Source organism: Streptomyces sp. CB02056, from assembly GCF_001905545.1.
Taxonomy (GTDB): domain Bacteria; phylum Actinomycetota; class Actinomycetes; order Streptomycetales; family Streptomycetaceae; genus Kitasatospora.
Map to the genome: position 1 here is coordinate 228,994 of NZ_LIPD01000009.1, position 170,358 is coordinate 399,351.

The following is a 170,358-nucleotide window of genomic DNA, read 5'->3' on the forward strand; positions in this document are numbered from 1 at the left end:
GTCGTCACCGACCCGGACGGCACGCCCCGCCAGCGGCTGAGCCCCGGCCGCCACTGGCCGCTGCACCGCCTGGACCTGCGCGCCGCCGAAGACCCGGCCGCCGAGGCCGAGGCCTGGATGCGCGCCGACCTCGCCCGCCCGGCCGACCTCGCCGAGGGCCCGCTGTTCACCCACGCGCTCATCCGGCTCACCGGGGACCGTCGGCTCTGGTACCGCCGCATCCACCACCTCGCCGTCGACGCCTACGCGTTGACCCTCCTCGGTGACCGGGTCGCCGCCCTCTACACCGCCCTCGTCACCGGCACCGACCCCGCGCCGAACCCCTTCGCCGGACTCGCCGAGGCCGCCGCCGAGGAGGCCGCCTACCGCGAGAGCGCGCAGTACGGGGCCGACCGTGCCCACTGGTCGGCCCGGATGGCCGATGCCGACACCCCGGCCACCCTCCCGGGCACCCCCGAGCCCGGCGCGTCCCCCGAGTCCGGCGCGTCTCGCGAAGCCGGCGCGTCCGGCGCATCGATCCGCCTCACCGCCGAGCTGCCCGCCGGCACCCGCGACCGCCTGGAGCGCGCCGCCGAGGCCGTCCGCGCCACCTGGGCCGAGCTGCTCCTCGCCGCCGCGGCCGGCTACCTGCACCGCCTGACCGGCACCCAGGACGTCGTCCTCGGCCTGCCGCTCGCCAACCGCCGCGGCCCGGCCGCCCTGCGCACCCCCGTCGCCGCCGCGAACGTGCTCCCGCTGCGCCTCGCCGTCCGCCCCGCCGACAGCGCCGAGGCCCTGCTGCGCGCCGTGGTCCGCGAGCTGCGCGCCGTCCGCCGCCACCAGCGCTACCCGCTGGAGGAGCTGCGCCGCGACCTCGGCCGCACCGGCGACCGCCGCGCCCTGTTCGGCCCGATGGTCAACATCAAGGCCTTCGAGAGCGACCTCGACCTGGCCGGCCTGCCCGGCACCGTCCGCAACCTCGCCGCCGGCCCGGTCGACAACCTCGCCCTGAACGTCTCGCCCGGCCCGGACGGCGCGCTGCGCCTGGTCATCGACGCCGACCCGGCCCGCTACGGGGCCGCCTCCCTCGCCGCCCACCGCGACGGCCTGCTGCGCTACCTCGACGCCCTCGCCGACCTGCTGCTCACCGACCCCCGGACGCCCGTCGCCCGGATCGACCTGCTCGACCCGGACGGCCTGCGCCGCGCCACCGAAGGCCGTACCGAGCCGCCGGTCGAGCGGACCGTGCCCGAGCTGTTCGCCGCCCAGGCCGCCCGCACCCCGGAGGCCGTCGCCGTCCGCTCCGGCGCGGCCGCGCTGACCTACCGGCAGCTCGACGCCGCCGCCAACCGGCTCGCCCACCGGCTGACCGCCCTCGGCGTCAAGGACGGCGCACCGGTCGCGATCGCCCTGCCGCGCGGCACCGACACCCTGGTGGCGATGCTCGCCGTCCTCAAGGCGGGCGGCGCCTGCGTCTCCCTCGACCTCGCCCACCCCGAGCGGCGCCTCGCCGCCGTGCTGGCCGACGCCCGCCCGGTCTGCGCGATCGGCACCGCCGAGGCCCTCGCCGGGCTCGGCCTGCCCGCCGGCCTGCCCGTCGTCCGCCCGCAGGACGCGGCCGGCGAGCCCGACACCGCCCCGCCCGCGCCCCGACTCGACCAGCCCGCCTACGTGTTGCACACCTCGGGCTCCACCGGCCGCCCCAAGGGGGTGGTGGTCACCCACGCCTCGCTGGCCAACCTGCACGCCGGCCTCGGCGAGGACCACGTCGCCCCCGCCCTGCGCCGCGCCGGCCGGGACCGGCTGCGCGTCGCCCACAGCGCCTCGTTCGCCTTCGACGCCTCCTGGGACCCGGTGCTCTGGATGGTCCACGGCCACGAGCTCCACCTGCTGGACGACGCCACCTACCGCGACCCGGCCGCGCTCGCCGCCCACCTCGACCGCGAGCGCGTCGACTACCTCGACCTCACCCCCTCCTACCTCGAAGTCCTGATCGCCGAAGGCATCCTGGACGAGGGCCGGCACCGCCCGTCCGTCCTCGTGGTCGGCGGCGAGGCCACCCCGCCCGCCCTCTGGCAGCGCCTGGCCGCCGTCCCCGGCCTGCACCCGGTCGACCTCTACGGCCCGACCGAGACCACCGTCGACGCCTACGCCTGGACCCCGGGCCCGGACGGCGCCCCGCGCGGCCGGGTGGTGCGCGGCTCCCGCGCCTACGTCCTGGACGGCTCGCTGCGCCCCGCGCCCGACGGCGTCACCGGCGAGCTGTACGTGGCCGGCGCCTGCCTGGCCCGCGGCTACCTCGGCCGCCCCGACCTCACCGCCGAACGCTTCCTCGCCGACCCCTTCGGCCCGCCCGGCAGCCGGATGTACCGCACCGGCGACCTCGCCCGGCGCCGCCCCGACAACACCCTGGAGTTCCTCGGCCGGGCCGACGACCAGGTGAAGATCCGCGGCTTCCGGATCGAGCCCGGCGAGATCGCCGCCGTCCTCGCCGAACTCCCGGGCGTCGCCCAGGCCGTGGTGATCGCCCGCCCCGGCCCGCAGGGCAAGCGCCTGCTCGGCTACGCCGTCCCGGAGAGCGGCAGCGCGCCCGACCCGGACGGGCTGCGCGCCGCGCTCGCCGCCCGGCTGCCCGCGCACATGGTCCCGGCGGCCGTGCTGCTGCTGGACGAACTGCCGCGCACCGCCCACGACAAGCTCGACCACCGGGCCCTGCCCGAGCCCGCCGCGGCCACCGAGGGCACCGCGGCGGCCACGCCCCGGGAGGAACTGGTCTGCGGCCTGTTCGCCGAGGTCCTCGGCCTGCCGCAGGCACCCGGCCGGGAGGCCTCCTTCTTCGACCTCGGCGGCCACTCGCTGCTCGCCGGCCGCCTCGCCGCCCGGCTGCGCGAGACCTTCGCCGCCCCGGTCGGCTTCGCCGACGTGTTCCGGCAGCCGACCCCGGCCGGCCTCGTCGAACTGCTCGACCAGGCCGCCCTGTTCGACCCGGCGGAGCCCGAGCACCGCCCCGCCCTGGTGCCCGTGCCGCGCACCGGGCGGATGCCGCTCTCGCCCGCCCAGCGCGGGCTCTGGTTCCTGCACCGCCTCGAAGGCCCCAGCCCCACCTACAACATCCCGCTGGCGCTCACCCTCACCGGCCCGCTCGACCGGCACGCCCTCGGCCTCGCGCTCGGCGACCTCGTCGCCCGGCACGAAGTCCTGCGCACCGTCTACGGGGAGGAGCCGGACGGCACGCCGTACCAGCGCATCCTCTCCGAGTTCCGGCCCGAACTTCACGGGAGCACCGGAGAGCTGGCCGATGAAGTCCGGTACGCCTTCGACCTGACCGCCGAACCGCCGCTGCGCGCGAGCCTGTTCACCGACGGCCCCGAGCGGCACACCCTGCTCCTGCTGCTCCACCACATCGCGGGCGACGGCGCCTCCACCACCCCGCTGCTGCGCGACCTGGCCGTCGCCTACGGCGCCCGGAGTGCCGGTCGGGAACCGGAACTGCCGGAACTCGCCGTCCAGTTCGCCGACCACGCGGCCTGGCAGCGGGAGCGGCTCGGCGCCGCCGACGCGCCCAGCCCGCTCGCCGTCCGGCAGGTGGAGCACTGGCGTGCCGCGCTCGCCGGACTGCCCGACCAGCTGGAGCTTCCGCTCGACCGCCCCCGTCCGGCCGTCGCCGGCCACCAGGGGGCCACCGTGCCCTTCGCGCTCGGCGCCGAGGCGCACACCGCCCTGGCCGGGCTCGCCCGGGCCGCCGACAGCACCGTCTTCATGGCCGTCCAGGCCGGGCTCGCCGCCCTGCTCACCCGGCACGGCGCCGGCACCGACATCCCGGTCGGCACCCCGGTGGCCGGCCGGGAGGACGAGGAGACCGCCGCACTGGTCGGCTACTTCGTCAACTCGGTGGTGCTGCGCACCGACACCTCCGGCGACCCGACCTTCCGCGAGCTGCTGGCCCGGGTCCGCGGCACCGTGCTCGCCGCGCACGAGCACGCCGAACTGCCCTTCGACCGCCTGGTCGAGGAGCTCAACCCGGCCCGCTCGCTCGCCCGCCACCCGCTGTTCCAGGTGATGCTCGCCTGGCAGAGCCGCCCGGACGAGCGGGCCGCCCTGGGCGGCGGCCTCACCGCCGACATCGCCGCGATCCCCAGCGGCACCGCCAAGTTCGACCTCACCCTGAACGCCGGGGAACTGCCCGGCGGCGGCATCGGCGGCTTCCTGGAGTACCGCACCGATCTCTTCGACGCCGCCACCGTGGCCGCCTTCGGGGAGCGCCTGACCCGGCTGCTCACCGCCGCCGCGAGCGCCCCCGACACCCCGATCGGCCTGCTGCCGCTGATCGGCGAGGAGGAGCGGCGGCGCGCCCTGGTCGAGTGGAACGGCCCGTCGGTGGACACGTCTTCGGACGCCACCCTGCCCGAGCTGTTCGAGGCGGCCGCCGCCGCCCATCCGCACGCCGTGGCGGTGGGCTACCGGGACGAGCAGCTCGACTACACCGAACTCGCCGCCCGTGCGGACCGGTTGGCCCGGCTGCTGGCCGCCGAGGGCATCGGTCCCGGCACCATCGTCGCGCTCGCCCTGCCGCGCTCGCTCGAACTCGTCGTCGCCCTGCTGGCGGTGGCCAAGTCCGGCGCCGCCTACCTGCCGCTCGACCCCGACTACCCGGCCGACCGGCTCGCCTACATGCTGGCCGACGCCACCCCGGCCGCCCTGCTCACCGACCGCGCCACCGCGCCCCGGCTGCCCGCCCACGAGGTGCGGCAACTCCTGGTCGACGGGCCGGAGTCCGCCGCCTTCCCGGCCGCCCCGCTGGAGCAGCACGAGCGCACCCGCCCGCTGCGCGCCGAGGACACCGCGTACGTCATCTACACCTCCGGCTCCACCGGCCGGCCCAAGGGCGTGCCGGTCACCCACCGCAACGTGGTCCGGCTGTTCGGCGCCACCGACCACTGGTTCGGCTTCGGCGCCGAGGACGTGTGGACGCTGTTCCACTCCTACGCCTTCGACTTCTCGGTCTGGGAGCTGTGGGGCGCCCTGCTGCACGGCGGCCGACTGGTCGTCGTCCCGCACCTGGTCAGCCGCGACCCGGCGGCCTTCCTGGACCTGCTCGCCCGCGAGCGGGTCACCGTGCTCAACCAGACGCCGTCCGCCTTCTACCAGCTCAGCGCCGCCGACCGGGACCGCCCCGGCAGCGAACTCGCCCTGCGCTACGTGGTGTTCGGCGGCGAGGCGCTCGAACTCGCCCGGCTGGACGACTGGTACGACCGGCACGCCGAGGACGCGCCCACGCTGGTCAACATGTACGGCATCACCGAGACCACCGTGCACGTCTCGTACATCGCCCTGGACCGGGCGAGCGCCGCCGCCGGGAGCAGCAGCACCATCGGCGTCAACATCCCCGACCTGCGGGTCTACGTCCTCGACCAGCACCTCCAGCCCGTCCCGCCCGGCGTCACCGGCGAGATGTACGTGGCCGGGGCGGGCCTGGCCCGCGGCTACCTCGGCCGCCCCGAGCTGTCCGCCACCCGCTTCGTCGCCGACCCGTACGCCGCGCTGTTCGGCGAGCGCGGCACCCGGATGTACCGCTCCGGGGACCTCGCCCGGCGCCGCGCCGACGGCGTCCTGGAGTACTTCGGCCGCGCCGACCAGCAGGTCAAGCTGCGCGGCTTCCGGATCGAACTCGGCGAGATCGAGGCCGTGCTGGCCGCCCACCCGGCCGTCGCCGACGCCGCCGTGGTGGTGCGGGAGGACGTGCCGGGGGACAAGCGGCTGGTCGGCTACGCGGTCTCCCCGGTCGGCGCCGTGGGACCGGTCGGTACCGCCACCCCGGACGAGCTGCGCGCCCACGCCGCCGCCGAACTGCCCGCCCACATGGTGCCCTCCGCCGTCGTCCTGCTCGACCGCCTCCCGCTGACCGCCAACGGCAAGCTCGACCGCCGCGCCCTGCCCGCCCCCGAGGCCCCCGCCGCGGGCGCCGGCCGCCCGCCGCGCACCCCGCGCGAGCAGCAGCTGTGCGAACTGTTCGCCGAGGTGCTGGGCGTGGCCTCGGTCGGCGTCGAGGACGACTTCTTCGCACTCGGCGGGCACTCGCTGCTGGTCGTGCGGCTCGCCGGGCGGATCCGCGAGGTGCTCGGACTGGAGGTCGGCATCGGCGCGCTGTTCCAGGCGTCCACCGTGGCCGCCCTGGACGCCGCCCTCGCGGCGGGCGCGCCCGGCGCCGACGCCCTGGACGTGCTGCTGCTGCTGCGGCCCGTCGCCCCCGGCCGGCAGCGCCCGCTGTTCGCCGTCCACCCGGCCGGCGGCCTCAGCTGGTGCTACACCGGCCTGATCCGCAACCTGCCCGGCGAGGTGCCGATCTACGGCCTCCAGGCCCAGGGCGTCGGCGCCGCCACTGCCGAACTCCCGCTCCCGGAAACGCTGGAGGAGCTGGCCGCGCACTACGCCGACCGGCTGCGCGAGGTCCAGCCGGAGGGCCCGTACCGGCTGCTCGGCTGGTCGACCGGCGGGATCATCGCGCACGCGGTGGCCGTCCGGCTCCAGGAGCTGGGCCAGGAGGTCGAGTTGCTCGCCATCCTGGACGCCTACCCGGCCGAGGGCTTCCGCGAGCTGCCCGTCCCCGACCAGGCCGAGGCACTGGAGGCGCTGCTCACCATGGGCGGCTTCGGACCGGAGGACCTCGACGGCCTGCCGCTCGAACTCGGCGCCGTCACCGTGCTGTTGCGCCGCGAGGGCAGCCCGCTCGCCGGGCTGGACGAGAGCACCGTGGCCGCGCTGAACCGGATCTACCTCAACACCAACCACCTGGTGCGCGGCTACGACCACCGCCGCTTCGACGGCGACGTGCTGTTCTTCCGCGCCACCGTCGACACCATCGACGACACCCTGGTGCCCGAGCTGTGGACGCCGTACGTGTCCGGCCGGATCGCCAACACCGACGTGGCCTGTTCCCACAAGGACATGACCCTGCCCGAGCCGATCGCGCACATCGCGAGCGTGATCGCCGACCACCTCAAGCAGTCCGACAAGCAGTCCGACAAGAAGACCGACGATGGAGAAGACCACCGATGAGTGACGCCCCCGCCAACCCCTTCGACGCCGACGGCGAGTTCCTCGCGCTCGTCAACGCCGAGGGACAGCACTCCCTGTGGCCCGCCTTCGCCGCCGTCCCGGCCGGTTGGACCGTCGCCCACGGCCCCTGCGAGCGGCCGGCCGCCCTGGAGTGGATCACCGCGCACTGGACCACGCTGTGACCCCTCCGGCAACCCCTCCGGCGGTCCAGGCCCCGGCGCGCCCCCTGCTCGCGGGGCGCGCCGCGGTGGTGGTCGTCTACACGGCCGCGATGTGCATGAACGGCCTGGACTCGACCATCGTCAACCCGGCGCTGTTCAGCATCGCCGAGGACTTCGGCCGCCCGGTCTCGGCGGCGAACGCCGTGGAGACCGCCTTCCTGGTCGGCCTCGCCCTCGGGCTGCCGGTGGCCGGCTGGCTCGGCGACCGGTACGGCGTCAAGCGGGTCTTCCTCGGCTCGCTCGCCGCCTTCACCCTCGCCTCCGCGCTCTGCGCGGCGGCGCCCGGCCTGGGCACGCTGTCCGCCGCCCGGGCCGTCCAGGGCGTGGCCGGCGGGCTGCTCACACCGGTCGGGATGACCCTGCTGTTCCGGGCCTTCGCCCCGCACGAGCGGGCCGGCCTGGGCCGCATCCTGATCGTCCCGACCGCGCTGATGCCCGCCCTCGGGCCGCCGCTCGGCGGCTTCCTCACCGAACACCTCTCCTGGCACTGGCTGTTCCTGGTCAACGTGCCGATCGGCGCGGCCGCCGTGCTGATCGGGCTGATCGGCCTGCGCGGCGAACAGGAGCCCCCGGCCGGCCGCTTCGACACCACCGGGTTCCTGCTCGCCACCCCCGGCCTCGGCCTGCTCACCTACGCCCTCGGCTTCGGCCCGGCGCACGGCTGGACCTCTCCGGGGGTGGCCCTCGGCGGACTGCTCGGCCTGGTCCTGCTGGGCGCCGCCGTACGGCACCAACTGCGCACCGCCGAACCCCTGGTGGACCTGCGGCTGCTCGCCGACCGCACCTTCGGCACGGCGAGCTGGCTGGCCCTGCTGACCTCGGCCGGGCTGATGGGCGCCCTGTTCGTGCTGCCGCTGCTCTACCAGGCGGCGCGCGGCGCCACCGCCCTGGACGCCGGGCTGAGCGTCTTCCCGGAGGCCATCGGCCTGATGGCCGCCTCGCAGGTGGTGGACCGCCTGCTGCCCCGCCTCGGCCCGCGCCGGCTGGCCCTGCCCGGGCTGCTGCTGGCGGCGGCCGTGCTGGCCGTGCTCGGCTTCGCGGAGAACCCGTGGGCCGTACGGGCGTTGATGTTCGCCGTCGGACTGGTGCTGGGCACCGCCGTGCTCACCGTCCAGATCGCCGGCTTCGCCGACGTCCCGCCGCCCGCGATGGGCCGCGCGATGGGCCTGTTCACCATCCTGCGCACCCTCGGCGGCGCCCTCGGCATCGCCGCCACCGCGGCCCTCATCGGCGCGTTCGGCGACGGCGCGGGCGCCGGACCGTACCGGCTCGCCCTCGGGCTCACGGCGGCCCTGGTCGCCGCCGGCGCCCTCCTGGCCGTCCGCCTCCCGGTCGACGCCCCGGGCCCGCCGCCGGAGGACTGAGCCCTCAGGTGGTGGTCGTCCGCCCGCCTGCGTCGTGCGGCCCGGCGGACGACCACCGCACCGGGCACGGGAGCAACGCCACCGTGCCGGATCGTCCCGCCGACCGACCCCGACAACGACTCGAGCGGGAAGCCCATCCGCGACGACCCGCGGATGGGCTTCCCGCTCTACCCGGTCGTGGACCCCTGAGGAAGACGGTGACGCCGTTCCCGGATCCCGACCGCGACCGCCGGCGGCGATCAGGGGTGAGGTCCCCGATCGCCGCCGACCGCCCGCGGACCGGCTGGTCCGCAGGTCACCGGCCGCCCAGCAGGTGGGCGAGCCCGTCGGCCAGGCCGCCGCGCCAACAGGCGTAGTCGTGGCCGCCGTTGAACTCGCGGTAGGCGAGGTCGTAGCCGCGGGCGGTGAGGACGTCGCGCAGGTGGCGGTTCTGGGCGAGCAGCATCCACTCCTGGAGCCCGACCTCGATCCAGAAGCGGGCCGGGCGCCGCTGTTCGGCGGCGAGGCGGCGGGTCAGCCACTCGCTGCCGACGTCGAACTCCGTCTCGTCGGGCCACCAGAAGGAGCCGGACTGGGAGAGCGCGTTGCCGAAGCGCTCCGGGCGGCGGTAGGCCGCGTAGGCGGCGGTGAGGCCGCCCGCGCTCTGGCCCGCGACCACGGTGTCGGCGGGGTCGGTGCTCGCGCCGAACTCCGTTGCGGCCCAGGGGAGGAGGCGATCGGCGAGGAGGTCGACGAAGGCCGGGTTGCAGCTCAGGTCGTCCGGCCGCTGCGGGCCCATGGTGTGCACGAGCAGGGCGACGGTCGGCGGGATCGCGCCGTCCGCCGCCAGGTTGTCGAGGGTGTCGCCGACGGACAGCACCCCGCCCCACATCTCGCCGTCCAGCAGCACCGCGACCGGGCACGGTCCGCCGTCCGCGCGGTGCCCGGCCGGGAGGTGGACGTCCACCCGCCGGCCGGCCGCCGTGTGCGCGACGGTCCGCCCGCGCGGCACGCCCTCGCGCCGCGCCACGTACGGTTGCGCGGGCGCGGCGGGCAGGCTGAGCACGGAGGAGGGGTGCCGGCCGTCGCGGGCGGGAAGCCGGGGTTCGGTGTCGTACGGGTCGGGGCGGGCCCGGTCCAGGACGCGCAGCCAGTCGGCGCGGGTGGTGCCGGGGGCCTCGCCCCGGAAGGGGTACAGCTGGTAGGAGGCGCGGTGGTCCTCGCGCAGCCGGTAGGTGATCGACCAGCTTCCGTCGGCCTGACGCTCCATCAGGTGTGGTGTCAGGTCCCCGGCGTGGCGGTCCTTGTCGGTGACGGTGTGCAGCAGGGCGAGCACGCCGTCGCAGTCGGCCTCCCGGTGGGTGAAGGTGACCAGGCGGTAGGCGGGGTCGTCGGGGTCGAGGGCGACGACGGGCGGGGCTTCCACGGTGGGTTCTCCAGGGGTGGTCACGCGGGGCTGCCCTTGCGGCTGAGCAGCACCCAGAGCAGGAACGGGCCGCCGAGGACGGTGGTGACGATGCCGACGGGGATCTCCACCCCGCCGAGCAGCACCCGTCCCAGGGTGTCCGCGAGGACGACGAGCAGGGCGCCGGTGAGGGCCGAGCCGAGCACCGGCACCCGTGCGGGTCCGGCCAGCCGCCCGGCGACCACCGGCGCGGCCAGTGCCACGAAGCCGACCGGCCCGCAGACGCCGACCGCCAGCCCGGCCAGGGCGACGGCCAGCAGCAGGCAGGCGAGCCGCACCCGGCCCGGGTCGACGCCGAGCGCCGAGGCGACGCTGTCGTCGAAGCGCAGCACCGCCAGGCGCCGGGCCGCCACCAGGGCGAGCGGCACCAGTACGGCCAGCCCGACCAGGACGGGCGTGGCGATCGCGAGGTCCCGGCCGTTGAGGCTGCCGGAGGTCCAAACGTACAGCGATCCGGCCGAGTTGAGCGAGCGGCGGGCCAGCGCGACCTGGATCACCGCCGAGGCCAGCGCCGACATCGCGAGGCCGACGACCAGCACCCGGTAGCCGCGCGCGCCGAGCCCGCCGGAGACCAGGGTGACCACCAGGACGGCGGCCAGCGCGCCGAGCGGTCCGGCCCACCAGGCGCCGAAGGTGCCGGAGGCGGTGGCCGAGATCAGCACGGCCGCGGTCGCGCCGTCGTTGACGCCGAGGAGTTCGGGGGTGGCCAGGCGGTTGCGGGCGAGGGTCTGGGTCAGGCAGCCGGCCAGGCCGAGCGCGGCCCCGGCGGCGAGGGCGGCGACGATCCGGCCGAGCCGGAACTTCTGCACCAGCAGCACGTCGAGGCGGTCGCCGTAGCCGAACACGGCCTGGAAGGTGCGGCCGAGGTCGAGTTCGCTCTGCCCGGCGTGGGCGGCGACCACCACGGCGGCGAGCAGGGCGGCGGCCAGGCCGAGCGAGGCGGCCAGCGCCCGGCGGGGGAGCAGTAGCGACCAGGCGCCGTACCGCAGTGCCAGGTCGGGCTTCGGGGCGGGCGGTTCGGCCCGCCGTCCGGCCGGCGGGGTGGCCTCGGCCGGGTCGCTGAGGGCGAGCGCGGCGGAGCGCCGGGAGCGGACGATGGCGATCAGGGCCGGGGCGCCGACGAGGGCGACGATCACCGACACCGGCGCCTCGTAGGGCCTGGCCACCACCCGGGCCAGCACGTCGGCGCCGGTCAGCACGGCCGCGCCGAACAGTCCGGCGAGCAGGGTGAGTCGGCCGATCCGCGGACCGGCGAGGGACCGGGCGAGGAAGCCGGCCAGCAGGCCGAGGAAGGACACCGGCCCGGCCAGGGCGACCGCGGAGGCGGTCAGCAGGGTGACCGCGACGGCGACCGCGGCCCGGGTGGCGCCGGGGCGGTGGCCGAGGCCGCGGGCCAGGTCGTCGCCGAGCGCCAGGGCGGTGAGCGGCCGGGTGGTGAGCGCGGCGAGCAGGAAGCCGGCGCCGAGGACGGGGGTGAGCCGGGCGAGTGTGCTCCAGCCCTCCACCCCGGCCAGTGAGCCGAGCACCCAGACCCGGTAGCGGTCGTAGGCCTCGGGCGAGTTGACGATCAGCACACCGGTGAGCCCGCCGAAGGTGGCGCCGACCGCGGAGCCGCCCAGCACCAGCCGCATCGGCGAGCCGCCGCCCCGGCTGCCCGCGATCAGCAGCACCAGCGCGCTGGCGAGCACGGCGCCGCCGAAGGCGAAGGCGAGGTAGCCGTAGGAGCTCTGGACGCCGAGTACGGCGATGCCGAGCACCACGCCCAGCGAGGCGCCGGCGTTGACGCCGAGCAGGCCGGTCTCGGCCAGCGGGTTGCGGGTGACGGACTGCAGCTGCGCCCCGGCGACGCCGAGCGCCGCGCCGACCAGCAGCGCGGTGAGGGTGCGCGGCAGTCGCAGGTCGCCGACGACCAGGGCCAGTCGGCCGTCGGCGCGGGCGCCGTCGTGGTTCAGCAGGTAGTCCAGCACCCGGCCGGGGCCGACCTCGCCGGCGCCGACCGACAGCGAGAGCGCGGCCAGGGCGAGCAGGAGCACCACCGCCGCCGTGACGGCCGGCCAGGTGGGGCGGGTGCCCTCCGGGCGTCCCCCGGGCCCCTCCGGGCGACCCCCGGGCCGTCGGGGCTCCGGCGCGGTGGCGGGGGGCGCCTTGGTGACGCCGGCTTGCGACAATGTCATAAGGTAAGGCTAACCTAATGGTCGAGTCCGTCCCACGGGGCCCCTCCGCCCCGCCGAACGACCCGGACGCTGCTCAACTCCCGTACCACCGTTGCCCGGAGGCACCCATGCCGTTCGCCCGTCGCCCGCTCAGCCCCGTCCGCCGCCGTGCGGCCCAGGCGCTGGCCGTCACCGGGGCGGCCGCGCTCCTGCTCACCGGCTGCGGCTCCTCCGGCTCCTCCTCCTCGGGTTCGTCCGCGGCCGCCTCCCCGGCGGCCGACGCGGCGGGCGGCGGCAAGGGCGGCGACACCGGCAAGCGCACCGTCAAGGACGCCACCGGCAAGGCCGTCGAGGTCCCCGCCGAGCCCAAGCGGATCGTCACCCTGACCCAGGAGGACCTGGACGCGGTGCTCGCCCTCGGCGTCAAGCCGGCCGGCATCACCAACGGCCAGGGGCTGGCCGAGCCGCCCGCGTACCTCAAGGACAAGGTGCAGGGCGTCCCGGTGGTCGGGAACCTGCTCCAGCCCGTGATGGACAAGGTGATCGCCGCCAAGCCCGACCTGATCCTGGCCGGCGACATGCAGGACGAGCAGGTGCTCAAGCAGCTGCGCGAGATCACCCCCGCCACGCTGGTCACCATGGCGCCCACCGACGACTGGAAGCTCGCCTTCCGGGGCATCGGCAACGCCGTCAACAAGCTCGACCAGGCCAACAAGGTGATCGGCGACTACGAGGCCAAGGCCGCCAAGGCGGGCGGCGAGCTCGGCAAGAACAAGGGCGCCGCCGTCTCCATCGTCCGCTGGAACCCCACCGGCCCGAGCTGGATGGAGAAGAAGCAGTTCGCCAGCGGCGTCGCCCTGGACATGGGCCTGACCCGCCCGGCCGCGCAGGACAAGGACGGCAACGCCCACAGCCCGGCGCTCAGCCTGGAGAAGCTCAACGAGATCGACGGCGACTGGCTGTTCCTCTCCACCCTGACCGACGACGGCAAGACCGCGCTCAAGGACGTCCAGTCCAAGCCCGCGTACCAGGAGCTGGGCGCGGTGAAGAACAACCACGCCGTCACCGTGGACGGCTCGGTCTGGTCCACCCGGGGCGGCCCGCTCGCCGCGGACGTCGTCATCGGCGACCTCGCCAAGGCGCTCGGCGGCAGCTGAGCGGGCGCCGGTCGAGGGGGAGCTGCCATGGAGTTGACGATCCAGGGACTCAGTGCCGGCTACGGGCCGGGGCGCCCGGTGCTCGGCGGCGTCGACCTCACCGTCCCGGCCGGCCGGGTGGTGGCGGTGGTCGGCCCGAACGGCTGCGGGAAGTCCACCCTGCTGCGGTCCGTCGCGCGGCTGCACCGGCCGGACGGCGGGCGGGTCCTGGTCGGCGGCGAGGACGTGTGGCGGCTGCGCCCGCGCCAGGCCGCCCACCGGGTCGCGCTGCTGCCGCAGAGCCCGCAGGCCCCGGAGGCGGTGACCGTCGCCGGACTCGTCCGCTACGGCCGCCATCCGCACCAGGGGCTCTTCCGGCAGTGGTCGGCGGAGGACGAGCGGCTGACCGCCGAGGCCCTGCGCGCCACCGGCGTGGAGGAGCTGGCCGACCGCCGGCTCGACCGGCTCTCCGGCGGCCAGCGCCAGCGCTGCTGGCTGGCCATGGTGCTCGCCCAGGACACCCCGGTGGTGCTGCTCGACGAGCCGACCAGCGCGCTCGACCTCGGGCACGCGGTGGAGGTGCTGGAGCTGGTCCGCCGGGTCGCGGCGGGCGGGCGGACGGTGGTCATGGTGCTGCACGACCTCGCGGCGGCCGCCCGGTACGCGGACCTGCTGGTCGCGCTGCGGGACGGCACGGTGGTGGCCTGCGGGCCGCCGCGCGAGGTGGTGGACGCTCCGCTGGTGCGGGCGCTGTACGACATCGACAGCCATGTGCTCGCGGCGCCGGGCGACGGCGCGCCGGTCATCGTGCCCCGGGCGCCGCTGGGCTGACGGGGCGGGGGCCGAGCGGTCGTCGGGTCGCCGGGACGGAGGGGGTCGCCGGGGCCGGGGGACGGGCGGGGCGGAAGGACGGGCGGGGCGGCTGCGTGGGGGCAGCCGCCCCGCCTTTTTCGTCTCTTCGATCACCCGTTCGAGTGGTTTGAAGTCTGCATGTCACGGCCGGAGTTCACCCCGCCCGTCGCGTTGTCAGTGGGCCTCGCTACGTTCCTCGCATCGCTGGTCAGCAGGCGATCGACAGGTGTTTCCCGGTGGGAGGAGTACGGCCGTGGCATGGGTGGAGACGGACGCGGGAGGGTACCGCGTGGCGCTCGACGGGGAGGGCAGGGTGGCGTGCCGCAACGCGGCGGGCCGGGACCTCAAGTCCCTGCCGTCGAAGCTCGGTGACGACCGCGTGGTCGTCCAGCTCAAGCAGCTCGCCGAGTGGCTGGCCGCGCACGAGCGGGGCTGCCTGGAGGACGTCGAGCGCTGGATGGTCCGCTCGCTGCCGGTGCCCGCCGCGGTGCTCACCGCCGTGTGGCCGGACGAGGCCTGGCAGGGCGTCCTGAAGGACCTCGTGGTCACCGCCGTGGACGGCTCCGTGGCCGGCTTCCTGCGCGGCGCCGACGCCGAGCGCGGCCTCGGCCTGGTCGACCTGGACGGCGACACCGTGCGCCTCACCGACGGCGAGGTGCTGATACCGCACCCCGTCCTGCTCGAAGACCTCGACGAGCTGCGCGAGTTCGCCGTCGAGCTCGGCGTCTCCCAGCGCGTCCAGCAGCTCTACCGCGAGGTCTGGCACCGGCCCGCCGACGGGTCGGCCGGCACCGAGGTCACCACCTACGCCGGCGGCCGCTACCGGGAGCTGCGCGAACTGGTCGGGCGCTGCAACCGGCTCGGCTGCCGGGTCCGCGGCGGCTCCGCCGTCCAGTCGGTCACCGAGGGCGGGCGCACCGTCGAGGCCCGGGTCTGGGTCGGCGACTACTACGAGTACGACGCGTGCGAGACGGGCGCGCTCAGCTGGGCCGGCCCGGACGGCCGGGCCCTGCCGCTCACCGAGGTCGGACCGGTCGCCTGGTCCGAGGGCATGCGGATGGCCGCCGCCCTGTACGCCGGCCGCACGATCCAGGGGGAGGAAGCCGCATGACCGCCACCGGCCTGACCACGACCACCACCACCACCAACCCGGGCGGCAACGGCGCCGACCGCGCCGCGACGCCCGAAGAACTGCTCGACGCCGGGGCCGTGCTCCCGTCCGGCACCCTGCCCGACGCCGGCCGCCCCGACAGCGCCGCCGACGTGCTCACCGCCCGCACCTACACCCACCCCGCGCTCGACGGCCGCCGGATCGTCCGGCTCGTCCCCGGCGCGCTCGGCCCGGCCGAGGACCTCGCCCTCGACTTCCTCGGCCTGGCGCCGGAGGCCGGGGCCGCCGAGGTCGGCCAGGTCCGCCAGGAGGCGCTCGGCTTCCCCGCCTGGGCACTGGTCCACGACCCGGCCAACGGCCACCACGCGCTCGCCCTGGTCAAGGAGCTGGAGCGGATCGCCCGCCAGGCCGCCTCCAAGCCCGGCGCCGCCAAGGACGGCTTCGACGAGCTCGCCACCCGCCTCGGCCGCGCCGTCCCGCACTTCCTGCCCACCTTCTGCGAGGAGGTCGGCCGGATCTTCCTCGGCCACGGCAACCAGACCTACGCCGCCGCCTGGTTCGGCAAGGCCCGCGAGGCCGAGCGCACCCACGGCCTGACGGTGGACGAGGAGCGGCTGCGCGCCGTCTTCCTGGAGTTCGCCCTGGCCGGCGCGCTCACCGTCAAGTCGCTGCGCCAGTACGTCAAGGAGCTCGCCCAGCGGCTCGACCCGCTGACCGCCTGGCAGCGCTTCCGCCAGCTGTGCACCGAGCGCTCCGCGGCCGGCATGGCCCCGTACGCCGGGATCGCCGAGGACGCCCGCGCCCTGATCAAGGCCGCCGGACTGGACCGCACCGAGCACGAACGGGCGCTGCTCGCCGAGCTGCTGGACTCCCCGGCGGTCAACCGGGCGCCCGCCGCGTTCTGGAAGTCCTGGCACGGCGCGCTGGTCGAGCTCGGCCGCGACGACACGGCGGTCCGCACCCGACTGCTGGAACTGCTGCCCGACCCGGCCTCCGCCGACCCGGCCCCGCACGACACCGCCTGGCTGGCGGTGCTCGCCGAGACCGGCGCCGAGGAACTGCTCACCGGCCCCCGCGCCGAGGGCGCCGAGCCCGCCGCCGCCTGGCTCCAGCGCTGGTGCCACCACCACGGCCGCGGCTGGCGCAACCGGCCCAGCTGCCCGGCCACCCTCGCGCTGGCCGGCCGGATGGTCGAGCGGCTGAAGGCCGACGCCGTCCCGGTGGACCTCCACACCGGCATCCGTGCCAGCCACACCCGGATCGACCTGCTGGACCTGCTGCTGGCCGCGGGCGTGCCGGTGGCCGACCCGCCCGGCGGCCTCGGCTTCGACCTGCGCGACTGGGCGGCGCAGAGCGGCCCCGACAGCTCCGCCCTCACCGCCGTCGGCGCCGACGCGCGCTACCGGCCGCTGCTGCGCCGGGCCACCCCGCCCGCCTGGGAGACGGCCGTCCGGCGCCAGGCGCCCGCCGTGCCGCTGCTGAACGAGCTGTTCGCGGAGTGGGCCGAGGAGCGCGCCGAGGAGCTGACCGCCGCCCGCGGCCTGGCCGGCGCCGCCGACCTGGTCCGGTCGATCGGCCAGTACCACGCCGCCATCCGGACGGTCGCCCCGGCCGTCGCCGAGCGGATCGCCGCCCTCGACGTCACCGCGCTGCTCACCGACGCCCTCCGGGCCGGAATCCTGGACGAACTCGGCTGGCCCGCCCTGGAGGAGGCGCTCGGCAAGCTCGCCGACCCGCCCGCCGACGACGCCCCGCAGCACCCCGTCCCCAGCCTGGCCGGCGCCGGCCTGAGCGACCTGCTCATCGAGGACGCCTGGCCGCACCTGATCCTCGCCCGCCTCGACCGGGCCGTCGTGGTCGGCCCGCAGGGCATCGTGCTGGAGCACACCCTGCGGCTGCCCGAGCGGCCGTCGCACGAGCGCAACCGGACCAGGCTGCGCTTCGTCGACGGCGAACTGCTGGTCGTCTGGTCCGAGGAGGGCAAGCAGCTCGCGTACTGGTCCAGCCGCCCGGACGAGCGGTTCGAGCTGGAGGGCGAGACCATCGCCGGCTACTACTACCGCGACCGCGAGCCCGAGGCGCCCTCCCTCCAACTGCCCGGCGGCGGCCGCACCACCGGCGAGCGCCCGCTGCACGCCGGCGACACCCGGATGCCCCACGAGCACCCCGTCCTCGGCGACGGCACCGGCTACTGGACGATGCGCCGCACCACCGAGGGCGAGGCCGTCCTGCGCGAACTCGACCCGGCCACCGGCACCCTGGGGCGCACCGCCGAACCGCCGGTGATCGCCGCCACCGCCCACGCCGGCCGGCTGGTCCAGCGCAGCACCTGGCTGCTGCCGCTCCAGCCCGGCCTGGAGCGGACCCCGCTCGGTACCGACGGCACCGTGCTCGGCAACTGGGTCAGGACGGAGCCCGGCAAGGCCGTCACCACCTTCACGGCCGACGGTCACCGCATCGAGCTGCCGCTGGCCGGTCACCGGACGGACACCGTCCCGGTGGCCCGGCTCACCCTGCCCGGCGCGGCCGCCCCGGTGGTCAGCCACACCTCCGGCGAGCACTTCTCGCTCAACCTGCCCGACCTCACCGGCCAGGCCGACCGCACCGTCGACCTGCGCCCCGGCCGCTCCGGTGAGCTCTCCGCCGCGGGCACCCCGCTCATCCCGCCGTACCCGCACTGGCACGCCCTGCGCCCGCGTGACGAGGCGGGCTCGGAGGCACTGCGCGCGGTCACCGCCGAGCAGGCCGCCCGGCTGGTCGACGCCGCCTGGCCGGTCGACACCGAACCCGTCCCGGCCGGCGAACAGTGCTGGCTCACCATCCAGGGCGTGCGCCGCCCGCTCGCCCGGCGCACCTCGCGCACCCTGCCCGTCCCGGAGGTCGGCGCGATCCTGCCCGGCATCGCCCACCCGCGGCTGCTGGCCGGCGTCGCCGGGCTCGCCCGCACCGCCGCCGACCTGCTGGACCGGGTCGCCCGGTTCGTCCCGCAGCCGGAGGCCGAGCGCCCCGGCAAGGCGAAGAACGCCGAGTGGCGGCCCGACCACGGCCGTGACCACGAACTGCGCGACGCCGTGCGCGCCGTGCTGCCCGAGATCGGCGGCTTCGGCAACAACTGGGGCTCCGAGGAGCGCTGCCGGGTGCTCAACAACCTGCGCGCCGTCACCGCCGTGCTGGCCGCCCCGCCCGCCGCCGAGGGCGAGGGCTGGACCAGCCCCGCCACCGTCACCCTGCACAACGGCAGCGTCAGTTACGGCTGGCTCCAACTGCTCGGCCGGATCCACGCGCTGGCCTACGCGGTGGCCTCGCCGTTCACCGAGTCCGCCCACCGCTCCTCGCTGGTCCTGCTGCTCGGTGAGCTGACCAGGGGCCCGTTGGCCGACCGCGGCGCCACCCTGCGCGAGATCGTCCTCGCCGAGCAGGTGCCGCCGGCCCCGAACGCCACCGGCCCCCGGCCGGTCACGCCCCGCGAGGGCGAGGTGCTGCGGCACGGCGGGCGCACCGTCGTCATCATCGGCCACCAGCGCCAGGTCGCCGACGGCTGGGTGCACTGGCTCGCCGTCGACCACGACCCGAGCGGGGAGTTCGGCCCCGTCGCGCACTTCACCACCCTCGAGGAGCGCGGCACCGAGGAACTGGTCGACGCCGCCTGGGTCGCCAAGTTCTGGAGGGTCGCCGCGCTGCACGGATCCGTCCCCCGGGACGCGGCCAGGGCGGAGGCCTTCAACGAGCTCACCGGCATCGGCACCGCCCGCTCCGCCCTGCTGCTCAGCCCGCCGTCCGGCCTGCTGTACTGGACGGACATCTCCGCGCCCACCGAACTCGGCCTCAAGGCCGCCGAGTTCAAGGCCGCCCGGGCCTGGCTGCGCGGGCACGACCACAACGGCCTCGCCGCCGTCTGGGGCGCCCTGCTGCCCGCCGACCCGAAGACCCTGTGGACCGAGGGCCCCGACATCGCCGCCGGCGCCGAGGAGTGGATCCGGCGCTTCGGACGGCTCGTCACCCTCCCCGAGGAGGCCCTGGCCACCGTCCAGGGCGTGTCCATCGACACCGTCGAGGCGGTGCTCAACCCCGCCCACACCCCGTGGCTGGCCGGCCGCACCGGCTTCCGGTTCACCGAGGTGGACGGGGTCGGCCAGCGGCTGACGCCCGAGGACGAGTCCGCCGTCCCCGAGACCGGCGCGCTCGGCTCCACCATCGCCGCGCTGCGCTGGCTCGCCTACCACCTGCCCGCCGACAGCCCGCTGCGCCCGCTGCTGCCCACCGCCGCCGCCGCGCTGCGCGACCGCCTCGCCGACCCGGAGCTGCTGCTCGACCTCGACCTGGTGCGCACCGTCAAGGGCGCCTCGCTGGCCGCCGTCCTGCGCACCCACTTCGGCCTGCCCGCCGAGGGCGGGGCCGACCGGGACGGCCTGGTCCACTGCGGCCCGGCGCTCGTCCTGACGCCGTACCACGAGGACTACGAGCGGATCTGGCTGCGCCCGGCCGCCCTCACCGGCCCGGACGACCCACTGCTCGAACTGCTCGACGGGCTCTCCAGCAGCTACTGGTTCTCCGCCGAGCGGGGCGCCATCGAAGCCGTGCTGCGCGGCGAGCCGGAGCAACTGGCCGCCTCCGCCGCCTCGGTGCCGACCCCCGGTGAGGGCCCGGCCTGGCTGCAGAACCCGCTGCTGTCCGTCCCCGAGCTGGTCGCCGAGGTGTCCCGCACCCACGGCCTGGGCGAGGACGCGGCCACGCTCTACCTCCAACTGCTCGCCCTGCCCGACCCGACCGACCGCAACGCCGCCCGCTGGACGGGCTGGAAGCCCGCCCGGCTGAAGAAGGCCCGCGCCGAACTCGCCGCCAGCGGCCTGGTGCTGGAGGCCAAGCGCTCCCGGGCCGGCCGCAGCCTCTTCCTGCCCGGCGGCTGGCAGGAGGCCAAGTCGCCCGCCCTGCCCGCCGAGACATGGAAGGCCGCCCTCTACGAACTGCCCACCCACCGGCCCGCGCTGGTCCCCCTGCCCGTCCCCGAGCTGTTCGCCCGGGCCTGGCAGCGGACCGTCGACGGCGACGCCCCCGGATACGAAGAGCTCCAGACCGGCAAGCGCAGGAAGGCCCGCCGATGACCGCCACCGAGACCACCAAGGGCGCCGCCGCCCCCGCCGCGGCCGACCGGCAGACCGTCCCGCCCGAGGAGAAGTACGCCGCCGAACTGGAGTTCCTGACCGCCCACGACAGCGGCCCGCGCCCGCCCGGCTGGCTCCTGACCCCGCGCGCCGTGGTCACCTTCGTGATGGGCAGCGGCGGCGAGAAGCTCAAGGCCGGGCGCAAGGGCCTGGTCATCGAGCCGAAGTTCGTCGGCGAGCGCGCCCTGGTCGAACGCTGCGTCGTCACCCTCGCCGGGGAGCGCGGCCTGCTGCTCGTCGGCGAGCCCGGCACCGCCAAGTCCATGCTCTCCGAGCTGCTCGCCGCCGCCGTCTGCGGCAGCAGCGCGCTCACCGTCCAGGGCACCGCCGGCACCACCGAGGACCAGCTCAAGTACGGCTGGAACTACGCCCTGCTGCTCGCCAAGGGGCCCAGCCGGGAGGCCCTCGTGCCCTCGCCGGTGCTCACCGCGATGACCACCGGCGCGGTCGCCCGGGTCGAGGAGGTCACCCGCTGCCTGCCCGAGGTGCAGGACGCGCTGGTCTCGCTGCTCTCGGAGCGGCGCATCGCCGTCCCCGAACTGGCCGGCACCCCGGACGGCCAACTGCACGCCGCGGCCGGCTTCACCCTGATCGCCACCGCCAACCTGCGGGACAAGGGCGTCAGCGAGATGTCCGCGGCGCTCAAGCGGCGGTTCAACTTCGAGACGGTCGGCCCGATCGGCAGCCTCGCCGCCGAGGTCGACCTGGTCCGCCGCCAGTCCACCGCCGCCGTGGCCCGGGCCGGCGCCGCCTACGCGGTGGACGACGCCGTCCTGGAGGCCCTGGTCACGGCCTTCCGGGACTTGCGCAGCGGCCGGTCCACCGAAGGCTGGGACGTCGAACGCCCGTCCACCGTGATGAGCACCGCCGAGGCGGTCTCGGTCGCCACCGCGCTCGGCGTCAGCGCCGCCTACCTGCCCGACGGCGGGGACCTGCTCGGCCGGCTGCCCGGCCAGCTCCTCGGCGTGGTCCGCAAGGACGAGCCGTCCGACGCGGCCCGGCTGCTCGGCTACTGGGACGGCCCGGTCCGCCGTCGTGCCGAGCAGGGCGCCGCCACCTGGCGCACCCTGTGGGACCTCCGTCCGGCACTGGAGGCCTGATCCGATGAGCAGCGCGGAGACCACCCGCCCGGACGACGCGGACCAGGCGGAGCACCCGGACCAGGCGGTCCGGGCCGAGGCCGACCGGCTGGCCGCCGCCGGCACCGGTCGCCCCGGCCCCTACCTGATCGGCGTGCGCCACCACGCGCCGTCCCTCAGCGCGGTGGTCCCCGCGCTGCTCGACGCCGCCCGGCCGGACGTCGTCCTGGTCGAGCTGCCCGCCGAGTTCCAGCCCTGGCTCGGCCCGCTCGCCGACGAGGCCACCCGGGCCCCGGTCGCCCTCGCGGCGGCCCCGGCCGGGCCCGAGGAGGCGGCCGGGCCCGCCTTCTACCCGTTCGCCGACTTCTCCCCGGAGCTCGCCGCCCTGCGCTGGGCCCGGCGCAACGGGGTGGAGGCCGTCGCCTGCGACCTCCCGCTCGCCCACCGCGCCGCCCGCACGGCGGAGCGCGGGCGCACCGATCGGATCCCGGACGCACCCGGCGTCGCCGACGCGCTGCGCCACCGCCTCACCGGCCGGGACTCCGACGAGGACCTGTGGGACCGCCTGGTCGAGACGGCCGCCCCCGGCTCCACCCCGGAGGCCGTCCGGCGCGCCGCCCTGCTGGTCGGCTGGGCGCTGCGCCGGGACGCCGAGACCGGCCCCGGCGTCGACCCGTACGACCTGCGCCGCGAGGCCTGGATGCGGTCCCGCATCCAGGCCGCCGCGGCTGGCGGGCGCCGGGTCGCCGCCGTGATCGGCGCCTTCCACGCCCCCGCCCTGCTCGGCGGTCCCCTCGCCACCGAGGAGCCGCCGCACCCGGACGACCCCGGGCACGTCCTGTCCCTGATCCCGTACGCCTACCCGCTGCTCGACGCCCGCTCCGGCTACCCGGCGGGCATCCGCGACCCGGAGTGGCAGCACACCGTCCTCGACGCCGGCGGCGACCCGGAACGCCTCGCCGAGGCGCTCACCACCACCGCCGTCCGGATCTGCGCGGCCCTGCGCGCCCAGGACCACCCCAGCGGCCCGGCCGACGCCCGCGAGATCGTCCGGCTGGCCGGCGACCTCGCCCGGCTGCGCGGCCACGCCGCCCCCGGCCGCGGCGAACTCGTCGAAGCGGTGCAGACCGTCCTCGCCCAGGGCGAACCCCTCGGCCGCGGCCGGGCCGTCGCCCGCGCCCTCGAACAGGTCCTGGTCGGCACCCGCACCGGCCGCCCGACCCCCGCCGCCCCGCGCAGCGGACTCGCCCCCGCCGTCGAGACCCTCCTCGCCGACCTCGGCCTCCCCGGCCCCGGCGACCCCGGCCCGCGCGACCTGCGCCTCGACCCGCTGCGCAGCGGCCTCGACCGCCGCCGCGAGATCCTCCTGCACCGCCTCACCGCCTGCGAGGTCCCCTACGGCGAGCCCGTCGCCACCACCGGCGCCGGCGGCACCGAGACCCTCGGCACCCGCTGGCGCCTGCACTGGACGCCCGCCACCGCCGCCATGCTCACCGTCGCCGGCACCCGCGGCGTCACCCCCGCCCAGGCCGCCGAAGGCGCCCTGCGCGCCCGCCTCACCGACCAGCCGACCCCGCGCGAGATCATCGACGGCCTCACCGCCGCCGCCTCCTGCGCCCTCCCCGCCCTCACCGAGGCCCGTCTCACCCAACTCACCACCCTCCTCCCCGCCTCCGCCACCCTCCCCGACCTCCTCGACGCCCTCGCCCTCCTCGACCGCCTGACCGCGGGCCACTTCCCCGGCCACACCCCGGCGGGAGCGGAGGAAGGCCCCGTCGCCGCAGACGACGGCCCGCCCGTGGCCGGCGCCCCCGTGGCCGGCCCGCCCGTGCTCGTCGCGGCCGGGGAGGTGCTCACCGTCGCCGCCGTGCGGCAGTTGGAGGGCCTGGGCGGGTCGGACGATCCGCAGGACGCGCGGGCGCTGGTGGAGCTGGTACGGCGGGCGGACCGGCTCGGCGGGGTGCGGCTGGCGTACGTGCTGGCCGGGCTCGCCGAGCAGGGGAGCCCGCTGGTGCGGGGCGCGGCCGGCGCGGTGCGGGTGCTGCTCGGCCAGGAGCCGGCCGAGGTGCTGGGCGGCCGGGCCGCCTCGTGGGTGGACGGCGCGACCGCTCCGGAGGCGCGACAGGCGCTCGGGCGGGCGCTGGTCGGCCTGCTGACGGCCGCGGAGGGGCTGTTCGACTCCGCGCCGCAGGCACTGGAACCGCTGCTGGAGCGGGTCACCTCGCTGCCCGACGACGCCTTCCTGGACCGGCTGCCCGCGCTGCGCGGCGGGTTCGACACGCTCAGCCCGGCCGCCCGGGACCGGCTGCTGGCCCTGGTCGAGGAGCGTCTGGGCGCCCGGCTCGCCGCCCTGCCCGAGGAGGCCGGCCCCGCTGTGCTCGCCGGCTGGGTGCGCGCGGACCTCGCGGCGCGTGCGGCGCTCGCCCGCCGCGGCCTCCTGCCCGCAACGCCCGCGCAGCCCGCGGCCGTTGCACCATCGCCCGCGGCCCCGCCGCCTGCCTCCGACCCCGTTCCCGTCCCCGACCCCGCCCGTACCCTCGCCCCCGCCGAGCGTTGGCGGCTGCTCCTCGGCCGCCCCGGCAGCGGCGGCCTGACCGGTCGCGGTGCCCGACTCGCCACCGCCCTGGACGAGTTGTACGGCAGCGGCCACGGCGAGGGCTCCGGCCCGGGCCTGGACAGCCGGGGCGGCAAGGGCGGCCGCGAGGCCCCGTACCCCGGTGTGCGGGAGTGGGCCGAGGAACTGGAGTCGCTGTTCGGCCCCGGCGTGCGCGAGGAGGTGCTGGCCGCCGCCGTCGCCCAGGGCCGCACCGACGTCCTGGAGACGATCGACCCGTCCGCCGTCCGCCCGTCCGTCGAGCTGCTGCGCACCGTGCTGGACCACGCGGGCGGTCTGCCCGAGGCCCGGGTGGCCCGGCTGCGCCCGCTGGTGCGGCGCCTGGTGGACGAACTGAGCCGGGAGCTGGCCACCCGGCTGCGCCCGGCCCTGACCGGGATCGCCGTGCCGCGCCCGTCCCGCCGCCCGGGTGGCGGGCTGGACCTCGACCGGACCATCCGGGCCAACCTGGCCACCGCCCGCCGCGCGCCGGACGGCGGCACCCTGATCGTGCCCGAGCGCCCGGTCTTCCGGACCAGGGCGCGGCAGGCCAACGACTGGCGGCTGATCCTGGTCGTGGACGTCTCCGGGTCGATGGAGGCCTCCACGGTGTGGGCCGCGCTGACGGCCTCGATCCTGGCCGGGGTGCCCTCCCTGAGCACCCACTTCGTCGCCTTCTCCACCGAGGTCCTGGACCTCACGGAGCGGGTGGACGATCCGCTGGGCCTGCTGCTGGAGGTGAGCGTCGGCGGCGGCACCAGCATCGCGAGCGGGCTGCGCTACGCGCGGGAGCTGGTGACGGTGCCGTCCCGCACGCTGGTCGCGGTGGTCAGCGACTTCGAGGAGGGCGGGCCGGTCGGAGGGCTGCTGGCCCAGACCCGGGCCCTGGTGGACTCTGGCGTGCACCTGCTCGGCTGCGCGGCGCTGGACGACACCGGGACGGCCCGCTACTCGAAGGCGGTCGCGGGCCAACTGGTCGCGGCCGGAATGCCCGTGGCGGCGTTGAGCCCGCTGGAACTGGCCCGCTGGGTGGGGGAGAAGGTGCGATGAGCGTGACGGCGCGGACGAGCGACTGGCCGGGTGTGCGGCCCGAGGTGGTCGCCGAGGTGGTGGCCGGGCTGAGTGCCCGGCTGCAGAAGCGGCTGGACGGCGCGGCGGCGAAGCTGGCGGAGCGACCGGTGGCCCGGGAGGGCGACGAGTGGCGGGTGGAGGTGGACGAGGAGACGGTGCTCGTGCTGCACGCCCCGGGCGGGGTGGTCGCGGCGGAGGCCGGCGTCCGCTGCGGCTGCCTGCTCGCCCCGGCCTGCGTGCACCGGGCCGCGGCGGTCACCCTCTGCCCGCTCGCCGAGGCCGAGGCCGAGCCGGGGCCGGAGCCCGAGCAGGAGCCCGAGCCCAGGAGTGACACGCACGGCGCGCCAGGGGAGCCGACCGGCCGGCCGGCCGCCGACCCGATCGCCGGCGACCCGCTCACCGCCGTCGAACTCGCCGCCGTCCGCCACCTCCACCGGGCCGCGGCCGCCGTCCTGGCCGCCGGGGTGAGCGGGGCGGGCGCTGTCTCCCAGGCCGAACTGCTGCGCGCCGCCCACCGGGCGCGCCTCGCGGGCCTGCACCGCCCGGCCGCGGCGGCCGTCACCGTCGCGACCAGGGTCCGGGCGGCGCGCTCCGGCGCGCCCGACCACCGCCTGGTGGACCTGGTCGCGGGCCTGCGCGAACTCCTCGGCCTCACCACCGCCCTGGCCACCGGCACCGCCCCGGTCGCCGAGCTGCGCGGCACCGCGCGCCAGGCCTACCGGGAGGAGGGCGGTCTGCGGCTCTACGGCCTGTTCGCCGAGCCGGTGCTGACGGCCACCCATGCCGGTGCCGTCAGCTGGGCGGTGGACGCCGACGGGCGTCTCAGCACGATCGCCGAGGTGATGCCGCACGACGACGCGGCCGCCGCCCCACAGGCGGTCGGGGCGGGCAACCGGACGGTCCGGTTGGGCGACGCCGCGCTCAGCCACCGCGAGTTCAGCCGAGCCGGGCTGGCCGTCCAGGGTGCGACCAGGTCCGGTGGTGGTCGGCTGGGCGCCGGGGCCTCGGTCCGGGCGGTGCGGGCGACGGGCGCGGCATGGACGGCGGAGCCGGCCGCCCGGCTCTGGTCGGAACCGGCCTCCGCCCAGGTGGCCCGGGCACTCGCGGCGCAGGAACTGCCGTACGAGAGCCGCCCGGCCGGGAGCGACCTGCTCTTCCTGGACGTCACCCTGCTGGGTACGGCCCCCGGCCCGGGCGGTGCACCGCAACTGCTGGCGCGCTGCACGGCGAGCGGTGCGCAGGGCGGTCCGGTGATCGTCCTGCGCCCGGCGCACGAGCACCCCGACCTGCCGTTCCGGGCGAACCTCGCGCTGCTCGCCACCGCCCCCGGCCTGCGACTGCGGGTGATCGGGCGGCTGGAGCGCGCGGACCGTCCGGAGCTGCGTCTGCTCGCGATCGGTACACCCCCGGCCGCCCCCGACCCGCTCGCCCTGTCCGCGGACCGGGCGGGCCGGGTCAACCTCGGCCTCGAACGCCTCCAGACCGCCGACCTCGCCGCGTCCGCGACGGCCTCCGCCACGGTCGGCGAGCCGGCGGACGGGTCGGCGGAGGAGCCGGCGGACGGATCGACTGCCCCGGCGCCGTACGGCCCGCCCGTCCACGTGCTCGGCCGCCGGGTCGAGCAGACGGTCACCACCGGTCGGCACGCCCTCGCCCCGAGCGAGGCCTCGGCGGCGGCCGACCGCGGTCTGCTGCGCGCCGCCGGGCTGGCCACCGCCGCCGAACTCCTCGACGGCCTGCGGGCCTCCGCCGCCAACCAGCAGCGCGACGTCTTCGGCCGGATCGTCACCGACGACCACGAGGATTTCGCCACCGCCTGGCTGACCGCGGCCTCCTACACCGAGGAACTGGCCACGGCGCTGTGCGCGTCGGCCTGGTCCGGGGAGGGGTGAGGAGCCGGTCGTGTGCGGCCCCGCGGTGTCCTTCGACGCCCCGGGCGGTGGGCGGGCCGGACCCTCGTGCGGGGTCCGGTCGCTCACCGCAGGACGGCCTCCGCCCCGCCGTCGCGGCGGCTGACGGCCCGGAGCGGAGGCCCTCGACGGGGAACCGGCGGGGGTATAAGCCGAACTATTTGCACAGTCCGATATTCCGCGCCAAATGGCATACTTGTCACAGGAAGACACGGGACGAAACCTCGTACGAGACCCCGGACGAGAGACCTCACACGGGGCCGCGTCCGGCACACGGCACGAGCAGCGCGACGGAAGGGTAGGCGTCATGGGAATCCGCGACGATGCGGCCGAGATCCGGGCCCGCGGCTGGCGGACGCTCGCCGCGCTGCACGGCATGATCGACACCGCGCTGGAGAAGGCGCTCCAGGCCGAGTTCAAGCTCTCGGTGGTCGAGTACACGGTGCTGGAGGCGCTCTCCCGCCAGGACGGCTGGCACATGCGGATGCAGCAGCTGGCCCGCGCGGCGGCGCTGAGCAGCAGTGCGACCACCCGACTGGTGAGCCGCCTGGAGGACCGGGGCCTGCTCGGCCGGTTCCTCTGCGCGGACGACCGGCGCGGCATCTACACCGAGCTGACGCCCGAGGGCCGCGACCTGCTGACGGCGGCTCGCCCGGTGCACGACGCCGCCCTGGAGGCGACGCTGGCCGAGGCCACCGAGGTCCCGGAGCTGGCCCCGCTGGTCGGGTCGCTCGCCGAACTCCACCCGGTCCACGCCAACGCCTGAGCCCCGCACCGACGGCTGAGACCGAGGCGGGCCGCCCACGGAAGCGGTCCGCCCGGCCCGGATCGTCCGGCAGCACCTTGACCTCGCCCAGCGCCGAGCGGTCGAAGCGCAGGTCGAAGCAGCGTCACCGCCACTCCTCGGCCTCCCGGACGGTGGGGGAGTCCGCAGAGGCCCGCTGCGGGGCGGAAGGGGCGGAAGGGGCGGACGGCGCGGGGTGTTGCGCCCCGTACACGGGCGTCGCCGGGCCGAGTTGCCCGGCCGGGCCGGCGTCCCGGGCCCGTTGCGGTACGGCCGCTTGGGCGTGCGGCGCACCGTCCGAGCCGTCGTCGGGCCGTGGTGCCGGGCGGCGCTGGTCCACCGCGGGGCTGCCCGACAGGTCGTACATGCGCGGCAGCACGGGCCGGGGCACGACCACGGCGCCGGGGAGTCCGGGGATCTCGGCGCCGACGGCCAGGCCTCCGTTGGCGGGCGCCTCGGCACCGCCGACCCCGGCGGCACCCGTCCCGGCAGCCGCCCCGGCGCCGTCCGCGCCGTAGGGGACGGCCGGGGCCCCCGGGGCGCCGAACGGTCCCGGGCCCGCCTGGCTCCCGCCCGGCAGCCCGCCGTGCCCTGCGGCCGTCGCACCCGGCGGCTCCTGCCCGAGGGCTTCGGACGCGGAGCCGCCCCCGACCCCCGCCCCCGCCCCAGCGTCCGCCCCCGCTCCGGCCCCTGCCCCCACGTCGGTCACGGGAGCCCGGGTGATCCGGGCCCCCGAGGGCAGCCCGGACACCGCGGCCGACTGCGCCGCCTGCTCCAGCAGCGCCGAGGGCACCAGCACCGCGGCCCGGGTGCCGCCGTACGGGGACGGGTGCAGGGTGACCCGGACGTCGTGCCGGGCGGCCAGGTGGGCGACGACGAACAGGCCGAGCCGCAGGTCGTCGCCGAGCGCGGAGACGTCCAGGTCGGGCGGGTCGGCCAGGTACGCGTTGAGGCGCTGGTACTCCGTCTCGGTCATGCCGAGTCCGCGGTCCTCGACCTCGACCGCCAGGCCCTCGGGCACCTCCTTCGCGGAGATCTGCACCTGGGTGTACGGCGGGGAGAAGGTGGTGCCGTTCTCGATCAGTTCGGCGACCAGGTGGATGACGTCGGCGACGGCCTGCCCGCCGAGCGAGACGCGCGGTACGCCCCGGACGACGACCCGGGAGTAGCTCTCGGTCTCCGAGACGGCGCTGCGCAGCACGTTGACCACGGGTACGGCGTTGCGCCAGCGCCGGGCGGGGAGGTCGCCGCCGAGGATGACGAGGTTCTCGGCGTTGCGCCGCATCCGGGTGGCCAGGTGGTCGACCGCGAACAGTTCGCGCAGCAGTTCCGGGTCCTCGTGCTCGCGTTCCAGCGCGTCCAGCATGCTGATCTGCCGGTGGATCAGGATCTGGGTGCGCCGGGCGATGTTGAGGAAGACCTTCTTCGTCCCCTCGCGGCCCTGGGCCTGGTGGACGATGGCGGCGACCGCGGCCTGCCGGACGGCGGCGAGGCCCTCCGAGGCCTGCTGGACGTCGTCGCCGGTCCGTCGGGAGGGTGTCCAGGCGGCCGGGGCGGGCACCTGCTCCCCGGCGCGCAGCCGTCCGACCACCTCGGGGATCTCCTGCTCGGCGAGCGCCATGGTGTCGGCCCGCAGTTCGGACAGCCGCGCGGACAGTGCCCAGGCGGTCCGGATGCCGCGGACCAGGCTGATCAGCACCACCGCGGCGACGACCGCGCTGCCGGCCAGCAGCGCGGTGCGCTGGCCGGAGTCGCGCAGCAGGTAGGCGGCGTAGCCCCAGGCGGCGGCGAGGCCCAGGCTGGGGACCAGCACGGCGGCGAGGAGCGGGCTGCGGAGCGAGCCGGACCGCCCGGCGCGGTGGCCGGTGCGGGGGGCCGGTATGCCTGGCATCTGATTCCTTGCTGCAGGGCCGAGTCGCGGGGCCGGGTCGTGGAACCCGGCCGTCGAACCCGACCGCGGGGCCGGGTCGTGGAACCCGGTCCTGGAACCGGGTCGTGGGGCCTGGCCGCGGGACCGGCGCGCCGGTTCGGACCGGTGGGTCCGAGCGGCGGGCCGACCCGTACGGCGCGGCCGGGTCGCAGGGAGCCGGGGCCGGGATCCGTCGGAGCCGGTGACGTGGTGTCACCGGTCCGGCGGGGTGCAGCACGGCCGCCGACGGCACGGAACGCTATCAGCCCGTGGTGCGGTCGGCGCAATATCAACTGGCTCTGCGCACAAGGCCGATGGCCTCGCGATGGTGCCCGCGCCGGACGCTCCGCCGGCGCGAAGCCGCAGCTCACGGCCCTCGGCCCGGTCGGGCCGACGGTCCTCGGAGGTCGGGGACGGCCACGGGAAGGATGCGGCAGGAACAGGTCAAGTCGCGCCGCGGCGGGCGGGATCTCAGCCTGCCAGCGGCATCGGCAGCACCCGTCCGCCCAGGCCTGGCGGCTTCTCCACGTGGGCCTCCCGCTGGGCGGCGAGTTCGCTCCAGGGCCAGCTGGTCAGCTCGGACAGCTCCGCCGACCACTGCTTGCCGTAGGTGCCCGAGGCGAACTGTCCGAGCCGCAGCCGCTGGACGTCCGAGGTGCCGGCCGGCGGGTAGACGTGGGTGGCGTCCCGCAGGTAGCGCTCGATACGGAACTCGGGCTGGAGGCCGCGGGCGGCGTGGATCTCCATGGCGTTGCGCGCGGAGTCCAGCGCGTACTCGGTGTTGATGAGCTTGGCGTTCATCAGCTCGGCGTCGCAGGCGCGGCCGTGGTCGAGCAGGTGGGAGGCGTGGTAGGCGGCGAGCCTGGCGGTCATCAGCCGGGACTGCATCTCACCCAACTTGAGCATGATGTTCGGGAGTTGGTTGATCGGCCGGCCGTACAGGACGCGCCCCTCGGCGAACCGGACGGTGTCCTCGACGATCGCGGTGTGGATGCCGAGTGCGACGGCGGCGAGGTTGATCCGGCCGTAGAGGGTGGAGGAGGAGTAGGCGACGTCCAGTCCCCGCCCCTCCCGGCCGAGCCGGTTTCCGGCCGGGATGCGGCAGTCCTCCAGGATGATCTCGCCGAAGCTGAAGCCGTGCAGCCCGCTCTGGGAGCCGGGGGAGCCGGTCCGGAACCCGGGGCGGTCGCTCTCGACCAGGAAGGCGGACAGGCCCCGGCTGCCCTGGCCGGTGCGCAGCACCACGCCGTGCACGTCCCCGATGTGGGAGTTGCCGACGAACCACTTGCGGCCGTTGAGCACGTACTCGTCGCCGTCGCGGACCGCGGTGCCGGTCATCCCGAGCACGTGCCCGCCGGACTCCGGCTCGGTGACGGCGATGGTCGGCAGGCACTCTCCGGAGGCGAACTTCGGCAGCCACGTGCGGCGTTGGGCCTGGGAGCCGTAGTGGAGGACCTTGGCCACGCCCAGCTGGGAGGCCTGCGCGATCGAGCCCGCGGCCCCGCTGACCCGGGCCAGCTCCTCGATGATCACGGTCTTGGCGACGTGCCCCAGCCCGAGGCCGCCGAACTCCCGGGGAATCGTCACGCCGATCCAGCCCTGCCGGGCGATCTCCCTGGCCAGCTCGACCTCGATCGTCCGCTCGGCCTCCATCCTGGCCACCCGCGGACGCACCTCCTTCTCCGCGAAGTCACGGACCTCGGCGCGAAGGCCCTCGTGACGGTCGTCGGTGAAGTAGTCCATCGCCATGCTCCGGTCCTCTCGATACGTGTGGTGCCGTGCCTCCGTCCGTGCCGTCGATGCCGCTCCGGCGACCCCTACGGGGGGCGGTGGGTGTGCGGGGGTGTCGGCCGGTCGCCCCGGTGCGATCGGCGCATGCGTCACCGGGCGGTGTCCCGGTGACGGGAACCGTCCGTGTCTTCGGCAGGGCTCATTGTTGTATGGGGTACCGGGGCATCCCAGAGTCGATCTTGGATTGGCGCGATTCGGCCCGTCCCCGTCGGGAGGGGTTTCGTCCGGGTGCCGGGCGGGAATCGATCTTCGCTTCCGTGACGGTCCGTCGACCGGTCGTCCACATGCGGTTTTGACGAGCCATCGGCAAGGCTCCGGTGCGGCTCCGGCCGGGCGCCGGAAGGACTCCGGAAGGACATCGGCAGGACTGAAGAACGGTCGATCGGACCCGCCCGGGCGTTCTGATGTCTGGTTACATGTGCGCCATGACAGATGTGATGAGCACTCAAGGCCAGTTCCCGGGTGCCTCCGGGGAGTCCGCGCGAACCCGCAGGCTGCGCGGCCTTGGGCTCAACGACCCGTCCGCGGACGAGGCCTTCGACCGCTTCGCCCACCTGGCAGCCAGTATCACGCGCGCTCCCATCGCGATGGTCAACTTCATCAACGACGAACGCCAGATGTTCCGGGGGCTCTACATTCCGCCAAGTTCGGCCGACGCCGCGGCCGAGGACGGATCGTCCTGGGCGGAACGCGGCATCGCCTTCGACCTTCCCACCCGCGAGATGCCGCTGAGCCACGGCTTCTGCCCGCACGTGGTCGCCCAGCGCTCCCCCCTCGCCCTCGACGACATCCTCGCCTACCCCCGGTTCGCGGGGAACCCGGTGGTGGACGAACTCGGCGTCCGCGCCTACCTCGGCGCCCCGCTCGTCGACGACACCAACACCGTCATCGGCACCGTCTGCGTGCTCGACCGGGAACCCCGGCAGTGGGGGCGCGAGCGGCTGCGCGACATCCAGCACCTCGCCGAGGCGCTGCTCTCCGAGATCCGGCTGCGCGACAGCCTGCTCGCCCAGCGCCAGGAGATGTTCGCCGCCTTCGACGGCTCGCCGTACCCCATCCTGCTCACCGAGGGTCCGGGCCAGGAGATCCGCTACGCCAACGCCCAGCACGCCGACACCTTCGGCGCGCCGACGGCGTACGGGACGATCGGCGCCGCGTACCCGCAGCTCGGCGCGGCGGGCCTCGAACAGACCGTCGTGGAGGCGTACCGCACCGGTCGCACCGCCGTCCTCGACAACGTCCGGATGCAGGCCGCCCGCCCGGACGCCCAGCGCGGCCGGCAGGTCTTCAGCTTCACCTGCACCCCGCTGCGGGCCGCGCTCACCGGCCGGATCAACGGCGTCCTCACCGTCGGTATGGACATCACCGCCCAGTCCCGCACCGAGGAGGAGCTCGGCACGCTGGCCGCCCTGCTCGTCGACCGGCTCCAGCAGAGCGGCGGCTCCGTGCCCGGACGCTCGGCCATCGCGGGCGAGGCCGGTCCCGTCCTGCCCGGCTGAACCCCGGCCGGTGCGGACCGCCCACCGCCGTGGCGGGGCGCCTCTCACCCCCGTGGAGAGGACCCCGCCACGGTGTCGGTGCGGTGCCGATGGTGTCGGCGCGGTACCGCCCGGGCCCGTCCGAGATCGTCCGGTGCCGTCCGAGATCGTCCGGTGCCGTCCGGTGCCGTCCGGTATCGGGAGTTCGCCGGGATGCCCGCGGGATCCCCCCGGGATTCCGCCGGGCCGAGCGGGTGAACCGTCCCCGCTCCGCCGCCCCGACCGGGCCCGCGCCCGGGGTGCCGGGTGGTAGGCATGGGCCGCATGGACTGGTTCGCCGCCCCCGACTACTGGCTGAGCCGGCTGCTCGTCCAACGCCTGCTCGCCGCCCTCTACCTGATCGGATTCCTGGCCGCCGCCGCGCAGTTCCGCGCCCTGATCGGCGCCGACGGCATGCTGCCGGTGCCCCGGTTCACCGCCCGGGTCCCGTTCCGCCGATCCCCCGGCCTGTTCCACCTCCACTACAGCGACCGGTTCTTCGCCGCCGTCGCCTGGAGCGGCGCCGCCCTCGCCGCCGCGGTGGTGGGCGGGCTCGCCGACGCCGTCCCGCTCTGGGCGTCCGTCCTGCTGTGGGCGGTGCTCTGGGTCCTCTACCTCTCCATCGTCAACGTCGGGCAGACCTGGTACTCCTTCGGCTGGGAGTCCCTGCTGCTCGAAGCCGGCTTCCTCGCGGCGTTCCTGGGCAACGCCGACACCGCCCCGCCCACCCTGGTGCTGTGGTTGATGCGTTGGCTGGTCTTCCGGGTCGAGTTCGGCGCCGGACTGATCAAGCTGCGCGGCGACAGCTGCTGGCGGGACCTGACCTGTCTCCGGTTCCATCACGAGACCCAACCGATGCCCGGACCGCTCAGCTGGTTCTTCCACCACCTGCCCGCCCCGGTCCACCGAGTGGAGGCCGCCGCCAATCATTTCGTCCAACTCGTCGTACCGGTGGGTCTGCTGCTGCCGCAGCCGATCGCGAGCTACGCGGCCTGCGCCGTCCTCGTTACCCAGTTCTGGCTGGTCGCCTCCGGCAACTTCGCCTGGCTCAACTGGCTGACCATCGTCCTCGTCCTCGCCGCCGTTCAGCCGGCCCGCCTGGGCCTGCCCGTCCACGCCCGCGCGTACCCCGGCGCGCCGCTCTGGTACGAGGCGCTCGTGATCGCGTTGACCACCATCGTCGTGGTGCTCAGCTACTGGCCGGTGCGCAACATGCTCTCCCGCGCCCAGGCCATGAACCGCTCCTTCAACCGGCTCCACCTCGTCAACACCTACGGCGCCTTCGGCAGCGTCAACCGGCTCCGCCAGGAGGTGGTGGTCGAGGGCACCGACGAGGCCGTGCTCACCCCGCACACCGTCTGGCGCGAGTACGGCTTCAAGGGCAAGCCGGGCGATGTCCGCCGACTCCCGCGCCAGTTCGCGCCCTACCACCTGCGGCTCGACTGGCTGATGTGGTTCGCCGGCATCTCGCCCGCCTACGCCCGCCCCTGGTTCCTGCCCTTCGTCACCCGCCTGCTGTCCGGCGACCGGGCCACCCTGCGCCTGCTGCGCCACAACCCGTTCCCGGACGCTCCGCCGACCCACGTCCGGGCGACCCTCTACCTCTACCGGTTCACCGATTGGCGCGAACTGCGGGAAACCGGCGCGTGGTGGCACCGCACCGCGCTCGGCGAGTACCTCGCTCCGGTCGATCTGCACGCCGTCGGCCGGGCCGGGTACCGGCCGCCGCTCGGCCGACGGGGGCCGGCACGGGGACGCGGCGTACGGGAGGTGCCGCTGGAGCGGTTCCGTCGGCCCGGCAGGCGACGGGACATGCGGCCGGACAGGCGGCCCGGGCCCTCCGGCGGAGAGCGGCGGGAGGACGCGGGATGAGGGCCGGCGGTGTGGAGCCGTGAGCAGCGGAGACACCCGTCCGGACCAATGCCGGGCCACTTCCGGACCAGCTCCGGAGCGGCGCCGGACCACCCGGTCGGACCGCCCGAGTGGCGGCCAGGCGGGCGGTATGGCACACGACACCCGCCCGTCCGGGCGGTGGGTGCGTGCAAGGCTCGAACGGGCACCCGTATTCTGGGCGTCCACACCGGCAGCCCGACCGCGCGCCCCCTAGCCCCGCCCCAGGGGCGACCCCGCGCACCCGGTCCGCCGCCCCCTCGCCGCCAGCCCCGCCGTCGACGCCCAGAACCGGACCTCACATGACAGTGCTTCACTCGCGCAACGCCGACGCAGCCGACCCGGCGGACGTCGCCGACGCCGCAGACGTCAAGGACCCCCAGGACGCCGCCGCGGAGCCCGACCTCCGCGAGGACCTCGGCCGCTACGCCGAGCTCGGGGCCTTCACGCTCACCGCCGAGACCCACGCCTGGTACGCGGCCGTCGACACCGTCGCCACCCCCGAGGACGCCCGCGCGGCCTCCACGGCCCTCGCCGAACTGCGCGGCAGCGACCTCCAGCAGACCTGGGAGGCCGTCCTCTCCCTCGCCGCCGACACCAAGCTGGACGAGCCCGACACCGTCGCCAAGACCGCGCTGCTGGTCGAGATGCTCCAGCGGGTGCACCGCACCTCCGCGGCCCTCTTCCCCGCCGCGTACGACGCCGACCTCGGCGCCCTCGCCGCCGCCACCGCCGACAGCACCTGGCGCCGCGAGAACGGCGTCAAGCTCTCCTGGCTGCGCGGCCGCTCGCTGCGCAAGCAGGCCGTCGCGCTCGCCACCGACCGCCGCATCCGCCGCGAGGACCTGCACGAGGCCCTCACCTCCGCCGAGATCGAGCGCCGCGCCTGGGCCGCGCTCGCCCCGGCCGGCACCCTCCCGCGCGTGCCCACCGACGGCGCCCTGGTCGACCGCACCGCCCAGGCCTTCGAGACGATCAACACCGGCCTGCGCGGCCTCGCCCGCCTGCTGCCCGACCACGACCTCGACGGGCTGCCCTTCGCCGAGCTGATCGACCTGGTCGAGCGCCTCGCCGCCGACGAGGGCACCCTCTACCGCCTGCCCACCATCCGCGGCCTGCGCGCCGGACTCGAGGAGGCCGGCCTCGCCGACCTGCTCGCCGAACTCGCCACCGCCAAGGCCGACCGCCGCGCCGCCGAGGCCGCGTACACGGCCCGCCAGGCGCTGGCGAGCGGGCAGCGGGACGGGCTGGCGGAGAAGAGCGCCGCTGCTGTCGAGGCGGCGCCGGTCGAGGAGCCGGGTGCCGACGACGCTGCCGGTGCTGTGGTCGAGGCCGATGCCGAGGCCGATGCCGATGCCGCTGTCGACATCGACGGTGCGACCGGTACGGAGGAGGCTGCGGTCGAGGAGCCCGGGACCGAGGAGCCGACCGACCGGGCCGACGCCGAGGCGGCTGCCCTGCAGGCGCTGGCCGGCGGACAGCGGGACGGGCTCGTGGAAGAGGCCCCGGCCGCGGTGACGGCTCCGGTGGAGGACGCCGAGGAGACCGCTGCGGCGACTGCGACTGCGGTGGCCGAGGCTGAGGCCGAGACCAAGGAAGAGACCGAGACCAAGGCCGAGGCCGAGGTCGAGATCGAGGCCGAACCGGCGTCGGACGCGGTTGCCGCTGACGACGAGCCGGCGGCGGCGCAGGCTGAGGAGGAGACCCCGGCCGCTGTGGTCTCCCTCCCGGCGCCCTCCCCGGCAGCCGACGACCTGGTGGCCGCCGCGACCGCCGCCCTGGCCGAGGCCGCGGCCGCGGACGAGACGACGGCGGACACGGAGCCGGAGGCTGCCCTGGTCGCCGAGGTCGTCGAGGTCAAGGAGACCGCGGTCGAGGTCGCGGTCGAGGAGCCGGTTGTCGAGGCCGCTGAGATTGCCGTCGACGCCGAGGTTGTGGCCGAGCCCGAGGCCGTTGCGGTGGAGCCCGCTGTCGAGGCGTCGGTCGTGGAGGCTGATGAGCCTGCGGTTGAGGTCGAGGCGGTCGTCGCTGAGGCTACGGTCGAGGCCGAGGTCGAGCCTGTGGTCGAGGCCGAGGCCGTTGTGGCGGAGCCCGCCGTCGAGGAGCCGGCCGCCGTGACTGCCGTCGAGGCCGAGGCCGAGGCTGTGGTTGAGGCCGAGGCCGAGGCTGTGGTTGAGGCCGAGCCCGAGGCTGTGGTTGAGGCCGAGCCCGAGAGCGTTGTCGAGGAGCCCGTCGCCGAGGCCGAGGCTGTGGCCGAAGAGGTGGCGGAGCCGGTGGCCGAGCCCGAGGAGCCCGCCGTCGAGCCCGAGGCCGTCGCCGAGGAGCCCGCCGTCGAGCCCGAGCCCGAGGCCGAGCCCGAGCCCGTCGCCGCCGTCGAGGCGCCCGCCGCCGAGCCCGAGGCCGACGCCCGTCCCGCGAAGCCGGACTTCACGCCCGGCCGCCCCGTGACCGCTTACTCCGCCGACGAGCTGCTCGCCGTCGTGCGGTGGGTGGACGGCGACGGTGCCGAGCGGACCGATGAGGAGCTGCTGCGGGCGGCCATGAAGGAGCTGGGCTTCGCCCGTCTCGGCCCCCGGATCAAGGAGGCGCTGGGCGCCGCCGTGGCCGCCGCGCGCGGCTGACGACGTACGGCCACACAGGCCGAGGGCCCGGGACGCGAGCACGCGTCCCGGGCCCTGTCGTGTTCCGGGGCGCCCTGTGGCGACGTACGCCGGTCCCCAGGTGTCACGGGCGGTCGTCCTACGAGGCGTCCGGACTGCCCGGACCGCCCGGACCGAGGGGGTGGTCGAGGGCGTGCCGCAGTACGGCCGGGGCGGTCACCAGCGACGGTCCGTACCAGGTCAGGTGCCGTCCGCTGACCAGTGCCGCCGGTGTGCCCGGGAACGCCTCCGGGCCGTCCTCGGCGGTGAAGCGGTACGGCTCGTCCGGTAGGACCACCAACTCCGGCTGGCAGGCGAGCAGTTCGGGCAGTGGAACGGCCGGGTAGCGCTCGGGGTGGTCGGCGTGGACGAGCCGCAGGCCCAGGCGGCGCAGCAGGTCCCCGGCGAAGGTGTCGCGGCCGAGGACCATCCACGGGCGGCGCCAGATCGGGACGACGGTCCGGGGGCCGTCGGCCTCCGGGGGCGCGCCGCCGCTCCCGACGGAGGCCCAGGCGGCCTCCGCCTCGTCCAGCCAGGCGGGCCGGGGCAGCCCGCAGGCGGTGGTCAGCAGCCGGTGCAGGGAGCGGAAGGCGTCGTCCAGGGTGCGGATGTCGGTGACCCAGACCGGGACGCCGGCCGCCCGCAGCGCGTCCAGGTCGGGGCGCCGGTTCTCCTCGTCGTTGGCGAGGACGAGGTCGGGCGCGAGCGCGAGGATGCGCGGGACGTCCGGGTTCTTGGTGCCGCCGATCCGGGTGACGGACAGGTCGGCGGGGTGGCTGCACCAGTCGGTGGCACCGACCAGCAGGCCGGGTGCGGTGGCGGCGACCGCCTCGGTCAGTGACGGCACCAGCGAGACCACCCGGCGGGGCGGGCGCGGTCCGAGCCGGACGGGGAGGTCGAGGTCGTCGCGCGGGGCGGTGGGGTCGGCCATCCGGTCAGCCTACGTCCGGCCCCCGGCGAGGGGGCGTACGGACGGCGACCGGCCGCGCGCGGCACCGGAGACCCGCTGCCGGGAACTCGCTGCCGGCCGCGCATCGCCGGAGACCAACCGCCGGGAACCCATCGCCCGGGCCGTCCGACTACCTGGTCCGGGTCCGCAGCACGGGCCCTCAGTACGACCACCCGGTGCCAGGGCCGAGCCCGGTCACCCGGACCGTCACCGAGCACCATCACCGACCAGGAGAGTTGTCATGCGCCCTCGTGTCGTCTGCGGAATCGCGGCCGCCGTCGCCCTGTTCGCCACGGCCTGCGGAAGCGGGACCGGGGGCGGGTCGAGCGCCTCCGTCACCGTCCGGCCCGACGCCGGCGGTGGTTTCCCCGTCACGGTCGCCGACTGCGCGGGCAAGGAGACCACCATTGCCAAGGCGCCCGGCAGGATCGTCACCAGCAACGCCTCCAGCCTGGAGCTGCTGCTCCGACTCGGCGCGGGGGAAAGGGTGATCGGCACCGGCTTCCCGCCCGGCAAGGGCACCCTGCCCGCCGCGCTCGCCGAGCAGGGCGCCAAGGTGCCGGTGCTCGGGGACAAGAGCATCCCCAAGGAGAAGCTCCTCGGCTCCGGCGCCGACCTCTACGTGGACACCTTCGGCGCGATGCCGATGATGGGCGGCGGCGCCACCGGGCCGAGCGAGGAGGAGTACGCGGCGGCCGGCATCCAGCACGTGTACCTGCTCTCCACCGCCTGCGCCGGGACGCCGAAGGCCGCCAAGGCGCCGCGCACCGACCTGGCCGGGATCGAGGAGGACGTCCGCCGGCTCGGCGCCGTCACCGGCACGGCCGCGCGGGCGGAGGAGCTGGTCGCGGGGATGGAGAAGCAGCTCGGCGAGGTCCGCACCGCGCTCGCCGCCGTGCCGGAGGGGCAGCGGCCGAGCTACTTCGTCTTCGACTTCGACGCCGGCACCAAGCAGCCGGTGGCGGTCTGCGGCCGGCAGGTCGCCAACGCCGTGATCACCCAGGCCGGGGCGCGCAACGTGTTCGCCGACTGCGACGCCGACTTCAAGCCCGGCTCCTGGGAGGACGTGGTCGCCAAGAACCCGGACTGGATCCAGCTGGCCGTGCGCAACCGGGGCAGCGAGGAGGCCACCCGCAAGGCCTTCGACGAGGCCGAGGCCTTCCTGAAGGGCTTTCCCGCGACCCAGGGCCTGAAGGCCGTCCAGGAGGGGCACTTCGTCCGGCTCGGCTCCGAGGTGACGACCATCGCGGGGGTGCGCAACGCCGACGCCGTCCGGCAGATCGCCGCGACCGTCCACCCTGACCTCGTCAAGGCCCCCGACCTCGCCAAGAACGGGCAGTAGCCGGTGACGTCGGCCACCGCTCGGAAGGAGCGCGGCGAAGTCCGCCCGGCCCGCATCCTGCGGGCCGGGCCGCTGGCCGCCGTCCTCGTCGTCGCCCTGGTGCTCGCGCTGACCGCCGCCGTCTCGCTCGGCTCGGTGGACGTCCCGGCCGCCGAGGTCTGGTCGGTGGTCGCCCGCCGGCTCACCGGTCAGGCCCCGGAGCCAGGCACCCGTGATCTCATCGTCTGGCAACTGCGCGTCCCCCGTGCTCTGTTGGCGGCCGTGGTGGGCGCCGGGCTCGGCCTGGTCGGCACCGCCGTGCAGGCCCTGGTCCGCAACCCGCTCGCCGACCCCTACCTGCTCGGCATCTCCTCCGGGGCCTCGCTCGGCGCGGTCGCCGCGATCGTCCTCGGCACCACCCTCGGGCTCCAGCTCTCCTTCGGCAGCGCGCTCGGCCTCACCGTCTCCCTGGCGGCGTTCGCCGGCGCGCTCGCCGCGTTCTCGCTGGTCTGGCTGATGGCCCGGCGCGGTGGCGGCTTCTCCCCGCTGCGCCTGGTCCTCGCGGGCATCGGCATCGCCCAGTTCCTCGGCGGCATCACCAGCTACCTGGTCCTGCAGACCCGCGACGAGCAGCAGACCAGGGGCGTGCTGTTCTGGCTGATGGGCAGCCTCGGCGGCGCCGTCTGGGCCCAACTCGCCGTCCCGGCCGTCGCGGTGGCGCTCGGACTGGCCCTGCTCCAGGCCCGCGCCCGGGGGCTCAACGCGATGCTGATGGGCGACGAGACGGCCGCCGGGCTCGGTGTGGACGTCGCCCGGCTACGCCGCGAGGTCTTCGTCGTCACCAGTGTGCTCACCGGGGTGCTGGTCGCCGTCTCCGGGGCGATCGGCTTCGTCGGGCTGATGGTGCCGCACGTGTGCCGGCTGCTGGTCGGCGCCGACCACCGGCGGCTGCTGCCGCTGTCCGCGCTCACCGGGGCGCTGCTGCTGGTCGTCGTCGACACGGTGGCCCGCACCGCCCTGGACGGCCAGGAACTGCCGATCGGCGTGGTCACCGCCGTCCTCGGCGCCCCCACCCTGCTCTACCTGCTGGACCGACGACTGGAGCGCAGTTGAGGATCGCCGTCGAGGACCTGAGTGTCGCCCTGGCCGGCCGGACGGTGCTGGCCGGGGCCAACCTGATCGCCGAGGAGGGGGAGATCGCCGGACTGGTCGGCCCCAACGGCAGCGGCAAGTCCAGCCTGCTGCGCACCGTCTACCGGCACCTGCGGCCCAGCGCCGGGCGGGTGCTGCTGGCCGGGCGGGACCTGGCGGAGCTACGGCCCGCCGAGTCCGCCCGGCACATCGGGGCACTGCCCCAGGAGCGCGGCGGGGACTTCGAGTTGAGCGTCCGCGAGGTGGTCGCGATGGGCCGCACGCCCTACAAGCGGGCCTTCGCGGCCGACGACGCCGAGGACCGCCGGATCACCGCCGAGGCGCTGGCCCGGGTCGGCATGGCCGGGGCCGCCGACCGCCGGTTCGCCCAACTGTCCGGCGGGGAACGGCAACGGGTGCTGCTGGCCCGGGCGCTCGCCCAGCAGCCGGACGTCCTGGTGCTGGACGAGCCGACCAACCACCTGGACGTCCGGCACCAGGTCGAACTGCTCGCCCTGCTCCGGGAGCAGCGCCGCACCACCCTGGTGGCCCTGCACGACCTCAACGCCGCCGCCTCGGTCTGCGACCGGCTGCACGTCCTGCACCGCGGCGCCCTGGTGGCCTCCGGGACGCCGCGCGAGGTGCTGACCGCCGCGCTGCTGGCCGAGGTCTTCGGGGTGCGGGCCGCGGTGGTCGAACACCCGCTCACCGGCGACCCGTTGATCGCCTTCGACCACCGCGCCCCGGCGGCGGCGGAGGCGGCGGAGGCCGCCGCGCCGGGGCGCTAGGTGTTCCGTCCCTTCCCGTACGGGGTCGCGGCCTAGCGGGACTCGTAGTGGCTCGGCCGGCCGTCCCGCAGGACCAGTCGGCCGAGCCGGGCGGCCTCGTCGCTGCGCAGCAACTCCCGCCGGCCGTCGGCGCGGTGGAGCACGGAGGAGTGCCAGGGGGTGGTCCAGCAGTCGGCCGCCGCCAGCAGTCGGATGCCGAACTTGGATGCCCCGGTCGGCTGCGGGTGGATGGAGAGCCGGACGGCGCGCGGGTGGTGCTCGGCGATCAACTCGCCCCAGGCGCGGCTGCGCTGGATCACGCCGTAGGCGCGGCGGCGGCACTCCCGCTGGAGGGCGGAGCGGGTGCCGGTGAAGCCGACGGTGTCCTCGGTGAGGAAGCGGGTGATGCCCCGGTAGAGCCGCAGGGTCTCCTCCTCGGTCAGCACCTGTTCGCGCAACTCCTCGACGCTCGGCGCGTACCGGGCGTGCACCCGGGCGCGCTTCTCGTCGTACGGGAGGTCGCCGAGGACGGCCCGCAGGTCGAAGGTGTCGAGGTGGGCCAGGCCCTCGCGGGCGATCATGGCGGTCAGGGCGTCCGAGTAGGCGTCTATGTGGTCGTCCGGGACGTTGATCAGGTCGCCGAAGATGTGCCCGTCCGAGCAGATCAGGATGCGCGCACCGGGTGCGTGCAGGCGGCCGATCTCGGCGCACAGGCCGTCGAGGAAGGTCAGCGACAGCCGTTCGCCCTCGTCGGGCAGGTGGCCGAGCACCTTCGCGGGGTTCGGCGACTTGCAGGGGAAGCCGGGCAGGGTCAGGACGATCGGTTCGCCGGCGGCGATGAAGTCCGCCAACTGCGCCAGCTGGAGCGGGAAGTGCTCCGGGCGGGCGTCGAACTCCGGGTCCGCGGCGCGGCGGTGCGGCAGCAGCAGGCCGAGGACGCGGGCGGCGAGGGCGGCGGCGGTGGTGCCGGTGTCGGGGGCGGTGGTGTCGGGGGCGCTGGTGGCAGTGGTGAGGGCGTCGGGGGTGATGACGGCAGGGGCGGTGCCGACGGGCGGCATGGTGGGTCCTCCACGAAAGGCGGTGCGGTACGGGTTTCGGGCTCCGGGCGGTCGGAGCCGGACGGTCGGAGCCGGGGCGCGGTGCGCCCGGGGGTCAGCGGCGGTGGTCGTAGGCGACCGGCAGCCGGTTCACCCCGCGGGCCAGGACGGCGGGGACCCAGGCCAGGTCCGCCAGGCCGTCGCCGGGCGCCTCGGCCGGACGCAGCCCGGGCAGCCGGGTGAGCAGGGTGGCGAGGGCGACCTGGAGTTCGGCCCGGGCCAGCGCGGCACCGGGGCAGTAGTGGATGCCGTGGCCGAAGGCCAGGTGGGCGTTGGGCGTGCGGTCGAGGTCGAGGCGGTCGGGCTCGGGGAACTGCGCGTCGTCGCGGTTGGCGGCGCAGAGCGAGACGATCACCGAGTCGCCGGCCGGGACGGTGGTGCCGAACAGGTCGCTGTCCTCGGCGAAGAACCGCCAGGTGGTGAGCTCGAACGCGGCGTCGTGGCGCAGCAGTTCCTCCACCGCCCGGGCGAGACGGCTGGGCTCGTCGACGCCCTCGCGCAGCCGGGCGAGCTGCTCGGGGTGGCGCAGCAGGGTGACCAGCATGGTGGTGATCTGGTTGGTGACCGGCTCCTGCCCGGCGACCAGCAGCTGGAACACCATCGAGTCCAGCTCCGCGCGGCTCAACTCGCCCGCGTCATGGGCGGCGACGAGCCGGCCCAGCAGGTCCTCCTGTGCCGCCCAGCCGGGTTCGCGGCAGTCGGCGCGCTTACGGGCGACGACGTCGGCGATGTACGTCTGGAGGCCGCGCAGTCGGGCCTCGTACGCCGGGCGGCCGGGGTCCTGCGGGCCGACCGGCTGGACCACCTTGCCCCAGTCCCGGTCGAAGCGGTCCGCCAACTCGGGCGGCAGGCCGATGACTTCGGCGAGCACCCGGAAGGGGTAGTGGGCCGCGAAGCCGGCCACCAGGTCCGCGCCGCCGGACTCCGGCAGCTCGTCCACCAGGGCATCGGCCAGCTCCTGGAACCGGGGGCGCAGCGACTCCACCCGGCGCGGGGCGAAGGCGTCGAGCACGAGCCGGCGCATCGAGGTGTGCTTGGGCGGGTCCTGGTGGAGCAGGTGGACCTGGAGCTGCGAGTGCTGGGGCTCGGGCATGATCGACGCGAGTCGGCGCCAGTTGTCGTTGCCGAGGCTGTGGTTCTTCCCGAGACGGGGGTCGTTGAGGGCCGCGTGGGCGGCCCGGTAGCCGGTGACCAGCCAGGCGTGGATGCCGCTGGGGAACTCCACCCGGTGCACCGGCCCGGCCTCGCGCATCCGCTGGTAGAGCGGGTACGGGTCGCGCTTGTACTCCGGACCGTACAGCGGGACGGGGGAGGGCAGCCGGTCGTACCCGTACGGGCAGCGCGGGGCGTCGTCGGTGGCGGCCGGGTCGGGGATCGTGTCGGTCATCTGAAGCGGTCCTTCGGTGGGGAGGGGGTGGTGGTGGGGTGCGCTCGGGCGGGTGCGGCGCGGCGCGGTGCGGTGCAGTGCGGGGTTGGGCGGTCAGGGCCTGGGGCGGCGGTGCAGGGCGAGCAGCGCGACGGCGGTGGCCGCGACGAGGGCGGCCAGGGCGATTCCGGCCCGGGTCCCGGTGGTGTCGCGGGCCCCGGCCAGGGCGGTGGCGGTCGCGAGGGCCGGGCCGAGCGCGAAGCCGAGGCTACGGGCGAGTTGGACGGCGGAGCCGGCGGTGGCGAGCTTCCCGGGTGGGGAGGCGGACATCACCAGGGCCTGGGTGGGGCCGCCGTTGAGGCCCATCCCGGCGCCGGCGAGGGCGAGCCGCGCGGCGATCTCGGGGGCGGACCAGCCGGTGTCCAGCGGGACGAGCAGGGCCAGGCCGAGGGTGGTGACGGCGGCGCCGGTGAGCGCGGTCGGGCGGGCGCCCCAGCGGTCGGCCAGCCGGCCGCCGACCCGGCCGGCCAGCACCATGCCGAGCGGGAACGCCAGCATGGTGAGCGCGGTGGCGGTGGCGCTCTCACCCCGAGGGCCGCGCAGGTGCTGGGCGAGCAGGTAGTGGCAGGCCGCGAAGCCGGCGGCGAGCGCCAGCACGGAGGCGTTGACCCCGGCGGTCCCGGCGGCCCGCAGCACCTCGGCCACCGGTCGGCCGCCAGGGCGGCGCAGCCAGAGCAGCACCAGCGGAACGGCGGGCAGGACGAGCAGCAGCCACAGCGCGGACTTCGGGGCCAGGGTGAGCCCGAGCAGGACGGCGGCCACGGCGGCGCCGATCAGCGCGGCGTCGCCGAGTGAGGACCGGTCGGGCGGCCGCAGTCCGCCGCGGCGCGGGGCGTGGCGCCGCACGATCAGCACGGCGGCCAGGCAGACCGGCAGCTTCACCAGGAAGATCGCCCGCCAGCCCAGGTGGTCCAGCAGCAGACCGCCGATCACCGGCCCGGTGACGGCGCCGAGCGGACCGAGCGTCGCGGGCACGCTCATCGCCCGGCCGCGCAGCTCGGGCCGGACGGAGGTCGCGGCGAGTACCGGCATCAGGACGAAGAGCACGGCCCCGAAGGCGCCTTGGAGCAGCCGGGCCGCGATCAGCCAACCGGCCCACGGGGCGCAGGCGGCCAGCACGCTGCACAGGGCGAAGCAGCCGACCGCGAGCAGCAGGGCTGAGCGGGTGCCGACCTGGTCCAGCCAGCGCCCGGCGGGCAACAGCAGGGCGACGAGCGGGAGTTGGTACCCGAGGACGGCCCACTGGGCGACCCCGGGGGAGACGTGCAGGCCGGCCGAGATGTCGGTGAGCGCGAGGTTGACCACGTTCATGTCGAGCATGGCGACGAAGGACAGCAGTCCGGCGGCGACGACCAGGCTCCAGCGGTCCGCCGGTGGTTGCTGACGCTCCGTCAGAGATGAGGCGGTCGGGGTTGGTTGCGCCGTCATGAAGTCCCTCCGTCTCCCGTGCTGCTGTACCGGACGCCGCCTCGGCGGCGGGGTCCGGTACAGCAGTCGGTGGCGAGGGGGCTCCGGTTCCGAACACTTGGGGGATTTCTTCTCGATAGCCGGAAGCTGACGGCTGGCGGCGGACAACGGACAGATGACAGACGACAGCTTTCAGCGAACAGATAACAGATTTCGAAATCTGTTATCTGTTCGCTGTCAGTTGTCCGCCGCTGCCCGCTGCCCGCCGCCCGCCCGCCGCTCAGCAGGCGGTCGCGAGCTCCCCGGCCTCGGCGGCGCGCAGGCGTGCCACCAGCTCCTCCCGCGCCCGGGCGACCCGGGAGCGGACGGTCCCGACGGGGCAGCCGGCGACCTCGGCCGCCTCGGCGTAGCTCAGGCCGACCACCTGCGTCAGCACGAAGGCCTCGCGCCGCTGGGCGGGCACCCGGTCGAGCAGGTCGCCGAGCGCGACGCCGTCCTCGAACCCGGCCGTCGGTGCGCCGCCCTGCCGCTCCGCCGCCTCCTGCCAGTCCGGCAGGGCCGCGCAGCGCGGCCGGGCGGCGGCCATCCGGTACCGGTCGATCACCGTCCGTCGGGCGATCGACAGCAGCCAGGTGCGGGCGGAGGAGCGCCCCGCGAACGCGGGCAGGCCGCGCAGTGCGCGCAGGAAGGTCTCCTGTGCGAGGTCGTCGGCGGACTGCACGTCGGTCAGGTGGGCGACGAAGCGCCAGACGTCCCGCTGGGTCGCCCGGACGAAGGCCTCGACGTCGGCCGCCCGTCCGGAGCGGGCGGTCAGCGCCAGTGCGGTGAGCTGCTCGTCATCCACGGCGGCCCCCTGTCCGGCCGGTCCCGGCGACACGGCCATGCGGGACGATGGTCGTATGAGATGCGCGCAGTTCCGTACCGCTCTGTCCGCCCGGCTCGACGGCGAACCGAGCGGTCTGCCGGAGGTCCGGCTGGACAAGCACGTCGCGCGCTGCGCCGGCTGCCGGGAGTGGCTGGCCAGGGCCGAGCAGCTGCACGGCCGGGTGCGGGCGGACGCCACCGACGGGCCCTCGCCCGAGTGGTCGGCCCGGCTGCTGGCCCGGCTGGGCGAGGGCGGCCCCGAGGGCCGTGCTCCGGACGGACCGCAGTCCGTCGAGCGCTAGGCGCGGTGGGCGTGCCCGGCGGGGCGGGCGCGTCCGGGGGAGCGGGAACGGCGGGACGGTGGCGCCGGCCGGAGCCGGTGCGCCGTCGAAGTCAGGCATGGGAAGGTCCCGAGGGGAAGGCGGGGAGCGGCACCGCGCAGGGCGGCACCGTCGGCGTCCATGGGCAGCCGCGCGGCACGCCGGCCCTGGGGAGGCGGGACGGCGGACGCGGGCCCGCACCCTGACGGCACGACGGCGCGGGGCGCGGCCGTACGGCAGGGCGACCTGCCCGTCGCGGGGTCCCGGTGGCCGGAGGTGGCCGGGCGGGGAGAAGCAGCGGCGGGCGCGTCAGCAGGCGAGGGCGAACGCCGGCGGCCCGCGCCGGACCACGGCATGCGTCAGCAGCACCGACCGGGGCGGCCGGGCCCGGTCGTCGGCCGGGCGGGGCGGTGCCGGGGCCCGGTAGCCGAAGGGGCGCGCGAACAGCGCCAGCAGCGGGAGCAGGAGCGCGCCCGCGACCACCGCGCCGAGCGCACCGAGCAGCTCGAAGAGCCGGACCAGCGCCGCGTCGCCGCGCCAGAGCAGGAGCGCGCACGCCAGCGCGGCGAGCACGTGGGCGGCGGCCATCCCCGGTGACATGCCGTGGGACATCCCGTGCGCCATGTCGTGCGCCGGTCCTTGCGCCGGTGCGCTCACCAGGTCCTGCGCCGTGCCGTACGACCCGCCGCCGTGCAACGCGCCGTCGGGCATCATGTGCGGTCCGTCGGGCATCCCGGTCATCCCGGGCAGGCCCGCGTCCACGGCGGTCGCGCCCGAGCCCCCGTGGTGCGTCCCGGCCGCCGGCCGCAGACTGCCGGTGGCCGGCGGGACGTCCGGGTCGATGCCCGCCATCCGCGCCAGTTCGACCGGGGAGAGCCCGCCGGGCGCCCGGTCGGGGTTGCAGAGCAGGAGGGCGGCCCAGTCCGTGGTGGCGAGCCGGCCGAGGCCGCCGCCCCCTCGGGAGAACGCCGCGGCCTGTTCGAACAACTGGTGCAGCGCGGTCTGCGCCACGACCATCCAGAGGCTGATCACCCCGAGTCCGCGCCGCTTCCCGGCGAGCAGCCAGGTCAGCCCGAGGACCGCCCCGAACCCGCCGGCCAGCACCGTCGGAGAGACTCCGGATCCGGCCATGGCGACGTGCGCGGTGGCGGCCATCGCCACGCACAGCGCGGCGAAGACCACGGCGCGCAGCAGGCGGATCCGGTCGGTCATCACGATGGCACTCATCGTCGCACCCGCCCTGCCCGGCCCGTAGCGCACCCTCCGGTCATGGCCGGTTCTGTGCCGTGAGACCATGCCCGGCCGCCGGCCCCCGGAGCCCGCCGGATCACCACCCGGTTCGGTCCGCCGACCCGACGCGACGAACCGAACAACGGCTCGTAGGACCATCGGGGCGGTTTGACAGCACGTACCCCATTGCTCACTTAATGTGCACCACCCCGTACGGTGCGTATCGGGACGACGCTGTTCAGAAGCAGGGAGGTCCGGCCTTGGAGACCCCGACGGATACCTCGGCGCCCATTGCCGACAATGCCAAGTCCGCTGCCCCCACGGAGCCGACCGTCCCGCAGCAGGCGACAGGCCGGAAACAGGCGACGGCCGTGGTTGAAGTCGAAGCCGAGGAACTCGGCGAGCAGGCCGAAGCCGCCGCCCCGGCCGAAGCCGCCGCCCCGGCCGGAGCTGTCGAGCAGGCCGGAGCTGTCGAACCGGCCGAAGCCGTCGAGCCGGATGAAGCAGAGGAGTCGGCCAAGGCTGAGGAAGCTGCCGGACCGGCCGAAGCCGCCGAGTCGGCCGACGTCGCCGGACCAGCCGAAGCCGCGGAGCGGGCCGAAGCCGAAGAGCCGACCGAAGCCGCGGAGGCGGCCGGAACCGCTGAACCGGCCGAGGCCGCAGAGCAGGCCGACCCACCCGGATCCACCGAGCCCGCCGACGAGGCTGACCCCGCCACCCCGGCTGAAGCAGCGGAGTCGGCCGAGGCCGCCACCCCGGCCGAGCCCGCGAAGCCGACCGAGCCCGCCGCCCTGCCCGCGTCCGTCGACCTCGCGGACCCCGGCTTCTGGCAGCTGCCCGCCCCCGACCGCGCCGCCGCCTTCGCCGAGCTGCGCCGCCGCCCCGGTCCGGTGTTCTTCGGCGACCGCGCCACCGGTCGCGGCTTCCACGCCCTGGTCCGTCACGCCGACGTGGTCGAGGCCAGCCGCACCCCCGCCGTCTTCCTCAGCGGCCCCGGTGTGACCACCCCCGTCCCGGCCCGCTGGGTCCGGCTGCTGTTCGGCGACTCGATGGTGAACCTGGACGACCCCCGCCACGCCCAGCTGCGCCGGATCGTCTCGCGGGCGTTCACCCCGCGGCTGCTCGACCGGGTCGAGGAGGACGTCCGGCGGATCAGCACCGAGCTGGTCGACCGGATCGAGCGGGAGCGGCCGGAGGACTTCGTGACCGCGGTCGCCGCCGAACTCCCGTTCCAGGTGATCTGCACCATGATGGGCATCCCGGAGCGGCCGCGCCGCACCATCCTCGACCTGGTCAACCGCACCTCCGAGGACATCGGTGTGGCCCGGCCGCTGCGCCGCCGGCTGCGGGTGCCGGGGCGCGGGCTGCGGGCGCTCGCCCGGATGCAGGGCATCGTCGCCGGGATCGGCCGCCGTCGCCGTCGCCGGCCGGAGGAGGACCTGATCTCCGCGCTGGTCACCGCCGACGTGGACGGCCGCCGGCTCACCGGACGCGAGCTGGGCGCCTTCTTCAGCCTGCTGCTGGTCGCCGGGGTCGAGACCACCCGCAACGCGCTGGCCCACGGCCTGCACCTGCTGACCGTCCACCCCGAGCAGCGCGCCCTGCTGCTCGAGGACCTCGACGGACGGCTCGGCGGCGCGGTGGACGAGATGGTCCGCCACGCCACGCCGATCATCCAGTTCAACCGGACCCTCGCCGTCGACCACGAGCTGGGCGGCTCCGGCGGCCCGCTCCTGCGCGCGGGGGAGAAGGTCGCGCTGTTCTACGGCTCGGCCAACCGCGACGAGGAGGTCTTCCCCGACCCCGACGTCTTCGACATCACCCGCACGCCCAACGCCCACCTCGGCTTCGGCGGCGGCGGTCCGCACTACTGCCTCGGCGCGCACCTGGCCCGGCAGGAGATGACGACGCTGTTCCGCGAGCTGTTCACCCGCCTTCCCGAGGCGCGGTCGGTCGGCGAGCCGCAGCTCGTCCCGTCCAGCTTCGACCACCGGGTCCGCTCGCTGCGCTTCACCTTCTGAGCCTCCTGAGCGCCCCGGCCGCCCCGGCCGCCCCGGCCACCCTGAGCGCGCCGGAGGTCCCGGACCTCCTGAGCGACCGGTCCCCTCCGGACGGCCGGGGCTCCGGCGGCTACTCGGCCGGCTCCCAGACCGCGTTGTCGTGCGCGAACAGCACCCGGTGCGGCCCGTGATCGGCCACCCGGTCGAGCCAGGCCCGGTACCCGGGCAGCGGCGGGGCCACGCCCTCGCGCACCGCCCGCCGGGCGAGCACCGCCTGCCCGTACTCGGAGGCGAAGTCGTAGGCCTGCCCGGCCAGCAGGACCGGCCCGCCGCCCGGGCGGTCCACCAGCAGCGACTGGTGGCCCCCGGTGTGGCCGGGGGTGGGCAGCACCCGGACGCCCGGCCAGACCTCGGCCTCCCCGTCGAGTTCGCGGTACTCGGCGCCGGGGAAGTCGACCAGCGCGTCGATGGTGTACCCGCCGCGCCGGGCGGTGGCCAGCTCCTCGGCCTGGACCAGGACGGGCGTGCCGGCGAACAGCGGGTTGCCGCCGCAGTGGTCGAAGTGGAGGTGGCAGTTGACCACCAGGTCGATGTCGGCGACGGCGACCCCGGCCGCCGCGAGCGCCTCCGGCAGCGGGCGGCGGACCGGGCGGTAGTGCGCCTCGGTCTCCGGTTCGCCGCCACCGATCCCGGTGTCGAACAGCAGCAGTCCCTCCGGACGCCGGACCAGGTACGCGAGCACCGGTTCCACGCGCGGCTCCGGGCCGCCCACTTCGGTGGCCGGTCGGACGAAGTACCCCAGGTCGAGACGGCGGATCACGTGCAATTCAGCCCCCATGTCGCAGTGCGTCGCTCTGCCCCCGTACGGGCGGCCGCGCGGGCCCCCCGTTCGCACCCTACCCGCCGACCGGCAGCCCCCGGTCGGCCTTCACCTGCTTCATCGTCAGGTGCGAGTTGACCTGCGCGATGCCCGGCAGGCCGGAGAGCACGTCGGTGATGAAGCGTTCGTACGCGGCGATGTCGGCCACCGCGATCCGCAGCAGGTAGTCGGGCTCGCCGAACAGCCGGTGGGCCTCCACCACCTCCGGCAGCTCGGCCACCCGGCGCTCGAACTCGGCGACCGTCACCTGGTCCTCGTGACGCATGGTGATCGTCACGAAGGGCTGGAACCCGCGTCCGACCGCCGCTCCGTCCAGCACCGCCCGGTAGCCGCGGATCACACCGTCCTGCTCCAGTTGACGCACCCGGCGCAGGCAGGGGGACGGGGTGAGGTCCACCCGGGAGGCCAGCTCGGCGTTGGTCAGGCGCCCGTCCTGCTGGAGCTCGCGGAGGATTCTGCGGTCGATTCGGTCCATGGCGCAACATTCTGCCAAAACGCCGCTCCGACCAGCGCGAAGTCGCCATCGCGTGCCAGCCCGATCCGGCTACCTTCAGTGACCGAACCCGCTGCCGGGGCACTCCGGCAGATCCCCGGGGCACCCCGGCAGGCCGCTGGAACAACCTCCGGCCGACCCGCCGGAACGACCCCTGGCCGATCCGCCGGGCCCACACCGCGACGAGCACGACAGGCCACGCCCACACCCATGGACACCCACGCCCTCCTCCTCTTCCTCGGAGTCGACCTCCTGCTGGTCTGCACCCCGGGCCCCGACTGGCTCTACATCGCCGCCCGCGGCCTCGGTCAGGGACGCCGTGCCGCGCTGATCGCGGTCGGCGGGGTCTGCGCCGGGTACGCCGTCCACACGCTGCTCTCCAGCGCCGGACTGGCCGCCGCGCTGCGCGCCGTCCCGGCCGCCCTGCCCGTGCTGCGCCTCACCGGCGCCGCGTACCTGCTGGTGCTGGCCGTCATGATGCTGCTGGCGCTGCGCAAGAGCGGGGGCGCCGCCGCCCTCGCCGCGCCCAAGCCGCAGCCCACCGCGACGGTGCTGCGCCAGAGCATGCTGACCGCGCTGCTCAACCCCAAGGGCCTGCTGCTCTACCTGTCCCTGGTGCCGCAGTTCGTCGACCCGGACGCCGCCCTGCCGGTCGGCGGCCAGGTGCTCGCGCTCGGCTCGCTCAACGTGCTGGCCTGCGCGGTGGTGTACGGGCTGGTCGCGTACGCCAGTGGGCGGCTCGGCGGTCGGTTCGGCGGCACCCCGCAGGCGGCCCGCCGGATGACCATGGTCTCGGCGGTGCTGTTGATGCTGGTGGCGGGCGTCACAGCGAGCGCCTGAGAACGGGAGCACAATGCCGGGCATGACCGAGCGCCCGTTGCCAGAAGGAACCACCGCGGCCACTGGAACCACCGGAACGGCGGCAGCTGCCGGAGCCGTCGACCGCCCGACCGCCCACGCCTGGGCGGCTCTCGGCGGACCGCCCGAGCTGCTGGAGCGGGTGACCTTCCACGGCCCGGAGGACGTCCTGCCCTCCGGGCTGCCGGTGCGCCGGCTCGCCCGGGCCACCGTGGCGGTCTGCTCGCTGGCCGCCGCCGAGCTCGCGTCCCACCGCGCCGGAGGCTCGGCGCCCCTGGCCGCGTCCGTCCCCGCCGTCCGGGTGGACCAGGGGGCCGTCGCCACCGCCTTCGTCAGTGAGCGGCACCTGACGGTCGACGGCCGCGCGCCCGTCAACTTCGCCCCGCACTCCGGCTTCTGGCGCACCGCCGACGGCTGGGTGCGCACCCACGCCAACTACCCGCACCACCGGACCCGGCTGCTCTCCGCCCTCGGCCTCGCCGCGGACGCCGGGCCCGAGCAGCTCGCCGAGGTGCTCGGCAGGCTGCCGGCCGAGCGGATCCAGGAGCGTGCGTACGCGGCGGGAGCGCTCGCGGTGGCCGTCGTGCCGGTGAGTAGCGTCGTGCACCCCCTCGTGGAGCACCTGGAGGTCGGCGCCGCCGCCGGAACCGCGCCGGTCCGCCCGCTCGGCCAGGCCCCGGTGGACCGGCCCGCCGCCGGGATCCGGGTCCTCGACCTCAGCCGGGTGATCGCCGGACCGGTGGCCACCCGTACCCTCGCCCTGCTCGGCGCCGACGTCCTGCGGGTCGACTCGCCCCGGCTGCCCGAGGCCGACGACGCCCACGCCGACACCGGCTTCGGCAAGCGCTCCACCCGCCTCGACCTCGCCGAGCCCGCCGACCGCGCCGTCTTCGACGGCCTGCTCGCCACCGCGGACGTCGTCGTCTCCGCGTACCGCCCCGGCTCCCTCGACGCCCACGGCCTCGGCCCCGACGCGCTGTTCGCCCGTCGCCCGGACCTGATCCTCGCCCAGCTCTGCGCCTGGGGCTGGACCGGCCCCTGGGCCGGGCGGCGCGGCTTCGACAGCCTGGTCCAGGCGGGTGTCGGCATCGCCGCCCACGAGGCCGCCCCCGAGACCGGATCCGCCACCGGCGGCCGCCCCGGCGTGCTGCCCGCCCAGGCCCTCGACCACGGCACCGGCTACCTCGTCGCCGCCGCCGTGCTGCGCTCCCTCACCGACCAGCGCACCCGCCGCCCCGGCGGCCGCCACCTGCGCTTCTCCCTCGCCGGCACGGCCTCCTGGCTGCTGCACGGCATCGAACCGGAGACGCCGCGGGGAGGCCCGTCCGAGCCCTACGACCCCGCCCGCCGGCTGGCCGAGGTCGACTCCCCGTACGGGCGGCTGCGCCACGCCCTGCCGCCGATCGGGTACGAGGGGGCGCCCGCCGACTGGTCGCGCCCGCCGGGGCGTTGGGGAACGGACGAGCCGGTCTGGCTCTGACGGCCTCGGGCGGACGCTGTCCGAGGCGTCTGGCAGCATCGCCGTCATGACCGCACACGCCACGGACTACACCTGGTTCACCCGGCGCTACCCCGTCCTGGGTGAGGCCTGCTGCCTCACCCAGGTGCAGGGGCTCGCGGCCGGTGAACTGCTGCGCCGTTTCAACGCCCTGCCGGGGACGGGCGCCGTCGGGCTGGAGGAGGTGGTGGCCCGCTGGAGCTCCTACACGAACGGGGCCGACGCCGAGGCCAGGGAGCTGTTCGACCCCGCCGAGGACCGGCTGCTCGTCGCCGTCACCGAACTCGACGGCTGGGCACTCGCGGTGGAGCCCTTCGGCTACCTCGGCACCCTGGACGCGGAGATCCTCCGGCTCGCCGAGGGCACCCGGCTGGTCTCGCACTACCGCAACGCCCTGGGGGCCGACCACTTCCACTGGTGGGAGCACGGCATCCAGCGGCTGCACTTCGAGCCGCTCTTCCCCGACCAGCGGGACGGTACGGACGCCGAGGCGCCCGGCATCCCCGAGCTGCTGACCGCCTGCGGCTTCGAGCTGGAGACGGAGGCGTACGACCGGTGCGGCGAGGCCGCGTTCGCGCTCGCCGAGCGGCTGACCGACGTCCGGCTCGACCCGGAACGGCTGGAGGCCGCGACCTTCCGGATCGGCTACGCCCCGCGTCCGTGAGCCGTTCCGCGCAGCGCTGAGGCCGAGCCCCGGCGGGACGCGGCCTCGGTGTGCCGGACGGCTGTTGTCAGACCCCGGACGGGATCTGCTTGGCCCGGCTGCGGACCTGGAGTGCCGTCACGATCTCGACCAGGCCCAGGATCACCAGCCAGCACCCGGACAGTACGGCCAGCGCGGTGATCGACCCGACCGGCCACACCATCAGCAGCACACCGGCCAGGGTGTTGGCCACGCCCGCGAAGGCCTGCCAGCCCCGGGCGGGCATCATCGGGTCGGAGATCGCGGCGGCGAGCTGGGTGATGCCGCGGAACAGCCAGCCGATCCCGATCCAGAGCGCGAGCAGCAGCAGCGACTGCACCGCACTGCGGAAGCAGAGCAGTCCCAGCAGCACGCAGATCGCGCCGCTGATGAAGGCCAGCACCCGCAGCGCGGTGGTGGAGTGGGTGCCGAACGCGGCGATCAGCTGCACGATGCCGATCACCAGCAGGTAGAGGCCGAACAGCACACCCACCACCAGGAGCGTCTCCCGGGGCCAGGCGAAGACCACGATCCCGAGGGCGAGCGAGGCGAGTCCGGCGACCAGCAGGACCTGCCAGGCGGCCTTGGCGAGCAGTCCGAGCGGACCCTGGACCGGGGTGCCGTCGGGGGTGATGATCGGAGGGGCCACGGTGGCGTACTCCTCGGGGCTGACGCCGGGGCGGCCGGCTGACGGGCAGGGAACGAACCCCAGCCTCTCCGCGCCACGGTCGGACCGCGCGTCGGATACGGCCGTTCGGGGGATTCGCCGCGGTCGCCGGAACGTCACCCTCCGGACACTTGCCGTCGATACCATCCGTCGGTATGACTTCTGAAGGGTGGGGGACCCCTCCGGTCGAGCCGATCAGCCAGCACTACATCGTCTGCGGGGGCAACGCGCTGGCACACCGACTGGTCCTGGAACTCGTCGAGCACTACGAGGTGCCGGTCGTCGTCCTGGTCGCCGACCGGACCCGCGACCACGCGCCGCAGATCGAGCAACTCTCCGGCGTGGCGGCGGTCGTGGAGTACGCCAGCGTCACCGAGGAGGCGCTGCGCGCGGTGTCCATCGGCACCGCGCGCGGCCTCGCCCTGGTCGAGGGGAGCGACCAGGAGAACATCCACGCCGCGCTCAGCGCGCAGAACCACAACCCGGACATCCGCATCGTGTTCCGGATGTTCAACCAGCGGCTCGGCGAGAACATCGAACGGCTGCTCAGGAACGGTGCCGCGCTCTCCGGCTCCGCCACCGCCGCCCCGGCCTTCGCCTCCGCGGCGCTCGGGCGGCCCAACTCGGTGGAGATCGAAGGGCGTTACCTGCACATCGCGTTCGACGACGACATCACCTCCGACCGGATCTGCGTGGTCGCCGACCAGATCGACCGGCAGGACCTCGGCAGGATCCGGCTGCTGCCCGAGCAGCAGGGAGACTCGGCCGAATTCGTCCGGCTCGCCGCCGAGTTCGGCGACCAGGGGCCGATCCGCCCCGGTGGCGTACGGCCCGAACTGGCGCCGTCGGCCGAACCAGCGCCGTCGGCCGGTCCGGAGCCTTCGCCCGGCCCCGCCCGGGAGGGGGAGCCGGGTGGCCGGGCGGCGCTCCAGGTGCTGCGGATCGAGCCCCGGGAACCGATCGACTGGATGAGACGGCTGCGCTGGCGGCTGCTCGACACCATGCGCTTCTTCACCAGTGCCCGGATGCGCCTGGTGCTGCTCACCGCCCTCGCGGCGGTGCTGCTGGCCTTCGGCGTGCTCTGGTACCTCAACCGGAACTTCGGCTGGACCGTCTACATCGCGCTGCTCGACCTGGCCGGCGCCGCCCAGCCGGACCAGCTCTCCGACGTCGCCGCCGGGACGGGGGCGGGCACCGGCGGGTTCTGGCAGCGGGTCGCGCAGGTGGTGATCACCATCTGCGGGATCACCTTCGCGCCGGTCGCCACCGCGATCGCGGTCGAGGTGCTGGGCTCCGGGCGGCGCGGGCAGCCGCGCAACCCCGGGGCGGGCACCCGGGACCACGTGATCGTCGTCGGCCTCGGCAACGTCGGCACCCGGGTCGCGACCCAGCTGCACACCATGGGCGTGCCGGTGGTCTGCATGGAGCGGGACCCGCAGGCGCGCGGCATCGCCGCCGTACGGGCACTGGGGATCCCGGTGGTGATGGGCGACGGCCCGTTCGAACAGCAGCTGCGCCGGGCCCGGCTGAAGCACAGCAGGGCGCTGGTCGCGGTCAGCGGGGACGACGCCACCAACCTGGAGGCGGCCCTGGAGGCGCGCCACGGGAATCCCGAGGTCCGGGTGGTGGTGCGGCTGTTCGAGGACGACTTCGCGAGTCACTTCTACAAGACGCTGGACAACGCGGCCTCCCGGTCGGTGTCCTACCTGGCCGCGCCCGCCTTCGCGGCGGCGCTGATGGGGCGCGAGGTGCGCGGGACGCTGTCGGTGCTCCGGCACGTGCTGCTGATCGCCGAGCTGACGGTGGAGGACGGCAGCGGGCTGATCGGGCTGAACCGGCACGACCTGGAGGACCCGGGCGGCGTCCGGGTGATCGCGGTGCGCTTCGCCCACGGCGGACAGCTGCAGTGGAACTTCCCCGACCGCACCCGGCGGCTCGCCCCGGGCGACCAGATCGTGGTCGCCGCCACCCGCAGCGGGCTCGCCCGGCTGAACACGGTGGCGGTGGAGGAGCAGGGCTGAGCGGGGCTGTCCTCGGACAGGGTTCAGCTGACAGATTTCAGATGTTGAAATCTGAAATCTGTCAGCTGTTATCCGTCGGCCGTCAGTTGTCAGCCGTCCTCGGCCGTCAGCGGTTCTGGAACTCCGGCGGGCGCTTCTCGGCGAAGGCCGTCATGCCCTCCTTCTGGTCCGCCGTGGCGAAGGCCGCGTGGAAGAGCCGGCGCTCGAAGCGGACGCCCTCGGCGAGCGTCGTCTCGAAGGCGCGGTTGACGCTCTCCTTCATCATGATCGCGGCCGGGGCGGACATCGCCGCGATCGTCTCGGCGGTGGCCAGCGCCTCGGACAGCAGCTGGTCGGCGGGGACGATCCGGGAGACCAGTCCGGCCCGCTCGGCCTCCTCGGCGCCCATCATCCGACCGGTCAGGCACAGCTCCATGGCCTTCGCCTTGCCGACCGCCCGGGTCAGCCGCTGCGAGCCGCCGATGCCCGGGATGACGCCGAGCTTGATCTCCGGCTGCCCGAACTTCGCGGTGTCCGCCGCCAGCAGGACGTCGCACAGCATGGCCAGCTCGCAGCCGCCGCCCAGCGCGAACCCGGCGACCGCCGCGATCACCGGCTTGCGCAGGGCGCCGAGCCGGTCCCACGGGCCCAGCCAGTCGTCCAGGTAGACGTCCGGGAACCGGTTGCCCTGCATCTCCTTGATGTCGGCGCCGGCCGCGAAGGCCTTCTCCGAGCCGGTGATCACCAGACAGCCGATCTCCGGGTCCCGGTCGAAGGCGGTCGCGGCGGCGACCACCTCGTTCATCAGCTGGGTGTTCAGCGCGTTGAGCGCCTTGGGCCGGTTGAGCGTGATCAGCCCCACCCGGCCCTTGCGCTCGACCAGGATCGTCTCGTAGGTCTCGGTCTCGGTCATCGCCGTCGACTCCCATTTCCGCTGCTCGGCGCCCGTGGGAGCGCCCTGACCACCCAACGATCTACGACGTGCCCCGCCTCGCGCCAGTCTTGGTATGCGAGACGCCGGTCACCAGGGGACGGAGGCGGCGGCACGGGCGACGGGACGGAGGCGGCGGCGGGACGGAGCGACGGCCGGACGGACGCCGGGCCGGTCAGAAGCGGACGCCGTAGCGCTCCGCCGCCTGCCGTACGGTCTCCGCCTTCACCTCGCCGCGGCGGGCCAGCGCGGCCAGCGCCGCGACCGTCACCGACTCGGCGTCCACCCCGAAGTGCCGCCGCGCCGCCGCCCGGCTGTCCGAGAGGCCGAAGCCGTCGGTGCCCAGCGAGGTCCAGTCCTGCTCCACCCACGGGCGGATCTGGTCCGGCACCGCGCGCATCCAGTCGCTGACCGCCAGCACCGGCCCGGGCGCCCCGGCCAGCGCCCTGGTCACGTACGGGACGCGGGCCGCCGCGCCGGTACCGGCCGCGGCCTGCGCCAGGTTGGCCGCGTCGCAGTCCAGCGCCTCGCGGCGCAGCTCCGTCCAGGAGGGTGCGGACCAGACGTCGGCCGCCACGCCCCACTCCTCGCCGAGCAGCCGCTGCGCCGTCAGGGCCCACTGCACGGCGGTGCCGGAGGCGAGCAGTTGGAGCCGCGGCGGGTCGGCGGGCAGGTCGACGGCCGGGGTGGCGGACGACGCGGCGGCGTCCGCCGTACGGTAGCGGTAGAGGCCGCGCAGGATGCCGTCCACGACCTCCTCGCCGTCCGGGAGCGCGGGCTGCACCAGCGGCTCGTTGTAGACGGTGAGGTAGTAGAACACGTCCTCGCCGTGGGGGTGTTGCTCGCTGCCGCCATACATCCGGCGCAGGCCCTCGCGGATGATCATGGCCACCTCGTAGCCGAACGCCGGGTCGTAGGAGAGCGCGGCCGGGTTGGTGGAGGCGATCAACTGGGAGTGGCCGTCGGCGTGTTGGAGGCCCTCGCCGGTCATGGTGGTGCGGCCGGCGGTGGCGCCGACCAGGAAGCCGCGGCCCAACTGGTCGGCCATCGCCCACATCTGGTCGGCGGTGCGCTGCCAGCCGAACATCGAGTAGAAGATGTAGAACGGGACGACCGGCTCGCCGTGGGTCGCGTACGAGGTCGCGGCGGCGGTCAGCGAGGCCATCGAACCGGCTTCGGTGATGCCCTCGTTGAGGATCTGGCCGGTCGTCGACTCCTTGTAGTGGAGCAGCTGGTCGCGGTCGACCGGGTCGTAGGTCTGCCCGAGCGGGGAGTAGATCCCGGCGGTCGGGAAGAGCGACTCCATGCCGAAGGTGCGCGCCTCGTCCGGGACGATCGGCACCCAGCGGTGGCCGGTCGCCTTGTCCCGCAGCAGGTCCTTGACCAGCCGGACGAAGGCCATGGTGGTGGCGATCTCCTGGTTGCCGGAGCCCTTGAACAGCGTCTCGAAGGGCTTCGCGGGCGGGGTGGGCAGCGGTGTGAAGCGCACCCGGCGGGCGGGCGCCGGCCCGCCCAGTGCGGCGCGGCGCTCGCGCAGGTAGCGGGCCTCCGGCGAGTCCGGGCCGGGGTGCGCGTACGGGGGCAGAGGGTCGTTCAACGCGGCGTCCGGAATGGGGAGTTCGAGCAGGTCGCGCATGGCCCGGAACTCGGCTCCGGAGAGCTTCTTCATCTGGTGGTTGGCGTTGCGGGACTCGAAGCCGGGGCCGAGCGTCCAGCCCTTGACGGTCTGCACCAGCACCACGGTGGGCGCGCCCCGGTGTTCCAGCGCCGCGCGGTAGGCCGCGTACACCTTGCGCGGCTCGTGGCCGCCCCGGGAGGTGGCGACCGTCTCGATCAGCCGCCGGTCGTCCACGGTGTCGGCGAGCGCCCGCAGTTCGGGCGAGCTGTGGAAGAGGTGCTCGCGGACGTACCCGGCGTCCGAGGCGGCGTAGGTCTGGAACTGCCCGTCCGGCACCTCGCCGAGCCGGCGGACCAGTGCGCCCGTGGTGTCGCGGGCCAGCAGCTCGTCCCAGGCCTCGCCCCACAGCGACTTGACCACGTTCCACCCGGCCGCGCGGAAGCGGCGCTCCAGCTCCTGCACGATCTTGCCGTTGCCGCGCACCGGCCCGTCCAGGCGCTGCAGGTTGCAGTTGACGACGAAGGTGAGGTTGTCCAGGCCCTCCCGGGCGGCCAGCGCGAGCGCGGCGGTGGACTCGGGCTCGTCCATCTCGCCGTCGCCGAGGAAGGCCCACACGTGCGAGCCGGAGGTGTCCTTGATACCGCGCGCGGTCAGGTAGCGGTTGAACCGGGCCTGGTGGATCGCCGAGAGCGGCCCGAGGCCCATCGAGACGGTCGGGAACTCCCAGAACCAGGGCAGCCGGCGCGGGTGCGGGTAGGAGGGCAGGCCGTCGCCGCCGGCCTCCTGGCGGAAGCGGTCCAGCTGGGCCTCGGAGACCCGGCCCTCCAGGAACGCGCGGGCGTAGACGCCGGGGGCGGCGTGGCCCTGCACGTACAGCTGGTCGCCGGAGCCGTCGGCCTCCTTGCCGCGGAAGAAGTGCTGGAAGCCGACCTCGTACAGCCAGGCGGCGGAGGCGTAGGTGGCCATGTGCCCGCCCAGGCCGCCGCGGTGGTTGCCCCTGGTCACCATGGCGGCGGCGTTCCAGCGGTTCCAGGCGGTGATCCGGCGCTCCATCTCCTCGTCGCCGGGGAACTCCGGTTCGGCGGCGGTGGGGATGGTGTTGACGTACGGGGTGTCCAGCAGCGGAGGGACGTCGAGCCGCTGCAGCTCGGCGTGCTCGACGAGGCGGCGCAGCAGGTGGGCGGCGCGGTTCGGTCCGCCGAAGTCGCGGGCGGCGTCGAGGGACGCGCGCCACTCCGCGATCTCCTCGGGGTCGTGGTCGGGAAGCTGGTCGAGCTGGGACACGGGTGGTTCCCCTTTACCGGTGCGCTTCAGGGTGCTTATTCCAGGATGCGGAATAGCATTTCTCTCCATGGAACTATTTGGACGGTAGAGAGTGATCGGGTGGCCCGTCAACCGCTACTGGTGGGTAGTTTGAGCGATGATCGATCATCTCTATGCGAACTTTATGGGGAAGGGCAACCCCGGCCCGAGCGGCTCAGTCGGAGTGCCGGGCGTACTCCAGGACGTGCTCGGCCAGCAGTCGGCCGACCGCCGGGTCCTGCCGCCGGAAGGCCTCGATCAGCGGCCGGTGGTCGGCGGCGTTCTCGTGCAGCTCCGGCCGGACCCGGTGCAGCGACAGCACCGTCCACACCTCGACCCCGAGGCCCTCCCAGGCCCGCAGCAGCGTCCCGTTGCCGGAGGCGGCGACGATCTCGCGGTGGAAGGCCACCCCGTGCCGGGCCTGGCCGAGGGCGTCGCCCACCGCCGCGGCCGCCGCCATCCGCTCGGCGTGCCGCTCCAGCGCGGTGGTGTCCCCGGCCAGCCGGACCACCGCCGACTCGGCGGCCAGCCGCTCCAGCGCGGCCCGCACCTGGTAGACCTCGCGCAGCTCGGCCGGGCCGATCCCGCGCACCCGCACGCCCCGGTTGGGCTCGGCGTCGAGCAGCCCGAGGGTCTGGAGTGCGCGCAGCGCCTCGCGGACCGGCGCCTGGCTGACGTTCAACTCGGCGGCCAGGCGCCGCTCGACGATCCGGTCCCCGGGCTGCCAGCGGCCGTTCAGCAGGCCCTCCAGCAGCAGCCCGCGCACCTGCTCGCCCAGCGGCACCCGGGACAGCGGGTCGGTGCCCCCGGCCGGAGTCGGCGGCGGGACCGGGTGGTTCATGGCGGGCTCCAGGTGTGCCGGTGGAGGTGGGGCGGGGGAAGGGGGCGGGGGAAGGGGTGGGGCTCAGGCCAGGCCCAGTTCGTCGCCCACGCGCGGGGCGAGGAAGCGGGCGACGTCCGCCTCCGTCACCTCGGAGAGCGTGCCGGGCTTCCACCGGGGGTTGCGGTCCTTGTCGATCACCTGCGCGCGGACGCCCTCGACCATGTCGTGGCCCTCCAGCGCGGCGCAGGAGATCCGGTACTCCTGGTCGAGCACGGCCTCCAGCGAGGGGAGCGCACGGGCGCGGCGCAGCGCGGCCAGGGTGGTCTTCACGGCGGTGGGGGAGTTCGCCAGGACGGCCTCGGCGGCCTCCTTCGCCTCCGGGACACCGGAGTTCAGCAGCCGGTCGACGATCTCCTCGACCGTGTCGGCCGCGTAGCAGGCGTCGATCCAGGGGCGCTGGGCGGCCAGTGCGGCGGGCGGCGCGGGCTCGGCGTGCGCGGCGACGACGGTCGCGACGGCGGAGGCGACGGCGGTGGTGCCGGCGGTGGTGGTGCCGGGCGCCGTGGCGGTGCTCCGGCCCAGGGCGTCGAGCAGGTCCGGGATGCGCCGCGAGGGCACGAAGTGGTCCGCGAACCCGCACAGCAGGGCGTCGCCCGGGCCCATCGAGGCCGCGCTGAGCCCGAGGTGGGTGCCCAACTCGCCCGGGGCGTGGGCGAGCAGCCGACTGCCGCCGACGTCCGGGGCGATCCCGATCCGGGTCTCGGGCATCGCGACGGTGGACCGCTCGGTGACGATCCGCACCGCGCCGTGGGCGGACACGCCGACGCCGCCGCCCATGGTGATGCCGTCCATGACCGCGACGTACGGCTTCGGGTAGCGGGCGATCAGCGCGTTCAGCCGGTACTCGTCGCGGAAGAACGCCCGGGTGCCGGCCCCGCCCGCCTTGGCGTCGTCGTGCATCGCGCGGATGTCGCCGCCCGCGCACAGGCCGCGCTCGCCCGCGCCGGTCAGCACGACGGCGCGTATCCGGTCGTCCGCGGCCCAGCCGTCCAGGGTGGCGCGCAGGGCGGTGACCATGCCGTGGGTCAGCGAGTTGAGCGCCCGGGGGCGGTTCAGCACGAGCCGTCCGACGCCGCCGTCCAGGAACGCCTGGACCTCCGCCACCTCTGCGTTCATCGGGCCCGCTCCCGTTCCTCGGTGCTGTCGTCGGCGATGTCGATTCCCGCCGTCCACCGTACCGGGGCGGGCGCCCGTTGTGATCACTCGCCCGGCGATCATGTTTCCGACGGGCGCTCCAGGGGCGCTCCGCGGTGCGCGGGAGGCGCTACGGCCAGGCGCGCAGGGCGAGTTCGGCGGTGCGGGCCAGGTCGGCGGCGGTGGCGCCGTCGCGGGCCTGCTGGGACATGCCCTGGAGGACCGCACCGAAGTAGCCGGCCAGCCCCTTCGGGTCGGCCTCCGGTGGCAGTTCGCCGTCCTGCTGTGCCCGGCGCAGCCGCTCCTCGAAGGTGCGCAGGTTCCCGTTGCGTCGCTCGCGCAGCTGGTCCTGGATGACGGCGTCCTGCGGGGTCACATTGGTGGCGGCGGAGATCACCAGGCAGCCGGCCGGATGCGACGGGTCGGCGTAGACGGCGGCGGCCTCGCGCAGGATGCGGGCGAAGGCGCCGTACGCGGTGGGCTCCTCCGCCAGCGCGACGGCCGCGAACTCGCCGGCGGGGGAGTGGCCGTACTGGCGGACCACCTCCTCGAACAGCGACCGCTTGTCGCCGAAGGCCGCGTACAGGCTGCCGGGGCGGATGCCCATGGCGGTGGTGAGGTCGGTGACGGAGGTGGCCTCGTAGCCGTGCTGCCAGAACAGCCGGGTGGCCGCGGCCAGGGCCTCGGCGCGGTCGAAGGCCGGCGGGCGTCCGCGACGGGGAGTGCGCGGCGGGCCGGTGGGCCCGTCCGGGGATGCCGTTGTCGCCGCGTGTGCCTCTGTCATGCGCTGAATTTTAGAGCACTCACTCAAGAAGTGTGTGCTAGCGTATTTCTTGAGCGATCGCTCAAGAATACGTTGAGTGCAAGCAGGAGGGGGCTCGGACATGGGCGCGGACAGGCTTCAGGGCAAGACGGCACTGGTCACGGGGGGCAGCAGGGGGATCGGCCGGGCCATCGCCCGCCGGCTCGGGCGGGACGGCGCCACCGTCGCCGTCGGCTACGCCCGCGATGCGGTGGCGGCGGAGGAGGTGGTGGCGGGCATCCGGGCGGACGGCGGGCGGGCCTTCGCGCTGCCCGCCGCGCTCGGGCGGCACGGCGATGCCGTCGCGCTGTGGGAGGCCTTCGACGCGCGGATAGGCGAGTACGCGCCGGCCGGGGGTGTCGACATCATCGTGAACAACGCCGGGATCGGGCGCAGCTCCGACCTCGCCGGCCTGACCGAGGAGGAGTTCGACGAGGTCTTCGCGGTCAACGTCCGCGCACCGTTCTTCATCGTCAAGCACGGGCTGGAGCGACTGCGTGACGGCGGCCGGATCATCAACATCTCCAGCGGCCTGGCCCGGCTCGCCATGCCGGAGATCATGGCCTACGGTGCCACCAAGGGTGCGCTGGACACCTTCTCGCTCAACCTCGCCCAGCAGCTCGGGCCGCGCGGGATCACCGTCAACTCCGTGGCGCCCGGGATCATCGACACCGACCTCAATGCGGAGTTCCTGGGCGATCCGGAGGCGCGGGCCTGGGCGGCCTCGGTCGCCGCACTCGGCCGGGTAGGGGCGCCGGAGGACGTCGCGGACGTCGTCGCCTTCATCGCCTCGGACGACGCGCGGTGGATGACGGGGCGCGTGGTCGACGCCACCGGCGGCTCGCGGCTGTAGGCGGGAGCCGCCGGCGGTGGGATGACAGATGACAGCTGACAGATGATGAAATCTGTCAGCTGTCAGCTGTCAGCTGTCATCTGTTACCTGTCATCCGTCGGTCGTGAGCCCTCAGCCCCGCACGCGCCCGGTGACCTCGCCGAACCCGATCACGGCGCCGTCCGGCCCGGGCGCCGTGGCGGTGATGGCCACCTCGTCGCCGTCCTCGAGGAACGTCCGGGTCGTCCCGTCCGGGAGCTTCAGCGGCTCCTCGCCGTTCCAGGTCAGCTCGATCAGCGCGCCCCGGGTGTCCCGCTCCGGCCCGCTGACCGTCCCCGAGGCGAACAGGTCGCCGGTGCGCAGCGAGGCGCCGTTGACCGTCATGTGGGTCAGCTGCTGCTGCGCCGTCCAGTACATGGTGGCGAACGGCGGCCGGGAGACCTGGTGCCCGTTCAGCCGGACCTCCATCGCGAGGTCCAGGCCCCACGGTTCGCCGCCCCGGTCGTCCAGGTACGCCAGCGGCTCGACGTCGCGCTCCGGCGGCGTGACCCGGGCGTGCTCCAGGGCGTCCAGCGGCACGATCCACGGCGAGATGGAGGTCGCGAAGGACTTGCCGAGGAAGGGGCCGAGCGGCACGTACTCCCAGGCCTGGATGTCGCGCGCCGACCAGTCGTTGAGCAGGCAGACGCCGAACACGTGCTCGCGGAAGTCGTCCAGCGCGACCGGCCGGCCCAGCTCCGACGGCGTGCCGACGACGAAGCCGACCTCGGCCTCGATGTCGAGCCGGCGGGACGGCCCGAAGGTCGGCGCGGCGTCGGCGGGTGCCTTGCGCTGCCCGGACGGCCGCACCACCGGCGTGCCGGAGACCACGACCGTGCCCGCCCGCCCGTGGTAACCGATCGGCAGGTGCTTCCAGTTGGGGGTGAGCGGCTCCGAGCCCGGGCGGAAGATCCGGCCCAGGTTGGTGGCGTGGTGCTCGGAGGCGTAGAAGTCGACGTAGTCGGCGACCTCGAACGGCAGGTGCAGCTCCACCTCGTCGGCCGGCAGCAGCGCCGGCGACAGGGCCTCGCGGAAGGACTCGTCGGTGAGCCAGGTGGTGAGGTCCGCCCGCACCCGGCTCCAGACCGGGCGCCCCGCCGCCATCAGCGGGTTGAGCGAGTCCGCGTCCAGCAGCACCGACGGCGCTCCGGCCGCGCGGGCGGCCGCCCCGGCGTCCAGCACGAAGTCCCCGACGCGCACGCCGATCCGGCGCCGCCCGGGCTGGTCGGCGGCGGTGAAGACGCCGTACGGCAGGTTGTGCACGCCGAACGGCGAGTCCTGGGCGCTGGCGAGCCAGCTGCTGGGGGTGGTGCTCAACGGTCCTCCTGGTGCAGTGGACTGGGCGACGACAGCAGGCCGAGCGCGGCCAGGTCACCCAGGGGCTCGGCGATGCTACAGGTGCCGAACGCGGTGAACGAGTTGCGGATCACCACGATCTGACGGTCCGTCAGTGCACGTGCCGCCTTGGCCAGCACCTCGCCGTCGCGTTCCGCCAGCACCGCCGCGGCGGCGGCCCGGTCGGTCTCCTGCGCGGCCAGCAGCACGTTCAGGAAGCCGTGGTGCTCGAAGCCGGTCTCCGGGTCGGTGTGCCGGACGGCGTTGTGCAGCCCGGCCGTGCACTTGTACGGCAGTCCGCGCTGCGCGCAGCCGGTGAGGAAGGCGGCCAGTTCGGCCTCGTCCGGGAAGGCCTCGGCGACCAGCCCGCCGGTGCGGAACTTCGCCCGGTACGGGCTGTCCACCAGCACGTCCAGGACGGCGTCCAGCCCGTCCCCGCGCAGCAGTTCGCGGGGGAGTTCGACGGCGGCGGGGACGTCCGGGGGCAGCAGCCGGTCCAGCGCGGCCACCGCCTCGGCGGCGTCCCGGGTGGCCAGCTCGACGCCGGCCAGCTCGAACGGTGCGGCGGCGGCGAGCGCCGGGGCGAGCTCGATGCTGCCCCCCGGCAGCACCAGCCCGACCTTGAGCGGCCGGTCGCCCGCCACCACCGAGTCGTCCGCCCCCGCTGCACCCGGAACCGAGCCGGCCGAGACCGCCGCGGCCAGCTCGCCCAGTCGGCCGGCCCCGCAGAGGAAGGGCCCGACCGCCTCGGCGTACCAGGCCGCACGGTGCGCCCGGTGCGCGGGCACCGCCTCGGCGAGCGGCAGGTTCCCGGGCGGGAACACCGCCGCGTCGTCGAACAGTCCGCGGAACAGCTCGGGGATCACACCCCCCGAAGGCAGCGCGTTCATCGCCCGGGCCCCCGACCGGCCCAGGTCCAGGCGTAGTTGGCGTCCTCGGTGGCCCGGCCGCCCTCGCCGAGCTCCAGCGGGCGGAAGGTGTCCACCATGACGGCCAGCTCGTCGAAGAACTCCGCGCCGATGCTGCGCTCGTACGCCCCCGGCTGCGGCCCGTGGGTGTGCCCGCCCGGGTGCAGCGAGATCGAGCCCTGGCCGATGCCGGAGCCCTTGCGGGCCGCGTAGTCGCCGCCGCAGTAGAACATGACCTCGTCGCTGTCCACGTTGGCGTGGTAGTACGGCACCGGGATCGCCAGCGGGTGGTAGTCCACCTTGCGCGGGACGAAGTTGCAGATCACGAAGCCGTTGCCCTCGAAGACCTGGTGGGCCGGCGGCGGCTGGTGGATCCGGCCGGTGATCGGCTCGAAGTCCTTGATGTTGAACGCGTACGGGTACAGGCAGCCGTCCCAGCCGACCACGTCGAACGGGTGGTGCGGCACGGTGTAGCGGGTGCCCGCGACCCCGTTCGGGCCGCGGTGCTTGACCAGCACGTCGACGTCCCCGGGGGCGTCCACGACCAGCGGGCCGACCGGTCCGCGGAAGTCCCGCTCGCAGTACGGCGCGTGCTCCAGCAGCTGCCCGTACTTGGACAGGTAGCGCTTGACCGGGGTGATGTGGCTGTTCGCCTCGATGCAGTACGCGCGCAGCGGCTCGTCCCCGGCCGGCACCCAACGGTGGGTGGTGGCACGGGGGATGACCACGTAGTCGCCCTGCCCGACCTCGATCGAGCCGAACACCGTCTCGACCGTGCCGGAGCCGGACTCCACGTACACGCACTCGTCGCCGAGCCCGTTGCGGTAGAGCTCGCTCGGGGCCCCGGCGGCGACGTACGAGATCCGCACGTCGCCGTTGCCGAGGACGAGCCGGCGGCTGCCGACGACGTCCGCGGACTTCCAGTCCTGGTCCGCGAACAGCTCGTGCAGCTTGAGGTGGCGGGGGAGGAGGGGGTGGTTGGGCACCGTGGACTGGTCCGGCAGCTCCCACGGCACCGCGTTGACCACCGCCGAGGGGATGCCCCGGTGGTAGAGCAGTGAGGAGTCCGAGGAGAACCCCTCCTCGCCCATCAACTCCTCGTAGTACAGCCCGCCTTCGGGGGTGCGGTGCTGGGTGTGCCGCTTGGGCGGGATGTTTCCCAGCTGCCGGTAGTACGCCATCTCCGTGGTCCTCCTCGACCGTTCGGCAGAGATCCGTTCGTCAGAGCCTGCCAGAGCCTGTCAGGGCCCGGACAGACCCTTGTCAGGGTCCGTCCGGGCTTCTACAGAGCTCGTCGGGGCCCGTCAGAGCCCTCGGACGCTCACAGGTTGCCGCGTCGGTCCTGCTCGCGCTCGATGGACTCGAAGAGCGCCTTGAAGTTGCCCTTGCCGAAGCCGAGCGAACCGTGCCGCTCGATGAACTCGTAGAAGACGGTGGGGCGGTCGCCGATCGGCTTGGTGAAGATCTGCAGCAGGTAGCCGTCCTCGTCGCGGTCGACCAGGATGCCGCGCTTCTTCAGCTCCTCGACCGGCACCCGGACCTTGCCGATCCGCGCGCGCAGCTCCGGGTCGTCGTAGTAGGAGTCCGGGGTGGAGAGGAACTCCACGCCGCGTGCCCGCAGCACGTCCACGGTGGTGAGGATGTCGTTGGTGGCGAGCGCCATGTGCTGGCAGCCGGGGCCGGTGTAGAACTCCAGGTACTCGTCGATCTGGGACTTCTTCTTGGCGATGGCCGGCTCGTTGAGCGGGAACTTCACCCGGTGGTTGCCGCTGGCGACGACCTTGGACATCAGCGCGGAGTAGTCGGTGGCGATGTCGTCGCCGACGAACTCGGCCATGTTCACGAAGCCCATGACGCGGTTGTAGAACGCCACCCACTCGTCCATCCGGCCCAGCTCGACGTTGCCGACGGCGTGGTCGAGGGCCTGGAAGAGGCGCTTGGGCGAGCCCTCCGGGTGGGTGACCCGGCTCTCCGCGACGACGTAGCCCGGCAGGTACGGGCCGTGGTAGCGGGAGCGGTCGATCAGGGTGTGGCGGGTCTCCCCGTAGGTGGCGATGGCCGCGCGGCGCACGGTGCCGTTCTCGTCCGAGACGTCGTTCGGCTCCTCCAGCACGGTGGCGCCGGTCGCGCGGGCGTGCTCGATGCACTTGTCGACGTCCGGGACCTCCAGGGCGAGGTCGACGACGCCGTCGCCGTGGCGGCGGTGGTGGTCCAGCAGCGGGCTGTCCGGCTGGACGCCGCCCTTGATCACGAAGCGGCAGGAGCCGGAGCGGAGCACGTACGCCTTGCGGTCGCGGCGGCCGGTCTCCGGGCCGGAGTAGGCGACCAGCTCCATGCCGAAGACGACCTGGTAGAACTGCGCCGTCTGGGTGGCGTTGCCGACCACGAAGACGACCGCGTCCTGGGCCGTCACCGGGAAGGGGTCGGCGGCGGCGTCGTGCTCGACGAGGCCGACGAGGCGGCGCAGCTGGTCGGCGTCAAGACCGGCCTCGCGCTCCTCGGGGGTCAACTCAAGGGCGTGGGACTGCGGGGTCATCGCTCGTTCCTCCACTTCGGGCCTCGCCGTCGAGGCTTCCGCTGGATCGCGACCGCACCGAACGGGTGGGCGGTGTGGTTGCGGAGAGCTTGCTCCTGTCGGGGTGGTTGGGCAACAGGTCGGATTTTGACTGCTCAATGTGTACAAGCTGATCAGAAATTCCCGCTGTCAGCTGCGCAAAATGCGCTGCTCACCGGGGGTGAAGCACGAAGTCTGCGCAATGGGACGGTCACGCGCTCCCGGGGCCGACGGGGCGCGGGAGGTGGCGGAGGAACCAGTCCGCGGCCAGCTCGGCGACCCGGTCCAGGGTCCCCGGCTCCTCGAACAGGTGGCTCGCGTGCGGCACCACCGCGAGCCCGGTCTCGCAGCGCAGTCGGCTCCGGGCCCGCCGGTTGAGGTCGAGCACGGTGGGGTCCAGCGACCCGACGACGAGCAGCGTCGGGGCGCGGACCCGGGCCAGGGTGTCGGGCGCGGCGAGGTCCGGGCGGCCGCCCCGGGAGACCACGGCGCGTACCGCCGGGCCCAGTTCGGCGGCGGTGTGCAGAGCGGCCGCGGCGCCGGTGCTGGCACCGAACAGGCCGAGCGGCAGGCCCCGGGTCTCGGGCACGGTGGCGTCCGGGCCGCCCTCCGCCGGGCCCAGCCGCCGGGCGACGGCCGTCAGCCGGCCGCCCAGCAGCGCCACGTCGAACACGTTCCGCCGGTCGGGCTCCTCGGCCTCGGTGAGCAGGTCGAACAGCAGCGTGGCCAGCCCGGTGCGGTTCAGGTACTCGGCGACGTGCCGGTTGCGCGGGCTGTGCCGGCCGCTGCCGCTGCCGTGCGCGAAGACGACGACCCCGCGCGCGCCGGCCGGGACGGTCAGCCGGCCCGCGAGGCGGACCCCGGTGACGGGCAGCAGCAGCTCCCGGTCGACCCCGGCGGAGGCCCCGGGCGGGTCGCCACGGGCGGCCTCGGCCAGCAGCCGCAGCACCTCCTCGTCCTCGGTCTGCGAGAAGTCGGCGTAGAACTCGCCGATCGCGTAGAACGGGGACGGCGTGTCGACGCAGACCAGCTCGTCGGCGACCTCGTCGAGACGCTCGGCCCAGTCCGCGGGCGCGACCGGCACCGCAAGCACCACCCGCCCCGCGCCGCGCTCCCGGACGATCCGGCAGGCCGCCCGGGCGGTGGACCCGGTGGCGATGCCGTCGTCCACCACGACCACCGTCCGTCCGCGCAGGTCGGCGGGCGGCCGGTCACCCCGGTAGCGGCGGGCCCGGCGCGCCAGCTCGGTGCGCTCGCGCCGTTCCACCTTGGCCAGTTGGCCGTCCGTGACCGAGGAGAACCGGATCACCTGCTCGTTCAGCACCCGGACGCCGTCCTCGCCGATCGCCCCCATGCCCAGCTCGGGCTGGTACGGCACGCCGAGCTTGCGGATCACGCAGATGTCCAGCGGTGCGCCGAGCGCCGCGGCGACCTCGGCGGCCACCGGCACGCCGCCCCTCGGCAGCGCCACGATCACGGTGTCGGGGCCGGCCAGGTGGCCGAGCCGGGCGGCCAGCCGACGGCCCGCCTCGGTGCGGTCGGCGAAGCGGGTGAAGTGGGTTCCGGTGACGTGCATGACACGGCCTCCGGTTCCACCGTACGTCGTTCCGGGCGGCTCGGGGCGGTCGCGGACGGGGCTCCCGGGGTGCGCGCGGACGGGGTTCCCGGGGTGCGTGCGGAGGGCGGTGCGCGGGATCGGGAGCCGCGACCGGACCGGGGGCGCGACCAGGGTGCGACCGGGGCAGGACCCTGGCGCGACCGGGGCGGGACCGGAGCGGGATCCGGCCGGGACGGGGCCGGGATCCCGGATGGGAGCGGGCTGGGAGCCGGACGGGACGACACCCCCGTGTGGCCGGGACAACGGGCGGCGCACGGTGGATCACAGAGGCGGACCGCAGCGCCCGCCCGCGACCGGAAGGAGCGCCCGTCATGTCGGGCACCGTGATCACCGACCTGCGCCGCCGAGGCGCCGTCGACCCCGGCCGCCTGCTCGCCGGGCCGCTGCGCGGCGTCGGCCTGCAACGGCTCGACCCGGGCCGGCGCACCGAGGTGGCCGCCGACGGCGTCGAGCACGCGCTCTACGTCACCGCCGGCTCCGGTCTCGCCGAACTGCCCGAGGGCGCCGTGCACCCGAACCAGCCGAACCAGCCGGACCACCAGGACCGCCAGGACCATCCGGAGCGTGCCGAGGCCGGCCTGCCGCTGGTCGAGGGCACCGCGATCGTGCTGCCGCTCGGCTCGCGGACCGTGCTGGCCGCCGGCACGGCAGGACTGGAGTACTTCCACGCCGTCCTCGCCGTCCCGCCCTCCTCCGAAGAAGGTGACCCCAGGTGATCGTCACCACCGACACCGGCGCGGCCATGGTCGTCATCGGCCCGAACGGCGAGCGGGTACGGATCCGCTCCCTCGCCCGGCGCCCGATGCTCGCCAGCGCCTGCGAGACCTTCGACCACCTGCGGCTGAGCCCCGGCGCCCACCACGTGCTCGCGGGCCGGCCCGACACCGAGACCGTCCTGCACGTGCTGCGCGGAGCCGCCGTCGTCGGGCAACTCTCCGACGAGACCGATCACTTGGCCTCCGTGGGGGACCTGCTGATGGCCCACCGCGGCCGCACGCTGCACCTCGAAGCCGGACCGCTCGGCGCGGAACTGCTCTGCCTGACCCTCGCCGTCCCCCGGCACACCGCCGGCGCCCGGGCCGCCCCGGCGCGCCGCCGCGCCACCCGCCGCGACCGGCCCTGACCGGCCCCGACGGGTCCTGCCAGTCCTCGATCCGAGGAGACCCCTCGTGATACTCGTCCCCGCTGCCGTCCCCCGCACCGCACCCGCGTTCCAGCGGCTGATCGACCCCGAGCAGCGGCCGGCCGTCCGCGCCGGACTCACCGTCGAGGCGCTGCCGCCGGGCGTCCGGGTCGAGCAACTCCCTTACGAATCCGTCGAATCGGTGACCGTGGTGCTCTCCGGTCGGCTGCTCGCGGGCGGCCGGATCCTCTCCCCGGGCGAGGTGCTGCACCACCGGCCCGGCACCTCCTACCGGCTCACCGCCGTCCGCGGCGCGCCGACCGCCGTGCTCACCGTCCGTCCCACCCCGCCCCGGGCCGTCATCCCGGCCCAGCGGTCGGGCTCCGCACCCGCCCCGAGCTGGCGGCAGGTGGAGGTGGGCACCGTACGGCTCGACCCGGTCGGTGTCTGCGGACCGTACGCGGACCGGGCCGCCGACGCCTTCCTGGTGGTCCTCTCCGGAGCCTCCTCCTTCCTCGGCGAGCTCGGTGAAGTGCCGCTGCTCCCCGGCGACTTGGTCTACGTCCGGGCGGGGGAGCGGTACGGCCTCCGGGCCGGCCGCCGCGGACCGGTCACCGCCGTCCTGGGCCGCGTCGGGACCCCCGGCGCCGCCCTGGGGCCGGAGTGGGACAGCAGGCCCATGCGCTCGGGGCAGGCCGATCCGCAGGGGTGAGAGCGCGAGGCCGGGAGGCCGCGGCGAGATGACAGTCGACAGCTGACAGAGTTCAAAATCTGTCAGCTGTCAGCTGTCAGCTGTCGACTGTCATCTGTTATCCGTCCGCCGCCCGTCCGTCGCCGTCGGGTGCGGCGGGCGGCGGGCCGACACGCGGAGGGCTTCACGCGCACGTCACGGAAAGTCACGCGATCGCCGCTGATAGTGTCGGCCGGGTGGATGAAGAACAGCCGGTGGAACCCGCGGACCCGGCCGGAGACCCGCCCGTCCGTGTGCTGATCGTCGACGACCACCCCCTGTTCCGGGAGGGGCTCAAGGCGGCACTGGAGAGCGCCGAGGGCGTCCTCGTGGTCGCCGAGGCCGAGCGGGTCGCCGACGTTCCGGGGGCGGTCGCCCGGCACCACCCCGACGTGGTGATCATGGACCTCTCGCTGCCCGACGGCTCCGGACTGGAGGCCGTCCGGCAGCTCGCCACCCGGGAGGCGCCGCCGCCGGTGCTGATGCTGACCATGTCGGACGACGACGGGAACCTGCTCGCCGCCCTCCAGGCGGGCGCGCGCGGCTACCTGGTCAAGGGGGCCGGGCGGGAGGAGGTGCTGCACGCGGTGCGGACGGTCGCGACGGGCGGCGCGGTGTTCGGCGGCGAGGTGGCCGGACGGATCACCGCCCTGCTGGCCGGGGCGAGGATGCGGGAGGCGGGGCAGCTCTTCCCCGAACTCACCGCCCGCGAGGCCGAGGTGCTGGGCCTGGTCGCGCGCGGGCTGGACAACCGGCGGATCGCCCGGGAGCTGGTGGTCGCGGAGAAGACCGTCCGCAACCACATCACCCACATCTTCGAGAAGCTGCACGTCGCCACGCGCGCCGAGGCGGTCGCCCGGGCCCGCGACATGGGCCTCGGCGACGGCCGGACCTCCCCGGAGCGGTGAACCGGAGCGATGAACCGGAACGGTGAACCGAGGGGCGGACGGGGAAGGTGAACGCGGGCGGTGGGCCGGAGAAGTGAACCGGGGGTGCCGGCCCGCCGACCGGCACCCCCGGAGTCCTGCCGCTCCGCCCTACGGCCGCATCTCGTACGCGCCGGAGAGCGCCTCGACCCGCTCCCACACCCGCGCGTCCCGCGCCGGGTCCGCGACCGGGCGGCGCACGTTCGTCAGCGCCCAGGCGGCCTGCTCCTCGGTGGCCGAGGCCTTGCCGTGCAGCTCGGTGGCGTGCGCGGAGAAGTCGCGGACCAGCGCGTCGAAGATCCGGTCCAGCACGTCGCCGCCGTCCTCGGAGGCGGTCAGGCCGGTCAACTCGGCCTGCTCCAGCACCAGCTGGCCGTAGACGATCAGCGCGAACAGCTGGCCGATCTCCAGCAGGAAGTCCAGGTCGGCCTGCTGCTCCTTGCTCGGCGCGTTCTCGAGCAGCAGCGCGCAGAAGCCGTCGGCCTGCTCGCGGAAGCGGGCGACGTTGGGCAGCGCGGCGTGGCGGTCGTAGGCGGCGCGCCAGTCGTGGAAGCGGATCGCGCCGAGGCCGCGGGCCGGGCCCTGCCGGAACAGGAAGTCGTCGTCGGCGGCGTCCAGGCGGCTCGGCACCGGGGCGTAGTCGGCCGGGGCGAACAGGTAGTTGCCCATGAACTTGAGGATCAGCGCCAGGTTGACGTGGACGGTGCCCTCCAGCTTCGGCAGGCCGCGGATGTCCTTCGCGGCCTTGTCGAAGTAGGTGTCCGCCTCGAAGCCCTTGGCGGCGATGACGTCCCACATCAGGTCGATGACCTTCTCGCCCTCGGTGGTGACCTTCATCTTGGTCATCGGGTTGAACAGCAGGTAGCGGCGGTCCTCGGGGGAGGCGGTGCGGAAGTAGTCCACGGCCCGCGCGCTGAACAGCTTCATCGCCACCAGGCGGACGTAGGCGTCGGTCAACTCCCGCTTGACGTGCGGGAAGTCGGTGACCCGCTTGCCGTACAGCACCCGGTTGTGGGCGTGCGTGACGGCCTCGTACATCGCGTGCTCGCAGATGCCGATCGAGGCGGTGCAGAGGTTGAACTTGCCGACGTTGACGGTGTTGAGCGCGGCGTCGAAGGCGGCCTGGCCGGTGTGCAGCACGTCCTCGGCGCGCACCGGGTAGTCCTCCAGGCGGAACTCGCTGACGTACATCTGCGCGTTCACCACGTTCTTGACCAGGTGGTACGCGTCGTGGCGGCTGTCGGCGGCGAAGAAGACGTAGCCCTCCGGGCCCTCGACGTCCGAGCGGCGGCCGAACACCGAGACCAGGCCGGCCACGTTGCCGTTGCCGATGTAGTACTTGGAACCGGTCGCGGTGAAGCCGCCCTCGCCGTCCGGGGTGAGGATCATGTCGGTGGAGTAGATGTCCGCGCCGTGGGTGCGCTCGGAGAGGCCGAAGGCCATCACGTGGCCCTCGGCCAGCAGCTTGGCGGCGCGGGCGCGGACGGCCTCGTTCCCGCTCTGCCAGACCGGGCCCAGGCCCAGGATGGTGACCTGCCAGGTGTACCAGTAGCCGAGGCCGTAGAAGCCGAGGATCTCGTTCAGCTCGGCGATGCGGGCGGTGTCCCAGCGCTTGTCGGGGTCGGCCGAGGCGGGGGTCAGGAACTCCGCGAACAGGCCCTCCTTCGCGGCGAAGTCCAGGAAGTCGGCGTACCAGCTGCGGTCGATGTAGGTGTCGATCAGCGCCTTCTTGCCGCGGGACTCGAACCAGTCCACCGTCGCGCGCAGCAGCCGGCGGGTCGGCTCGTCGAACTGTGCGGGGTCGTAGTTGCGCGGGTTGAAGAGCATCGAGGGGCTCCCGGGGGTCGAGGGTGTGAGGAGGGGCGGGCGGCAGGGTTCGGCGGTCGCCTGACATCCGTCAGTCGTCGGCTGTCCGCCGTCCGCCGTCAGCCGGCGGAGGAGAGGCGGCGCAGGGTGGCGAGCACGTCGTCGAGCCAGGCGAGGGTCATCCGCTCGTACTCGATGCCGCCGCGCAGCACCACGTGCTGCAGCTGCTGCCCGGCGTCGAGCGCGGTGGCGTCGGGGAAGTCCCGCTGCTCGCCGTGCAGGTAGCGGGCGAGCAGGGCGGCATGGCCCTCGCGGTGCCGTTCGACCTCGGAGATCAGTGCGGCCGGGTCGTCGAAGGCGGCGGCCCGGATCTTGACCGCGAGCTCGTGCCGGACGGTCTCCGGTTCGACCGGTTCGCGCAGCCAGCCGGCCAGCGCGGCCCGTCCGGCCTCGGCCGCCGAGTAGACCTTCTTGTCCGGGCGTCCGTCCTGGCTGACCTCCTGCGCGGCCACCCAGCCGTCCGCCTCCATCCGCCGCAGCACCCGGTAGATCTGCTGGTGGGTGGCGGTCCAGAAGCGCCCGATCGAGCGGTCGAAGCGCCGGGCCAGCTCGTAGCCGGAGCCGGGCTGCTCCAGCAGTGAGACGAGGATCGCGTGCTCCAGTGCCATGGCCCGCATCCTGCTATGCAACGAGTTGCATAGGCAATGGCGACCCGGACGGTTGAGACGCAGGTCACCGGCGTGATCCGATGGTTATCGGTTATTCCGGACTATTGGGTGCAAATCGTTGGATAAGAGCCAGAATGGGTACGGGGCAAGCGCCTTACCGGTTCCGACCACAGGAGGTGGTATCGGTGGCAACCCATATCCCGACGACGGGCATGGAGCACCATCCGGACATCGTCGAACTGCGCGAACGCTACGAGCGGGTCACCTCGACCCCCCGCGCCCAGGGCATCGAGGCCCTGGCCGTCCTGGCCGGCCTCTTCCTGGCGGCATCGCCGTGGATCGTCGGCTTCACCGCGTACAACACCCTGACCGTGACCTGCCTGATCGTCGGGCTGGCCTACACGGCTCTGATGGCCGGCTACGGGTCGGCCTACGAACGCACCCACGCGCGGGCCTGGGCGGCCGCCGCGCTCGGTGCCTGGACGATCATCTCCCCGTGGGTCGTCTCCGGGTCCGTCGCGCACGGCAAGAACATCGTGACCTGCGTCATCGTGGGCGCCGTGATGTTCCTGCTCGGCCTCGCGGCGATCTCGATGGCGACCATGACGTCGAACGGAGCATCGATGCGGCGCGGCCGGGCCGGTCGCGCCAAGGGCTGATCTTCCCCGCAGCCCGTGACCGGGGCGCGGAGGGCGCAACCGCCCGCCGCGCCCCGGCGCACGTCCTCCGGCGAAGGCGCGGCCGGCGACCGGGACCAAGCCGTGTCACAGCCGCCGGCCGGCCCGGCCCGCTAGGGGTGCGTCATCCGCAGCACGTCCAGCGCCTCGTCCAGCTGCTCCACGGTGAGCCTGCCCTGTTCGACGTAGCCGCGCTCCAGCACCACCTGACGGATCGTCTTGCGCTCCGCCAGTGCCTGCTTGGCGACCTTCGCGGCCTCCTCGTACCCGATGTAGCGGTTCAGCGGGGTCACCACCGAGGGCGAGGACTCCGCGTACTCCCGGGCCCGTTCGACGTTGGCGGTGATGCCGTCCACCGTCCGGTCGGCCAGCAGCCGGGCGCTGTTGGCGAGCAGCCGCACCGACTCCAGGACGTTGCGGGCGAGCACCGGGAGCATCACGTTCAGCTCGAAGTTGCCGCTCGCGCCCGCCAGGGTGACCGTCGCGTCGTTGCCCACCACCTGGGCGGCGACCATCAGCACCACCTCGGGCAGCACCGGGTTCACCTTTCCCGGCATGATCGACGAACCCGGCTGGAGGTCCGGCAGGTTGATCTCGCCGAGCCCGGTGCGCGGACCGGAGCCCATCCACCGCAGGTCGTTCGCGATCTTCGTGAACCCGACCGCCACCGTGCGCAGTTGACCGCTCAGTTCGACCAGGGCGTCCCGCGCGCCCTGCGCCTCGAAGTGGTTCCTGGCCTCGGTCAGCGGCAGGTCGGTGGCGCGGGCGACCTCCGCGATGACGGCCTCCGGGAAGCCGGGCGGGGTGTTGATCCCGGTGCCCACGGCCGTGCCGCCGAGCGGGAGTTCGGCCACCCGGGGGAGGGTGGCCAGCAGCCGCTCCCGCCCGTGCCGCACCTGCGCCGCGTAGCCGCCGAACTCCTGGCCGAGCGTGACGGGCGTGGCGTCCATCAGGTGGGTGCGGCCCGACTTGACCACCCGGGCGAACTCGGCGGCCTTGCGCTCCAACGCCTCCGCGAGGTGCTCCAGCGCCGGGACCAGGTCGTGGGTGACGGCGCCGGTGGCGGCGATGTGGATCGAGGACGGGAAGACGTCGTTGGACGACTGGCTGGCGTTGACGTGGTCGTTCGGGTGGACCGGGCGGCCCAGCCGCTCCCCGGCCAGGGTGGCGATCACCTCGTTGGTGTTCATGTTGGACGAGGTGCCCGAGCCGGTCTGGAACACGTCCACCGGGAACTGGTCGTCCCAGCGCCCCTCCGCGACCTCCTCGGCCGCCGCCGCGATCGCCTCCGCCGTCTCCTCGTCCAGCACCCCGAGCCGGGCGTTCACCCGGGCGGCTGCCGCCTTGATCCGGGCCAGCGCGGCGATGTGCGCCCGCTCCAGCCGCTGACCGGACACCGGGAAGTTCTCCACCGCCCGCTGCGTCTGCGCCTGCCACTTCGCGTCGGCCGGCACCCGGACCTCGCCCATCGAGTCGTGCTCGATCCGGTACTCCTGCGGCTTCTCCTGCTGGCCACCCATCGCGCGCTGCACCTCCTGTACGGGCCCGACCGGGCCCGGAACGGATCTCCGATCACCACAGCCGCGAGCGGGGCCCGGGTATTTCCGGTGGGGGTGACCCGGTTCCGGTTCTGGTCCCGGTTCGGGCCCGGCGCCTACTGCCGGGGCAGGCCGGTACGGGCCACCTCGGCGCGGACCAGCCCGCCCGGGGCGGTACCGGCCTGGGCGACGAGGCCGCCGCCCGGGGCCCAGACGCCGGAGCCGCCCGAGCTGTCCGGGTACTCGCCGGTGGCCCCGGCGCAGGTCGCGAGCACGCACCACACCCCGTGGGCGGCGGCCCGGTCGCGGACGTGGCCGTCCCGGCGCTCGGCCTGGGCGGCGCCGGGCCCGTAGAGGGTGGAGGCGACGTAGGCGTCGATGCCGAGCGCGGCGGTCTCCTCGGCGTGCGTCGGATCGGCGGCGTCCGCGCAGATGGCGAGGCCGAGCCGCAGACCGTCCAGCTCCAGGACGACGGGCTTCCCGCCCGGGGTGAAGCGCTCGACCTCGGCGCCGTGCAGGCGCATCTTCCGGTAGACGACCTCGGCGCCCTCCCCGGTGACCGCCAGCGTGGCGATGGACTCGCGCCCGTCGGCCTCGACCGCCGGCGCCCCGACCAGGGCGACGGCGCCGGCCGCGGCGCAGGCCGCCACCAGCGGTGCGAGCCGGGCGTCCGCCGGGTCGACGGCCGGTGCGGCCAGGTCGTAGCCGGTCAGCGACAGCTCGGGGAACACCACCAGCCGGGTGCCCGCCTCCCGTGCCGCCTCGGCGTGCAGGGCCACGTTCTCGGACACGGTGTCCGGACGGCCGGCGGCGGCGCAGACGGGCTGGGCGACGGCGACCGTCAGCGGCCCGGGCACGGGACGCGCGGGCACGGGCGGGTTCGCGGACGAGGGCATGGCGGGGCCTCCGGCGGGCGGGGTGGGGTGATCGCGATCAACCTATGCGCCCGCCGAGGAGCCGGGCAACAGAGTCCGGACGAGGAGCTGTGCAGGTGGACGGGGTTCCCGGGGCGGATCGGACCGATCTCACTCGAAGGAGTGAGATCCCCGGCGGGTGCTTCAAACGGCCGTACGCCCCTCCCTACGCTCCAGACCGGGCCGGGCGGACTCCGGCCGGACCCGGATCGCCGCAGCTCGGCCCGGGGGGACCAGCGCGAAGGGGCGGACGGACGGATGACCACAGGACACGGCCCGATGGGCGGAACGGGTGACGGGGCGACACCGGAGGGGATGACCCCCATGAATACCCGCATGAACGCCCAGGTGGACGCCGCTGCGGACGCCCCGACGAAGGCCTCCGCGGGCGCCCGGGCGCAGGCCCCGGTGAGAGCCTCGTCGACGGCCCCGGCGGGCCCGCGGAGGGGCACCACCGACGGCCTCACCCGCCGACAGCTGCTGGGCGCGTCGGCGGTGCTCGGCGGCGCGGCCTGGCTGCTGCGCGGCACCGTCGGCCCGGACAGCGCCGAGGCCGCCGGGCCCGTACCGCCCGGGCTGCCCGCCGGCACCGAGCTCTACCAGCGGGTCTTCCAGAACTGGTCCGGCGAGATCCGCACCGACCAGCTGTGGACCTGCGTGCCGCGCACCCCCGAGGAGGTCCCGGCCCTCGCCGACTGGGCGCACGCCAACGGCTGGCGGCTGCGCGCCTCCGGCTACCGGCACACCTGGGCGCCGCTCACCGTCGCCGCCGGGACCCCGGAGAGCGCCCGGGTCCTGCTCGTGGACACCAGCCGGTACCTCACCGCCATCAGCGCCGACTCGCCCGGCACCGTCCGGGTGCAGACCGGCGCCACCATGGAGGCCCTGCTCGCGCACCTGGCCCAGCGTGGCCTGGGCCTGACCGCCTGCCCGGCCCCCGGCGAGCTCACCGTCGGCGGCGTGCTCGCCATCGGCGGCCACGGCACCGCCACCACGGCGGTCGGGGAGGTACGGCCGGAGGGGCACGGCTACGGCTCGGTCAGCAACCAGGTCGTCCGGCTCACCGCCGTCGTCCTCGACCCGGCCACCGGCCGCTACACGCTGCGCACCTTCGACCGCTCCGAGGCCGACAGCGCCGCCTTCCTGGTGCACCTGGGCCGCGCCTTCCTCACCGAGGTGGTGCTGCGGGCCGGCGCCGACCGCCCGTTGCGCTGCGTCAGCCGGCTCGACATCCCGGCGAGCGAGCTCTTCGCCCGCCCGGGCAGCGGCAGCGGCACCGGGACCGGCGGCGGGCTCGGCGGAGTGCTCGGGGGAGTGCTGGGCGGCGTCCTCGGCGGCGGGAGCGGCCCGCGCACGCTCGCCGAGTTCGTGGACCGCGACGGCCGGGTCGAGGCGATCTGGTTCGCCTACACCGAGTACCCCTGGCTCAAGACCTGGAGCGTCACCCCGAACAAGCCGCTCGGCTCCCTCTCCGTCGACCGCCCCTACAACTACCCCTTCTCGGACAGCATTCCGGAGCCGGTCGCCCGGCTCGCCGGGGAGATCGTCGCCGGCGCCTGGGCATCGGCCCCGCTGTTCGGCCAACTCCAGTACCTGGTCGCGAAGGTGGGGCTCACCGGCGACATCACGGACATCCTGCTCTCCGGCGACCTGCTGCGCCGGCTGCTCAGCGGCGAGGTGCTCACCCACTTGCTCGCCGGCGGACTGCACTCCGACCTCTGGGGCCCTTCCCGTGCCCTGCTCCAGTACGTCCGCCCGACCACCCTGCGGGTCACCGCCAACGGCTACGCGGTCCTCACCAAGCGCGCCGACCTCCAGTGGGTGGTGAGCGAATTCGCCGCCTACTACCGGGAGTTGCTCGCCGCCTACCAGGCCCGGGGCGAGTTCCCGGTGAACGGCGCGGTGGAGATCCGGGTCACCAGCCTGGACGACCCGGCCGCCTCCGGCGTCCCCGGTGCCCGGCCCCCGCTGCTGTCCGCACTGCGCCCGCGCGCCGACCGTCCAGAGTGGGACACGGCGGTCTGGCTGGACGTCCTGGCCTTCGCCGGCACCCCCGGACTGGAGCGCTTCGCCCGGGAGTTGGAGCAGTGGCTGCTGCGCACCTTCGACGGCACCCGGGCGGGCCTGCGGGTCGAGTGGTCCAAGGGCTGGGCCTACACCGACGCCGCCGCCTGGTCCGACCCGGACATGATCGGCCGGGCCATCCCCGACAGCCTGCGGGCCGGCGGCGGGCCCGGCTGGGACGAGGCGGTCGCCGTCCTGGACCGCCACGACCCGCACCGGGTGTTCGGAAATCCCTTCCTGGACGGGCTGTTGAAGTAGTTCGTGCCCGCAAGGTGATGCTGACTGGTCGTCAGATGTGTTCCATGACGATCACCGCGAGGGTGTCCGGGGCCAGGGCGCGGAACACGTGCGGAGCGTCGCCCGGGTAGCTCACGTAGTCGCCCGGGCCCAGTTCCACCGGCGCCTCCGTCGGCCCGACCAGCGCCCGCCCGGCACCGATCAGCACGTGCTCGACGGTGCCGGGCATGTGCGGGTCGGAGGCCCTGGTCTCGCCCGGCTGCGCCTCGATCCGGTAGATGTCGCGCCGGGCGTTGGGCGGGCAGGAGGAGAGCACGGTGGCGGCGTAGTCGGCACGCTCGGAGTGGGTCACCGGGCCCTCGCCGACCCGGATCACCTTGACCACCGGGCGCGGCGGGTCGACCAGCCGGCTGAACGGCACGTTCAGCGCGACCCCGAGTGCCCAGAGCGTCTCCACGCTGGGGTTGCCCGCGCCCGACTCCAGCTGGGACAGGGTGGACTTGGCGATGCCCGCACGCCGGGCCAGCTCGGCCATCGACAGGCCGCTGCGCTCGCGCTCGCGCCGGATCGCGGCGGCGATCTGGCCGATCAGCTCGGTGCCGTTCCCGTTGCCGCTGCCGCCGCCGGGGCGGTTGCCGGTGCCGCCGTCGGGGCCCGTGGCCGGGGTGGTCTGGTCACTCATGCTCGCCACTCACGCTTCCTCCTGGCCCCTTCCACGTCCACGGCTCCCGGTGCGGCCGATGCCGCCGTTCATGCTGCCACGGTCGGTCGCGCCGACCGTACCGACCGCGTCGGCCATCGTTCGCCGGATCGGTCTGCCTGTTCGCCTTGACGAACGAGGCTGGAGCGGTTCACTCTAATGAACATGCGTTCGCTACTCCGAACACTGGAGCGCGCCACCCTCCGGGACGTCGCTCTGGTCTGCCTGGCCGATGCCCTCGTCGGCGCCTCCTTCGGCGCGATCAGCGTCTCCGGCGGTCTGCCGCTCTGGGTGCCGGTCGCCCTCTCCGTCCTGGTGTTCGCGGGCGGCTCCCAGTTCGCGGCGGTCGGCGTGGTGCTCTCCGGCGGCGGCGCCCTCGCCGCGGTCGCCACCGGGTTGGTGCTCAACGCCCGGCTGCTGCCCTTCGGCTTCACCGTGGCCGACGTGCTCGACGGCCCCTGGTGGCGGCGCCTGCTGGGCGCGCAGCTGCTCACCGACGAGACCGCCGCCTTCGCCCTGCAGCAGAACGAGCCGCGCCGGCGCCGCGCCGTGTACTGGCTCTGCGGGATCGCGCTGTTCGTGGTCTGGAACGTCTCGGTGCTGCTCGGCGCGCTCGCGGGCGGGCTGATCGGCGACACGGACGCGTTCGGCCTGGACGCGGCCTTCCCGGCGGTGCTGCTCGCCCTCGTCCTGCCCTCGCTCGTGGACCGCCGCATCCGTACGGCGGCGCTGGTGGGAGCGGTGGTCGCGGTCGCCGCCACGCCGTTCGTCCCGGCCGGGCTGCCGGTGCTGCTGGCCCTAGTCGGGCTGCTGTTCGCCGGACGGCCGGCGGCGGGGGAGGCGGCCCGGAGTGCCGCGGACGAGCAGAACGTGGAGAACGCGGTGGGCGGGGAGAGTGCCGTGAAGAGCGAGAAGGAGACGGTTCGATGATGCCGCTGTACGCCGTTCTGCTGCTCGCGGCCGGAACGTACGCCTACCGGCTCGCCGGGCCGCTGCTCGCCGGCCGGCTCGCCCTCTCGGAGCGACTGCGGCACCTGCTGGCCGTCGCGGCGACGGTGCTGCTCGTGGCCCTGGTCGCGACCGGCGCGCTGACCCAGGGGCACGGTTTCGCGGGGTGGGCCCGCCCGGCGGGCGTGCTGGCCGCAGGGGTGCTCGCGCTGCGCCGGGCACCGTTCCCGGTGGTGGTGGTCGCCGGTGCGGCGACGACGGCGGTGCTGCGGCTCTGCGGGGTGGGGTGACGGCTGACAGCTGACAGAGTTTGAAATCTGTTATCTGTTATCTGTCGGCTGTCATCTGTTCGCTGTCACCCGCCCTCCGTCACCCGTCCTCCGCGTCCCCCTCGGCCAGGCGCTCCGCCTGGACCTCCGGCCGCTCGCTGTCCCACAGCAGCTCCCACACCTTGAACACGCAGTGGTAGTCGCGCATGCTCCCCTGCGAGACCAGCAGGTAGGTGTCCCCGTCGCGGAGCAGCGTCCGCCGCCGGCTGTTGAACGGGTGCTGCGGGGTGTAGGAGGGGACGAGTCGCTTCAGCTCCTCGACGGCCTCCTCACGGCTGCCCTCGACCTCGGCGAGCACCTTGCTGCCCCAGGTCCGGTCGTGCCCGGTGCCCACCGTCTCCTCCACGACCAGCGCCCAACGTGCCATGCCCTGCTCCCGTTCCGTCGTGTTCCCTCGGCCCGTCCGGCCCGCTTCGCCCGCTCGGGCCGTCGACCCGTCAGCGCGTCGGCGACTTGAAGAAGATGGTGGTCGGCCGGAGCACGCCCGCCGGATCGGCCGCGAAGTCCGGCACCGAGCCGGCCCGGGTCCAGCCCGCCCCCTCGTAGAGCCGCTCCGCCGGGCTCCCGGTCTCGGTGTCCAGTACCAGCAGCCGGATGCCCAGCTCCACCGCCCGTTCCTCCAGCGCCGCCAGCAGCCGTCCCGCCAGCCGGTGCCCGCGATCGGCGGGGTGCACCATCAGCTTGGCCACCTCGCCCCGGTGGCGGCCGTTCGCGGTGGTGGCGGGCCGCAGCTGCACCGTGCCGGCCAGCCGTCCGTCGGCCCGGTTCCGGGCGGTCCACAGCACCAGCCGGCCGGCCGCGAGGTCCGGGCCGAGCGCCCGCCACCACGTCGTGGCCTCGTCGGGCGCCAGCGGGGCGAGGAACCCGATCGAGGCGCCGCCGTGCACGGTCTCCGCCAGGAGCCCGGCGAACTCCTCCGCCGAGTCGTCCAGCTCCTGGGCCGTCACCTCGCCGATCACGTACGCACCGTCGGACATGTCGCCATCCTCACTCGTTCGCGCCCGCCCACCGCTCGGCCGGGTGCGCGATACTCGCCGGTATTCCGCTGGTATTCCGCCGAGAGTACAAGGAGCTTCGATGACGAAGCCGACCCGGATCGACCCGTCCGACCTGCTCGCCGTCGGCGACCTGCTCTCGGACGAGGAGCGGCTGATCCGCGACACCGTTCGCCGGTTCACCGAGGAGCACATCCGCCCGCACATCGGCGACTGGTTCGAGCGCGGGGTCTTCCCGGTCCGCGAGCTGGCCCCCGAGCTCGGCGCCCTGGGCGTGCTCGGCATGCACCTCGACGGCTACGGCTGCGCGGGCGCCGACGCGGTGGCGTACGGGGTGGCCTGCATGGAGCTGGAGGCGGCCGACTCCGGGCTGCGCAGCTTCGTCTCCGTCCAGGGCTCGCTCGCCATGCGCTCGATCCACGCCTTCGGCTCCGAGGAGCAGAAGCAGCGCTGGCTGCCCGGCATGGCCGCCGGTGAACTGATCGGCTGCTTCGGCCTCACCGAGCCGGACTTCGGCTCCGACCCCGCCAACATGCGGACCCGGGCGGTGCGGAAGGGCGGTGAGGGCGGCGACTGGGTGCTGTCCGGCAGCAAGATGTGGATCACCAACGGCAGCATCGCCGACGTCGCCGTGGTCTGGGCGCAGACCGAGGAGGGCGTGCGCGGCTTCCTGGTCGAGCGCGGCACCCGCGGCCTGACCGCCACCGACGTGCACGGCAAGCTCTCGCTGCGCGCCTCCGTCACCAGCGAGCTGGCCTTCGACGAGGTGGTGCTGCCCGCCGACGCAGTGCTGCCCGGGGTGGTCGGCCTGCGCGGACCGCTCTCCTCCCTCAACGAGGCCCGCTACGGCATCCTCTGGGGCACCGTCGGAGCCGCCCGCGACTGCTACACCGCCGCCCTGGACTACGCCAAGAGCCGGATCCAGTTCGACCGCCCGATCGCGGGCTTCCAGCTGACCCAGCAGAAGCTGGTCGAGATGATGCTGGAGGTCGAGAAGGCCTACCTGGTCGCGCTGCGGATCGGCCGGCTCAAGGAGCAGGGCGCGGCCCGCCCGCAGCACATCAGCTTCGGCAAGCTCAACAACGTCCGCACCGCGCTGGAGATCGCCCGCAGCGCCCGGACCGTCCTCGGCGCCAATGGCATCACCACCGAGTACCCGGTGCTGCGGCACGCCAACAACCTGGAGTCGGTGCTCACCTACGAGGGCACCAGTGAGATCCACACCCTGGTCCTCGGCGAGGCCATCACCGGCGAGTCCGCCTACCGCTGACGGGCCGCCGCCCGCCCTTCCCGGCCCGGGAAAACCGGTGGCCGGGCCCGTCGCGGCCCGGCTACCGTCCCTGCCATGACCAGCCAGTACGTCCCGACGCGGCCCCCGACCACCACCCTCTGGCGCCCCACCGGCCCGGAGGAGCTGGCCCTGGTCGAGGCCGCCGACCGGCGCGCCTGGCCGCCCCGCCTGCCCGAGCAGCCGATCTTCTACCCCGTCCTCAACGAGGACTACGCGATCCGGATCGCCCGGGACTGGAACGTGCCCGCCTCCGGCGTCGGCTACGTCACCCGCTTCGAGGTCGACACCGCCTTCCTCGCCCGCTACCCCGTCCAGCGGGCGGGCGGCCGGACGATCCTCGAACTCTGGGTGCCCGCCGAGGAGTTGGCCGAGTTCAACCGGCACATCGTCGGCCGCATCGAGGTGGTCCACGAGTTCCGCCCGCAGTCGTGACCCGCCCCGCCGCCGGCAGCCCCGACCTGCCCCGCCGTCCGTAGCGCCGACCTGCCGCCTCCCCGCCTGCCGCCCCGCCGCCCGGAGCCCGCGGCCCGGAGCCCGCGGCGTCGGCACGGTCGGCGGGGCGGCCCGTTCCGTACGGCCCCCGTCGGCCGCGGACCGCCCCGGCGGCTCCCCGGCGCTCTTCCGACACCTCGTGGACACCCGGCGTTCGGTGAGGTGACGCCGACCGGTACGGCGGTCGGTGGAGCATGGCGCGGTCGGCGGCGCCCTCGGCGGGCGCGGCCGGGTGCGCACGACCGAAAGGAACGTCCCATGTCCGCTGCCCAGTGGCCCCGCCCCCGCGTTCTCGTCGTCGGGATCGACGGTGTCCGCCACGACTACCTGGCGCAGGTGCAGATGCCGCGCCTGGAGGAGGTCGCCGAGGCCGGGTTCCTGGTGCCGGTCACCGTCGCGGACGGCACGCCCACCATGTCCGGGCCGTGCTGGACCACCATCGTGACCGGGGTCGAGCCCGCCAAGCACGGGGTCTGGGGCAACCACCTGGGCGGCAACCGGCTCGACGTGTTCCCCGACTTCGCCACCCGCCTCGCCCGGGGCGACCGGCGCCGCACCTTCGTCGCGGCCGGCTGGGACCCGCTGATGATCAACGAGTCCGGCGGCCCGCTGTTCCGCGCCCCCGGCCGGCTCTCCTACGTGGCCCCCGCCGAGGACACCCCCGAGGCCTGGGAGGCGGTGGACGAGGAGGTCGTCCGGGAGGCCGTCCACGTCCTCGGCACCGCCGACCCGGAGGCCTCCTTCGTCTACCTCGGCGCCGTCGACGAGACCGCCCACTTCCTGGGCTGCGGCGACGAGTACCGCGCGTCCATGCGCACCGCCGACGAGCGCCTCGGCCGCCTCCTCGACGCCGTCCGCGGCCGGGCGACCTACGCCGAGGAGCAGTGGACGGTCATCGTCGTCACCGACCACGGGCACGTGGACGCCGGCGGCCACGGCGGCCGTACGGTCGAGGAGCGGACGGCCTGGGTCGCCTGCGCGGGGCACGGCATCCCGGCCGGCCCGCCCACCGGCGAGATCCGCCACCCGGACGTCGCCGCGCAGGTGTACGCCTCCCTGCTGCGCCCGATCGACCCGCACTGGACCCTCGACGGCCGCCCGTTCCCGCTGGCCAGGCCGGTGCCGGCGGCGGTCTGAGCGGCGGGCGGTCCGCGATCCGGGGGTACCGGTGCCCCCGGGTGCAGCAGGCCGGGCTGCGGCGGCGCCGGGCTTGAGCGAGGCTCGACCGGGGCTCGACCGGGGCTCGGGCCGCGCTCGACCCGCGCGTGCCGGCCAGGGCGCCGGAGCGGCACGCCTCCGAGCCCGCGGGCCCCGGACCTGCGGGCCTCAGGGTCCCTGCCGAAGGACATACGCCTGAAGGTGGAGAAGGTACCCCGTGGGTTGGAGACAAGATCGCGACCTGGTGGTGACGATCCGACGGGTCGGGACGGGCCACGATGGTTGCACCGGACGGTGGAGCACGCCGACCGGGCCGGCGACGCGGACCTGAGCGGCCGCCGGCGGCGGAGACGAGCGGTCGGCGACGGCCGCACCGGTCACGACACGGAGAGGACAGCCGGGCATGAAGGGCATCGTGAGCAAGGTCGCGCTGGGAGTCGCTGGTACCGGCATGGCCGTCGCCGTGGCGGCCGTGGCAATCGGCCCGCGGGTGTCCGACTGGTACGACGAGCACCACCAGCAACAGGGCTCGTACGAGACCGGCACCCAGGCCAAGGCCGACCGCCGGTCGATGCCGACCTGGCTGCCCGACAACGCCTCCGGGGTGAAGTACCTGATGTCCACCAGGGGCGACGACCGCCTGCTGCGCGCCACCCTCCCGGAGGAGCGGCTGCCCGTCGGCTGCACCGCCGGGCAGCCGGGCAAGAGCGCGCACCCGGTGCCGGAGTCGCTCAAGGCCGGCTGGTTCCCCGAGGGCGTCGCGACCAAGGTCATCGGCACCTGTGGGTACTACAACGTGGCGCTGACCGGCAACCAGCTCTACGCGTGGCAGGACGGCGCGGCGGTGCAGGCGGCGCTGCGCGCCGAGCACGTCGCCAAGCGCTGAGTCCGGCGGGCACCCGAGTACTCCTGAGCACTCCCGGGAACCCCTGAACACCTCTGAGCACTCCTGGTCGCCGCGACCGGGGAACGGAACGGCCCGCCGGGCACCGGAAGGTGCGGGCGGGCCGTCGCCGTGTGCGGGCCGGAAACGGGCGGCGGACGATCCGCCCGGCGCACCCCCGCAGCCGGACAGCACGTACCCCCGCTGTGGGAACCGGACCGTGCTGCGGTAGGACGGAGCGCGAACGAACCCCACGTCGCCCGTCCGTAAGGAGAACCATGCCCGGCCCGACCGTCGGCCCCACCGACGACACGTCGACCGCTGCCGCCACCACCGCCCCCGCATCCGTCGCCGCACCCGCCACCGGCCAGACCCGTCCCGGCTGGGCCGTGATCGCCGCCCTCGGCGGCCTCACCGCGCTCGGTCCGCTCACCACCGACCTCTACCTGCCGGGCCTGCCCGCGATCGCCGACGACCTGGTCGCCCAGCCGGCCGCCGTCCAGCTCACCCTGACCTTCTCGATGTTCGGGGTCGCCGCCGGGCAGCTGCTCTTCGGGCCGCTCAGCGACCGCTACGGGCGCCGGGTGCCGCTGCTCGCCGGGCTCGTCCTCTACACCCTGTCCAGCGTGGTGTGCGTGTTCGCGCCGAACCTGGCCGTGCTGATCGCCGCCCGCTTCGTCCAGGGCGCGGCCGGGTCCGCCGGGCTGGTGATCGGACGCGCCGTCTCCCGGGACCGCTTCCAGGGCGTCGCGCTGCTGCGCTTCCTCGCCTCGATCGCCCTGATATCCGGGCTGGCGCCGATCCTCGCGCCGATCATCGGCGCGCAGCTGATGCGGTTCACCTCGTGGCGCGGCACCTTCGGCGTGCTGACGGCGCTCGGGCTGCTGCTCACCCTGGTCTCGTTCGGGGTGCTGCGCGAGACGCTGCCGCCGGAGACCCGGGACCGCGGCGGCGTGGGCGCGACCCTGCGGACGATGGGACGGCTGCTGGGCAACCTGCCGTTCCTCGGGCTGGCGCTGACCAGCTCCCTCGCCTTCGGGGCGCTGTTCGGCTACATCAGCGGGTCGTCGACGGTGCTCCAGCACGTGTACCAGGTCTCGCCGCAGACCTACAGCCTGCTGTTCGGGCTGAACTCGTTCGCGATCGTGGTGATGACCCAGGTGAACGGGCGCGTGCTGGCGCCGCGCTTCACGCAGCGGGTGCTGATGCTGGGCAGCCTCGCGGCGGCGGTCGCCGCCGGGGTGGCGCTGGTGCTGCTGACCACGGTGTGGGACTTCGGGCTGGCCGGGTTCTGCCCGCCGCTGTTCGTGATGATGGGCAGCCTGGGCGTGCTGCTGCCGAACACCGCCGCCCAGGCGCTCGGCCTGGTCGAGCCGCAGGTGGCGGGTACGGCGTCGGCGCTGCTCGGGACGGGCAACTTCCTGTGCGCCGCGGTGGTCGCGCCGCTGAGCAGCCTCGGCGGTCAGCCGTCGGCGGTGCTGCTGGCGCTGGTGGTCCTGGTCTGCGGGGTGCTCGCGACGGTGGTCTACCTGGCGCTGTGCCGACCGGAGCGGATGCGGGCGGCGGCGGGCGGCTGACAGGAGACGGGCGGCAGGCCGCGGCCGGAAGACTGACGGCGGACGGATGACAGCGAACGGGTAACAACGAACAGAAGACAGATGACAGCTGACAGATGTTGAAATCTGTCAGCTGTCATCCGTTATCCGTTACTCGTCAACCGTCATTCGTCGCCCGGGGCGGTCTCAGGCGATGGAGAAGTCATCCCCGTACACGTTGCCCTGGCCGTACCAGCCGTGCAGGTACACGGAGACGGTGCCGTTGGCGCCGGTGGTGAAGGGGACGGACACCTTGGTCCAGCCGGAGGAGTTGGCCCACGCGCTGGCGGTGGCGCCGCCGTTGACGCCGATGTAGGCGTAGTTGCCCTGCACCCAACCGCTCAGGGTGTAGCTGGTGTTGGGCTTCAGCGTGACGGTCTGCGCGCACTCGCCGGTCTGGGCGGCGGTGGCCGCGGCCTGGAGGGCCTTGGTGCCGGAGTGGACCGGGGTGGAGACCACGGCGCCGCCGCTCTGGCAGGTCCACGGGGCCAGGCTGCCGCTCTCCAGGTCGCCGTTGACCAGGCCGGTGGTCGGCGTGGTCCCGGTGACGGTCAGCGTGTAGGACGCGATGTGGTTGCCGGAGGCCCCGGTGGCGCTGATGCCCAGCGGGTAGGTGCCCGGAGTCACGGCCGAGCTGGTGGAGATGTTCAGGGTGGCGCTGTTGCCGGCGGTGACGCTGCCGGGGGTGATGGTGGCGGTGATGCCAGGGACGGGCTGGCTGACGACCGCGAGGTTGAGGTTCTGCGCCGAGCCGGCCGTGACCGCCGTCGAGATGGTCGCCGAGACGGACGAACCAGCCGCGACCGTACCGGAGTTCGGGTTCACGGCGACCGAGAAGTCATTGCCGGGCTGGGTGCCGGTGACGGTCAGGGTGAAGGTGCTGGTGTGGCTGCCGGAGGCCGCCGAGCCGGTGACCGTGATCGGGTAACTCCCGGGCGTCACCGAGGAGGTGGTGCTGATGTTCAGCGTGGCGCTGTTGCCGGCGGTGACGCTGCCGGGGGTGACGGTGGCGGTGACGCCGGCCGGGGCGCCGCTGACCGTGAGGTTGACGCTCTGCGCGGAGCCCGCCGTCACGGCCGTCGCGATGGTGGCCGAGGTGGACGAACCGGCCGCGACCGTGGCGGAGTTCGGGCTGGCCGACACCGAGAAGTCGTTGCTCACCGTCGAGCCGCTGGTGAACGGCGCGAAGACGTGGGTGAAGTCCCAGGTGTTCTGGGCGATCCCGGAGCAGTTGTCGTTGCCGGCCGTGCCCGGGCAGCCGCCGTTGTCGCGCTGGAGGGCCCAGAAGGACAGCGTGTTGATGCCCTTGGAGACCGCCCAGTTGTACACGGTGGTGGCGTTGGCCAGGGTGAAGGTCTCGGCCGGACCGAAGTCGTCGACACCGATCATCTCGGTGATCCCGATCGAACCCCACAGCTGGGCGGGGGTCTTGGACGGGTAGAGCTTGGCGAGCTGGTTGTAGAGGCCCTGCGCGGAGGTCTGGGTGTCGGCCGCCATGTCGTGGGCGGCGTTGTCGTAGTAGTCGAAGGTCATCATGTTGACGACATCGATCCGCGCGTTGTTGCTGACCGCGTTCTTCAGCACCGCGAGACCGCTGCTGGCCAGCCCGGAGGTGGTGGTGGGCAGCGTGTAGGAGAACTGGATGCTCCGCCCGTTGGCGGCGGCCCAGTCCTGCACGAGCTTGATGGCCTTGTTGCGGCGGTCGATCCCGGCGGTGTTGGTCAGCGAGTTGTCCTCGATGTCGAGGTCGATCCGGCTGACGTCGTAGGTGGTGATCACGTTCTGGAAGGCGGCCGCGATCTGGTTGACGTCGGTGCAGCTGTCGGCGATCTCGGTGCCGGTGTTGTCGGCGGTGTAGCCGCCGAAGGACGGGATCACGTCCCCGCCGTTGGCGCGGATGGTCGCGATGTCCGCGCCGAACGTGGAGGAGGACACCGGCTTGGAGGTGTCGCCGTTCCAGTACGGCGTGCAGGAGCCCTTGGTGGCGGCCTGGAGGAACGCCATGGTCAGGTGCTTGGCGCCGGACTGCGCGGCCAGTTGGGCCGGGCTCTGGCCGGTCCAGGACTCGAAGTAGGGGGCGAAGACCCGGCTGGGGAGCGGGGTGGCGGCCTGGGCGGAGCTCGTCCCGGCGGCGACCAGGCCGGCCGAGGCGGCCAGCGTGGCGCAGGCCGTCAACACGGCCTGGACTGTTCGGCGGAGGCGCATGGATTCTCCAACAGACTTGGTGGGGCAGGACGTTGGGGAGGTGCGGTCGGTCCGGGTGGGGCGGCCGTGTGGGGTCGGCGGCGGCCCCGGGACCGGGTCGGAACCGGGAGTACGGGGAAGTGCGGGGGTGTGCGGGCGTGCGAAGGCCCACCGACTCGCGTGGACGCGGGCGGCGTGCGGAAGCGCGCGCCGTACGGAGCGGGGGTGGAGCGGAGCATGGCAGGGCATGGCAGTGCCTCAGCCGCCGGTGGTCACACCCCCACAGTGCATCCCGGTCGGATCGACATGCTTATGTTTGGACTAGACCACTGGTCTGTCAAGAGTCCTAACAGTTCGTCAGCACACGGCCCGCGCGACGGAAGGGGGGCGGACCGGCGTCGGGACGGGTGGGCCGCCGGTGGGGCCCGCCGGGAGGACGGTGTCGGACGCTCCGGGTGGCGGCGAGGGGCGGCGGTGAGGGGCGCCGGAAACGAGAAGACCGTGGCCGCGCACCCGGAAAGGGGCGCGGCCACGGCAGCCCGGCGCTCAGGACACCGGGCGGATCATGGTGTCGCCGACCAGCGGGCCAGCGGACAAGCGGATCGGCGGGTCAGTGGGACGGCGGGCAGAGCGTGGCGAGCAGCGCGTCGTTGATCTTCGTGGCGGTGTCCGGCCCGAAGCCCTGCGGGTGGTCGGCGGAGGTGAAGCGCTGGTTGGCCAGGTCCGCCAGCTTCTGCTTGTCCTTGGGGAACTGGTACATCGACTGGCACTGGTTGCGCGCCCGGTCCACGGCCTGGTCCGGCTTGCCGCCGACGATCGCCGGGTCGATCGCGTCCAGCGCGGAGACCAGCTTGGCCGTCACGTCGGTGCCCGGCTTGGCGGGCAGTCCGGCATCGGCGGGCGGCGCGGGCTTGGACGGTGCGGGGGCTCCCGAGGCGCCGGCGTCGGGGGCGGGCGCGCCGGTGCCGCCGTCGGCCGTGGGGGCGGCCGGGTCGGACCCGGGGGTCGCGGGCGGCGTCGCCGAGGGCGTGGCGGCGTCGGAGGGCGCGGTGGCCGAGGCGGCGGGGGCGGTGGGGGAGCCGGCCGCGGAGGTGGCCTTGCCCGAGTCCGATCCGGAGCTGGAGCAGGCAGCGAGGCTCACCGCGGCGAGTGCCGTGAGGGTGGCGGCGAGGAGACGAGTGCGCATGGCGCCCAGACTGTCATGTTCGCGCCGCAGAAGGGAAGGTCCCTTCAGTGGTCGGAAAGCACCTGGAACGCACCCGTGAGCGCACCCGTGAGCGCACCTGTGAGCGCACACGCGAGCGCACCCGGAAAGCCCCGGGACGGTGCCTCCGGAACGGCGGACGGCGGCCCGGAGGAGCTTCCTCCGGGCCGCCGCGTTCACGCTCCACGGCCGCCGGGCCGAATCGCCGTCAGCCGAGGCCGTTGGACTTCAGCCAGTCCTTGGCGACCGCCGACGGGTCCTCCTTGTCCACCGACACGCGCTTCATCAGCGCCACCAGCCCGGCCGTGTCGAGCTTGGCCGACACCGCGTTGAGCGCCGCCGTCGCGGTCGCGTCCACGCCCGCCTTGTTGACCAGCGGGGTGACGTTCTGGGCGCCGAAGATGTTCTTCGGGTCGGCCAGCGGGACCAGCTTGTACTGGACGATCTTCGGGTCGGTGGTGAACACGTTGCCGACCTGGATGCTGCCGTCCTTGAGCGCGTTCGCGGTGGCGTCGCCGGTGGGTTTCCACTCCTTGAAGGTCAGCCCGTAGACGTCCTTGAGCTGCTGCTCGCGGCGGCTCTTGAACTCCGGCGGCCCGCCGATGGTGTACTCGCCGGCCTTGGCGGCGAGGTCGGCGATGCTCTTGAGGTTGTCCTTGTCGGCCGTCTCCTGGGTGACGCTGAGCGAGTCCTTGTCCTCGGCCGGGGAGGACTCGAGGATGCCCAGCGTGGCGGGCAGCGTCTTGGCGAGCTCCGCGTTCACGTCCTGGGTGGTGACAGCGGTGGACTTGGCGTCCAGGTAGGCGAGCAGCGAGCCGTTGTACTCCGGCAGGACGGTGAGGTTGCCGCTCTGCAACTGCCCGTAGAGCACCTCGCGGCTGCCGATGTTGAACTTCTCCTGGACCTTCACGCCCTTGGCCTTGAGCGCCTGCGAGTAGATCGACCCGAGCAGGACGTTCTCCGGGAAGTTGGCCGAGCCGACCACCACGGTCGAGCCGGACCCGCCCGTGGCGGCCGAGGCGCTCGAACCCCCGTCGAGCGGGTTGCCGCCGGAGGAGCCGCAGGCGGTGGCGCCGAGGGTGAGCGCGGCGAGGGTGCCGAGGGCGGCGACGCGGCGGCTTCGGTTGATTGTCGACATGGTGACAGATGTCCTTCCGGAACGGGAGGGGAAGGGGGAACGGAGTCAGCGGGGCCGCTGCTGGGCGCGCACCCCGGGCGGGAGCGCGAACCGGGCGAGCAGGGCGAAGAACAGCTGGGCGACGACCGCGAGCAGGACCACCAGCAGCGCGCCACCCACGGTCACGGCGTACTTGCGGGTCGCCAGCCCGTCGATGACGTAGCGGCCGAGGCCGCCCAGCCCGACGTAGGCGGCCACCGTGGCGGTCGCGATCACCTGCACGGTCGCGGTGCGGAAGCCCGCCAGCAGGGTCGGGGCGGCCGAGGGCAGGCAGACCTGCCACAGCACCTGGGGGTGGGTCAGCCCGATGCCGCGCGCCGCGTCCCGGACGTCCGGGTCGGTGCCGCGCACCCCCTCGACGGCGGCCACCAGCAGCGGCGGCGCGGCGAGCGCGACCAGCGGGACCAGTACGGCGGTGTCGCCGACCCCGGCGAGCAGCACCGCCAGCGTCACCAGGCCGAGGGTGGGCAGGGCGCGGGCGGCGCCCGCGAGCGCGGTCACCACGGTGACGCCGCGCCCGGTGTAGCCGATCAGCAGCCCGAGCGGGACGGCGAGCAGCGCCGCGAACAGCAAGGCCGCGCCGGAGAGCAGCAGGTGCTCGGAGACCCGGTGCACGATCGAGTCCGGCCCGCTGAGGTGGTCCGGGTCGGTGAAGAAGTCGCTCAGCCAGTTCAGCCAGTTCACGAGCCCGCTCCCTTCTCCCGGACGGCCCAGGGCGCGAGCAGCCGCCGGGCGGCCACCAGCACCAGGTCGACGGCCAGCGCGAGGACGGCGATCAGCACGATGCCGGCCAGGATCGGGGTCGGGAAGGTGCGCTGGAAGCCGTCGACGAACAGGTAGCCGAGCCCGCCGCGACCGACCAGCGCGCCGACGCTGGCCAGCGAGATGCTGGACACCGCCGCGACCCGCAGTCCGGCGATCAGGTACGGCACGGCGGCGGGCAGCTCGACCGAGGTCAGCCGGTGCCACGGCCCGTACCCCATCGCGGTGGCGGCCTGCCGGACGGAGTCCGGGACGGCGCGCAGCCCGTCCACGGTGGTCGGCAGCAGCACGGCGAGGGCGTAGAAGGTGAGCGGGATCATCACCGTCGCCTGGGTGGCGAGGCCGGTGTACGGGATCAGCACCACGAACACGGCCAGCGAGGGCAGCGCGTAGACGATGTTGAACACGGCGGAGAGCGGCTGGTACAGCCGGGGGTAGCGGGCGCAGGCCAGGCCGAGCGGGACGGCCAGCAGCAGGCCGATGAGCACGGGGACGAGGGCGATCACGGCGTGGTCGGCGAGCAGGTGGCCCAGGTAGCCGAGGTGGTCGCCGATCCAGTACCAGCGGACGATCGGTTCATCGTCCACCGTCGGCTCCGTCCGTGCTGCCCGTTCCGTCCGGGCCGCCCGTGTCGTCCGGGTGGCTTCCGGTGGTGGCCGGGGGCTTGTCGGTGCGGACGGGCGCATCAGCGGCCGGCGAACCGGTGGCAGACGGACCAGTGGCAGACGGACCGGCGGCCGGCGGGCCGGAGGCGTCGGGCCGCAGGGCGGCGAGGACGGCCTCGCGGCTCGCGGTGCCGGTGACCCGGCCCTCGGCGTCCAGCGCGACCGCGACCCCGGCGGGGGAGAGGACGGCGGCGTCCAGCGCCGTGCGCAGGGTGTCGGCGTCCGGGCGGAAGGCGGCCGCCGGGTGCAGCTCGGCGGTGACGGCGTCGCGGTCGATCCAGCCGATCGGGCGGCGCCCGTCGTCCAGGGCCAACTCCCAGCCGCCGTACCGGAGTCCGTCGCCCACCGGGCGGAGCCGGACGCCGCTCGCGGGGCGCAGGGCGAGGCCGCGCAGGCCCCGGTCGCGCCCGAGGAAGGCGGCCACGCCCTCGTCGGCGGGGGTGGTGAGCAGGGTGTGCGGGTCGGCCAGTTGGGCGATCCGGCCGTGTTCGCGCAGCACCACCACCTGGTCGCCGAGCCGGACGGCCTCCTCGATGTCGTGGGTGACGAACAGCACCGTCTTGTGCAGCTCGGACTGGAGCCGCAGCAGCTCCTCCTGGAGCCCGGCCCGCACCACCGGGTCGACCGCGCTGAACGGCTCGTCCATCAGCAGCACCGGCGGGTCGGCGGCCAGCGCGCGCGCCACGCCGACCCGCTGCTGCTGGCCGCCGGACAGCTGGAACGGGTACCGCTTCGCGGTCTCGGGCGCGAGCCCGACCAGTTCGAGCAGTTCGGCGGCGCGGGCGCGGGCCTTCTTCCGGTCCCAGCCGAGCAGGTAGGGGACGGTGGCGATGTTGTCGATCACCTTGCGGTGCGGGAAGAGTCCGGCCTGCTGGATCACGTACCCGATGCCGCGGCGCAGCTTGGCGGGTTCCAGCTCCGCGACGTCCGTGTCGTCCAGCAGGACCCGGCCCGAAGTGGGCTCGACCATCCGGTTGACCATGCGCAGCAGGGTGGTCTTCCCGCAGCCGGACGGTCCGACCAGGACGGTTATCCGACCGGTCGGGACCTCCAGGTCCAGTCCCTCGACGGCGATGGTGCCGTCGGGGTGGCGCATTCCCGCGCCCTCGAATCTGATCACGTGGAGTTTCCTCGTCAGGGCGCCCCGGAAAGGCGGCGCCTGGGTCGTTCGGTCGTTCGGTCAGGGTCGTTCGGTGGCGGCGGTTTCAAGCGCCCGGGCGTACTTCCGCCCGCGTGGTTGCCCGGCTTTGGACCAGCGGAAACTCTGATCACACTATGACCTGCATCATCTCCTGTCCCTGATTTACCGCCCCGGCACGCGGTGCGACCGCAGGCTCAGCCGCCCTGACGGGTCGGCAGGCCGGCGGCCGCCCAGCCGACGAAACCGCCGTCCAGGTCGGTCGCCCGGTGCAGTCCCAGCTCGCGCAGGGAGGCCGCGGCCAGGCTGGAGGCGTAGCCCTCGGAGCAGACCACGACCACCTCGACGTCGTAGCCCGAGGCCTCGGGAATCCGGTGACTTCCCGTCGGATCGAGCCGCCACTCCAGCACGTTGCGTTCGATGATCAGCGAGCCGGGGATCTCCCCCTCGGCCGCCCGCTGCGCCGCCGGACGGATGTCCACCAGCAGCGCGCCGTCCAGCTGGGCCTGGTACGCCTCGCGGGCGCGCGGTCGGTGGACGCCCTCCCGGGCCCGCTCCACCAGGTCGTCGATCGTGGTCACCACTGTTCAGGTCCTTCCTCGGAGGTGCGGACGAGCCCGCCGGCCCGCAGGTCGTAGTGCGCCATCGAACTCAGCGGCGGCGAGTAGGCGTGCAGGGTGACGGCGGGGCCGACGGCGGTGTTGCGCACGTCGTGCACGTACTCGGGGCCGAAGGCGCGGGCGGTGCCGGCCGGGATCCGGCGGATCAGCAGGCCCTGCTCGGGCCCGCCGAGGGACAGCTCCTCCAACTCGCCGAGGGCGACGGCGAAGGCGCCGCGGGAGCCGCCGTGGTCGTGGAAGCCGGTGGACTGGCCGGGCAGCCAGCTGATCAGCCACACCTCGTGGTCGTCGTCCGCGGCCAGCCGCCGGTACCAGCGCTCCTCGGTGGAGAGGCGGACGTGGTGGATCCACTCCTCGGGCCGCTCGGCCAGTTCGCGGACGATGGTCCGCAGGGTGCTGGGGGTGAGCGGCGTGGGGGTGCCCCCGGCGGGCGGCGTCGGTGGTGGCTCGGGGGTGCTCGTGGGGCTTGCGGCGGCGGGGCGGGTGTTGTCGGGGTTTACGGTCGGCTGGGTTTCGGGGCTGATGCTCGGGCTCGGGCTCAGAGTCATGAGGGCGTCCTCGGGTGCGGCGGGAACGTCGGTGGGAAGCGCCCGGTGTCCGGCGGCGGTGGAGGGCGCGGGCCGACGGGGCGGCCCGGCACGCAAGGGTGCGCCGGGGCTGGGCGGGGTCAGGACTGCGGGTGCGGGTGCGCGGCGCGGGCCCTGGCAGACGTCACAGAGCGGGACCGGCGGGGGAGAACAAGGTCAACAGGCACAGATGGAACTCGCCTGGCGTCGCAGATCGACGTGCAGGCGGCATACCAGAGTGGCGCCGGAGTCCATGCGCCGGATCTTTCCCGAGCGAAGCGGAGGAAGTCAAGCCGGGCCGACCGTCCGCCGCCGTCCGTTCCCGGCGACCGACGGACCGGTCGGCTACCCGTCGCCCGCTCGCCGAGCACCCTTCGAGCATCCGTCGGTCGCCTCCCGGCTACTCCTCGGCCGGGCGGCGCGGTGGCGGGGGAGCCGTGGCGGACGGTGCCGGGTCGGTGTCGCGCGTCGGCTGTGCGGGCACCGACCCGGTGGGGCCCGGGGCCGGTCCGGCCGGTGCCTGGTCGGCCCGCGCCTGGTCGGCCCTCGCCTGGTCGGTCAGTGCCTGCTCGATCAGCGGCGCGGCCTGTTCTCCCAGGTGGCGGCCGAGCGTCTGGTAGGCGTCGAACTGCTGGTGGTCGAACCACTGGTCGCTGGTGCGGTCGTTCGGGAAGGCCCGGTTCGCCATCGCGTAGGCGTGCAGCTCGTACGGCATCCCGGGGGTCAGTACCGCCTGGAGGAGGATCAGCCGGCCGTGCCGGACGGCCCCGGGCCCCTCGTCCAGATCCGGGTAGCGGATGTCCCCGGTGACCACCGCCCGGGCCGAGAGCCGGGCGGAGAGCTGTTCCGCGAGCCCGCGCAGCGGTGGCCGGCGGCCCGCGCGGCCCTGCACGCCGTCGTCCGCGCGGCCCTGCACGCCGTCGTCCGCGCGGCCGTCCGAGCGGCCGTCCGCGTCGTCACCCTCGGTGGGCCGGTCGGCGGCGGTGCCCGGGATCAGCAGCTCGGGCTCGTGCAGGGTGATGGCGACGCCCAGCTCCTCGCGGGCCAGGGTGATCGCGGCGGCCAGGTTGGTGGCGTACCCCGCGTCGCCGCTGGCGTCGATGCAGACCACCGTCCGCACCCGGTGCCGCAGCAGCTCGACCAGCCCGAGGTTCTCGTAGTGGCCGCCGTCGGTGGTGAGCAGGAAGCGGTCGTCGGCCGGGAACCGCCCGATCAGCTCCCGCAGTTGGTACGGGAGGCGGCGGACGGCGGGCTGCGCGGGGCGGCGCCAGTCCGGCGGACCGGACCAGTCGGGGCCGAGTACCGCCGGGTTGGGCAGCCACGTCCCGAGGCGGGCGTTGGTCACCGCGAACAGCCGCTGGTAGACGCGGGATTCCCGCCCCATCGCGGAGGAGAAGGCCGCGCCGGAGACGGCCATCGCCGACTGCACGGTGAGGTCCCGGGCGATGTGCGCACTGGTGCGCCGCTCCAGCAGGTCGGTGCGCGCGTACCCGATGTCCGGGCCGCCCACGTAGTCGTAGGAGAGCGAGAAGGAGGCCGCCGGACGGCCCGGTGGCGTACGGGAGTTGCCCGACAGGTTGGCCGCCGCCGAGAAGATCACCTGGGGGAAGTCGGGGTGCCGGGCGCCGTAGTGGCTCAGCCACGTCTGCTCCCGGAAGAAGTGGTACGGGCGGGCCACCGACCGGCCGCCCTCGGTGGCCCGCCGGACCGCGAACGCCGAGGCCAGCCGCAACCGGTAGAACGGGTGCAGGCTCACCCAGGTCTGGTCGAGGTTCAGCCCGACCGCGCCGAGCACCAGGGGCAGCAGCACCTGGACGGCCGTCGGCCAGGCGTAGCCGGTGGCGACCGCCCAGCCGAGGGCCAGCAGCGCACCCGCCGTCAGCGCCAGGAGGGCGGAGCAGACCACGAGGGTCTGCGGGAGGCTGGCGCCGCTGACCCGGGGCCGGCCCGCCGCGCCCGGCGTGGTGGCACCCCGACCGGGCGTCCGGCGGTCGCGCCAGAGTATGCCGAGCAGCAGCGCCAGGTAGCTGAGCGCCACGGTCAGGCCGAGCCCCGCGCCGGTGAGCTGCGGCCCCGCCGCCAGCGCCTGCTGGAGCCGCACCGCGCCCCAGGCCAGCCCCGGTACCACCAGCACCCCGACGGCCAGCAGGGCGGCCAGGGCGAGCAGGCCGAGATTGGCCCTGCGCAGCGCCCGTGGCAGCAGCGCCTGCCAGCCGAGCGAGGGGAAGGCCAGCAGCCAGAGCAGCCAGCACCCGGTGGCCGAGGCCAGCAGGAGGCCGAAGGCGGCGAGTGCCGGTGCCCGGAGCTCCAACGGCCCCGGTACGGCGCCGGCGTGGCGCAGCCCGGCCGCCGCCAGGTGGCTCAGGTCGGTGAGCGGCACGGCCCGGTAGAAGCGGCTGAGCCCGAGGCCGAGTGTCAGGACGGCGGCCAGCAGCAGGGTGAGGGCGGACAGCACCCCGCGCAGCAGCGTCCCGAGGGCGACCAGCCATTCGCCCGCGCCGTCGGCGATGTACTTGCCGTGCCGGCGGAGGTGGTCCTCCTCGGGGGACCCGGGCTCCATCACGGTGTCGGCCGTCAGGCCCGAGACGGCGCGCACCGGGCTGCCGGGCGCGGAGTCGCTGAGCGCGAGCTGGAGCGCGCCGACGGTGTAGCCGCCGCCCGAGACGGAGACCAGGTAGCGGGCCCGTTTCAGCCACGGCCGCAGCGACTGGAGCGCGCCGAGGGTGACGCAGGCGGAGCGGATGCCGCCGCCGGAGGCGCAGAAGCCGAGTTCGGCGGGTTCGCGGCCGGGCGGCACCCGGGCGGCGTCGCGCCAGTGGGCGTGCCGGACGGGCGCGTCCGGGGCGTCCGGCGCTTCGGCGGTGGGCGTCGAGGAGCCGCGCCGGGCGGCGATCGGCCAGGGCGGGATCAGCGCCGGACGGTCGGGGGAGTCGGTGCCGCGGGCCTTCGCGCCCGCTCGCGCCGGCCGGAGCCCGCGCACCGCGCGGGTGGCGGTCACCAGCAGGATGCCCGCCGCGAGCACCCCGGCGGGCAGGAGCAGCAGCCACTTGACGGTGGCGAGCGCGGTGGCGACGGCGAAGGGGGTGTCGGAACCGCCCGCACCCGGGTGGAGGCCGTCCAGCCCGGCGCGCAGCAGCGCGTCCTCGCCCAGGTCGCAGCAGGCCGCGAGCAGCCCGGCGCCGCCGACCGCGACGGCCGACAGCCGCCGGCGGGCCGGCCCGAGCACGTACCCGCCGAGCAGCGCGGCGGCGAGCAACGTCAGCCCGTAGCCGCCGATCAGCCAGCCGTCGGCGCGCAGCGCGGCCAGGTGGTCCGCGGCACGGCCGCCGACCACGGCCTCGGCGGCCGCACGGGAACCGGCGAGCTGGAGGGCGACGTCCCGTACGCGCGGCGCCTGGTGACGGAACAGCAGCCCGCCGAGGAGGACCGGCAGCAGGGCGCCGAGGGCGAGCAGCAGGCCGGCCCAGGCGGGCAGGGCGGGCGGCCGCGCCGCCGGGCCTCCGCCCGCCGCGCTATCTGCCGTACCCGTCGCCTCCGCCGCTTTCTTCGCCGCCGCCGTCTCCGTCGCGGAATCCGCCACCACCATCGTCACCCCCCGCTTGGCCGCCCCGATCCCCCGTGACCGGGACGCTGAACTCGTAGGAAACCACCGATGACTGACGATCCGTAGTGATCCACCGCGATGTCCACGCGGGTCTTACCCCACCATCGCCGATTGCGCACCCAGGGTGTCCGGTTTCACTCGAACGAGTAAGAAGGCGACGCGTGGGGTAGATCAGCTTTTCATCCCACCCGGGACCATCCGCGTGTCCGCGCAACAAGATCACCCCAGACGCGTTTCCACCGACGTATTGTCAGGCCACCGAGGCCGGGCCTACCGTCTACAGATCGCTTTCTACGCACGTAGACCCTGCGGTTTCCCGAGCGGACCCGCAGGCGAGACCCGCCCCGTCAACCCTCAGACCGCGGGCCCGACCGCACGGCCGGGCCGCGGAGTTGCGGAGGTAACCATGTCGCAGATCGTCCGGGCCGCGCTCGTCCAGACCCGCTGGACGGGTGACCAGGAGAGCATGATCGCGCTCCACGAGCGGTACGCCCGCGAGGCCGCCGCCCAGGGAGCGAAGATCATCGGCTTCCAGGAGGTCTTCAACTCCCCGTACTTCTGTCAGGTCCAGGAAGCCGAGCACTACCGCTGGGCCGAGGCCGTCCCCGACGGCCCGACCGTGCGCCGGATGCGGGACCTCGCCCGCGAGCTCGGGCTGGTGATGGTCGTCCCGGTCTACGAGGAGGAACAGGCCGGCGTCTACTACAACACCGCCGCCGTCATCGACGCCGACGGCAGCTACCTCGGCAAGTACCGCAAGCACCACATCCCGCAGGTCAAGGGCTTCTGGGAGAAGTACTACTTCAAGCCCGGCAACCTCGGCTGGCCCGTGTTCGACACCGCCGTCGGCAAGGTCGGCGTGTACATCTGCTACGACCGCCACTTCCCCGAGGGCTGGCGCGCCCTGGGCCTGGCCGGCGCGCAGATCGTCTACAACCCCTCCGCCACCAGCCGCGGCCTGTCCGCCTACCTCTGGCAGCTCGAACAGCCCGCCGCCGCCGTCGCCAACGAGTACTTCGTCGCCGCGATCAACCGCGTCGGCACCGAGGAGTACGGCGACAACGACTTCTACGGCACCTCCTACTTCGTCGACCCGCGCGGGCAGTTCGTCGGCGACGTCGCCTCCGACAAGGAGGAGGAACTCGTCGTCCGCGACCTCGACCTCGGCCTGATCGAACAGGTCCGCCAGCAGTGGGCGTTCTACCGGGACCGCCGGCCCGACGCCTACGGGCCGCTCGCCGAGGCCTGAGGAGCAGCGCGATGACCACCAACGACGTGAGGGCCACCCGCGACCCGCACCAGCGCACCGTCGTCCGCGGCGGCCTCGTCATCACCGCCACCGAGGAACTCCACGCCGACGTCCTGATCGAGGGCGAGCGCGTCGCCGCCCTGGCCACCACCGGCAGCTCCGCCGCCGAGGCCTGGACCGCCGACACCGTCATCGACGCCACCGGCCACTACGTCATCCCGGGCGGGGTCGACGCCCACACCCACATGGAGCTGCCGTTCGGCGGCACCGCGGCCTCCGACACCTTCGAGACCGGCACCCGCGCCGCGGCCTGGGGCGGCACCACCACCATCGTGGACTTCGCCGTCCAGTCGGTCGGCGGCTCGCTGCGCGAGGGCCTGGACACCTGGCACGCCAAGGCCGAGGGCAACTGCGCGATCGACTACGCCTTCCACACCATCGTCTCCGACGTCAACGACGCCGTGCTCAAGGAGATGGACACCCTCGTGGACTCCGGCGAGTCCACCTCCTTCAAGCTCTTCATGGCCTACCCCGGCGTCTTCTACAGCGACGACGGCCGCATCCTGCGGGCCATGCAGCGCGGCGCCGCCAACGGCGGGTTGATCATGATGCACGCGGAGAACGGCATCGCCATCGACGTCCTGGTCGAACAGGCGCTCGCCGCCGGGAGGACCGCCCCCCGCTACCACGGCGAGGTCCGGCGCGAACTGCTGGAGGCCGAGGCCACCCACCGGGCGATCAAGCTCGCCCAGGTGGCGGGCAGCCCGCTCTACGTGGTGCACGTCTCCGCAGCCGCCGCGCTCGCCGAAATCGTCGGGGCCCGGGACGCCGGCCTCAACGTCTTCGGCGAGACCTGCCCGCAGTACCTCTTCCTCTCCACCGACAACCTCGCCGAGGAGGGCGCCGACGGCTTCGAGGGCGCCAAGTACGTGTGCAGCACGCCGCTCAGACCGCGCGAGCACCAGGAGGCGCTCTGGCGCGGGCTGCGCACCAACGACCTCCAGGTGGTCTCCACCGACCACTGCCCGTTCTGCTTCGTCGGCCAGAAGGAGCTGGGCCGGGGCGACTTCTCGAAGATCCCCAACGGCCTGCCGGGCGTAGAGAACCGGATGGACCTGCTCCACCAGGCCGTGGTGGACGGGCACATCAGCCGGCGCCGCTGGGTCGAGATCGCCTGCACCACCCCGGCCCGGATGTTCGGCCTGCACCCGCGCAAGGGCACCATCGCCCCGGGTGCCGACGCCGACCTGGTGGTCTACGACCCCACCGCGGTGCAGACCGTCTCCGCCGCGACCCACCACATGAACGTGGACTACTCGGCCTACGAGGGCCGTCGACTCACCGGCCGGGTGCGGACGGTGGTGTCGCGCGGCACCGTCGTGCTGGACGACGGCGACTGGCGCGGCCGGGCCGGCCACGGCACCTTCCTGCGCCGGGACACCTGCCAGTACCTGGTCTGATCCCTCTCCCGATTCCCGCCCCTCCCGTTCCTCCCGTTCCGCGACGTCCACCCGCCGCCGCCCGGTCTGCCGGCCGTCCGGTCGCCCGCCCGGCTGCCGGCCCGCTCCTTCGACCGGGGCGACCGATCCGGCCGACGGCCGGGTGGCGGCGGTCAAAACCCTTACCTGGAGCCCCTCATGGACATCGGCCTCGTCCTCCAGACCGACCCGCCCGCCCGACTGCTCATCGACCGGATGATCCGCGCCGAGCGGGCCGGGTTCAGCCACGGCTGGACCTTCGACTCCTGCGTGCTGTGGCAGGAGCCCTTCGTCATCTACAGCCGGATCCTCGCCGAGACGGAGCGGATGACCGTCGGCCCGATGGTCACCAACCCCTCCACCCGCACCTGGGAGGTGACCGCCTCCACGTTCGCCACGCTCAACGACATGTACGGCAACCGGACCGTCTGCGGCATCGGCCGCGGCGACTCCGCCATGCGGGTCGCCGGGCGGAGCCCCGCCACCCTCGCCCGGCTCTCCGAAGCCATGCACGCCATCAAGGAGTTGGCCGAGGGGCGCACCGCCGAGGTGGACGGCAGCGAGATGCACCTGCCGTGGGTCCGCGCCGGCGCCTCCCTGCCGATCTGGATGGGGGCGTACGGGCCGAAGGCGTTGAACCTGACCGGACGTCAAGCCGACGGCTTCATCCTGCAGTTGGCAGACCCCTACCTCACCGAGTTCATGGTCAAGGCGGTGCGGGCCGCCGCCGTCGAGGCCGGCCGGGATCCGGAGTCGATCACCATCTGCGTCGCCGCCCCGGCCTACGTCACCGCCGACGACTCGCCCGAGGCGCTCGCCCACGCCCGGGAGCAGTGCCGCTGGTTCGGCGGGATGGTCGGCAACCACGTCGCCGACCTGGTCAGCCACTACGGCGAGCACTCCGACCTGGTACCGGAGGCGCTCACCGACTACATCAAGGACCGCCAGGGCTACGACTACAGCCACCACGGGCGGGCCGGGAACCCGGACACGGCCTTCGTCCCGGACGGGATCATCGACCGCTTCTGCCTGATCGGCCCGGTGGAGGCGCAGCGGGCCCGACTGGCGGAGCTCCGCTCGCTCGGCGTCGACCAGTTCGCCGTCTACGCCATGCACGACGCCATCGAGACCACCATCGACGCGTACGGGACGGACGTCATCCCGCACCTGTGACTCCGCCCGGCGCCCCCACCCGAGCTCAGCCGCGGATCCGCCCGCGGCGGACGGGAGTTGCCCATGCCCGGAACCGCGACCAGTGACGGCAGACAGTGGCACCACCCCGACGGCCGGGTCGAACTCGACCCGGCCGCCGGGGACTTGCCATCCAACGGCTTCACCAGCGACGACCTGCGGCCGGTCCCGGTGGCACGGCGTACCTGGACCACGTACAACTTCCTCGCGCTCTGGGTCGGCATGGCCCACAACATCCCGTCCTGGACCCTGGCTTCGGGCCTGGTCACGCTCGGCATGGACTGGAAGCAGGCGGTGCTGACGATCGCGCTCGCCAACCTCCTCGTGCTGGTCCCGATGCTGCTCACCGGGCACGCCGGCACCAAGTACGGCATCCCGTTCCCGGTCTTCGCCCGGGCCGCCTTCGGGCTGCGCGGCGCCAACCTGCCCGCCCTGCTGCGGGCGGCGGTGGCCTGCGCGTGGTTCGGCATCCAGACCTGGATCGGCGGCGAGGGCATCTTCCTGCTGGCGGGCAAGCTGTTCGGCGAATCCTGGTGCACGGCCGGTGAGTTCGGCGGCCACCCGTGGACGCAGTGGCTCTCGTTCCTGCTGTTCTGGCTGATCGAGATGGCCATCATCGCGCGGGGGATGGAGGCGCTGCGGCGGTTCGAGAACTGGGCGGCGCCGTTCGTCATCGTCGGCGCGCTCGCGCTGCTGGTGTGGATCACCGTCAAGGCGGGCGGGCTCGGGCCATTGCTCGACCAGCCGTCCAGGCTGGGGTGGGGCGGCGGCTTCTGGAAGGTCTTCTTCCCCGCGCTGATGGGCATGATCGGGTTCTGGTCCACCCTCTCGCTGAACATCCCCGACTTCACCCGCTTCGGCGGCAGCCAGCGGGCCCAGATACGCGGGCAGGCGCTCGGCCTGCCGACCACGATGACGCTCTTCGCGTTCCTGTCCGTGCTGGTCACCTCGGGCTCCGAGGCGGTCTACGGGGCCCCGGTGTGGGACCCGATCCAGCTGGCCGCCAAGATGGAGAACCCGGTCGGCATCCTGTTCGCGCTGCTGACCGTGCTGGTCGCGACGCTGTCGGTGAACATCGCCGCCAACGTGGTGTCGCCCGCGTACGACCTCGCCAACCTGCTGCCCCGATTCGTCACCTTCCGGACCGGGGCGCTGATCACGGGGGTGGTCGGGATCGTGATCCTCCCGTGGCGGCTGATCTCCGACCCGCACGTGTACATCTTCACCTGGCTCGGTGTGGTCGGCGGGCTGCTCGGCACGGTCGGCGGAGTGCTGATCGCCGACTACTGGGCCCTGCGCCGCACCCGCCTCCGGCTCGCCGAGCTGTACCGCCCGGGCGGGGCGTACTGGTATGCGGCCGGCTGGAACTGGCGGGCCGTGACGGCGCTGCTGGTGGGCGGCGTGCTGGCCGTCGGCGGCTCGTACTCCACCGTCGACGCCGACGGTGCGAAGCAGGGACCCTTCCCGGCGGACGGCCTGATCCCTGTCCTCAAGCCGCTCGCCGACTACGGCTGGGCCGTCGGGCTGACGGCGGCGGCCGTGGTGTACCTGGGGCTGAGCGGGGTGTTCGGGAGGGGGAGCGGGGAGGCGGGGGAGGGCTGACGGGGGAGGACGAACGACTGACGGGTGACAGCGAACAGCTGACAGATTTCGAAAGTTGTCAGCTGTTCGCTGAAACCCGTTCGACGGCGGCGAGGACCTTGGCCGCGCCGTCCTCGGCGGCCAGGGCGGTGGCGACGGCTCGGGCGCGGGTGCGGTAGCGGGGGTCGTCGAGCGTCAGGCGGAGGGAGGTGGCGAGGCGGGCGGGGGTGAGGCCGCGCAGGGGGACGGGGCCGGGGGAGACGCCGAGCCGGGCCAGTCGGGCGGACCAGAACGGTGCGTCGAGCTGGGCGGGCACGGGGACGGCGGGGGTCCCGGAGCGGAGGGTGGCGGCCGTGGTGCCGGCACCCGCGTGGTGGACCACGGCGGCGGTGCGGGGGAAGAGCCAGTCGTGCGGGGTGTCGCCGACGGTCAGGACGGAGTCCGAGTCCTCGGCGGCCAGTCCGCTCCACCCCGACTGGAGCAGGAGGCGCACCCGGGCGGCGCGGGCGGCGGCGAGGACGGTCGCGGTCAGCCGCTCGGCGTCGGGGACGACCAGGCTGCCGAAGCCGACGAAGACCGGCGGCGGCCCGGCGGTCAGGAAGTCGAGCAGCCGGGCCGGGGGCTGCCAGTCCGGCCGGTCGGCCGGCCACCAGTAGCCCGCCACCTCCAGTCGGGGGCGCCAGTCGGCGGGTCGGGGCACCACCAGTGGCGAGAAGCCGTGCAGGACGGGGTGATTGCGGCGGGCCCGGGCGATGCCGAGCGGCGGCAGGCCGAGCCGACGGCGCAGCCCGCGGACGGCCGGGACGAACAACTGGTCGGTCGCGGCCTGGACGGCGTGTCCCGCCAGCAGGTTGCCGGACCGGCCGAGCGATCGGGTGCCGGTGACGGCGGGCGCGAACTCCCGGGTGGGGGCGAGGGGTTGGAGGTACAGCCCGATGCTGGGGATGCCGGCCGCCTCGGCGGCTACCTGGCCGAGTGCGCTGGTGGTGCTGGTGGTCAGCAGCAGGTCGGTCCCGAGCGCCGTGGCGTCGGCGATGCCGTCGCCGAGTGCGGGCATGAACCTCCGGCCGAGCCGCAGGAGTTGCAGGACGGCGCCGGGTCCGCTGCCGGCCCGCAGCAGGCGCCGGCCCTCAACGGAGGCGAGTTCGGCGCGCGGGTCGACCGGCAGTGGGCGGAACTCCAGCCCGGCGGCCCGTACCGACTCGGCGAAGGTGTCGTGGGTGGCGACGGCCACCTGATGCCCGGCCGCCCGCAGCCGGACGCCGAGCCCGGTGAAGGGGGCCACGTCGCCCCGGGAGCCGGCGGTGGCGATCAGGATGCGCATGGCCGCAGTATTTCGGCGCGGACGGCGAGCGGGAAGGGCGCCACGCGCGGGCGGTCCGGCCTGAGCGGCCGGTGTCGTCGGCCGGTCCCGTCGGCCGGTCTCGTCCGCCGGGTTCGGACGGTGCTGCGCGGGTGGCCGACCGGGGCGGCCGACGCGGGTGGCGGAACCGGGCGGCGGGCGGTGGCGTCCTTGCGGGCAGAGCGGACGGGACGGGGCCGTCGCGCCTTGGACGGGAAGGGATGCCGGATGAGCATCGTCGCGTGGATCGTGCTGGGCTTGCTGGCGGGTGCGCTGGCCAAGCTGCTGCTGCCGGGGAAGGACCCGGGCGGCCTGATCGTGACCACCCTGATCGGCATCGCCGGCTCCTTCGTCGGCGGCTGGATCGCGTCGCACTTCATGCACCGCTCGATCACCGCGCACTTCTTCGACGCGGCGACCTGGGTGTCGGCGATCGGCGGCGCCCTGGTGCTGCTGATCGCCTACCGGCTGCTGTTCGGCAACTCGCGCCGCTGACGGAATGGTTCGGTGCGGCCCCGGCGTCCGGGAGACGGCGGGGCGTGCCGGGGGAGGGGAGTTCCGCCGACCGGTACGACGGCGCCCGGATGGCCGGTTCGAACCGGTCCTTGCCGGTGCTGGAACGGTGCGAGGCCCTCGTACGTCCTTCCGAACGGGACCCGGGGGCTCGACGGGGTCGCCACACCGATGACGCAAGGGGCGGCGGATGAGCTGGATGGCGTGGATCGTGCTGGGCCTGGTGTCGGGGACACTGGCCAGGATGGCGATGTCGAGGGGGGAGCGCGGCCTGATCGGCAGCACCCTGATCGGCATCACCGGCTCCTACATCGGCACCTGGATCGTCTCGCACTGGATGCACGGGACGGTGAAGGTGAGCTTCCTCGACGTCACGACCTGGGTGTCGGCGATCGGCGGCGCCATGGTCCTGCTCTTCGGCTACAAGGTGCTCCGCTTCCTTGCCCGGCGCTGACCATCTGGTGCTGACGGCTCGATGCTGATGGCTCGGCGCTGACGGCTCGGTGCTGACCGCCGGGCTCTGAAGCCGGGCGGTCAGCACCCGGCACCGCCCGGTTACCGGTCGGCGGTCCGGGACGCCTCGGCGACCCAGCCCGGGAGCGGCTCGCGCGCGGCGAGCCAGCCGGGCGGCAGGTCCGCGAGCCCGGTCCGGGCGGCGGCCACACCGGCGGCGATGGCGCAGGTGGTGTCCTTGTCGCCCCAGCCCTCCAGGGTGTTCCAGACGGTCTCCGGCAGCGAGTCCAGGTGCCCGGCCGCGGACCAGAGGGCGAACGGCACGGTGTCCGCGGCGGAGATCAGCGCTCCCGAGCCGAGCACGGTGGCGGCGTGCCGGACGCTGGTGTGCTCGGGCATCCGGGCGGCGATCCGGAGCCCGGAGCGGACCTCGCTGTCCGGCAGCCGTCCGGCGATCTCGGTCAGCAACTCGGCCCGGCCGGGCGGGTTTCCGCCCCGGCTGCGGACCGCCAGCGCAGCCGCGAGCGCGACCGCCACCGCACCGGCGACGGCCTCCGGGTGGAAGTGGGTGGTGAGCGCCTGCAGTTCGGCCTGCCGGACCACCGCGTCGAGGTCCTCGGCGAACCAGGCGCCCAGCGGCGCGACCCGCATCGCGGCGCCGTTCCCGTGCGAGCCCTGACCCTCGAACTGGGCCGCGGTGATGGCGCGCCAGTCCCCGCCGGCGCCGATCCCGCGCAGGACCCGGTGCATCGACGGGCCGTACTTGCGCCCGTACTCGCGGGCGTACTCGGCGGCGAACTCCCGGGCGAGCGCGTCCGGTCGGACCTCGCCCGCGGCGAGCAGGTGGCGGACCAGCACAAGCGCCATGGCGGTGTCGTCGGTCCAGTGCCAGGGTGCGGGCCGGACCAGCCGGGCGGCGAGCGCGGCGGGCGCCTCGTCCAGCGGGACCGAGAACCACCGGTCGCCGAAGGCGTCGCCGAGGGCGAGTCCTTCCAGGCTGTCCAGGACCGGGCGGGCCGCACGCATGTCATCCTCCATGTGAGATCAACTGTGTGCGGCAGTCTGCCGGAGGGGGCAGGACGCCGGCGAGCGGTTATTCCTCCGCTCGCCGGCGCCATATCTGCTGACGGTTCGTCACTTCGCCTTCAGGCCACCGAGGACGAGCTTCCAGACGGCGTCGAACCGGTCGTCGACGTCGGGGGTGGACCAGGTGGACGCGTAGGCCGGGTCGTGGAAGGGGCCGGTCGCGTCGAAGACGGCGCGGGCGGTGTTGCGGATGTGGGCGAGCTTGAACTCCTTGGTCTCGATGCCCTCCGCCACCATCCGCGCGATCTGGTCGACCAGGGTGTCGACGTGGGTGTCCACCAGGCCGCTGTTCTCCTCGACCAGCACCATGTAGGTGGCGAACAGCTCCGGGTCGTCCAGCGCCTTCTTCCGCTTGGCCGTGAACAGCGCCGTCAGCCACCGCTGCAGCCGCTCGGAGGCGGGGCCGCCCTCGTTGGAGACGGTCGACAGCTCGTGGTGCGCCTGGTCGAGCCAGCGCTGGGTGACCGCCTCGCGCAGCGCGGCCTTGCTGGGGAAGTGGCGGTAGACGCTGCTGTGGCTGACGCCGAGGATGCGGGCGACGTCCACGACGGTGGCCTTGGCCGGGCCGAACCGCCGGAGGACGTCCTCCGCCGCGCTCAGGATCTGCTCGGCGGTGAGTGTGGTGTCCGTGGTCACGGGGAGGTCCGTCCTTAGGTCGTGCGGTCGGGTCGTGCGGCGATGGCGCCGGTGGTGCGGTGCGGCGCTGGTGGTGCGGTCAGCGCTCGCTGTCCAGGTGGGCCATCTGTGCGGCAGCGTACCGGTCACCGGCGGCGGAGCCGGCGGGTACGGCGGCCTCGACGGCGGCGAGGTCGGCCTCGGTCAGCGCGACGTCGAGGGCGCCGAGGGCCTCGGTCAGGCGGTCCCGGCGGCGGGCCCCGACCAGCGGGACGACGTCCTGACCGCGGGAGGCCACCCAGGCGATGGCGACCTGGGCGACGGTGGCGCCCCGTGCGACGGCGATCTCGCGCAGGGCCTCGACCAGCGCGAGGTTGTGGGCCAGGTTCTCGCCCTGGAAGCGCGGGCTGTGGCTACGGAAGTCGGTCCCGGCGAGGGCCCGTCCCCGGTCCCAGTGGCCGCCGAGCAGGCCGCGGGAGAGCACGCCGTACGCGGTGATGCCGATGCCGAGCTCGCGGGCGGCGGGCAGGACGGCGGCCTCGATCGAGCGGGAGAGCAGCGAGTACTCGATCTGGAGGTCGCTGATCGGGTGGACGGCGGCGGCCCGGCGCAGGGTGTCGGCGCCGACCTCGGAGAGTCCGATGTGGCGGACGTAGCCGGCCTGCACCAGGTCGGCGATGGCGCCGACGGTCTCCTCGACTGGGATGCCCGGGTCCAGGCGGGCCGGGCGGTAGACGTCGACGTGGTCGGTGCGCAGGCGGCGCAGGGTGTAGGCGAGCGCGGTCTTGGTGGCGGCGGGGCTCGCGTCGTAGCCGAGCCACTGGCCGTCGGGGCCGCGCTGGGCGCCGAACTTCACGCTGATCTGCACGCTCTCGCGGTCGCGGCCGCGCAGCGCCTCGTGGATCAGCAGCTCGTTGTGGCCCATGCCGTAGAAGTCGCCGGTGTCGAGGAGGGTGACCCCGGCGTCGAGGGCGGCGTGGATGGTGGCGATGCTCTCGGCCTCGTCGGCCGGGCCGTACAGGTCGGACATGCCCATGCAGCCGAGGCCGAGGGCCGAGGTGACCGGTCCGGTGGTGCCGAGGGTGCGCCGGGCGGGGCGGGTGTGGGAGGACACGGGTGACTCCAAGGGGGCGGGTGCGGTGCCGGAGGGGCAGGAGCAGGGTGACCCGGGTCTCACTGTGACACGACAGCGAACAGATTTCAAAATCTGTTCGCTGTCGTCTGTTATCTGAAAGTTGAAATCTGTCGACTGTCATTTGTTCGGCGGACGGGCGGACGGGCGGGCGGACATGCGGTCGGTCGGTCGGTCGGTCGGACGGGCGGGCGGGCGACTGCGGCATGGCGGCAGACGCCCGCACCGAAGCCGACATCAGTCGGCGACCCGGCTCCGGTTCTCGTACGCGAGGTCGGTGTACTCGGGGTGGCGGAGCATCCAGCCCTTGATGAAGGGGCAGGTGGCCAGCACGGACAGGCCGCGGGCGCGGGCGTCGTCCAGGGCGGCGCGGGCCAGCGCGCTGCCGATGCCCCGGCCCTCGAAGGCGGGCTCGACCACGGTGTGCGGATAGACCACCAGCTGGTCGCTGCGCAGGTACTCGGCGAAGCCCGCCGGCTTGCCGTCCTCCCAGGCCTCGAAGCGGTTCCGGGCTTCCACGTCACGTACCGAGATGGTCATCGCGGCTCCTCACTGCGGGAGAGTCGGAGCCGGGCCCGGCCCCGGTCCATCATCGGGGGAGCGGGGCCGCCCCGCCCGCCGATCCGGTTGCCGTGTCCGTCGTGGTCGTCGTGCTCGGTGCCTTGCTCGGGGGCGCCGGTTCGACCGCCGGCCCGATAGCGGGCCCGACAGTGGGCCCGACGGCGGGTTCGACAGCGGGGCTCCCGGCCGGTGCCCAGGTCTCGCGGCCGCCCGGCGACCGCAGCAGGCAGGCGCGGGCGGGCGGCACGTTGCGCCACACCGTGCGCTCGCCCAGCCCGTACGCCTCCTCGAACCGCCGCAGCAGCCGGACCACCGCCCGGTGGCGGGCGCCCCGGCGGGGGCCGGAGGTGAGGCTGCGCGCCGTCGTCGTGCCGAGGTACCCGAAGTACGTCAGCTCGCCGCCGGGCGCCAGCAGCCGCAGGTAGAGGTCGAGGATGTCGCGCACCTGCGCGGGCTCGAAGTTGGTGAACGGCAGCCCGGACACGATCACGTCGTACCGCTGCCCGCGGTCCTCCGCCCGGGCCCCTTCCGGCGCCGGTCGACGGCACTCCGGCAGCTCCTCGACCCGGCAGGCCGACAGTCGCAGGCCGACCCCGGGGTGGCGTGCGGCGAGGACCGGGTCCTCGCGCAGCCGTTCGGCGAACCGCGGGTTGGCCTCGACGACGTGCAACCGGTCGCCCGGGCGCAGTACTTGGGCCAGTCGGCGGGTGACCACGCCGGTGCCGGCGCCGACCTCCAGCACCGAGATCGGACGGTTCGGGCGGCTGGTGACCGGTACCACCAGGGCGTTCACCAGCTCCGGGCCGCTCGGGGCCAGCGCGCCGGTGTCGTGGAAGGTGCGCAGGGCCTCGGCGAGGAACAGCAGGTGGTCGCCACCGGCGGGCGAACTGTACAGGGGGGAAGGGGGGTCCGGACGGTGGTGGAGCCGTTCGTTGGTCATGCCGTCGACGCTAGGCAGGGCGGAGCCGCCGCGAATCGGCCGGTCAGCGGCGCCGACCCCCGACGAAAGTCGAGGGTGCGGTTACCCGGAAGACAGAGGCGCTCCGCGGCCGAGCGCCCCTAGCATCGAGCCCGAGGTGCCCAAGGGCGGACGTACGGAAGGCTTTCGGGCCGAGGAGAGCGGAAAGGAGGAGCACCATGCGCCGGAGTGTGCTCGGCTGGTACGGGCCGGACCACCGGGCCGGGACGGACACGTTGCTGCTGCTCGGCCTGCTCGGCCTGACCATCGAGGAGGCCCTCGCCCAGTGGACGCAGACCGACGGTCCGCTGCGCCTGCCGCGCACGGTCGTCGCCGCGCTCGCCGCGGTCTCGCTCTTCTTCGCCCGCCGCCACCCGGTGGCCTCGGCCGTGCTGCCGGTGCTCACGGGCGGGCTGTTCAACCGGGCCGTCCCCGGCCTGTTCAGCGTCTTCCACCTCGCCTACCTCGGCCGGCCGGGCCTGGCGATGGCGGGCGGCTCGGTCATCGCGGTGGCCAGTGCGGTGGGTGTGGACTCACTGGTCGGCCGGGCGGGTACCGCCGGGTCCCAACTCCTGGTCCAGGCCGCCACGATGGCGGTCGGCCTGTGGCTGCGGGGCAGACGGGTGCTGATCCGCACCCTGCACGAGCAGGTCGACGCGCTGCGCCGCGAGCGCGAGCTGCGCGCCGAACAGGCCCGGTCCGCCGAACGGGCCCGGATCGCCCGGGAGATGCACGACGTGCTGGCCCACCGGCTCAGCCTCCTGGTCCTGCACGCCGGGGTGCTGCGCGACCAGGCCAGGGCCGGCACCGTCGCCGACGACCCCGACCGGCTCACCCACCGCCTCGAACTGCTGCGCACCACCGCCGCCCGGTCGCTCGACGACCTGCGCGACGTCCTTGGCGCGCTGCGGGCCGACCCGTCGGCCCCGCCCGCCACGGGAGGAGAGCCGTCCATGCCCGTCGAGGCCGGGCGCGTCCCGGCGCCCGCGCTGCGCGACCTCACCGAGCTCGTCGGCGAGGCGACCCAGGCCGGCCAACGGGTCGAACTCACCCTCTCCGGGGAGCCGGAGAGCATCCCGACCACCCACCGGCTGGCCGTGCACCGGCTGGTGCAGGAGGCGCTGACCAACGCCCGCAAGCACGCGCACGCCGCGCCCGTCACCGTACGGGTCGGCTACGGGGCGCCGGCGACGACGGTCGAGGTCCGCAACGGCCCGGGCGAGGCGCCGTTGGGCGGGCCGGGCACCGGTGGCGGGTACGGGCTGGTGGGGCTGGCCGAACGGGTCGGCGCCCTCGGCGGCCACTTCGACGCCGGTCCGGACGGTGGCGGCGGCTTCCGGCTCTCCGCCCGGTTGCCCGCGCCGGACCGCCCGCCGCAGGCGGTGCCGGACGAGGCTTCCGCCCGGCTCCGTGGCGACGGTCCGGATCCACAGTCGGTGCGCGCGGTGGCGTACCCCGGGCGGGCGTCGCCGCGGCCGGAGCGGGGGAAGGGGACGCCAGGGGCGCGGCAATCGCAGGAAGGGGCGCAGGGGGCGCGAAGAGTGAAGCAGTCGGAGCCACCGAAGCAACCGAAGCGACCGGAGGAACCGACGCAGCCGAACCAATCGACGCAAGCGACGCAACCGACGCGGGCGAAGCACGTTGAGCAGGAACCGAAGCCGCAGCCGAAGGACGCCGCATGATCCGAACAATGGTGGTCGACGACGACGCGCTGGTCCGTCTCGGCCTGGTCGACCTCCTGGCCCAGGACCCGGAGCTCACCGTGGTCGCCGAGGCCGCCGACGGGCTGCAGGCCGTCGAGCTCGCCGCCGGTCGGCGGATCGACGTCGTGCTGATGGACATCCGGATGCCCCGGCTCGACGGGATCGCCGCCACCCGGCGGCTGCGCGAACTCCCCGACGGTCCGCGGGTCATCGCCCTCACCACCTTCGACCTGGACGAGTACGTGTACCAGGCGCTCGCGGCCGGGGCGGACGGCTTCCTGCTGAAGGACACCCCGCCCGCGGAGATCGCCCGGGCCGTCCATGTCGTCGCCGGCGGCCAGGGGATGCTGCACCCGGCGGCCGCTCGGCGGCTGATCGACCGCTACCACCGGGTCGGGGCGCCCCGGTCGGTGGCCGCCCGCAGCCGGGCCGCCGGACTCACCCCGCGGGAGACGGACGTACTGCGCGAACTCGCCGACGGGCTCTCCAATGCCGAGATCGCCGGTGTGCTCGGGATGCGCGAGAGCACGGTCAAAGCGCACGTCAGTCGGATCCTGACCGGGCTCGGAGTCGCCAACCGGGTCCAGGCGGCGCTGCTCGCACGCGACGCCGGGCTGATGGGCGACGGCGGCTGAGGACGGACGGCTGGGATCGGCCGGGCCCGGGTTCGGGTGCCGGGGTGCCCGGGTGCCGATCGGTCGTGCACCCGCGGGTACGGTCGCGAACGTTCGCGCACGCGCATATCCGGGCGCTGTCCCGCTGTTCCGGGGTGCCGCCCCGTCGTGCCAGGGGTTGCAGCCGAAGCACGTCGGGGCTCGGTGGGGCACATCGGGGCACGGCATCGGCCAGTGTTCACCTTGGCGTTCCCCGGACGTTCCTCCGGAGTCGGGGCGGACGTCGAAGCGGGCTTCCATGAGCCGCCGCGTGCTCCCGGTTCGTATCGCGTGCTGAGCCGCTGTCACCCATCCGGCGTGGAAATGCCGTGCCTTGGCCGTTTGCGCTGCCGAACTCGGGCGGCGGGTCCATGGTGGAGATGGGCGCGATCCGGCGACCGCGTCCGCGCGCCGATCCAGGCCCGCGCGCCGAGCGCCCGCGCCGAAAGCGGACGGGTGTTGTCCGAAGCGGGGCCCGGTACCGGCACGCTGGGAACAGGGCCACCTCGCAGGAAACCGAACGGTTCTTCTAGGCTCACATCTCGGCTTCCCTGCGGCGGTCCGGCCACTGCGCCCACCGCCACGAAGCCGCCGTCCACGGGGCTCCGGGCGGACCGGGGCCACCGGATCGAGCGAGGAGGACGCACATGCCAAGCACGCCGCCCAACCGTTCCACCGTACTTGGGCCAGACAGGCCGATTCGGTGGGCCGCTCATCATCCCGGTCGGCCGGTGCGGTCCGGCCGGGCCTGGTACCCGGGCGGGAGCGGTCGGCCGGCACGGCCGCTGTATACCGGCGGCGGCCGCGGAGGCGAGCGTTGAGTCCCCAGATCGTCGGGTCGCCCGCCGCACCGGGCGCCGCCGCGGAACCCGCCCCGACGTCGGTCGCCGTCCCGGCCGCCACCGACGGTGAGGCCCCTGCCGCCGCCACGGCCACTGCGACCGCCGCCGCCGCTACCGCCGCAGCCACCGCTACCACCACCAACGGCACCGCCGCCGGCACCGCAACTGCCGCTGCGGATCCGGGCACTACGGTCTCGGCCCCTGCGCTTCCCGCCGCTTCGGTCCAGGCCACCGCGGCCGCGTCCGGTGCCGCGAAGACCGTCGTGGCCAAGGTGGCCGTCACCACGACCGCAGCCGCCAAGTCCGCCCTCACGAAATCCGCCCTCACCAAACCCGTCGTCGCGAAGGCCGCGGCGGCGAAGAGCCCCGTGACGAAGAGCCCCGCGACGAAGAACGTCGTGGCGAAGAACGTCGTCGTGAAGCCCGCGACGGGCCCGGCCGCCACCGCCTCCCATGGGGCCACCGCCGTCACCACGGCGCTGCCCGGTGTGCCGCAGGCGCTCAGCACCCGGGCCCGCACCCTCGCCGGGGCCGTCCGGCGTCGCTGCGTCGACCTGGCGCGGATCGAGTCGCCCAGTGGGGACGCCCCCAGACTCGACGCGCTCGCCGAGGAGTTGGCGGCCGGCTTCTGTGCCACCGGTGCCACCGCCCGGCGCGAGCCCGGACCGGCCGGCGACCACCTCGTACTGGAGTGGGAGGGTCGGGACGAGTCCCTGCCGCACCTGCTGATCGTCGGGCACCACGACACCGTGTGGCCGGTCGGCACGCTCGCGGACTGGCCGGTGACGGAGGAGGACGGCCGGCTCACCGGGCCCGGCGTGGTCGACATGAAGGGCGGACTCGCCATCCTGGAGGGGGCGTTGTCGCTGCTCGCGGACCTGGGTGAGCGCCCGCACCGGACCGTCCGCCTGGTCGTGGTCTCCGACGAGGAGGTGGGCAGCCCCGACGGACGCCGCCTGGTCGAGCGCCAGCTGCGCGGAGCCGCCGCGGTCCTGGGCCTCGAACCGCCGCACCCCGACGGTCGGTTGAAGACCGCGCGGCGCGGCAGCACCCGGGTGCGGCTCACTGTGACCGGCCGCGAGGCGCACGCGGGCAACGACGCCCACGACGGGGTGTCCGCCGTCGACGAGCTGGTGGACCAGCTCGTGCTGGTGCGCGACCTCGCTGGTCAGCCTGGCACCGAGCTCAACGCCGGTCGGATCAGCGGTGGTTCGCGCGCCAACGTGGTCGCCGGCCGGGCCGAGGCCGAGCTGGGGCTGCGCTTCGCCACGGTCGAGGCGCAGCGCCGTACGCTGGACAACCTCGCCCGGCTCACCGCGCTGCGTCCGGGCGCCCGGGTGCGTACGGAGGTGCTGTCCAGCCGCCCGGCCTGGCCCGAGCGGACCGGCAACCCGCTGTTGCGGCACGTGCGTTCGCTCGCCGCGGTGCTCGGGCAGCAGTTGGACGGCGCTCCGGCGGGCGGGGCGGGGGACACCAACCTGCCGGGCTCGCGCGGGCTTCCGACCCTGGACGGCTTCGGCGCGGTGGGCGCCGGGGCCCACGCCCGGCACGAGCACATCCGGGTCGACCAGATCGCTCCCCGGATCGCCCTGCTGGCGGCGCTGCTCGCGGTGCCGCTGCCGCGACTGCGCGACCGCGCGGAGGGCTGAGCCGGCGGTGAGCTGCTGACGGCCGGGAGCCGGTCGCCGGCCCCCGGCGGTCGGCGGCGGCGAACGTAGAACGGCGGACGGCGGACGGCGGACGGCGGACGGCGGACGTAGAGCAGCGGACGTAGAGCAGCGAACGGAGAACAGAAGACAGCCGACAGATAACAGCTGACAGATTTCAGAATCTGTCAGCTGTTATCTGTTGCGCACCTTGCCATCCCTCCGCCCCTCCGCGCAGAATGGTACCGACCGAACGGTCAGTCGGTTGGCCGATGCTCCAGGCGGCCTCCGGGCAGGAGACGAGAGGGGACTGTGGTGACAGCAGAGGTGGCCGAGACGGTCCCCGCGCAGACGCTGGAGGATCGGTTCGAGGCGGTCGTCGCCGCCGAGCAGCGGATCGAGCCCAGGGACTGGATGCCCGACGCCTACCGGGCCACCCTGATCCGCCAGATCGCCCAGCACGCCCACTCCGAGATCATCGGCATGCAGCCCGAGGGCAACTGGCTGACCCGGGCCCCGTCCCTGCGCCGCAAGGCCATCCTGCTCGCCAAGGCCCAGGACGAGGCCGGCCACGGCCTCTACCTCTACGCCGCCGCCGAGACCCTGGGCGTCGACCGCGCCGAGCTCACCGAGAAGCTGATCTCCGGCCGCCAGAAGTACTCCTCGATCTTCAACTACCCGACTCTCACCTTCGCCGACGTCGGCGTGATCGGCTGGCTGGTGGACGGCGCCGCGATCTGCAACCAGGTCCCGCTCTGCCGCTGCAGCTACGGCCCGTACGCCCGCGCGATGGTGCGGATCTGCAAGGAGGAGTCCTTCCACCAGCGCCAGGGCTACGAGCTCCTGATGACGCTGATGCGCGGCACCGAGGCCCAGCGCCGGATGGTCCAGGACGCGGTGGACCGCTGGTGGTGGCCGTCGCTGATGATGTTCGGCCCCTCGGACGCCGACTCGCCGAACACCGCCCGCTCGATGGCCTGGCGGATCAAGCGGCACAGCAACGACGAGCTGCGCCGGCGCTTCGTCGACATGACCGTCCCGCAGGCCGAGCACCTGGGCGTCACCCTCCCGGACCCCGAGCTGCGCTGGAACGAGGAGCGCGGCGGCTGGGACTTCGGCGAGCCGGACTGGTCCGAGCTGACCAGGGTCATCCACGGCCAGGGCCCCTGCAACGCCCAGCGGGTCGAACGCCGCCGCACCGCCCACGAGGACGGCGCCTGGGTGCGCGAGGCGGCCGTCGCCTACGCGGCCAAGCGCGCGGCCGAGGCCGCCGGGCCCACGGAAGCCACCGAAGCCTCCGAAGCCACCAATGTGACCGAACAGGAGAACGGAAAGTGACCGACCCCCAGCTTGGCTCCCCGTCCGGGTCCGAGGCCGGGCCCAAGGCCGGTTCCAAAGCCGGCTGGCCGCTGTACGAGGTGTTCGTGCGTCCCCGGCGCGGGCTGAACCACGTCCACGTCGGCTCGCTGCACGCCGCCGACGACCGGATGGCCCTGCTCGCCGCCCGCGACCTGTACACCCGCCGCAACGAGGGCGTGAGCCTCTGGGTGGTCCGCTCGGACGCGATCACCGCCTCCACCCCGGACGAGCGCGACCCGTTCTTCGAGCCCAGCGGCGACAAGGTCTACCGCCACCCGACCTTCTACGACATCCCCGAGGATGTCCCGCACATCTGACGGGGGAGCCACCGTGCACGACCACACCACCTCCACCACCTCCACCCCCGGCACCGGCCAGGACGACCACGTCTACCTCAGCCTCGCCGACGCCGCCCCAGGCCCCGAGGGCGAGGGCCGCTGGGCGTACGGGACGGGCTTCGCCGATCCCCTGCTCGGTGTGGACACCGCGCTGCCCGCCGGTCTGGACGGCGCCGACCTCGCCGCCTACTGCCAGATGCTGGGCGACGACGCGCTGGTCCTCGCGCAGCGGCTGATCGAGTGGTGCACCCGGGCGCCCGAGCTGGAGGAGGAGGTCGCGCTCGCCAACCTGGGCCTCGACCTGCTCGGCCAGGCCCGCCTGCTGCTCACCCGGGCCGGTCAGGCGGACGGTACCGGCCGCACCGAGGACGACCTGGCGTACTGGCGGGAGGAGCACGAGTTCCGCAACGTCCGCCTGGTGGAGGCTCCGAACGGCGACTTCGCCTACTCGATCGCCCGGCTGCTGCTGTTCGCCACCGCGCGCGGCGCCCTGTACGAGGCGCTGAGCGCGCACCCCGACCCGGTGCTGGCCGCGGTCGCCGCCCGGGGCGTCAAGGAGCTGGCCTACCACCGGGAGTACGCCACCGCCTGGACCCTGCGCCTGGGCGACGGCACGCCGTACTCCGCCGGGCGGATGCAGGCCGGGGTGGACGCGGTCTGGCCGCTGCTGGAGGAGCTGTTCACGGCGCACCCGGTGGAGCTGCGGGCGGGCGTCGACCCGGCGGCGCTGCGCGGACCGGTACTGCGCTCGCTCGGCGCCGTTCTCGCCGAGGCCGGGCTGACCGTGCCGGACGTACCGCCGCTGGCCACCGTCCTCGGCCTGGCCGGCCGGGACGGTGTGCACACCGAGGCGCTCGGCCCGCTGCTCGCCGAGTTCCAGGTGCTGGCCCGCGCCCACCCGGGGGCGACGTGGTGACCGGCGATGTCGTGACGGGCCCGGGGCCGACGGGCACCGCGGAGCCGACGGGCGGGACGGTCGGGACGGGCACCGCGGACCCGACGGCCCGCGAGCTGGCCTGGGCGGTCGCCGCGGCCGTGCCGGACCCGGAGCTGCCCATGCTCACCCTGGCGGACCTGGGCGTCCTGGCCGAGGTCGGGGTGGACGGCGGCAGCGGCACGGTGACCGCGTGGCTGACCCCGACCTACTCGGGCTGCCCCGCCGTCGCCGAGATGGCCGCCGACGTGGACCGCCGGCTGCGCGCGGCCGGGTACCCGGACGTCCGGGTGCGGCTGCGGTTGGACCCGCCGTGGTCCACCGACCTGATCACCGCCGAGGGCCGTCGCAAGCTCGCCGAGGCGGGCATCGCTCCGCCGCGCCCGACCGCCGCCGTCGCCGCGGCCGGACCGGTGGCGCTCACCCTCGGTCCCACCCGCACCGGAACCGCGACCGCGCCCACCACCCTGGCAGCGCCGAGGACCGCCGCCGCGCCCCCTGTGCCGTGCCCGCGCTGCGGCGACGCCGACACGGAGGAGCTGTCCCGCTTCGGTTCCACCGCCTGCAAGGCGCTCTGGCGCTGCCGGGCCTGCCGCGAGCCGTTCGAACGCGTCAAGGAGATCTGAATGCCCGCCGCTTCCTCCGCCGCTCCCGCCTCCTCCGCCGCCGGGTCCGCCCCCGACGCCGAGGGGACCGGCATCCGCCCCGCTCGCCGCCCGACCTTCCACCGGCTGCGGATCGACCGGGTCGAGCGGCTCTGCGAGGACGCCGTCGCGGTGACCTTCGCGGTGCCGGTCGGGCTGGCGGAGGAGTACGCCTTCCGCCCCGGGCAGACTCTGACCCTGCGCAAGCTGGTGGACGGCACCGACGAGCGCCGCTCGTACTCGATCTGCGCCCCGGTCGGCGGGCCGCTGCGGATCGCCGTCCGGGAGGTGCCCGGCGGGCTGTTCTCACGCTGGCTGGTGCGCGAGGCGAAGCCGGGCGAGGAGGTGGAGGTGCTGACGCCGTCCGGCCTGTTCACCCCCGAGCTCGGCGTCCCGGCCGACCACGTGCTGCTCGCGGCCGGCTCCGGGATCACCCCGATGCTGTCGATCGCCGGCTCCGTGCTCGCGGCCGACCGCAGCTCCACCGTCACCCTGCTCTACGGCAACCGGCGCAGTGACAGCGTGATGTTCGCGGACGAGCTGGCCGACCTGAAGGACCGCTACCTCGACCGCTTCCAGCTGGTCCACGTGCTCTCCCGGGAGACCAGGGACGCCGAACTGCTCAGCGGCCGACTGGACCCGGAGCGGGTACGCGCGCTGCTGGCGGCGCTGGTGGACGTCGGGAGCGTCGGGCACTGGTGGCTGTGCGGCCCGTTCGGCATGGTCGTGGGGGCGAAGGACCTGCTCGCCGAGCTGGACGTGCCGGGCGAGCGGGTGCACCAGGAGCTGTTCCACGCCGAGGACGAGCCGCTCCCGGAGCGCGACGAGGACTGGGACCGGACGGACGCCTCGTCCGGCGGCTCCGCCGACGGTGTGTCGGGCCCGCGGAGCGAGGTCACCGTCGTCCTCGACGGCCGCGGCAGCACGCTCTGCCTCCCGCGCGACCGCTCGATCCTGGACGGCGCCCAGCGCTCTCGCCCCGACCTGCCGTTCGCCTGCAAGGGCGGAGTGTGCGGCACCTGCCGCGCCCTGGTCACCGAGGGCGAGGTGGAGATGCGCCGCAACTTCGCGCTGGAGGAGAAGGAGCTGGCCGCCGGCTACGTCCTCACCTGCCAGGCCCGGCCGCTCACCGACCGGGTGACCGTGGACTACGACCGCTGAGCGGACCACCACCGCCGACCGGACCACGATCGCGGAGCCTCAGACGGCGGCGGGCTCCATGACCGGGTCACCGGGCATCGGGCTCCCGACCCTCGGGCCGGCGACCGTCGGGCCGGCGATCGTCGGCCGCCCGGGCGCAGGGTCCCCGAGCAGCTTGACGAGGTCGTTGACGGCCGCCCGCCCGGCCCGGTTGGCGCCGACGGTGCTGGCGGACGGGCCGTAGCCGACCAGGTGGACGCGGGGGTCGGAGGTGGCCCGGGTGCCGGTGAGCGCGATGCCGCCGCCGGGGGAGCGCAGCCCGAGCGGAGCGAGGTGCCCGACCTCGGGCCGGAAGCCGGTCGCCCAGACGATCGCGTCCACGGTCAGCTCCTCGGCGCCCCAGGCGACCCCGTGCTCGGTCAGGCGGTCGAACATCGGTCGGCGGTGCAGCGCGCCCAGCTCCTCGGCGCGCCGGTAGGCGACGGACGGGCCGAGCCCGGTCACGCTCACCACGCTGCGCGGCGGCAGCCCCTGTCGGACCCGCTCCTCGACCTTGGCGACCACCGCGCGCCCGTACTCGGGGGTGAACGGCCCGTCGTGGTAGACGGGCTCGGAGCGGGTGACCCACACCGTCTCGCCGACCGCGGCGACCTCCGACAGCACCTGGACCGCCGAGGCGCCGCCGCCCACCACCAGCACCCGCTTGCCCGTGAACTCCTCGGGGCCGCGGTACTCGGCGTAGTGCAGCTGGCGGCCCGCGAAGCGGCCCGGGTAGTGCGGGAGGAACGGGCGGGTCCAGGTGCCGGTGGCGTTGATCAGCGCGCGGGTGGACCAGGTGCCGCGGTCGGTCTCGACCAGCAGCCGGGAGTCCGGGCGCTCGGACTCGGCGCGTACGGCGTGCACCGCGACCGGGCGTACGACCGGGAGCGCGTGCTGCGCCTCGTACGCCGCGAAGTACTCCGGCACCACCTCGCGCGCGGGGGCGTCCGGGTCCGGCGGCGGGAGTTCGGCGTCCGGGAGGTCGTGGACACCGTGCACGGTGGCCATCCGCAGGGACGGCGAGCGGTACGCCCAGGCACCGCCGGGGACGGCGTTGGCGTCGAGGACGACGAAGCCGCCGTCGAGGCCCGTCCGGTGACGGGCGAAGCCGCGGCGGTGCAGGTGGTAGGCGGCGGACAGACCTGCCTGTCCGGCGCCCACCACCAGGACGTCCACCCGTTCCGGAACGCTGTTCGTTGCACCGTAAACAGTCACGCCCGAGAAACATCGGGGGGTCGGCGGGTGTTCCCCGGTCAGGAGGGGAATGTCACAGGAGGAACGTCAGGAGACCGGGGAGATGACCGCGGCGGTGCCGTAGGCGCAGACCTCGGTACCCACGGCGGCCGCCTCCGTGACGTCGAAGCGCATCATCAGGACGGCGTTGCCGCCGCGCGCCTTGGTCTGCTCGATCAGCCGCTGCATCGCCTCGTTGCGACTCTCGACCAGGGTCTTCGTCAGACCGCGCAGCTCGCCGCCGACCAGTGACTTCAGACCGGCACCGATCTGGCTGCCGACGTGGCGGCTGCGGACGGTCAGCCCGAAGACCTCGCCGATCACGTGGTCGACCCGGTAACCGGGGATGTCGTTGGTGGTCACGACCAGGACGTCGGCGTTCGGGCCCTGCCCGCCGCCGTACTCGTTGATGTCAGCCATGCGGCTCATCCTGCCAAACTCCTGCGTCCGAGTGACAGCGGCGGGGCCGGGCGGTGGCCGAGAAGGCTCCCGGAAGCTGGTCCGGACCGGTGATCGGGCGACCGAAAGGCCGTACCGTTAGCCCCATGGGCGAGCGAAGTGATCATCCACAGGGGCCGGGCGCGGCGGAGGACTCCGGCGCGCAGGAAATCGAGGCGACGGTGGTGCTGGGCCTGCGGATCACCGACTGGCCGGCCCTGCGCGCGGCCGCGATCAGGGCCGTCGAGGAGCTGGACTTCGGGGGCGTCGACCCGGCCGGGCAGCGCCGCGAACTGCTGCGCGAGGTCGCCGAGGACGCCAACGCGGCGCTCGGCGCGCTGCTGCATCCGGACCGGCTGGTGGCCGCCATCCCCGGGGTGGAGGCGATCGGCGGCACGCTGGAGATCAGCGTCACGGAGGACTTCACGCCGGACTTCGCCGACCTGTTCCCGCTGGAGGGCGACGAGGAGGAGGGCGGCGCGGGCGCGGACTGGACGCTCACCCCGCGCACGGCCTGCCTGCTCCACGCCCAGCTGATCGGCCTGGCGGACGCCGCGTACGACGACCTCGACGAGCACGGGGACGAGGCGGTCGCCGACAGCGATGACGTGGACTGGACGGTCTTCGCCCGGCTTCCCGAACGCACCTGGCGGATGCACCGGGGCTGGCGCCGCGCGATGGCCCGGGCCTTCGACGACCTCGCCGACGACCTCGCGCTCGGCGAGTGGCCGCTGCCGCGCTGCCTGGCCGAGGACATCGCGCTGCGGATGGCTCTGGTGGACGCCCGGGCGCTGCTCGGTGCGCAGCCCGAGTCGGTGGCGGACATGATGGGCGACCTCCCGGCCGACCTGTACGACTACGACTGGGACGGCTGCCAGGACGAGCTGTTCGGGGTCTACGGGCCGGACGAGGGAGATCCGGAGCTGGCGGCGGAGCAGCGCACCGAGATGCTGCTCGCGGCCACCCACCCGGAGGGCTGGTTCCTGATGTACGAGGACGCGGAGGAGCGGGACCCGCAGCGCGGCTACCGGCGCTGACGGCGCGAGTGCCGGAGTGACCACCGGGGCGGACGGGGCGGGCCGAGTCGGTCGGGGCGGGGCTGGCATCCTGGACGGGTGACTTCTCCTTCCGACGCCCCGACTCCCCTTACCCCGGCCCCCGCTCCGGTGGCCGACCCCGGCGACGCCCCGTCGCGCGAGGACCGCGACGAGCGGCCGCAGTACGTGCTGCCGCTGGTCGTCCGGCTGGAGCGGGCCACTCCGCCGGGCCGGACGGACGCGCTGGAGACCTCGGCGCGGGCGGTGCTCACCCTGCTCGCCGACCCTCGGGTGACCGAGGCGGGCGGCGAGTGGGCGGAGCGGGTCGAGGCCTGGGAGGACGCCCGGATCCGCAAGGTGGTCCGGCGGGCCCGGGGCGGGGAGTGGCGCCGGGCCGGCGAGCTGCCGGGCGTCACGGTGCAGGGGTGGGAAGCCGAGGTGCGGGTGTTCCCGCCGGTCCCGCTGGACGGCTGGCCGAAGGAACTCGCCAAGCTCCAGGTGTCCGGGACGGACCTCGAGGAGACGGCCGAAGTCGGCGCGCCCGAGCCGGGGCTGCCGGTGCTGTGGCTCAACCCCGAGCTGGAGATGAGCGCGGGCAAGACGATGGCGCAGACCGGGCACGCCGCCCAGCTCGCGTGGTGGCGGCTGGACGAGGCGCAGCGCAAGGAGTGGGCCGAGGCCGGCTTCGCGCTCGCGGTCCGGACCGCCTCACCGGAGGCGTGGGAGGAGCTCGTCCGCAGCGGGCTGCCGGTGGTCCAGGACGCGGGCTTCACCGAGATCGCGCCCGGGAGCTGCACGGTGATCGCGGAGCACCCGGCGCTGCGGTGACGGGCTGACAGGCGACAGCGGACAGCCGACGGCGAACAGCTAACAGACGACGGCGAACAGATGACAGATTTCGAAATCTGTCATCTGTTCGCCGTTTGCTCTCGGCTGTCGTCCGTCAGCTGTGCTGGTACCGCCGCATCGCCCGGAGTCCGCCGTAGGCCGCCAGGGCCGTCCAGAGCGCCATGATCAGCAGCCCGGTCCAGTGGCCGTAGTGGATGCCCGGCTCGGTCTGGGTGTGCGTCGCGTAGAGGCCGGCCCGGTCGGGCAGGAACTGGCCGAGTTCCCGGACGCCGGGGATGGCGGCCAGCCAGGTGGTGCCCAGGAACACCATCGGGGTCAGCAGGCCGAGCGCGGCGCTGAAGTTGCCCAGCATCGCGGTCAGTCCGAGGCAGAGCAGCACCATCATCGGGTGGTACAGCACGCCGGCCAGGAAGCTGCGGGCCAGGCCCGGGGTGGAGAGGTCCAGGCCGACGGTGGTGCCGACGGCCAGGAACGAGCCCGCCGTCGAGGCCAGGCCGAGCAGCAGGCCCAGCCCGGCGCCGAGCGCGAGCTTGGCGCCGTACAGCCGACCGCGCCGGGGGACGGCGGTGAGCGAGGTGCCGATCATGCGGGTGTTGAACTCCTGCCCGATCAGCAGGATGCCGAGGCAGGCCACCGCGACGTGGCCGAAGAGCAGCCCGTAGAAGATCCCGTTGGCCGGGTCCGGGGCGGGCGTGTGGTCCTTCGCCCCGTAGGCGGCGCTGACGGCGGCCGTGACGCCGACGGTCAGCGCCAGGGCGACCAGCGGGGCCGCCCACTGCGAGGGCAGGGTGGTGAACTTGACGCGTTCGGCGCGCAGGGCGCCGGCGAGCGTGCTCATGGTTTTCTCTCGTTTCCCGTTCGTCCGAGGTCACTTGGCGCCGATGCGGCGCAGCGCGCGCAGGCCGCCGTACGCCGCCAGCGCCGTCCAGAGCGCCATGATCAGTAGCCCGGTCCAGTGCCCGTACGCGACCTGCGGGTCGTCGGCGTACCGCAGGGCGTACTGGCCGGCCCGGTCGGGCAGGAACTGGACGACCCGGCGGACCCCGGGTACTCCGCCGAGCAGTGGCGAGAGCAGGAAGACGGTCGGCACCAGCAGTCCCATGGCGGCGGTGAGGTTGCCCAGCAGCGCGGTCGCTCCGAGGCAGAGCACCACCAGCAGCGCCTGGTAGAGCACGCCGGCGACGGCGCTGCGCAGGAGGGCCGGCCCGTCCCAGGTGCCCGGGGCGGTGGCCGCGTAGCCGGCGAAGGCACCCGCCGTGCCGACGGCGCCGACGGCGAGGCCGACGAGCGCGCCGAGCGCCAACTTGGCGCCGTACAGCCGGTTGCGGCGCGGGACAGCGGTGAGCGACACGTTGATCATGCGGGTGTTGAACTCCTGCCCGATCAGCAGGATGCCGAAGCAGGCCAGGGCCGCCTGGCCGAAGTTGAGCCCGTAGAAGACCCCGATGCTCGGGTCGTCGGTGATGCTGTGGTCCTTGCCGCCGATGGCCGCGCCGATGGCGGTGGTGACCCCGGCGGTCAGCAGCAGGGCGAGCAGCGGGGTGATCCAGAGCGAGCGGAGGGTGGTGAGCTTGATCCGCTCGGCGCGCAGGACGTGCAGGACGTGCGCGGAGCCGGCAACGGGTGTGGTCATGCGGAGGCCTCCGCGCGGTACTCGACGCTGTCGGCGGTCATCCGCATGAACGCCTCTTCCAGCGAGTCCTGTTGGACGGCGATCTCGTACAGCACCACCCCGTTGGCGGCGGCGAGCGCGGCGATCCGCTCGGGTTCGGCGCCGCTCACCTCCCAGGCGCCGCCGTCGACTTCGGTGGCGTCGAGTCCGTGGTCGTGGCCGGGGCCGCCGAGCAGGGCGGCGAGCTTGGCGGGGGCGACGGCGCGGACCCTGATCCGGGTCCGGCCGTGGCGGTCGATGAACTCGGAGGTGGCGGCGTCGGCGAGCAGTCGGCCGCGCCCGATCACCACCAAGTGGTCGGCGGTGAGCGCCATTTCGGTCATCAGGTGGGAGGAGACCAGCACCGCCCGGCCCTCGGCGGCCAGGTCGCGCAGCAGGGTGCGGATCCAGCGGATGCCCTCCGGGTCCAAGCCGTTGACGGGTTCGTCCAGCAGCAGCACCGGCGGGTCGCCGAGCAGGGCGGCGGCCACCCCGAGGCGTTGGCGCATGCCGAGCGAGAAGCCCCGGATCCGCCGTCCGGCCGCGTCCGCCAGGCCGACCTGGCCGAGAACCTCGTCGACCCGGCGGGCCGGCAGCCCGTTGCTCGCGGCGAGCCAGCGCAGGTGGCCGTGCGCGGTCCGGCCGCCGTGCATCGCCTGGGCGTCCAGCAGTGCGCCCACCGTCCGCAGCGGGGCGGGGAGTTCGGCGTACGGGCGGCCGTCGACCAGGGCGTGTCCGGCGGTCGGCCGGTCGAGGCCGAGGACCAGGCGCATGGTGGTGCTCTTGCCGGCGCCGTTCGGGCCGAGGAAGCCGGTCACCACGCCGGGTCGGACCTCGAAGGTCAGGTCGTCGACGACGCGCCGGCCGTCGTACTCCTTGGTCAGGCCCTGGATCTCGATCACGGCCCGCTCCCCTCGTCTCGTCGTCGGTGGTCTCCGCCGGTGCCGTTGTGGCTGCCCCGGTCGGTGGCTCCATTCGACCGGAGCGGGCCGGTGCGGCGGATCCCGCCGGGGCGGGGATCCGCCTCCCTCCCAGGAGGGAGGGCGCGGGCGACCGGCGCGGGATCCGGGGACGGGGGCGACCTGGCAGGATGGCGCAATGTCCAAGATCGCAGCGCTGAGGGGCGCGAGCGCGGTGTCCGGAGGATCCGCGCCGGGAAGTGCGGTGTCCAGGCTCGTCGCGCCGCTGGCGGCCGGTGTCACGTACGCGCGGCTGCTGCACCTGCTGGTGGGGTGGATCTTCGCGGGCGTGGTGCTGATGATCTATCCGGGGACGTACCGGAAGGGCCTCGGCGAGATCCTCACGGCGAGCGTACTGGTGGACTGCGTGCTGCTCGCTGCGCTCGCGCTCATCCCGGCGGCTCGGCGGGCGGAGGGGGTGCAGGCGCGGCTGCTGCTGGTGCCCGACCGCGAGGAGGACATCGCCGCCGAGCCCTCCCGCACCTGGGCCGACCGGCGGCGGACGGCGGGTTGGCTGATCGGCCGGGTCGCGCTCGGCTCGGTGGCCGGGTTCGTGCTCTCCCTCGGCTCCGCCGCGTGCTACGACCGGCTGACCGGTCCGGACGCGCTCTGGTACCTCCCGTTCGCCCCGCTGCTGGTACTCGGTTTCGGCTGGTTCCTGGTCCTCGCCGGGCGCCTCCAACTCGCCATGGCCGTAAGGCTGTTGGGCCCGTCGCCGACCGAGCGGCTGGCGGAGGCGGAGCTGCGGGCCGAACGCCTGCTGGAGCGCAACCGGTTGGCCCGGGAGCTGCACGATTCGATCGGCCACGCACTGACGGTGACGGTCCTTCAGGCGGGCGCGGCGCGCGAGGTCGGGGACCCGGCCTTCGTCGCCAAGGCGCTCGAAGTCATCGAGGAGACCGGCCGCCAGGCCATGGAGGACCTCGAACGCACCCTCGTGCTGCTGCGCGAGACCCCGGCCGGGGCGAACGGCGTGGCCACCGAACAGCCCGGGATCGACCAGCTGCCCGCGCTGTTCGACACCGCCCGGGCGGCCGGCAGCCCGGTGGAGGCGCGGATGGAGGTGCCCCCCGGCACGCTGCCCGGGGTGCTCTCCCGCGAGTCGTACCGGATCGTCCAGGAGGGTGTCACCAACGCGCTCAAGTACGCGCCAGGCGAACCGGTCGACATCCGGATCGCCGTACGGGAAGGGCAGTTGGAGCTGCGCTGCGCCAACCGGCTGCCCGGCGCCGGGCGTTCGGCGGTCGGCGCGGCCGGGCCTGCCGGTCCGGCCGGTTCGGCACGGCCTCCGGCGGGCGGTGCGGGCCGGGGCGCGACGCGCAAGGGCGGCAAGGGGCTGCGCGGCATCCGCGAGCGCGCCACGCTGCTCGGCGGGGAGGCGGCGGCGGGGGTGTCGCAGGAGGGCGGAGGGGAGTGGGTGCTGACCGTCCGGCTGCCCCTACGCTTGGGCTCGTGACGAACGATCCTGTGACGCGAGGCCCGGCCGGAGGAGCCGCGGGGATGACGGACATCCTGCTCGCCGACGACGAGGAACTGGTCCGGGCCGGCCTGCGGGCCGTCCTGGAGGCGCAGGGGGACCTGCGGGTGGTCGGCGAGGCGGCCGACGGCGCGGAAGCGGTCGCGCTGGCCCGCGCGCTGCGCCCGCACGTGGTGCTGATGGACGTCCGGATGCCCGTGCTGGACGGCCTGGCGGCCACCCGCGAGCTGCTGCGCCCCGGCGCACCGGGGGAGCGCCCGCCGAGGATCCTGGTCGTGACCACCTTCGAGAACGACGACTACGTCTACCAGGCGTTGCGCGCGGGCGCCGACGGCTTCCTGCTCAAGCGCACCCGCCCGGCCGAGATCGCCCACGCGGTACGGCTGGTGGCGGCGGGCGAGTCGCTGCTGTTCCCGGCCGCGATCCGCCGGCTGGCGGCCGGGCACGGCAACCCGACCGCCCGGGCGGCCATGGAGCGGGCGTCGCTGACCGGGCGCGAGGCGGAGGTGCTGCGGCTGGTCGCGCGGGGCCTGAGTAACGGGGAGATCGCCGAGCGGCTGTTCCTCGGCGTACAGACGGTGAAGACGCACGTCAGCAGCGTGCTGGCGAAGCTGGGGGCGCGGGACCGCACCCAGGCGGTGATCGCGGCGTACGAGTCGGGGTTCGTCGAGCCCTCGGAGTGACGCGGGCTGATGATGCGTCAGAAAGGGCCGCTCAGGCCGGGTAGGCGTGGGTCTGGGCGGCCTTGACCGAGGCCCAGACCGCGACGCCGGGCGCCAGCTCCAGCTCCGCGACGGCGGCCGGGGTCAGGTCGGCGGCCATCGGCAGGTCGCCGGAGAGTTCGACGCGGACCTGGTCGCCGTGCAGGTCGAGCCCGGTGACCTCGGCCTGCCAGAGGTTGCGCGCGCTGGTCCGCGGACGCTCCCGGTACAGCGTCACGGCGGAGGGCGGGAAGGCGACGAAGGCCGGACCGTCCAGCTCCTCGGTGGTGGCCAGCGCCGTGCCGTCCGGGAGCGTGACCCGGGAGCCCTCGGCCCGGCCCTGGTACAGGTTCAGTCCGACCAGCCGGGCGATGTAGTCGGTGCGCGGGCGCCGGGCGACCTCCGCCGGGCTGCCGGACTGCACCTCGTGCCCGTCCTCGATCACCACCAGTCGGTCGGCCAGCACCATGGCGTCCAGCGGGTCGTGCGTCACCAGCACCGCCACCGCCTCGAACTCGGCCAGGTGGCGCCGCAGTTGGGCGCGTACGTCGAGCCGGGTGCGGGCGTCCAGGGCGGCCAGCGGCTCGTCCAGTAGGAGCAGCCGGGGGCGTACGGCGAGGGCTCGGGCGAGCGCCACCCGCTGGGCCTGGCCGCCGGAGAGCCGGCCGGGGCGGACCGGGGCGTGGTCGGCCAGGCCCATCCGCTCCAGCCAGTCGGCCGCCTCGGCCCGCGCCTCCCGCTTGGGGCGGCCCTGGCAGCGCGGGCCGAAGGCGACGTTGTCGAGCGCGCTCAGGTGCGGGAACAGCAGGTAGTCCTGGAACACCACGCCGACCGGCCGCTCCTCGGCCGGGGTGTGCACGCGCTGCGCCGGGTCCTCCAGGAGGCGGCCGTCCAGGCGCAGGTGGCCGCCGGTGAGCGGGAGCAGCCCGGCGAGGGCGCGCAGGGCGGTGGACTTCCCGGCGCCGTTGGGGCCGAGCAGTGCCACCACCTCGCCGGGGGCGGCGGTCAGTGCGAGGTCGAGGGCGAACGCGGCGCGCTCGACCCGCAGGCGGGCGTCCAGGGCGGGGCCGGGGCGGCTTTCGGTGCTCATCGGGGCGGCGTCCAGGTGTCCAGTGCGTCTGCTGCGTTCAGCGTGTCCGGGATGGCAGGTGGGGAGGGGAGGGCGCGTGCGGTCGGGATGGTGCGGGTGGTCAGGATGGCCTGTGCGCTCGGGACGGCGCGGGCGGGCGGGGTCACGGCGTCGACAGCCAGCGGTCGCGCAGGCCGACCAGGACGGCGACGGAGACCACCAGCAGCACCAGCGACAGCGCGATCGCCGCCTGCGGGTCCGACTCCATGGCCAGGTAGACGGCCAGCGGCATGGTCTGGGTGCGGCCCGGGAAGTTGCCCGCGAAGGTGATCGTCGCACCGAACTCGCCGAGCGCCCGGGCCCAGGCCAGGACGGCCCCGGCGGCGATCCCCGGCGCGATCAGCGGCAGGGTGACCCGCCGGAACGCGGTCAGTCGGGAGGCGCCCAGGGTCGCGGCGGCCTCCTCGTAGCGGGGGTCGGCGGCCCGCAGCGCGCCCTCGACGCTGATCACCAGGAACGGCATCGCCACGAACGCCTCGGCGATCACGACCCCGGTGGTGGTGAACGGCAGCGTGATGCCGAAGGCCGAGTCGAGCCAGGAGCCGACGATGCCGCGCCGCCCGAGCACCAGCAGCAGCGCCACACCGCCGACCACCGGCGGCAGCACCAGCGGCAGGGTGACCAGCGCCCGGATCACCCGCCGGCCCGGCAGCTCGGTGCGGGCGAGCAGCCAGGCCAGCGGGACGCCCAGGACCAACGACACGGCGGTGGCCGCGGTCGCGCTGATCAGCGACAGGCGCAGCGCGTCCCAGACGGCGGTGCTGGTGAGCTGCTCGGACAGGTCGCTCCAGGGCGCCCGGATCAGCAGGCCGACCAGCGGCAGGACCAGGAACGCCAACCCGAGCAGCGCCGGGAGCAGCAGGGCGACCGGGGCGCGGTGCGTCCGCGGGCGTCGGTTTCGCGGGGCGCGGCTTCGTGGGTCGCGACGCGGCGGGGCCGTCTCGGCTTCCGCCGCGCCGCCGCCGACGGTGCGGTTCCGACCGGAGTCGCGTCCGGAGTCGCGTCCGGAGCCGTCCCCGGAGCCGGTGGTGCGCTCGCTCACGGTGCCTGGAAGCCCGCCGAGGTCAGCACCTGCTTGGCCTCGGGCGACTGGACGTACGCGACGAAGGCGGCGGCGCCGTCCTTGTTCGGCGCCTTGGCGAGTGCGGCGATCGGGTAGTCGTTCACGGCCTTGTCGGCCTCGGGGAAGTCCACGCCGTCGATCTTCGCAGCATCGGCCTGCACATCGGTCCGGTACACCAGGGACGCGTCGACCTCGCCGAGTTCGACCTTGGTGAGCGCGCCCTTGACGTCCTGCTCCAGGGTGACCGGGGTGAGGTCGACGCCCGCCGCCTTGAGCGCGGTCTGGGCGGCGGCGCCGCACGGCACCTCCTTCGCGCACAGCGCGACCTTCACGCCGGAGGCGGTGAGGTCCTTGAGGCCCGCGATGTGCTTGGGGTTGCCCTTGGGGACGGCGATGGTGAGCGTGTTCCGGACGAAGGTCGTCGGCTGCCCGCTGGCACCGCCCGCGTCCGTCACGGTCTTCATGGTGGCCGGGCTGGCGGCGGCGAACACGTCCGCCGGGGCACCGGAGTTGATGCTGGTGGCGAGGCTGGAGCTGCCGCCGAAGTTGAAGGTGACCTTGGCGCCCGGGTTGGCGGCCTCGAACTTCTTGCCGAGCTCGGTGAAGGTCTCCTTGAGCGAGGCGGCGGCGAAGACGGTAATGGTGCCGGAGGCCTTCGGGACGCTGCTGCCCGCGGCGGAGGCGTTCGTGGAGGTGCTCGAAGAGGCCGAGGAACCGGAGGACTTGCCGCCGTCGCTGCCGCAGGCGCTGACTCCGAGCCCGAGGACGAGGACCGCGGCGGTGGCGACGGCGAGCCTGCGGGCGGTGGGCGTACGGGTGCTCATCGGTGCTTCCCCTCCAGGGTGCGCGCCGGGAGGGGCGCGAGGGACGAGCCGCAGGTGCGGCCATTACGGCGATCATAGTGCCGCAAATGCGAGCGATAAATCCCCTGTCGGTTCGCACAGCTGGGGGCCGCAGGGGTCTCGGGGCTGCTGTGGGATGGCTCAACCGGGACTCGCGGGGCGCGGTGAGGACGGTGAGGGTGGTGAGGCGGTCAGGCTGGTGGGGACGGTGGGCCGGTGGGGGCGCTGGCGAGGGGCGCGCGGTAATTGCGTCGCGCCGTGGGTGGTCGAACGGCGAGAGTGGTCGCCGTCCGTACAGACGGCCGGGCCGGTCGGACACACGGCCGGGGCCGAACCAAGGGGAAGAGTCCGTCCATGTCCACGCTGCGCGTCACCGCCGAGAAGCTGGTCATCCTGGAGCACCCGAACGCCGATGCCCTGGAGCTCGCCCAGGTCTGCCTCTACCGGGCGGTGGTCGCGAAAGGCGCGTACCGGACCGGGGACCACGCCGTCTACATCCCCGAACAGTCCGTCCTCCCGGATGAGTTGATCGAGGAGCTGGGTCTGACCGGCAAGCTGGCCGGCGCCCGGGCGAACCGGGTGAAGGCGGTGCGGCTGCGCGGCGAGCTGTCCCAGGGCGTCGTCTGCCGGCCCGCCGCGCTCGCCGGCACCGACCTGGCCGTCGCGGCCGAGCGCGGTGAGGACTTCGCCGAGCTGCTCGGGGTCGTCAAGTGGCAGCCGCCGGTGCCGACGTCGATGAGCGGTGACGTGGTCAGTGCGCCGGACCTGCTGCCCTGGGTGGACATCGAGAACCTCAAGCGCTACCCCGAGGCCTTCGCGCCGGGCGAGCCGGTGGTACTGACCGAGAAGCTGCACGGCAGCTGCTGCCTGGTCACGTACACCGCCGCCACCGGCGAGGTGCGGGTGTCGTCCAAGGGCATCGGTGCGCAGGGGCTGGCGTTGGCCGAGGACGCGCGCAACCTCTACTGGCGGGCGGTGCGCGCGTACGACATCCCGGCGGTGGCGGCCCGGCTGGCGGAGCGCCTCGGGGCCGAGCGGGTCGGCATCTTCGGCGAGGTCTTCGGCGAGGGCGTGCAGGACCTGGGCTACGGCGCCTCGGCGCGCACCGAGCGGCCCGGTTACGCCGCGTTCGACGTGTCGGCCCTCGTGGACGGGCAGCTGAACTGGCTTTCGGCAGCCGAACTGCTGGACGGGGAACTGCCGTTGGTGCCCGAGCTGTGGCGCGGACCGTTCGATCCGGAGACCGTGCTGGGGTTCGCGCGGGGCCGGGAGACCGTCTCCGGGCGTGAACTGCACCTGCGCGAGGGCGTGGTGGTGCGGCCGGTCACCGAGCGCTGGAGCCCGGTGCTCGGTGGGCGGGCGATCGCCAAGGTGGTCAGCGAGGCTTACCTGACCCGCAAGGGGGGCACCGAGTACGAGTGAGACGGGCCCGGATCCGGTGGCCGGGCAGGTCGGTCCGGCCGACCGGTCCGGGTGCGGCTCCTCTCGGTGCTGACCGCCCGTCGGTAGAGGCGGCGGGCGAGTCCCCGTACAGAAGGAGTGCCGATGGCCACCGAAGTCCTCCCCGTTCCCGACCCCGGCCTCGTGCCCGCCCCCACCTCCGCGATACCCGTGCCGGCCGGGAACCCGCTGGTCGGATCGCTGTTCGACCTCACCCGCCGCCCGCTGCGCAGCTACCTCGCGGCCCGCCGCGACCACGGCGACGTGGTGCGCTTCCAGGCCGGGCCGCCCGGGCTGCGGGCCGACTTCTACGGGGTGTTCTCGCCGGAGGGCGTCCGCCAGGTGCTGGCGGGCGAGGCGGCCAACTTCCGCAAGGAGGACCCGTTCTACGACGAGCTCCGGAGCAGCGTCGGCAACGGGCTGCTGACCAGTCAGGACGCCGAGTACCAGCGCCAACGCCGGATGGTGCAGCCGCTGTTCACCCGGCGCCGGGTGGACGGCTACGCGGACGCGCTCGCGCAGGAGGCGCAGTCGCTCGCCGAGCGGTGGCGGGCGGTGCCCGGCGGGGTGGTGGACGCGGCGGACGAGACGTCCCGGTTCGCGCTGCGGGCGGTCGCGCGCATCCTCTTCGGCGCCGACGTGGAGGAGGCGATAGCGGTGGTCCACCGCAGCTTCCCGGTGCTCGGCGAGTACGTGAAGGAGCGCGGCTACGCCCCGGTCCGCCTCCCGCGCACCTGGCCGACGCCGGCCAACCGGCGCGGTGCCGAGGCCCAGCGGGCGCTGTACGGGGTCTGCGACCGGATCATCGCCGAACGGGCCGCGCGGGGCGGCGGCGACGAGGGCGCGGACGACCTGCTCACCCTGCTCGGCCGGGCCCGCGACGACAACGGAGAGCGGCTGGACCCGGCCGAACTCCGGGACCAGGTCCTGGTGTTCCTGCTCGCCGGGCACGAGACCACGGCCACCGCGCTGGCCTTCGCGCTGCACCTGCTGGCCAAGCACCCCGAGCAGCGGCGGCTCGCCCGCGAGGAGGCGCGGACCGTCCTGGCCGGGCGCGCGCCGACGGCGGCGGACCTGGACGCGCTCCCGTACATCACCCGGGTGCTGAAGGAGGCGATGCGGCTCTATCCGTCGGCGGCCCTGGGCGGGCGGCGGGCGGTCGAGGAGACCGTCATCGACGGGTACGTGATCCCGGCGGGGGCACAGGTCGTCGTCGCACCGCTGGTCACCCACCGGCACCCGGACCACTGGGAGGATCCGGAGCGCTTCGACCCGGACCGCTTCCTGCCGGAGGCGGAGCGGGCCCGGCACCGCTACGCCTGGTTCCCGTTCGGGGGCGGGCCGCGGGCCTGCATCGGGCAGCACTTCTCGATGCTGGAGGCGGTGCTGGCGCTGGGGGTGCTGCTGCGGGACTTCGAGGTGGAGGCGGTGGACCGGAGGGTAGCGCTCGCCCAGGGGATCACGCTGCGGGCGGCGAGCCCGATGCGGATCCGGGTGACGGCTGACAGCTGACGGCTGACGGGTTCAGCGAACAACGAACAGCGAAGAGCGAACAACAGACAGCGGACAGATGACAGATTTCAAACTCTGTTATCTGTCTGTTGTCATCTGTGCGCCGTCCGCTGGGCAGACGACCGGAGCATTCGAACACATCACCCGGGCCTCGCGGGCAGCTTTTCAGATCTTTGTCTGACCGATTCCGGCCCCTCGATAGCGTCCCACGCACCCCAGGCCGGAAGCGCACATGCGGTTGGCATATGCCCTTCGTATGCAGTCCGCCCGGCCCGGGGAGCCCGGGCGCACCGCGTACCGCCTCCGGGCCCGACCGGTCGACCGGAGGTCCCATGGGCACCATCAACCACCTCAGCTTCGGCTGGCTGACCCCCGCCCTCTCGTACCTGATGGCCTGCGCCGGCGCGGCCCTCGGGCTGCGCTGCACGCTGCGCGGCCTGGCCGCGAGCGGCCCGGCCCGGCGGAACTGGCTGGTCACGGCCGCCGCCGCGATCGGCTCCGGAATCTGGACCATGCACTTCGTCGCCATGTTCGGCTTCACCGTCGACGGCACCGAGCTGCGCTACAACGTGCCGCTGACCGTCCTCAGCCTCGTGGTCGCGGTGCTGGTCACCGGCCTCGGCCTGACCGTGGTCTGCTACGGCCGGCACCGCGGCCTCTCCCTGCTGTCCGGCGGCGTCACCACCGGTCTCGGCGTCGCCGCGATGCACTACCTGGGCATGGCCGCCCTCCGGATGCACGGCGGGCTGCACTACGACGCCGGGACGGTCGCGCTGTCCGTGCTGGTCGCGGTCGGCGCCGCCACCGCCGCGCTCTGGGCTGCCGTCACCATCCGCAACGTGTATGCGGCCGCGGCCGCCGCGATGGCCATGGGCCTCGCCGTCAGCTGCATGCACTACACCGGCATGGCCGCCGTCCATGTCCGGTTGGAGCCGACCCGGACCGGCCTCGGCGGGGTCAGCCCGATGGAGTTCGTCTTCCCGCTCGCCGTCGGCCTCGGCTCGTTCCTCTTCCTCGCCTCGGCCTTCGTCGCGCTCTCGCCGACCGCCCAGGAGCGGGCCGGCTACCGGGAGGCCGGCGAGTTGGCCACCGAGGAACTCCCCGCCGGGCCCCCGTACCCCGAGCCCCCGTACCCCGAGCCCGCCCGGCAGGAGCTCGCCCCGGCCGAGGCCGGGCGGCGCGGCGGCGAGGGGCGCGACGGCGAACGGCACGGCCGCGCCGCCTGAGCCGCGCCCCCTCCAGTCCCCGACCGCCTGTCCCCGCCCGCCTGCCTCCGCCCTCCCGCCTCTCCCTGCCCGAAAGGCTCCTCACCCATGCGAGAAGACCGTGGTACCGCCCCCGGTGCCCGTCGGGGTGCCCATGCCGGGCCGCCCGCCCGTCCACCGCGGCCCGGCCCGTGGCTGCGCGGCCTGCGCCCCCGGACGGTCCGCGCCCGGATCATCGCCCTGCTGATGGTCCCGGTCGTCTCCGTCATCGCCCTGTGGGGGTTCGCCACCGTCACCACCGCCCAGGGCGTCTGGGGCCTGATGCGCCAGCGCGACGCCCAGCGCACGCTGCTCACGCCGGTCGCGGAGACGGTCGCCGGACTGCAAGTCGAACGCACGGCCGTCGGTCAGCTGCTGGCCGCCCCGGTGGCCGCCCCCAGCGCCGTCCGTGAGAGTGCTCTGCGCGAGGCGGCGGCGGCCACCGACCGGGCGCTCACCCCGCTGTTCCCGGACCCCCGCCGGCCCGACCGGGGCTACAACCGTGCCGACGCCCAGGGCCTGGGCGGGGACGCGGCCGCCCGGCTGGACGCGCTCGGCGGCTCCCTCGCCGCCCTGCCCGTCCTGCGCGACCGGGTCCTGGCCAGGAGCGTCGGCTGGCCCGAGGCGTACGCCGCGTACGGCGAGGCGGTGGACCGGGCGCTCGCCGCCGCCGGTGCCGTCGCGCCGCTCCAGGACCGCCAGGTGGCCGCCGACGCGCGGGTGCTGCTGGAGCTGGCCCGGTCCCGGGAGCTGCTCGCCCGGGAGGACGCCCTGCTGCGCGCCGCCCAGCTGTCCGGCGGGCTCGGCGACGACCAGCTGCGGGAGTTCGCCGGCGCGGCCTTCGCCCGGCGCGAGTTCGAGCGGGGCGCCGCCGCCGAGCTGCGCCCCGCCGACCGGGCGGCGCTGCTCGCCGTCACCGGTGGCCAGGACCACCGCGAGCTGGCCGGGTACGAGGACAGGGTGCGGACGGCCGCCGACGGCCGGACGGCGGTCGCGGCGGTGCCGGCCGACCGGTGGGCGATGGTCGCGGGCAATGTGGCCGGCGGCCTGCGGACCGTCGAGGACCAGGCCGGACGGCTCGCCGCCGAGCGCCAGGACCCGTACGCCCTGGGCCTGTTCACCCCGGCGGGGATGGCGGTGCTGCTCGGACTGGTCGGCGTGGTGGCCTCGTTGGTGATCTCGGTGCAGATCGGGCGCGGGCTGGTCACCGATCTGATCGGCCTGCGCAACTCGGCACTTGAGCTGGCCGGGCGCAAACTTCCGGCGACCATACGGAAGTTGCGTGCAGGGGAGGAGGTGGACATCGAGGCCGAGGCGCCCCGGCCGGTGGGGCGGGGCGACGAGATCGGCCAGGTGCAGCGGGCGCTGGGCACCGTCCAGCGGGCGGCCGTGACGGCGGCGGTCGAGCGGGCCGAGGTGCTCTCCGGGGTCTCCGGTGTGTTCGTCAACCTCGCGCGCCGCAGCCAGGTCCTGGTGCACCGCCAACTCACCCTGCTGGACGCGATGGAGCGCCGCACCGACGACCCGTCCGAGCTGGCCGACCTGTTCCGCTTGGACCACCTCACCACCCGGATGCGCCGCCACGCCGAGGGCCTGATCATCCTCTCCGGGGCCGCTCCCGGGCGGGGCTGGCGTCGGCCCGTCCCGCTGGTGGACGTGGTGCGCGCGGCCGTCTCGGAGGTCGAGGAGTACGCCCGGGTCGAGGTCCACCCGCTGCCACGGGCCGCGGTGGTCGGCCACGCCGTCGCCGACCTCACCCACCTGGTGGCCGAACTCGTCGAGAACGCCACCGGGTTCTCCCCGCCGCACACCCGGGTGCACATCCGGGGCGAACGGGTCGGCAACGGCTTCGCGTTGGAGATCGAGGACCGCGGCCTCGGCATGGGGCCGGAGGTGCTGGCCTCGGCCAACCGCCGGATCGCCGCCGCCGAGCAGAGCGACCTCTTCGACAGCGACCGGCTCGGCCTGTTCGTGGTCAGCCGGCTCGCCCGGCGGCAGGACGTCAAGGTCTCGCTGGTGACCTCCGCGTACGGCGGCACCACGGCGGTGGTCCTGCTGCCGACCACGCTGCTGGCCGACGAGACGGCCGACGATACGGCCGAAGTGGAGGCGGAGATGGGGGCGGCGGAGGCGCGGTACGGCTTCGAGCCGGTGCCGCCCCTGCCGCGCGCGGCGGCGCCGGGCGGCGTGGCGGTCGGGGCGGGGCCGACGGAGCCGGTGTTCGCCGAGCGGGCACAGCACGGTGGCCCGGAGCGGGAGTTCACGCCGGTGCACGGTCACGCGGGGGAGCCGACGGGGGGTCCCAGCGGTGTCCCGGGCGGCGCCCTGAGCGGCGATCCGAGGCGCCGGGAGTACTCGCAGGGCGGGGCAAGTGACGGGCTTCCGGCGGCGGGTGGGCCGCCGCCGGAGGGTGGGGCGCTGCTGCCGTTCGGTGCCCGGGGCAGCGACCCCGGGCCGGTGCGCCGTACCCCCTACCGGGCCTCCGGTGCCCGGGTGGCCGGTCCGGCTGCGGACGGGGGCGCGGGTGCGGCCGCCCGTCCGCAGTCCGGGCCGCCGCAGCCGTACAGCGCGGAGCCGTACCGTACGGAACGCCGTTCGGAGCCGGTAGCCGGACCAGGCTCGCGCGGTCCCCGTCCGGACAGTCAACGTCCGGACAGTCAACGACCGGACGGCCATCGGCCGGACGGCCCCCAAGTCGACTCGGGCCCCGAGGAGTTGCCGCGCCGGACCCGCCAGGCGAGCCTCGCACCGCAGCTGCGCGAGGGCCCGGCCCGTCCGACCGCGCACAGTCGTCGTACGGCCGCCGCCACTGCAGCCGTGGCCTCGGCCGGCCCCGGGTCCGGCGACGGCTTCGGCGCCGCGGGCCGCAGCCCGGAGGAGGCGCGGGCGGCGATGTCGGCCTTCCAGAACGGATGGGCGCGCGGTCTGCACCCGGAGGGTCGGCGGGACGGGCAGCCCGCCGACGCTCCGCGGCCGCCGCGGGCGCGCCACCCCCAACCCCCGTCCCGACCCGAAGGAGAGCGTCCGTGATCGCCACCACCCACCGTGCGGGGGAGCTGAACTGGCTCCTCGACGAGCTGGTCCAGCGCGCCCCCGAGCTCCGCTTCGCCGTGATGCTCTCCGCCGACGGCCTGGCCATGGGCACCTCGGCCGGTCTGGCGCGGGAGGACGGGGAGCATCTGGCGGCCGTCGCCTCCGGCTTCCACAGCCTGGCCAAGGGCGCCGGCCGGCACTTCGGTGCGGGTGAAGTCCGCCAGACCATGGTCGAGTTGGAGGGCGGCTACCTGCTGGTCGCGGCGGCCGGGGAGGGCACCTGCCTCGCCGTGTTCACCACGGCCCGGGCCGACCTCGGCCTGGTCGCCTACGAGATGGCCAGGCTGGTCCGCCGGGTCGGGGAGCACCTGAGCGCCCCGCCGCGGACGGTGGGCGGCCGGTGAGTCCGGTGCCCCACCCGCCCCGGGGGCGACATTCCGAGCACCCGAGGGCCGAACCCGACGGTCACCCCCGCAACCCGCTCGCGGCCGCCCACCGGGCCCGCTGGTACGACGACGACGCCGGGCCGCTGGTCCGCCCGTACGCGATGACCAGGGGGCGCACCGGGGCCGGGGAGCAGCGCTTCGACCTGATCGCCGTGGTGGTCGCCGAACTCCCCGACCCGGCGCTCGTACCGGACGCGCCCGAGCCGCCGGTCGGCCCGGAACAGGCGCGCATCCTCGCGCTGTGCCGGGGCACCCCGCTGTCCGTGGCCGAGCTGGCCGCCGAGCTCGACCTGCCGGTGGGCGTCGTGCGGGTGCTGCTCGGCGACCTGCTGGCGGCCGGGCTCATCCGGGTCCGCCGTCCCGTCCCGCCCGCCCTGCTCCCCGACGAGCGCATCCTCCAGGAGGTCATCCGTGGACTCCGTGCACTCTGACCACCCGTCCGACCTGCCCGACCCGTCGGTATCGTCCGGCCGGTCCGGTCCGTACGGCGGGTCGGACCCGTTCGATGCCGAGGATCCCGACGACGCCGTGCTGGCGCTCAAGATCCTGGTGGCGGGCGGCTTCGGGGTCGGCAAGACGACGCTGGTCGGTGCGGTCAGCGAGATCCGGCCGCTGCGCACCGAGGAGCGGCTGACCGAGGCCGGGCGGGAGGTGGACGACCTCGACGGCGTGGAGCGGAAGTCGACGACCACGGTGGCGATGGACTTCGGTCGGATCACCATCCGCGAGGGGCTGGCGGTCTACCTGTTCGGCACCCCGGGGCAGGACCGGTTCTGGTTCCTCTGGGACGAGCTGGCCCAGGGGGCGCTCGGTGCGGTGGTGCTCGCCGACACCCGCCGGCTGACCGACTGCTTCCCGGCCGTCGACTTCTTCGAGCACCGGGGCATCCCCTTCGTGGTCGCGGTGAACCGTTTCGCCGGGACACGGGAGTTCAGGCCGGAGGAGGTCGCCCGCGCGCTGGACCTGGACGCGGGTACGCCGGTGCTGTTGTGCGATGCGCGCCACCGGGCCTCGGGCAAGGAGGTGCTGATCAACCTGGTCGAGCACGCGGGCCGGGTGCACGCCGCCCGGCTGCTCGCGGACGTCTCTCCGGTGGGCTGAGGCGGCGGCGGGAGGTGTCGGCGTGCGGATGACAGCTGACAACTCACAACTAACAGATGACAGCTGACAGATTTCGAAATCTGTCAGCTGTCATCTGTCACCCGTCGACTCTCAGCGGTTCCGGGTCCGGTGGTTCAGCTGTGCCACTGGAACACGATCCGGGTCCAGCTGGACCCGGGGCAGTTGCCCCAGACCGCCCAGGCCTGCGGCCGCGCGCCGATCCACAGGCCGGTGCTCGACGAGCCGTCGGCACAGTAGGTGATGGTGCGCAGTCGTCCGGAGTAGACGTTGCAGGTCCCCTCCCAGCGCCAGCCGTAGTCGGCGGTGATGACGCAGCGGTAGGTCGCGGTCTCGACGGTGTTCCAGTCCGTGTCGGTCTCGGGGGTGATGGCCTGGGTCCGGACCGTCGCCGCGGCGGCCGGCAGGGCGGTGGTCCCGAGCACGCCGAGGGCGGCCGTGGCGGCCAGCCCGAACGTGACGATCTTCCTGGCGATGCAACCTCGCACGGTGGTTCTCCTTGCTCAGGGGTTCTCGTCGGGCGGAGCCGTCCCCGGTCGCCGGGGTGTCCGCGCGGAGGTGAAGTCCCGCTTCCTGTGCGGTTGGTGACATGGTGCACACGAATGACTGCGCACAGTGAGACGACGAACTATGATGTGACCTGTGTCACAAGTCATTCGGTCGGCTCAAGACCCCTGTGGCCAGGGCGGACCGGGTGCTCGGGGTGCCGATTTCCGGGGAGAGCGGCATGGTGGATTGCAGCGGTCGAAATGCGGGCGGCGGACGGGAAGAGGGCTTCGGTCCGAGTGGGAGTGGCGGTCAATCGGCCGAATTCAACCGGGTGTTCACGGATCTCCTGCCCAGACTCCAGCAGGCGGCGGCCTCCCTCGCCGGCGGTCCGGTCGGCGCCGGGGACGTCGTCCACGAGGCGTACCTGCGGATCGCCCGCCGGCCGGAGCGCTTCCTCGGTCATCCGCAGCCGTACGCCTACGCGTTCACCACGATGGTGAACATCCTGCGCGACCAGTGGCGCCGGGAGCGCCGGCGGGTGTCGATGCCCGAGGTGCCGGAGGTGGGAGACGCCGTCGACCGGGACCGGGGGGAGTTCGACCCCCGGTCCGGCGGGATGGCCGAGTTGCAGGCGCGCTGGGAGGTGGTGCGCCTGCTGGGCTTCCTGACCGTCAAGCAGGCCCGCGCGGTGGCGCTGGTGGACCTCGACGGCTACAGCGTCGACGAGGCCGCCGAGCTGCTCGGGCTGCACCGCAGCACGCTGGCCGTCACCCGGCGCCGCGCCCACGGCCGACTGCGCGCCGTCCTCCAGCGGGAACGCGAACGCGAGCGGGAGGCGGGGTGCGAACGCGAGCAGGAGCGGGGGTGCGAACAGGAGCGCGAGCGGGAGCACGAGCGGAGCTGAGGGTGTGGCGGTGCGCGGGGCGGCGGGCGTGCGAGCGCCGCCCCGACGCACCGAGCTGACGGCAAGTCAGCTGATGCGCCGCCCCGGCCCGTACCCTGCGAATCGTGATCATCCACCAGCACGGCCGCCTGCGCGCACTGGCCGAGGACGGCCGCTGGCCCGAGCTGCTCGCCGCCTACCGGCAGGGCCGCGCGGCCGCCGTGGCGGAGGCGGGCGAGGAGGCCGCGGCCGTGCTGACCGCGCCGCTCGGCCACCTGATCGCCTACGCGGCGCCGCCCGAGCTGGCCGTCCGCCTGTTCGACCGGGACGGCGGCACGGGGACGGCCGCCGGAGTGGCCGACCACGACGCCGGCCCGCTCTGGGAGGTGCTGGCGACCCGGCACTCCTGGCTGCGGCTGGCCCCGTTGCTCGGTCCGGTCCCGGTGCGACGGCTGGTCGCGCACACCCGGGCGCTGCTCGGCGAGGACCTCTCGTACGGGGCCGAGCCCGACCCGGAGGGCGTGCCGCTGCGCCTGGAGCCGTGGGAGGCGGCGGGCTGGGACGAGGCGGCCCGGGTACGCGAGTACCTGCCCGGCGGGGGCGCGCGCAGTGCGCTGCTGACCCTGCCAGCCAGCCGGGAGGGCTTGGGCGAGGTGGAGCTGCCCCCGGTGGCGCGGTCGGCCGGACGGCCGGACGGGCCGCCGGTCACCCGGGCCCTGGAGGGGCTGGGCGCGCTCGCGCCGTGGGCGGAGACGGCCTGCGTCCGCGGCCGGGCCCCGGCGGCGGCCGCCCTGCTGGCCCGCGACCGGCGGGTGGTCGGCGGGTACCTGCCGTTCGCGCTCGTCTACCCGGCGCTGGTGCGGTCCGCCGCCCTGGAGCGGGCGCAGGGCTGCGCGCACGGGAGGCTGGGGGTGTGGCGGGCACTGGCCGCGATGGCCGCGATGGCCGGGGCGGACGGCCTGGACGGCCTGGATGGTCCGGACGGGGCAGGCGGGGTGGACCGGGGCGAGGTGAACGCGCTGGTGGACCGGATGCGCTGTTTCACCTGGCAGGAGCCGTCGGCCGGGCTGCACCATCTGCACGTCGTGCTGGAGGACCCGGCCGGCGGGGTGTCCTGGGTGGTCAGCGGCTCGCAGGACCTGTGACGAGCGGGCCGGGTACCTGTTCGGGCCCGACCGGGAACGTCGGCCGGACGGGAAAACGAGGACCCCCGGTCCGGCGCCGTTTCCGGGGGTTGGTGGGGGCGCCGGACCGGGGGAGTGCGGGGGTCGCTGCCGGGGTCAGACCCCGGCGGTGGCCGCGCCCTGGGTGGCGGTGCCCCGGGTGGGGACAGCCTCGGGGGCGGTCTCGGGAGTGGCCTCGGGGGTGTCGGCCGTAGAGCCGTCCGACGCGGCGGCGGGACCGGAGGCCGCACCGTGCGAGTCGACCAGTGTCAGCTCGTCGAACGGCAGCTCACCGGCCAGCACCCGCCGGGCGCGCTCGGCGTCGATCTCGCCGGTCCAGTGCCCGATCAGCACGGTCGCGACGGCGTTGCCCGCGAAGTTGGTGAGCGCGCGGGCCTCCGACATGAAGCGGTCGATGCCGACGATCAGGCCGACCCCGTCCACCAGCGCGGGCTTGTGCGACTGGAGCCCGCCCGCGAGGGTGGCCAGGCCGGCGCCGGTGACCCCGGCCGCGCCCTTGCTCGCGATCACCATGAAGACCAGCAGCGAGAGCTGTTCGCCGAGCGACATCGGCTTGTCCATCGCCTCGGAGATGAAGATCGACGACATGGTCAGGTAGATGGCGGTGCCGTCGAGGTTGAAGCTGTAGCCGGTCGGCACGGTGATGCCGACGACCGGGCGGCTGACGCCCAGGTGCTCCATCTTGGCGATCAGGCGGGGCAGCGCGCTCTCGGAGGAGGAGGTGGAGAGGATCAGCAGGAACTCGCGGCCGAGGTACTTCAGCAGCGCGAACACGTTGACCCCGGCGACCAGGCGCAGCAGCGTGCCCAGCACCACGACGACGAAGAGCACGCAGGTGACGTAGAAGCCGATCATGATGACGGCCAGGCTCTTCAGCGCGGCGGTGCCGGTGGCGCCGACCACGGCGGCCATCGCACCGAAGGCGCCGACCGGCGCGACCCACATGATCATCGACATGACCCGGAAGACCAGCCGCTGCACGTGCTCGATCCCGCGCAGCACCGGCGCGCCGGCCGGGCCCATCGCCTGGAGGGCGAAGCCGGTGAGCAGGGCGACCAGCAGGGTCTGGAGCACCTTGCCCTGGGTCAGGGCGGAGAACAGCGTCTCGGGGATCATCCCGAGCAGGAAGTCGGCGGTCGACTGGGCGCCGCCGGCGGCCGCCTGGGCGTGGCCGGACTTGGCGAGCGCGGCGGTCAGGTGCAGGCCGCCGCCGGGCTCCAGCAGGTTGCCGACGACCATGCCGATGGCCAGCGCGACGGTCGACATGGCGAGGAAGTAACCGAGGGCGAGGCCGCCGACCTTGCCGACCTTCGCGGCCTTGGTCACCGAGCCGATGCCCAGGACGATGGTGCAGAAGATCACCGGGCTGATCATCATCTTGATCAGGTTGACGAAGCCCGTGCCGATCGGCTTCAGCTCCACGGCGAAACCGGGGGCGGCCAGGCCGACCACCACACCCGCGACCACCGCGGCGATCACGGCGATGTAGAGGTAGTGGGTCCGGTCCTTGCGTCTGGGTCCCGCCGCCGCGGCGGCTCCAGTGATCGACATCTGCGGCTCCCTTGCCGTGCAGTCCTGGTGGCCCCGGGGGGATGGGCCGCTCTGACTATGGGCTCCGAGGTGACGGAGGTCACGTTTGCGTTCATAGAGTTCATGAACGGCGCGGGCGGCCCGGATGTCCGACCCGGCTGTCCGGCCCGGATGTCCGGCCCGGAGGCCTGGCCCGCGAACGGTGCGGGCCGGACGGCCCTCGGGGGCGCCCGGGGGCGTGGTGCACACTGGCAGGCATGTCCGAGCGCACCGCCCCCACCGCCCCGCGCCGCCGTTCGCACCGGCCGACGGGCCGCGGTCCCCGGCGGCTGGTCCGCAGCCTGGCCGGGCAGCTGTTCGTCGTCCAGGTGGTGATCGTCGCCGCCGTGGTCGCCGGTGGCGCGGTGCTCGCGTACCTCTTCACCGCCGACCGTGCCGAGGACGCCGCCCGTCGCCAGGTCACCGCGGTCGCGCACGCCGTCGCCGACTCGCCGTCCGTCCGGGCCGCCGTCGGCGCCCCCGACCCGACCGCGGCGCTCCAGCCGTACGTCGAGCAGGTACGGGCCGACACCGGGGTCTCCTTCATCACCGTCATGGACACCGACGGCGTGCGCTGGACCCACCCGCTGCCCGAGCAGATCGGCCGGACCTACCTCGGGCACATCGACTGGGCGCTCGCCGGGCAGACCCGCAGCGAGACGTACACCGGCACGCTCGGCCCGTCCGTGCGGGTGGTCGCCCCGGTGTGGGACGAGCGGCACCGGGTGGTCGCGCTGGTCAGCGCGGGCCTCACGGTGGAGTCGATCTCCGCGCAGCTGAGCGGTCCGCTGCTCGCCCTGGTGGGGGTGGCGGTCGCCGCGCTCGCGGTCGGCGGCGTCGGCACCTATCTCGCCAACTCCCGGCTGCGGCGGCACACCCATGGGATGGGGCCGGACCAGCTGAGCCACCTCTACGAGTACCACCAGGCGACCCTGCACGCGGTGCGCGAGGGACTGGTCCTGCTGGACCGCTCGCACCGGGTGGTGCTCTGCAACGACGCCGCCCGTGAACTGCTCGGTCTGACCGGCGACCTGGACGGTCGACCGGTGGTGGAACTGGGCCTGCCGGAGGCGCTGGTGGCGGCCGTGCTGGGGGAGGAGCCCGTCCGGGACGAGGTGCACCTGACCGCCGAGCGCGTCGTGGTGCTGAACACCTCCACCATCGGCACCGGCCCCGGCCTCGGCCGTGTGGTGACCCTCCGGGACCACACCGAACTCCAGGCGCTCAGCGGGGAGTTGGACTCGGTGCGGTGCTTCACCGAGGCGCTCGGCGCGCAGGCTCACGAAGCCGCCAACCGGTTGCACGCGGTGGTCTCGCTGATCGAACTCGGCCGCCACGAACAGGCGGTGGAGTTCGCCACCGCCGAACTCGAACTCGCCCAACAGCTCACCGACCGGGTGGTCGCGGCGGTGGGCGAGCCGGTGCTGGCCGCGCTGCTGCTCGGCAAGGCCGCCCAAGCCGCCGAACGGGGCGTGGAGTTGACGCTCACCGAGGACAGCCGGATCGACGACGGGGTGCTGCCGCCCGGCCTCTCCGCACGGGACCTGATCACCGTCCTCGGCAACCTGATCGACAATGCCGTGGACGCCGCCATCGCCGGCGCGGCCGAGAGCCCCGTCCCGCCGGAGGTCACCGTCACGGCGCGGATCGCCGGCGGTCGGGACTGCACCGGCGGGGATGGGGGTAACGGCGCCGGGGTGCCCGGCGCCTGCCTGCTGCTGCGGGTCGCCGACACCGGCGCGGGGATCGACCCGGGCGCGGTCGAGGACGTCTTCCGGCGGGGCTGGAGCACCAAGCAGGACGGGCACGGGCACGGGCTCGGGCTGGCGCTGGTCGCCCAGACCGCCCGGCGCAACGGCGGCACCGTCGAGGTCGGACGGGAGCGCGGCGCGGTGCTCACGGTGCGGCTGCCGCTGGCCGGACGGCCGGGCGGGCCGGGAGGGCCCGGTGGCGAGCCGGGGGAGCCCGCCGACCGGCCCGGTGGGTCGAGCGGTCGGGAGCGGGAAGGGGCCCTGGCGTGAACGGCACCGCCCACACGGCCGCCGCCGGGGCGGGGATCTCCGTCCTGGTGGTCGAGGACGACCCGGTGGCCGCCGCCGCGCACACCCTCTACGTCCGGCGGGAGCCCGGCTTCCACGCCGCCGGGACGGTCCACAGCTGCGCCGACGCGCTGCGCTTCCTGGACCGGGCCCGCGCCGCCGGGACGCCCGTCGACCTCACCCTGCTCGACCTCTACCTGCCGGACGGCCACGGGCTCCAGCTCTGTCGTACGCTGCGCGCGGCCGGCCACAGCACCGACGTCATCGCGGTGACCTCGGCCCGCGACCTCGCGATGGTCCGGCAGGCGGTCTCCGCGGGCGTCGTGCAGTACCTGCTGAAGCCGTTCAGCGCGGCCGCCCTGCACGACCGGCTGGAGCGCTACGCCCGCTACCGCGACAGCCTCGGGCGCAGCGGGGAGGCGACCGGGCAGGAGGAGGTCGACCAGGCGTTCGCCCTGCTCCGCACGCCGGAGCGCAGCACCCTGCCCAAGGGGCTGAGCGCGCCCACCCTGGACACCGTCGCCTCGGTCCTGCGCGAGGCGGCCACCGGGTTGTCGGCGGCGGCCGCGGGCGCGGCGGCCGGGGTATCCCGGATCACCGCGCGGCGCTACCTGGAGCACCTGGTGGAGACCGGGTGCGCGGTGCGGGAGCCGCAGTACGGGAGCGTCGGGCGGCCGGAGCTCTGCTACCGGTGGCGGCACCGGACCTGAGGGGCGGGGCCCGAGGAGCCGGGCCTGAGGCACCGGGCCTGAGGGGCGGGGCCTGATCGTCGGGTTCGGCCGGTGCGGGCCGGGCCGTGACCTTTCCGCGCGGCGCTCGTTGGAGGAACCGGGGGAGGTTCACTCACTCGGGTGGTTCTGGGACCCCGAGGGCATTCAGCCAGGTCAAGGGCAGTAAAGTTAGGCTAACCTAACTTCCCCTGGGGGTTTCTCGTGTCGCTCGCTGCCGTACCCGTCCAGGCCGCCTCCGGAGCCCCGGCCGCCGGTGAAGCCATCCTGCGCCGTCAGCGCGTCCGCGAGTCCGCAGCCAGAACCTACGCCCGCTCCTTCCCGATCGTCCCGGTCCGCGCCCACGGCATGACCGTCGAGGGCGCCGACGGGCGGCGCTACCTGGACTGCCTCTCCGGCGCCGGCACGCTCGCCCTCGGCCACAACCACCCGGTGGTGCTGGAGGCGATCCGCCGCACCCTCGACAGCGGCGCCCCGCTGCACCTGCTCGACCTCGCCACCGCCGAGAAGGACGACTTCACCAGCGCGCTCTTCGAGAGCCTGCCCGCGGAGTTCGCCGCCCGCGCCCGGGTGCACTTCTGCGGACCGGCCGGGACGGACGCCGTCGAGGCCGCGCTCAAGCTGATGCAGACCGCCACCGGCCGCTCCGGCGCGCTCGCCTTCACCGGCGCCTACCACGGCATGACCGCCGGGGCCCTCGCGCTCACCGGCAACGTCGCGGTCAAGGAGCCGCTGCCGAGCGGCGGCGAGGTCGCCCGGCTGCCCTACCCGTACGGCTACCGCTGCCCGTTCGGGGTCGGTGGCGAGGCGGGCGCGGACCTCGCCGCGACCTACGTGGAGCGGCTGCTGGACGACCCCTCGGGCGGTGTGGTCGCGCCCGCCGCGATGATCCTGGAAGCCGTCCAGGGCGAGGGCGGGGTCGTCCCCGCGCCCGACGGCTGGCTGCGCGCGATGCGCCGGATCACCGCCGAGCGCGGCATCCCGCTGATCGTCGACGAGGTGCAGACCGGAGTCGGCCGCACCGGCGCGATGTGGGCGATCGAGCACAGCGGCATCGTCCCGGACGCGATGGTCCTCTCCAAGGCCATCGGCGGCAGCCTGCCGCTCGCCGTCGTCGTCTACCGCGAGGACTACGACGGCTGGCGGCCCGGCGCCCACACCGGCACCTTCCGCGGCAACACCCTCGCCATGGCCGCCGGGGCCGCGACGCTGCGCCACGTCGCGGCGAACGGGCTGGTCGAGCGGGCCGCCGTCGTCGGCGAGCGGATGGCGGCCCGGCTGCGCGAACTCGCGGCCGAACTGCCGGTGATCGGCGACGTGCGCGGCCGGGGGCTGATGCTCGGGGTCGAACTGGTCGACCCGGCGGCCGAGCCCGACGCGTGCGGCGCCCGGCCGGCCGACCCGGCGCTCGCGGTGCGGGTCCGGGAGGCGTGCCTGGCGCGGGGGCTGATCGTCGAGCTCGGCGGGCGCCACGACGCGGTGCTGCGACTGCTCCCGCCGCTCACCATCACCGACGAGCAGGTGGCGGCGGTGCTGGAGCGGCTGGCGGAGGCGATCGCGGCGGCGTCCACGGGCGGGCCGACGGGTGGTTCGGCGAGTGGTTCGGCGGGCGCGCCGACGGTGCGGGGCAACCGGTGAGCGGGCCCGGATCCGGCCCCGTCGGGCTCCCCCGGGACGGCGCCGCCACCGACGCCCTGGCGGGCGGCGCGGCCGGTCCTGGCGCGCTCGGACCGCTGCTGGCCACCGTCCTCGACTCCCTGGAGACGGGCGCCGCCATGCGCTCCGGACCGGTGCCGGCGGGCAGCCCGGCCGAGATCGCCGCACTCGTCGACGAGGCCCTGGCCACCGACGACGGACCAGGCGCCCTCGCCCGGCTCACCCAACTGCTCGCCTACGGCGCCGCCGACCCCGCCGACCCGGCCTGCGCCGCGCACCTGCACTGCCCGCCGCTGGCCGTCGCCGCCGCGGCGGACCTCGCGGTCAGCGCCCTCAACCCCTCCCAGGACTCCTGGGACCAGGCCCCCGCCGCCACCGCCCTGGAGAGCACGCTGCTCGCCGAGATCGCCGGGCTCGTCGGCTACGACCCGCAGCGCGCCGCCGGCGTCCTCACCTCCGGCGGCACCGAGTCCAACCTCATGGGGCTCATGCTGGCGCGCGACCAGAAGCTCGACGGCATCGTGGAGCTGGACGGCATCCCGGCCGGCGTCCGGCCCTGCATCCTCGCCTCCGAGGCCGCGCACTTCTCCGTCCAGCGCGCCGCCGCCCTGCTCGGCCTCGGCGAGCGGGCCGTCATCCCCGTCGCGGTCGACCGCGGGCTGCGGATGCGGGAGGACGAACTGGAACGGGCGATGGCCGAGGCCAGCTGGGCCGGACGGACCCCGATCGCCGTGGTCGCCACCGCGGGCACCACCGACACCGGAGCCGTCGACCCGCTCTCCGCCGCCGCCGACCTCGCCGGACGCTACGGCGCCTGGCTGCACGTGGACGCCGCGTACGGCGGCGGGGCGCTGCTCTCCGACCGGCTCGCCCCGCTGCTCGACGGCATCGCCCGCGCCGACTCGGTCTCCCTCGACTGGCACAAGCTCGGCTGGCAGCCGGCCGCGGCCGGGGTCTTCCTGGTGCGCCGCGCCGAGACCTACGTCTCGCTCGCCCGCCGCGCCGAGTACCTCAACCCGGTTGACGACGAGCAGGCCGGCTACCCCAGCCTGCTCGGCCGCTCGCTGCGCACCACCCGCCGGGCCGACGCCTTCAAGCTCGCCGTCACCCTGCGCACCCTCGGCCGCGACGGACTCGGCCGGCTGGTCGACTCCTGCCACGACCTCGCGCTCGCCGCGGCCGACGCCGTGCGCGCGGACCCGGCGCTCGAGCTCTACGCCGAGCCGGTGCTCACCGCCGTCCTCTTCCGCTACCGGCCGCCCGGTGTGACGGACGAGGCCGCGCTGGACGAGGTGAACGGCCGGCTGCGGCGCCTGCTGCTGCGCACCGGCCGGGCGGTGGTCGGCCGCACAGAACTCCCGGGCGACGGTCCGGGCCGGGTCCGGTTGAAGCTCACACTGCTGAACCCCCACACCACGGTGGGGGAGGTCGGCGCGCTGGTGCGGGAGGTGGTGGGCGCCGGCCGCAAGGTGGCGGGCGAGCGGGCCGGGTAGGGCCGACGGGGGTTCCGCGGGGGCTCCGGGCGGGCAGGCCCCGGCGTCAGCCGGCGAGGAGGATCGACCGGGTGAGCTCCCAGGTCTCGGGGTCGGCGGCGACCAGGAGGCCGTCCTCGCAGCCGGGGGCCTCCGGGCGGTACGGGGTGCCGTCCGGGCGGGCGGAGACGCCGCCGGCCTCGGTGACCAGGAGGGAGCCCGGGGCGTGGTCCCAGGGGAGGGTGCGCCAGTAGAGGAGGAAGTCGAAGCGGCCGTCGACGACGTCCGGGTACTCGATCCCGGCGGCGTGCCGACCGGGGGAGATCTCGCCGAAGGCCGCGATGTTGTCCTGGAGCCGGCGGCGGTGCGCGGCGTCGAGGTAGCGGCTCTTCACCGAGCCGCGCAGCTTCGCGACGTCCTTCGGTGCCGGGGGGCGGGTCAGGCGCACGCCGTCGCGCCAGGCGCCGGAGCCCAGCTCGGCGCAGTAGGCGGTGGCGGTGGCGGGCTGCCAGATCCAGGAGGCGACGGTCCGGCCGGAGCGGACCAGGGAGCACATCACGGCGTACTCGGGTCTGCCGGCGACGAAGTTGGCGGTGCCGTCCACCGGGTCGACCAGCCAGGCGGCCGGCTCGTCGTGGAGGGCCAGGGCGAGCGACGGGTCGGCGGAGACCGCCTCCTCGCCGACCACGGGGACGGGCAGCAGTTCGTGCAGTCGACGGGCGATGATCGCCTCGGCCTCGCGGTCGGCGACCGTGACGATCTCGCCGGGGGCCTTCTCCATCACCTCGCCGGCGGCCAGCGCCCGGAAGCGCGGCTCCACCACCTCGGCCGACGCCTCGGCGAGTATCTCCGCCACCTTGTCCATCAGCACGTTCGCGCTCCCTTCGCTGCCTACCACTCTCCCACGAGCGGAGGAAGGGGGCGGCGGCGGTCCGGGGCGGTGGAACGGCTGACGGCCTACGGTTGATGGCCAACAGATAACAGCTGACAGATAACAGATAACAGATAACAGCTGACAGATTTCGAAATCTGTCAGCTGTTCGCTCCCGGCCGTCGACGGCCACTTCGGCGCGTCCACGCCCGCGGCCTTCGGGCCACTTCGACCGGCGGGACCGGTGAGCCGACCGGTGGAGTTGGGCATGGTCATCGAGTGCGGTGATGCGTTGTAAGGTGAGCCTCACCTTAATCGATCATGCGGAATCGATCTCGGGAGTGCCCATGGTTCCCGGAACACCCCTGCCCGTAGCACCCTGCGTGTCCTCCGCGCTGGTCGCCGACTACCGGCGGCTGAGGGAGCTCTGCCCGGTGCTGGAGCTGCGCCTGCTCGACGCCGCCGAGCCCGCCCCGGGCGCCGCCGACGACTGGCACTCCGGAGCCGAACTCGCCACCGACGAACGGGCGCTGGCCGCCGTCCTGGCGGGCGCGGAGGCCCGCATCGCCGACGAGCACGGCCGCGCTCCGCGACCGCACGTCACCGCCTCCCGGCTGCTCCACCACTACGTCTGGTCGGCCTGCCTGCTGATCGCCGGCCCCTGGCACCTCGCCCGCCGGGTCCCGATCGTCGACCCGGCCGACCTCTGGCTGCACGCCCCCACCGGCGCGCTCGCCCTGCGCCCGCGCGGGTACGTCACCCTCCCCGGCGACGACGAACTGCGCGCCGAGCTGCGGGCCGCCGTGGTCGCGCACCTCGGACCGGTGCTCGCCGCGTTCGCCGGTCCCACCCGGCGCCGCGACCGGGCGCTCTGGGGCATGGTGACGGACGATCTGGCCTCCGCCCTCTGGTACCTGGGGCGGATGCTCGGCGAGGAGGGTGCCGCCGTCGCCGCCGCAGGGGAGGGCGCCGCCGTCGCGGTCGCCGAGGAGGACGCCGTCGCCGCCGCCGAGGCCGTCCTGCCCGGCGGCACCCTGCCGCTCCCCGGCGGCGCCGACTTCCGGCGCCTGCACACCCCCGACGGGCGCGCCCACCACACCCGCACCCGGCTCGCCTGCTGCCTCTACTACGCGGTCGGGCCCGCGGCCACCGCCTGTCTGACCTGCCCGAGGACCTCCGACGAGGAGCGGCTGCGGCGGCTCTGACGGTCCGTCCACAGTCGGGCCGCGCAGCCTGGTTCGCTGTCAGTGGCATCGGCTATGGTCGCCGACATGATCGATTCCACCACGCGGGTCCGGATCGCCCGCCCCTCGCGCGACATCGCGGCGGCCGAGCGCTTCTACGTCGACGCCCTCGGCCTCGCCGTGCAGTGGCGCAGCACCGAGCGGGTGTCCGGCGAGCACGACCTGCTGATGGTCGGCCCGCCCGGCGGCAGTTGGCACTTCGAGCTGACGCACGACCCGGAGCGGCCGCTGGAGCCCACCCCGACGGTGGACGACCTGTTCGTCGTCTACCTCGGCGCCCCGGTGGACGAGGCACTGGTCGCCCGGCTGGAGGAGGCCGGCGGCACCCGGGTCGCGTCCCACAACCCGTACTGGGACGAGCACGGCGTGACGATAGCCGACCCGGACGGCTACCGGCTGGTGCTCTGCTCCCGCACCTGGGGGGCCTGAGCCCCCGGCTCCCGGGGCGCCCGGCCGGCCGTACCCGTTCCGATCCCCTCGCGCTCCGCGGGGCCGGGCGTACGTCCTCCGGCCCCGCCGGGCAGCACCGCCACGCCCCGGTCCAGGTCCACGCCGAAGTGCGGCGGAGCTCCGGCCTGTTCGTCGTCCCGGAGCACGAGCTGCTCCCGCTTCTGCTCGACCTGCACCTGCTTGCCCGGGCTGAACAGCGCGTGCAGCTCCTCCAGCCCGCCGGCACCCGTCCCCACCCCGGGCCCGCGCCGCCGCGGCCGCGACGAGGACTCCCCCTGGACCTGCCACACCGCCAGCAGCACCAGCCCCAGCACCGCCGCGACCGTCGCCGCCACACCCACGATCCACCCCATGCCCGCTCAACGCGCTCACGGGGCCACGGCGTTCCCCCCGGGTGCACACGTGGGCGCGCCGCGGGTACGTCGCGGGTTCGACGCGGCCGCACTGTGGCGTAAAGCGCACGGGCGGGCGGCGGGTCCACCGGATACGCTGCCGGACGAATCGGAAGGAGCACCCTCACCATGCTCGTGCGCGGAACCCTCGTGGACATCCCGACGGCGGACGGCACCGCCGACGCCTACCTCGCCCACCCCGACGACGGCCGGGCCCACCCGGGCGTCATCCTCTTCACGGACGCCTTCGGCCTCCGGCCGCACGTGGAGGGCATGGCCGACCGGCTGGCCGCGGCCGGGTACGCCGTACTCGCCCCCAACCTCTTCTACCGCGCCGGCCGCGCGCCGGTCTTCGACCTGCCGGAGCGCATCGACCTGGAGCAGGCCGACGAACTCTTCGGCCGGATCTTCCCGCTGATCGAAACGCTCACCCCGGACGCGAACTCCCGCGACGCGGACGCGTACCTGCGCTGGCTCGCCGAGTCCCCGCTGGTCCAGGACGGCCCGGTCGGCCTGACCGGCTACTGCTTCGGGGCCATGCTGGCGCTGCGCGCCGCCGCCAGCCACCCGGACCGGATCGCCGTCGCGGCCGGTTTCCACGGCGGCAGGCTCGCCACCGACAGCCCGGACAGCCCGCACCTGGGCGCCGACCGGATCACCGCGGAGCTGTACTTCGGCCACGCGGACGAGGACCCGTCGCTGCCGCCCGAGCAGATCGACCGGCTCGCCGCGGCCCTCACCGCCGCCGGTGTCCGGTACCGGGCGGAGGTCTACGCCGGCGCCCCGCACGGCTACACCCAGGCCGACACCAACCGCTACGACGCGGTGGCGGCCGAGCGGCACTGGGAGGCGCTGCTCGGGCTGCTGAAGCGGGCCCTGCCTGCCTGAGGGGCCGTCGGAGAACTGTCCGGGGCCGGTCTGATGATTGCCTGAGACCGGTCCCGGACAGGTCTGAGGACTGCCCGAGGCCGCTCGCAGGCCGGTCGGAACCAGGCCCGGGGGTACGGGGCCGAACGAGGGATCCAGGGGGACGGCACATGAACACCAGTCAGGGCACGCGGGGAAAGCCCGCCGGGCCGGGTCTGCGGAGCGTCCAGGAGGCCGTCGCCCGGGCGCTCGGCGAGCACCTGCCCGGCGGCGTGCGCACCGGCGAACTGGACCGGGATGGACGGGCGTTGCGCTGGGTGGAGGCCGGCCGGGGCGGCGCCGTGCCGGTGGTCCTGATCGCGGGCGCCGGGACGTCGGCGCTCACCTGGTCGGCCGTCCTGCCCGAACTCGCCCGGTACGGGAGGGTCGTGGCGTACGACCGGGCCGGGCTGGGGGCCAGCGAGCCCGAGCGGTCCACCGCCCCGACGCTGAACGGCCAGCTCGCCGATCTGGCCGCTCTCGTGCGGCACCTGGACGCGGGCCCGGCCCTCCTGGTCGGGCACAGCTGGGGCGGCCAGCTGTCCCAACTCCTCGCCTGGCAGCGGCCGGAGCTGGTGGCCGGGCAGGTGCTCGTGGACCCGGCGCACGAGGAGTTCCAGCCGCGGTCCATCCAGGTCGCCGAGGCCGTGCTGAACCGGCTCTGGCTGTACCGGCTCCGGCTGTACCGGACGGCGCTGTCGCCGACCTCGCCCGAACCGGAGGAGCCGCTCGCCCGGGCCGAGGCGGCCGTGATCGCGCACCGGCACCAGCGGCGTGCCCTCCTCGCCGAACTGGGGCTGACCGCCGCCGCCGTCCCCGAGATCCGTCGTCGCCGCGCCGGGGCTCCGCCGACCGAGGCGCCGCTGGTCGTCCTGAGCGCGACCCGGGGGCTGCCCAGGGCGATGCGCGTCCGCTGGACCGCCCTCCAGGCGGGTGTCGCGAGGAGCGCCGTCCGGGGGACGCACGGCACGGTGCTCGGCGCCGGTCACGCCATCCAGGCCGACCGGCCCCAGGCGGTCGTCTCGGCCGTCCGGGAAGTCGCGGACCGTGCTCGATATTTCCTCAAGGACTGACAACTCGTGCCCAATTCCTTTTCGGACCTGCACGACTGAGTCCACGACGCCCTCTGGCACACTGTGTGCCGACGACCCGCGGGGGTGGGGTCATGACACGGGGGAGCAGGGGTATGAGCGGCGCGGGCACCGTGCTCGGCGGGCGGTACGAGCTGGTCGAGAAGATCGGCGGCGGCGCCATGGGCTCGGTCTGGAAGGCCGAGGACACCGTGCTGGCGCGAAGGGTCGCGGTCAAGATCCTGCGCTCGGAGCTGTTGGAGGACGACACCTCCGCCCAGCGCTTCCGCCGCGAGGCCCAGCTGGTCGCCGCGGTCGACCACCCCGGTGTGGTGGGCGTCCACGACTACGGCGAGAGCGGCGGGGACGGCGAGGAGCGCTGCGCCTACATCGTCATGGAGCTGATCGACGGCCGTCCGCTGGACCGGGTGCTCAAGGACACCGGACCGATGGGCGTCGAGCGCACCCTCGACCTGGTGGCCGGAGCCCTGGACGCGCTGCACGCCGCGCACCAGCGGGAGATCGTCCACCGGGACATCAAGCCGTCCAACCTGATGGTGCGTTCGGACGGCCGGGTGGCCATCACCGACTTCGGCATCGCCCGGGCGCTCGCCAGCACCAAGCTCACCGCCCCGTTCGCGATCATCGGCACCGCGCTCTACATGTCCCCGGAGCAGGCCGAGGGCGTGAACCTCGGACCGGCCACCGACCTGTACTCGATCGGCGTGGTCTGCTACGAACTGCTGGTCGGCGAGCCGCCGTACTCCGGTGACGGGCCGCTCCAGATCGCGCTCAAGCACGTCAACCAGCCGGTGCCGGAACTGCCGGACACCTTTCCGGCGCCGGTACGGGCACTGGTCGCCCGGGCGCTCGCCAAGAAGCCCGAGGAGCGGTACGCGGACGCGGCGGAGATGGCGAGGGCGGTCCGGGCGGCGCTCGCGGGGGAGGGCTTCGCCGGCGGCGGGCAGACGCCGGGGAAGACCGGCGCGGCCGACAGCGGGACCCTCCCGCTCCGGCCCGGTGCGGGCCCGGCCGCCGAGGGCGGTGCCGCGGAGCCCGCGAAGGACGGTGCCGCGGAGCCCGCGAAGGACGGTGCGGCGGGGCCGGCCCAGGGCGGCGCGGCCGTGGCGCTGGTCAAGGGCGGGGCGGTGGTGGTGCCCGCCGCGGGCGGCGCCCCGGCACCGGACGAGGTGGCGAAGGTGGAGCCGCAGGCGCAGACCGAACCCGGTCGGCGGCGGTCCCGGCGCACCCTGCTGGTGCCCGTCGTCATCCCCGTGGTCATCTCGATGGGCACGGCGACCGTCCTGCTGGTCGACCGCGGGGCCGGCGGCACCGACGCGGCCCAGTCGCCCGGCGCCCAGCCGACCGTGGTGGTCACCGCCCCCGTGACCCCGGGCACCGCCACCTCGGCACCCGCGACCACCACCGCGCCGACCACCCCGGCGCCGACCGACACCCCGGCGGCCACCCCGGGCCCCGACCAGCCGGCGCCCGGCGCCGCCCAGAACCAGCCGCAGGTCCCCGTCCCCCCGGTTCCGGCCACCGGTGGTCAGGGCGGCAGCGGCGGTTCGGGCGCCTCTGCCGGTTCGGGTGGCGCCCGGACCGGTGGTACGGGCGCGGCCGCCGGCGGGGCGTCGTCGGCCGGTCAGGGGAGCCAGCCCGGCGGCGGCAACCCGCCCAACCCGCCCGCCAACCAGAACCCTCAGCCTCCGGCCCAGAGCGCCAACGGCGGGACCACCAGCGTCCCGCAGAGCCCGCCCCGGCCCGCGTCCTGCGGCGGCACCAGCTGGAGCACCATCGTCAGCGCGAAGGACGGCCGCGCGATCGGGATGCGCGACGACAACCTGAACGGCGACAACCCGATCGTCGTCGGCGGTCACGCGCAGTACGGCTGGGTGCGCTCGACCAACCCCGGCATGTGGATCCTGTTCAACGCCTGCAACAACGGCGGCCCGCAGCTGGTCCAGACGATGGACGGGAAGGTCGTGCTGAGCAACGGCCTCAGCTTCCTCACCAACTGGACTATGCACAGTGGCAGTTCGGCCGGCTCGTACACGCTGGGCGACTACCAGAACCGGTCCTGCATGACCAACAACGGCCCCGGCAGCGCCGTCACCATGGTCTCCTGCACCCCCGGCAACGCCGCCCAGGAGTGGCGGCTGCAGTAGGGGCCCGCCCGAGGCATGAGAATTCGCGGCGCGGGGTGCGCGAGCGGCCTGTGAGGCTGCCGGTGACCACCACCACCGCCCCGTGAAAGAGGAGCCGTGGGCCCCAGTGCCGCCGTGCCGTCGCTTCCTTCTGTCGCCGTCCCCCAACTCGCGCACAGGGAGGTGGCCCTGCGGTCCGGGCGGTGACGGTGCCGGTCGGCTGACTAGCAGACGACCTCCCGGTGTTCAAGGTGGTCCGGGTGGCGGGACCTCGCCACCGGCGTGTCAAGGAACCGTATGGAGTCTTCTACACACATGTAAAAGTCGATCGACGGCCGGCCGGGCCCGCTCGTCGGGTCGGCGTGCGGCGGGCGGCGGGTGGATTCCCGTAGGTGCAGGCGACCGGGCGTCGTTCGGGTCGGAGCCCTTGGCGGGATGTGGCGAATTGCCCGGGTTCGTCTGCTGATTGGAGGCTCTTTACCCGATGGCGGGACCTGGCCAATTGCTGAGCAAGACCTGTCAATTCACCTGCTGGATTGTCATGCTTCTGGTCATCCCCCAGCGGTAGCCCCACCCCCACCCATCGGTGGCGAACCGCTCGACTGCACGGGGTTCCCGCACGTCAGTGCCCGTCCCGCCCCACAGGTGCCGACCCGGCCCCCCGGGACGCGGTGCGACCGCGCCCAGACGCGGATTCCCGGAAGGACTCGTACGTGAAGCGTAAGCTCGCGGCCGTCGCCGTACTCTCGGCCACGGCCCTGTTGACCGGTGTGATCCAGGTGAGCACCGCCGCCCAGGCCGCTCCCACCCCCTCGCTGCAGGCCCAGGCCGCCCAGCAGCACGCGACCGCGCTCAAGCTGGCGGCCGGTCAGGCCGGCCCGCTGGCCAAGGCGCTCAAGCTCGGCGACAAGGAGCAGCTGGTCGCCAAGGACGCCGCGGTGGACAAGGACGGCACCCGCCACCTGCGCTTCGAGCGCACCTACGCCGGCCTGCCGGTGATCGGTGGCGACCTGGTCGTCCACCAGAAGGCCGACGGCTCGGTGAAGTCGGTCGACAAGGCGGTCTCCGCCCGGATCGCGTTGCCGAACACGACCCCGAAGATCGCCGCCGACCAGGCCGCCACGCAGGTCACCGCGGGGGTCAAGGCCACCATCGGGGCGCGCGCCGACGCCGACGAGTCGCCGCTCACCGAGGTCCACCAGGCCGGCAAGGCCGAGCTGGTGGTCTGGGCCACCGACGGCAACCCGCGCCTGGCGTACCGCACCACGGTCGAGGGCCAGCGCGCCGACGGCACCCCGAGCCGCCAGATCCTGGTGACCGACGCGGCCGACGGCCGGGTCCTCGCCACTCACGAGACGATCGAGACCGCGGCCGGCACGGGCAACGGCATCTTCGTCGGCCAGGTCCCGCTGGCCACCACCCAGAGCGGATCGAACTACCAGCTGAAGGACGCCGGTCGCGGCGGCCAGTCCACCAGCGACCTCAACAACGGCACCGACGGCACCGGCTCGCTGTTCGCCAACACCAGCAACAGCTTCGGTGACGGCACCGTCAACAACCGCGAATCCGCCGCCGTGGACGCCCAGTTCGGTGCCGCCACCACCTGGGACTTCTACAAGAGCACCTTCGGCCGCAACGGCATCCGCAACGACGGCGTCGGCGCCCTGAGCCGGGTGCACTACGGCTCCAACTACGTCAACGCCTTCTGGGACGACAGCTGCTTCTGCATGTCGTACGGCGACGGCAGCAACAACACCGCACCGCTCACCGAGATCGACGTGGCCGGCCACGAGATGAGCCACGGCGTGACCGCGGCCACCGCGAACCTCAACTACGCGGGCGAGTCCGGCGGCCTCAACGAGGCCACCTCGGACATCATGGGCACGATGGTCGAGTGGTACGCCAACCTGCCCTCCAACCCGCCGAACTACTGGATCGGCGAGCTGATCAACCTCAACGGCAACGGCACCCCGCTGCGGTACATGGACCAGCCGAGCAAGGACGGCGGCTCGGCGGACTACTGGGACGCGAACGTCGGCAACCTGGACGTGCACTACTCGTCCGGGGTGGCGAACCACTTCTTCTACCTGCTGTCCGAGGGCAGCGGCGCGAAGACGATCAACGGGTTCAGCTACAACAGCCCGACGTACGACAACTCCACGCTCGCGGGCATCGGCCGGGACAAGGCCGCGCAGATCTGGTACCGCGCGCTGACCACGTACTTCACCTCCACCACCGACTACGCGGGCGCCCGTGCGGGCACCCTCAGCGCGGCGGCGGACCTGTACGGGTCGGGCAGCGCGGAGTACAACGCGGTCGCCGCCACCTGGACGGCCGTCAACGTCAACTGACCAGGCTCCGGGGAGACTTCGGGCATGAGTCCAGCCCGGAGCTGAACCGGGCCCGGGCCTGAACCCATCAGGCCCGGGCCCGGGGAGGTGTGGAGGGCCCCGCCGGGCCGTGGGTGCCGGCCGGCGGGGGAGTACGGCGGGGGCGACGGTGAGCGGACCACCGTCGCCCCCGCTGTGTGACGCCTGACGATACGTCAATTTTCCTTTCCGTGCAGCTTCCGTGGCGATTCGTGGCGCACGCGAGGGTGGACAGCAGGGCGCGGGGCCCTGGTAGCACCTCCGGCGGGCCCCCGTACACCCAGAAAACTCGACCATCGCGGCGGTAGTGGACAACCCCCGGGAACGGCAGTGCACTTGGTTCCGGGGCGAACCTCCGGATCCGTAGCGTCCTCGGCATGACGCTACTGACACGAACCCCGCCGAGCGCCGTCCGACGGCGCGGCCTGTTGGTCTACCTGGTGCTCGCCTACGCCGGGATGTGGGCGGCGATGACCCCGCTGCTCGCCGAGGGCTACCAGCGCACCGACGCCCGGGAGGGGGTCGGCGCGCTGGAGCAGATCTGCATCGCGGCCGCCATGCTGGCCCCGGCGCTGGCGGCGCTGCTGGTGGTCCGCCTCGTCGAGCGGGGCGGCGGGGTACGGGAGGCGCTGGCACTGCGCTGGCCGCGGCCCCGGGCCCGCGCGGTCCGGGCCTGCCTGCTGCCGCTCGGGGTGCTCGGCGGGCTGACGGCCGCGACGCTGGCACTCGGCGCGCTGGCGGGCAGCTACCCGTTCGCCGGCTTCGGCTCGCTGGACGCGGGGCGGATCGGAACGTGGGCGGTCCAGGGCCTGATCGGGATGGTGCTCTCGCTGCCGCTGTTCTTCGGCGAGGAGATCGGCTGGCAGGGCTTCCTCTTCCCCCGGCTGCTGCTGCTCGGCCGGCGAGAGGGCGGGGGTGAGGGCGCCGGTGGCAGGGTGGTGCTGGTCCGGGCCTACCTGCTCGCGGGGACGGCCTTCGCGCTCTGGCACCTGCCGACGCTGCTGATGGGCGGCCAGTACCCGGGACGGCCGTGGTACCTGGCGGTGCCCGCGCTGACGGTCAGCTGTGTGCTCGTCCTGCCGGTCTTCACCTGGCTGAGGCTGCGCTCGGGGTCGGTGGTCCCGGCGGTGCTGGCGCACGCCTTCACGAGCAGCATGAGCGTGTCGATGGTCCGGGAGTTCGCGGACCCGGACGCCGAGCTGGACCCGCTCACGATGTCGCTGGCGGGCTGGCCCGGCTGGGCCGTCCTCGGCGGGTTCGTGGCCTTCCTCGCCTTCACCGGGCGACTGCGGCCGGGCCGGTACGGGCAGGGGTGACGCGTGCCGTGGCGGGCGGCGGATGACGGGTGACGGATGTCAGATAACAGATGACAGATTTCATCATCTGTTATCTGAAAGCTGTTAGCTGTCGGCTGTTCGCTGTCACCCGTCGTCCGTCACCCGCCCGCCGGTGCCATGTCCTTGCGGATCTCGTCCAGGATCAGCCCGGCCCCGGTGTAGCCGATGCCGAGCATCCACAGGTTGTCGTCCACCCGGAACACCCGCCCGTTGCGCACGGCGTCCAGGTTCTTCCAGAGCGCCCCCTCGGTGATCTTCCCCTGGTCGGACTTGGCCGCGTCCCCGTACACCGCGTAGAAGATGACGTCGGCCGCGGCCTGGTCCACCTGTTCGGGGCTGATCTCCATCGAGAAACCGGGCTTGTCCTGGTTGGCGGGCCGCCCGAGCCCCAGATCCTTGAACAGCGAGCCGACGAAGGTGTCGTTCAGGTAGAGCCTGGTCGGCGCACCCGCCAGGAAGCGGGCCATCTCGACCCGGGTGGCCGCCGCCCTGGCCGGTCCGCCGAGCGCGGAGACCAGGTCCCGCAGCTTCGCCCGGTACGCCGCGTCCGCCGCGTCGGCCTCGGCCTGCCGGCCCAGCGCCTCGGCGTGCAGCCGGACGTTCTCCTTCCAGGTCGGTCCGGTGGTCTTGGAGAGCACCGTCGGCGCGATCTTCGACAGTTCGTCGTACCGCTTGTCGTCGCGGACCTGGTTGCTCAGGATGAGGTCCGGCCGCAGTGCCGCGATCGTCTCCAGGCTGGGCTGGCCGATGGCCCCGACGGGCTTCGTCCCGGACAGCCGCTGGGCGGGCAGGTAGGCGGGGAACGGGGCGCCCGCGGTGACGGTGGTGGCGCCGACCGGGCTGAGGCCGAGGGTGACCACCGAGTCCAGCGCGTCGGTGTCCAGGGCCACCACCCGGTTCGCCCGGGCCGGCACGGTGCTCTCGCCGCGCGCGTGCCGGACCGTCCGGGTGCCGCCGGAGCCGGCCGAACCACCACCGGACGAACCGGAGTCGGACGAACCGGAGCCCGACGAACCACCACCGGACGAACCGCCGCCCGGCGCCGGGGAGTCGGACCCGCACGCGGCGAGCACGAGCCCCGGGGCGAGCCCGGCGGCGAGGCCGAGAGCGGCGCGGCGGTTGAGCGGTTGGGCCATCGGCGGCACCTCCAACGTACGGGCAGGGCGCGGGAATCCCTGCCCGCGCAGCAGCCCGGTTACGCCTCGGAACCGTTCTCCCGTCGCTGGCGCAGGAGTTCGAGGTACTCGACGTGCACCCGCCGGTCCATGGCGAGGGCGAACTGGGCGTCCGCGACCGTGCGCGCCAGCGGCCGAACCCGCAGGATGCGCTCGGTGAGCCGGGCCGCCTCGCCGGGCGGCAGCGGCGTGTCGGCGGCCAGCGCGCTGAGCAGGTGCTCGCCGACCACCTCGATGAAGATCTCAGCGATGGCGTCCACGTGCTCCCGGGTGCGCCGACTGGCGTCCAGCACCGCCGAGAGCGGCACCCCCTCCGCCACCAGCTCGGTGGTGGCGTCCATCAGCCGGCGGCTGACGTGGGTGATGCCGTCCTCCTCGACGGTGATGTAGCCCTGGGCGATCGACTCGGCGGTGTTCTCCTCGGTCAGCTGGTCGCCGAAGGCGGTCTTGAGCTCGTCCCAGTCCAGGCGCACCGGGGTCTCGTCGGACCACGGTGCGACGATCGCCGCCTCCAGCCCGATCAGCTCGGCGACGTCCCGCCCGCTCTCGCCGGCGCCGATCAGCTCGGCGATGCCGCCCAGGGTGTGGCCGCGTTCGAGCAGTTCGCCGATCATCCGCAGCCGGGCCAGGTGCTCCTCGCCGTACCAGGCGATGCGGCCCTCCTTGCGGGGCGGCTGAAGCAGTTTGCGCTCGCGGTAGAAGCGCAGGGTGCGGGTGGTGATGCCGGCGGCCTCGGCCAGTTCCTCCACCCGGTACTCGCGTCTTCTGTCGCCCGCAGCAGCTCTGACCTTGTCCACGGCGATCAGCATAGGTCCGTCGGCTCGGAAGGCTCCCCGAACCGGAGCGGTCGCGCTTCTTCCATCCGGTGTCAGCAAGGGCTACCCTGCCAACCATGCCAGTGATTACTGGCGCGATTGGCGGGGTTCCGGAGGCGGACCCCGGGAGGATCCGGAGACGGGCCCCAGGAGGTTCCGGGGCACGCTCGCCGGGAGAGCGCGACGATCACCGTCCCACCCTCAGGAGGTTGCCGCATGGCATCCAGCAGCAAGCGCCCCCGCTCCGGCGCGTCCGCAGTGACCGACACCATCGCGGCGCAGGAGTCCGTCCCGCACGTCCGGGTGGCGGTGATCGGCTCCGGCTTCGGCGGACTCGGCGCCGCGGTCCGACTGCGCCGTGCCGGGATCACCGACTTCGTGGTCCTGGAGCGGGCGGACTCGGTCGGCGGCACCTGGCGCGACAACAGCTACCCCGGCTGCGCCTGCGACGTGCCCTCGCACCTCTACTCCTTCTCCTTCGCGCCCAACCCCGACTGGCCGCGCAGCTTCTCCGGCCAGCCGGACATCCGCGCCTACCTGGAGAAGGTCGCCACCGTCTTCGGCCTCCGCCCCCACCTGCGCTTCAACACCGAGGTGCTGGAAGCCCGTTGGGAGAGCGAGCAGACCCGCTGGCGGATCGCCACCTCGGCCGGCCAGTGGACGGCCGACGCCATCGTCTCCGCCGCCGGACCGCTCGCCGACCCGCAGATCCCCGACCTGCCCGGGCTGAGCTCCTTCCCCGGCAAGGTGTTCCACTCCTCCCGCTGGGATCACGACTTCGACCTGACCGGCAAGCGCGTCGCGATGGTCGGCACCGGCGCCTCCGCCGCGCAGATCATCCCGTCGATCCAGCCCAAGGTCGGCAGGCTGACGGTCTTCCAGCGCACCCCGGCCTGGGTGCTGCCGCGCCGCGACCGCGAGATCAGCCAGCTGGAGAAGTGGCTGCACGGCCGCCTGCCGGTCACCGCGAAGATCCGCCGCGGCACCCTGTTCGCCCTCCGCGAGCTCCAGGTGGACGCGTTCGTGCGCCGCCCCGGACTGCTGCGCCTGGTCCAGCAGCTCGCCGAACGCCACATCGCCCAGGGCGTCCCCGACCCGGCGCTGCGGGCCAGGCTCACCCCGGACTACCGGATCGGCTGCAAGCGCATCCTGCTCAGCAACACCTACTACCCGGCGCTCGCCGCGGCCAACACCGAGGTCGTCTCCTCCGGCCTGCGCGAACTGCGCGGCTCCACGCTGGTCGCTGCCGACGGCAGCGAGCACGAGGTGGACGCCATCGTCTTCGGCACCGGCTTCCACGTCACCGACATGCCCATCGGCGCCCGGGTGTTCGGCGCCAACGGGACCAGCCTGGCGGAGGAGTGGAAGGACGGCATGGAGGCGCTGCGCGGCTCGACCGTGCACGGCTTCCCGAACCTCTTCTTCGTCATCGGGCCCAACACCGGCCTCGGCAACAGCTCGATGATCCTGATGATCGAGTCCCAACTGAACTACATGATCGACGCGTTGACCACGCTCGGCTCGATCGGAGCCGCCGCGATGCAGCCCACCGCGCGCGCCCAGCGGCAGTGGAACCTCGAACTCCAGCACCGGATGGACCGCACCGTCTGGACCACCGGCGGCTGCCTCAGCTGGTACCTCGACCCGAGCGGCAGGAACACCGTGCTCTGGCCCGGCTCCACCACCTCGTTCCGCCGGGCCACCCGCAGGGTCGACCTGGGCGAGTACGAGCTGATCATGCGCGCCGCACCGGCGGCCGCCCGCACCGTCCAGGAGGTCTCCGCGTGAACGGCGTCCAGCTGCCCGAGGAGTACGAACCTCCCGTCCCCGTGGAGGAGTTGAGCGTACGGTCGGCGGACGGCATCCGGCTGCACGTCGAGGTGCACGGCCGGCTCGACGCGCCCACCGTGGTGCTCGCCCACGGCTGGACCTGCTCGACCGCCTTCTGGGCCCCGGTGATCCGCCTGCTGGCCGACCGCTACCGGGTGGTGGCCTACGACCAGCGCGGCCACGGGCGCAGCGAGATCCCGCCGAGCCGGGCCCGCTACTCGACCAGGGCGCTGGCCGAGGACCTGTCCGCCGTGCTCGCGCGGACCGTGCCGGCGGGCGAGCGGGCCGTGCTCGCCGGGCACAGCATGGGTGGGATGACGATCATGGCCGCCGGTGGCCGCCCCGAGGTCGCCGAGCGCACCGCCGCGGCCGTCCTGATCTCCACCGGGCCGGGTGACCTGGTGGCCGAACTCACCGTCCTGCCACCGGCCGTACGCGCCCGGGGCCTGCGACGCTTCCTGCACCGGCAGCTGCTGCGCTCCCGGATGCCGCTCGGACCGGTCTCGCCGGTCAGCCGGGCGGCGCTCAAGTACGCGACCATGGGCGCCGGTTCGCCCGCCGGCCAGGTCGAGGCGACGGCCCGGATCGTGCACGCCTGCCCGACCGCCGTCCGCGCCAACTGGGCCGCGGTGCTGGACCGGCTGGACGTCCACGCCGGGCTCGCCCGGATCGCCGCGCCCACGGCGGTGGTGGTCGGCACCGACGACCGGCTGACCCCGCCGGTGCACGCTCACCGGATGGTCGCCGAACTCCAGGACGCGCAGGGGCTGTTGCTGCTGCCCGGGGTCGGGCACATGTCGCCGCTGGAGCGCCCGGCGGAGGTCGCCGCGGAGATCCACCGGATGGCCTCCGGGTACCTGACGGCCGCGCCCGCCGGCGCCGTTCCCGCTTCCCTTCCCGCTTCCGCTTCCGCTTCCGCTTCCACCGACGAGAGGACCGCTGTCGCATGAACGCCATCCCGCCGTTGTCCGAGCAGGTCGTCGTCGTCACCGGGGCCGCGCGCGGCGTCGGCGCGTCGCTGGCACGCAAGCTCGCCCGGCGCGGGGCCAAGGTGGCCCTGCTGGGACTGGAGCCGGAGGAGCTGAAGGCCGTCGCCGCGCAGTGCGGCCCGTCCGCGACCAGCTGGGAGGTGGACGTCACCGACCTCGACGCGCTGGAGGACACCGCCCGGCGGATCAAGGAGCACTACGGGCGGGTCGACACCGTCGTCGCCAATGCCGGGATCGCCCTCGGCGGGCCGCTGGCCGACAGTGACCACCGGGCGTTCAGCCGGGTCATCGAGGTCAACCTGCTCGGCAGCGTGGCCACCGCCAGGGCCTTCCTGCCTGCGCTCGCCGAGAGCCGCGGGTACCTGCTCCAGATCGCCTCGCTCGCCGCGCTGACCCCCGCGCCGCTGATGAGCGCGTACTGCGCCAGCAAGTCCGGGGTGGAGGCCTTCGCCCACTCGATCCGCGCCGAGGTGGCCTACCAGGGGGTCAAGGTCGGTGTCGGGTACCTGAGTTGGACCGACACGGACATGGTGCGCGGGGCCGACGAGGACGCCGTGCTGAAGCAGATGCGCTCCCGGCTGCCGTGGCCGGCGAACAAGACGTATCCGCTGGAGCCCGCGGTGGACCGGATCGTCGCCGGGATCGCCCGCCGGTCCGCCCACGTCTACGCCCAGGCCTGGCTGCGCGGGATGCAGCCGGTCCGCTGGCTGCTGCCGAGCCTGATCGCGGTGGTCGGCTCCCGGGACGTGGCCCGGCTCGCCCCCCAGCTCGCCGCCACCGCCGCCACTCGCCTGCGCGCCGTCGGCGCCGGGGGCGCGGCGGACGACCGACGGCGGACAGTCGACAGCTGACGGATGACAGGCGACGGATAACAGCTGACAGCTGACAGATTTCGAAATCTGTCAGCTGTCA

Annotated in this window: 138 protein-coding genes (1 of these 138 only partly in view); 78 read left to right on the forward strand and 60 right to left on the reverse strand. The window is 74.5% G+C overall.

The window, feature by feature from the left end:
- The 3 genes in view from AMK13_RS25115 to AMK13_RS25125 are tightly spaced (each overlapping or abutting the next) and all read left to right on the forward strand, a layout consistent with a single transcriptional unit that may run on beyond the window.
- Positions 1 to 7,035, forward strand: the 3' portion of a protein-coding gene (locus tag AMK13_RS25115) for an amino acid adenylation domain-containing protein (protein ID WP_079272421.1). The gene continues 276 nt to the left of window position 1, outside the view; only the last 7,035 of its 7,311 coding nucleotides appear in the window; its start codon lies beyond the left edge, outside the window; its stop codon occupies positions 7,033 to 7,035.
- On the forward strand, positions 7,032 to 7,217 hold the full coding sequence (locus tag AMK13_RS25120; RefSeq protein WP_049656914.1) for an MbtH family protein: 186 nt from the start codon (positions 7,032 to 7,034) through the stop codon (positions 7,215 to 7,217). Before AMK13_RS25115 ends, AMK13_RS25120 begins: the two co-directional genes overlap by 4 nt.
- Positions 7,214 to 8,620: a DHA2 family efflux MFS transporter permease subunit gene (locus AMK13_RS25125; RefSeq protein WP_074004180.1), complete on the forward strand. Its 1,407-nt coding sequence runs from the start codon at positions 7,214 to 7,216 to the stop codon at positions 8,618 to 8,620. Before AMK13_RS25120 ends, AMK13_RS25125 begins: the two co-directional genes overlap by 4 nt.
- Before the next feature lie 295 nt (positions 8,621 to 8,915).
- On the opposite strand, the gene fes is transcribed toward AMK13_RS25125, so the two are convergent.
- Positions 8,916 to 10,025: an enterochelin esterase gene (fes, locus tag AMK13_RS25130; RefSeq protein WP_241853025.1), complete on the reverse strand. Its 1,110-nt coding sequence runs from the start codon at positions 10,023 to 10,025 to the stop codon at positions 8,916 to 8,918.
- Between the two features lie 20 nt (positions 10,026 to 10,045).
- A complete protein-coding gene (fhuB, locus tag AMK13_RS25135; RefSeq protein WP_079272422.1) occupies positions 10,046 to 12,238 on the reverse strand; it encodes a Fe(3+)-hydroxamate ABC transporter permease FhuB in 2,193 nt (730 codons plus the stop codon).
- A 107-nt stretch (positions 12,239 to 12,345) separates the two neighbouring features.
- Between fhuB and AMK13_RS25140 the strand changes: the two genes are divergently transcribed.
- The 8 genes from AMK13_RS25140 (at position 12,346) to AMK13_RS25175 (ending at position 27,897) form a co-directional block, all read left to right on the forward strand.
- Positions 12,346 to 13,374 (forward strand): ABC transporter substrate-binding protein, encoded by a 1,029-nt coding sequence (locus AMK13_RS25140; RefSeq protein ID WP_074004181.1) that lies wholly within the window; start codon positions 12,346 to 12,348, stop codon positions 13,372 to 13,374.
- Between the two features lie 27 nt (positions 13,375 to 13,401).
- Positions 13,402 to 14,184, forward strand: a complete 783-nt coding sequence (locus AMK13_RS25145) for an ABC transporter ATP-binding protein (protein WP_074004182.1) — start codon at positions 13,402 to 13,404, stop codon at positions 14,182 to 14,184.
- A gap of 274 nt (positions 14,185 to 14,458) precedes the next feature.
- Entirely contained in the window at positions 14,459 to 15,316 is an 858-nt protein-coding gene (locus AMK13_RS25150; protein ID WP_049658519.1) for a DUF4132 domain-containing protein, read from the forward strand.
- On the forward strand, positions 15,313 to 20,418 hold the full coding sequence (locus AMK13_RS25155) for a hypothetical protein (protein WP_074004183.1): 5,106 nt from the start codon (positions 15,313 to 15,315) through the stop codon (positions 20,416 to 20,418). The genes AMK13_RS25150 and AMK13_RS25155 overlap by 4 nt, the downstream gene beginning before the upstream one ends.
- Positions 20,415 to 21,578 carry an ATP-binding protein gene (locus AMK13_RS25160; protein WP_074004184.1) on the forward strand — a complete coding sequence of 388 codons (1,164 nt, stop codon included), beginning with the start codon at positions 20,415 to 20,417 and terminating at the stop codon, positions 21,576 to 21,578. The genes AMK13_RS25155 and AMK13_RS25160 overlap by 4 nt, the downstream gene beginning before the upstream one ends.
- 4 nt (positions 21,579 to 21,582) lie before the next feature.
- Positions 21,583 to 25,200 (forward strand): vWA domain-containing protein, encoded by a 3,618-nt coding sequence (locus AMK13_RS25165; RefSeq protein WP_079272423.1) that lies wholly within the window; start codon positions 21,583 to 21,585, stop codon positions 25,198 to 25,200.
- Positions 25,197 to 27,113, forward strand: a complete 1,917-nt coding sequence (locus AMK13_RS25170; protein ID WP_074004185.1) for a hypothetical protein — start codon at positions 25,197 to 25,199, stop codon at positions 27,111 to 27,113. The genes AMK13_RS25165 and AMK13_RS25170 overlap by 4 nt, the downstream gene beginning before the upstream one ends.
- Positions 27,114 to 27,438: 325 nt before the next feature.
- Positions 27,439 to 27,897 carry a MarR family winged helix-turn-helix transcriptional regulator gene (locus AMK13_RS25175; RefSeq protein ID WP_049660429.1) on the forward strand — a complete coding sequence of 153 codons (459 nt, stop codon included), beginning with the start codon at positions 27,439 to 27,441 and terminating at the stop codon, positions 27,895 to 27,897.
- 124 nt (positions 27,898 to 28,021) lie between these two features.
- Here AMK13_RS25175 and AMK13_RS46035 read toward each other — a convergent pair whose 3' ends face one another.
- Together AMK13_RS46035 and AMK13_RS25185 are read right to left on the reverse strand one after the other, a co-directional pair.
- On the reverse strand, positions 28,022 to 29,806 hold the full coding sequence (locus AMK13_RS46035) for a sensor histidine kinase (RefSeq protein ID WP_074004186.1): 1,785 nt from the start codon (positions 29,804 to 29,806) through the stop codon (positions 28,022 to 28,024).
- Between the two features lie 489 nt (positions 29,807 to 30,295).
- Entirely contained in the window at positions 30,296 to 31,573 is a 1,278-nt protein-coding gene (locus tag AMK13_RS25185; RefSeq protein WP_063780157.1) for an acyl-CoA dehydrogenase family protein, read from the reverse strand.
- Between the two features lie 467 nt (positions 31,574 to 32,040).
- Here AMK13_RS25185 and AMK13_RS25190 point away from each other — a divergent pair, with 467 nt between their 5' ends.
- From AMK13_RS25190 to AMK13_RS46040, 3 genes are all read left to right on the forward strand, one after another.
- The gene (locus AMK13_RS25190; RefSeq protein ID WP_079272425.1) at positions 32,041 to 33,114 is read left to right on the forward strand and encodes a GAF domain-containing protein; all 1,074 of its coding nucleotides are present in this window, start codon (positions 32,041 to 32,043) and stop codon (positions 33,112 to 33,114) included.
- Between the two features lie 303 nt (positions 33,115 to 33,417).
- Positions 33,418 to 35,004 (forward strand): lipase maturation factor family protein, encoded by a 1,587-nt coding sequence (locus AMK13_RS25195; protein WP_079272490.1) that lies wholly within the window; start codon positions 33,418 to 33,420, stop codon positions 35,002 to 35,004.
- Between the two features lie 320 nt (positions 35,005 to 35,324).
- A complete protein-coding gene (locus tag AMK13_RS46040; protein WP_074004187.1) occupies positions 35,325 to 37,643 on the forward strand; it encodes a hypothetical protein in 2,319 nt (772 codons plus the stop codon).
- 118 nt (positions 37,644 to 37,761) lie between these two features.
- On the opposite strand, the gene AMK13_RS25205 is transcribed toward AMK13_RS46040, so the two are convergent.
- Positions 37,762 to 38,592, reverse strand: coding sequence for a helical backbone metal receptor (locus tag AMK13_RS25205; RefSeq protein ID WP_079272426.1), 831 nt, complete (start codon positions 38,590 to 38,592; stop codon positions 37,762 to 37,764).
- 259 nt (positions 38,593 to 38,851) lie between these two features.
- Here AMK13_RS25205 and AMK13_RS25210 point away from each other — a divergent pair, with 259 nt between their 5' ends.
- Genes AMK13_RS25210 through AMK13_RS25220 form a run of 3 tightly spaced genes read left to right on the forward strand, consistent with a single transcriptional unit; the run spans position 38,852 to position 41,850 of the window.
- Positions 38,852 to 39,952 carry an ABC transporter substrate-binding protein gene (locus AMK13_RS25210; RefSeq protein ID WP_079272427.1) on the forward strand — a complete coding sequence of 367 codons (1,101 nt, stop codon included), beginning with the start codon at positions 38,852 to 38,854 and terminating at the stop codon, positions 39,950 to 39,952.
- A gap of 3 nt (positions 39,953 to 39,955) precedes the next feature.
- Positions 39,956 to 41,044 carry a FecCD family ABC transporter permease gene (locus AMK13_RS25215; RefSeq protein ID WP_074004188.1) on the forward strand — a complete coding sequence of 363 codons (1,089 nt, stop codon included), beginning with the start codon at positions 39,956 to 39,958 and terminating at the stop codon, positions 41,042 to 41,044.
- A complete protein-coding gene (locus tag AMK13_RS25220; RefSeq protein ID WP_074004189.1) occupies positions 41,041 to 41,850 on the forward strand; it encodes an ABC transporter ATP-binding protein in 810 nt (269 codons plus the stop codon). The genes AMK13_RS25215 and AMK13_RS25220 overlap by 4 nt, the downstream gene beginning before the upstream one ends.
- 32 nt (positions 41,851 to 41,882) lie before the next feature.
- Here the strand turns inward: AMK13_RS25220 and AMK13_RS25225 are convergent, their stop codons facing one another.
- From AMK13_RS25225 to AMK13_RS25240, 4 genes are all read right to left on the reverse strand, one after another.
- The gene (locus tag AMK13_RS25225; RefSeq protein WP_079272428.1) at positions 41,883 to 42,887 is read right to left on the reverse strand and encodes an L-tyrosine/L-tryptophan isonitrile synthase family protein; all 1,005 of its coding nucleotides are present in this window, start codon (positions 42,885 to 42,887) and stop codon (positions 41,883 to 41,885) included.
- A gap of 94 nt (positions 42,888 to 42,981) precedes the next feature.
- Positions 42,982 to 44,313 carry a cytochrome P450 family protein gene (locus AMK13_RS25230; RefSeq protein ID WP_074004190.1) on the reverse strand — a complete coding sequence of 444 codons (1,332 nt, stop codon included), beginning with the start codon at positions 44,311 to 44,313 and terminating at the stop codon, positions 42,982 to 42,984.
- Positions 44,314 to 44,406: 93 nt separating this feature from the next.
- Positions 44,407 to 45,780 (reverse strand): MFS transporter, encoded by a 1,374-nt coding sequence (locus AMK13_RS25235; protein ID WP_074004191.1) that lies wholly within the window; start codon positions 45,778 to 45,780, stop codon positions 44,407 to 44,409.
- Between the two features lie 259 nt (positions 45,781 to 46,039).
- Positions 46,040 to 46,642, reverse strand: coding sequence for a sigma-70 family RNA polymerase sigma factor (locus AMK13_RS25240; protein WP_074004192.1), 603 nt, complete (start codon positions 46,640 to 46,642; stop codon positions 46,040 to 46,042).
- A gap of 16 nt (positions 46,643 to 46,658) precedes the next feature.
- Between AMK13_RS25240 and AMK13_RS45165 the strand changes: the two genes are divergently transcribed.
- On the forward strand, positions 46,659 to 46,925 hold the full coding sequence (locus AMK13_RS45165; RefSeq protein WP_074004193.1) for a zf-HC2 domain-containing protein: 267 nt from the start codon (positions 46,659 to 46,661) through the stop codon (positions 46,923 to 46,925).
- 327 nt (positions 46,926 to 47,252) lie between these two features.
- Here the strand turns inward: AMK13_RS45165 and AMK13_RS25250 are convergent, their stop codons facing one another.
- Positions 47,253 to 48,170, reverse strand: a complete 918-nt coding sequence (locus AMK13_RS25250) for a hypothetical protein (RefSeq protein ID WP_074004194.1) — start codon at positions 48,168 to 48,170, stop codon at positions 47,253 to 47,255.
- Between the two features lie 794 nt (positions 48,171 to 48,964).
- Between AMK13_RS25250 and AMK13_RS25255 the strand changes: the two genes are divergently transcribed.
- Entirely contained in the window at positions 48,965 to 50,194 is a 1,230-nt protein-coding gene (locus AMK13_RS25255) for a cytochrome P450 (protein ID WP_074004426.1), read from the forward strand.
- Between the two features lie 109 nt (positions 50,195 to 50,303).
- Here AMK13_RS25255 and AMK13_RS25260 read toward each other — a convergent pair whose 3' ends face one another.
- Together AMK13_RS25260 and AMK13_RS25265 are read right to left on the reverse strand one after the other, a co-directional pair.
- Entirely contained in the window at positions 50,304 to 51,011 is a 708-nt protein-coding gene (locus AMK13_RS25260; RefSeq protein ID WP_074004195.1) for an N-acyl homoserine lactonase family protein, read from the reverse strand.
- A gap of 58 nt (positions 51,012 to 51,069) precedes the next feature.
- Positions 51,070 to 51,528, reverse strand: coding sequence for an Lrp/AsnC family transcriptional regulator (locus AMK13_RS25265; RefSeq protein WP_049652743.1), 459 nt, complete (start codon positions 51,526 to 51,528; stop codon positions 51,070 to 51,072).
- 228 nt (positions 51,529 to 51,756) lie between these two features.
- On the opposite strand from AMK13_RS25265, the gene AMK13_RS25270 reads away from it, so the two are divergent.
- The 3 genes from AMK13_RS25270 to AMK13_RS25280 are packed head-to-tail and all read left to right on the forward strand — an operon-like array spanning position 51,757 to position 54,566.
- The gene (locus tag AMK13_RS25270) at positions 51,757 to 52,386 is read left to right on the forward strand and encodes a LysE family translocator (protein WP_074004196.1); all 630 of its coding nucleotides are present in this window, start codon (positions 51,757 to 51,759) and stop codon (positions 52,384 to 52,386) included.
- A gap of 22 nt (positions 52,387 to 52,408) precedes the next feature.
- Positions 52,409 to 53,884, forward strand: coding sequence for a CoA transferase (locus tag AMK13_RS25275; protein ID WP_079272430.1), 1,476 nt, complete (start codon positions 52,409 to 52,411; stop codon positions 53,882 to 53,884).
- A gap of 46 nt (positions 53,885 to 53,930) precedes the next feature.
- Positions 53,931 to 54,566 carry a DUF6461 domain-containing protein gene (locus AMK13_RS25280; protein ID WP_074004197.1) on the forward strand — a complete coding sequence of 212 codons (636 nt, stop codon included), beginning with the start codon at positions 53,931 to 53,933 and terminating at the stop codon, positions 54,564 to 54,566.
- A gap of 67 nt (positions 54,567 to 54,633) precedes the next feature.
- Here the strand turns inward: AMK13_RS25280 and AMK13_RS25285 are convergent, their stop codons facing one another.
- Positions 54,634 to 55,233 carry an HdeD family acid-resistance protein gene (locus AMK13_RS25285; protein ID WP_049652737.1) on the reverse strand — a complete coding sequence of 200 codons (600 nt, stop codon included), beginning with the start codon at positions 55,231 to 55,233 and terminating at the stop codon, positions 54,634 to 54,636.
- A gap of 173 nt (positions 55,234 to 55,406) precedes the next feature.
- Between AMK13_RS25285 and AMK13_RS25290 the strand changes: the two genes are divergently transcribed.
- Positions 55,407 to 57,272, forward strand: a complete 1,866-nt coding sequence (locus tag AMK13_RS25290; protein ID WP_074004198.1) for an NAD-binding protein — start codon at positions 55,407 to 55,409, stop codon at positions 57,270 to 57,272.
- Positions 57,273 to 57,378: 106 nt separating this feature from the next.
- Here the strand turns inward: AMK13_RS25290 and AMK13_RS25295 are convergent, their stop codons facing one another.
- The 5 genes from AMK13_RS25295 to AMK13_RS25315 all read right to left on the reverse strand — a co-directional run bounded on the left by AMK13_RS25295 (position 57,379) and on the right by AMK13_RS25315 (position 63,903).
- Positions 57,379 to 58,164, reverse strand: coding sequence for an enoyl-CoA hydratase (locus AMK13_RS25295; protein WP_074004199.1), 786 nt, complete (start codon positions 58,162 to 58,164; stop codon positions 57,379 to 57,381).
- Between the two features lie 193 nt (positions 58,165 to 58,357).
- Entirely contained in the window at positions 58,358 to 61,084 is a 2,727-nt protein-coding gene (gene aceE / locus AMK13_RS25300) for a pyruvate dehydrogenase (acetyl-transferring), homodimeric type (RefSeq protein ID WP_074004200.1), read from the reverse strand.
- A gap of 193 nt (positions 61,085 to 61,277) precedes the next feature.
- Complete coding sequence (locus AMK13_RS25305) at positions 61,278 to 61,943, reverse strand: GntR family transcriptional regulator (RefSeq protein ID WP_074004201.1); 666 nt, start codon at positions 61,941 to 61,943, stop codon at positions 61,278 to 61,280.
- A gap of 63 nt (positions 61,944 to 62,006) precedes the next feature.
- Positions 62,007 to 63,101, reverse strand: coding sequence for an enoyl-CoA hydratase/isomerase family protein (locus tag AMK13_RS25310; RefSeq protein WP_074004202.1), 1,095 nt, complete (start codon positions 63,099 to 63,101; stop codon positions 62,007 to 62,009).
- 148 nt (positions 63,102 to 63,249) lie between these two features.
- Positions 63,250 to 63,903 (reverse strand): TetR/AcrR family transcriptional regulator, encoded by a 654-nt coding sequence (locus AMK13_RS25315; RefSeq protein WP_074004203.1) that lies wholly within the window; start codon positions 63,901 to 63,903, stop codon positions 63,250 to 63,252.
- Between the two features lie 100 nt (positions 63,904 to 64,003).
- Between AMK13_RS25315 and AMK13_RS25320 the strand changes: the two genes are divergently transcribed.
- Entirely contained in the window at positions 64,004 to 64,774 is a 771-nt protein-coding gene (locus AMK13_RS25320) for an SDR family oxidoreductase (protein ID WP_074004204.1), read from the forward strand.
- A gap of 111 nt (positions 64,775 to 64,885) precedes the next feature.
- Here the strand turns inward: AMK13_RS25320 and fahA are convergent, their stop codons facing one another.
- From fahA to AMK13_RS25345, 5 genes are all read right to left on the reverse strand, one after another.
- Entirely contained in the window at positions 64,886 to 66,109 is a 1,224-nt protein-coding gene (fahA, locus tag AMK13_RS25325; protein WP_074004205.1) for a fumarylacetoacetase, read from the reverse strand.
- Positions 66,106 to 67,017, reverse strand: coding sequence for a hypothetical protein (locus tag AMK13_RS25330; protein WP_074004206.1), 912 nt, complete (start codon positions 67,015 to 67,017; stop codon positions 66,106 to 66,108). The genes fahA and AMK13_RS25330 overlap by 4 nt, the downstream gene beginning before the upstream one ends.
- On the reverse strand, positions 67,014 to 68,216 hold the full coding sequence (locus tag AMK13_RS25335; RefSeq protein WP_074004207.1) for a homogentisate 1,2-dioxygenase: 1,203 nt from the start codon (positions 68,214 to 68,216) through the stop codon (positions 67,014 to 67,016). Before AMK13_RS25335 ends, AMK13_RS25330 begins: the two co-directional genes overlap by 4 nt.
- Positions 68,217 to 68,356: 140 nt before the next feature.
- Positions 68,357 to 69,571 (reverse strand): 4-hydroxyphenylpyruvate dioxygenase, encoded by a 1,215-nt coding sequence (gene hppD, locus AMK13_RS25340; protein ID WP_049659944.1) that lies wholly within the window; start codon positions 69,569 to 69,571, stop codon positions 68,357 to 68,359.
- A gap of 229 nt (positions 69,572 to 69,800) precedes the next feature.
- Positions 69,801 to 71,165 carry a phosphoribosyltransferase family protein gene (locus AMK13_RS25345; RefSeq protein ID WP_074004208.1) on the reverse strand — a complete coding sequence of 455 codons (1,365 nt, stop codon included), beginning with the start codon at positions 71,163 to 71,165 and terminating at the stop codon, positions 69,801 to 69,803.
- Between the two features lie 353 nt (positions 71,166 to 71,518).
- Between AMK13_RS25345 and AMK13_RS25350 the strand changes: the two genes are divergently transcribed.
- The 4 genes from AMK13_RS25350 to AMK13_RS25365 all read left to right on the forward strand — a co-directional run bounded on the left by AMK13_RS25350 (position 71,519) and on the right by AMK13_RS25365 (position 73,968).
- Positions 71,519 to 71,923, forward strand: coding sequence for a hypothetical protein (locus tag AMK13_RS25350; protein WP_074004209.1), 405 nt, complete (start codon positions 71,519 to 71,521; stop codon positions 71,921 to 71,923).
- Entirely contained in the window at positions 71,920 to 72,330 is a 411-nt protein-coding gene (locus AMK13_RS25355; RefSeq protein ID WP_074004210.1) for a hypothetical protein, read from the forward strand. Before AMK13_RS25350 ends, AMK13_RS25355 begins: the two co-directional genes overlap by 4 nt.
- 46 nt (positions 72,331 to 72,376) lie before the next feature.
- On the forward strand, positions 72,377 to 73,042 hold the full coding sequence (locus AMK13_RS25360) for a hypothetical protein (protein ID WP_074004211.1): 666 nt from the start codon (positions 72,377 to 72,379) through the stop codon (positions 73,040 to 73,042).
- A gap of 215 nt (positions 73,043 to 73,257) precedes the next feature.
- Positions 73,258 to 73,968: a response regulator gene (locus AMK13_RS25365; protein ID WP_234348413.1), complete on the forward strand. Its 711-nt coding sequence runs from the start codon at positions 73,258 to 73,260 to the stop codon at positions 73,966 to 73,968.
- A gap of 129 nt (positions 73,969 to 74,097) precedes the next feature.
- On the opposite strand, the gene AMK13_RS25370 is transcribed toward AMK13_RS25365, so the two are convergent.
- Together AMK13_RS25370 and AMK13_RS25375 are read right to left on the reverse strand one after the other, a co-directional pair.
- Positions 74,098 to 75,813 carry an acyl-CoA dehydrogenase family protein gene (locus AMK13_RS25370; RefSeq protein WP_074004212.1) on the reverse strand — a complete coding sequence of 572 codons (1,716 nt, stop codon included), beginning with the start codon at positions 75,811 to 75,813 and terminating at the stop codon, positions 74,098 to 74,100.
- 98 nt (positions 75,814 to 75,911) lie between these two features.
- Complete coding sequence (locus tag AMK13_RS25375) at positions 75,912 to 76,460, reverse strand: PadR family transcriptional regulator (RefSeq protein ID WP_074004213.1); 549 nt, start codon at positions 76,458 to 76,460, stop codon at positions 75,912 to 75,914.
- A gap of 185 nt (positions 76,461 to 76,645) precedes the next feature.
- On the opposite strand from AMK13_RS25375, the gene AMK13_RS25380 reads away from it, so the two are divergent.
- Entirely contained in the window at positions 76,646 to 77,119 is a 474-nt protein-coding gene (locus AMK13_RS25380) for an SPW repeat protein (RefSeq protein ID WP_310593178.1), read from the forward strand.
- A gap of 131 nt (positions 77,120 to 77,250) precedes the next feature.
- Here AMK13_RS25380 and AMK13_RS25385 read toward each other — a convergent pair whose 3' ends face one another.
- Both AMK13_RS25385 and AMK13_RS25390 read right to left on the reverse strand, forming a co-directional pair.
- Entirely contained in the window at positions 77,251 to 78,657 is a 1,407-nt protein-coding gene (locus AMK13_RS25385) for a class II fumarate hydratase (protein ID WP_074004214.1), read from the reverse strand.
- 134 nt (positions 78,658 to 78,791) lie between these two features.
- On the reverse strand, positions 78,792 to 79,571 hold the full coding sequence (locus tag AMK13_RS25390) for a carbon-nitrogen hydrolase family protein (protein WP_074004215.1): 780 nt from the start codon (positions 79,569 to 79,571) through the stop codon (positions 78,792 to 78,794).
- A 342-nt stretch (positions 79,572 to 79,913) separates the two neighbouring features.
- Here AMK13_RS25390 and AMK13_RS25395 point away from each other — a divergent pair, with 342 nt between their 5' ends.
- Positions 79,914 to 81,911: a cholesterol oxidase substrate-binding domain-containing protein gene (locus tag AMK13_RS25395; RefSeq protein WP_241853026.1), complete on the forward strand. Its 1,998-nt coding sequence runs from the start codon at positions 79,914 to 79,916 to the stop codon at positions 81,909 to 81,911.
- 31 nt (positions 81,912 to 81,942) lie between these two features.
- On the opposite strand, the gene AMK13_RS25400 is transcribed toward AMK13_RS25395, so the two are convergent.
- The gene (locus AMK13_RS25400; RefSeq protein WP_079272434.1) at positions 81,943 to 82,572 is read right to left on the reverse strand and encodes a helix-turn-helix domain-containing protein; all 630 of its coding nucleotides are present in this window, start codon (positions 82,570 to 82,572) and stop codon (positions 81,943 to 81,945) included.
- A 183-nt stretch (positions 82,573 to 82,755) separates the two neighbouring features.
- Here AMK13_RS25400 and AMK13_RS25405 point away from each other — a divergent pair, with 183 nt between their 5' ends.
- Complete coding sequence (locus AMK13_RS25405; protein ID WP_074004429.1) at positions 82,756 to 83,520, forward strand: AzlC family ABC transporter permease; 765 nt, start codon at positions 82,756 to 82,758, stop codon at positions 83,518 to 83,520.
- Positions 83,520 to 83,828, forward strand: coding sequence for an AzlD domain-containing protein (locus AMK13_RS25410; RefSeq protein WP_369808302.1), 309 nt, complete (start codon positions 83,520 to 83,522; stop codon positions 83,826 to 83,828). Before AMK13_RS25405 ends, AMK13_RS25410 begins: the two co-directional genes overlap by 1 nt.
- Before the next feature lie 79 nt (positions 83,829 to 83,907).
- On the opposite strand, the gene AMK13_RS25415 is transcribed toward AMK13_RS25410, so the two are convergent.
- Together AMK13_RS25415 and AMK13_RS25420 are read right to left on the reverse strand one after the other, a co-directional pair.
- On the reverse strand, positions 83,908 to 84,234 hold the full coding sequence (locus tag AMK13_RS25415; RefSeq protein ID WP_074004216.1) for a hypothetical protein: 327 nt from the start codon (positions 84,232 to 84,234) through the stop codon (positions 83,908 to 83,910).
- 70 nt (positions 84,235 to 84,304) lie between these two features.
- Positions 84,305 to 84,844 (reverse strand): GNAT family N-acetyltransferase, encoded by a 540-nt coding sequence (locus AMK13_RS25420; protein ID WP_074004217.1) that lies wholly within the window; start codon positions 84,842 to 84,844, stop codon positions 84,305 to 84,307.
- A gap of 100 nt (positions 84,845 to 84,944) precedes the next feature.
- Between AMK13_RS25420 and AMK13_RS25425 the strand changes: the two genes are divergently transcribed.
- The 5 genes from AMK13_RS25425 to AMK13_RS25445 all read left to right on the forward strand — a co-directional run bounded on the left by AMK13_RS25425 (position 84,945) and on the right by AMK13_RS25445 (position 90,263).
- Entirely contained in the window at positions 84,945 to 86,132 is a 1,188-nt protein-coding gene (locus tag AMK13_RS25425) for an acyl-CoA dehydrogenase family protein (protein WP_074004218.1), read from the forward strand.
- 75 nt (positions 86,133 to 86,207) lie between these two features.
- Entirely contained in the window at positions 86,208 to 86,585 is a 378-nt protein-coding gene (locus AMK13_RS25430; protein ID WP_049652263.1) for a hypothetical protein, read from the forward strand.
- A gap of 318 nt (positions 86,586 to 86,903) precedes the next feature.
- Positions 86,904 to 87,782 (forward strand): alkaline phosphatase family protein, encoded by an 879-nt coding sequence (locus AMK13_RS25435; protein ID WP_074004219.1) that lies wholly within the window; start codon positions 86,904 to 86,906, stop codon positions 87,780 to 87,782.
- A 424-nt stretch (positions 87,783 to 88,206) separates the two neighbouring features.
- Positions 88,207 to 88,689, forward strand: coding sequence for a hypothetical protein (locus AMK13_RS25440; RefSeq protein ID WP_049657923.1), 483 nt, complete (start codon positions 88,207 to 88,209; stop codon positions 88,687 to 88,689).
- Positions 88,690 to 88,964: 275 nt separating this feature from the next.
- Entirely contained in the window at positions 88,965 to 90,263 is a 1,299-nt protein-coding gene (locus AMK13_RS25445) for a multidrug effflux MFS transporter (protein WP_074004220.1), read from the forward strand.
- A 165-nt stretch (positions 90,264 to 90,428) separates the two neighbouring features.
- Here the strand turns inward: AMK13_RS25445 and AMK13_RS25450 are convergent, their stop codons facing one another.
- The 10 genes from AMK13_RS25450 to AMK13_RS25490 all read right to left on the reverse strand — a co-directional run bounded on the left by AMK13_RS25450 (position 90,429) and on the right by AMK13_RS25490 (position 102,177).
- On the reverse strand, positions 90,429 to 92,486 hold the full coding sequence (locus AMK13_RS25450; RefSeq protein ID WP_074004221.1) for a glycosyl hydrolase family 18 protein: 2,058 nt from the start codon (positions 92,484 to 92,486) through the stop codon (positions 90,429 to 90,431).
- Between the two features lie 589 nt (positions 92,487 to 93,075).
- Positions 93,076 to 93,651, reverse strand: a complete 576-nt coding sequence (locus AMK13_RS44205; protein ID WP_079272435.1) for a hypothetical protein — start codon at positions 93,649 to 93,651, stop codon at positions 93,076 to 93,078.
- A gap of 226 nt (positions 93,652 to 93,877) precedes the next feature.
- On the reverse strand, positions 93,878 to 94,807 hold the full coding sequence (locus AMK13_RS25460) for an ABC transporter substrate-binding protein (RefSeq protein WP_074004222.1): 930 nt from the start codon (positions 94,805 to 94,807) through the stop codon (positions 93,878 to 93,880).
- Positions 94,808 to 94,852: 45 nt separating this feature from the next.
- Positions 94,853 to 95,530, reverse strand: a complete 678-nt coding sequence (locus AMK13_RS25465) for an ABC transporter permease (RefSeq protein ID WP_049657036.1) — start codon at positions 95,528 to 95,530, stop codon at positions 94,853 to 94,855.
- Entirely contained in the window at positions 95,527 to 96,195 is a 669-nt protein-coding gene (locus tag AMK13_RS25470; RefSeq protein WP_049657035.1) for an ABC transporter permease, read from the reverse strand. The genes AMK13_RS25465 and AMK13_RS25470 overlap by 4 nt, the downstream gene beginning before the upstream one ends.
- On the reverse strand, positions 96,185 to 97,393 hold the full coding sequence (locus AMK13_RS25475) for an ABC transporter ATP-binding protein (protein WP_079272437.1): 1,209 nt from the start codon (positions 97,391 to 97,393) through the stop codon (positions 96,185 to 96,187). Before AMK13_RS25475 ends, AMK13_RS25470 begins: the two co-directional genes overlap by 11 nt.
- A gap of 215 nt (positions 97,394 to 97,608) precedes the next feature.
- A complete protein-coding gene (locus AMK13_RS25480) occupies positions 97,609 to 97,995 on the reverse strand; it encodes a rhodanese-like domain-containing protein (protein ID WP_049657033.1) in 387 nt (128 codons plus the stop codon).
- Positions 97,989 to 98,579 (reverse strand): cysteine dioxygenase, encoded by a 591-nt coding sequence (locus AMK13_RS25485; protein ID WP_079272438.1) that lies wholly within the window; start codon positions 98,577 to 98,579, stop codon positions 97,989 to 97,991. Before AMK13_RS25485 ends, AMK13_RS25480 begins: the two co-directional genes overlap by 7 nt.
- 195 nt (positions 98,580 to 98,774) lie before the next feature.
- Complete coding sequence (locus AMK13_RS46455; protein ID WP_107086570.1) at positions 98,775 to 98,852, reverse strand: putative leader peptide; 78 nt, start codon at positions 98,850 to 98,852, stop codon at positions 98,775 to 98,777.
- 145 nt (positions 98,853 to 98,997) lie between these two features.
- Positions 98,998 to 102,177: a hypothetical protein gene (locus AMK13_RS25490; RefSeq protein ID WP_143204629.1), complete on the reverse strand. Its 3,180-nt coding sequence runs from the start codon at positions 102,175 to 102,177 to the stop codon at positions 98,998 to 99,000.
- Positions 102,178 to 102,607: 430 nt separating this feature from the next.
- Between AMK13_RS25490 and AMK13_RS25495 the strand changes: the two genes are divergently transcribed.
- From AMK13_RS25495 to AMK13_RS25510, 4 genes are all read left to right on the forward strand, one after another.
- Positions 102,608 to 103,450, forward strand: a complete 843-nt coding sequence (locus tag AMK13_RS25495) for a nitrilase-related carbon-nitrogen hydrolase (protein ID WP_049649708.1) — start codon at positions 102,608 to 102,610, stop codon at positions 103,448 to 103,450.
- An 11-nt stretch (positions 103,451 to 103,461) separates the two neighbouring features.
- The gene (hydA, locus tag AMK13_RS25500) at positions 103,462 to 104,910 is read left to right on the forward strand and encodes a dihydropyrimidinase (protein ID WP_074004224.1); all 1,449 of its coding nucleotides are present in this window, start codon (positions 103,462 to 103,464) and stop codon (positions 104,908 to 104,910) included.
- Between the two features lie 177 nt (positions 104,911 to 105,087).
- Complete coding sequence (locus AMK13_RS25505) at positions 105,088 to 106,101, forward strand: TIGR03842 family LLM class F420-dependent oxidoreductase (protein WP_049649710.1); 1,014 nt, start codon at positions 105,088 to 105,090, stop codon at positions 106,099 to 106,101.
- Positions 106,102 to 106,164: 63 nt separating this feature from the next.
- A complete protein-coding gene (locus tag AMK13_RS25510) occupies positions 106,165 to 107,721 on the forward strand; it encodes an NCS1 family nucleobase:cation symporter-1 (protein ID WP_074004225.1) in 1,557 nt (518 codons plus the stop codon).
- A 58-nt stretch (positions 107,722 to 107,779) separates the two neighbouring features.
- On the opposite strand, the gene AMK13_RS25515 is transcribed toward AMK13_RS25510, so the two are convergent.
- Entirely contained in the window at positions 107,780 to 109,024 is a 1,245-nt protein-coding gene (locus AMK13_RS25515) for a glycosyltransferase (RefSeq protein WP_074004226.1), read from the reverse strand.
- Positions 109,025 to 109,270: 246 nt separating this feature from the next.
- Between AMK13_RS25515 and AMK13_RS25520 the strand changes: the two genes are divergently transcribed.
- Both AMK13_RS25520 and AMK13_RS25525 read left to right on the forward strand, forming a co-directional pair.
- Positions 109,271 to 109,537, forward strand: a complete 267-nt coding sequence (locus AMK13_RS25520; RefSeq protein ID WP_049649713.1) for a GlsB/YeaQ/YmgE family stress response membrane protein — start codon at positions 109,271 to 109,273, stop codon at positions 109,535 to 109,537.
- A gap of 208 nt (positions 109,538 to 109,745) precedes the next feature.
- Positions 109,746 to 110,009 (forward strand): GlsB/YeaQ/YmgE family stress response membrane protein, encoded by a 264-nt coding sequence (locus AMK13_RS25525; protein WP_063780048.1) that lies wholly within the window; start codon positions 109,746 to 109,748, stop codon positions 110,007 to 110,009.
- A 101-nt stretch (positions 110,010 to 110,110) separates the two neighbouring features.
- Here the strand turns inward: AMK13_RS25525 and AMK13_RS25530 are convergent, their stop codons facing one another.
- The 5 genes from AMK13_RS25530 to AMK13_RS25550 form a co-directional block, all read right to left on the reverse strand.
- Entirely contained in the window at positions 110,111 to 111,034 is a 924-nt protein-coding gene (locus AMK13_RS25530; protein WP_074004227.1) for an ADP-ribosylglycohydrolase family protein, read from the reverse strand.
- Positions 111,035 to 111,142: 108 nt separating this feature from the next.
- The gene (locus AMK13_RS25535) at positions 111,143 to 111,730 is read right to left on the reverse strand and encodes a TetR family transcriptional regulator (RefSeq protein ID WP_074004228.1); all 588 of its coding nucleotides are present in this window, start codon (positions 111,728 to 111,730) and stop codon (positions 111,143 to 111,145) included.
- 79 nt (positions 111,731 to 111,809) lie between these two features.
- Positions 111,810 to 112,823, reverse strand: a complete 1,014-nt coding sequence (locus tag AMK13_RS25540) for an aldo/keto reductase (RefSeq protein WP_380717491.1) — start codon at positions 112,821 to 112,823, stop codon at positions 111,810 to 111,812.
- A 255-nt stretch (positions 112,824 to 113,078) separates the two neighbouring features.
- A complete protein-coding gene (locus AMK13_RS25545) occupies positions 113,079 to 113,381 on the reverse strand; it encodes a GNAT family N-acetyltransferase (protein WP_049649718.1) in 303 nt (100 codons plus the stop codon).
- 49 nt (positions 113,382 to 113,430) lie between these two features.
- Positions 113,431 to 114,342 (reverse strand): class I SAM-dependent methyltransferase, encoded by a 912-nt coding sequence (locus AMK13_RS25550; RefSeq protein WP_074004230.1) that lies wholly within the window; start codon positions 114,340 to 114,342, stop codon positions 113,431 to 113,433.
- 197 nt (positions 114,343 to 114,539) lie between these two features.
- Between AMK13_RS25550 and AMK13_RS25555 the strand changes: the two genes are divergently transcribed.
- The 8 genes from AMK13_RS25555 (at position 114,540) to paaE (ending at position 123,640) form a co-directional block, all read left to right on the forward strand.
- Positions 114,540 to 116,042, forward strand: coding sequence for a sensor histidine kinase (locus AMK13_RS25555; protein WP_074004231.1), 1,503 nt, complete (start codon positions 114,540 to 114,542; stop codon positions 116,040 to 116,042).
- The gene (locus AMK13_RS25560) at positions 116,039 to 116,698 is read left to right on the forward strand and encodes a response regulator (RefSeq protein WP_074004232.1); all 660 of its coding nucleotides are present in this window, start codon (positions 116,039 to 116,041) and stop codon (positions 116,696 to 116,698) included. Before AMK13_RS25555 ends, AMK13_RS25560 begins: the two co-directional genes overlap by 4 nt.
- 835 nt (positions 116,699 to 117,533) lie before the next feature.
- Positions 117,534 to 119,207 carry a M20 family metallopeptidase gene (locus tag AMK13_RS25565; protein WP_198959430.1) on the forward strand — a complete coding sequence of 558 codons (1,674 nt, stop codon included), beginning with the start codon at positions 117,534 to 117,536 and terminating at the stop codon, positions 119,205 to 119,207.
- A gap of 324 nt (positions 119,208 to 119,531) precedes the next feature.
- Complete coding sequence (paaA, locus tag AMK13_RS25570; protein WP_074004233.1) at positions 119,532 to 120,542, forward strand: 1,2-phenylacetyl-CoA epoxidase subunit PaaA; 1,011 nt, start codon at positions 119,532 to 119,534, stop codon at positions 120,540 to 120,542.
- On the forward strand, positions 120,539 to 120,880 hold the full coding sequence (gene paaB, locus AMK13_RS25575; RefSeq protein WP_074004234.1) for a 1,2-phenylacetyl-CoA epoxidase subunit PaaB: 342 nt from the start codon (positions 120,539 to 120,541) through the stop codon (positions 120,878 to 120,880). The genes paaA and paaB overlap by 4 nt, the downstream gene beginning before the upstream one ends.
- A 13-nt stretch (positions 120,881 to 120,893) precedes the next feature.
- Entirely contained in the window at positions 120,894 to 121,817 is a 924-nt protein-coding gene (gene paaC, locus AMK13_RS25580) for a 1,2-phenylacetyl-CoA epoxidase subunit PaaC (RefSeq protein WP_074004235.1), read from the forward strand.
- 95 nt (positions 121,818 to 121,912) lie between these two features.
- A complete protein-coding gene (paaD, locus tag AMK13_RS25585; RefSeq protein ID WP_241853043.1) occupies positions 121,913 to 122,461 on the forward strand; it encodes a 1,2-phenylacetyl-CoA epoxidase subunit PaaD in 549 nt (182 codons plus the stop codon).
- Positions 122,462 to 123,640 (forward strand): 1,2-phenylacetyl-CoA epoxidase subunit PaaE, encoded by a 1,179-nt coding sequence (paaE, locus tag AMK13_RS25590; protein WP_074004236.1) that lies wholly within the window; start codon positions 122,462 to 122,464, stop codon positions 123,638 to 123,640. It abuts the gene before it with no gap.
- Positions 123,641 to 123,679: 39 nt separating this feature from the next.
- Here paaE and AMK13_RS25595 read toward each other — a convergent pair whose 3' ends face one another.
- Both AMK13_RS25595 and AMK13_RS25600 read right to left on the reverse strand, forming a co-directional pair.
- Positions 123,680 to 124,873, reverse strand: coding sequence for an NAD(P)-binding domain-containing protein (locus AMK13_RS25595; RefSeq protein WP_079272442.1), 1,194 nt, complete (start codon positions 124,871 to 124,873; stop codon positions 123,680 to 123,682).
- A gap of 66 nt (positions 124,874 to 124,939) precedes the next feature.
- Complete coding sequence (locus AMK13_RS25600) at positions 124,940 to 125,311, reverse strand: YbjQ family protein (RefSeq protein ID WP_049649739.1); 372 nt, start codon at positions 125,309 to 125,311, stop codon at positions 124,940 to 124,942.
- Between the two features lie 125 nt (positions 125,312 to 125,436).
- Here AMK13_RS25600 and AMK13_RS25605 point away from each other — a divergent pair, with 125 nt between their 5' ends.
- Both AMK13_RS25605 and AMK13_RS25610 read left to right on the forward strand, forming a co-directional pair.
- Positions 125,437 to 126,366, forward strand: coding sequence for a hypothetical protein (locus tag AMK13_RS25605; RefSeq protein WP_143204631.1), 930 nt, complete (start codon positions 125,437 to 125,439; stop codon positions 126,364 to 126,366).
- Positions 126,367 to 126,495: 129 nt separating this feature from the next.
- Complete coding sequence (locus AMK13_RS25610) at positions 126,496 to 127,194, forward strand: peptidyl-tRNA hydrolase (protein WP_074004239.1); 699 nt, start codon at positions 126,496 to 126,498, stop codon at positions 127,192 to 127,194.
- 115 nt (positions 127,195 to 127,309) lie between these two features.
- On the opposite strand, the gene AMK13_RS25615 is transcribed toward AMK13_RS25610, so the two are convergent.
- Genes AMK13_RS25615 through AMK13_RS25625 form a run of 3 tightly spaced genes read right to left on the reverse strand, consistent with a single transcriptional unit; the run spans position 127,310 to position 129,768 of the window.
- Complete coding sequence (locus AMK13_RS25615; protein WP_074004240.1) at positions 127,310 to 128,053, reverse strand: hypothetical protein; 744 nt, start codon at positions 128,051 to 128,053, stop codon at positions 127,310 to 127,312.
- A 30-nt stretch (positions 128,054 to 128,083) separates the two neighbouring features.
- Positions 128,084 to 128,848 (reverse strand): hypothetical protein, encoded by a 765-nt coding sequence (locus AMK13_RS25620; RefSeq protein WP_074004241.1) that lies wholly within the window; start codon positions 128,846 to 128,848, stop codon positions 128,084 to 128,086.
- The gene (locus AMK13_RS25625; protein ID WP_074004242.1) at positions 128,845 to 129,768 is read right to left on the reverse strand and encodes an ATP-binding cassette domain-containing protein; all 924 of its coding nucleotides are present in this window, start codon (positions 129,766 to 129,768) and stop codon (positions 128,845 to 128,847) included. Before AMK13_RS25625 ends, AMK13_RS25620 begins: the two co-directional genes overlap by 4 nt.
- Positions 129,769 to 130,030: 262 nt before the next feature.
- Here AMK13_RS25625 and AMK13_RS25630 point away from each other — a divergent pair, with 262 nt between their 5' ends.
- Positions 130,031 to 131,281, forward strand: a complete 1,251-nt coding sequence (locus AMK13_RS25630) for a sensor histidine kinase (RefSeq protein WP_074004243.1) — start codon at positions 130,031 to 130,033, stop codon at positions 131,279 to 131,281.
- 44 nt (positions 131,282 to 131,325) lie between these two features.
- Positions 131,326 to 131,985 carry a response regulator transcription factor gene (locus AMK13_RS25635; protein ID WP_074004244.1) on the forward strand — a complete coding sequence of 220 codons (660 nt, stop codon included), beginning with the start codon at positions 131,326 to 131,328 and terminating at the stop codon, positions 131,983 to 131,985.
- 31 nt (positions 131,986 to 132,016) lie between these two features.
- On the opposite strand, the gene AMK13_RS25640 is transcribed toward AMK13_RS25635, so the two are convergent.
- From AMK13_RS25640 to modA, 3 genes are all read right to left on the reverse strand, one after another.
- Positions 132,017 to 133,093, reverse strand: a complete 1,077-nt coding sequence (locus tag AMK13_RS25640) for an ABC transporter ATP-binding protein (RefSeq protein WP_074004245.1) — start codon at positions 133,091 to 133,093, stop codon at positions 132,017 to 132,019.
- A 142-nt stretch (positions 133,094 to 133,235) separates the two neighbouring features.
- A complete protein-coding gene (locus AMK13_RS25645; RefSeq protein WP_074004246.1) occupies positions 133,236 to 134,174 on the reverse strand; it encodes an ABC transporter permease in 939 nt (312 codons plus the stop codon).
- Positions 134,171 to 135,019 (reverse strand): molybdate ABC transporter substrate-binding protein, encoded by an 849-nt coding sequence (gene modA / locus AMK13_RS25650; RefSeq protein ID WP_074004247.1) that lies wholly within the window; start codon positions 135,017 to 135,019, stop codon positions 134,171 to 134,173. Before modA ends, AMK13_RS25645 begins: the two co-directional genes overlap by 4 nt.
- A 372-nt stretch (positions 135,020 to 135,391) precedes the next feature.
- Between modA and AMK13_RS25655 the strand changes: the two genes are divergently transcribed.
- The 7 genes from AMK13_RS25655 (at position 135,392) to AMK13_RS25685 (ending at position 143,813) form a co-directional block, all read left to right on the forward strand.
- Entirely contained in the window at positions 135,392 to 136,459 is a 1,068-nt protein-coding gene (locus AMK13_RS25655) for an RNA ligase (ATP) (RefSeq protein ID WP_074004248.1), read from the forward strand.
- A 123-nt stretch (positions 136,460 to 136,582) separates the two neighbouring features.
- Positions 136,583 to 137,989, forward strand: coding sequence for a cytochrome P450 (locus AMK13_RS25660; RefSeq protein ID WP_079272444.1), 1,407 nt, complete (start codon positions 136,583 to 136,585; stop codon positions 137,987 to 137,989).
- A 332-nt stretch (positions 137,990 to 138,321) separates the two neighbouring features.
- Positions 138,322 to 139,215: an MHYT domain-containing protein gene (locus AMK13_RS25665; RefSeq protein WP_079272445.1), complete on the forward strand. Its 894-nt coding sequence runs from the start codon at positions 138,322 to 138,324 to the stop codon at positions 139,213 to 139,215.
- An 87-nt stretch (positions 139,216 to 139,302) separates the two neighbouring features.
- Positions 139,303 to 142,263 (forward strand): sensor histidine kinase, encoded by a 2,961-nt coding sequence (locus tag AMK13_RS25670; protein ID WP_274538701.1) that lies wholly within the window; start codon positions 139,303 to 139,305, stop codon positions 142,261 to 142,263.
- Entirely contained in the window at positions 142,260 to 142,670 is a 411-nt protein-coding gene (locus AMK13_RS25675; protein WP_049651863.1) for a roadblock/LC7 domain-containing protein, read from the forward strand. The genes AMK13_RS25670 and AMK13_RS25675 overlap by 4 nt, the downstream gene beginning before the upstream one ends.
- A gap of 125 nt (positions 142,671 to 142,795) precedes the next feature.
- Entirely contained in the window at positions 142,796 to 143,143 is a 348-nt protein-coding gene (locus AMK13_RS25680; RefSeq protein WP_049651866.1) for a DUF742 domain-containing protein, read from the forward strand.
- Between the two features lie 97 nt (positions 143,144 to 143,240).
- Entirely contained in the window at positions 143,241 to 143,813 is a 573-nt protein-coding gene (locus AMK13_RS25685; RefSeq protein ID WP_049651867.1) for a GTP-binding protein, read from the forward strand.
- A 134-nt stretch (positions 143,814 to 143,947) separates the two neighbouring features.
- On the opposite strand, the gene AMK13_RS25690 is transcribed toward AMK13_RS25685, so the two are convergent.
- The gene (locus AMK13_RS25690; RefSeq protein ID WP_074004250.1) at positions 143,948 to 144,319 is read right to left on the reverse strand and encodes a hypothetical protein; all 372 of its coding nucleotides are present in this window, start codon (positions 144,317 to 144,319) and stop codon (positions 143,948 to 143,950) included.
- 332 nt (positions 144,320 to 144,651) lie between these two features.
- Here AMK13_RS25690 and AMK13_RS25695 point away from each other — a divergent pair, with 332 nt between their 5' ends.
- The gene (locus tag AMK13_RS25695) at positions 144,652 to 145,224 is read left to right on the forward strand and encodes an RNA polymerase sigma factor (protein ID WP_241853027.1); all 573 of its coding nucleotides are present in this window, start codon (positions 144,652 to 144,654) and stop codon (positions 145,222 to 145,224) included.
- 104 nt (positions 145,225 to 145,328) lie between these two features.
- A complete protein-coding gene (locus AMK13_RS25700; protein WP_074004252.1) occupies positions 145,329 to 146,348 on the forward strand; it encodes a hypothetical protein in 1,020 nt (339 codons plus the stop codon).
- A 135-nt stretch (positions 146,349 to 146,483) separates the two neighbouring features.
- Here AMK13_RS25700 and AMK13_RS25705 read toward each other — a convergent pair whose 3' ends face one another.
- Positions 146,484 to 147,938: a cation:dicarboxylate symporter family transporter gene (locus AMK13_RS25705; RefSeq protein ID WP_079272447.1), complete on the reverse strand. Its 1,455-nt coding sequence runs from the start codon at positions 147,936 to 147,938 to the stop codon at positions 146,484 to 146,486.
- 236 nt (positions 147,939 to 148,174) lie between these two features.
- Here AMK13_RS25705 and AMK13_RS25710 point away from each other — a divergent pair, with 236 nt between their 5' ends.
- From AMK13_RS25710 to AMK13_RS25725, 4 genes are all read left to right on the forward strand, one after another.
- The gene (locus tag AMK13_RS25710; RefSeq protein WP_074004253.1) at positions 148,175 to 149,977 is read left to right on the forward strand and encodes a sensor histidine kinase; all 1,803 of its coding nucleotides are present in this window, start codon (positions 148,175 to 148,177) and stop codon (positions 149,975 to 149,977) included.
- Positions 149,974 to 150,705 carry a response regulator gene (locus tag AMK13_RS25715; protein WP_074004254.1) on the forward strand — a complete coding sequence of 244 codons (732 nt, stop codon included), beginning with the start codon at positions 149,974 to 149,976 and terminating at the stop codon, positions 150,703 to 150,705. Before AMK13_RS25710 ends, AMK13_RS25715 begins: the two co-directional genes overlap by 4 nt.
- 222 nt (positions 150,706 to 150,927) lie before the next feature.
- Positions 150,928 to 152,361, forward strand: a complete 1,434-nt coding sequence (locus tag AMK13_RS25720; RefSeq protein WP_074004255.1) for a diaminobutyrate--2-oxoglutarate transaminase — start codon at positions 150,928 to 150,930, stop codon at positions 152,359 to 152,361.
- The gene (locus AMK13_RS25725) at positions 152,358 to 153,872 is read left to right on the forward strand and encodes a pyridoxal phosphate-dependent decarboxylase family protein (protein ID WP_234348391.1); all 1,515 of its coding nucleotides are present in this window, start codon (positions 152,358 to 152,360) and stop codon (positions 153,870 to 153,872) included. The genes AMK13_RS25720 and AMK13_RS25725 overlap by 4 nt, the downstream gene beginning before the upstream one ends.
- A gap of 46 nt (positions 153,873 to 153,918) precedes the next feature.
- Here the strand turns inward: AMK13_RS25725 and AMK13_RS25730 are convergent, their stop codons facing one another.
- Positions 153,919 to 154,716: an inositol monophosphatase family protein gene (locus tag AMK13_RS25730; RefSeq protein WP_049651877.1), complete on the reverse strand. Its 798-nt coding sequence runs from the start codon at positions 154,714 to 154,716 to the stop codon at positions 153,919 to 153,921.
- 353 nt (positions 154,717 to 155,069) lie between these two features.
- On the opposite strand from AMK13_RS25730, the gene AMK13_RS25735 reads away from it, so the two are divergent.
- Positions 155,070 to 155,927, forward strand: coding sequence for a (2Fe-2S)-binding protein (locus AMK13_RS25735; protein WP_074004256.1), 858 nt, complete (start codon positions 155,070 to 155,072; stop codon positions 155,925 to 155,927).
- Between the two features lie 66 nt (positions 155,928 to 155,993).
- Positions 155,994 to 156,395 (forward strand): VOC family protein, encoded by a 402-nt coding sequence (locus AMK13_RS25740; protein WP_074004433.1) that lies wholly within the window; start codon positions 155,994 to 155,996, stop codon positions 156,393 to 156,395.
- On the opposite strand, the gene AMK13_RS25745 is transcribed toward AMK13_RS25740, so the two are convergent.
- A complete protein-coding gene (locus tag AMK13_RS25745) occupies positions 156,356 to 156,769 on the reverse strand; it encodes a DUF6191 domain-containing protein (protein WP_074004257.1) in 414 nt (137 codons plus the stop codon). The two genes, AMK13_RS25740 and AMK13_RS25745, sit on opposite strands and share 40 nt — an antisense overlap.
- 168 nt (positions 156,770 to 156,937) lie before the next feature.
- Here AMK13_RS25745 and AMK13_RS25750 point away from each other — a divergent pair, with 168 nt between their 5' ends.
- From AMK13_RS25750 to AMK13_RS25770, 5 genes are all read left to right on the forward strand, one after another.
- Positions 156,938 to 157,696, forward strand: a complete 759-nt coding sequence (locus AMK13_RS25750; RefSeq protein ID WP_074004258.1) for a dienelactone hydrolase family protein — start codon at positions 156,938 to 156,940, stop codon at positions 157,694 to 157,696.
- A 149-nt stretch (positions 157,697 to 157,845) separates the two neighbouring features.
- Entirely contained in the window at positions 157,846 to 158,787 is a 942-nt protein-coding gene (locus AMK13_RS25755; protein WP_074004259.1) for an alpha/beta fold hydrolase, read from the forward strand.
- A gap of 113 nt (positions 158,788 to 158,900) precedes the next feature.
- Positions 158,901 to 160,952, forward strand: a complete 2,052-nt coding sequence (locus AMK13_RS25760) for a serine/threonine-protein kinase (RefSeq protein WP_074004260.1) — start codon at positions 158,901 to 158,903, stop codon at positions 160,950 to 160,952.
- 692 nt (positions 160,953 to 161,644) lie between these two features.
- Complete coding sequence (locus AMK13_RS25765) at positions 161,645 to 163,282, forward strand: M4 family metallopeptidase (protein ID WP_074004261.1); 1,638 nt, start codon at positions 161,645 to 161,647, stop codon at positions 163,280 to 163,282.
- A gap of 395 nt (positions 163,283 to 163,677) precedes the next feature.
- Positions 163,678 to 164,616, forward strand: a complete 939-nt coding sequence (locus AMK13_RS25770) for a CPBP family intramembrane glutamic endopeptidase (RefSeq protein WP_198959432.1) — start codon at positions 163,678 to 163,680, stop codon at positions 164,614 to 164,616.
- A 119-nt stretch (positions 164,617 to 164,735) separates the two neighbouring features.
- On the opposite strand, the gene AMK13_RS25775 is transcribed toward AMK13_RS25770, so the two are convergent.
- Together AMK13_RS25775 and AMK13_RS25780 are read right to left on the reverse strand one after the other, a co-directional pair.
- Entirely contained in the window at positions 164,736 to 165,773 is a 1,038-nt protein-coding gene (locus AMK13_RS25775) for an ABC transporter substrate-binding protein (protein ID WP_074004262.1), read from the reverse strand.
- Positions 165,774 to 165,832: 59 nt separating this feature from the next.
- Positions 165,833 to 166,621: a MerR family transcriptional regulator gene (locus tag AMK13_RS25780; protein ID WP_074004263.1), complete on the reverse strand. Its 789-nt coding sequence runs from the start codon at positions 166,619 to 166,621 to the stop codon at positions 165,833 to 165,835.
- Between the two features lie 222 nt (positions 166,622 to 166,843).
- On the opposite strand from AMK13_RS25780, the gene AMK13_RS25785 reads away from it, so the two are divergent.
- The 3 genes from AMK13_RS25785 to AMK13_RS25795 are packed head-to-tail and all read left to right on the forward strand — an operon-like array spanning position 166,844 to position 170,297.
- Positions 166,844 to 168,415 carry a flavin-containing monooxygenase gene (locus tag AMK13_RS25785; protein ID WP_079272449.1) on the forward strand — a complete coding sequence of 524 codons (1,572 nt, stop codon included), beginning with the start codon at positions 166,844 to 166,846 and terminating at the stop codon, positions 168,413 to 168,415.
- Positions 168,412 to 169,407: an alpha/beta fold hydrolase gene (locus AMK13_RS25790; protein WP_074004264.1), complete on the forward strand. Its 996-nt coding sequence runs from the start codon at positions 168,412 to 168,414 to the stop codon at positions 169,405 to 169,407. Before AMK13_RS25785 ends, AMK13_RS25790 begins: the two co-directional genes overlap by 4 nt.
- Positions 169,404 to 170,297 (forward strand): SDR family oxidoreductase, encoded by an 894-nt coding sequence (locus tag AMK13_RS25795; protein WP_074004265.1) that lies wholly within the window; start codon positions 169,404 to 169,406, stop codon positions 170,295 to 170,297. The genes AMK13_RS25790 and AMK13_RS25795 overlap by 4 nt, the downstream gene beginning before the upstream one ends.
- Positions 170,298 to 170,358: the final 61 nt, after the last annotated feature.

Bases quoted from the DNA above. Each gene is read 5' to 3' on its own strand.
- AMK13_RS25120 (WP_049656914.1), top strand. From the start codon at position 7,032: ATGAGTGACGCCCCCGCCAACCCCTTCGACGCCGACGGCGAGTTCCTC.
- fhuB (WP_079272422.1), bottom strand. From the start codon at position 12,238: ATGACATTGTCGCAAGCCGGCGTCACCAAGGCGCCCCCCGCCACCGCG.
- AMK13_RS25140 (WP_074004181.1), top strand. From the start codon at position 12,346: ATGCCGTTCGCCCGTCGCCCGCTCAGCCCCGTCCGCCGCCGTGCGGCC.
- AMK13_RS25145 (WP_074004182.1), top strand. From the start codon at position 13,402: ATGGAGTTGACGATCCAGGGACTCAGTGCCGGCTACGGGCCGGGGCGC.
- AMK13_RS25155 (WP_074004183.1), top strand. From the start codon at position 15,313: ATGACCGCCACCGGCCTGACCACGACCACCACCACCACCAACCCGGGC.
- AMK13_RS25160 (WP_074004184.1), top strand. From the start codon at position 20,415: ATGACCGCCACCGAGACCACCAAGGGCGCCGCCGCCCCCGCCGCGGCC.
- AMK13_RS25165 (WP_079272423.1), top strand. From the start codon at position 21,583: ATGAGCAGCGCGGAGACCACCCGCCCGGACGACGCGGACCAGGCGGAG.
- AMK13_RS25170 (WP_074004185.1), top strand. From the start codon at position 25,197: ATGAGCGTGACGGCGCGGACGAGCGACTGGCCGGGTGTGCGGCCCGAG.
- AMK13_RS25175 (WP_049660429.1), top strand. From the start codon at position 27,439: ATGGGAATCCGCGACGATGCGGCCGAGATCCGGGCCCGCGGCTGGCGG.
- AMK13_RS46035 (WP_074004186.1), bottom strand. From the start codon at position 29,806: ATGCCAGGCATACCGGCCCCCCGCACCGGCCACCGCGCCGGGCGGTCC.
- AMK13_RS25185 (WP_063780157.1), bottom strand. From the start codon at position 31,573: ATGGCGATGGACTACTTCACCGACGACCGTCACGAGGGCCTTCGCGCC.
- AMK13_RS25190 (WP_079272425.1), top strand. From the start codon at position 32,041: ATGACAGATGTGATGAGCACTCAAGGCCAGTTCCCGGGTGCCTCCGGG.
- AMK13_RS25195 (WP_079272490.1), top strand. From the start codon at position 33,418: ATGGACTGGTTCGCCGCCCCCGACTACTGGCTGAGCCGGCTGCTCGTC.
- AMK13_RS46040 (WP_074004187.1), top strand. From the start codon at position 35,325: ATGACAGTGCTTCACTCGCGCAACGCCGACGCAGCCGACCCGGCGGAC.
- AMK13_RS25205 (WP_079272426.1), bottom strand. From the start codon at position 38,592: ATGGCCGACCCCACCGCCCCGCGCGACGACCTCGACCTCCCCGTCCGG.
- AMK13_RS25210 (WP_079272427.1), top strand. From the start codon at position 38,852: ATGCGCCCTCGTGTCGTCTGCGGAATCGCGGCCGCCGTCGCCCTGTTC.
- AMK13_RS25225 (WP_079272428.1), bottom strand. From the start codon at position 42,887: ATGCCGCCCGTCGGCACCGCCCCTGCCGTCATCACCCCCGACGCCCTC.
- AMK13_RS25230 (WP_074004190.1), bottom strand. From the start codon at position 44,313: ATGACCGACACGATCCCCGACCCGGCCGCCACCGACGACGCCCCGCGC.
- AMK13_RS25235 (WP_074004191.1), bottom strand. From the start codon at position 45,780: ATGACGGCGCAACCAACCCCGACCGCCTCATCTCTGACGGAGCGTCAG.
- AMK13_RS25240 (WP_074004192.1), bottom strand. From the start codon at position 46,642: ATGGCCGTGTCGCCGGGACCGGCCGGACAGGGGGCCGCCGTGGATGAC.
- AMK13_RS45165 (WP_074004193.1), top strand. From the start codon at position 46,659: ATGAGATGCGCGCAGTTCCGTACCGCTCTGTCCGCCCGGCTCGACGGC.
- AMK13_RS25250 (WP_074004194.1), bottom strand. From the start codon at position 48,170: ATGAGTGCCATCGTGATGACCGACCGGATCCGCCTGCTGCGCGCCGTG.
- AMK13_RS25260 (WP_074004195.1), bottom strand. From the start codon at position 51,011: ATGGGGGCTGAATTGCACGTGATCCGCCGTCTCGACCTGGGGTACTTC.
- AMK13_RS25265 (WP_049652743.1), bottom strand. From the start codon at position 51,528: ATGGACCGAATCGACCGCAGAATCCTCCGCGAGCTCCAGCAGGACGGG.
- AMK13_RS25270 (WP_074004196.1), top strand. From the start codon at position 51,757: ATGGACACCCACGCCCTCCTCCTCTTCCTCGGAGTCGACCTCCTGCTG.
- AMK13_RS25275 (WP_079272430.1), top strand. From the start codon at position 52,409: ATGACCGAGCGCCCGTTGCCAGAAGGAACCACCGCGGCCACTGGAACC.
- AMK13_RS25280 (WP_074004197.1), top strand. From the start codon at position 53,931: ATGACCGCACACGCCACGGACTACACCTGGTTCACCCGGCGCTACCCC.
- AMK13_RS25290 (WP_074004198.1), top strand. From the start codon at position 55,407: ATGACTTCTGAAGGGTGGGGGACCCCTCCGGTCGAGCCGATCAGCCAG.
- AMK13_RS25295 (WP_074004199.1), bottom strand. From the start codon at position 58,164: ATGACCGAGACCGAGACCTACGAGACGATCCTGGTCGAGCGCAAGGGC.
- AMK13_RS25305 (WP_074004201.1), bottom strand. From the start codon at position 61,943: ATGAACCACCCGGTCCCGCCGCCGACTCCGGCCGGGGGCACCGACCCG.
- AMK13_RS25310 (WP_074004202.1), bottom strand. From the start codon at position 63,101: ATGAACGCAGAGGTGGCGGAGGTCCAGGCGTTCCTGGACGGCGGCGTC.
- AMK13_RS25315 (WP_074004203.1), bottom strand. From the start codon at position 63,903: ATGACAGAGGCACACGCGGCGACAACGGCATCCCCGGACGGGCCCACC.
- AMK13_RS25320 (WP_074004204.1), top strand. From the start codon at position 64,004: ATGGGCGCGGACAGGCTTCAGGGCAAGACGGCACTGGTCACGGGGGGC.
- AMK13_RS25330 (WP_074004206.1), bottom strand. From the start codon at position 67,017: ATGAACGCGCTGCCTTCGGGGGGTGTGATCCCCGAGCTGTTCCGCGGA.
- AMK13_RS25335 (WP_074004207.1), bottom strand. From the start codon at position 68,216: ATGGCGTACTACCGGCAGCTGGGAAACATCCCGCCCAAGCGGCACACC.
- hppD (WP_049659944.1), bottom strand. From the start codon at position 69,571: ATGACCCCGCAGTCCCACGCCCTTGAGTTGACCCCCGAGGAGCGCGAG.
- AMK13_RS25345 (WP_074004208.1), bottom strand. From the start codon at position 71,165: ATGCACGTCACCGGAACCCACTTCACCCGCTTCGCCGACCGCACCGAG.
- AMK13_RS25350 (WP_074004209.1), top strand. From the start codon at position 71,519: ATGTCGGGCACCGTGATCACCGACCTGCGCCGCCGAGGCGCCGTCGAC.
- AMK13_RS25370 (WP_074004212.1), bottom strand. From the start codon at position 75,813: ATGCTCTTCAACCCGCGCAACTACGACCCCGCACAGTTCGACGAGCCG.
- AMK13_RS25375 (WP_074004213.1), bottom strand. From the start codon at position 76,460: ATGGCACTGGAGCACGCGATCCTCGTCTCACTGCTGGAGCAGCCCGGC.
- AMK13_RS25385 (WP_074004214.1), bottom strand. From the start codon at position 78,657: ATGGGTGGCCAGCAGGAGAAGCCGCAGGAGTACCGGATCGAGCACGAC.
- AMK13_RS25390 (WP_074004215.1), bottom strand. From the start codon at position 79,571: ATGCCCTCGTCCGCGAACCCGCCCGTGCCCGCGCGTCCCGTGCCCGGG.
- AMK13_RS25395 (WP_241853026.1), top strand. From the start codon at position 79,914: ATGAATACCCGCATGAACGCCCAGGTGGACGCCGCTGCGGACGCCCCG.
- AMK13_RS25400 (WP_079272434.1), bottom strand. From the start codon at position 82,572: ATGAGTGACCAGACCACCCCGGCCACGGGCCCCGACGGCGGCACCGGC.
- AMK13_RS25405 (WP_074004429.1), top strand. From the start codon at position 82,756: ATGCGTTCGCTACTCCGAACACTGGAGCGCGCCACCCTCCGGGACGTC.
- AMK13_RS25410 (WP_369808302.1), top strand. From the start codon at position 83,520: ATGCCGCTGTACGCCGTTCTGCTGCTCGCGGCCGGAACGTACGCCTAC.
- AMK13_RS25415 (WP_074004216.1), bottom strand. From the start codon at position 84,234: ATGGCACGTTGGGCGCTGGTCGTGGAGGAGACGGTGGGCACCGGGCAC.
- AMK13_RS25420 (WP_074004217.1), bottom strand. From the start codon at position 84,844: ATGTCCGACGGTGCGTACGTGATCGGCGAGGTGACGGCCCAGGAGCTG.
- AMK13_RS25425 (WP_074004218.1), top strand. From the start codon at position 84,945: ATGACGAAGCCGACCCGGATCGACCCGTCCGACCTGCTCGCCGTCGGC.
- AMK13_RS25430 (WP_049652263.1), top strand. From the start codon at position 86,208: ATGACCAGCCAGTACGTCCCGACGCGGCCCCCGACCACCACCCTCTGG.
- AMK13_RS25435 (WP_074004219.1), top strand. From the start codon at position 86,904: ATGTCCGCTGCCCAGTGGCCCCGCCCCCGCGTTCTCGTCGTCGGGATC.
- AMK13_RS25440 (WP_049657923.1), top strand. From the start codon at position 88,207: ATGAAGGGCATCGTGAGCAAGGTCGCGCTGGGAGTCGCTGGTACCGGC.
- AMK13_RS25445 (WP_074004220.1), top strand. From the start codon at position 88,965: ATGCCCGGCCCGACCGTCGGCCCCACCGACGACACGTCGACCGCTGCC.
- AMK13_RS25450 (WP_074004221.1), bottom strand. From the start codon at position 92,486: ATGCGCCTCCGCCGAACAGTCCAGGCCGTGTTGACGGCCTGCGCCACG.
- AMK13_RS44205 (WP_079272435.1), bottom strand. From the start codon at position 93,651: ATGCGCACTCGTCTCCTCGCCGCCACCCTCACGGCACTCGCCGCGGTG.
- AMK13_RS25460 (WP_074004222.1), bottom strand. From the start codon at position 94,807: ATGTCGACAATCAACCGAAGCCGCCGCGTCGCCGCCCTCGGCACCCTC.
- AMK13_RS25485 (WP_079272438.1), bottom strand. From the start codon at position 98,579: ATGACTCTGAGCCCGAGCCCGAGCATCAGCCCCGAAACCCAGCCGACC.
- AMK13_RS46455 (WP_107086570.1), bottom strand. From the start codon at position 98,852: ATGGACTCCGGCGCCACTCTGGTATGCCGCCTGCACGTCGATCTGCGA.
- AMK13_RS25495 (WP_049649708.1), top strand. From the start codon at position 102,608: ATGTCGCAGATCGTCCGGGCCGCGCTCGTCCAGACCCGCTGGACGGGT.
- hydA (WP_074004224.1), top strand. From the start codon at position 103,462: ATGACCACCAACGACGTGAGGGCCACCCGCGACCCGCACCAGCGCACC.
- AMK13_RS25505 (WP_049649710.1), top strand. From the start codon at position 105,088: ATGGACATCGGCCTCGTCCTCCAGACCGACCCGCCCGCCCGACTGCTC.
- AMK13_RS25510 (WP_074004225.1), top strand. From the start codon at position 106,165: ATGCCCGGAACCGCGACCAGTGACGGCAGACAGTGGCACCACCCCGAC.
- AMK13_RS25515 (WP_074004226.1), bottom strand. From the start codon at position 109,024: ATGCGCATCCTGATCGCCACCGCCGGCTCCCGGGGCGACGTGGCCCCC.
- AMK13_RS25520 (WP_049649713.1), top strand. From the start codon at position 109,271: ATGAGCATCGTCGCGTGGATCGTGCTGGGCTTGCTGGCGGGTGCGCTG.
- AMK13_RS25525 (WP_063780048.1), top strand. From the start codon at position 109,746: ATGAGCTGGATGGCGTGGATCGTGCTGGGCCTGGTGTCGGGGACACTG.
- AMK13_RS25530 (WP_074004227.1), bottom strand. From the start codon at position 111,034: ATGCGTGCGGCCCGCCCGGTCCTGGACAGCCTGGAAGGACTCGCCCTC.
- AMK13_RS25545 (WP_049649718.1), bottom strand. From the start codon at position 113,381: ATGACCATCTCGGTACGTGACGTGGAAGCCCGGAACCGCTTCGAGGCC.
- AMK13_RS25550 (WP_074004230.1), bottom strand. From the start codon at position 114,342: ATGACCAACGAACGGCTCCACCACCGTCCGGACCCCCCTTCCCCCCTG.
- AMK13_RS25555 (WP_074004231.1), top strand. From the start codon at position 114,540: ATGCGCCGGAGTGTGCTCGGCTGGTACGGGCCGGACCACCGGGCCGGG.
- AMK13_RS25560 (WP_074004232.1), top strand. From the start codon at position 116,039: ATGATCCGAACAATGGTGGTCGACGACGACGCGCTGGTCCGTCTCGGC.
- paaE (WP_074004236.1), top strand. From the start codon at position 122,462: ATGCCCGCCGCTTCCTCCGCCGCTCCCGCCTCCTCCGCCGCCGGGTCC.
- AMK13_RS25600 (WP_049649739.1), bottom strand. From the start codon at position 125,311: ATGGCTGACATCAACGAGTACGGCGGCGGGCAGGGCCCGAACGCCGAC.
- AMK13_RS25605 (WP_143204631.1), top strand. From the start codon at position 125,437: ATGGGCGAGCGAAGTGATCATCCACAGGGGCCGGGCGCGGCGGAGGAC.
- AMK13_RS25615 (WP_074004240.1), bottom strand. From the start codon at position 128,053: ATGAGCACGCTCGCCGGCGCCCTGCGCGCCGAACGCGTCAAGTTCACC.
- AMK13_RS25620 (WP_074004241.1), bottom strand. From the start codon at position 128,848: ATGACCACACCCGTTGCCGGCTCCGCGCACGTCCTGCACGTCCTGCGC.
- AMK13_RS25635 (WP_074004244.1), top strand. From the start codon at position 131,326: ATGACGGACATCCTGCTCGCCGACGACGAGGAACTGGTCCGGGCCGGC.
- AMK13_RS25640 (WP_074004245.1), bottom strand. From the start codon at position 133,093: ATGAGCACCGAAAGCCGCCCCGGCCCCGCCCTGGACGCCCGCCTGCGG.
- modA (WP_074004247.1), bottom strand. From the start codon at position 135,019: ATGAGCACCCGTACGCCCACCGCCCGCAGGCTCGCCGTCGCCACCGCC.
- AMK13_RS25655 (WP_074004248.1), top strand. From the start codon at position 135,392: ATGTCCACGCTGCGCGTCACCGCCGAGAAGCTGGTCATCCTGGAGCAC.
- AMK13_RS25660 (WP_079272444.1), top strand. From the start codon at position 136,583: ATGGCCACCGAAGTCCTCCCCGTTCCCGACCCCGGCCTCGTGCCCGCC.
- AMK13_RS25665 (WP_079272445.1), top strand. From the start codon at position 138,322: ATGGGCACCATCAACCACCTCAGCTTCGGCTGGCTGACCCCCGCCCTC.
- AMK13_RS25670 (WP_274538701.1), top strand. From the start codon at position 139,303: ATGCGAGAAGACCGTGGTACCGCCCCCGGTGCCCGTCGGGGTGCCCAT.
- AMK13_RS25705 (WP_079272447.1), bottom strand. From the start codon at position 147,938: ATGTCGATCACTGGAGCCGCCGCGGCGGCGGGACCCAGACGCAAGGAC.
- AMK13_RS25710 (WP_074004253.1), top strand. From the start codon at position 148,175: ATGTCCGAGCGCACCGCCCCCACCGCCCCGCGCCGCCGTTCGCACCGG.
- AMK13_RS25730 (WP_049651877.1), bottom strand. From the start codon at position 154,716: ATGGACAAGGTGGCGGAGATACTCGCCGAGGCGTCGGCCGAGGTGGTG.
- AMK13_RS25735 (WP_074004256.1), top strand. From the start codon at position 155,070: ATGGTTCCCGGAACACCCCTGCCCGTAGCACCCTGCGTGTCCTCCGCG.
- AMK13_RS25740 (WP_074004433.1), top strand. From the start codon at position 155,994: ATGATCGATTCCACCACGCGGGTCCGGATCGCCCGCCCCTCGCGCGAC.
- AMK13_RS25745 (WP_074004257.1), bottom strand. From the start codon at position 156,769: ATGGGGTGGATCGTGGGTGTGGCGGCGACGGTCGCGGCGGTGCTGGGG.
- AMK13_RS25750 (WP_074004258.1), top strand. From the start codon at position 156,938: ATGCTCGTGCGCGGAACCCTCGTGGACATCCCGACGGCGGACGGCACC.
- AMK13_RS25755 (WP_074004259.1), top strand. From the start codon at position 157,846: ATGAACACCAGTCAGGGCACGCGGGGAAAGCCCGCCGGGCCGGGTCTG.
- AMK13_RS25760 (WP_074004260.1), top strand. From the start codon at position 158,901: ATGAGCGGCGCGGGCACCGTGCTCGGCGGGCGGTACGAGCTGGTCGAG.
- AMK13_RS25770 (WP_198959432.1), top strand. From the start codon at position 163,678: ATGACGCTACTGACACGAACCCCGCCGAGCGCCGTCCGACGGCGCGGC.
- AMK13_RS25775 (WP_074004262.1), bottom strand. From the start codon at position 165,773: ATGGCCCAACCGCTCAACCGCCGCGCCGCTCTCGGCCTCGCCGCCGGG.
- AMK13_RS25780 (WP_074004263.1), bottom strand. From the start codon at position 166,621: ATGCTGATCGCCGTGGACAAGGTCAGAGCTGCTGCGGGCGACAGAAGA.
- AMK13_RS25785 (WP_079272449.1), top strand. From the start codon at position 166,844: ATGGCATCCAGCAGCAAGCGCCCCCGCTCCGGCGCGTCCGCAGTGACC.
- AMK13_RS25795 (WP_074004265.1), top strand. From the start codon at position 169,404: ATGAACGCCATCCCGCCGTTGTCCGAGCAGGTCGTCGTCGTCACCGGG.